This is a genomic window from Pseudomonas sp. PSPC2-3 (assembly GCF_049898265.1).
Classification (GTDB): domain Bacteria; phylum Pseudomonadota; class Gammaproteobacteria; order Pseudomonadales; family Pseudomonadaceae; genus Aquipseudomonas; species Aquipseudomonas veronii.
In genome coordinates this window covers 227,863-439,969 of record NZ_JAFCXJ010000006.1, presented here as the reverse complement: position 1 = coordinate 439,969, position 212,107 = coordinate 227,863, and the positions used below count along the sequence as shown (strand labels likewise).

Below are 212,107 nucleotides of genomic sequence, written 5' to 3'. Positions count from 1 at the left end.
ACTGCATCATCTGCGCTCGTGAGCATTTTTTGCGAAACACCTCGCGGCCCGACTTATCCTGGCCGTGCAGGTGGAAAGTATGTTTGCCGAGATCGATACCGATCAGTGCTGACTCGCTCGTGACGATGGCCTCCGAAAACAAAACACCCCGTGAAAGCATAGCCCTCACAGGGTGTTGGGGGTGACCATCTCATTAACCCCGGCATGGCCGAAGTCGGATTTTTGGTAAAAAAAAGGCCTGCACTGAGGCAGGCCGACAGAAGAGAACGCTATAAAAGAAAAGCTTGATATTTGCTCACTGAAGAACGAAAATTCACTCACTGAGCGAGTAATGATCGCTCAGTGAGCATTATTTAGGGCGCTTCCGCCCTAAACAAATCATTCAAAGGTAAACAGACATGACTTCAAAAGCGCAATTCATTTATGACGACGAACAGCAACCGCTGTTCGCGATTCTCCCCTATGCCGAGTATAAGCGGCTGCTGGGAGAAGACCAACCTGCTCCGCAAAAACCATCGCTCCTGAGCGAAGACAGGCTTTCGGTCCGCCTTCCAAATGGGGGGCCCGGAGCCCACATCGATCTACCTCGTTTTGTTGATTACTGGTGCAAGACAGGCCTTCTCAGCATGCCAATCAATCAGCGCGCAAAAAAATTCAACGAATTTGAAGTGACCGAGCTTATGTCTCTTGAGGGGCTGATCCGCGGCTGCTTCCTCAAAAAAGATTCGTCGTACCGGAACACCATGCAGGCAACGAACGACGTAATGGCGGCACTAGTTGAAACAGGCATGTTCAAGGAGGTCCGCTTCTATAAAGCGAAGCTTCGGAATAACGAAATTTTCAACCGGGCCGCTGCCTTGGTTCCCGATAATGACCCTCGGGCAATCGATGAAGATGATCCGCTAAGCGACTCCGACTTCCACAAGTTTAGCCGCACCGTAAAATGCATTGAGGGAGTGGAATCGGAGCTCGTTAAATTCAACAAAAAGCATCCTCACAAGGGCCTTAGCATCAATAATCATTGGTTTCGCGACCCCGCGTATAAGCCTTCCTTCCTGAGCTAAGAGAAAAAGGGTGTCCTTAGGACACCCTTTTTTATTTAATCAGTGACAGCCCGCGCATCACCAGGTAATCGGCGAACTGCGTCCTGCTCGGCGCATATGGCGGCGGGCGCATGCGTTGACCTGGCGTATCGCGATTGAGCCGTGAGCGCTGGCCATTCGGCTCGGTGCAGTGCGTCGGCTCTTCGATCTGGAACCCTTGCTCGGCGGCATACAGCTCGACCGCCAGCCGCACATGACCCCATTCAAGCTCAAAGGGTACGAATATCTCAGACAGCGTCTGGTATTCGATCTTGCAGTCACGCCTGGGCCAGGCCATTGCCTGGTCAGGATTGGCCTTGTGGCCCTTCCATTGCCGTCCGTTGACATCAGCGGCAGCGCGCAGCAGCAACTCGACCTGCTCCGCCTCTGCCATAGGTATCCGGAACCCGTAGTAGTCGCGGTAGAAGGTCAGCTTCTCCAGCGGCACAAAGCTGTTGGCGCGTGATCTGCCCTTCCCGTCCTCAACGATGATCTGCATGCGCTATCTCAACCTGATGGAGCGCCGAGTGTAACGCCTGCTCGGGTGAACATGTCGGGTTCTACTTCTTTCAGTTGCGCGAGGGTCAGCGGCTTGAACGATTTGTCGAGCTGCAGCTTGGCGAACTTCTCCAGCGTCAGCCCACCATCGCGGAACAGCTTGCCCCGGACAGGCCCAAGGGCGTGATCCTGGAAGCTCGCCGGCTGTGTCGCCAGCCACTCGTAATAGTTCAGGCCTGCGTCGACCTGGGCCCCGCCGTTTTCGCCCACCGAGGCGCCCGTAGCGTCCTTGGCGAACATCTCCGAAAGCCTGGTAGTCGGCACCGTTGTCGACCGGCAGTTGATGTGCGCCGGTGGCAGCGGCCCCTTGCCCAGGTCGAAGCGCATGCCATCCAGGCCCTTGCATTGCTGCGAGGTCTTGCGGTCGAGCGTCGACACCCAGCGATAGCCCAGTACCACGTCGCTATTTGCCTTCAGCGTCTCCATGCGTGCCGTGGTGGCAACATGCTGGATTACCGTCTGCACCACTGAGGCAGCGTTGCGGTTACTCACCGCAAGTACGCCGTCCGTGAAGTTCTGCGCTGCGGTACCGCGAATCGCCTGGATGATCTTCGCATTGGTCTGACCCTGGCCGAAGCCGAGCCGGATGGTGTTCGTGACCCGCATCGTCTCGGTCCGCGTCCAGCCGCTGACGAAACTCTTCAGCAGCTTGCCGCCATCGATGCCTTTCACCTGCAGCGGATAGGTGAACACCGCCGCACGGATAACCGTGTTGGTCGGCACCACCGCATCGATGGAGAGCGCGTTGCTCAGGCTGTTCGCCTCGAAGGTCGACTCATATAGAGCAATGTCGACCAGATCCGCCTGCACCAGGTCGCCGTAGGACTTGTAGATGTCCAGCAGCTTGCCGTCCACCCGGGCCAGGAATTGCTCAAGGCGATCCCGGCTGTAGGTGGTCAGCTCCTTGCGGGTCAACTGCTCCCGCACCAGCGTGTCGATCTTGGGAGTCAGCTTTACCGGCGGGTCAAAGGTACGGGGTATGCGGCATCCCCTACCGCTGGACGATCTACCTCAGCGCGCTTTGCATCGACGCCCGCGGCGACCGCTACAGCAAGTCAGTAGAGATCGCGCCCGATGGCGTCTACCTCTCCGACCACCTGGAAGACGTGATCGAGCACTGCTACAAGGAGCTGCGCGACTCGGCAAACCAGAGCCAGATGGTGGCCTCAGGTTGGATCGCCATTCCCGAAGCGATGTCGCTGGACGAGGCGCACGCCGCGCGGATCTTCGAAGCGGTAGGCGCCTGGCACCAAGTGAAGGTCGATTCATGCGCCGCATAGCCCGCACCCAGCAACGCAAACGACAAACCTGGCTCGCACTGCCGGCCAGCGGAATAGAAGAGGTAGGCCATGGCCAAGACTAGGCAAGAGCGATCAGCGAAAGCCGCCGAGAAGCGGATCGAATACGACGAGAAGGAGTTGCGGCACCGCTTACGACTGGGAGCGCGACAGAAGCTTGAAGAAGTAATGGCCTGGAACGATATCGAGGAAATCAGCGAGGCGGTGCAAAATCTGATTCTGAACGCTCATGCTCTCGGACCGACACCATCGTATCAAGCGATTCAGAGTCCGCGCCACAAAGTGCAGATTAGCGAAAACGTGGCGCGAATGTTTCGGAGTCAGAGCCTAGCCGAGCTGAGGCGTGATACGGGTGATGATATTGTGAATACAGATAACTAAAAAACTCAATAAAACGGCCCGGACAGTTTACCCGCACTACCACCTTCTGGAACGTTCATAACGTTGAAAAAGCTCGTGCGCTCTTCTGCATCATGAAGATCAAAGTTTGCAATATGGTGATATCCAGCACGCATCACCGGAGAGTACATCCTGCAGTTCAGCTCTTCGCTATTAATCTCAACACTTAACGCCGCTATATTTACGCCATATAACTCTTCAAGAATCACGTGCGTCGGATGTGGAAATCTTTGCTTGTACTTGTCATTATATTTGGGCTGGAAATACTTAATCAAACCCGCCTCTATCAATGCAATCTGCAAGTCCTTGGATAGATTCTGATTAACTGCTTCAAGGTCGCCCATGAAATCCCTATCATCGTCAGCATCAAGTGTCTTGTCCCGACCATTGAAAACCATCATAACCCGCGGCGGAGCGTATCTAAACAAAGCCAACAATACTTCCTTATCCGGGGCCTCATGATTCAAGTCCGCAAGCACAGTTTGCAATGTTGAGTGGCTTAAGAGACGATCCTTAGCAGATCTGCGCCCTTCAGCATATGACATGCCGACGTACTCTACTTCCAGATCCGTTATTTCAGAATTGTCAAAATCTGCAATAAAGCTCATCAAATGCGCTGGAATGGTGTGCACCACCTCACCATTATGAGAAAGATGCATTTTAGAGTGTGGATATGCGCTAACGGACAATGAAAGATCTGGATTCATCTTTCCCGACAGCTTGAACTCGGTATTCCTTTCAGATCCTTCAACCAAATACTTGAAAACACCGTATGTTGCTTCTTCCTCCACACGGAATCCGTCGGTTAGATAACTAAGTCGAGGACGCGAGAGAATCAAATAAATATGACATTCGTCAGCTAGTTCTTTGTTTTCATCTCCAGAATCGTCGATCGCCTTTAAATCTTTTGCATGGAGGATAAGAGATCCTGAAGAAAAGAAGCCCACGGACATATCCGTAAATTTACGCTGTCCAACTCCTCGAGTCCTTTTTGCCACAATGCTCTCCTAGTTAATTTCTTAGCCATCTGCCAAAAACAACTTATCTACGCACAGACATAAATACCCCAACCTAAACCAAATTGCCACCACCGGTCACGGAGGGCGGCGCCTGACCGGAGATAATCCATGAGCAACTACATGTACAAGACCACCACCCCTGCCGTGGTTGCCGCAGTAAACGCCTGGGGAACCAAGCGCAAAGAGTGGGATGACCAGCGCGCCAAGCTTGGCCAGGTGTTTGGTGGCGCGGCCTCGCCGATGCGGTCAGGCAATCGGAGCTATGTCGGTGGCGTGAAACTCAGTGATAGCCGCGACCTGGACGTGCACTGGTGCCGCCCCGATCAGTACGACTACCGCGCTCTGCGTTCCAGCGCCAAGCCGGCGAAAGGGACGCCAAAGGAAGCGCGCGCCGCCCAGGTCGCAGAGCATGAGCGCCTTTCGGCACTATGGAAGGAGCATTGCCCCGCCAGCATCGACATGGACGAGGCCTGGGAGGCGATCGGTTTGAGCCCAGGCGCGCTGTGGATGTGCGGCGGTGTGTTCTTCGAGCTGGATGGGGTCGTGTACCTGAATCTCGGCCTACGACTTGAGGATGGAAACGAGAGCATCGAGGGCGCCGCCGAGATCCTCGGCAGCGAGCTTGAAGCGGCGCGCCAGTCGGTACTTGGCCAGCGCAAAGCGGCCTGAACTTGTTTCAGATAGGACGAGTAGCGAATTTAGGCGCCCAACGGTCGTACAGTGTCCAAATGTTTCGCATGACGTTGTGAACATCAACGCTCGCTTTGTCATCAAGATCAATCCTGCCTTCGGCCGTCTTGATGATTTCAAGCATCGTTACATCGATTGAATGCTCGAAGTCTGCCTTCTTTAAAACACGCAGTTCGCTTACGGCTCTTTTGAGCCTTTCGTAATCAATACCTTGCGCAGTTGCCAAGGCCTCGACTGCGTTTTTCAGCGCGTAGTGAACTTCACTTTTGCCGTTCAACTTCCTCTCCTTCCGGCTCCATGCCGGTCACCCGTAATACCCCATATCAACGAACTGTGCCAGCCGGCAGCGCCCTATCGCCTTCCGTTCGTATCGGGAATAAAGCTACCCAAGAAAAAGATAGTCGCAGGCCCTATGAGCCAAGCGGTGATCGTTCCTGGACTGAAAAATGGCACGGCAATAGCAATTGCAAACAGCCCTATGCCTGTCCATAGCCGCTTACGCGGCGTGAACCACTCGCGGAACGCTTCAAGCTTTCTACTGGCCATTGCCAATCTCCCTGATAACCGACTCGAAAAGATTATCACTTCTATCAAACAATCACGCCAGCCGGCGAGGCAGGCGCACGCTTGGAGATAACCCATGAGCACTTTTGCAGTGTTTGGAATGACTCTCGATGTCGCCAAGACCGAGGCCCGCAAGAAAACAGCCGGAACCCGGAAGAACCCAAAAGCGCCCGGCGGCGTCGAGCCTATCCCCGATAGCTGAATGGCTGGAGCTGGTTGGCAAGCGCACAGAAAAGATTATGGGGGGGGCACGGTTCGCCAGTTATCGCCGCTCTTCGACGCTCCGCAGTACGCCGAGCAGTTCATTGAACTGGCCTGCAAGACCCTGAGGTGCCGAGACATGCAAATCAGGGCCAGGGCCGTGCTTGTGGACCTCAAGGGCAAGCCAATCATTAATCCTAAGACAAAAGCGCCGAAGGTCGGTTTTTCGGAGTGGCCGCCAAAACCTCATGGGCTGGCAGCATGATCAAACCGTAATTAGTCGAAGAGACACCCAGGGAAACGACTACGACTGATCACTGTTTCCTTCCCGGCGATTACGCCTTTTCTTCCAGAGGCATTTGTGTACGCTCGCAAGCTCTTCCCATCAGGCGCTGTGACTAAGACTTGATAGCTGTCCTCTGGTGCGCCGGCCGTTTTGGCCCTAGCGGCGATCATCGCATCAAACTGAAGCGCATCAAGACAGCAAACCTCTTGAGCTTCCACGCAAACCAAACCAACGAACACCTTCTGCTTTTGATAGTGCTGACCGGCCGCCTCAACGCTCTGAAGCTGCTCGGTGGTGAAGGTGAACTGATATTCCCCGGTAGGTTTTGGCTCCTGGCCATATTTCAAAAAAACGCAAGTATCTGCGTTGATCAGGAACGCATTATTCACATTTCCGCCGTTTAAACGGAGAGGATTGATTGCTGTGAAATTGTCGTTTTCAGCAATTTGCATCAGCGCGGCGCCGAGATTCTGGTGTTCTGTACGAATTTTCATCTGACTAATCCATGAGTAAGTGCGGATGAATATACGGCCAAGCCCTCGCGACATCAAACTGCCATTGCAACACTTCTAATCAAAAATCACGCCACCAGGCGAGGTGTCCCCTATGCCCGAGATCACCTACGGCTCCGTTTGCTCCGGCATTGAAGCCGCGACACAAGCCTGGCACCCGCTGGGCATGCGCGCCGCCTGGTTCGCCGAGATTGAGCCGTTCCCCTCGGCGGTCCTGGCCCACCACTACCCCGACGTGCCGAACCACGACGACATGACCAAGTTGGCCGCCCTGGTGCTGGCCGGCAAGATCCCGGCGCCGGACGTACTGGTCGGCGGCACCCCGTGCCAGGCCTTTAGCGTTGCAGGTATGCGCGAAGGCCTCACCGACCCGCGCGGTACCCTCACCATCAAATACGTGGAGCTTGCAGATGCAGTTGACTATGTTCGCGCCGGCCAGCGAAAGCCCGCCAGCGTTATCGTCTGGGAGAACGTCCCCGGCGTCCTCAGTGACAAAGGGAACGCCTTCGGATGCTTTCTAGGCGCGCTTGCTGGGGAAGACTGCGAGCTGCAGCCTCCAGGGAAGAAATGGCAAGACGCTGGTTGTGTGTATGGACCCAAAAGAACAATCGCGTGGCGGGTCTTGGGCGCCCAATATTTCGGCCTGGCCCAACGACGCCGTCGTGTGTTCGTTGTCGCAAGTGCTCGAGACGGGTTCGATCCCACCGAGGTACTTTTTGAGCGCGAAGGCATGCGCCGGGATACTGCGCCGCGCCGAGGCGAGAAAGCGGACGCAGCACTGACGGTGGCAGCGATGTCGACCACGCAGTAGCTGGCCATTTTCAGTCAACTGCATTTGGAGGCGGCGCCAACTGTGAACAGACCGAGGTAGCGACTGCTCTCAGCGCGCATCCTGGCGGCACACGGATGGATGCTGAAACCGAGACCTTCATAGTCTCAGCTCCTCTCACCACAAACCCATATGGCGACCACGAGAGTCGGGAAAGTCTTCTTGTCGTGGCGGGCACATTGCAAGCGAATGGGAAAGCGGCCGGAAGCGCAACCAATCAGGATGCCGAGCAGGGCCTGCTGGTGGTACATGGAACGCAAGACCCTGGCGTCAGCGAGAGACTTGCGTTTGCCCTGGGAAGGAACAACGGCCAGGAAAACGCAGTACTGGCTTTCTCCTGCAAGGATCATGGCGCTGATGCTGGGGTGATCGCCCCTACTCTTCGTGCAATGAACCATTCGGGAAGTCACGCGAACGCCGGTGGTCAGGTCGCGGCGTGCATCACTGGCGGTATCCCCCCTACGCTCAAGGCTGAAGGGTTTGATGGAAGTGAAGACGGTACCGGGCGCGGGCAGCCAATCGTTCCAGCTTACTCGACCAAGCTTCATCACACATCGGCTCTTGGAGCCGGCAAGTGGTACGAGGAATACACCGCCTCTCTGGACGCCTGCAGCCCTCCTCCTGCTCTGCTTGCGCCAACGCAGGTTCGCCGCCTCGTTCCCGTGGAGTGCGAGCGCCTCCAGGGCATGGCCGACAACTACACCCTGATCCCCTGGCGCGGTAAACCTGCCAGAGAATGCCCAGACGGTCCACGCTACAAGGCGATCGGCAACAGCAAAGCTGTCACCGTGGTTCGTTGGATCGGCGCTAGAATTATTCGTCAATTACTCCAGTAAATCTTCGTCCCAAGTTTCAATAATTGGCTCGGGCACAGTTGATGCAAGTTTCTTTTTACGCTCATCCAATAATTTCCGCATTTCATGCATAGGAAATTTGCGACCCTGCATCAAATCGATCAATATTTTGGAGATTTTATAAGTGCCACAGTATTGGCAGTCGATAACCAAATAGTCTTTGGTAGTTCGTTCCTCTAAAGCATCTTTTTCACAAACATAACATTTCATATCAAATCAAATCCCTTTGCTTTTTTTCAATTCTATCCATTTTTAGCTTGGAGAGCTCGCCATGCTTACAGAAAACCCAACCGCCGCGCCGCTGCAAGTGGAGCGATCGACAGTCACAAAGCTGGTGATCACCGGCGCGCCACTGCTGGACCCGATCACCGTCTTCCTCGAGGACTTCGGCCGGCGCGACTGCCCGACCGAATCCGATCCGAACTACCAGACCGCCCAGGGCAAGATCACCATCAACTGCTGGGACAACAGTTGGAATGCGTACTGGAGTGGTATGGGTCCGCGCACCGTCGCCGAGTTCGTCACGAACTACGGTTGGGACTATGTGCTGAATTGCCTGGATCGTGGAATCAGCTCAACCGTGTTCAGCGGAGACGCGCTGCACACCCTGGCCAAGAAGTGCATCGTGCAGCGCCGCCGGCAACAGACCGGGCGCCACGAATGGGAGCTGGGCGAGCTGAGCAAGGATGAAGCGCGCGAGCTTTGGCACGACATCGACTCATTGCGCAGTATCGAGAGCCCGAACGAATGCTGGTACCAGAGCAGATTGTTGACCGAGCTGTTCGGTGAGGAATGGCACTACCCGCTCGACGGCAAAGCTGTCGAAGAAAACCACAAGTTCACGTACCTGCGTCGGGTTGTGGAGGCAGTGCAGCAGTCGCTGCGCCAGGAACAGCAGGCCGGCATGACGGCTGTGAATGCCCATGATCTGGTAACGAGGGAGGCCGTATGAGCGAAGCCTTAACCACCCAATAGGTGCATTAATCCCATTATTTAACCAATCGAAGGTACGGTCGCTCCTTCGGTCCTAAAAGAAACTCTTTCTTGGTCGCGGCAAGCAGATTCGATAGTTTGTCGAGGTAGATGGAACATAGCTCATCTGTACTTAGATCCCTGAGTTCCTGCGGAATATTATCAGGCAAGCTATGAAACACCTGACGAAACTCTCCAATAGACTTGGGGATGCTGATGTAGTACTTGACCGACTCTCCGCCGCCCAAATCAACCTCCCACCCTGATCCGCCGGTCTGATCCCCCATAAAAAAAGAAGTGGACTCGAACGGCGGCTTTTCCAACTTTTCTAAATCATAGCCGTTAAAACTGTTGATCGATCCTGAAGCGGCAACATCTAAACGTCCCTGCTTCTCCAAGTTGTTTCTGGCATCTACGAAGTACCGCATAAGAGGATCAGCACGCATCTGATCTTGTAATGGTGCATACCAACTATTGAATCGAGATTCACCAACAATAGATCGCAGATTCTGTATAACAAATGTCACGGATCTTCCGAAAACCAATACGTTCCTCAAGCCGGCTGATCGCTCTGAGGGGTCGCCACTTTTGAGAACCTTAAGTCCAAAATAGGCGGTATCGAGCACTTGCTCAGCGCGTTTGATCGCGAGATTTGTCAACTCTACATCCATTTTTTTGGCCGGTTTTTTCCTAGGGTTTACGAATGTAACCCCGGAATTGAAAGGCCGAAAGAAAAACCTCCACTCCCCCTTCAAAGTCAGCCGCTACAGCGGCAAGGACGAAGTCATGCCTGAAGAAATTGCAATCAGTCTCAATCGCGCGGCGCGGGACGTTCTCGCCGAACGTAAACGCCAGGTTTCAGCCGAAGGCTATTCACTGCACCGCGATGACCTGTATGTGAAGGGCGAGCTGGCAGAAGCCGGCGCGACTTACGCAAGTCTTGCCGGAAAGCTGACAACCCGGAGCACGGCCTGGCCTTGGGGCCAAGAGACGTTCAAGCCAAGTGCCGATCGGCGCCGTGACATGGTGAAGGCTGCCGCACTGTTGCTGGCAGAAATTGAGCGCCTGGACCGTGTGGGCCTGATAAATCACTGGCCGGTGAGGCGGGACGAAAACGGAATGTTCCAACACCCCGACATGCCGGACTTTGAAGAGGGTGATGGCGATAAGTGCAAGGCCTGGATCGCTGACCAGGGCCTGAAAGTTCAGATGGTGAGCCTTGAATATGCAGACGAAGCGATTGCCACCCGCTACTTCGAATCCCACGACGCTGATTGCAGCTACTGGGAGCCTGAGCGCCCTGAAGGTGAAGGCTGGTTCTGCTTGGCCATCCATGACACCGACGACGGCCCGGTCTGCTGGTGGGCGCGCCGCGAGGTGACGCCATGATCGCAACGAAACTCACCCTGATCCTGCTGGCCGCTCTGCTGTACCTGGTCGGCACCGGCTACTGGTTCATCTGGCTCGGCCCTGACCTGCTCAGCACCGGCACCACCGAAGCGATATTCAGCGCATTCACCGGAACCTGTGCCTGGATGCTGATCACCTTCGGCCTGGTCATCCACATCATCAAGACAGCGCGGCCCACAGCGGGCGGCGGGAGGTAGTATGCAAGCAGAAATCCTGTCGGACGATGAACTCGCCGACCTCACCGGCTACAAACACCGCGCCCACCAGCGCAAGTGGCTGAAGGACCGCAATTGGGTGTTCGTCGAAAGTCGCGGCGGTCGGCCTTTGGTGGGTCGGATGTTTGCCCGTATGAAGCTGGGCATGGTCAGCCCCACCATTGTCGAAAACAATCCGCCGCCGGCACGACCGGTTTGGACGCCAGACTTTTCCAGAGTGAACTGATATGCGCCCCCGCAAGACAGAAAACAGGGACCTACCGCCAGGTATGGTGCGGCGCAAGCGCCCACGCAAGAACGGTACGGTGTGGGTGGGTTATTACTACAGGGACGCGAACGGCAAAGAGCTTCCGCTGGGAGGCGATCTCGATAAAGCCAGACTCAAATGGGCAGAACTTGAGTCCAAGGCAAAGCCGGCAGACCTGAAGATCATGAAGGGGATTTTTGACAGGTACGAGCGGGACATCATCCCGAAGAAAGCGCCGCGGACGCAGAAAGACAACAAGGCAGAGCTCAAGCACCTGCGCAAAGGGTTCGAGGCAGCGCCCATCGATGCAATCACCCCCTCCATGGTTGCACAGTACCGGGACGCCAGGACGGCGAAGACCAGAGCAAACAGAGAGATCGCCCTGCTCTCCCACGTCTACAACATGGCGCGAGAATGGGGCTTTACGGATCGGGAAAATCCTTGCGCCGGGGTCCGAAAGAATAAAGAGAAGGTCCGCGACTACTACGCCAATGAAATGGTTTGGAGCGCCGTCTATGGAAAAGCCCCACAAGAACTTAGGGACGCGATGGACTTGGCCTATCTGACAGGCCAGCGCCCGGCAGACGTGATCGCAATGAGGCGGGGGGATATCGAAGGGGATTACTTAACCGTGCAGCAGGGAAAAACAGGCAAGCGCCTCAGGATTCAAATGCAGGCAGGCGGCGTGAAGAACACCCTCGGCCTGCTCATTGAGGACATCATGGCCAGGAACAGTCAGCACAACTCGCAGCACTTCATTCTCAGCAGGACCGGGATGCGTGTCTCTCAACAAATGCTCCGTAACCGGTGGGATGACGCCCGAGAAGCCGCTCGCTCTTTGGCCGCCAGTGAGGGACGAGTTGATGACGCGGAGAAGATCCAACAGTTTCAGTTCAAGGATATCCGCCCCAAAGCCGCTTCCGAAATCACGGATATCGCCGACGCAAGCCTCCTGCTCGGTCACTCGGAACAAGAGATCACCAAGCGCGTGTACCGGCGCATCGGTGCGGTCGCGCAGCCTTCAAAATGAGCTAGTTTCGGAACTCCACCCCCTAAAGTTTCGGAACTCCAGCGCTTTCCCACAGGCAATAAAAAACCCCGTAGACGTTAATCTACGGGGTTCTTAAGAGTGGAGGCCGAGGTCGGAATCGAACCGGCGTAGGCGGATTTGCAATCCGCTGCATAACCATTTTGCTACTCGGCCTCAAACGATCAGTACCCTGGTTGCTGGCACTCACCGCATACAAACTTGAGTGGGCTATGTGAAGCGTGCCTCTACTCTAACTCATTGAATACATTGAAGTTTTTAATGCTTCATTGCGTTCGATGGGCGCCATTATGTACTCATTTGCTTTTGCCTGCAACCCCTTGATTTCAAAAAATATTCTGCCCTGGCATCAAGGGGTTGCGTGCGCGCCCTACTCTTTGATGACCTGCGATTGGTACTGCGGATCGGCCTTGATCTGCGCTTCGCTGAAGGGCAGCGGGCGGAGGTTTTTTTCGGAGAATGCGTGTGTCTGGTCCTTTGCGTATTTCGATGCAGGGTTGCTGGACAGGGAGAATGTCAGTAAGCCTTGGGCGCGGGGGCCGTTGGCGTCGAAGGTGACGATTTGCAGGTAGCTGCTGCCGCTGACCACTTCGCGTTTGCCATCGGCGCGGGGCACGGTTTGCATGGCGTTGTAGATGCCAAGCTGTTGCGGGCCGCCGTGGATTGGGGTCTGGCCGGAGACTTGTAGGTCGCCCCAGCGGCTGTTGGCGGTGAGCCCGAGTTGGCCGGCCTCGACGGTCGAGGCCAGCATGGCTTCGCGCAGGGCCTTGGCGACGGGCGCTCGCTCGATGGCCAGGCCGCGTGGGGTGGTGAGGGGTTGGGCCGGGTCGAAGGCGACACGCCAGGCGTCAGGGCTGTGCTGCAGGTGTTGCATCAGGTTGATGAAATGCACCAGGCCCAGGCCGCTGTCGAGGTTGGCGCGCTGGTCCCAGGTTTGCAGGCTGGCGCACAGCGGTTGCAGCGTGGCGGTGTCGGCGCCGAGGTGCTTGGCGCAGAATTCGAGCAAATCGGGCATCACCTGGCTGGCGAGGTAGACCTGGTTGTCCATCACCATGTTTTGCAGGTCGGCAACGCTGATCGGCCGGTTGTCCAGCGACTGCAGGCGTTGCACGGCGAAACGTGCGCGGGGGCCGAGGCCGGTGTTGTCCTGGCTGATGACCGGGGAAAAACCGGTGAGGGGCGCCTTGGGGTTGACCATCCAGGCCGAATCGTTGGAATGCTGCACGTAGTCGGTACGTTCCAGTTGCGGCAATTGGTCGGCCGCGAAGATCCCGGCTTGGGCAGCGCGCGGGTCGACGTCCCAGGCGCAGGCGCTGCGGGCACCGTCGAGCACGATCAATTGCAGGCCGGCCCGTGGGTCACTGCATTGCGCGAGTTTGGCCGCGTTGACGTTGGGCACCACCGACAGGTTCATGAACAGGCTCTGCCCCTGGTCATCCGCAGCCAGGGTATTGACCCACGGGATGCCTTGCAGGGTGTGTACCGCGGTTTGCAGCTCCTTGACGCTGCCGGCGCGATTCATCGCGTACCACTGTTGCAGCACGCGGTCGTTGCCCAGGTTGGCATCGCGCAGGCTGAAGGCGTAACGGTTGTTCCAATCAAGCTTGCCAGGCCATTGCACCACCGGGCCGAATTGCGAACGGTAGACGGTATGCGCCTGCTCTTTGAGGCTGCCATCGGCTTGTTTGACCTGCACCGTCAGCGTGGTTTTATCCAGCGGGATGGATTTACCGTCCAGCAGGTAGCGCGTGGCATCCTTGGGATCGAGGGTCAGGCGATACACGGTGAAATGCTTGGACGTGTCGACGGTATGGGCCCAGGCCACATGCTGGTTAAAGCCGATATTCACCAGCGGCAAGCCCGGCAGTGCAGCGCCCATCACATCCAGCTGGCCAGGGATGGTCAGGTGCATCTCATAAAAGCGCATGCCGCCGATCCAGGGGAAATGCGGATTGGCCAGTAGCATGCCGCGCCCGTTGAATGAGCGGTCACGGCCCACGGCGACGGCGTTGCTGCCTCGGTCCAGAGTGAAACGCTGTTGATGCGCAGCGGCCAGCTCAAAGGCCTTGGCATCGCCCAGTCGATGGGCGGTGGTGGTGGGCGGCGTGGCGCCGACAAGGGCTTCGGCGAATTGGCCGACGCCGCCTTCCACCAGCAGCCTGCGCGTCAGCTTGATCACATCCTGCGGCGTGATCGGCCGTACCCACGCCGCCTGGCACTGGGCCGGAGCGCCCTGCTCTGTCAGATAACGGTTGTAGCCGGCGACGTACCCTTCGATACGCTGCTGGATCGGTGGGCTCTGCGCCGCCCAGAACGAGGCCACCGCCTCTGGCGTATTCAGCCAGGCAAAGAACACATCGCTGGTAACGTTGTTGCGCTCCTCCAGGGTCGATTGTTCAGGGCCAAAGAACCTGGCGCGCTCTCCGCTCACCGTAACCACCTCGTTGGCCAGCAGGCACAGGTTGTCCTGGGCATAGGCGTAACCGATGCCGAAGCCCAGGCCGCGCTCATCACTGGCGCGGATATGGGGCACACCGAAACTGGTGCGTCGGATGTCCGCCGCCGCATGCACCACCGCCTCGCGCGCGGATGCGGCCAGGCTCACGCCCAGCAACAGCGCCGTCACACACACCCTGGACAACCCGTTACAAATAATCACGCAGACCCCACCGTCAGATTAAACCGCCTCACAGGGCAATCACCCCAACGTAAGAACGCAACAGCCCGCGAATAATTTAGGTACGAATGCGGCCGCGTCATTTTCTGCGCTACGAGGGTGGCCAGTCCAAGTGCCGATGGCCTCCGTTACACATACTGACAACCCGCACCGCCCGCAAGCGGAACACAAGCACCTGCTTTCAACACCCAAACGAGCGCCTTCATACAAAGGCATTCGTCGGCAAGGACTGCCTCACCGTGTGAAAGAAGGTACTCAGCATGACATCCGTCACCCTAACCTCCGGCTCGTCCCAGCAACCTGTTTACCCGCTGTTGCCCACGGCTTTAGCGACCGACGACATGGCTCCGGTCGCAGACCCGCCTACAGAGCAAGAAGTCGACAGCAATGACAACCGCCAGGCCCTCAAAACCGCATTGGCACACAAGCGCAATCTGCAAACACTCGCCCGCCAACTCAAGCAGGCCGCCCAGTCACTGGCACCGCAAGCCAGCGCCGAAGCAGTGCTGCGCGCACTGCAAGAAACCCTGATGGACGTCGATCCAGACTCGGCGCTTCAGCATCAATCGCCGCAGAAAATCAGCCTTGAGCGTTTCATCACACACCACGGCACGTACATTCCGGCCACGCGTGAAGACCTTTTCGACATGGCCGACGCACTGATCAATCATTCGTTGTCGCACCCATTGGGCAACTTGGGCGGCGGGCTCAGTTGGGCATTGCCGCTGAGCGTGGAACACCAGCGCGTGGTGCGCGACGTCGTTGCCGACAACACCGAGAAACTGCCGGGCCTGCCCCTTTTCGACGCTCGGCGCGGAGCATTGGGGTATCTGCTGGAAGGTAATCCGCTATCCGGTACCGAGCTACAGGACCCGGCCAAGGCACTGGAGAAACTCCTCGATACCCCCAAGGCGCAGGAGCTGGGCCAGGCGATACAGGCCAAGGTCGGCGGCATCGCGACCGATACCAGCGCAAACGACTATGTACTGAGCGCGATCCATTTGGGGCTGGACCCCGAATCCATCGAACAGCCTGGCAGAAATACCGTCGCGGGCTTCAACCTCGCTGCCGAGAGCCACTGGGGCATGTCGCCAGCCAGTATGATCAGCGCACTGGCCAAACACCTGAGCGACAGCGGCAAGACTTCCCTCGCTAGCGCGGATCTCGGCGCCAGGTTGCTGCTGGCACGGGTGGCGCCGCAATATCTGGTCAAGGATATTCCCGCCACGGTGGTGTACGGCAGCCAGGCATGGGCCAACTTGTGCATCGCCGTGGCTGCGATTGAAGCCCAGGCACCCGGCAAGGCAATGCACATGGATTTTGCCGAAGTCATGCGCCATGCCGACTCAATAGCACCGGCGGGTGAAGCGGCGCAGAAGGCCGCCTTGATCGATTGGGGCGTGGTGAACGGTTTTCTCTACGCCAAAGACGATGCGGCGTACAACAACGCAGAAATCGAGTACACCCGCGAAGCCTTCAATACCCAACACAGCGAATTGAGCGCCGCGTCCAAAGAAGTCGGCGCGACACTGCCCAGCCGCAAACAGATGGCGCTGGATCTGCTGAAAGCCACCTTCGGCGAACGCGGTGACTTTGAGGATCGCGTGTTGCACATCAATTATAAATCCAACGACCCCAAGGCCCCGCGCTTCAGCCAAGCCTATTCGATGCTCGACATCACTCAGCAGGGGCTGGAAATCGACGCGCAGAGCTGGCTGGTCAGAGGCGCGCGCGCCGACATCGATCTTGAGGCGTTTGCGCAGTTCACCCGAAGCCCGTCTTTCAATATCCCGCAGGCGTTCGACACGGCATTTACCAACGCGCTGGACACTATCAAACAGGTAAAAAAATACTCACTCATCAGTGCCATTGACCGCCTGCCGTTGGCCGATCGAACACGCCTCAATTATGGAAAAATCAGTTTTTTCAAGGAAAACGACTACCGCACCAGCTTGATTCCTTTCGCCCAAGACAAGCTCTTCCACACCAGCCCAAAGATCCTCGTACACAGCGAATATCAAAACAGCCATCAGACATACGAATTCGATACCACAACCGGCATCATCTCCAAGGTTGACCAGGGCAGGATCAGCCGGCCCCACCAATACGTGTCGGACGAAGTCAACAAAATCGAAGCGTTTCATCCCAATCGCTCAACCCACAACTACGACGCCGAAGAAAAGGAACCGCAATACCCCACCTTCAACACGTTCCAAAGTCCGCGAACGCACTACATCGCCGACGCACTGATCAAGGCGTTGGGGTTTGATGAGCCTGCCGTCAAGCAATACGCCGCAGGCGAAACCCCGGACGAGGCGCGACGCGAATGGGTGAGTTCAACAACGGACGCATTATTGAACCTGATCCCCCTCCGCTCGGCCATCACCCACTTGCGCAACGGTCACTACAAGGACGGCGCGATTGACCTGGCGCTGGATATATTTGGCTTTGTGACGGCCGGGTTGGGCGCTACCGCAAAGCTCGGCAAGGCAGTGACAAACGCGGGTTCAACCCTGGGTGCCTTGGCGCGCGGCGGCAAAATCCTCGGGGTCACCGCACTCAACGCCTTCAACCCGTTGAGTGGCAGCGTTGACCTGGCGGTGGGTGCAGGCAGACTTGTCACGGATGGCATCAGCGCCAGCGCGCAAGGCATCCGCAAGCTGCGCGGCACTGCCAACGGCCAGTCGCTGGTCATCGCCAGCAAACGTTACGAGGCCGCCGCAACAGGCGTTTTACAGGTGGGTACGCAGCAAGTGGAAGGCTCGGCCATACGCCAACACGGTAAATGGTATGCCTTCGATTCAGACGCCATGCAGCCTTACGGGCCCGCACTCGACGCATTCACCCCTACCCATACGCTGATGCCGCCCTCACCCACTGCCCAACACCCGGGGCGATCGGCTCGCGATCATCGCTTCAACCCGCTGAGCCGACCGTCACGTCCGCCACTCAGTCAACCGCCGGCTGGGCTGCCAGTCGAGCCGGTGCGTAAAATCGACCATTTGCCCGACGCCGAGTACGTGAGCAGCATTCGTGGCCGCCCCATCGAGGGCCATTTCACCCCCAGCAGAAAGCAGGCAACCCATGAGAAATTCGCCCAGGAAATGCGCGATTTTTATACACACATGGCCGCAAACGGGCTGCCCCCCCGCCCCGAGTTTCCAAACATTCCCGCGCCAAAGAAAACGAGCGATGTGATTGCCGATGCTTTTCGCACGGCGCCTGGCCTGGTATTCGGCGAATCCCACAGCAGCTTGGCGGCTTTCCGAACTTTGTATGACAACGTCGATGTGTTTGTTCAGAACAAGGTAAAAAAGCTATTCGTAGAAGGTCTGGTGTACGACAAAATCATGCGCTGGAAAGACGATGGCATGGGCCGGATCGGGCTCATATACCGCCCTCCCAACCAACGCCCGACCCTGGGCGAACTGTTGAAGAAATTCGAAGACAACGGGATCGAAATCGTACCGCTTGACCATTTTTACCTGACGCGGCACAACGACGAACGCCACCTGTTCGGCGGCCCCATCAAGACGCCTGCGCAGGCCAAACGACGACTCGAAGAGTTCAACTACTACGCCACCCGCACCATCGAGCAACACGCAGGCGAGGACAAGTGGGTTGCCCTGGTAGGGCGCCATCATCTCAATACCACCCAGAATGTTCTGGGCCTCTCCGAATTGACCGGCGCCACCGGCATCGCCGTGTATGGAAGAGCCGGACGCGTTAACTACGGCGTTCGCTCGGCAGACCCACGCCCCGGCCCCTCGGGCACCCTCACCCCTGCGGATGACTTGACCGGCGACCTGCAGATTTTCGCCGGCGAAGTGTGGCCGGTGTGACGGGAACAGCAGCCAGAAGACGTCTATCCAGAGCGATTGCAATGTGACAAAGCGGATACCGACAAATTTTCTACATCCGGCACTTCATGATTTGCATCGCTCGTTCGTCTTATTAGGTAACAGCGCCATCATTTTCCTGATCAGGCTCTGATAAGGAGTTTTTTGCATGTACAACTCGCAACTGCCCACGGACGGACATTCACCGACCGCCGAGGCCGCTCATGGCAGAGGCGCCCAAGCGTTCGGCAGCGCACCTGAACAGCACGGCAATCAGCGCATCCGCCATTTGCTCAAGTGTTTTGGTTTGCGCACCAGCCTGATCCGGCTGAAGGTCATCGACGCCCTCCTCACCGCCGCCGACAACCAGCGCACCCTTGGGGTACGCGGGGTACACAGCCATTTGCTGGAGCTGGGCATCCCGTTGTCGTTTCTCAGCGTGCGCGAGGTACTCAAGCGCCTGTGCAGCGAGGGCGTGATCACCCTCAATGCCGACAAAAGCTACAGCCTCCATGAAGAGGCTGCCAAAGTGCTCGAAGGCCGCGCCTGACCCACGCAGCAGAATCAGAAGTTGGGCTTGACCTTGCGCCGCATCACACCGTTGATCACGACCACGGTGACCGCCACCGCAATGGCGATGTACTGGAACGTTTTTTCGCTGATAACCCCGGTGTTCTGCAAGTAGGACAGGCCAAACATCGTCCCCAGTACGACCAGGGAGATCAGAATCGAGTATTTCAAACGTTGCTTTTGCGTCATGACGGGTTCCTGAACCTTAAGAATGTATCCACTTTGTATCGCCGAACATGCCAAATACATACCCGCTGGCGGGGATGGAATCGGGTCGGCAGGGTCTCATGTTACAGGCGATGAAAAACTTTGGCTTGCCCGTCGCCTGATTCAATCTATGAGTACCCTAGAGGATTTTGAAATGTTCCGTCGAATCACACTGCTGATTCCCTTGTTGATCATCCTGAGCATGAGCGGCTGCATCATTTTCCCACACGGTGGTGGCTGGCATGACCACCGTTACTACGGTGGCGGCCCGGGTTACTACCACCGCTGATCACACGTGCGTCTCGCTCTCCCTGCGCAGAGCGAGACCGCTCAAGCCGTCGCTTATCCACCTGCCTTCAAAGGGCGCGTTTGGCCCGCCGATCACCGCCGGCACGAAACATTTTGCACCAAGCTTCTCGCCATCCTGCGGAACACTTTCAGCCAACCCACCACGGAATGGGCAGCCCTGATGCGCAATCAGATGCTCATCTCATTGAATGTGAAGGCCCCGCCGATGCTATTTCCTCTCGTTTATTTCGCAGCCACTCATACCCACACGCCACAACCTGCCCCTCGCGATAAACCCTCGCCTTACGATCCCCCATCCGATCTGACGCCAGACGGCAGTAACCGCAGAAAACACCCGCTGCACACTGACGGCGAGGTGACAATCAGTCGACTCATTGACTGGGATACATCGACCCCTGAAAAGCCGGAGATTATGAACAATTGGCTTTTAGTGGAAAGCGGTAACCATTCGGACCGTATCCATGTACGCAGTTGGCCCGGCGACAAGCTGCAAATCCTGATCAACGACAAGCCCTATTTTTTCGACATCAAAGAAAAACAGGGCCCGGAGCAGCACCTCTGGATCGAAACCCAAGGGGGCGATGACACGGTAATAATCGACGATGACGTCAAGCTTCGTGTTGACGTTGAAGGGGGCGATGGCAACGACTACATCCGGGCAGGCGGCGGCCGGAGCAGACTCTATGGCGGGAACGGCAAGGACTTCCTGCAACTGGGCAGTGGTCTCGGCTATGCCGAGGGCAATGACGGCGACGACACCATCCTTGGGGGAAGCGGCCATGCCGTGATGTATGGCAATAAGGGCATGGACCTGCTCATTGCCGGCGACGGTCCCGCCACCAAGCAGAGTTATCTGGACGGCGGCGACAACGAAGATGTACTCGTCTCAGGCAGCGGGCATACGGTTTCACATGGCGGCAATGACGATGACCTTCTTATAGGGCGCGACCGTACCACCTTCTATACAGGGAAAGGCCACGACACCATTTTGAATAATCAGCGCAAAGACCGTATCTACGCCAACGCCAGTGATCATTTCGACCGTACCCAAGGCTCGGCTTTCACCGAGGTCAAACCCAGCAACGCCGGCGAGCAGGCGTTCATCGTGAAAGACGGGCACCTGGAGTTCAAACAACGGGTAACCGACGACCTCGAATTCCTGCGCAGTTCGCCGCTAGGCCAACAGACCCTTGCCAAAATGGATGAACTCGCCGTGCTGAACGGCGGCAAAGTCACCATCGAACGAGGTGACTCGGGCAACACGTCATACATTTTCTGGAGAACTGATCAGGACGAGCTGACACCTGAGGCATACGAAGCTCTCACCCCATCGGAGCAGGGAATCATCCAAAATGGTGTGGCCGGTTTGGGCGCCAATAGTGCCCACATTTTTTATGACCCCCAGTCTACCCGGGAGCGAGCTGACGGTACCTTTACAGGGTTTCCCGTAACCGGCCTCTTTCACGAGATTGGGCATGCCTACAATGGCGCCACCGGCACGTTCCTGGCGGGTGAGAGTACCCAACGTCGGGAATCAGGCAGAACGGACGTCGTCCCGCATTTAGAACACCAAGTCGTTGGCCTGCCCAGCGATGCAGAACCTTTTGACCTCGATAACGACCCCGCCACGCCACCAAGCACCATTAATCCAAAACCCTTCACTGAGAACGGTCTGCTCGAAGAAATGGGTAAACCGCTTAGGAAAGAATACCTATTTGAAGCCAGTGCTCAGGGGGACGGTCTCTAGAACATGCTTCACACGCCGGCCAGTCAGCCATATCAACAACCTCAACCACGGCTGCCGAGCAGCAAAGCGCTGTGACCGAGTGGATCAACCGCAGCATGGTCCATATCCGACATATGGTCGAAGAGCGGGTGTAAAGCGGCCATGCCACTGAAACCAATACGCAAAGCCTGCTCAACGCCAATGCCTGGGTGATCGCGCTGATGAGCCGCTTCAAGGTGCAGTGATAAATTAATGAGACACTCCCGTGCAATGCATGGGAGTAGGTCTATCCTGACAGCTCCGGGTGCAGAGTTTCACCACACAGGAGGTGTTCCATGCGCGCTGTCGAGCAGTCGGTCCGCCTGGAGCGGATCAGTCAGGAACGCTTTATCCAAGCGCCTATCGAGGCTGTCTACAACTATGTAACCCAGCCCGATCGCTGGCACGAATGGCACCCGACCTCCCTCAGTGCCGACACCGGCACCACCGGTTCACTCTCCGCCGGCACGCGCTTTACCGAGGTGATCGACCTGCTGGGCGTGCGGGTGCCGATGAGTTACCGCGTGCAGATCGCCCGGCCGCCGGAAGAATTCAAGGCGGTATTCACCTCCCTGGCCGTCGACGGCTCGATTCACTACAGCCTGCACGCCTGTCGTGACGGCACGCTGTTCAAGCGCGTGTTGACCTATGAAACCGAACTGCAACTGGCCGGCTTGCACGAGCGCATGGTGGAGCTGTCCACGGTTGCGCTGGACCAGCTCAAGCAACGCTTGGAAAACCCCGCCTTCGTCGAATGAGCCAACATACCGTCGAGCTTCCGCACGGCCGCGATGCGCCTTAGTCTCGACGGCGAGCCTATCGACCCAACGACCGGACAGCCTGCAAACATCTCCGGCAACATCTTGACAAGGCAAAAGCGTAACCTCTATTGTCTGACAACCTGACTACCAAGGTTTTTTCCATGCTTGAGCTCCAGCGCCCTGACTCGCTCGTTGTACGGGTCGTCAGCGCCATCCGCGCCGAAATCGATTCTGGCCAATTGGCGCCCGAGTCGCGTTTGCCCACTGAACAGCAACTGGCTGAACAACTGAACGTCAGCCGCTCAGTGGTGCGCGAAGCCATTGCCCAACTCAAGGCCGACGGTGTGCTGACAGCCAAGCGTGGCCTGGGCTCATTTATCTCGCAAACCCCTGCGGGTACGGTGTTTCGCTTCCCGGAAAAAAACGGTCGTCGTCCGGACCTGGCGCAGATGTTCGAAGTGCGCCTGTGGATCGAAACCCAGGCCGCCTCGATCGCCGCCCAACGCCGTGATGCCGACGACCTGCAGCGCATGCAGAAGGCGCTGCAGGAAATGCACGACCAGCGCGCCGACTTCGAGGCCGCCGCCCTCGCCGATGTCGAGTTTCATCGCGCCATCGCCGAAGCCAGCAAGAATGACTACTTTGTCGCCTTCCACGACTTTCTGCGCAGCCAGTTGGCCAGTGCGCGCAAAACCGCCTGGGAAAACTCGGCGTCGCGTTTTGCCAGTGGCTCGGCCGACGCCACCCAGGAACACCAGGCGCTTTACCAGGCCATCGCCGATGGTGATGCCCAAGCGGCCGCAGCCAATGCCGAAGCGCACCTGCGCGCAGCGGCCAAACGCCTGCAACTTGAGCTGCCTGCCACGAATTGAATGATCCAAGCTTTGTGCAGCGTGCCTCAGGCACGCCATTTTTTTAACAAAAACATTAGTCTGACAACCTGATAAGCAGACTGAAATGTGCAGCCCTTAGGTACTCCAAACCATGATTTACGACTTCTGCATCATCGGCGGTGGCATCGTCGGCCTGGCCACTGCGATGGAGCTGCTCAAACGCCAGCCCAACGCCTCACTGGTGATCCTGGAAAAAGAAGCCTCGCTGGCCAAGCACCAGACCGGGCATAACAGTGGGGTGATTCACGCTGGCATCTACTACGCCCCCGGCAGCCTCAAGGCCGATCTGTGTAAACGCGGCGCCGAGGCCACCAAACGGTTTTGCCGCGAACACGGGATCAAGTTCGAGGTGTGCGGCAAGTTGCTGGTGGCCTCCACGCCCCTGGAAATGCAGCGCATGGAGGCACTTTATGCGCGCTCGCAGTTGAATGAGCTGAAGGTCGAACGCCTGGACGCCGACCAACTGCGCCAGCGCGAGCCCAACATCATCGGTCTGGGCGGCTTGTTTCTCGATGCGACCGGCATTGTCGATTACCGCGAAGTCTGCGAAACCATGGCCCAGGTAATTCGCCGACAAGGCGGTGAGATCTGCCTGGAGCGCACCGTCACCGCCATTTCGGAAGACACCGACAAGGTCACCGTCAACACCCGCGGCGAAGCCTGGCAAGCCAGGCACCTGGTGGTCTGCGCCGGCCTGCAGTCGGATCGGCTGGCGACGATGGCCGGGGTCAAGATCGACCACCAGATCATCCCCTTTCGCGGCGAATACTTCCGCCTGCCGGCCTCGAAGAACAACCTCGTCAACCACCTGATCTACCCGATTCCAGACCCGGAACTGCCGTTCCTCGGCGTGCACCTGACGCGGATGATCGACGGCAGCATCACCGTCGGCCCCAACGCCGTGCTGGGCCTGGGCCGGGAGAACTACCGCAAGTTCTCGATCAACTGGCGCGACGTGGCGCAGTACGCCAGCTTCCCCGGTTTCTGGAAAACCCTCTGGCAGAACCTGGGTTCGGGCAGCGTCGAGATGAAAAACTCACTGTTCAAGTCCGGCTACCTGGAGCAATGCCGCAAGTACTGCCCGTCGTTGAACCGCGAAGATCTGCTGCCCTACGAAGCAGGCATCCGCGCCCAGGCCGTGATGCGCGACGGCAGCCTGGTCCACGACTTTCTGTTCGCCCAGACGCCCCGCATGCTCCATGTCTGCAACGCGCCCTCACCCGCCGCCACCTCGGCGATTCCCATCGGCGAAATGATCGCCGATCGCATGTTCACACCCGGCTGACACCGCATCCCCGGCCCTTCCCGGGCCATCGCCACAAGCGTCACTTTGACAATAAATATAATGACTCAGAAGGAAGTACAGAATGACGGCAACACCGCATACCGCTGCCCCGGAAACGCCGGCACAAAGCAAAAAACGCCTGCGCAAAGTCGCCGCCGCCACGATCTTCGGATCGATGCTGGAGTGGTACGACTTTTACCTGTACGCCACCATGGCGGCCATCGTGTTCTCGAAGATCTTCTTCGACAACAGTGATCCGAAAACCGCCTCGCTCATGGCCTTTTCCACCTTCGCCATCGGCTTTATCGCCCGACCCTTCGGCGGCATTCTGTTCGGCTACCTGGGCGACAAGTTCGGCCGCAAACAGGTGCTGGTATTGACCTTCTGCATGATGGGCGTGTGTACCACGCTGATCGGCCTGATCCCCAGCTATGCCTCCATCGGCATCTGGGCGCCGATCATCCTGGTGTTCATCCGGATCATCCAGGGCCTGGGCGCCGGGGCCGAGTTGTCGGGCGCGGCGGTTACTTCCTACGAGCACGCGTCGGAAGGCAAGCGCGGCAGCCAGGGCGCCTGGCCGGCGTTGGGCCTGAACCTGGGCCTGCTCCTGTCGTCATTGACCGTGTACCTGCTGACCATCAATGGCAACGACTTCATGCTGGCAGGCGGCTGGCGTATCCCGTTCATCTGCAGTATCGCGTTGGTGGGCGTCGGCCTGTGGGTGCGCAACAGCATTCCGGAAACCCCGGAGTTCAAGGAGCTGAGCCAGGCACCCAAGGTCGCCAAGCCTTCGCCGCTCAAAGCGCTGTTCAAGAACGATCTCAAGGGGTTGGCGGTGGTGTTCTTCGTAGCCATTGGCTACAACGCCCTGAGCTATATCTTCAAGACGTTTTCCCTGGCCTACCTGACTCAATTCAAAGGCGTCGATGTGCACGTCACGTCGCTGTCGGTGACCATTGCCAGCCTGATCGCCATCGTCGCGGTGCCGTGCTTCGGCTGGCTGTGCGACAAATGGAGCAGCAAAAAAGTGCTGGTACTCGGCGGCGTCTGCTCGCTGTTGTTTGCCTACCCGTTCCTGGCCCTGCTCGACACTGGCGACAGCCTGATGATCTACATTGCCATCGGCGTCGGCACCGGCCTGCTCGCTCCCATGATGTTCGCGCCCCAGGGCTCGTTCTTAAGCCGTCAATTCCCGACCCAGACGCGTTCCTCGGGCTTCGGCACCGGCCGCGAAATCGGTACCGCTATCGCCGGCGGCCTGGCACCGCTGGGAGCCTTGTCCCTGGTGGCCGCGTCGCCGACCCACGCCACAGGCGGGGTGGTGATTATCCTCGCGATCGCGGCACTGCTGGTGGTGGTGTTCGCCCTGTGCGACCAGGGCCGTAAACACTCGACCTTCAAGAACTGAGCGAAAAACCTCGGTCGACTTCAGCGCGGGGGCCAGGCCATGGCCTGTGCCCTTGCGCATGACCGACGTCAAGGCCGCTCTTCACGTAACCGGGTAACCTAAAAATGTGAGATGAGTATTCACTCCCCCGAAGAAACCCTAGGAGCACCCGTTGAAAACCCGTCACTGCCTCGTCGTCCTCTTCCTGATCACGACGTTGACGTTACTCATGGATATACCGGTCGAGACATGGCTGACCTCAGCGACCCTCAGTTTGCTGCTCGGCACTTGCGCGCTGGTGTACATGGCGGCGTCCTGCGTACTGGCCAGTCGCTGGTCGGTGGTGGAGAACGTGTTTGGCGGCCTGGATCGCGTCTATGAAGTACACAAGTGGTTGGGCATCTGGGCGCTGGTGTTCGCCACGTATCACTTTGTGTTCAAAGCTAACCTGGATGTGTGGAACAGCGTGCCCATCCTGGAGCTGCCCAAATACTGGACGCGCCTCGTCCGTCAACTGAGCTACGTGGCGCTGGGCCTGATCGTGCTGTTGGCGTTGAACCGCAACATTCCTTACAACGTCTGGCGCTGGTGGCACAAGTTGTCTGGCCCGCTGTTCCTGATCGTGATCCTGCACGGGCTGAGTTTCAAATCGCCGATCACCCTGACCGCGCCATCGGGCGTCTGGTTGACCTTGTGCTGCAGCCTGGGCGTCATCGGAGCCCTCTATAAATTGGTGCTTTACCCCTGGGTTGGGCGTGCCGGCGAATACCGGGTGACGGCCGTCAACCGCGCCAACGGCGCGTTGCATTTGACACTGGCGCCAATTCACAAAGGGTTTGACTTCAAGGCCGGGCAATTCGCGTTCCTGGCCATGCAGGTCAAAGGGTTGCGCGAGCCGCACCCCTTCACGATCGCCAGCGCCAACCGTGAAAACGGGCAGATTGCGTTCATGATCAGAGGGTTGGGGGATTACACCAACGCCCTGGCAGACTGCGCCAAGGTCGGCATGCGCGCCGATCTCTATGCGCCTTACGGGCGCTTCAAGCGTGCCGTGCAGGCCGAACGGGAAATCTGGATCGGCGCCGGTGTGGGTATTTCGCCGTTTATTTCCTGGCTGCAAGACCCTGCCGCCAAAGACTTCGACAAAGCCACGCTGGTCTATTGCTTCACGCCCGCGCGCGCCTTCCCGCCGGCCGAACAGGTGCAGACCATGGCCCGCTTACGGGGTGCGCAATTTGTCAGTAATGCCGGCGGCCTCGAACGCTTGGCCGACACCCTGCGCCAAGCCGTGGCCGAGACCGACCCCGACAAAGTGCATATCAGCTTCTGCGGCCCCAAAGGCTTGCTGGTCAAGGTTCGCGAGCTGATGAACGCCCACCGGATTCCACCGGCCAACCTGCACAGCGAACGGTTCGAGTTTCGCTGAAACCACGGGACGCAGGTCAACCCAGCACCTGAAGGGGGTTTGGCGGTGGACGTAAACTGGCATGATAGCGCCCATCCCACAACCTTCTCTGACTTGCGAGACGCCCCATGAAAACCCCATTGCGACTGGCCCTGCTTTCAGCCCTGTTGACCACCGGCCTGGCCCAGGCGGCCGAGCTGATCCCCATCGACGTACACCGCGACGCCAACTGCGGTTGCTGCAAGCAATGGATCCGCCATCTGGAAAGCCACGGCTTCAAGGTCAATGATCACGTTGAAGCCGATATGAGCGCGGTCAAACAACGCCTCGGCGTCGCGCCGCGCCTGGGCTCGTGCCATACCGCCGTGATCGACGGCAAGTTCGTCGAAGGTCACGTACCCGCCGAGCACGTGTTGGCGCTGCGCAAGCGCGATGATCTGCTCGGTATCGCCGCGCCGGGCATGCCCATGGGTTCGCCCGGCATGGAAATGGACGGCCACGGCGACGCCTACCAAGTCATCGGCCTGACCCGCGACGGTAAAGATGTGGTGGTAGCCGACTACCCGGCACACTGATCGATGCTGACGGGTTACCTGGGGCTGTTTTTCGCGGCATTCGGCGCCGCCACCCTCCTGCCCTTGCAATCGGAAGCCGTGCTGGTGGGCCTGCTGCTCAGCGGGCATTACAGCCTGTGGTGGCTGCTAGGCATTGCGACGCTGGGCAACGTGCTCGGCTCGCTGGTCAATTGGCTGCTCGGGCGCTCGATCGAGCACTTCAAGGCGCGGCGCTGGTTTCCGGTCAACGCCCGGCAACTCGACAAGGCGCGCCGCCACTACGAACGCTGGGGGCATTGGACGTTATTGCTCAGTTGGGTGCCGATCATCGGCGACCCGCTGACCTTGATCGCCGGGGTGATGCGCGAGCCGCTGTGGCGCTTTTTGCTGCTGGTGACCCTGGCCAAGGGCGTGCGGTATGGCGTGCTGGCCGCGCTGACCCTGCACTGGGTGTTAATCCCCACTTAATCGCCTGCAAACAGCATCCGAGCTCCCCACTCGGAGCCCCGCCATGCCTCTACTGCGCACCTTTTGCGTTGCCGGCCTGCTCGCCGCCGGCGCAGCGCCCGTATTCGCCGCCACCGAAGGCCCCAGCTACGGGCCTGAACTGCAGGGTTTCCAATACCCTTATCCGGTTCAACACTTCCGTTTTCAGTCCCAGGGCAAATCCCTGCACATGGGCTACATGGACATCCCGGCCAACGGCACCGCCAACGGTCGCAGCGTGGTGCTGCTGCACGGCAAGAACTTCTGCGGCGCCACGTGGGAGGGTTCGATCAAGGCGTTGAGCGACGCCGGTTACCGCGTGATCGCACCCGACCAGATCGGCTTCTGCACCTCGAGCAAGCCCGACAGCTACCAGTACAGCTTCCAGCAACTGGCGATCAATACCCACCAACTGCTGGAAAAACTCGGCATTCAGAAGGTCACCCTGCTCGGCCACTCCACCGGCGGCATGCTCGCCACCCGCTACGCGCTGCTGTACCCAGAGCAAACCGAGCAACTGGCGCTGGTCAACCCGATCGGCCTGGAAGACTGGAAAGCCCTCGGCGTGCCTTATCGCAGCGTCGACCAATGGTACGAACGCGAATTGCAGGTGAGCGCCGACGGCATCCGCAGCTACGAGCGCGACACCTACTACGCCGGCCACTGGAAGCCCGAATACGAGCGCTGGGTACAGATGCTCGCCGGCATGAACAAAGGCCCCGGCCACACCCAGGTGGCATGGAACTCGGCGCTGATTTACGACATGATCTTCACCCAGCCGGTGTACTACGAGTTCAAGGACCTGCAGGTGCCCACGCTGCTGCTGATCGGCACCAGCGACACCACCGCCATCGGCAAAGACCTCGCGCCGCCGGCGGTGAAGGCAAAGATCGGGCACTACGCGGTACTGGGTAAACAGGTAGCCAAGTTGATCCCCCGCGCCACCCTGGTGGAATTCCCCGGCCTGGGCCACGCACCGCAGATGGAAGAACCGGCGCAGTTCCACAAGGCCTTGCTGCAGGGGCTCGACCACCTTTAATCCAACGTTATTAAGAGGCGCCCGCGTATGTCGCTACAGATCGCAGTCATTGATGATTGGCAAGACGTCGCCCGTGATGTGGTGGACTGGTCAGCCCTGGCGGCGCTCGGCCAGGTGCATTTTCTGCATGATTACCCGGCGGACACCGCCACGATGGTCGAGCGCCTGAAAGGCTTCGACGTGATCTGCGTGATGCGCGAACGTTCGACCTTCGATAGCCCGTTGCTGCAAGGCCTGCCCAACCTCAAGCTGCTGGTGACCGGTGGCATGCGCAACGCCGCCATCGACCTTGCCGCCGCCAAAGCCCTGGGTATCCAGGTGTGCGGCACCGACAGCTATAAACACGCGGCACCGGAGCTGACGTGGGCGTTGATCATGGCGTCCACGCGCAACCTGCTGGCCGAAGCCAATTCCCTGCGCGCCGGTCACTGGCAGGTGGGCCTGGGCGGCGACCTGCATGGCCAGACCCTGGGGATCCTGGGGCTGGGCAGCATTGGCCAGAAGGTCGCGCAATTTGCCCAGGTGTTCGGGATGCGGGTGATTGCCTGGAGTGAAAACCTTACACCGCAACGCGCGGCGGAATCCGGGGTGACGTGGGTCAGCAAGCGCGACTTGTTCGCACAGGCCGATATTCTCACCATCCACCTGGTCCTCAGCGAGCGTAGCCGTGGGCTGGTGGATGCCGAGGCGCTCGGCTGGATGAAGCCGACGGCACGCCTGGTCAATACGGCACGCGGGCCGATCGTGGACGAACCGGCGCTGCTGGAGGCCTTGAGCAACGGCCGCCTGGCGGGAGCCGCGCTGGATGTGTATGCCGAGGAGCCGCTGCCGGTCGATCATCCGTTGCGCCGTTTGCCGAACGTGCTGGCCACTCCCCATGTCGGGTATGTCAGCGAGCAGAATTACCGGCAGTTCTATCAGCAGATGATTGCCGATATCCAGGCTTGGGCCGCGGGCACGCCCATTCGCGTGCTCGGCTGACGCACCAATTCAGCGCGCGCGCACTGCTGTGACGAGGCGCCTGCTCCCGAAACGCCCCTGAAGCGGGGCGCCAGCCCACCAACCGGACCGCGCGCCCTCGCCACGCGCTATCCACCGATCGCCACGCGCCCACACCGTTTTCCAACGTCGCATATCGTTACAAGTTTTTTTGTCCTACAAAATTTCCACATAAACCCTACAGTCTTTAGGATTTGTCCTAGACTCAAGCTCGATGGGTCCGTTCAAAAACAAAAGCCCCGCAAAAAATCGAAACTTTCAAACTCTGCCGTAGGTCAGGTTTAGGGTAAGGCGTGCATAAGCGGTTCAGACCGAATGCCCGTCCATCCAATCTATTTCAGCTAACCGTGCAACTGGCACAAGCCTTGCCAGTTTGTATAGCGCTTGTGCGTCTGGCCGCAGGAAGCGGTCTTCGGAGCTAGTGGCAGCGGGCCACCAGCCAACCAACATGTGGGAGAGAACTATGATCAGTGCCGCAGTAGAAACTCAGGGAGAGCGTTTTAGTAAATCGGCAGGGGGGCCAACATCGTTGGTCGATCTGCCCAATGCTGTGCGGCCGGTCGTGAGTCATAACCCCAATCGAAAGAAAGTCTTGTTCGTCACTTCCGAATTTGCCGACCTGGTCAAGACCGGCGGCCTAGGCGACGTTTCCGCCGCCCTGCCCCGCGCCATGGGGCACTTGCACGATGTGCGCGTGCTGATCCCCGGTTACCCGCAGGTGATGGAAAGCGACAACCCGATCCATATCATCGGCGAACTGGGTGGCCACGCCGCGCTGCCGCCATGCAAGATCGGGCGCATGGACCTCAAGGATGGCCTGGTTATCTATGTACTGATCTGCCCCGAACTGTACGAGCGCGAAGGCACGCCCTATGGCGCCAACAACGGCCGCGACTGGCCGGACAACCACATCCGCTTCGCGCGCCTGGGCCTGGCCGCTGCCGACATGGCCGCCAACCTCGCCCAGATCCACTGGTGCCCGGACCTGGTGCATGCCCACGACTGGCCCGCCGGCCTGGCCCCTGCCTATATGCACTGGCGTGGGTCACGCACACCGACCCTGTTCACCATCCACAACCTGGCATACCAGGGCGTGGTCAGCCTGGCCTCCACGCCGGAGCTGGGCATTCCGCCCCATGCGCTGCAACAGGAAGGCATGGAGTTCTACGGCAAGATGTCGTTCCTCAAGGCGGGGATGGCCTACTCCAGCCACATCACCACCGTGAGCGCCACCTACGCCCAGGAAATCACCACCCCGGAATTCGGCTGCGGCCTGGACGGCTTTCTCGCCAGCAAGACCCAGCAAGGCTTGCTCAGCGGCATTCCCAACGGCATCGATGAAAGCTGGGAAGCCTCCACCGACACGCACCTGACCCACAACTTCAATATCGGCGATTGGGAAGGCAAGGCAGTCAACGCCGCCCACGTGCGCAACCTGTTTGGCCTGCATGACTCCACCGGACCGCTGTTCGCCGTGGTCTCGCGGCTGGTCTATCAAAAAGGCCTGGACCTGACCGAAGCGGTCGCCAGCTTTATCGTCGAGAACGGCGGCCAGATCGCGATCATCGGTCGTGGCGAGCCGGAAGAAGAACAGGCCATGCGCGAACTGGCGCTGCGCTTCCCGGGCCAGGTCGGTGTACGCATCGGCTTCAACGAAACCGACGCCCGCCGCATGTTTGCCGGCAGCGACTTCCTGCTGATGCCGTCGCGCTATGAACCGTGCGGCTTGAGCCAGATGTACGCGCAGCGCTTCGGCTCGCTGCCGGTGGCGCGCAACACCGGCGGCCTGGCGGACACCATCGAAGACGGCGTCACCGGGTTCCTGTTCAACGAGTCCACCGTGGACAGCTACCGCGAAGCCCTGAACCGTGCGTTCAAAGTGTTCGCCTACCCAGGCCTGCTCAACGCCATGCGCTGCCGGGCGATGACCCAACCGTTCAACTGGTGCCAGGCGGTCGAACCCTATGCCGAACTGTATGAACAACTGGTGGCCAAGGCGCTGGGGAAATCGACTAAATAATCAAGGGAGGTCTTCATAGATGCCGTTACGGACTCTGGAAACCTGGCCCCACGGCGCAATCATGCTGGACGCGCAACACACGCGTTTCGCCTTGTGGGCGCCAGACGCGTTTTATGTCAGCGTTGAATTGCAAGATGGCCGCTCGGTCGCCATGCTGCCCCAGGCAAATGGCTGGTTCGAAACGGAGATAAAGTGCCCCGCAGGCACGCGCTACCGCTACAACATCGATGGGGAAATGGATGTCCCCGATCCCGCATCCAGGGCCCAGGCCTCGGACGTGCATGGCTGGAGCCTGGTGGTCGACCCGCTCGCCTATGAATGGCGACACCACCCATGGCAGGGCCGCCCCTGGCATGAAGCGGTGATCTACGAACTGCATGTCGGCGCGCTGGGCGGCTTCGCAGCCGTCGAGCAGCACCTGCCACGCCTGGCCGAACTGGGCGTTACCGCGATTGAGTTGATGCCCCTGGCGCAATTCCCCGGCGAGCGCAATTGGGGCTACGACGGCGTGCTGCCCTACGCGCCGCACGCCGCCTACGGCAGCCCCGAACAGCTCAAGCATCTGATCGACAGCGCCCATGAACACGGGCTCGCGGTCTTGCTCGACGTGGTCTACAACCACTTCGGCCCCGATGGCAACTACCTGGGCCAGTACGCCAAAGACTTCTTCCAGCAAGATGTGCATACGCCATGGGGCGCCGGCATCGACTTCGAGCGGCGTGAAGTGCGGGATTTCTTTCTGGACAATGCCCTGATGTGGCTGCTCGACTACCGCTTCGACGGCCTGCGTCTGGATGCGGTACACGCCATCGACAACCCCGGTTTCCTGCGGGAACTGGCGCACCGGGTGCGCCAGCAGGTCGACATCGGCCGTCATGTTTGGCTGGTGCTGGAAAACGAACTGAACCAGGCCAGCCTGCTGAAACACGATTTCGATGCGCAATGGAACGACGACTTCCACAACGTATTGCATGTGCTGCTGACCGGCGAAACCGATGCCTACTACAGCGACTTTGCCCAAGCGCCTACCGCCAAACTCGCACGTTGCCTCAGCGACGGCTTTGTCTACCAGGGCCACACCACGCGCCACGGGCATGCACGCGGCGAACCCAGCAGCGGCTTGCCGCCCACCGCCTTCGTCGCGTTCTTGCAGAACCACGACCAGATCGGCAACCGCGCCCTCGGCGAACGCCTGCACCAACTGTGTTCGCCCCAGGCGCTGAAGGCGGCGACCACCTTGCTACTGATGTCGCCGATGATCCCGTTGCTATTCATGGGCGATGAAGTCAACGCCAGCGAGCCGTTTCTGTTTTTCACTGACCACCATGGCGAACTGGCTGAAGCGGTACGCGAAGGACGTCGCAATGAATTCGCCGATTTCGCCGCGTTCCACGACCCCGAGCGGCGCGAGCGGATTCCCGATCCCAACGCGCTGCCGACCTTCGAGCAATCGGCGCCGTCGTTCGCCGCCAACGAACACACCGAGTTCTATCGCCACCTGCTGCGCCTGCGCCACCAGCATATCGTGCCGCACCTGCCCGGCAGCGTGGCCCTCGGTGCGCAGGTGCTGGCAGACCGCGCCGTCAGTGCGCGTTGGCGCCTGGGCAATGGCAGCCTGTTACAGATCGACCTGAACCTGAGTGCCACGGCCCTGGATCACCCCGCTGCGCAGCATGTGCTGTTCCAAACGCCAGCGCATGACCACGCGCACCTGGCGCCCTTCAGCGCACGCGTTACCCTATCCCCTGTTGGAGAGCACCCTTGAGCGAAGCGAACCTGGAAATCCTCGCCGGCCGAGCGGGCCTGGCGGTCGATTGGATCGACGCAAACGGCCGCCCGCAACGTGTCAAACCGGACGCCCTGCGCGCCGTCCTCAAAGGCCTGGGCCACCCGGCCGACAGCGATGCCGAGATCGACGCCAGCCTGCGAGACCTGGAGCAAGTGCAACAGGACAAACACCTGCCGCCCTTGCTCACCGTCGACAGCGGCGAAGGCCTGGACCTGGCGCGCTACTTCGCGCCCGACACCGTCTGCAGGGTCAGCCTCGAGGAGGGCGAAGTCCTCGAATTACGCCTCGACGGCAACGCGGTACTGCCCGGCGTGATCGCCCTCGGCTACCACCAAGTGCATATCGCCGACCAGGCCTTCACCCTGGCCGTGGCCCCTCGTCACTGCTACAGCGTCGCCGATGCCGTCGACAGTCAAACCCCACGTGCCTGGGGCCTGAGCGCCCAGTTGTACGCCCTGCGCCGCCTCGGCGACGGCGGGTTCGGCGACACCCTGGCGCTGGAACACCTGGCCCGCTCGGCCGCCGAACGCGGTGCCGACGCCCTGGCGATCAGCCCGATGCACGCGATGTTCAGCGCCGACCCCGAGCGCTACAGCCCGTACTCGCCGTCGAGCCGACTGTTTCTCAATAGCCTGTACGCATCGCCCGGCTGCATCCTGGGTGAGCGCCAGGTGCGCAATGCCATCGAGGCCTGCGGTCTGGCCGACGAGCTGCACACCCTCGAACAACACACCCTGATCGACTGGCCCACCGCAGCCAAGGCCAAACACCGCCTGTTGCGTGCCCTGTACGACGACTTCCGCCACGGTCAACACCCGCAACACGCCGACTTCCTCAGTTTCCGCCAAGCGGGCGGTGAAGCCCTGGAGAACCACTGCCGTTTCGAAGCGGTCCAGGCCGCGCGCGCCGCCGCGGGCGAAGACCTCGACTGGCGCCATTGGCCAGAGCAATGGCGCAGCCCGCAAAGCCCGGCACTCCTGCGCTTCGCCGAGGAAAACCGCGACGACATCGGCTTCTACGCCTTCGGCCAATGGCTGATCGCGCGCTGCCTGGAACGCGCCCAACAAGCCGCCCGAGGCAGTGGCATGAGCATCGGCCTGATCGCCGACCTGGCCGTCGGCGCCGACGGTGGCGGCAGCCAGGCCTGGAGCCGCCAGGATGAATTGCTCGCCGGCCTGACCGTCGGCGCGCCGCCGGACATTCTCAACCGCGCCGGCCAGGGCTGGGGCATCTCCGCCTTCGCCCCGGAAGGCCTCAAGCGCCATGGCTTCCGTGCGTTTATCGAGATGCTGCGGGCCAATTTCGCCCATGCCGGCGGCTTGCGTATCGACCATGTGATGGGCCTGCAACGCCTGTGGGTGATGCCCATGGATGCCTCGCCCCAGGACGGCGCCTACCTGTATTACCCGGTGGACGATCTGTTGCGTCTGCTGGCGCTGGAATCGCACCGCCACCAGGCCATCGTCCTCGGCGAAGACCTCGGCACCGTGCCCGACGGCCTGCGCGACAAACTCATCGGCCGCTCGATTCTGGGCATGCGCGTGCTGCTGTTCGAACAAGGTCATGATGGCCAATTCAAGCCGATCCTCGACTGGCCGGACAACGCCCTGGCCACCACCAGCACCCACGACCTGCCAACCCTCAATGGCTGGTGGCACAGCCGCGACATCGACTGGAACGTCCAGCTCGGCCTGATCGATGCGCCCACCACGGAGCAATGGCGCGAGCACCGCCTGCGCGAACGCCAGGCACTGCGCCAGGCCTTGAGCCAGGACCCGCAGAACTTCGTCGATGAAGTGCGCAATGAAACCGACCACATGATCGATGCCAGCGTGCGCTACCTCGGCCACACCCGCGCGCCGCTGGTGCTGCTGCCGCTGGAAGATGCCTTGGGCCTCGAAGAACAAGCCAACCTGCCCGGCACCATCGACACCCACCCCAATTGGCGCCGCCGCCTGCCAGGCGAGGCGGCGAGCCTGCTCGACAATGCGGGTGCCGCGCGCCGCCTGGAACTGCTGGCGGTGGCACGCAATCAAGCCCATGAGCGTGACCGATGAAGGCTCTGCCCCTGCGCGCCAGCCAGCGCCTGCAGTTTCATAAAGGGTTCACCCTCGATGACGCGGTGGCTCTGGTGCCGTACTTTGCCCGGCTGGGCATCAGCCATTTGTATGCCTCACCGCTGCTCAGTGCCCGCGCAGGTTCCATGCATGGCTATGACGTGGTCGACCCCACCACCGTCAACCCGGAGCTGGGCGGCGAAGCGGCGTTGCGCCGCCTGGTGGCCGCCCTGCGCCAACACGACATGGGGCTGATCCTCGATATCGTGTCCAACCACATGGCCGTGGGCGGCGCCGACAACCCCTGGTGGCTCGACCTGCTGGAATGGGGCCGGTTGAGTCCCTACTGCGAATTCTTCGACATTCAATGGCACTCGCCCGACCCGCTGCTCAAGGGCCAATTGCTCATGCCGTTCCTCGCCAGCGACTACGGCGAAGCCCTGCAAACCGGCACGTTGACCCTGCACTTCGACGCCGCGCACGGCAGTTTTTCCGTCGAGCACTACGAACACCGCTTCCCGATCTGCCCACAAGATTACGCGACGATTCTGGGCGCCGATGAACTGCTCAAGCCCCTCGCCGACCGCTTCAGCACCCTCGCCTACCAGAGCGATGCCTACGCCGAAGCGGCCTGGCTCAAACAAGCCCTGGCCGAACGCGCCACCGACAACGCCGTGCGGCAGGCCATCGAACAGCGGCTGGGCACCTTCGACGCACGCCAGCCCGACGGGTTCCAGCGCCTGCACGGGCTGTTGGAGCAACAGGCCTATCGCCTGGCCAGTTGGCGCACCGCGGCGGACGATATCAACTGGCGGCGCTTCTTCGATGTCAACGATCTGGGCGGCCTGCGCGTAGAACGCAGTGCCGTGTTCGAAGCCACCCACGGCAAGATCTTCGAGTTGATCAGCCAGGGGCTGGTCGATGGCCTGCGCATCGACCATATCGACGGGCTGGCCGACCCACGCGGGTATTGCCGCAAGCTGCGGCGGCGGGTCGATACGCTGTCGCCCGAGCGTCACCTGCCGATTTTCGTCGAAAAAATCCTCGGCGAAGGCGAAACCCTGCGCGAGGACTGGCAGGTGGACGGCACCACCGGTTACGAATTCATGAACCAGCTGTCGCTGCTGCAACACCGCCCGCAAGGCTTCGCAACGCTGGCCGAGCTGTGGACCCGGCACAGCGAACGGCCGTCGGCCTTTATCGAAGAAGCCTGGCTGGCGCGCCGGCAGATCCTCAACGGCTCCCTCGCCGGCGACTTCGAAAGCGTGGCCCAGGCCTTGCTGCAAGTGGCCCGCGACGACGTGATGAGCCGCGACCTGACCCTCGGCGCGATCCGCCGCGCCCTGCAGGAACTGATCGTGCATTTCCCGGTGTACCGCACCTACATCAGCGCCTGTGGCCGCAGCGAACGCGACGACACGTTTTTCCTGCAAGCCCTGGCGGGCGCGCGCAGCACCTTGAGCGAAGGCGACTGGCCGGTGCTGGACAACCTGGAAAAATGGTTGGGCGGCCAACCGTGGCGCAATCGCCCGCTCGGCCGCGAGCGCAAGCTGCTCAAGCACGCCTGCGTGCGCTTCCAGCAATTGACCTCGCCGACCGCCGCCAAAGCCGTGGAAGACACCGCGTTCTATCGCTCGGCGGTGTTGCTGTCGCGCAATGACGTGGGCTTCAGTACCGAACAGTTCAGCGCACCGCTGGCCGATTTTCACGCGGCCAATCAGCAGCGCTTGCAGGCGTTCCCCGACAACCTGCTGGCCACCGCCACCCACGACCACAAACGCGGTGAAGACAGCCGCGCCCGCCTCGCCGTGTTGAGTGAGTGCGCAGGGTGGTATGCCGAACAGGTGACGCATTGGCGCCGCCTCGCCGCGCCGTTGCGCAACGACGCCAGCAGCCCATCGGCAGGCGATGAGTTGATCCTCTATCAGGTACTGCTCGGCAGTTGGCCGCTGGACCTGCACCTGGACGACCGGCCGGCACTCGAAGCCTATCAACAACGCCTCTGGCAATGGCAACAAAAGGCCCTGCGCGAAGCCAAGTTGCTGAGCAGTTGGAGCGCGCCCAACGAGGCTTACGAACAGGGCGTGGAAACGTTTCTCACGCGCCTGCTGCTCAGCGACGCAGGCCGCGCACTGCGCACCGCCATCGGCGCCGCCGCCCAAGCGATTGCCCCCGCTGGCGCGCTCAATGGGCTGGCGCAATCCTTGCTTCGAGTCACAGTGCCGGGTGTGCCGGACCTGTACCAGGGCAATGAGTTCTGGGACTTCAGCCTAGTCGACCCGGACAACCGCCGCCCGGTGGATTTCAACGCACGGCAGCACGCGCTGGCTACCCCACCGGACATCGGCAAGCTGTTGTTCAACTGGCGGGACGGGCGTATCAAACAAGCCTTGATCGCCCAGGTGCTGGCCTTGCGCAAGGCCCATCCTGAACTGTTCCATCGGGGCAGCTACACGCCCCTGGACGTGGTCGGTCGACATGCCGAGCACGTGGTCGCGTTCTGCCGCGAATACCAGGGCAAACGCGCACTGGTGGTGGTGCCGCGCTGGCCCTATCGCCTGCTGGAAAACGGTGTGCATCCCCAGGTCAATGCGCGGGTTTGGGGCGATACCCGAGTGAAATTACCGTTCGCCGCGCCAACCGAAAACTGGAAGGGACTTTTTCATACACGCGCAGTCACACCAGACAAGGAGCTGTTGATCAGCACTGCGCTGGGGGATTTCCCGGTCAACGTCTTTATCGATCCTGATGATCAATCAAGCTGAAATTTTCTGCGAGGAACATTGTGATGAGTACTGAAGACAAACGTGTTCGCGAATTCGCGTATCAGATCTGGGAATCGGAGGGCAAGCCGCAAGGTCAGGATGCGCGCCATTGGGAAATGGCCCGCAAGTTGGCAGAAGCCGAAGCGCTGACACCCAGCAAGCCCAAACCCGCCGCCAAACCGAAAACCGCGCCCAAGCCGGCAGCAAAAGCCAAGCCGCCGGCAGCGGCCGCAGGCAAACCGGCCACGCCAGCGGCTAAAAAGCCGGCGGCCACAAAAAAGCCCAAGCCGTAAGCCCTGTGCCGTCATGAACCTCCGGCCGGCAACCCCGGCCGGAGGTCAGCCACTTGCCCGATTGTTAGCTGACCCCTCGTCAGCAGGGCTACGTTCGGCCCGAAAAAAGACCCATGCAGGAGCAACACAATGAGCAAAGCCGATAAAAAACAGGCCCCCCCGGCCCACGAACCATCGCGGATTCGCGAAGGTTTGCCCTTCCCCCTGGGGGCGACCTGGGACGGCCTGGGTGTCAACTTTGCCCTGTTCTCGGCCAACGCTACCAAAGTCGAGTTATGCCTGTTCGACGACGCTGGCGTGGTCGAGCTGGAACGTATCGAACTCCCCGAATACACCGATGAAATCTTCCACGGCTACTTGCCCGACGCCCACCCCGGGCTGATTTACGGCTACCGTGTGTACGGCGCGTATGACCCGGCCAACGGCCACCGTTTCAACCACCACAAATTGCTGATCGACCCCTACGCCAAACAGCTGGTGGGCGAGCTCAAATGGTCCGAGGCGCTGTTTGGCTACACCATCGGCCACCCCGACGACGACCTCAGTTTCGACGAACGCGACAGTGCGCCCTTCGTGCCCAAGTGCAAGGTCATCGACCCGGCGCACACCTGGGGCGACGACCAACCGGTGCGCGTGCCATGGGACCGCACGATCATTTATGAAACCCACCTGCGCGGCATCAGCATGCGTCACCCCTCGGTCGGCGAGGCCGTGCGCGGCACCTGCGCCGGGCTGATGGAAGACGATCTGCTCAAGCACATCCGCCAGTTGGGTATTTCTTCCGTGGAACTGTTGCCGGTACACGCCTTTGTCAACGACCAGCATTTGCTGGAAAAAGGCATGACCAACTACTGGGGCTACAACAGCATCGCCTTCTTCGCCCCGGACCCGCGCTACCTGGCCAGCGGCAAGATCGCCGAGTTCAAGGAGATGGTCGCGCACCTGCACGAAGCCAAGCTGGAAGTGATTCTCGACGTGGTCTACAACCACACCGCCGAAGGCAACGAGCGCGGCCCGACCCTGTCCATGCGCGGCATCGACAACGCTTCCTACTACCGCCTGATGCCGGACGACAAGCGCTTCTATATCAACGACTCCGGCACCGGCAACACCCTCGACCTGAGCCACCCGTGCGTGCTGCAGATGGTCACCGACTCCCTGCGTTACTGGGCCACCGAGATGCACGTCGACGGTTTCCGCTTCGACCTGGCGACCATCCTCGGCCGTTATCGTGACGGGTTCGACGAGCGCCACAGTTTCCTCGTCGCCTGCCGTCAAGACCCGGTGCTGCGCCAGTTGAAACTCATCGCCGAACCCTGGGACTGCGGCCCCGGCGGCTATCAGGTGGGCAACTTCCCGCCGGGCTGGGTGGAATGGAACGACCGCTTCCGCGACACCGTGCGCGCCTTCTGGAAAGGCGATGACGGCCAGTTGGCGGACTTCGCCGGGCGTATGACCGCATCCGGCGAGATGTTCAACCACCGTGGCCGCCGGCCTTACAGCTCGGTGAACTTCATCACCGCCCACGACGGTTTCACCCTGCATGACCTGGTGTCGTACAACGACAAGCACAACGAAGCCAACGACGAAAACAATCAGGACGGCAGCAACAACAACCTGTCCTGGAACCATGGCGTCGAAGGCCCCACCGACGACCCGGAAATCAACGCCCTGCGCCTGCGCCAGATGCGCAACTTCTTCGCCACCCTGCTGCTCGCCCAAGGCACGCCGATGCTGGTGGCCGGGGATGAGTTCGCGCGCACCCAGCACGGCAACAACAACGCCTACTGCCAGGACAGCGAGATCGGCTGGGTCAACTGGGAGCTGGACGATGACGGCAAGGCGCTGCTCAAGTTCGTCAAGCGCGTGATCAAACTGCGCATGACGTACCCGATCCTGCGCCGTGGCCGCTTCCTGGTGGGCGACTACAACGAAGACATCGGCGTGAAGGACGTCACCTGGCTCGCGCCGGATGGCAACGAGATGAGCACCGAACAGTGGGAAGACAGTCACGGCCGTTGCCTGGGCATGCTGATGGATGGCCGCGCCCAGGAGACCGGGATTCGCCGTCCGGGTGGCGATGCCACGTTGTTGCTGGTGGTCAACGCCCATCACGACTTGGTCAATTTCCGCCTGCCCCCCGTGCCGGAAGGCCAGTTCTGGACCTGCATGCTCGACACCCATGACACGACGATACGCGGGCAGGAACGCTTTGATTTCCACCATGAGTACGCGGTCACCGGGCGCTCGCTGCTGCTGTTTGAACTGCAGCACGACGAAGAGGTGTGACATGGGCCTGCATGGATTCCTTCAAGGCTACCAAGGCTATGCGGATACGCAGGCCCTGGGCGCGGCCTTGAAGGCGCTGCAGGCCGAGGGGCTGGACCGCCTGCCGCTCCCCGGCAGCGGCCAGACCCTCGAACGGTTCAGCCGCTTGGCCCAGGTCGCCGGACACGACCTGCGCTTGTGCAAGTTGTTCGAAGGTCACACCGATGCCTTGGCAATCATTGCCGAGCTGCGCAGCCCCTTGCCGCCGGAGGGCAGCCTCTGGGGCATGTGGGCAGCAGAACCGCCGACGGCCAGGGTGCGGGCGCGGCGCAACGGCCATCGTCTGGTGCTGCAGGGGCGTAAAGCCTGGTGTTCGGGGGCGGCGGTGGTCAGCCATGGGTTGTTGACCGCCTGGGACGAGGAGGATCGCCAGCAATTGGTCGCAGTGGAGATGGGCCAGCCCGGCATCTGCGTGACCGATGAGGGGTGGCAGGCGGTAGGCATGGCGGCCACCGGCAGTGTCGATGTCCTGTTCGAGGCGGCCAGCGGGATTGGCATCGGCAGGCCCGGCGACTACCTCGCCCGCCCCGGCTTCTGGCAAGGCGCCGTCGGTATCGCAGCGTGCTGGTATGGCGCGGCGCAACGCCTGGCTGAAGTGCTGCGCGAGCAGTGCAACAGGCGTGCGGAACCGCATGCCCTGGCCCACCTCGGTGCGGTCGACAGCGCCTTGAACAGTGCCGCCTGCGTGCTGCGCGCCAGTGCGCGGCAGATCGACCGCGCCCCGCTGGCCGATGCCAGGCAACTGGCCCAACAGGTACGCGCGTCTCTCGAAGACACGGTTGAACAGGTCATGCGCCACGTCGGTCGCGCCGCCGGTGCGGGGCCTTTTTGCAAAGATCCGCACTTTGCCCAACTGATGGCGGACCTGCCGGTGTATGTACGTCAAAGCCATGCCGAGCGTGACCTGGCCGCCCTCGGTGAACAGGTTGCCGCCGAGCCACCTGGGAGGTGGCAGTTATGAAAGCCAATCCGATCGTGGGCCAGGGCACGTCGCTGCATCAGTGGCAGACCTCGTCCCACATGGCCGAACTGGCGCCGATCAGCGTCGAACAGTTGGTACCCGAAGGGCATCGCGCAGTGATCATCGCACCGCACCCGGACGATGAAGTGCTGGGCTGCGGCGGCCTGTTGCAAGGCTTGGCCGCACTGGGTCGGGCGATCCAGTTGATCTCCGTCACCGATGGCAGCGCCAGTCACCCCGGTTCGCGGCGCTGGTCGGTGGAACGCCTCAGCGTGGTGCGCCCGCAGGAGTCGGCCCAGGCCTTGCACCGCCTCGGCTTGCCGCTGCACCGGTTGAAGTGGCTGCGCGCCGGGTTTACCGACAGCCAGGTCGCCGCCCGCGAAGCGCAGTTGGCCGCGTTCATTGAGCGCCACCTCAAACCCAGGGACGTGGTGTTCACCACCTGGCGCGAAGACGGCCACTGCGACCATGAAGCCGTCGGCCGCGCCAGTGCCAGTGCCGCACTGGCGGTCGGCGCGACCCTGTACGAGTTGCCCGTGTGGACCTGGCACTGGGCAACCCCGGAAGACAGCCAGGTACCGTGGCATCGCGCGCGCAAACTCCCGCTGAGTTGCCAAGTCGTCGCGCGCAAGCGCCATGCCATCCACGCGTTCGCCAGCCAATTGGAGGGCGATCCGCAGATCGGCTTGCCGCCGGTGCTGGCACCGTATGTCGTCGAGCGTTTGCTGCAGCCTTTTGAAGTGGTGTTTGTATGAGCGTGGCGACACCGTATTTTGATCGGCTGTTCGCCGACAACGATGACCCTTGGGCCTTCCGTCAACGCTGGTACGAGCAGCGCAAGCGCGCGCTGACCTTGGCGCTGTTGACCCGCCCGCGTTACGCCGCGATTTTTGAGCCCGGCTGCGCCAATGGTGAACTGAGCGTCGAACTGGCGCCGCGTTGTGACCGCCTGGTGTGCTGCGATACCGCGGCCGCAGCAGTGGCCCTGGCCAAGACACGTCTGATGGGATTTCCCCATGCCCAGGTGCAGCAGAGTCGCCTGCCCGCACAGTGGCCTGACGGCCGCTTCGACCTGATCGTGCTGAGCGAGCTGTGTTACTACCTCGACGCCGATGACCTCACCCGCCTGATCGACTGCGCCCTCGCCGCGCTGAGCGACGACGGTCAACTGCTGGCCTGTCACTGGCGCGCGCCGATCGACGGCTGCCCGCAAACCGCCGCCCAAGTGCACGCGCTGCTCGAGCAACGGCTGGCCATGCCGTGTGTTGCGCGGCACCACGACAGTGACTTCCTGCTCGACCTCTGGAGCCGCGACGGTACGTCGGTCGCCACCCATGAGGGCCTGCGTTGAGCGGCCTGAAACGGGCCCGTTAAAAAAAATCGAAGTTACAAGATGTGAAAGCAGCGAATCCTTGTCTATGCTGAGGACGCCTTGCTGGCAATCCAGGATTGAAATGCCGAGCAATCGCTGCAGCGGAGCCTGCGGCGACTAAAAAGAGCGTCGTCCCGTCCACGGGCTACGACCCAGCATCAATTGACAAGGACGTGCCCGCCATGAAACCCGCCTCCCTCAGCGAAAGCCGCCGCGGTCCAGCGCAGATCTGGAACAGTGCCCCGCAGTTGGCGCAAATCCCCGCCATTCATCCTCACTCGCTGGTGCCTGCGGGTGCGCGAGTGGTCATCGTCGCGCCCCACCCCGGCGATGAAGTGTTGGCCTGTGGCGGTTTGCTGCAACGGCTGAGCACCCTCGAACACCCGATGCTGTTGATTTCCATCACCGACGGCAGCGCCAGCCACCCCGGCTCGAATGTCTGGCCGGCGAGGCGCTTGAGCGTGGTGCGGCCCCAGGAAAGCGTCGAAGCGCTGCGCCGGCTGGGCATGCCGCTGCACAGCCTGAAGTGGATTCGCGGCGGCTTTCGCGATGACGCGCTGGCCGCCAGCGAACACCCCATGAGCCAACTCATCGCCCGATATCTGCAGCCCGGCGATGTGGTCTTCAGCACCTGGCGCAACGACGGCAACGCCGACCACGACGCCGTCGGCCGTGCCAGCGCCAAGGCATGCAGCCTGGTCGGGGCACGTCTGTATGAGCTGCCGATCTGGGCCTGGCATTGGACGGCGCGCGAAGGTTCGATGATCCCCTGGCAGCGTGCGCGCAAGGTGCGCCTCGACACCTGGAGCGTGGCGCGCAAGCTGCATGCGGCCCATGCCTATGCCAGCCAACTGGCCGGAGACCCGGAGATCGGGCTCGCGCCGATGCTCGCTCAGGTGTTGCTGGAGCGGATGCGCGAGCCCTATGAGATCGTGTTCGTCTAGAAATCCACTCGTCTATACCTGTTATTTCTGACAGTGGCGGCCCGTTTGATGTGCGACTAAGGTGCAAAAAACCTGCACTGCTTAAGGCGCAGTCGAGAAAGCCATGCCAACCCTTTGCATTGGCCGATGTTTTCAGAATCGGGTAACCGGTACTCCCTGATCCGTATCGTTCGTTGTTGCCATGGTCCGAACGCACCTGCTTGTCCAGGTGCCGGGAGATGTTCCCTTCGAACGAGGACGGGTCATGCGCGCACCAACATCTTCTTTGTTGTACCTGGGCATCAGCTCAATCATCGCCGTGACGGCGTGGCCACTCCCCTCTTATGGCGCATGCACGATCAACAACAGCGCCGGCGACGATATCTCCACCTGCGACAGTGCCTCGGCACCGGGGTTTACCGACACCGCTGGCAACAACACCCTGAATATCAGCGGCAGCGGCGCCATCAACGGCAATGTCACCTTTGGTGCGGGTAACGACCTGGTGGACGTGAACGGGCCGACGGCGGCGCTCAACGGTGCGCTGAACCAAGGCGACGGCGCGAATATTTTCCGCCTGAACCTGGGCACCGTCAGCGGTTCGGTCACCCAAGGCGCAGGCGCGGATGTGGTACAGATCACCGGTGGGCAGGCGGGTGCAATAAGCCAAGGCGGCGGCATCGACAGCTTTGCAATGAGCGGCGGCACCATCGCTTCCCTGGCCCAGGGCGATGGCCTGGACACCTTCAACATGAGCGGCGGGGTCATCACCGGGGCGTTTGAAGATGGCGACCGAGCCACGATGAGAGGCGGCACCATTGGCCGGGTCGATATGAAGCTCGATAACAACGTGTTCGACATGCAAGGCGGCACCATCCTGGGCAATCTGGTCACCGGGTTCGGCAATGACCATATTCTCGTCTCGGGCACCAGTTACATCGGCGGCAACATCAGCACCAGCGGCGGCGATGACTTGATTGAAGTCAGCGGCGGCACGGTCAACGGGCAAATCCTCGCCAGTTTCGGCAAGGACCAGTTGATCTGGCACGATGGCGGCAAGGTCAACGGTTTGATCGTCATGGGCGCCGACGACGACACCGCGCTGCTGAAAAACCTCAACGAAACGTCGCTGTCCTCCAACCCCTTGGTGGATGGTGGCCTGGGTAACGACACGCTCACATTCGACAACACCCAGACCGACGTCCCCGCACGCTATACCGGCTGGGAACAGGTGCTGCTGGATAACGGCTCGGACCTCAAGCTGGGCGGTGCCTTCGTGCTGGGCGACAGCGCAACCGGCAGCGGCATCATGACCCTCGACGGTTCGAGCAAATTGACCGTCACCAGCGGTTCGATCGACCCCTTTACCGCCGGCCAATCCGTCACCTTGAACAACGGCGGCCTAATCGACATGACCACCGGCAGTACCAGCGCCACCGACACCCTGACGGTGAACGGGAACTACAACGGCAACGCTGGCCGACTCGCCTTGCAAAGCGTCTTGGGCAGCGACGGCTCACCCAGCGATTTGCTGGTGATCGGCACGGGCCAGATCAGCGGCACCACCGCTATCAGCGTAACCAATCTCGCCGGGCCGGGGGCCGAAACCGTGCAGGACGGCATCCAGCTGGTCCGCGCAATCAACGGCGCCAGCGGCGCCGGCACCCAGTTCACCCTGGCAAACCGGGTTTCCGCAGGCGCCTTCGACTACTACCTGTTCAAAGGGGGCGACAACGCGGGCACGGGCGAAAACTACTACCTGCGCTCTTCAGTGCCGGTGGCGCCGCTGCCGGGCCCGGTGACGCCGCTCCCCGAACCGGTGGTGGGCACCCCTGAACTGCCGACCAATCCGGGCCTCACGCCGATCCCGATCTATCGCCCGGAAGTACCGATCTACGCGGTGTTGTTTCCTGCCGCGCAACAAATCGTACAGGCCATGCTGGGCACCTATCACGAACGCATGGGCGATCAGCGCCAACAACAGCAGACCGGTGCGTTTCCTGCCGGTTGGGGGCGTATGTATGGCAACAGCAGCCGCCAGAGCTTTGCCGGCACGGTGAGCCCGACGCTGGACAGTTCGATGTCCGCCTTCCAGATCGGTACCGACGTGTACGCGAGCGCTACCGCCAACGGCGCGGTGCAGCGAGTCGGCTTCTTCGTCGGCCACAGCCGCTTGAAAGGTGACGTGAAAGGCTTCAACGGCGGCTGGCAAGACAACGCCGCTGGCAACACCACCTTGCGCGGTGACAGCCTGGGCGTTTACTGGACACTGATCGGCGCCAACCAGGCCTACCTCGATCTGGTGCTGATGGGCACCCGTTTCGATGGCAATAACGAATCGGACCGTGGGGTGAAGATGAAAACCCGCGGGCATAACGTCGCCGCATCCGTCGAGGTCGGCAGGCCGTTCCAGATGACCGCCGATTGGGTGGTTGAACCGCAGGCTCAATTGATCCTGAGCCGAACCAAACTGGACAGTCAGAACGATGGCATCTCCGACGTGGCCTACAACGCCGACACCAACGTCACCACGCGCCTGGGCATACGCCTGCGCGGCGACTATCAGGTCCGTGGCCTGCCGTTGCAGCCCTACGCGCGGGCCAATATCTGGCACAGCGCCGCCGGGCAGAACACCGTCACCTTTAACCGTGTGACAGACATCGACACCGAACAGAAATCCACCACCCTGGGCCTGAGTCTGGGCGCCACGCTGGAGGTGGCCAAGGGCGTCAGCCTGTACAGCGAAGTCGGCTATAACCGCAACCTGGACAGCCAGATGCTCAACGGCCGACAAGGCACCGTGGGCCTGCGAATGGAATTCTGACGGCGATTTTTTTCGCGGTGCCGTCGGTTTGAGCGCCAGCCCATTGGCACCCGCGAGCCCACGCAGCGGCGGATGATTTCGCGCTGGGAGGGTGATCTGTCCCCCCGACAGATGTGAAAAATTTGTTAAGTAATTCTCCCCCAAGTCTTTTTTGCGCGGATTCAATCTGCCACACTCACGCGAATAATTATCAATACGTTTATTATTCGCCATGGATGGCGCTCGGGGGAGGCTCAGATTCATGTCCGTTCAACAACCTGTCGGTACGCGTTTTTCACCCAGTCTATTGGCATTGGCCATCTGCCTCGGCGGCACCCAGACAACGCTGGCGGCCGATACCGAAAAGGCCGCGGCACCGCTTGAACTGGGCGCCACCGAGATCAGCGGCCAGGCACTCGGCGAGACCACCGAAGGCACCCAGTCCTACACCACCGGTGCTATGGCCACAGCCACCAAGTTGCCGCTGACCATGCGCGAGACCCCGCAGGCCGTGACCGTGATCACCCGCCAGCGCATGGACGACCAGGCCATGACCAGCGTCAACGATGTGGTCAAGAACACCCCCGGCCTGTTCCTCAGCCAGTCCAGCGGCCCCGGCCGGCAGACCTACAGCTCGCGTGGCTTCGACATCGACAACATGATGTTCGATGGTCTGCCCAGCGCCTACTCGGGTTACGCCAACAGCGTGCAGCCCAACCTGGCGATGTTCGACCGGGTCGAAGTGATCCGCGGCGCGACCGGCCTGGTCACCGGCGCCGGCAACCCTTCGGCGGCGATCAACTTCGTGCGCAAGCGCCCCACCGCTACGCCGCAGGTGTCGATCACCGGCGCGGCCGGCAGTTGGGATGACTATCGCATGGAGCTCGATGCTTCCAGCGCCTTGAACGACAGCGGCACCCTGCGCGGCCGCGTCGTCGGCTCGTACCGCGACGCCAACAGCTTCCGCGACAACGAAACCAGCGACCACGGCCTGTTCTACGCGATCAGCGAAGCTGACCTCAGCGAAGACACCACTGCCACCCTCGGTTTCTCCCGGCAGGAAGACCAGACCAACTTCTTCTGGGGCGGCCTGCCCATCGGCACCGATGGCCATCACCTGAACCTGCCCCGCTCCACCAACCCCGGCAGCGACTGGGAAAACAAGGAGCTGACAATCAACACTGTATTCGGCGACATCCAGCACCGCTTCGACAATGGCTGGAAACTCAACGTCGCCGGCTCCGCGTCGCAGCTGGACGGCGTGTTCACCGGCAGTTACCAATCGCGCTACCAGACCGAGCTGGCGCGCACCGCCTACCAGTCGCATCAGGACGACAAACAGTACGCCTTCGACACCTTCGCCAGCGGCCCGGTCGACGCCTTCGGCCGCACCCACGAAGTGGTGGTCGGCACCAGCAAACGCATCTACGACGCCACCTCCAAGGAATACAGCCCTTACGACACCAATTACCCGCTCAACGGCGCCAAACCCGACTTCCAGCGCAACGGCAAAACCCACACCCTCACCACCCAGGACGGCGTCTACCTGACCACGCGCCTCAACCTGGCCGACCCGCTCAAGGTGATCCTCGGCGCACGCTTGGACTGGTACGACTATGACGACCGTCAAAGCCAGGACGGCGACTACAAAGTCACCCGCAACCTGACGCGCTACGCCGGGGTGATCTACGACCTCGACGAGCACCACTCGGTCTACGCCAGCTACACCGACATCTTCAACCCGCAAAGCAGCAAGGACCTCTCGGGCAAGGTGCTGGAACCGATCGTGGGCGAAAACTACGAAGTCGGCATCAAGGGCGAATATTTCAACGGTGCGCTCAACGCCAGCCTGGCGGTGTTCCAGATCGACCAGAAAAACCGCGCCACCACCGCCGCCACCCAGGCTGGTTGCCCGGTGCTCACCTGCTACGCAGCCGCCGGCCTGGTGCGCAGCCAGGGCATCGACCTGGAACTGCAAGGCGCCCTCACCGAAAACTGGCAAGTCGGCGGCGGCTTCACCTACACCCGCGCGCATTTCATCAAGGACAGCGACCCGGCCAATGACAACCAGCGCTTCAGCTCCGATACACCGGAGCGCCTGTTCAAACTCACCACGTCCTACCGCTTCCAGGGCCCGCTGGAAAAACTGCGCATCGGTGGCAACGTCTACTGGCAGAGCCGCATGTACAACGACATCGCCCTCACCAACGGCAGCTATCGCCTGGAGCAAGGCAGCTACGCGGTGGCGGACGTGATGGCCGGTTACCAAGTGAACCAGCACCTGGACCTGCAAGTGAACGCCAACAACATCTTCGACCGCACCTACTACTCGGCGATCGGCAACAGCACGATCTGGGGCTCCACCGACACCTACGGCAACCCGCGCAGCTTTGGGGTAACGGCGAAGTACAGTTTCTGACGCTGATGAGGCCGCTCGGGTAGCCGTTCTCGATCTTCAGGCAGGCGCAAAAGACGCACGAACGCGGGTTTCATCCGTGCTCTGCGAACTGCTGAGCTGACCGGCTTCATTGAGCACCTTCAACGCGCCATCGGCCTCCACCGTAAAGCCATATTTCGTGCCGGCCAAATCCGGATAAGTCGCCGCGAGCGTTGACTGGAATGTCTTGAACGTGGCGTTCAGCACGCTTTGCGCGCCTTTGGCGATCTCGATGATCCGAGGAAGCGCCCGTGATGCGGAGCGGCCGACCCACGTATCGATAGCCTCCAGCGACTGCATTGGTTCAGCGTCTGCGCTGGGATGGTAGACAGCCGCCGGGCCGGCGCTGGCCACGGCGTCCTTCGCGAGGTCCGTCAGAGGCTTGGCCACGAGTATCTGGTCGGCAGGCGTAAGGTGGGTATTGGCGGGCGGGATATAGGTAGAACTGAGGGTAAGTACCATTTCATCGGTCCATGATTGAGTGGTTCACAGCGGTTATCGACGTCAAGGGGGCAAACTTTAGGACATGGATTGTCTTCCCCCCTCAAGCCCCTTTATCCTCGACCCTCCCCGCCAGAACCCGGAACCGCCATGGACCTCACCACCCTCGTCCTCTTCCTACCCGCCTGCTTCGCCCTGAACATGGCACCCGGTCCCAACAACCTGCTGTCCGTCAGCAACGCCACGCGCTACGGCTACCGCACTGCCTGCCTCGCCGGCATCGGCCGCCTGCTCGCCTTCGCCGGCATGATCGCCCTCGCCTCCGCCGGGTTGGCGGTGGTGCTGCAAACGTCGGAGTTGTTGTTCTACGCGATCAAGATCGTCGGTGCGGCGTATCTGTTCTATCTGGCGTTGCAACTGTGGCGGGCCGATCCGCAGGCGCAGAGCGAATCGGTTACGGCCAAGGTAGGAACATGGGCGTTGGCGCGTCAGGAGTTTCTGGTAGCGGCGGGCAACCCGAAAGCCATCCTGATCTTCACCGCCTTTCTCCCGCAGTTCGTGGTGCCCGGCCAGCCCATCACCCCACAGTTCGCCCTGCTCGGCGCACTGTTCCTGGTGCTGGAATGGATCGCCATCAGCCTCTACGCCTATATGGGCCTGCACATGCGCCGCTGGTTCGCCGAGCCACGGGGCAAGCGGTTGTTCAATCGCTGCTGCGCGGGGTTGTTGTCTGCGGCGGCGACGGTGTTGCTGATGGCGCGGCGGGCTTGAATGGCGTTCTCAAAGCGGCGGGATGCGCGCGGTGTTGCCTGTCGGCCTCATGGGTTGCTCTTCAAACACCAACACCGCGTTTTCGGGACGAATAAGCAGCAAGCCACGTTCAGGCCCTACTGAGTAGAGGTCTAGCCCCGCGCCTTTGTGCCTAAACATCCGTTTACAACAGCAATAGCCAAATGCCACCATTCGCTCATCTACGATTTGCTACAAGGACGTCGCGTGAGCCACAACTTCAAGTTCTTGACCCTACCCCACCGCTCCGGCGAGGTCGCCAACATCTTTATCCACGGCTACTCAGCCGGCCACGATATAGAAGACCGGTGCGCGCTGAGCAAATGTATCCCGTCATCCCTCCACGAGTGCATCAACATCTTTGCGTTCTGGCCTTCCGGTCATTGGAGCCAGTTCGATAAGTTATCCAGCAGTAGCGTGGCGGCAATGGCTCGGTTGAACATCTTCGCGGGTACAGCGGCAGCAGTGGCCGATCGCGCCGTCCACTTCAACACCAGCCGCAAGCGCGCCACCGCCATGGGCAAGACACTGCTCTCGCAACTTGAGGGCTACCTGCTCAAACATCACCCCTACGTGTCGAAGGTCAATCTGGTCGGGCACTCGCTTGGCGGGCGGGTCGTCGTGAGTGCGCTACTCAATCTACTCGACAAGCCAACTGATCACGATCTTGAAATTGGCGATGTGTTGTTGATGGCGGCGGCGGCCGAATTGTCGGGAGACGAGGCTCGAGCCATCCGCAAGCGCACAAACTGCAGGCTGTACAATGCTTACTCAAAAGATGACGACGTTCTGCGATTGAATATGGGCGAAAGCAGCGCGGGTCGCCAGCCAATCGGTAACTGCAAAAACGTTCGGATGGAGTCCTTCGGTCATACAGACTATTGGCCGCGTCTGGAGCAAGTACTCAGGGCATCAGGCTTCCATGGCTACAAAAGTGGCCTGCCGGCGTCGAATCAGCCCCAACTGATCATCAAGAATCCCGATCCGGTCGTGACCGACCATTTCATTTATGACCTGCTCGAACTGACCAGCGATCGAATCCGCAATCAAGTCGCCAAGCACCTGCGTAGCAGCAGTTGGACGACCCTTGAGACCGACCATTCACTGTATCTGCTGACCAAGGAATTCCAACTACTGGGCGGCCACTGCTTGGCCAACCTGGCGCGTAGACGCGGTCTCAAGTATCTACAGATCCTGCTCATGCTGACAGAACACTACGACTTGGTAGACGAGTTGCACGATTGTGCTCGGGTGATTGAGATGGAGGGGTTGCTCATCAGCAAATGCTTCCACTCTTCTTTCGGTGAGGGTCATGTACTCGCGTCAAAACACGACATTGCCCAGCATTTGGAGGTCATGTCCGAGAAAGCTTACTTTGAGCAGGTCGATGCGTTGGCGGCAAGCCTGACCGTTACGTCTTACTTCTCGACCCCTAGCGCACCTGCCCCTGTGTATCGCAAGGCGCACTCAACGCTGACCAGTAAGAACAAGGAGTTAACGCTGGCATCTGCAACGCGACTGCCCTCCCTCACTCATCTGGTTTCGACCGAGCGCATCAAGGCGGCGGTTACGAACCTGAAAAGTGCAGTCAAGCCCGGCTACTCGGCCTTGATTCCCGCGGTTGCGATTCTCTTCTATGCGCGCTTGAAGCTGAATAACGAAGGGCTGCTCTAACCCTAGCGTGCTCAATGGCTGTGCCTCGCCCTCGACACCTCAAACTGTTATTTGAGTACCGCGAAGTGCAGATCATTAATCATTGAGGGGATTGGGAATGACTGGCAGGGATGCCTTAAAACTAAAGAATGGTGGGCGACAGCCGACAACCTGAGCGTGCGAAGGGGGATTTTAGAAGCCCAACCAAGTATCAGACAAGCAAAGTACGCAGGATCGCGATGGGATTTCAAACTGGAAGATCAGCAACTCACGCGACGGACATGGATGCTCAATCGACGATTTCCGGATCATTCCGGGGTACGGCCTTTAGTGCAGACCCGACAAACATATTCTAAAAACCAACACAACCCACATAAGGCCGCACATGATTATTGTCGTAATAGCCGGAATTATTTTAGCCGTCGTTATGTTCAAGCTATTGCTTCCACTTTTAGGGGAAATGGTAGGGGTGATAATCGGCGGGCTGCTGCTACTTGGCGCAATCGCTTTGTGCGTAGCTTTTCCACCGATCATTATTCTTTTTTTGATCATCGGATTCATTGTTGCCGGCAATAAAAAAACGAAGGACAAGCAATGAGCGTAACGACAGAGAAAGAACTAGCCGACGCGGTAAACCGCAATGAAGACACCATCGTGATTGAAGGCGATCTTGCAAAAAAAACCATTCGGATAAAGGCTACCGGCACGGTTGCATGGGCTGTGGCCATTGGTTCTATATGCATAGTCTTTTATGGCGTCATAGCCACCGTCGGTACGGGTGGTGTTGCCACACCGGTTGCTGGCTTCGCAGCGGTTGCCGGGTCAGGCGGAGCCCTCAGCGTTCTAGGGGCTGCAGCAACTTCGGCGGCTATATCCATGGCCGTTTCGGTGAGAAGCCTTAGCGTGTTAAAAAAGTTAAGAGGCAACTATAAGATAGTGAGTAAGTCGGACAACAAAGTCACGCTTAAGCGCAGCTAAAACAGTGCTTCGCAGTTGGCCCCGGCATCTCACCCAAAACGACCAATTCCGAGCCAATAAATTTATTGCTCGGCGGTCGAATACAATTCATGTTCGGTACTTCGCCAGCTGCTGCGCAGCATTCTATTAGCACTCGAATGAGTTTGGATTCGGGTGTTGGTCACTATTTGCTTAATGCAAACAGCATCGCGCGAGTACCCGCAAGGATCAGCTAACGCCAGCACCTACATCCGATGCTGTTCCAGCAGAAAGTCCACGAACAACCGCACCCGCGCCGGCATTGCCGAGCCACCCACGAACACCGCATGAATCGGTTCCTCGTCGCCGGGGTTCCAGGCTTCCAGCAGCGGTATCAGATCGCCACGCTGCAGGTCCTCGCTCACGCTGAACTCGCCGATACGCGCAATGCCGGCACCTACTCGCGCGAGTTGGGCCAGCGCTTCGCCACTGCTGCACTCGATGTTGCCGCTGACCTTCAGGGAAAACGCTTTTCCGTCGCGGATGAATGGCCAGTTGGGTTCGGCACGTCGGAAGTTGAAGCGTAGGCAGTTGTGCCGCAGTAGATCCTCCGGTTCCAGGGGGATGCCGTGGCGCTGCAGATACGCGGGCGATGCCACCACTACCTGGCCGGTGGCGCCGATCCTGCGTGCGGTCAGCGGGCTGTCGGGCAGATAACCAAAACGTACCGCCACGTCGGCCTGGCCGCCGAGAATGTCGACCACTTCGTCGCCGAGGGTGAGGTCGACGACGATGTTCGGGTAGCGCGCGCTGAATGCCGCCACCAAGGGCACGATGGCCAGCCGCCCATGACCAAGCGCGGCGCTGACGCGCAATCGCCCCCTTGGGACGCCCTGGTCGGCGATGGCTTCTTCGACCTCGGCCATGTCGGCCAGGATGCGCCGGGCGCCGCGCAGGAACGCCTCGCCCTCGGCGGTGAAGGTGAGCGATCGGGTGGTGCGCAACAGCAGCCGAGTGCCAAGACGCTGTTCAGTACGGGCGATGATCCGACTGACCGCCGAGGGTGTCAGCCCCAATGTCCGCGCGGCGGCCGACAGGCTGCCTTCCTGCGCCACGCTGACGAACACGCCCATTTCACCCGATCTGCCGTTGAAGTCCATTTGTGCCCCTTACGCAAAGGTGATTGCCAAAAATGCTATCTACCGCCTGAAAAGGCTGAATCGTAGCATTGGCGGCATAGATAAGGAGCCTTCCATGCGTATCAATCCACCACTTGTCGCACTCGCCATGGGTGCCTTTGGCATCGGCGTTACCGAGTTCGCCCCCATGGGCATGTTGCCGAGCATCGCGGCGGATCTCGGTGTTTCCATTCCCGCCGCAGGTCTGTTGGTCAGTGCATACGCCCTGGGCGTACTGCTCGGCGCGCCGCTGATGACCCTGACCACCGGCAGGATTCCACGGCGCTATCTGCTGATCGGACTCATGGCGATTTTCACCCTGGGGAATCTGATGTCAGCCCTGGCGACCGATTACTACAGCCTCATGGTCGCCAGGGTGGTGACCTCACTGAACCACGGTGCGTTCTTTGGCGTCGGCGCCATCGTCGCCGCCAGCGTGGTTGCCCCGCAGAAACGTGCCGGAGCGGTTGCGGCCATGTTCATGGGCCTGACCCTGGCGACCATCGGCGGTGTGCCGCTGGCCGCCTGGTTCGGCGAACTGTTCGGCTGGCGCAGCGCATTCTGGGGGATTACCGGCCTCGGTGTGGTGGCCATGGCCGCGTTATGGTTCGCCCTGCCCAACCTGCCGGCGCCGCAAAGCGGCGGTGTACTGGCCGAAATTCGGGTATTGGGCCGTGGCCCGGTGCTGGGGGCGCTGGCCCTCACTGTCGTCGGCTCGGGGGCAATGTTTACCGTCTTCACCTACATCGCGCCGATCCTCAGCAGCGAGACCCACGCGTCCACCGCCTACATCACCGCCATGCTGGTGCTGTTCGGTGTGGGGTTGACGCTGGGCAACATGTGGGGCGGCAAGGCCGCCGACCGCTCGATAGATCGCACCCTGATCGTTTCGCTGAGCGTGCTCATTCTCGTCTTGCTCGCGTTCACCGTACTGATGCGTTGGCCGCTGCCGGCCGCCGTTGCCATCCTGATATGGGGTATCGCCAGCTTCGCCCTGGTGCCGCCGCTGCAGATGCGCGTCATGGAAGCGGCCAAGGACGCGCCCAATCTGGCCTCGGCGGTGAACATCGGCGCCTTCAACTTAGGCAACGCGATTGGTGCGGCGCTGGGCGGAGCGGTGATCAATGCCGGGCTGGGTTATCCGGCGATTTCCCTGGCCGGGGCAGCAATGGCGGGGCTGGGGCTGCTGATGGTGTTGGCTTTTGCCTGGCGTTCCAGAACGCTTGCAACTGCGGCGGTGTGACGTGCGCGCTGTCACAGCCCAACGGTTCAGGATGAACCGCTTTCGGTACCGCGCCCTTGCGTAATCGCTGGCCAGATCATCCCCCGGTGCCTTCCGGCAGCTTGGCAATCACCTTGATCTCGAACTGGTAACCATACAGCCACGTGACACCCACGCCGGTCAGCGTCGGGTGTGGCGCCCGGCCCCAGAACTCCGGCACAACCTTCCAGATCGTCTCGAACGTCGACTCGGGATCGACGATGAAGACGGTGACGTCAATCACATCGTCGAAGGTGCAACCGGCAGCGACCAGGATTGCATTCAGGTTGGTGAACGCGCGTCGGACCTGGGCCTCCAGATCGGGTTCGGGCGAGCCATCTTCGCGACTGCCGACTTGCCCCGACACAAATAAAAAACCATTGGACTTGATCGCCGGCGAATAGCGATTGCGCTCGTAAAGCGCCTGGCGTCCAGGTGGAAAAACAACATCACGCTGCGTCATAGGTGCCTCCATCAATGGGTCAAAGCCGACCCGGAACTAACGATGCAGAGACTGTATGGACTTGTACCTGGGCGATAAACACGCAACCTTAGCCAGCACTGTTTGTAAAATCCAAACAATCCAATCGAGAGCCGGGGTTAGCAATGGACCGTTTTGATGCGATGCAGGCGTTTGCTCGCGTGGTGGAAGCTGGCAGCTTCACCAAAGCGGCCGAAACACTGCACATGAGCAAGACCACCGTGACACAACTGGTACAGCAGTTGGAGGCACGGTTGCGGGTTAAATTGCTTAACCGCACCACGCGCAAAGTCAACGTCACGGCCGACGGTGCAGTCTATTACGAGCGAGTGTTACGACTGCTGGCCGACATGGACGACGCCGAGACCAGCCTGTCCGGCGCCTCGACACTGCCCAGGGGGCGATTACGAGTGGATGTGCCAAGCCCCCTGGCCAGCATGATTCTAGTCCCCGCATTGCCCGAGTTTTACCTGCGCTACCCGGACATCCAGATCGACATGGGCGTCAGCGACCGGATCGTGGATATGATCGGTGAGAACATCGATTGCGTGGTGCGCGGCGGCGAGATAAAGGATCAGTCGCTGATGGCCCGGAAGGTTGGCGACCTCCAGCTTGGCGTTTTCGCCGCACCGAGCTACCTGGCCCGCGTCGGTATCCCCGCGCATCCGCGGGAGCTGGAAGATTCGCAACACCGTATCGTCGGCTTCTTGTGGGCGCGCACCGGTAAAGCCCTGCCCTACTCCATGCGCAACCACGCTGAGAGCCTCCAGGTCAAAGGCCGCTATGCGCTGGCAGTCGACGATGGCAACGCCTACCTCGCGGCCGGCCTGGCCGGGCTGGGTGTGCTTTGGCTGCCCAAGTACATGTCCACGACCTACGAAGCACGCGGCGAATTGGTGCCCCTGTTCAAGGACTGGCGTCTCGACCCGATGCCGATCTACGTGGCATTTCCGCCGAACCGGCATATCAGCATCAAGGTGCGCGTGTTCATCGATTGGGTCGCGCAGCTGATGGCGCAGCATGCGCCTGTCAGCGAGCAACGTGGTTCGTGACGGTGGCGTTGAGGGCGCGCAGACGTTTTGCTCATCTGCGCGTTCTTCGTCCTTGACGATCGGCTTGAGAGAATCGTGGGTGTTGCTGGCCCCAGCATGCTGATTCTGTATGCGGCCTCTGTCGGAGAGGCCGCGGTACTCGGTTCGCAACACCGCATCCGCCCTTCACCCTGATCTAAACTCCACACACCCATTCACCGTGGAGACCGAACATGAACAACAAAAACACCCTGTGCCTCTGGTACAACGGCACCGCCCTGGACGCTGCGACGTTTTATGCCAAGACCTTCCCGGACAGTGCGGTGAAAGCGTTACACCGCGCGCCGGGGGATTATCCCGCAGGTAAACAGGGCGACATTCTGACCGTCGAGTTCACCGTGCTGGGCATCCCGTGTCTCGGCCTGAATGGCGGTCCGGCATTCCCGCACACCGAGGCGTTTTCCTTTCAGGTGGCTACCGATGACCAGGCCGAGACTGATCGGCTGTGGAACGCCATCATCGACAACGGTGGCCAGGCCAGTGCCTGCGGTTGGTGCAAGGACAAGTGGGGCCTGTCGTGGCAGATCACGCCGCGTGTGTTGTCGGCCGCCGTGACCCATGCCGACCCGGCGACGGCCAAGCGAGCCTTCGAGGCGATGATGACCATGACCAAGATCGACATTGCCGCGATTGAGGCCGCAGTGGCTAATCCCTGACCGACAACGATCGTTTCACCGCCCAGGCACTGTTCAAGTGCCTGGGCCGTGCAACCTGCCGGTAACTACGCAGGGCTTGACACATTTACTCACACCCCCTGAAGATGGAGCCCTCATTCAGGGTGTGTCAGCTCATGCTTGCAACGTCTTTCGTTAACCTTTCCGTCATTGGCTTGATCGCCAAGGCGCAAGGTTGCGTTGCGCGCGCCCTCAAATCGAAGAAACAGTCGCTCATGTGACCGGGGCGCGCTGTCCCGTCAGATGAGCTGACAGGACATTGAGCGCGACGGACACCCTGCCCTTGCACAATTCCTTCTGCCCTTCTGACGGTGACTTAATCGGTCAATCATCAGGAGAGAGTGCATGTCAGCGTTTCAAGGTATCTGGGTTCCCGTGGTCACGCCGTTTCAGGACGGCGCCATCGACTTTATCGGCTTGCGCCGGCTGGTTGAGCATCTGCTGGAAAAGCACGTGGCCGGGATCATGGTCTGCACCACCACGGGCGAAGCCGCGGCGTTGAGCCGCCAGGAACAACTGGCGGTGCTGGATGCGGTGTTGCAGTGGGTGCCGGCGCACCGCGTGGTGATGGGCCTGGCGGGATATAACCAGATTGAGCTGTTGCAGTTCCAGGGCGAAATCCTCAAACGCCCGGTGGCCGGGCTGTTGGTGCCGGCGCCCAGCTATATCCGTCCATCCCAGAGCGGCCTTGAAGCGTTCTTCCGCACGGTGGCCGATGCCTCCGGTGTGCCGATCATTCTCTATGACATTCCCTATCGCACCGGCGCGACCTTCGAACAGGCCACGCTGCTGAACATCGTCGCCCATCCGCGCATCGTCGCGGTCAAGGACTGTGGCGGCAACCTGGGCAATACCCTGGCGCTACTGGCCAGTGGGGCGGTGGATGTGCTGTGTGGCGAGGACATCCAGATCTTTAACGCGTTGTGCCTTGGCGCCACTGGGGCGATCGCAGCGTCGGCACATGTACACACCGAGCAGTTCGTGGCGCTGTGGCAGCAGGTGCGGGATAACCAGTTGAGCGAGGCGCGGCAGACGTTTTTCCAGTTGCTGCCGTTGATCGATACGTTGTTTATGGAGCCCAACCCGGCACCGGTCAAGGCGGCGCTGGCCGTGCAGGGGCTGATCGGCAGTGAATTGCGCGCACCGATGCAGCGGGCCGGCGATGCCACCGTCAGCCGTCTGCAAGCGTTGCTGTGAAGCCGGTTGATTGAGTGTCCCGCGCCACCTGCAACCGGTGCAACGTGATGTTGCGCACCTGCTGCTTGCTCAGTTCGATATGCCGCTTGAGCAGCTGCTGCGCCTCTTCACCGCGCCGTTGCAGGATAGCGTCGAGTATCTGCGCGTGTTCTTCGTAGGTCGCCGCGATCCGCGATGCCTGGGTAAAGTCGAGCCGGCGGATGATGCGGATTTTTTCCGTAATGGCGTAGTGCATGCGCGCCATTTCGCGGTTGCCGGTGGCTTCCACCAGGGCGCAGTGAAAGCGCTCGTCCAGCGCGGACACCTCCTGGGTGTCCTGCTGGCGTTCGCCCTCCTCCACCTGCCAGATCGCCTGCAACCCTTGCAACAGCGCAGGGCGCGGTTCATCCATCAGGCATAAGCGGTTGACCGCCGCCAGTTCCAGAATGATCCGCAGGTCATACAGCTCTTCGAAGTAGGTGAAGTCGAACGGTTTCACCTGCCAGCCACTGCGGAAGTACACCTCCAGGTAACCTTCCTTCTCCAGACGATAGAGCGCCTGACGCACCGGGGTGCGACTGACGTTCATGCGCTCGGCCACTTCGCCTTCGCTGAAGCGGTCGCCCGGCAGCAGGCGAAAGTCGAAGATATCCGCCTTGAGCTGCGCGTAGATGCGTTCGGCCAGGCTGTCGGGGCGCGCCTTGGGATTTTTCAGGGTTGAGCCCGGCATGCTTAGCCCCGGCTCGCGATAAAGGCGCGCCAGCCGCCGAATTCGGTGATGTCGAGCGCATCGGCCAGGGCCCAGGGTTCGCAGATAAAGCCTTTGACGCTGCGCCCGTCGGTCAGGCTCAGGTTGCCAATGCCCAGCGGTGCGGGGACTTCGGCGACGAACTCGCCAAAGCGGGCGATGGGCATGTCCCACAGCTCGACGATGATCGAGCGGCCACTGTCCGCCCTGGCCAGCCCAGGCTTGGGCGGCACGGTGCCCGGTAGCGCGTAGAGTCGATAGCTGTCGGCGGTCAGCGTTTGCTCCACCAGCACCGCATTGCGCGTGGTCAGTTGGAAATTCAGCGGCATGCCGCTCAGGTGTGCGCCGACCACCGCCAAGCGCACGCTGCCGGGCGCGGGGGTTGGTGCGGCCGGTGCGGGCAACTCGCGCGCAGTGGCGCCCAGCGGCAGGCCGAGGCCGGCTTGCCAGCGCTTGCCCAAATGGGCCAGGGCCGTGTCATGCCAGGCCGGCGCCAACAAGGTGATGCCGCTGGGCAAGCCATCTGCGCGCAAGCCGGCGGGCAGCGCCAGCGCGCACAGGTCCGCCAGGTTGGTGAAGTTGGTGTAATAGCCGAATTGCGAGTTGTAGCGCACCGGCTCCAGCGCCATCTCGGCCTGGGTGCGAATCGTCGGCGAGGTCGGCACCAGCAATGCGTCGAAGCCCGCCAGCGTGTCGTTGATGCGCCGGCTCAGGTCGGCGCGCAGGTATTCAGCTTTGTAAGCGTCGCAGGCGCTGTACTCAAGCCCGTTTTCGACGATGCCGCGCACCACCGGGTTGATCGCGTCCGGCTGCTGTTCAAGCATGCTGTGCAGGGCGACCGTGCGCTCGGCGACCCATGGGCCGAAATACAACTGGTCCGCCAGCGCCTTGAACGGGCTGAAATCCACCGGGGTGATCTGCGCACCCAACGCCTTGAAGCGCTCGACGGCCTGCTCGAATACGGCCTGGTTCTGGGTATCGCCGAAGAACTCCAGGGTCGCCGGAATGGCGAGTTTGATCGCACGCCCCACCGCCACCGGCGCGGTATGGGGGTTGGCGCGGGAATAAGCGTCGCTCGCGTCGTAGCCTTCGGCCACTTGCGCCACGGATTCGGCGTCTTCCACGGTCAGGGCAAACACCGAGATGCAATCCACCGTGCGGCACGCAGGCACCAGGCCGGTATTGGACAGGCGGCCTTTGCTGGGTTTTAACCCGACGATATTGTTGAACCCCGCCGGCACCCGACCGGAGCCGGCGGTGTCGGTGCCCAGGGAGAACGCCACCAAACCCCGGGCGACCACCGAGGCGGAACCGGAGCTGGAACCGCCGCTGACATACGCCGGATTGAAGCTGTTGGCCACCGCGCCATACGGCGAGCGGGTGCCCACCAGGCCGGTGGCGAACTGATCGAGGTTGGTCTTGCCCATCAGGATCGCACCGGCCGCACGCAGCTTGGCGACGACGCTCGCATCCGACGCCGGGGCGTAGGCAAATTCCGGACACGCCGCCGTGGTCTCCCAACCGACCGCGTCGATGTTGTCCTTGATCGCAAACGGCACGCCATACAACGGCAACTGGGTCATATCGCCACCGACCGCCGCCAGCCGCTCGCTCAATTGCGCCAACTGCGCCGTCAGTTGTTCAGGCCGCGCGCGCGCGATCCAGGCGTTGTCGGCGGCGGCGTATTGCGCGGCCAGGGTCAGCACGATGTCCGGGGTGATCGTCCCGTTGCGATAGGCCTCACGCCATTCGCCGAGGGTCCAGCCGATAACACTCTGCATAAGGGTCTCCATCTTGTATCCAAGTTTGGATTTGTTTCTAGCAAACCCCAGGCCAGCTGCGCACACCCAACGATTGCGCGGGTTCGCGCCCAGGCGGCGCGGCAAGACTGCCCACCGATGGCGCACCGAGCCTTCGCTCATGCGCCAAAAAAAGACAGCCGGCCGACCGCGCAGTTGCGACCCGTGCAATAGCGGCCTATGTTCCAAGCCACGCTTTGCCGTTTGCTGTCCCCCCACCCTACACCCAGGTGACGACATGCCCACGCTTGCCCGCCCCGCCGTGCTTGAACTGATCGGCAACACTCCGCTGGTGCGGATCAGCCGCTTCGACACCGGCCCCTGCACGCTGTTTCTCAAGCTCGAATCGCAAAACCCCGGCGGCTCGATCAAGGATCGCATCGGCCTGGCGATGATCGACGCCGCCGAGCGCGACGGCCGCCTGCGCGTCGGCGGCACGATTGTCGAAGCCACCGCCGGCAACACCGGGCTGGGCCTGGCGCTGGTGGGCCGGGCGAAAGGCTACCGGGTGGTGCTGGTGGTGCCCGACAAGATGTCCACCGAAAAGGTGCTGCACCTCAAGGCCATGGGCGCCGAAGTGCATATCACCCGCTCCGATGTCGGCAAAGGCCACCCCGAGTACTATCAGGACGTGGCCGCGCGCCTGGCCAAGGACATCCCGGGCTCGTTCTTCGCCGACCAGTTCAATAACCCGGCCAACCCGCTCGCCCACGAAACCAGCACCGCGCCGGAGCTCTGGGCGCAGACCGAGCATGACCTCGACGCGATTGTGGTCGGCGTCGGTTCGGCCGGCACGCTCACCGGGCTGACGCGCTTCTTCAAGCGGGTGCAGCCGGCGCTGGAGATGGTGCTGGCCGACCCCGTCGGTTCGGTGATGGCCGAGTACAGCCGCAGTGGCACCCTGGTCACCCCGGGTTCCTGGGCGGTGGAAGGCATCGGCGAAGACTTCGTCCCCTCGATTGCCGACCTGTCTAGCGTGCGCCACGCCTACTCCATCAGCGATGAAGAGAGCTTCGACCACGCCCGCCAGTTGCTCAAGGCCGAAGGCATTCTCGGCGGCTCGTCCACCGGCACCCTGCTCGCCGCAGCCTTGCGCTATTGCCGCGCACAGACCGCGCCCAAGCGCGTGGTCAGCTTCGTCTGCGACACCGGCACGCGTTACCTGTCGAAGGTCTACAACGACCAATGGATGAGCGACGCGGGCTTGCTGCACTACAAGCACTACGGCGACCTGCGCGACCTGATCGCCCGGCGCTTCGAAGACGGCCGCGTGATCAGCGTCAGCCCCGACGACACCCTGCTCACGGCCTTCCAGCGCATGCGCCTGGCCGATGTCTCGCAATTGCCGGTGCTGGTGAATGGCCAGGCACTGGTGGGTGTGATCGACGAATCCGACATCCTGCTGGGCCTGCACCACGACGCCGCGGACTTTTCCATGATCGTCGCCAGCGCCATGACCGAAACCTTGCACACCCTCGACCCCAGCGCCAGCCTCGCCGAGTTGCAGGCGGAGCTGGATCGCGGCCTGGTCGCCATCATCGCCGACGCGTCGGGCTTCCATGGCCTGATCACCCGTGTCGACCTGCTCAATCACCTGCGGAGATCCCTTGCATGAGTCAGCCCGATAAAAGCGCGTTTGCCACCCGTGTGATCCACGCCGGGCAATCGCCCGACCCGACCACCGGCGCGCTGATGCCGCCAATCTACGCCAATTCCACCTACCGGCAAGACAGCCCCGGCGTACACAAGGGCTTCGACTATGGCCGCTCCCACAACCCCACGCGGTTCGCCCTGGAACGCTGCGTGGCCAACCTGGAAGGCGGCCGCCAGGCGTTTGCCTTTGCCTCGGGGCTGGCGGCGATTTCCACCGTGCTGGAGTTGCTGGATGCCGGCAGCCATGTCGTCTCCGGCAACGACCTGTATGGCGGCACCTTCCGCCTGTTCGACAAGGTGCGCCAACGCAGCGCCGGGCATCGTTTCAGTTATGTCGACTTGAGCGATGTGCAAGCGTTTGAAGCCGCGTTGCAGGACGACACGCGCATGGTCTGGGTCGAGACGCCCAGCAACCCGCTGCTGAGCCTGACCGACCTCAGCGCCATCGCGCGCATCTGCCGCGCCCGCGGCATCCTCTGCGTGGCCGACAACACCTTCGCCAGCCCGTGGATCCAGCGCCCGCTGGAGCTGGGTTGCGACATCGTGGTGCATTCCACCACCAAATACCTCAATGGCCACTCCGACGTGATCGGCGGCATCGCAATTGTCGGTGACAACCCCGAACTGGCCGAGCGCCTGGGCTTCCTGCAGAACTCGGTCGGCGCCATCGCCGGGCCGTTCGACGCCTTCCTGACCCTGCGCGGCGTGAAAACCCTGGCCCTGCGCATGGAGCGCCATTGCAGCAATGCACTGGACCTGGCGAGCTGGCTCGAACACCAACCGCAGGTGGCGCGGGTTCACTACCCGGGCCTGGTCTCGCACCCCCAGCACGCCCTGGCACGTCGGCAGATGCGCGGGTTTGGCGGGATGATTTCGGTGGTATTGAACAGCGACCTGGCCGGCGCCAGGCGTTTCCTGGAACACGTCAAACTCTTCGCCCTGGCCGAAAGCCTTGGCGGCGTGGAAAGCCTGATCGAACACCCGGCGATCATGACCCATGCCAGCATCCCGGCAGCGACGCGGGCGCAATTGGGCATTGGCGATGGGTTGGTGCGGTTGTCGGTGGGGGTTGAAGATGTGGAGGACTTGCGCGCGGACCTCGCGCAAGCCTTGGCCTATATCTAATGTGGGAGGGGCGGTGCGACGATTCGACTTGCCCCCGATAGCGGTGGGCCAGTCTCCTGATTCAGTGACTGACAGATTGCTATCGGGGGCAAGCCCCCTCCCACACTGGATGCTGCGTCAGGCTGACGTGATGTTGGCCCGCGTGCCGTGCAGTTTTTGCAGACGCCTCGTAGTCTGCCAGTTCCATCTTAATGTGGGAGGGGGCTTGCCCCCTCCCACACTGGGTACCGCGTCAGGCCAGGGTGACGTTGGCCCGCGCGCTGTGCAGTTTTTTATAGCTCTCGATCAAGCGCAGATGCCGGTCCAGCCCTTCCAGCTTCATGCTGGTCGGCGTCAACCCATAAAAGCGCACGCTGCCGTTGACCGAGCCGATCACCGCATCCATCCGCTCGTTACCAAACATCCGCCGGAAGTTGGCCTCGTAGTCCGCCAATTCCAGGTCTTCATCCAGTTCCATCTCCAGCACCGCGTTCACCGCCTGGTAGAACAGGCCGCGCTCGACGGTGTTGTCGTTGTACTGCAGGAACATTTCCACCGCTTCCTTCGCTTCCTCGTACTGTTGCAGGGCGAGGTAGATCAGCAGCTTCAATTCGAGGATGGTCAGTTGGCCCCAGGCGGTGTTGTCGTCGAACTCGATGCCGATCAAGGTGGTGATATCGGTGTAGTCGTCCAGTTCGCTTTCCACCAGGCGTTCGGCCAGGGCCTTGAGCTGCGCGTCATCCAGGCGATGCAGGTTGAGGATGTCGGCGCGGAAAAACAGGGCTTTGTTGGTGTTGTCCCAGATCAGGTCGTCCACCGGATAGATTTCCGAGTAGTCCGGCACCAGGATGCGGCAGGCGGTGGCACCGAGGTGCTCATACACCGCCATGTACGACTCCTTGCCCATGTTCTCGAGAATGCCGAACAGCGTCGCGGCTTCTTCGGCGTTGGAATTTTCGCCCTGCCCGGAGAAGTCCCACTCGACGAATTCGTAATCCGAGCGGGCACTGAAGAAGCGCCACGAGACCACGCCGCTGGAGTCGATAAAGTGCTCGACGAAGTTGTTCGGCTCGGTCACCGCGTGACCTTCGAACGTCGGCTGCGGCAGATCGTTCAGGCCTTCGAAACTGCGGCCTTGGAGTAATTCAGTCAGGCTGCGTTCCAGTGCCACTTCCAGGCTCGGGTGCGCGCCGAACGAGGCAAACACACCGCCGGTACGCGGGTTCATCAAGGTCACGCACATCACCGGGAACTCGCCGCCCAGCGAGGCATCCTTGACCAGCACCGGGAAGCCCTGGGCTTCCAGCCCCTGGATCCCGGCCAGAATACTCGGGTACTTGGCCAGCACGTCAGCCGGCACATCCGGCAGGGCGAATTCACCTTCGATGATTTCACGCTTGACCGCCCGCTCGAAGATCTCCGACAGGCACTGCACCTGGGCTTCGGCCAGGGTGTTGCCGGCGCTCATGCCGTTGCTCAGGTACAGGTTTTCGATCAGGTTGGACGGAAAATACACCACCTCGCCGTCCGACTGGCGCACAAACGGCAGTGCCACAATCCCGCGGTCTTCATTGCCCGAGTTGGTGTCGAACAGGTGCGAGCCACGCAACTCGCCGTCGCGGTTGTAGATGTTCAGGCAGTAGGCGTCGAGGATTTCCGCTGGCAGTTCATCCTTGCGCCCAGGCTGGAACCAGCGCTCGTCCGGGTAATGCACGAACGGCGCATTGGCCAGTTCTTCGCCCCAGAACTGATCGTTATAGAAGAAGTTGCAGTTGAGGCGCTCGATGAACTCGCCCAACGCCGAGGCCAACGCGCTTTCCTTGGTCGCGCCCTTGCCGTTGGTGAAGCACATCGGCGAATGGGCATCGCGGATATGCAGCGACCACACGTTCGGCACGATATTGCGCCACGAGGCGATCTCGATCTTCATGCCCAGGCCGGCCAGGATGCCCGACATGTTGGCGATGGTCTGCTCCAGCGGCAGGTCCTTGCCCACGATGTAGGTGCCCGCCTCGGAAGTGGAATTAGGCATCAACAGGGCCTGGGCGTCGGCGTCGAGGTTTTCCACCTCTTCGATCACGAACTCAGGGCCGGCCTGTACCACTTTCTTCACCGTGCAACGGTCAATAGAGCGCAAGATGCCTTGGCGATCCTTGTCGGAGATATCTGCCGGCAATTCCACCTGGATCTTGAAAATCTGGTTGTAACGGTTTTCCGGGTCGACAATGTTGTTCTGCGACAACCGGATATTGTCCGTGGGGATATTGCGTGTCTCGCAGTACAACTTCACGAAGTACGCCGCACACAATGCCGACGAAGCCAGGAAGTAATCGAATGGCCCCGGCGCCGACCCGTCGCCTTTATAGCGAATCGGTTGATCGGCGATCACCGTGAAGTCATCGAACTTGGCTTCAAGTCGAAGGTTGTCGAGAAAGTTAACCTTAATTTCCATACGGGATTACCAAAATAGCGAACTTCAAATTGGTCGCCATTATCCGGTATTTGCGTTTGAAGTCTTGTGCTTTCGCGTTTCGGCCGCCGACTGACAGGGCTGAATACCTGATTTAGACCGCTGCAATGTTGCTGTTTGAGATTGTCAGACAATCGGTCTTCAACTTATCTGAATGCTTGCCGATGTCCTACAGGCAATTCTGGGAGTAGTCGAATGCGCAATAACCAACCCGTGACACAGCGCGAGATTTCGCTCGCGCCTTCGCAGAAGCTCATCTCCGCAACCGATGTTAAAGGGATGATCACTTACTGCAACGATGCTTTTGTCGATATCAGCGGTTTTGAACGCGCCGAGTTGATCGGCGCCCCGCAGAATATCGTGCGCCATCCCGACGTCCCGTCAGCCGTTTTTTCCCATATGTGGTGCGCGCTCAAGCAAGGCCTGCCGTGGATGGGTATCGTCAAGAATCGCTCGAAAAACGGCGACCATTATTGGGTCAATGCTTACGTCACACCGATCTTCGAAGGCAGCCGCGTGGTGGGCTTCGAGTCGGTACGGGTCAAGCCGAGCGCCGATGAGATCCGACGTGCCCAGGCGCTTTACCGGCGTTTGAGCCAGGACAAATCGGCGGTTTCGCGCCGGGACAGTTGGCTGTCGACGTTATTCGACAGCGTGCCCTACGTCGCCACCGGGCTTGCCGGCGCCGTGGGCGGGCTGTTCCTCAGTGCGCCGCTGGCCATGGCCGTGGCGGTAGCCGTTGCGGTGCCCGTGAGCATGATCGGCGCGCAGGTGCGTCGGCGTGCAACGTTACGCTTGCTTTCGGGCGTCGAACCGTCGACCTCGGATGCGCTGATTGCGCAGATGTACAGCGATGAACACGGCCCCCAGGGCCGCCTGGAAACCGCGTTCCTCAGCCAGAACGCTCGGCTGAAAACCTGCCTCACCCGCCTGCAGGACAGTGCCGAGCAGCTCAACGCGCTGGCCGGGCAATCCAACCGACTGGCCACGGCCAGCTCGACCGGCCTTGACCGTCAACGCGTCGAAACCGAGCAGGTCTCGGCCGCCGTCAACCAGATGGCCGCAACCACCCAGGAAGTCGCCAGCCATGTGCAGCGCACCGCGGACGCCACCCAGCAAGCCAACGTGCTGACCGGGCGTGGCCGCGAGGTGGCCCGCGATACCCGCGAAGCCATCGAGCGCCTCTCCGCCGTGGTCGGCGAAACCGGTGTCACCGTGGCGCAGTTGGCCCGCGACAGCGACGAAATCGGCACTGTCGTCGACGTGATCAAAGGCATCGCCGACCAGACCAACCTGCTGGCCCTCAACGCCGCGATCGAGGCGGCGCGTGCCGGGGATATGGGCCGCGGCTTTGCCGTAGTCGCCGACGAAGTCCGCCAATTGGCGCAACGCACGTCGCACTCCACCACCCAGATCCATGACTTGATCACCAAGCTCCAGGCATCGTCCAGCAACGCTGTACAAAGCATGGAACACGGCCAGCGCCAGGCGCAGGAAGGCGTGGCCCGGGTGCTTGAGGCCGACCAGGCGCTGGTCGGCATCAGCGAAGCGGTGTCCCACATCACCGAGATGACCACCCAGATCGCCGCCGCCACCGAAGAACAAAGCGCGGTGGCCGAAGAGATCAGCCGCAACATCACCACCATCGCCGAACTGGCCGACCAGACGTCGGTCCAGGCCCATCAATCCGCGGACCTGAGCAAGGAACTGACCCACACCGCGTCCACCCAATACGCACTGGTTGAACGTTTCAACCGCTGACGGCGGATATGCACGCGCCCATTCTCCACATGCCGCAGGCAGCTGGAGGATGGGCGCCTTCGGCCGACCTCGCCTCAACTCACCCCCAACTCCACCACCCCCGCATTCAACCGCACCGGCCATACCCGCAAGCGCTGCTGCGGTGTCTCCAGGCATTGGCCGTCCGCCAGACGGTAATGCTGTTTGTAGATCGGCGCAGCCACCACCAGATCGCCCTTGATACTGCCGACCAGCCCGCGGCCGATCACGTTCGCGCCGGATTCCGGGTCATGGTTGTCGATGGCGTAGAGGGTCTGGTCCGGCGCGTCCGGCAGGTAGAACAGCGCGACTTGTGCGCCGTCGTACCACACCACCACGCCGGAATTGTTCACCAGGTCGCTTTCGCTGCACACGCTTTTCCAGGTGGCAAGGTTACGCAAAGTGTTGGACTGGCTCATCAGGCAAGCTCCTCGATGACGGGAATCAGGTTGAGTTCGGCGGCCATGATCGGCCGGCGCTGGCCGCGTTCGTGGACAAAATGGATGTCCGGATCCGGGCGTTTGTCGTTGACGAAGGTGCGGAAGCGTTTGAGTTTTTCCGGGTCTTTGAGGGCATTGGCCCATTCGCATTCGTACCGGTCGACCACCAGTTGCATTTGCGCTTCGAGTTCGGCGCCCAGGCCCAGGCTGTCGTCGAGGATCACGTCCTTGAGGAAATCCAGGCCGCCTTCCAGGCTTTCACGCCACACCGAGGTGCGTTGCAATTTGTCGGCCGTGCGGATGTAGAACATCAGGAAGCGGTCGATGTAGCGGATCAGCGTGGCGTCATCCAGGTCGGTCGCGAACAGCTCGGCGTGGCGTGGGCGCATGCCGCCGTTACCGGCGATGTAGAGGTTCCAGCCCTTCTCGGTGGCGATCACACCGACGTCTTTGCTTTGCGCTTCGGCGCATTCGCGGGTGCAGCCGGACACCGCGAACTTGAGCTTGTGCGGCGAACGCAGGCCCTTGTAGCGGTCCTCGATCAGCAGCGCCATTTTCACGCTGTCCTGCACACCGTAGCGGCACCAGGTGCTGCCGACGCACGACTTCACCGTGCGCGTGGATTTGCCGTAGGCGTGCCCGGTTTCAAACCCGGCGTCGATCAGCTCGGCCCAGATGTCCGGCAACTCATGCAATTGCGCGCCAAACAGGTCGATACGCTGGCCGCCGGTGATCTTGGTGTAGAGCTGGTATTTCTGCGCGACCACACCGATGGCGATGAGTTTTTCTGCGGTGATTTCGCCGCCCGGAATACGCGGCACCACCGAATAGGTGCCGTTCTTCTGCATATTGGCCATGAACGTGTCGTTGGTGTCCTGCAACGGCACCAGCGAGGCGTCCATGATCGGTTGGTTCCAGCACGATGCGAGGATCGAGCCCACCGCCGGTTTGCATACATCGCAACCGGTGTGGCCACGGCCGTGCTTGGCCAGCAACTCTTCGAAGGTGATCACCCCTTCCACGCGTACCAGGGCATACAACTCCTGGCGGGTGTAGGCGAAGTGTTCGCACAAGCTCTTGTCGACGCTGACGCCACGGGCGACCAGTTCATGCTCGAACACCTGCTTGAGCAAACCGGCGCAGCCGCCGCAACCGGTGCAGGCCTTGGTCTGCGCCTTGAGCAGGCCGAGGTCGGCGCAACCGCTGTCGATGGCCGCGCAAATCGAACCTTTGGTGACGTTATGGCAGGAGCAGACGGTGGCCGACTCCGGCAACGCGCCAGGGCCGAGGCTTGGTGCGCCGGCGGACGATGGCAAGATCAGGCCGGCCGGTTCGGACGGCAACGCAATGCCGTTCTGCATGTACTGCAGCAAGGTGTCGTAGTAGCTGTTGTCGCCGACCAGCACCGCGCCGATCACCTGCTTGCCGCTGGCGTCCACCACCAGGCGCCGGTAGCTGGCGCTGGCCTCGTCGATGAACTGGTAGCTGCGCGCACCGGGGGTGTGTGCATGGGCGTCGCCGATGGAACCCACGTCCACCCCCAGCAGTTTGAGTTTGGTCGACATGTCCGCGCCGACAAAGGGCTCGGCGGTCTGCCCGCACAACAGGGCGGCCACCCCTCGGGCCATCTGATAACCCGGCGCGACCAGGCCGAACAGGCTGCCGTTCCACGACGCACACTCGCCGATCGCGTAGATGTCCGGGTCGCTGCTCAGGCATTCATCATTGATCACCACCCCGCCGCGCGGGCCGATCTCCAGGCCGGCCTGGCGGGCCAGTGCGTCCTGGGCGCGGATGCCGGCGGAGAACACGATCAGGTCGGTTTCCAGAAACTCGTCATTGGCAAAGTTCATGCGATAGCGGTACTGCTCGCCCGCGCTGATCGATTGAGTGGCGCGGGACAAATGCACGCCCACGCCCAGGCGCTCGATCTGCGCCTTGAGCGCCAGCCCGCCGAAGTCATCCAGTTGCACCGGCATCAAGCGCGGCGCGAACTCCACCACATGGGCTTCAAGGCCCAGGCTTTTCAGGGCGTTGGCGGCTTCCAGGCCGAGCAGACCACCGCCGACCACCACGCCACGCCGCGCATTCGCGGCGGCGCCACGGATGGCATCGAGGTCTTCAAGGGTACGGTAGACCAGCCGCGAATCGCCTTGCGCGCCGTCGATCGGCGGCACAAACGGATAAGAGCCGGTCGCCAGGACCAATTTGTCATACGCCACGCTGCCTGTAGCGGTGATCACCTCACGGCGGGCGCGGTCGATTTCCAGTACCGGCGCCCCCAGGTGCAGGGTCACGCCCGGCGTCTGGTACAGCGAAGCGTGCGACAACGCCAGCGACTCGGCATCACGGCCAGTGAAGTATTCGGACAAATGCACGCGGTCATAGGCACGCATCGGCTCTTCGCTGAACACATGCAGGCGATAGTGCTCCAGGGCGCCGCGCTCGATCAGTTGCGCCACACAATGATGGCCGACCATGCCATTGCCGACGACGATCAGGGTTTTCAGCTGTTTCAGACTGGCGAGAGTGGAATTCATATCAAGCACCCGACAAAGCTCATCACGGTTTAAAAAGCAAAAAAAAACGCCTGAAACCTTGCGGTTCCAGGCGCCTTTGCCTGTTCTGATGCGGGGTCGATCCGGACGTCTTCGCCGGTTCTACCGCTGGTGCCCATGACCTGTATGGCCTGTCGATCGTCGTTGACCGAGGTGGGTTGTACAGTGTGCTTGCAGGCTCTGTGCCAACCAGCCGCCATGCCCGTCGCAAAGGCTGCAAACGGTGCTCAACCCTGCCAGACACCGCTGGTTGTGCCTCCAACTGGTGCGCTCCGGCGTCATAAAAGTGCATTTCTGCGCGTGACGGGCCCGCGCTGGGGGCAACCAGGCCCGTCACAGCGGCGTGTGAAAAACCTGGCGCGTGACTTGCTAGGAATACGCATACCAAGCAGTCAACGCAGACTGCCACTCACGACAAAGGCGCCGTGTAATCCCCGTTTCCAACGGAGGGTTGCAGGGCGTTTTTTTATGGGCGGCAGAAATGATCCGAGGGTTACCGATGGCAAACCAAAGTGTACGCAGCGTGTGTCCTTATTGTGGCGTGGGCTGCGGCATCGTCATGCAGGTCGAGCACAACCGCGTGGTCAAGGTGATCGGCGACAAGGCCCACCCCACCAACGCCGGCCGGCTCTGCACCAAAGGCACCACCTGCGGGCAAGCCATCGCCGAGTCCGGCCGCATGGAAAACGCCTACCTGCGCCAGGCGCGGGAGCATGACCCGGTGCGGATCGGCATGGACAAGGCCATCAGCGAGACCGCCGGCCGCTTGCGCGCAATCCTCGACCGCGATGGCCCGGACGCCCTGGCGTTCTACGTGTCCGGGCAGATGTCGCTGGAAGCCCAGTACCTGATCAACAAATTGGCCAAGGGCTTTGTGCGGACCGCGCATATCGAATCCAACTCACGCCTGTGCATGGCCAGCGCCGGCAGCGGCTACAAACTCTCCCTCGGTGCCGACGGGCCGCCCGGCTCGTATGAAGACTTCGACCGCGCCGACCTGTTCTTCGTGATCGGCGCCAACATGGCCGACTGTCACCCGATCCTGTTCCTGCGCATGATGGACCGGGTCAAGGCCGGCGCCAGACTGATCGTGGTCGACCCGCGGCGCAGCGCCACGGCCGACAAGGCCAACCTGTTCCTGCCGATCAAGCCGGGCACCGACCTCGCGCTGCTCAACGGTTTGCTGCACCTGCTGGTGAAAAACGGGCACACCGACCCGGCCTTTATCGCCGCGTTCACCGAAGGCTGGGAGGCCATGCCCGGCTTTCTGGAAGACTACCCGCCGCAGCGGGTCGCCGAACTGACCGGCCTGGCCGAAGCCGACATCCGCCAAGCCGCCGACTGGATCGGCCAGGCCGCCGAGTGGATGAGCTGCTGGACCATGGGCCTCAACCAAAGCACCCACGGCACCTGGAACACCAACGCGCTGTGCAACCTGCACCTGGCCACCGGCGCGATCTGCCGCCCCGGCAGCGGGCCGTTCTCCCTGACCGGGCAACCCAACGCCATGGGCGGTCGTGAAATGGGCTACATGGGCCCCGGCCTGCCTGGGCAGCGCTCGGTGCTGGTCGACGCCGACCGCGCATTTATCGAAGCACTGTGGAACCTGCCCGCCGACAGCCTGCCGCGCCAGGCCGGCAGTGGCACCGTGGGCATGTTCGAACAAATGGCGGCCGGGCAGATCAAAGCCTGCTGGATCATCTGCACCAATCCGGTGGCCAGCGCACCCAATCGCCAGACCGTGATCGAAGCGCTGCAAAGCGCCGAACTGGTGATCACCCAGGATGCGTTCCTCGATACCGAGACCAATCGCTACGCCGACATCCTCTTGCCCGGCGCGCTGTGGGCCGAAGCCGAAGGGGTGATGATCAACTCCGAGCGCAACCTGACCCTGATGCAAAAAGCCGTGGAGCCACCCGGCGAGTCGCTGGCCGACTGGCAGATCATCGCCAGGGTCGCGTGCGAAATGGGCTTCGCCGACGCCTTCACGTATGCGTCCGCCGCCGAGGTGTTCGACGAGATCAAGCGCGCCTGGAACCCCGCCACCGGCTACGACATTCGCGGCGCCAGCCATGCGCGCCTGCGCGAACGACCGCTGCAATGGCCGTGCGCGTCGATTGAGGCCGCAGAGCGCAACCCGATCCGCTACTTGAACAACGGCATCAACCAGCCCCTCAAGACCGACGCCGACGGCCGCCAGCCGACGATCGTTTTCGCCACCGAACACGGCAAAGCCCGGTTTTTCCCACGCCCGCACCTGTCCCCGGCGGAAATGCCCGATGAAGCGTTCCCGTTCGTGCTCAACACCGGCCGCCTGCAACACCAGTGGCACACCCTGACCAAGACCGGCAAGGTCGCCACGCTGAACAAACTCAACCCCGGCCCTTTCGTGGAAATCCACCCCGACGACGCCGCCAGCCTGGGCATCAAGCACAAAGACCCGGTCGAGGTGCGCTCACGACGCGGCCGCGCCGTGCTGCCCGCAGTGATCAGCGACCGTGTGCGGGCGGGCAACTGTTTTGCGCCGTTTCACTGGAACGATGTGTTCGGCGACAACCTGGCGATCAACGCCGTGACCCATGACGCGGTCGACCCGATTTCGCTGCAGCCCGAGTTCAAGTTCTGTGCGGTCGCCCTGCAACGGGTCGAGCTGATCGAGCACCAGTTCCTCGATGTATCGGCACCGGCCGCCCACCCCGTTTCCCCCTTAACAGAGGAACTCGCCATGTCGCGCCTCGACGCCTTCGCCGACCTGGTCGGCATCCGCAACCTGCCGTCGCCGTCATTGAGCGACAATGAGCGTACCTACCTCGCCGGTTTTCTCAGTGGCCTGCAATCCAGTGCTGCGCGCCAGGCCAGCGGTGTTCCGACACTGCCGGCGAATGCGCCCGTGGCCAGGGACGCGCGGCTGTGGCTGGACGGCCTGTTGGGCGGCTTGTTCAGCCGCACCGAGGCCAGCGCCGTGGCACCGGCGCCCGCTGCCGACACCCCGGCCGTCACCTTGCTGTGGGCCTCGCAAACCGGCAACGCCGAAGCCTTGGCCGAGCGCTTTGCCCAACGCCTGCGCGCCGGCGGCATCGCGGTGGAGCTGAGCGCGATGGCGGACTTCCCCGCGAGCAAACTGGCGCACACGCAGAACCTCGCGCTGATCAGCAGCACCTTCGGCGACGGCGACCCGCCGGACAATGGCGAAGGTTTCTGGCACAGCCTGACCCTCGCCGAAACCCGCCTGGAGTCGCTGCGCTTCGCGGTACTGGCGTTGGGTGATCCCAACTACGACCAGTTCTGCCAGCACGGCAAACAACTCGACCGGCGCCTGCTCGAATTGGGCGCCACGCGCTTGCTGGAGCGCGTCGACTGCGATACCGAATTCGAAGAGCGCGCCGATGCCTGGTTCACACAGTTCCTACACACCCTCAGCCCGGCAACGCCCGTCGCGCTCGCCACGCCGAGCGGCAAACCCAAGCCTCATGCGTCACGGTTGCTGCTCAACCTGCACCTGAACCAGCAAAGTCCGCACAAGGAAACCCGCCAGTTCTCCCTGGACCTGGCGGACTCCGCGCTGACCTACGAAGCCGGCGACGCCCTGGGAGTGATGCCACGCAACTGCCCGGAACTGGTCAGCGAGTTGCTCGAGCTGACGCGCCTGGGTTCCAGCACCTGCGTAAACATCGACAGACTCGGCGACGTGCCGCTGCACCAGGCCCTGACCGAGCACTTTGAAATTGCCCGGCCCAACAGCGAGACCCTGGCCTTCATTGCCGCACGCAGCGCCAAGCCAGGCCTGAAACACCTGCTCGAACCTGAGCGCAAAGCCGAACTGAAAGATTGGCTGTGGGGCCGGCAACTGGCGGACGTGCTGCACGAATACCCCGTCGACTGCTCGGCGGACGAACTGCTCGGCACGCTCAAGCGCCTGCAACCGCGCTTGTATTCGATCGCGTCCAGCGCCAAGGCGTACCCGCGTGAAGTCCACCTCACCGTGGCGGCCGTGCGCTACGGCAAGCGCAAGGGGGTGTCGTCCACCTTCCTCGCCGACCGTGCCGGCAACGGCGAAGTGCCGGTGTTCGTGCAGCCCTCCAAGCACTTCCGGCTTCCCGCCGACGGCGATGTGCCGATCATCATGATCGGCCCCGGCACCGGCGTGGCGCCCTTCCGCGCGTTTTTGCAGGAACGTCGGGCCCTGGGGCATCAGGGCCGCAACTGGCTGTTTTTCGGTGAGCAACATGCGGCGAGCGATTTTTACTACCAGGATGAACTGCAGGGCATGCAGCGCGACGGTTTGCTCAGCCACCTGAGTCTGGCGTTTTCCCGCGACCAGGCGCAGAAGATCTACGTGCAGGATCGCATCCGCGAACACGGCGCCGAGCTGTGGCGCTGGCTGCAGGAAGGCGCGCAGTTGTATATCTGCGGGGATGCCAGCCACATGGCCAAGGATGTCGACCAGGCGCTGCGCCAGGTTGCCCATCGCCACGGCGGGCTGGGCGTCGAGAGCGCCGTCGATTACTGGCGGCGGATGAGTGAGCAGAAGCGTTACTTGCGCGATGTCTACTGAGCCGTGACAGAACGGTCACGCCGCGTCAGTGTCGGCGTGACCGATGACATCAGCGCTGAAATCCCGCTGGCCATTCCATGCTCATGGGCGATGGACCTCAATGACCAAGCCCTCGTCCTCACTCGGCACACAGAAGTGGCGGGTGATCAGTTCGAACTCGGCATCGGTCGCGGCAAAGTCATGCTCACCCTGGGCATTGCGAGCATGCAGGCGGCTGCGGCAGGTGTCGTCATCCAGCTCCAGATAGTGCAGGCGATGTTCCACCTGTGCGGCCTGGGCCAGGCCACGCAACCACTCGCGACTGGCCAGGGTGTTCGCCGGGAAGTCCAGCACCACGTTGACGCCCGACTGCAGCAGATCGATCACCAGCGGCCCCAGGACCCCGCGAATGCGTTGGGCGCAGCGCACGTAATCGGCCACCGCGAGTATTTCACCGGGATAGAGTTGTGCCAGCCACAGGTCTTCGCTGAGCAAGATGGCGGCGTGTTCACTGACGAGCGCCTTGGCAAGCGTCGACTTGCCCGAGGCGATCTTGCCGCACAGCAGGTGCAGGGTGGGCATAAGGAAAGGCTCCGTTTTCGCTGTCGAAGGATGTTTGAAATACGCGTAGAACGCTTACATTGCCACATGGTTGGCGCAAGCGGTTTCGCTCCCGTCAGCCCTGATTCTGCAACTGCGCCTCAAGCCAGGCCAACAGCGCCATCACCTCGGGGCGGTTGCCGCCGCCCTGCTGTCGGTAGACCGAGAGCGCCTGCGGTAAATGCACGCTCTCGACACACGGCCTTACCAGCGCCCCGCTTTCAATCAGCCGGCTCGCGGTGCGCCGCCAGCCCATGGCGATCCCATGCCCTTCGACAGCGGCCTGGAGCATCAGCGGGTAGCTGTCGAACGTGGCGCTGCGCGCGTCGCTGGCCAACGTCTGACCGAACACCTGCAACCAGCTGTCCCACTCCATCAAATGGGGCGGCTCGGAGCTGTGGTGCAAAAACGTACAGGGCTGCAGCTCGCTGAGGTGCAGCGGTCGTTCCGCACTCAGGTAGGCCGGGCTGCACACCGGGAACACCTCGTCGGCGGCAGAGAACATCAACGCATGCGGCCCGCTGGCGCGCCGCGTACTTTGCAGGGCCACATCGAAGTGGTCATTGAATTCGGCGAGTGGCCGGGCGGACGTCACCACTTGGATTTCGATGGCCGGGTATTGCTGGTGGAAGCTCGACAGCCGCGGCATCAGCCAGTAAAACGCTTCGCACAACTGACAGAGCAGGACCACACGGTTGCGCTGGGGCGTCGCACGCAGAGCGGCGGCCTTCTCGCTGATGCTGAGCAGTGCCTGGCTGACCACCTGCGCCAGTTCACGCCCCTCTTGCGTGAGAAACACCGCGCGATTGCGCCGGCAGAACAGCTTCACCCCGACGTTGTCCTCAAGCCCGCGGATCTGCCGGCTGACGGCGGCCTGGGTGATGTGCAGCTCATCGGCGGCCCTGGAGAAACTCTCCAGGCGCGCCGCCGCCTCGAAAGGCAACAAGCTGGCGAGCGGCGGTAAGGTCTTGCCGAACATATTCATAATCTGAAGTTATGCATTCAGGGCCGAGAACTCGTTTGTAGCACAGCATCGGGGTTATGCACCATGCAGGCACGGCCTCATGGATAAGCCTGATGACCGCTGCGCACTCCTCAATATTTGCCGGTGTCGGGCGGCGTGTTCATAACCGTTCGCATCATCCTCACAGGAGATTCATCGATGACCATCGCGCGTGACGCCATTGCATTACCCGACACCTTTGATTTCCACGGCCAGGCCGTGCGCTGGGGGCACATCGGCACGGCGGGACCGGCGCTGGTGATGGTTCACGGCACGCCCTTCTCGTCCCAGGTCTGGCGGCGTATTGCGCCGTTGTTCGCGCAACGGTGTCGCGTGTTCTATTACGACCTACTCGGCTACGGCCAGTCGGAAAAAGCCTCCGGCCAGGACGTCTCCCTCGGCATGCAAAACACCCTGCTCACGGCGCTGCTCAAGCATTGGCAACTGGACCGCCCGCACGTGCTCGCCCACGACTTCGGCGGTGCCACGGCGCTGCGCGCCCATCTGCTGGATGGCTGCAACTACGCCAGCCTGACCTTGGTCGATCCCGTCGCGATGGCGCCCTGGGGCTCCCCGTTGATCCAGCACGTGCGTCTGCACGAATCGGCGTTCAGCGAAGCACCGGCATATATCCACGAGGCAATTGTGCACGCCTACATCCAAGGTGCCGCCTTCAAGCCACTGCCGGCCGAGGTGCTGCAAACCTATGTCGCACCGTGGACCGGCGAAACAGGTCAGATGGCCTTTTATCGACAGATCGCACAGATGGATCAACGCTACACCGACGCGATCGAACAGCGACTCGCCGAGATCCGCTGCCCGGTGACGCTGCTGTGGGGCGAGGAAGATCAGTGGCTCGCCGTGGCGCAAGGCGATGCACTCGCGAGCCGGCTGGCGGAGCCGACCTGCATTCGCGTCCCGCACGCGGGGCATCTGGTGCAGGAAGACGCACCGGAAGCCATCGTTGCCGCGCTGATGAAGGTGCTGTTCGGCTGAATTAAACATATTGACATAATTGCCTAAGGCAACAATATAATTGCCCAAGGCAACTATTAGAGCGCACATCATGTCCACTCCCCTGCTTGTGCAGCGCGCCGGTATCGTGCGCGGCTTCAACCGTTTCTATACGCACCAGATCGGCGTGCTGCAGGAACACCTGCTGCAAAGCGACTTCTCCCTCACCGAAATCCGGGTGATGTACGAACTGTCCTCGCGTGGCGACCTGACCAGCGCCGACTTGTGTCAGATGCTCAGTCTCGACGCGGGTTATTTGAGCCGGTTGATCAGCGGGCTAGAGAAGAAGGGCTTGATCCAGAAAGTCCGCTCGATCACCGATGCGCGCGCGGTGCAACTGCACCTCAGCGACCTCGGCCGGTCAGTCCTGGCTCCGCTGGAAGAGAAAACCCAGCAAGAAGTCATGGCCTTATTGAGTGCCTTGCCCGAGCCGCAACAACAGCAATTGACCGCAGCCATGCAGCGCATTCAGACGTTGCTGCAAGGCAGCACGCCGAACTACGTGTTGCGCGACCCCCAACCTGGCGATATGGGCCTGGTGGTGCAGCAGCAATCGGCACTGTATGCGCGAGAATACCAATGGAATTGGGAGTTCGAAGCGTTGGTGGCGGAGATTGTCGCCAAGTACCTGCGCGAGTTCGACCCGCCCCGTGAGCGCTGCTGGATCGCGGAGAAAGACGGCGCGGTGGTAGGCTCAGTGTTCGTCGTGCGCCATGACGACAGCACCGCTAAGTTGCGCATGCTCTACGTCGACGCGAGTGCGCGGGGCCTGGGCATCGGCCAGCGTCTGGTGGACGAATGCCTGCGCTTTGCCCGACATGCCGGGTACACGCGCATGATGCTGTGGACCATGAGCGCCCTCACCGACGCACGCAGGCTCTACCAGAAAGCCGGTTTTGAGCTGGTTGAAGAAGAGCCCACTCTCAGTTTCGGCAAGCCATTGATCAGCCAGACCTGGGCGCGTGCGTTGTGATGCGGGGCTGGCACGACTCAAGCCCCGCCCGGTTTACAGGTCGGTGATTTCCTTGTGGCGCGGCACGAGCGTCTTCATCACGCTCCAGGCCACCAGGTACGCCAGCGCACAGATCGCGAACATGATCATGTAGCCGGTGTGGATATCGCCGATGGACTTGTAGTAGTCAAACACCCAGCCGCCGACCTTGGTCATCACCACCCCGCCCAGGCCACCGGCCATGCCGCCGATACCGACCACCGAGGCCACGGTTTTCTGCGGGAACATGTCGGACACGGTAGTGAAGATATTGCACGACCACGCCTGGTGCGCCGACGCTCCCACGCCGATCAGCAACACCGGCACCCAGAAGCTGATGTAGCCCAACGGTTGCGCCAGCAGCACCACCAGCGGAAACAGCGCGATGACCAACATGGCTTTCATGCGGCCGTCGTAGGGCGCATCACCACGCGCCATGAAGTAGCTGGGGAACCAGCCGCCGCCGATGCTGCCGACCATGGTCATGCTGTACAGCACCGCCAGCGGCATGACGATATCGGCGCCTTTCATGCCGTACTGCGCCGACAGATAAGTCGGCAGCCAGAACAGGAAAAACCACCACACGCCGTCAGTCATGAACTTGCCGAAGGCAAAGGCCCAGGTCTGGCGATAGGTCAGCAGCTTGAACCATGAGACTTTTTGCGACGCCGCGCCTGCAGCCTGCGCGGTGAACGGCTGGACCGTCTGATCGCTGCGGATGTAGGCCAGTTCCTCGGCCGACAGGCGTTTTTGCTGATCGGGCTTTTCATACAGCGCGGCCCACACCGCGACCCAGATGAAGCCGAGCATGCCGATGATCATGAACGCCGCTTCCCAGCCCCACACCCCGGCGATCAGCGGCACACAGATCGGCGCCAGGATCGCGCCGACGTTGGCGCCCGAGTTGAAAATGCCGGTGGCCAGCGAGCGTTCTTTCTTGGGGAAGTACTCGGCGGTGGCCTTGATCGCAATCGGGAAGTTGCCCGCCTCGCCGATCGCCAGTACCGCACGGGCCAGCATAAAGCCCGCGATCGACACCGGAATCACCGCCAGGCCAATCGCGCCGCTCACGGCCGCGATCCCCTCGCCCATCGGCACCGCGAACGCATGCATGATGGCGCCGGTGGACCAGATGCCGATTGCCACGACATAGGCCGCCTTGGTGCCGATCTTGTCGACGAACCGCCCGGCGAACAGCATGGAAATCGCATAGACAAACTGGAACACCGCCGCAATGTTCGCGTAATCGGTGTTGCTCCAGCCAAATTGCGTGGACAACTGTGGCGCCAACAGGCTGAGCACCTGGCGGTCGAGGTAGTTGACGGTGGTGGCGAAGAACAGCATCGCGCAGATGGTCCAGCGATAGTTGCCTACCGCTTGGCCCACGCGATGGGCGTTGATGGGCTCGTTCAAGTTCATGGCATCACTTTTTATTTTTGTTAGATAAGACATATGTAACGTCATATGTCGTCGTACAACTGTGACTTTTATAGCGGGCGACCTCTGCGCTGTCAATCTGAAAGATTGCCGTTTATCTTGGTGTTCTGCGGATACAGCGCTGACCATGAAAACCATGGTTGTAGGATGACACGCCAAATCGCCAAGTTCGGCGCCTCACTGAGGACATCGTCGAGCACGCCGCATTCCCTGTGTGAGCGGGAGCGCAAAAACACGTTCAGGAAGTGGCTGTCTCGTAAAGGCGAATCTTCCGACATTAATCACCGAGACCAAATCTTTACTCTTCGGGCTTTCGCGCCTAGGAGTAAAAGGAATGGCTTCCAGCGTATTACCGAGCGTTTTCTTCGACCATCGTCGGCACACGCTCACTGTCCGCGATGTTGACGAGCCGCTCGACGTCCTGGCCTTCGAGGGCACAGAAGGCCTGAGCCAACCGTTCAACTATGCTGTGGAATTCACCAGCACCGACGGCGACATTGCCGCTGAAAAGATGCTCGGCCAAAACGCCTGCTTCAGTCTGTACGGGGCGCCGCAGCCTCCGCCCTTTCGCGGCCTGAGCGTGCCCTCGAGCGAACCGCTGCGTGTCTTGCACGGCGTGGTCACCGGCTTCAAACGCCTGTCCGGCTCCGTTGATGAAGCCCGCTACGAAATCACTCTGCAACCGCGCCTGGCCCTGCTTGGGCGAGGCCGCCAGTTCCGCATTTATCAACACCAATCTGTCCCGCAGATCGTCGAAAGCATCCTGCGCAGCCGCCACGACTTTGAAGGCCAGGACTTCCTCTTCAAGCTGGTGCGCGAATACCCCAGGCGCGAGCAGGTCATGCAATATGGCGAAAGCGACCTGGCCTTTATCTCGCGCTTATTGGCCGATGTGGGCATCTGGTATCGCTTCACCCACGATGAGCGGTTGAACATCGACGTGGTGGAATTTCACGACGACCAGCGTCATTACACGTTCGATGTCGAGCTGGCCTACCGTCCGCAATCCGGGCTCAGCAGCAGCGGAAAAGACAGCACGTGGGGCCTGCAATCGAGCCACCACGTGGTGGAAAAACGCGTCAACATCCGCACCTACCATCACCACGTGGCCAACGCTCACCTGAATGGCGAGATCGACCAAACGCGTGGCGCCAGCGGTACCTACGGCGAGGCTTATCACTACGCCGAAGCGTACACGGGGATGGGCGACCGATACGCCCATGACGAAGACCTGCAAAGCGAAAGTGGCTACTTCTATGCTCGCCTGCGTCACGAGCGTTACCTCAACGGCCAGACCCGACTCAGCGGCGTCAGCAGTAGCGCCGCCCTGGCGCCCGGCCAGGTCCTGAACATCTCCGGCGGCGCGCCGCAGGCCTTCGCTCCCGGCGCGGTGATCACGCAACTGACCACCCACGCCGCCCGCGATCGCAGTTTTGAAATCAACTTTGAAGCCATTCCCTACTCGGAAACCGTGTGCTTTCGCCCAGCACTGCCGCCAAAACCTCGGATCGCCGGCACCGTCCCGGCCCGCGTCACCAGCCCGCAGGAGCACGACCCCTACGGCCACATCGACATCGAAGGCCGCTACAAGGTCAATTTCCTGTTCGACCGCGACACCTGGAAACCCGGCGAAGAAAGCCTCTGGTTCCGCCTGGCCAGGCCCTACGCCGGCGACACCCACGGCTTGCACCTGCCGTTGATCCCCGGCACCGAAGTGGCGATCTCCTTTGAACAAGGCGACCCCGACCGGCCCTACATCGCCCATGCCCTGCACGACAGCCAGCATCCTGACCATGTGACCTTGCGCAACTACAAACGCAACGTCTTGCGCACCCCCGCCAATAACAAATTGCGCATGGACGACACGCGAGGGCAAGAACACGTGAAGCTCAGTACTGAGCACAGTGGTAAGAGCCAGCTCAACCTGGGGCATTTGGTTGATGCCAAGCGCCAACCGCGAGGCCAGGGCGCGGAGTTGCGGACCGATGGGCATGCCGCCATTCGTGCCGGCAGTGGGATCTTGATCAGTGCCGACGCACAACCCAAGGCTCAGGGACACATGCTGGAAATGAGCACCGCGCTGGGCCGGTTGCAACAGGCGAGTGACCAGTTGGAAGGATTATCGACCGATGCCCAGGCCGCCAACGCAGGTCCAGCGGATGTGCAAGCGCAACTGAAATTGATGCGAGACCAGCTCGATCAACTCAAGGCCTCGGTCGTATTGCTCAGCGCCCCCCAAGGCGTTGCCGTAACCAGCGGCCAGCACCTGCAATTGGCCGCTCAGGACAACCTGATGATCAACGCCGGAGCCGAGGCGGATATCAGTGTGGTCAAGCGCCTGTTCATCGGCGTGGGACAAGGGGTAAGCCTATTCGTGCGCAAGCTGGGCATCCAATTGATCTCCAACCAGGGCTCGGTAAAGATCCAGGCACAAAACGACGCGCTGCAACTGATGGCCCGCCATGGTTTGGAGATCATCAGCAGCGAAGATGAAATCCGTATCGTCGCGAAGCAGAAAATCACCCTGAATGCCGGCGGCAGCTACATCACCCTCGATGCGAGCAGCATCGAGTCAGGGACCCTGGGCGACTACCTGATCAAATCGGCGTACTTCGAAGCCCTCGGTCCAGCCAGCCAGAAAGCCGCAGATCCGGAGTACCCACAAAGCCTGTTCAAACAAGCGCTGCGGTTCAACGTGCCGCAAACCCCCAATGCCCCTGATCAAGGCTGGGCAGGCATGCCCTACACGCTCTACGCCGATGGTGCAGTGCTCAATCACGGCGTATTGGACAAGTCCGGGCAAGTGTCGATCGACCACGCGGTCGTGACGCAGCAGTACCGAATGGTGTTAGCCAACGGGGTGAGCTACCAGATCCCGGTGCCTACTGACTATCGCAATGCCGAACAAGCACACCTGGCCAATGGCGGCATGCACAACCACCTCTCGCGAGCCGACACCGAGGTGAGCCAACCCACATCGCACACGGATCACCGTGCCCTGTATGCCGCCGTGATCAATGACCAGGAAGGGAAAACTTCATGACTGAACCCGATATCGTCGCCCCCGTCGCCCTGCAACACACACAGCAGGTGACCTGCTCCGCGCCCTGGTACGTGCCGAACACCGAGTACCCTCCTGCGAAAGCCACCTATAAGCCGCTGATCAACGGTGAAGAAGCCTTCGAGGCCGTGCATCTGGCTATCGCCCAAGCCACTAAAACCATCGACATCATCTGCTGGGGGTTTCAACCGTCGATGTACTTTATCCGCGATGGCAGTGCCCCAAGCATTGGCGAACTGCTGATGACCAAAGCCGGGAAAGGGATCGAGGTTCGGGTGCTCGGTTGGGAGATGCCGTTCAATGCTGCGGGCGCAGGGGGCGAGGCCAACCTTCCCGGTAAAGGACCGCTTCGTATCAAGGATCGGGCGATGCAGAGCTCCACCGCTGACCAATATACCGAAGATCGGAAATGGTTTTCCCGATGTGCATTCGCCGATCACTTAGCGCCCGCGATCCGAGTGGCTCGTAATGTGCCGGTGTTTGTCGGCCGCGGTTTCAGCATGTATGAACGGGCTGAAATTGCCTATCAGGCCAAATACAAAAGCCTCGACCCACAGCTCAGCCTCAGCACGTTGGGCGTGCTGGCCAGCACTGCGACCCACCATCAGAAGACCGTCCTGATCGACTATGAACAGACAGACCGCGCCGTTGGTTTTGTCATGGGCCACAACATGCTCGACGAGTACTGGGACACCGACAAGCACTCAGCACTGAACCGCACCGAGGGCAGCAAGCCTGCACCCAATCGCGGGCCGCGTGGCAACACACCACGCCAGGATATTTCCAGCCAGATCAGCGGGCCGATTCTGGAGCACCTGCACCATAACTTCGCCACCGCCTGGCGCAAGGAAACCGGCGAAGACCTGCTCGCATCGCGCAAAGCGATGGCGGTGGCACCCCAACTGCAATGCGCCCCCGGCGTCACCCGCCAGCTGGCCCAAATCGTGCGTACCCAGGCACAAGACGGCAAGCGCGATATCGAAAAGATCTACCTGAAGGCGGTCAACAACGCGACCCAATTCATCTACATCGAGAACCAGTACTTTCGCTGGCCGCCATTGGCCGAGGCGATCAAAGCGGCGGCCGAAGTCCAAACCGGCGCTGGGCGTGATCCGGGCCTGCATGGAAATTTACACCTGTTTGTAATCACCAATGCCAGCCCAGACGGCGTGGGGCCGGGGAGCTTGAACACCCAGCGCATGCTCGAAAGCCTCGGACGCGGCGATACCATTCCTGAAATCACCAAGTTGCAGCGCATTGAACAGGCCAAAGCCCAAGCCAACGCGCAGACGCCGACCTTGGCTGAACTGCTTGAGCGACAAGCCTTGCTCACGTTGACCAGCCTGACCGACGCACTGGGGGGTGGCGAGATAAGCGATAAGGCCCGTGAAGCCCAACGGGACGCCGCCAGAAACAATGCGTCTCGACAGATAGCTCTCAAAGCCCAGATCGCGGCGATTGAGCAAAGCACGCTTGAACCAGAGTCGCGCCCAGGCCTGAAAATCCACGTGTGCTCACTGGTCGCGCCTGATTCGCCGGCGGGGCAGCAGTGGATGCCGGTGTACATCCATTCCAAGCTGATGATCGTCAATGACGTGTTCACCACCCACGGCTCGGCGAATATCAACACGCGCAGCATGCAGGTGGATAGCGAGCTGAACATTGCGCATGAGTGGATGAGTGTGACGCGGGCGTTGCGGCGACGGTTGTGGGATCTGCATACGGATGGGAGGGGGGCGCAGGATGATGTCGCGAAAGCATTCAAGGCTTGGCAGAAGATCATCAATAAGAACAAAGATCGCCAATCGCAAAAACTGACGCCATACGCTCCGATCGTCGAGTTTTACTACGACGAAAAGACCCTTCAGGACCTCGACTGATGCGCGGATTCCTATTGCTGACAAGCCTGCTGCTGGCCGCCTGCGATAACGGCAGCGCCCCTACTCACCCGACCCAGGACACTTTCGTGAACCCACTGACCGAGATCAAAGCCAAGCTGGCCTTTACCTGTGTACACGAGCAAATTCCTTCGCCGTCCGCCGAGGCCGATGAGCTGTTCCAATACGCTCGCTGGCTCCAGAAAAACAACCTGCTCAAGCAGGACAAAAGCGTCGACGCCGAGATCGAGCGCCTGTACCGGATTGCTGCCGAGAATGGCCATTACAAAGCCAACATCAACCTGCAAAACGGCACCATGCGCGGCCACTTCACGCTCAGTGGCGACGAACACCTGCGCCTGAGTCAGCAACTGATCGACGCGAATGTGGCGACGGGGTACTACTTTATCGGCCTCTTTCTGAAAAGCGGCTCGGCTGGGCTGAAGCAGGATACGGCCATGTCATTGCGTTACTTTCGTAAGGCCGCCGATCAGGGCAGCGCGCAAGCCCAATACGAAGTGGGGGACATACTGGCGCCGATTGACATCGCGCCGGACGTTGCTCGGCAAATGCGCCGCTGTGCAGCAGAACAGGGCAATGGTAAGGCCGCTGGCGCTCTGGGCGTAAACCTTCAAAGCAATGATCAGTACCAGGAGGCACTTGAGGCATTTCAATTGGGCGTGATGGCGGGTGATGAAACCTCTGCGGGTTGGTTGGAAGATGGCTTCCGTGGTCCTCCTCCCTCCGATAAATTGGACTACCTCGGCCAGCAGGAGGACCTTGAGCGCGCCGAACGCTATGAAAAAATCTGGCGAATTCTCGCAAACTACTCCTATGCCGCCCCCAAAGTCCCCGAAATCAACGACATCCTCCCCTTACCTCCCGCCAAACTCCCCACCTGGGACGGCAAACTGCAATGGCTAGAAGCACGCCTGGCCAATGTCCCGCCAGAAAAGCCCAGCGAAGCACTGATCCAGCAGTTGGCCAAAGCCAAACTCCTTGAACCGGCAACCGGCAGACCCACGCCCGACTCCCCCGCGTTCATCAAGGCCGACTACCCCGAACCGACCTGCACCAGCGGCCAGGCCTGCCCCCAGACTGGCTATTGGCGGGCATTCAGCCTGAGTCGCGATGTTTACGCGCGGTTCAACGATGGCGTGATCCGCCGTTTCGAGAAGAACGAGATCATGCCCACCCTGCAGGTTGAGAGTCACAAGCCGCGTTTTTTGCTGCCCGACATCATCACAGTCAATGAGGAAAGCATCGAATGGCGGCTGTTGGGGTGAGGCATCTTTCGCGTCGGCGACAAGACAACCGGCGGCGGTATAGCTCTATCGGTCGCGTCGACATTATTAGGGTGGAAAGATCGTGAAGGACCTTGACTGATGCGCAGACGCCTATTGCTGACAAGCCTGCTGCTGGCTGCCTGCGATAACGGCAGCGCCCCTACTCACCCGACCCAGGACCCTGCCGTGAACCCACTGACCGAGATTAAAGCCAAGCTGGCCTTTACCTGTGTACACGAGCAAATTCCTTCGCCGTCCGCCGAGGCCGATGAGCTGTTCCAATACGCTCGCTGGCTCCAGAAAAACAACCTGCTCAAGCAGGACAAAAGCGTCGACGCCGAGATCGAGCGCCTGTACCGGATTGCTGCCGAGAATGGCCATTACAAAGCCAACATCAACCTGCAAAACGGCACCATGCGCGGCCACTTCACGCTCAGTGGTGCCGAACACCTGCGCCTGAGTCAGCAACTGATCGACGTGAATGTGGCAACGGGATATTACTTTATCGGCGTTTTCCTGAAGAACGGTTCTGCCGGACTGAAGCAGGATACGGCTATGTCATTGCGCTATTTTCGCAAGGCGGCCGATCAGGGCAGTACCCAAGCTCAGTACGCTGTAGGGGATATACTGGCGCCGATTGACATCGCGCCTGATGTTGCCCGGCAGATGCGCCGCTGTGCGGCTGAACAGGGTAATGGCGATGCAGCTATTGCTTTGGGTGTCGATCTTAAAAACGAGAGTCGGTACCAGGAAGCGCTTGAGGTCTTCCAGATGGGCGTTGTAGCTGGTCACGAGAGCGCTGCTGGTAGGTTGGAAGAAGCCTTTCGCGGTCATCCTTCCTCCGATAGGTTGTACTACCTCGGTCAACAGGAAGACCTCGAACGCGCTAAACGCTATGAAAAAATCTGGAGCCTGCTAGCGGACTACTCCTACGCCAACCCCAAAGTCCCCGAAATCAACGACATCCTCCCCTTACCTCCCGCCAAACTCCCCACCTGGGACGGCAAACTGCAATGGCTGGAAGCACGCCTGGCTAATGTTCCGCCAAAAAAGCCCAGCGAAGCGCTGATCCAGCAGTTGGCCAAAGCCAAACTCCTTGAACCTGCAACCGGCAGACCCACGCCCGACTCCCCCGCGTTCATCAAGGCCAGCTACCCCGAACCGACCTGCACCAGCGGCCAGGCCTGCCCCCAGACTGGCTATTGGCGGGCATTCAGCCTGAGTCGCGATGTTTACGCGCGGTTCAACGATGGCGTGATCCGCCGTTTCGAGAAGAACGAGATCATGCCCACCCTGCAGGTTGAGAGTCACAAGCCGCGTTTTTTGCTGCCCGACATCATCACAGTCAATGAGGAAAGCATCGAATGGCGGCTGTTGGGGTGAGGCATGCAAGGCATTTTTCGCGTCGGCGACAAGACAACGGGCGGCGGTACGGCTCTATCGGTCGCGTCGACATTATTAGGATGGAAAGACCGTGAAGGAACTCGATTGATGCGCCGATTGCTTCTGCTATCAAGCCTGCTGTTGGCCGCCTGTAATAACGGCGATGCCCTTACTTACCTGAACCAGGACCTTCCCATGAACCCGATCGCCGAGGCTAAGGAAAAACTGACCTTTACCTGCGTACACGAGACCATTCCCCAACCGTCGGCCGGAACCGACGTTCTATTCCAGTACGCCCGCTGGTTGCAGAAAAATAACCAGCTAAAGCAGGACGAGACCGTTGATGCCGAGATTGAACGACTGTATCGAATTGCCGCTGAGAACGGTCACTACAAGGCCAATATCAACTTGCAGAACGGGACCATGCGTGGAAAGTTCAAGCTCAGAGGGGATGAGCATCTGCGCCTGAGCCAGCAACTGATCGACGCGAATGTGGCGACGGGGTACTACTTTATCGGCCTCTTTCTGAAAAGCGGTTCGGCTGGGCTAAAACAAGACCCGGAAATGGCTCTGCGCTACTTCCGCAAGGCTTCTGATCAGGGGAGTGCCCTGGCCCAAGCCTTTGTAGGCGACAAGCTGGCACCCATTAATATCGCCCCTGACATTGCTCGACAAATGCGGCGCTGTGCCGCTGAGCAGGGGCACGGTGATGCAGCTGGCGCCCTCGGCATCAACCTAAAAAATATGGGGCTCTTCCAGCAGGCACTCGAAGTGTTACAGATGGGGGTGGCTGCCGGCGACGAAAGTTCGGCCTCTCGTTTGGGCAAAGGCTTTCGTGGCCCTCAGCCTGATGACCAGTTGTACTACATTGGTCAACAGGAAGACTTGGAGCGCGCCGAACGCTATGAAAAAATCTGGCGAATTCTCGCAAACTACTCCTATGCCGCCCCCAAAGTCCCCGAAATCAACGACATCCTCCCCCTACCCCCCGCCAAACTCCCCGCCTGGGACGGCAAACTGCAATGGCTGGAAGCACGCCTGGCCAACGTCCCACCAGAAAAGCCCAGCGAAGCACTGATCCAGCAATTGGCCAAAGCCAAACTTCTTGAACCGACAACCGGCAGACCCGCGGCCGTTAAGCGGCGTTTTTTGCCGCCCGACATCATCACAGTCAATGAGCAAAACATCGAATGGCGGCTGTTGGGATGAGGTTCCATGCCTCGAATCAACTAAGGGCACCCGCCCACACTTGAGCCAGGTACCGGGAGAATGGGCGCGCCGCGCCTCAAACGCTCATTTTCTGCGTAAGGCTGCCGATAGCCTGTCATCACCCTGACAAGCGGCGACGCCCTGCGGGAATCAATGCCAAATACCTTCGCCCCGATCATTCGTAACCTTTCCCAACGCACCAGCCTGTCGATGGCGCGCACGTCGTTGTTCCAGTGCGTGGTGCTGCTCGCCTGTGTGTTTGCGGCGGCCAGCTATTCGCTGGTGTACCTCGCCCAGGAACTGAACCGATTCGAAGACAGCGAAAGCGCCTTCTACACGCGCAAGGCGGTGCAGTCCCTGGAAAAATCCCAGCGCCTGACCGTCAAGGATTACGCATTCTGGGGCGATGCCTACAAACACCTGCACGTTTCCGTGGACACGGATTGGGCCTATACCCGCGAAAACGTCGGGCCCACGCTGTTTCATGATTTCGGTTTCCAAGGCGTGTTTGTCGTCGACGACCTGGACCGCACGGTATACGCGTTGGTCGAGGGCAAGCTGCAACCGATTGAGCTGACCGAATGGCTCGACCAGCCCGTCGCGGCGCTACTCGAACAAGCGCGCGCAGGCGCCGCGACGGACACACCGGTCACGACGTTCATTAACGTGCGCGGCAACCCCACGCTGGTGGCGGCAGCGGCGATAACGCCCGGCACTGACCCCAGCGTGATCGCCGATGACCGAAAAGCCTCGGTATTGCTCTTCATCAACATCCTCGACAGCGCCAAGCTGACCGAAATCGGCAACGATTTTGGCGTCGATCACCTGCACATCGCCACACCCGATGAAATCGGCAAGACCTTGTTGTTCGCCCTTGGTGAGAACGGTGCCGCCGGCAGCCTGCACTGGCACCCCGAGCGGCCCGGTATGCGTTTGATGGCTGTCGGTTTGCCGCTGCTGGGCCTGGCGGCGTTGCTGGTGTGCCTGATGACCTGGCTGATTGTGCGCCGCACCACGGCGGACGCCCAGGCCCTCGACAACAGCCACACCTCGCTGCAAGACAGTCAAAACGCGCTGGCCACCAGCGAAGCACGCTTTCGCGATGTGGTGGAAGCCAGTTCGGACTGGGTCTGGGAAATCGACGGCGAGTGGCGTTTCACCTACCTGTCGGAGCGTTTCGAAAGCGTCACCGGCCTGGACCGCCAGGCCTGGATCGGCGCCACGCTGTACGACCTGCTGGACACCGATGCCGGCGCCCTTTCTCAGTGGCTGACCACGCCCGGGCGGCTCGCGGATATCAGCCTGCAGTGTCGCTACGTCGACGCCCGGGGACGGGAGCGCACCACCCGGCTGTCGGCGCGCGAGATGCCCTGCGGCGGGTTTCGCGGCACGGCCACCGACGTCACCGAAGAAGTCGAGGCGCGCCGCCGCATCGAGTTCCTGTCCCAGCACGACGCCCTCACCGGGCTGCCCAATCGCACGCGCCTGCAAGCGTTTCTGGACGGTAAACTCAAAGCCTTGCCCACCCTCACCCACCCTTTGGTCATGCTCAGCCTGGACCTGGATCGGTTCAAACCGGTCAATGACTTGCTCGGGCATGCCGCCGGCGACCGGGTGCTCAATGAGGTATCGAGCCGCCTCTCTGATTGCGTGCGCCACGGTGACCTGGTCGCTCGGGTCGGCGGCGATGAATTTGTACTGATCCTGATCGATGCCGGCGCCCAGGACGAAGTCGAAGCCCTGTGCCGGCGCTTGATCGAGTCCGTCGAGCGGGTGATCAGGGTCGACGAGCAGGACGTGTTCATCAGCGCGAGTATCGGCATCGCCCTCGCGCCCAATGACGCCAACGGCGTCACCGAGTTACTGCGCTACGCCGATATTGCCTTGTACGAAGCCAAGGCCGCCGGGCGCAATACCTGGCGTTTTTACTCCGGCGAAATGAACGCGCGGATCATCGAACGGCGCCGCCTGGAAAGCGACCTGCGGTTTGCGATCAAGCACGCAGAGCTGCGTCTGCACTTTCAACCGCGCTACCGCATCAGCGACGGGCAAATGGTCGGCGCCGAAGCGCTGGTGCGCTGGCAACACCCGGAGCGTGGCCTGATCGCACCGGACACGTTCATCCCGATTGCCGAGGAATCGGGGTTGATCCTCTCGCTGAGCGACTGGGTGCTGGAAACCGCCTGCGCGTGCGCCGCGCAGTGGCCGGATGAGCTGTTTGTGTCGGTAAACCTGTCACCCACCGAATTCAAGCGCGGCAACCTGGTGGAGCGCGTGCGGTACGCCCTGAATAAGTCCGGCATCGAGCCAACGCGCATGGAGCTGGAAATCACCGAGAGCGTGATGCTTGAAGATGCCGTCGGCGCGCTTGAAGTCATGCACACCCTCAAGCACCTGGGTATCCGCATCGCCATGGACGACTTCGGCACCGGCTATTCCTCCCTGAGCTATTTGCGCGCGTTCCCGTTCGACGGGCTGAAAATCGACCGCAGTTTCTTGAACCGGCTGGAGGACAGCGCCGATGACAAGGCCATTGTGCAGGCGATTGTCGGCCTGGGACGCGCCCTGTCGCTGACAGTCACCGCGGAAGGAATCGAAACCGCCGAACACCTGGCACTGCTCAAGGCGGTGGCCTGTGACGAAGGCCAAGGCTACTTCCTCAGCCGACCGCTGGACATCGACGCCTTCAACGGTCTGCTGGACGTGTGCGCGAGCACCCCGCCGTGTTAGCGCTCGACAGCGCCTTGCGCTAGCGGAAGAAATGACTCGGCGTCTTGCCGAACTGTTTCTTGAACATACTGGTAAAGGCGCTCGGGCTTTCATAGCCCAGCTCAAATGCCACATCGATGATCTTCTCGCCCACGGCTATGCGCTCCAGCGCCAGCAGCAACCGCGCTTGCTGGCGCCACTGGCCGAAGGTCAGGCCGGTTTCCCGGCGGAACAGGCGCTGGATGGTGGTCTGGTCCAGGCCCAGGCGCTCGCTCCAATCCGCCACGGTCGAGGCATCGCCCGGGTCGTCCTGCAACGCCAGGCAAATCCGGCGGATGCGCGGGTCTGCAGGCTGGGGCAAGGACAACGGCAAGGCCGGCAATAGCGCCAGTTCGTCGAGGATCAGGTGCATGATCCGCGCGTCGCGCGAATCCTCGGCATACGGCGGCTTCAAGCTGACCGACGCCTTGATCAGTTCGCTGAGCAGCGGTGAAATGCTGACGGCCTTGGTTTCGCTCGGCAGGTTCGGAAAACTCGCGGGGCGCACAAACACACTGCGCATTTTCAACGCCCCGACGCAGCGCAGCGAATGCACATGCCCACTGGGCATCCAGAAGCCGCGATTGGGTGGCACCGTCCACTGATTCTGCGCCGAATGCACCACCATCACGCCTTCGGTGGCGTACAGCAGTTGATGCTTCTCGTGGCTATGGTCGGGGATCACCCAGCTCTCCGGATAGTCGGTGGCCGAGCTGATGACGGCCCACTCGCCCTCATCGATATCCCGCAGAAATTTATCCAGTGTTTTGATGGCTTCGCCTCTTTTGCGATGTTTGCTGCCCGAATTTCGCGAGACAGGCGTTTTCGACAAATCTAGCATAAACGCCGAGTTCATCCATGGAGCGGCGGTTTAAATCATCGCTGCCCGTCCCCGTCGTTCACTGCCTTGTATGGAATGCCTGCATGTCGACCTTGACCGCGTCTCCCGCTGCCACCTCCAGCCCGCCCCAAGTCAGCCCCTTGGTCATGCGCGTCCTCGGCGCCTGCGCCCTGGCGCATTTGATCAATGACCTGATCCAGGCCGTGCTGCCCTCGATCTACCCAATGCTCAAGGCCAACTACGGGCTGAGCTTCACCCAGGTCGGTCTGATCACCCTGACCTTCCAACTGACCGCCTCCCTGCTGCAACCGTGGATCGGCTACCACACCGACCGCCACCCCAAACCCTGGCTGTTGCCGGCGGGCATGGTGTGTACTTTGATTGGCATCCTGATGCTCGCGTTTGTCGGCACGTTCCCGGCGATCCTGCTGGCGTCGGCGCTGATCGGCGTCGGCTCGTCGACCTTCCACCCGGAAACGTCGCGGGTGGCCCGCCTGGCTTCCGGCGGGCGCTACGGCCTGGCGCAATCGACCTTCCAGGTCGGCGGCAACGCTGGCAGCGCGTTCGGCCCACTGCTGGCGGCGGCGATCGTCATTCCCTACGGCCAGGGGCATATCGCCTGGTTCGGCCTGTTTGCGGTGTTCGCGATCCTGGTGCTGTATGGCTTGAGCCGCTGGTACCGCAACCACCTCAATTTGTTCAAGCTCAAGCAAGGCAGCAAAGTCACCCACGGCCTGTCGAAAGGCCGCGTGACCTTTGCCTTGGTGGTGCTGGCCTTGCTGGTGTTTTCCAAGTACTTCTACATGTCCAGCCTGACCAGCTATTTCACCTTCTATCTGATCGAGAAATTCAACCTGTCGGTCGCCAGTTCCCAGCTTTACCTGTTCCTGTTCCTCGGCGCGGTGGCCGCGGGCACCTTCTTTGGCGGGCCGATCGGCGACCGGATCGGACGCAGGACCGTCATCTGGTTCTCCATCCTCGGCGCGGCGCCGTTCACCCTGGCCCTGCCGTATGTCGACCTGTTCTGGACCGCGATGCTCAGCGTGGTGATCGGTTTCATCCTGGCGTCGGCGTTCTCCGCCATCGTCGTATTCGCCCAGGAGCTGGTGCCGGGCAATGTCGGGATGATCGCCGGCGTGTTCTTTGGCCTGATGTTCGGCTTCAGCGGTATCGGCGCGGCATTGCTGGGGTTGCTCGCGGACAGCCATGGCATCGAGTACGTCTACACGCTGTGCTCGTTCCTGCCGTTGCTGGGGGTTCTGACGATTCTGTTGCCGTCGACCAAAGGCGTTTGATCGGTTGAGCCTGCCGGGGCATCCGGCGGCTCGATCGCACGGGGCCGGCGCCTACAGCTAGCGCTTGAGGACGCCGGTGCCCTTCATATCATTTTCAACACGAGCATCGCGCCCAACCCGATCAGACACGCCACGCCCACCCCATAGGCCAGCGTGCGCCAGGGCTGGCACTCCATCAGGTACATGAGCGTGTGTGCCACCCGCGCCAGGGTAAAAACCCCGAACAGCACTCCCGTGGCTACCGAAGCGGTGCCCGCCACGACACACAGCCCGCCGAGGACAAAAAACAGCGGAATGTTCTCCAGGTCATTGGCCCACGCCCTGGCGGCACGGCCGACTTGCGGCAGTTCGTCTGGCTGCGGCGCACGGTTGAAGAAAGCCGCATCTTCGGGATTAGTGAACGCCCGCGCGCGCAGGCGGAAGAAGCCCTGATAGCAGGAAATCGCCAGCATCTTCAGGCACAGCATCAACACGCACAGTGCATAGACACGCAATAGCTCATTCATCCCGCAACCCCGTGATGACGATATAGAGCAGCGGCCCCACCGAAACGAACAGCGCCGTCAGCACCCAGTAAGGCAGCACCGACGCCACCGACCGCCCTCGCCGCCGGGCGTCGCGGTACATCCACACACAAGCCAGCAGCGCCATCAGGTACAGGTCGATCACCACTTGCGCGGTGTCCGGGCGCGACAGCAATTGCCGGCCAAACGCCAGCAGCGACTGCTCCGCGGTCAGCATCGTTATCAGCGTATACAGCGAAAACCCGAGCAAACCGGCCAGGGCGATAAAGGGTCTGTGCATGGTCTCTTCCTTGAAGGGATCGAGGCCCACGATAGTGATAAGGTTCAGCCCCTCGCAATGACCTCGGAGGTCATGGTCACGCCATGGACAATCCTGCTACCGCCGGCGAACACTTGCGCCGGCTGCGCCGCCAGGCACAGTTGAGCCAGCTCGACCTGGCCCTGATCACCGGAGTCTCGCAGCGTCATCTCAGTTGCCTGGAAACCGGCCGCGCCAAGCCGAGCCCCGGCACCCTGCACAATCTGCTGAGCGCGCTGCAGGTGCCCCTCGACCAGTGCAACCGCGTATTCCTCGCCGCCGGCTTTGCCCCGCGTTATGCCGCCACCCCCCTCGCCTCGCCGGCCATGGCGGCCATTCGCGAAGCGGTCAGCCATGTGCTGCACGCCAACAACCCCGCCCCGGCGATTCTGCTCGGCAGTGAGTGGCAGGTGCTGGCGGCCAACACCAGCACTGCCGTGCTCTTTGGCTTGGTCGGGATCGACCCGGGCGCCGCCGATGGCGTGAACCTGCTGAGCACCCTGCTGCAATCGGGCGGCCTGGGCGATCACCTGATCAACGCCGAAGAGATCCGCACCCTCGCCTGGCAACGGGCAACCCGCGAGGCCTTGACCAACCCATCGTTGGCGGCACTGCTGACCAGCCTGCCGGTGCCCGCCCACACCGAACTGCCCAGCGACATGCCGCCACTGGTGTTGACCCGCGTGCGCTCGACCCAGGGCGAGCTGAACTTTCTATCGACCTTCACCACCTTCGGCATGCCCCAGGACATTACCCTCACCTCGCTGCGGATCGAGCATCTGATTCCCGCCGACGACTTCACATGGCAGGTCATGCGCAGCGCTTTCGAAGGTTATGCGGCGCTGGTTTTGTGAAATATCTGTCCGTAGACTGCCGCCATACCCCCACTTGAAGGCGGCGAAAAAAACCTGATGCAAGTTACCGAAGTCTCCATTGCCCAATTGCGCGCGGCGCTTGAGTCCGGCCAGACCACGGCCGTCGAACTGGTCCAGGCTTATCTGGCGCGGATCGACGCCTACGACGGCGCGCAGACCGCGACCGCGCTGAATGCCGTGGTGGTGCGCAACCCCGCGGCCCTGGACGAAGCCGAGGCGTCCGATGCGCGCCGGGCCAAGGGCGCAACGCTGGGACCGCTCGACGGCATTCCCTATACCGCCAAGGACAGTTACCTGGTCAAGGGCCTCACGGCGGCGTCCGGCAGTCCGGCGTTCGCCAAACTGGTTGCCCAGCGCGACGCCTTCAGCATCGAACGGCTGCGGGCCGGTGGTGCCATCTGCCTGGGCAAGACCAACATGCCGCCGATGGCCAATGGCGGCATGCAGCGTGGCGTGTATGGCCGCGCGGAAAGCCCGTATAACGCCGCCTACCTGACGGCACCGTTTGCCTCCGGCTCGTCCAACGGCGCCGGCACCGCGACTGCCGCGAGCTTCGCGGCATTCGGTCTGGCGGAAGAAACCTGGTCGAGCGGGCGTGGCCCGGCGTCCAACAACGGCCTGTGTGCCTATACCCCGTCCCGTGGGGTGATTTCGGTGCGCGGCAACTGGCCGCTGACCCCCACCATGGACGTGGTGGTGCCTTATGCGCGCACCATGGCCGACCTGCTGGAAGTACTCGACGTGGTGGTCGCCGAAGACCCCGACACCCGCGGCGACCTGTGGCGCCTGCAACCTTGGGTGCCCATCCCCAGCGTCGCTTCGGTGCGCCCGGCGGCTTACGCTGAACTGGCCGCGACCGCCGCATCCCTCGCCGGCAAACGCTTTGGCGTACCGCGCATGTACATCAACGCCGACCCCGACGCCGGCACCAGCGAGAAACCCGGCATCGGTGGCCCGACCGGGCAAAAGATCAACACCCGCGCCAGCGTCATCGCCCTGTGGCAAGCCGCGCGCCAGGCCCTCGAGGCGGCCGGCGCCGAAGTCATCGAAGTGGACTTCCCCCTGGTGTCCAACTGCGAAGGCGACCGCCCCGGCGCACCGACGGTGTTTACCCGTGGCCTGGTGTCCAAGGAATTCCTCCACGATGAGTTGTGGGAACTGTCCGCATGGGCCTTCGATGACTTCCTGCGCGCCAATAACGACCCGAACCTGAACCGCCTGGCGGATGTCGACGGGCCGAAGATTTTCCCCCATGACCCCGGCACCTTGCCCAACCGTGAAGACGAACTGGCCGCCGGCATGGACGAATACGTGCGGATGGCCCAACGCGGGATCACCCCGTGGAACCAGATCAGCACCCTGCCCGACGGCCTGCGCGGCCTCGAACAGACCCGACGCATCGACCTCGAAGACTGGATGGATAAGCTCGGCCTCGATGCCGTGATCTTCCCCACCGTCGCCGACGTCGGCCCTGCCGATGCCGATGTGAACGAAGCGTCCGCCGACATCGCCTGGAGCAATGGCGTGTGGGTGGCCAACGGCAACCTTGCCATCCGCCACTTGGGCGTGCCGACCGTTACCGTGCCGATGGGTGTGATGGCGGATATCGGCATGCCGGTCGGGCTGACCTTTGCCGGGCGCGCCTACGATGACTCCAGGTTGCTGCAGCTGGCGTCAGCGTATGAAGCCACCGGCAGCAAACGCCTGGTTCCGCCGCGCACGCCGGCGCTCACGCCACGCTGACGCGCGGTCCAACGGTGGGAGCCACCGCTCCCACTTGGTTGCGCTGCTCACTCAGGCAACCAGAGGCACGGCAATCAACAGGATCGCCGTGCCATGGGCGAGCGTCGCGGCCAACACACCATGACGCATGCGCAACAACGCGCAGGCCAGCCCTTCGATCAGGGTAAACAGCAACACCGGCCAGCCCAATTGAGTGACGCTCAGGGCCAGGAACGCATGGCAGGCCGCGAACGCCACGCCGCTGATCAAGGCCGCCCGCAGTGGCGTCAGTTGTTGTTCCAGATACCCCTGCAGATAACCGCGAAACAACACCTCTTCCAACGCATTGGCGCCATAGGCCAATACCACCATGCCTGGCAGCCACACCCAGTAATCGTGGATCGCTTGCGTATCCACGCCCTGGTAAAGCCGCAGCGGTACGCCGATCAGGCAGCCCACCGCCAGGCCCCTCGCCAGTCCGACGGCGCAATTGCCCTTGGACCACAAGACCAGCCGCGACAAGTCCGGCGCTACCCACGCGAGCCCGGCAACCAGCAACAGCGATAGACCGCCCAGCGCCGCCAGCACAAAGGTGTTGGCGGTGAATGCAATCTGCACATCGTCACTGAGCGCCCACATGCGCAACGGCGTCATCGCATCGCGCATCAGCACAAACGCCGCCAACAGAATCAGGATGCGGATCGCCGTCATCGACCTGGGGGTGAGCGCGAACCACGCGCCGAACAGCAGCAGGCCTGGCGTCAAATGGGTGCCGTAGTTAACCAGTGTCGCCATGCCTTGAGTAATCATAAGCCGGCGTTTCGACGCTGCCACTCATCCACCATATCGCCGAGGGTTTTGGCCGTATCGTTGCGAATCCAGGCCATGAATGCGCGGTCGAACTTAAACCCCGGGCCGCAGTGTTCAAGCATGAAACGGCGCACGTTCTGGGTGTTTTTGTAGCGCGGGGTGATCGGGGTGCTGCGGGTGATGGGGTCGCTGTGCCAATTAAAGTCCATGTTTTCTCACAAGGCGGTTTGTTGTTTTCGCCGTAGCATAGCGATGTGCCAGTTAAGCAGGAAGTGCCGGATAGCGTCACCACGCCACCACCTTGCGTACCGCCAGCAAGGCCTCGCGCAGCGCCGTCATGTCCACCGAGCCCAACGCCAGGCGCAGCGCATGCGGTACATGGGCGGATACGGCAAACGGTTCGGCGGTGGACACGGCGATATTTTCGCGCTGCAAGGTCATGGCGATCTGATCGGCGCGGGCCTCTTCCGCCAGGGGCAACCAGAGAAAATACGACGAAGGATGGCTGATGTACGTCAGCCCCTTCAGCACCTGTGCCGCCAATGCCTGGCGCGCCCGGGCATCCTGGCGTTTCTGTGCTTCCAGTTGAGCCACCGTGCCGTCGTCGAGCCAGGCCACGGCAATCGCGCTCATTACCCCCGGCACATTCCAGGTCGTGGCCATGATGCTGCGTTCCAGGGCCTTCACCCACGCCGCCGGGGCTGACACAAAGCCGACCCGCAGGCCGGTGGCGACGCTTTTCGAAAAGCCGCCGACATACACCGTGCGTTCCGGCGCGAGTGTCGCCAACGGCGGTGGCGCGTGTTCTGCCAGAAATGCGTAGGCCGCGTCCTCGATGATCATCAGGTTGTGCTGACGGGCGATGGCTACCAACTGCTCGCGCTGCTCCAGGCTCATCACCCAACCCAGTGGGTTATGCACGGTCGGCATGCTATACACCGCGCGGACCGGATGCTTGCGACACAGGCTGTGCAGATGATCGAGGTCGGGGCCGCTGGCGGTGAGCGGGATCGCCAGCATTTCCAGGTGCAGGGTCTCGGCCAGCACCTTGAAGCCTGAATAGGTCAGCGCATCGACGGCAATCACATCCCCCGGTTTGAGCAGCGCCATCAGCGTCACGGCCAACCCATGTTGCGCGCCGCTGACCAGCAGCACCTGGTCGGCCTCGACCGTCAGCCCTCGACTCAGCAGATGGCGCGCCACCGCCGCGCGTTCATGCTGGCGCCCGGCGTGGGGCTGGTAACGCAGTAACGCTTGCAGATCGCCCGACAGCGCCAGTTGACGCAATGCCGTGCGCAGCAGCTCGGCCTGGCCCGGCAATGATGGGTAGTTGAAATTCAGATCCAGCATGCCCGGCGCCACGCTCATCTGCCCACTGCCCTGCCCCGGCGGCAGCGAGATCTCGCGCACGAAGGTGCCGCGACCGGTTTCACCGCTGACCAGGCCCATCGCCGCCAGCTCGCTGTACACGCGGCTCGCGGTGACCAGCGCGAGGCCGTGGCGCGCGGCCAATTGCCGATGGGTGGGCAGACGCTCGCCGGGCGACAGCCTGCCGCTGCGGATGTCCTCGGCGAAGGTGTCGACCAGGTTTTTGTAACGGGCGCGGGGCATGGGCGATGTATCCATGACAATTTTTTGATTGTCTTAATCTTCCTGCCTAGCATGGCCCGCACGCAACCTCTCCTTTTTTCGGGCCCCCTTCATGGAACAGACCTCACCGCTCAATCCCCTGGCCAACAGCACCCAGGGTTGGATCAATGGCTTTATCGGCGTGGTGATTTTCAGCGGTTCGTTGCCGGCGACGCGTCTGGCGGTGATGGAATTCGAACCGGTGTTCCTCACCCTGCTGCGCGCCACCCTGGCCGGCGTGTTGGCGTTGTGCCTGTTGGTTTTTTTCAAGGAAAAACGCCCAACACGCGCGCAATGGCTGCCCCTGGTCATCGTCGCCCTCGGCGTGGTCATCGGCTTCCCCTTGCTGACGGCGCTGGCCCTGCAATACGTGACGTCCGCGCACTCCATCGTGTTTATCGGCCTGTTGCCGCTGGCCACGGCGCTCTTTGGCGTACTGCGCGGCGGTGAGCGGCCACGCCCGGTGTTCTGGTTGTTTTCGATCCTGGGCAGCGCGTTGGTGATGGGGTATGCCGTCGCCCAGGGCCTGAGCGCCGCCCCGGCCGGTGACCTGCTGATGCTGTTGGCGGTGCTGGTGTGCGGCCTGGGTTACGCCGAGGGCGCCAAGCTGTCGCGCAGCCTGGGCGGCTGGCAAGTGATCTGCTGGGCGCTGGTGGTGTCGTTGCCGGTGGCGCTGCCGTTGAGCCTGATGCTCGCACCGCCGACCTTCACCGGCATCAGCCTGCCGGCGTGGCTGAGCCTGGGCTATGTGGCGCTGTTCAGCATGTTGATCGGGTTTGTGTTCTGGTACCGCGGGCTGGCCCAAGGCGGCATCGCCGCGGTCGGCCAGTTGCAGTTGCTGCAACCGTTCTTCGGCCTGGCGCTGGCGGCGGGCCTGCTGCATGAGCAGGTCAGCCTGGGCATGGTGCTGGTGACAGTCGCGGTGATCGGCTGTGTGGCCGGAGCCAAGCGGTTTGCGCGCTAGCGTCTGCGGCGATGGCATTATTCCCATCCGGCGCGCGTCCTGTTAAACAGGACAGTCCCCTCCCAGAACAATAAGGACTTGGCATGCACACCCCGTCACTGCAAGACACCACCGCCCCCGAAGGCATCTGCTACGGCTGCGGCGGCAACAACCCCCATGGCCTGCATATCAAGAGCCGCTGGGACGCCGACGGCATTCACGTGGTCGCCGAGCACCAACCGGAAGCGAAATACAGCGGCTGGCCGGATCTGGTCTACGGCGGCCTGATCGCCATGCTGGTGGACTGCCACTCGAACTGGACCGCCATGGCCTACCACTACCGCGCCGAACAACGCGAACCCGGCAGCCTGCCGCGTATCGACTGCGTGACCGGGCATCTCGGGATCAAATTCATCAAGCCCACGCCCCTGGGTGTCACGCTGACCTTGCGTGCCCGGGTCGAGGGCGATGTGGGGCGTAAAAGCCGCGTGGTCTGCGAGGTATACGCCGGCGATGTGCTCACGGCGATCGGCGATTCGGTGTTCGTGCGCGTCGATACCGGGCAACTGGCCGCCGCCGCCCACGCTCGCAACGCGTGATCCTGGTCTACATTGACTGGCACCGCTAATCGAGGACTGCACCGATGACTCGTCTCACCGCGAAAGACTTCGCCCCCGAACTGTTGGAACTCTACGACGGCTACGCCCACGGCAAGATCAACCGCCGCGAGTTTCTCGACCGCGCTGCACTGTTCACCTTCGGCGGGCTCACCGCGTCGGCGCTGCTCGCCGCCCTGAGCCCCAACTATGCGCTGGCCGAGCAAGTGAAATTCACCGACCCGGACATCGTCGCGGACTACATCACCTACCCTTCGCCCAAGGGCAACGGCACGGTGCGCGGCTATCTGGTGCGCCCGGCCAAGGCCACCGGCAAAGTCCCCGCCGTGGTCGTGGTGCATGAAAACCGCGGCCTCAACCCGTATATCGAAGACGTCGCCCGCCGCCTGGCCAAGGCCGGCTTTATCGCCCTCGCGCCGGATGGCCTGACATCCGTGGGTGGCTACCCCGGCAACGATGAAAAAGGCGTAGCGCTGCAACAAAAAGTCGACCCGACCAAGCTGATGAACGACTTCTTCGCCGCCATCGAGTGGCTGATGCACCACGACAACAGCACCGGCAAAGTCGGGATTACCGGCTTCTGCTATGGCGGCGGCGTGGTCAATGCAGCAGCCGTGGCCTACCCGGAACTGGGCGCCGCTGTGTCATTTTACGGGCGGCAGCCAGAGGCCAAGGACGTGTCGCGCATCAAGGCACCGATCATGCTGCATTACGGCGAACTGGATACGCGGATCAACGAAGGCTGGCCGGCCTATGAAAAGGCCCTGAAGGCCGCGGGCACTACCTATGAAGCGTATATCTACAAGGGCGCCAACCACGGTTTTCACAACGACTCGACGCCGCGTTATGACGAGGCGGCGGCGAACCTGGCGTGGCAGCGCACGCTGGGGTGGTTCAACAAATACCTGGCCTGACCGCCTCTGAATGTGTAGAGGTTAGCCGCCGACAACTGTTTCATTTTGCTTCTTGATGAAAAATTTCAGCCCTGCACCGCCATCACCGTCAGCCAGGCCTTGAACGCCAGCATCGCCGAGGTTTCGGCGCGTGACTGCAGGCGCGTCAACCAATAGCTGCCGGTGCTGATGCCCACGTTGAAGGGCTGGCGGATCGCATCACTTTCCAGTTGTCGCGAGAACATCAGCGCCGGGGCCAACGCCACGCCGACGCCCTGCAGCGCTGCTTCCATCATCGCCAACGATGAGTCAAACACGATGCTGCGCGGCACCAGGGTGTCGGCAGGCAGCCCGGCGGCCTGGAACCACAGGTTCCACTCATCGGCGCGATAGGAGCGCAGCACTGTGTGCTTCAACAGCTCGGCCGGCGTGTGTAACTGCTCGGCGATTGACGGCACGCAGAGCACCGTCAGCGGCGCTTCGAACAATGGGCAGGCGTCGGTGCCATGCCAGGCCCCGGCGCCGAAACGGATCGCGTAATCCAGGCCTTCGGCGGCGACATCGACACGGTTGTTGTGCGTCGACAGGCGCAGGTCGATAAACGGGTAGCGGTGCTGGAAGTCCGCCAGCCGCGGCAGCAGCCAGCCCACCGCAAAAGTGCCGACCGCGCCAACGCTGAGCACTTCGCGGTAGTGCCCGCCTTCGAACTGGCCCAGGGTGTGGGCAATGCGGTCGAAGGATTCGCGCAGCACCGGCAACAACGTCTCGCCTTCGCGGGTCAGCATCAGGCCACGCGGCAGGCGTTTGAACAGGGTGACGTTCAGTTGCGCCTCCAGGCTCTTGACCTGGTGGCTGACCGCCGCCTGGGTGACACATAACTCAATGGCGGCCCGCGTAAAACTCAGGTGCCGGGCGGAGGCCTCGAATGCGCGCAGGGCATTGAGAGGCAGATGGGAACGCAGCATGCTTGCCCCTAATTTTTCTAATGGCTGGTGCGAAATATCATCGTTTGCCCAGGCCCGGCGAACTGTCTACCTTTGGCACGCCCGCGCAGGCTGTTCATTCAATCGATCATACTCATGGAAGCGATATCATGCCCCAACAAGCGGTATTTGGAGTGCGTCACTTAACGGCGCTGGCAATGTTTCTCGGCGCCGGCCAGTGCCTGGCCGCCACCGACCTGCAGGCCGTGGTAGACGCCAGCGTCAAACCGCTGATGCAGCAACAGGCTATTCCCGGCCTGGCGGTGGCGGTGGTGCAGAACGGCAAGGTGCAATACTTTAACTACGGCATGGCATCGAAAGAAACTCAGCAACCGGTCAACCAAAACACCTTGTTCGAAATCGGCTCAGTGAGCAAAACCTTCACCGCAACCCTGGGCGGTTACGCCCAGGCCATCGGCAAGCTCACGCTGTCGGACAAGGCCAGCCAATACTGGCCTGCGTTGGCCGGCAGCGCCTTTGACCGCATCAGCCTGCTGCAACTGGCGACCTACACCCCCGGCGGCCTGCCGCTGCAGTTTCCGGATGCCGCCGACAACGCCGACGCCATGCTCGGCTACTTCCAGCGCTGGAAACCCAGCTACGCCCCAGGCGCGCAACGTCTCTATTCCAACCCGAGCATCGGCCTGTTTGGCTACCTCGCGGCGCGAAGCCTGGGCCAGCCGTTCAATGTCGCCATGGAGCACACCCTGCTGCCCAAGCTGGGGTTGAGCAACACCCACCTCAGCGTGCCCACCGCGCAATCCGGCGAGTACGCCCAAGGCTACGACAAGCAGCAGAAACCCATCCGTGTAAGCCCGGGCGCACTGGACAGCGAAGCCTACGGCATCAAGACCAGCACCCACGACCTGGCGCGCTATGTGATCGCCAACCTGCACCCGCAAACCCTGGAAAAGCCGCTGCAACAAGCCATCGCCAGTACCCACGCTGGTTATTACCGCGTGAACGGCATGACCCAGGGCCTGGGCTGGGAGTACTACCCCTACCCCATCGCCCTGCAAGCGCTGATTGACGGCAACTCGACACCGATGGCCATGGAACCTCACCGTCCCGATTGGCTGGCGACGCCGCAAGCGCAACCGGCCAACGTGCTGTACAACAAAACCGGCTCAACCGCAGGCTTTGGCGCGTATGTGGCGTATGTGCCAAGCAAGGACATGGGCGTGGTGATCCTGGCGAACAAGAACTATCCGAATGCCGAGCGGGTCAAGGTCGCCCATGCGATCCTGAGCGCGCTGGATCACTGAGCAAGGTGGGAGCCAGGCTCCCACATCGTGAGGTCTACATCCCCAGCCAGTGCGGCAGCGCCAGCGAGATGAACGGCAGGTAGGTGACCATGATCAGGAACACCAACAGGATCATCAGCCACGGCATCGCCGCACGAATGGTCTGCCCCAGCGTCAAGCCGGTCACCGCCGAGGTCACGAACAGGTTCAAGCCCACCGGCGGGTGGACCAGGCCGATTTCCATATTCACCACCATCACGATCCCCAAGTGAATCGGATCGATGCCCAGCTTCATCGCGATCGGAAAGAAGATCGGCGCCAGGATCAACACGATCGCCGACGGTTCCATGAAACTGCCGGCGATCAGCAAGACCACGTTGACCATGATCAGGAAGCCAATCGGCGTGAGCCCTTCGGACAGCACCCAGGCGGTGATTTCCTGGGGGATCTGTTCGGTGGTCAACACATGGGCGAAGAGCATCGCATTGGCGATGATAAACATCAGCATGATCGCCAGCCGCCCGGACTCCAGCAGCACCTTGGGACAGTCGCGCAGACTCATGTCCTTGTAGACGAACAGCGCGACAAACGCCGAGTACACCGCTGCCACCGCCGCGGCTTCGGTCGGGGTGAACATCCCGCTGTAGATGCCGCCGAGGATGATCACCAGCAGCAGTAAGCCCCAGAACGCACGGCGCGCGCAGGCCAGCCACTCGCGAAAGCTCGCCCGTGGCTGCGCCGGCAGCTTCTTGATGCGCGCCACGATATAGATCGCGACCATCAGCATCAGGCCCAGCAGCAGCCCCGGGATCACCCCGGCCATGAACAACTTGCCGACCGACGTTTCCGTGGCGGCCGAATACACCACCATCACGATCGACGGCGGAATCAGGATGCCCAGGGTGCCGGCGTTGCAGATGATGCCCGCGCCGAACGCCTTCGGGTAACCGGAGCGCACCATCCCGGCCACCGCAATCGAACCGACGGCCGCCACGGTGGCCGGTGACGAACCGGACAACGCGGCAAACAACATGCACGCCAACACCGCCGCAATCGCCAGGCCGCCACGGATATGTCCGACACACGCATTGGCGAAGTCGATCAGCCGCTGCGCCACACCGCCGGTGGTCATGAACGCACCGGACAGCAGGAAGAACGGAATCGCCAGGAAGGTATAGGCATCCGAGGTTTCGAACAGCTTGATCGCCAGGGAACTCACCGAGTCCTGGCTGAACATCAGGATCGACACCGCGCCGGACAATCCGAGGGAAATCGCGACGGGCACGCCGAGGAACATGAACACAAACAACAGCAGAAACAGACAGAGCACGGCCATCAGTGACGCTCCTTATGGCCGCCGGCCAATTTGCTCGCCTCACCGGCCTCGTCGGCCAGCCCCAACCCGACCTGGCGGTGGGTGAACAGGCGATAGAAAATTTCCAGGTAGCGGATAAACACCAGGGCAAAACCGACCGGCACGATGAGCACGATGTCGCCGACATCGATGCCGAACTGGTCAAGGTCTTCGGCGCCGATGTGTGCTGTCATCACCGCACTCACCCACCTGTAACTGGCGACCATGAACAGCCCGGCGTAGGCCAGGCAGCACAGGCAGGCAAGCATCCCAAGCAAGCGCTGCACCCGGCGTCCGGCCAGCTTGACCAGCGCATCCACCCCAAGGTGGCCGGCGGTACGCACGCCGTAGGAAATGCCGAAGAAAATCAGCCAGCCGAACATGGCCTTGGTCAGCGCCACGCTCCAGGTCATGTCCTGGGCCCAGGTCATGGTGCCGTCGCCCAGGGCGTTGAAAAAATGGCTGCTCCAGGCCCACTGGTCGGCCAGGGCAAAGAACAGCGTGTAGATGTTGTTGAGCATGACGTAGACGAATGTCACCAGGGTCATGGCGGCCAGCAGGAAGGCAATGACGCCTTCCTCCAGGTGCTCCCAGACGCGCCTGAGCGTTTGCATGGCAAAACCTCGCGAAGCGGGAATAGGTTTCAGAGTGGAAACCGGATCAACCTGTGGGAGAGATCTCGGTATGCCCCGGCATTACAGGTTGGACGCATCCGCCGCCTTGATCAGGTCAGCCCCGATCTCGCCTTCGAACATCTGCCAGACCGGGCGCATGGCTTCGCGCCATTGCTGGCGTTGCGCGGGGGTCAGTTCGATGATTTCGCTGGTCTTGGCGTCGACGATCTTCTGTTTGGCCGACTGGTTCAGCGCCTCGGCCTGCTTGTTCACCTCAACGGTGACCTCGGCCATGATCTGCTCCAGGGTGCTGCGCACATCCGCTGGCAGGCCGTTCCAGAACTTTGCGTTGGTGATCACCATGTAGTCGATCAGGCCATGGTTGGACTCGGTGAAGTACTTCTGCACCTCGTTGACCTTCTGGCTTTCATAGTTCGACCAGGTGTTTTCGGTGCCGTTGACCGTACCGGTCTGCAAGCCCTGGTAGACCTCGGCAAAGCTCATCTTGCGCGGGTTGGCGCGGATCGCCTTGAACTGCTCTTCAAGCACGCTGGAGGCTTGCACGCGGAACTTCAGGCCACGGGCGTCCTTGGGTTCGTGCAGGGCTTTGTTGGCCGACAACTGCTTGAGACCGTTGTGCCAATAGGCCAGGCCGAGGATGTTCTTGTTCTGCATCGAGGTCAGCAACTGCTTGCCTTGGGCGGCCTGGAAGCGGTCGACGGCGGCCAGGTCGTTGAACAGGAACGGCAGGTCATAGATCTGCACCTGTTTGGTGTATTGCTCGAACTTGGCCAGGGAAGGCGCGAGCATCTGCACATCGCCCAACAGCAGCGCTTCCATTTCCTTGCCGTCGCCGAACAGCGACGAGTTCGGGTACACCTCGACCTTGACCACGCCCGGCAGGCGTTCTTCGGCAAGTTTCTTGAACAGCAACGCGCCTTGGCCTTTGGGCGTGTTTTCGGCGACCACATGGGCGAACTTGATCACAATCGGGTCCGCCGCCTGGGCCAGGCCCACGACGAACAAGGTGGCGGCGCAGAACAGCGCCCGGGAGAGCTTGAGCATGGGAAATCACCTTCTTATTGTTGTGTTGTAGGGCAAGGTGCCTGATATGGCGCGTGTAGTGAATTTCGAATTTTTGATACCTGCGTTCGGCCTAGATGAACGCCAACCCGAACGAAAATGCAGATACTCTCTCGCCTCTGGCTTCGGCTGCGGTCAGCGCTGGGCGGCGAGCAGCCGTTGTGCGCGCAACAGAACCGGGGCATCCACCATCTGCCCATCGATCTGATACGCGCCTGCCCCGTGGGCTCCGCCCGCCACCACGCGCTTGGCCCAGGCCAGGTCTGCGGCGCTCGGTGCCAAGGCCGCATGGATCACCGCCACCTGCCGGGGATGGATGCACAGCGCGCCGGCAAAACCCATTTCATAGGCATGCCGGATCGAGCGACGCAGGCCTTCGGGGTCGTCGATGGCCGGGTGGACGCCGTCCAGCGGGGCCACCAGGCCGGCGGCGCGGGAATGCACGATCAGCGCCAGGCGCGCCTGGTCCAGGGCAAAGTCAGCCGCTGGCGAAGGGCTGCTCAGATTCAAGTCGAGCGCCAGGTCCAGGCCGCCGAACGACAGGCGCTCCACCTGCCGCGCATGGGCAATCGCGGCCACCGCCAGCAGGCCCTTGGCGCTTTCGATAATCGGCCAGATCCGTTTGCCGGCGGCGGCCACCACCGCGACCTGGGCGGCACTTTCGACTTTCGGCAGCAGCACGCCCGCCACGTTTGCATGGGCGTTGCAGAACGCCACATCGTCAGCGTGTTCGGCGTGCTCCGGCGCGTTGATCCGCACCCACACCCGGGCGTCGGGGTTGGCGCACAAAAACGCGCCAAGGTTCTCCCGCGCCTGCCGCTTGAGCGGCTCTTCTACCGCGTCTTCAAAATCCACAATCACCGCGTCGGCACCGCTGGCCAGCGCTTTGGAAAACCGCTCCGGGCGGCTGCCCGGAACGAACAGGGCTGAACGAACTACAGGCGTTGGCATCACAACACTCCTTGTCAGATAACGCCGCGCGCGCGCAGGTCGTCGATGGTTTCGCCCGAATAACCGAGCTGATCGAGAATGCCCTGGCTGTGCTCGCCTAACGCGGGCACCGCATCCATGCGTGGGCTGAATGCCGTATTGCGCGCTGGCGGCAACAGCGCTGGCAGCGGACCGGCCGGGCTCGCGACTTCGCGCCAGCTGTCACGTGCCTTGAGTTGCGGGTGGTCCCACACGCCGTGCATATCGTTGACACGGGCACTGGCGATCTGCGCATGTTCCAGGCGCTGGATGACGGCCTCGGCGTCGAGCCGGGCGAAGCTGTCGACGATGATCCGGCGCAGCGCCTCGCGGTTGGCCGAGCGCTTGAAGTTGGCGCAGAAGCGCTCGTCCGTGGCCAAGGCCGGGGTGAGCAGCACCTTGTCGCAGAACGCCGCCCATTCGCGCTCGTTCTGCAAGCCGAGCATCACCGTACCGCCGTCGCCGGTGGGAAACGGCCCGTAGGGATAAATCGTCGAATGCGCCGCTCCGGCACGCGGCGGTGGCGGTGCTCCGTCGAAGGCGTAGTACATCGGGTAGCCCATCCACTCCACCAGGCTTTCCAGCATGCTCACGTCGATACGGCTGCCCTCGCCGGTCTTGCCGCGCAACAACAGCGCCGAGAGGATGCCGCTGTAGGCGTACATGCCGGCGGCGATGTCGGCGATGGAGCAACCGGCCTTGGCCATCTGGTCGTCAGCGGGCCCGCCGGTCACCGACAGAAAGCCGCCCTCGCTCTGGATCAACAGGTCATAAGCCTTCTTTTGCGCGTAGGGCCCGCCTTCGCCATAGCCGGAAATATCGCAGACGATCAAGCGCGGGAAGCGCGCATGCAGCGTCTCGAACGACAGGCCCATGCGCGCCGCCGCACCGGGTGCGAGGTTCTGCACCAGTACATCGGCGTCGGCGAGCAAGCTGTCGAGAATGGCGCCCGCCGCGTCTTGCTTGAGGTCCAGGGTCAGGCTTTCCTTGGAGCGGTTGGTCCACACGAAATGCGACGCCAGGCCGCGCACGCGTTCGTCATAGCCACGGGCGAAGTCACCGCTGCCGGGGCGTTCGATCTTGATCACACGCGCGCCGAGATCGGCCAATTGGCGTGTGCAAAAGGGTGCGGCAATCGCATGTTCCAGGCTGACAACGGTGATACCGTCCAGCGGTCGTTGATTAGCAGTCATGACGATTCCTCAAAGCCAGTGGGCCATGGACGGGGTGTTGCGCAACTGCCAGACCTTGGCGATCAACGCGTCGGCCTCGGCCGGGGTGCGTGCGCCGCTGAACTGGCTGAGGCGCTGGAATTTATCCGCCAGCTCGGCGCGGCTGAGGCTGTTGCCGGGGTCGCCCTTGGGCTCGTCAATAGCGCCGTGCAGCGTGCGGCCATCCTCGGTGGTGACGGTGACGCGGCCCAGCCAACGCTGCGGATAGGCGTCGTCGACTTCGCGATCGAGGGTCATGCTGACCTTGTCGCGAAAGGCCGAGACGGCGGGATCGCTCAGTGCCAACGTGTGGAACTCAACCAGCCCGGCCTTGCCATGCACGGCGATCAGGCCCAGCACGGTGCCCATGGAGAACTTGGCCTGGTGAACGCTGGCCGGCGTAGTGACGCGCCCCAGCACATCGATGGCGCCCTGATGCACGCGGGTCTGCACCTTGGCGATCGCGGCGGCATCGAGGCCTTCACGCTGCATCAACTGCAGCAGCGCATCGGCGGCAGGATGGGTGTGGCGACACGAGGCATGGAACTTGAACGAGGTTTCCAGCAGCGCCCAGCGCCAGCCGAGGTCGGCGGACAGCTTGTGCGGTTCGGCATCGCTGGACATCCCGGCCGCCAGGCCCTGGTCGCCTTCGAGGATATTGCGCGCGCCCGTCAGCCCGTCCGCCGTCAGGTACGCGGCGAGCAAGCCATCCGCCGCCGCCTTGGCCGTGTGCAATTGCTTGGAGTCGGCGGCATCGCGCAAAAACTCCCACAGCCCGGCAGCCTGGGTGCCGGCGCTGCCGAGCAGGTTGATGAATTGCTCCTGATCGAACCCCAGCAATTTGCCCACGGCCACCGCCGCCGCCAAGGTGCCGACGGTCGCGGTGGTGTGGAAGATGCGGTAGTGGGAGCGGCCCATGAATTCGCCGATGCGAATCCCGGCTTCATAACCGGCCACCGCGGCCAGCAGCAGTTCACGGCCGGATTTGCCGAGGTCCTGGGCCGCCGCCAGGGCTGCGGGAAAGACCACCGTCGCCGGGTGCAGCACCGAGCTGTTGTGCAGGTCATCCTGCTCCACCAGGTGCGACGAGGCGCCGTTGACCAACGCGGCGAAATACGCGCTGCTGCTGCGGCCATTGACGATCACCTGCGCCGGGCCGCTGCTCGGCCCCATTTTCTGCGCGTAGCGTTCAAACAGCGGGATCGGGTGCGCGCCCTGGCTGGCCAGCGCCGACGCCAGCCAATCGAGAAAAAGGTCTTCGGTGCGCGCCAGCACCGGTTCGGGTAACTGCGCGTAGGTCAATTCGGCGAGGAACCGACACAGGGCTTGGGTATGGCTCATGTTCAGGCCCTCAGAAGCTGCGTGGCAGCTCGAGCAAGTGCTCGGCCACGTAGGACAGGATCAGGTTGGTGGAGATCGGCGCCACCTGGTACAGGCGGGTCTCGCGGAATTTGCGTTCCACGTCGTACTCGCAGGCAAAACCAAAGCCGCCGTGGGTTTGCAGGCACGCATTGGCCGCCTCCCAGGACGCCTTGGCCGCCAGGTACTTGGCCATGTTCGCGCTGGCCCCGGCAGGCGCGCCACGGTCGTATTCCTCGCAGGCACGCCAGCGCATCAGGTCGGCCGCTTCGATTTCGATATGCGCTTCGGCAATCGGGAACTGCACGCCCTGGTTCTGCCCGATGGGCCGGCCGAACACCACGCGGTCGCGGGCATAGGCGCTGGCCTTTTCGATAAACCAGCGGCCATCGCCGATGCACTCGGCGGCGATCAGGGTGCGCTCGGCATTCAGGCCGTCGAGGATGTACTTGAAGCCCTTGCCCTCTTCGCCGATCAGGCTGTCCAGAGGCAGTTCGAGGTTGTCGAAGAACAGCTCGTTGGTTTCGTGGTTGACCATGTTGGCGATGGGTTGCACGGTCAGGCCGTTGCCGATCGCCTCGCGCAGGTCCACGAGGAAGATCGACATGCCTTCGGACTTTTTCTTCACGTCGGCCAGCGGCGTGGTGCGCGCCAGCAGGATCATCAGGTCGGAATGCTGCACCCGCGAGATCCAGACTTTCTGGCCGTTGATTACGTACTTGTCGCCGCGCTTGATCGCGGTGGTCTTGATCCTGGTGGTGTCGGTGCCGGTGCTGGGCTCGGTGACGCCCATCGATTGCAGTCGCAATTCGCCGCTGGCCAGCTTGGGCAGGTAGAAGCGTTTTTGCGCGGCGCTGCCGTGGCGCAGCAGGGTGAACATGTTGTACATCTGGCCGTGGACGGTGCCGGAGTTACCGCCGCAACGGTTGACCTCTTCAAGGATCACCGACGCTTCAGCCAGGCCGAGGCCGGAGCCGCCGTACTCTTCCGGGATCATCGCCGACAGCCAGCCGGCGGCGGTCAAGGCCTTGACGAAGGCATCGGGGAACGCTTTTTCTTCGTCGATCCGACGCCAGTACGCCGCATCGAATTCGGCGCACAAGGCGCGCACGCCCGCGCGGATGGCATTGAGTGCTTCATTGTCATTCGGGTTCATTAACGGCTCTCCGCCTGTTGTTCTGGTGTTATTCGAAATGCACACGGGCCTGCTGGGCCAAGCCATCGTGATTACCGGCCCACAGTTCTGCCACGCCGGCTTGGCTGATACGCCCGGCGACTTCAAACGGTTGCGCAGCGATCAGCGGGCGCACGCCGCGATAGTCGAAACGGCGCACCGTGGCGCTGGGATGGGCCCGACAAAAGGCGCGCAGGCTCAACGTGGCAATCAACGGCCCATGCACCACCAGGCCCGAATAGCCTTCCGTGCCGGTGACGTAGGGATAGTCGTAGTGAATGCGGTGGCCGTTGAAAGTCACGGCGCTGTAGCGGAACAGCAGGGTCGGCGTCGGCTCGATCGCTTCGCACCACTCACCCGCCGCCAGCGCCGCGCCGTTGCCCGGCTTGGGTGGGGTCGGTTCGCGGTAGACGATGTCTTGTTCTTCGCGGATCGCCAGGCGGCCGTCCTGGGTGTAGTCATGGCGCACGGTGACAAACAGCAACGCACCGGTGCGGCCGGTCTTTTCTTCGACCTGGGTGATGGTCGACACACGGCTGGCCGCCTCGCCGGCGCGCAGCGGATGCAAGAACTCGAGACGCCCACCGGCCCACATGCGATTGCGGTTATCCGCCGGCGGCAGGAAGCCGCCACGGGCCGGGTGGCCGTCGGTGCCCAGGGCCGATTCCGGCCGCGGGTCCTGGAAGAAACACCATTGCCACAACAGCGGCACCGCCGCGCCGTGTTCGGGCACGGGCTCGCCGAATGTCGCGGCGATGCGTGTGAGCAGGTTGTGGCTCAGGTGGTCGTGGGCAGTTTCGCTTCGGCCGATCCAATCAGTGGCGCTCATCGGGTGCAGGTCCTCGGGCTGTGAATGTGTGCCCCGGATCATGCAAGCGCCCGACCGTTCTGAGAATTTGCATTTCAATAAGCCAGCGTTCGGCTATGCTGAACGCCACGCATTGATGGGCAACGGGCTCGCTTCGGTTGGTTGGCATTTTCATCGCCGGCACACTGTCAGCGCAGGCAAGCCCCGCACCGCCGCTGCACCGAACAGCCCTGTCCACCCCGGAGCCGCCATGCACTTCGATCTCGCCGACCTGCGCCTGTTTATCCATATCGCCGAATCACCCAGCCTGACCCAGGGCGCCAAGCGCGCCTTCCTCTCGCCGGCGGCTGCGAGTGCGCGCATCAAGGCCCTGGAAGGCCAGTTGGAAACACGTCTGTTGTACCGCGACAGCCGCGGTGTGGAGATCACCCCGGCAGGCGAGCGGCTGCTGCACCATGCGCGGCTGATCATGCGCCAGGTGGACTACCTGAAAAGTGAGTTCACCCAATACGGCGTCGACTCTGCCGGACATATCCGCATCTTCGCCAACACCACGGCGGTCACTGAGTTTCTTCCCGAAGTGTTGGCCGGTTTCCTCTCCCAGCGGCCCGGTGTCACTGTCGACCTGCAGGAGCGCCTGTCCCGCGATATCGTGCGCGGCGTGCTCGATGGCACCAGCGACATGGGCATCATCGCCGGTCCCGTGGAAGCCGCGGGCCTGCAGGTGCTGCACTTCAGCACCGATAAACTGGTATTGATGGTGCCCGTGGGCCACCCCTTGGCGGACCAACCCTCGGTGACGCTGGAACAGACCCTCGCCTACCAGCACATCGGCCTGCACGAAGGCAGCACCTTGCTGAGCTTCCTGCGCGAGCACGTCGAGCGGGTCGGCAAGCAGTTGTCGCTGCGCATCCAAATGTCGAGTTTCGAGGCGATCTGCCGGATGGTCGAGGCGGGCGTGGGCATTGGCATCATCCCGGAATCCGCCGCCGTGCGGCACAGCCGGACCATGCAGTTGGTGGCGGTGAAACTGAATGAGCCATGGGCGATTCGCGAGCGCAGTATCCTGGTGCGCGAGCTGGAAGCGCTGCCGGGGACCATTCGTGCCCTGATCGCGACCTTGATGCCGCAAAGCGCCTAGACTCCAGAGTCACCTTGCCAGAGGAGACTGCCCATGCAACTCGAAGGTTCCTGCCATTGCGGCGCTGTGACGTTCAGCCTGACCAGCGCCCACCCCTACCCTTACCAACGCTGCTATTGCTCGATTTGCCGCAAGACCCAGGGCGGCGGCGGTTACGCGATCAACCTCGCGGGCGACAGCAACAGCCTGAAAGTGCGCGGGCGCAAGCTGATCTCGATCTACCACGCCAGGCTCAAGCCCGAAGGCGCCAGCCGCGCCCATGCCAGCAGCGCCGAGCGGCATTTCTGTTCACAATGCGGCAGCGCGCTATGGCTGTTCAGCCCGCAATGGCCGGAGTTGATCCATCCGTTTGCCTCGGCCATCGACACACCGTTGCCGGTGCCGCCGCAACACACGCACCTGATGCTCGGTTCCAAGGCGCCCTGGGTCGAAGTCAGCGTGCGCAAGGGCGACCTGCAGTTCGATGAATACCCGGAGGAATCGATCGCGCAGTGGCATGAGCGGTTGGGGTTGGTGCGTTAACAGTCTTTGACAGTTTTCCGACAAAGCTTGCAAAGATTGTCGGACAGCCCTTCCCTAGCATTCGAGCATCCAAACAGCCATCTGGGTGCTCTTCATGTTTCGCACATTGCGCGGTATTCCGCTGCTGGGCTGCCTGCTCGGCAGTATCGGTTGCCATGGCCAACCGCCTGCCCCGCCGCCGATCCCCAAGGGCGACTACAACGCGATCATTCGCTATCTACAAACCCGCATTCCGTGGGAGATGGCCCGGGAGCAGGTGCCCGGGCTGTCCATCGCCCTGGTCAATGGCCAGGAGTTGATCTGGGCCAGTGGTTTCGGCGTGGCCGACAAGGCCCGGGGCGTACCGGTGACGCCGAATACGGCGTTTCGCGCTGGCGCGATCTCCAAGCTCCTCACCGCCGCCGCCGCGCTGCAGCTGGTGGAACAACAGCAACTGGCGCTTGACGCACCGATCCAGCAAACCTTGCGCGAGTTCTATGTGCGCTCGCGCTTCCATGACGAGCAGGCCGACGCCGACCGCGCCATCACCCTGCGCCGCTTGCTCAGTCATCAGTCGGGCTTGCCCAGCGAACACCTGCGCGGCCTGCGCAACACCTTCGCCATGGGCCAGATGCCAATGCGTATGTCGGGCGTGTGGCTGAGCACCCCGCCGGGTTCGCAGGTGGCCTACTCGAATCTCGGCTATGCGCTGGTGGGCGCGGCTATCGAACGCAGTAGCGGCAAGGCATTCGAGACCCAGTTGCAAAACAGCCTGTTCAAACCGTTGAAGATGAACCAATCGAGTTTTGTCGGCGTCGGCGCACACGTGGCCCACCGCGCGCTCGGCTATCAGGACGGCAGCGCCAGCACCGATGCCCAGGTGCGCGACCTCGCCGCCAGCGGCTTGTGGACCAGCCCCAAGGACCTCAGCCGCTACGTACAGATGCTGTTCGCCCAAGGCCTCTACAACGACACCCGCGTAATGGACCGCGCCTCCATCGAGCAGATGTTTACCCAACAAAATATCGGCAACGTGCTGGACTTCGACTGCCAGATGGGCCTGGGCTGGTTTCTCTCGCCCTGTGGCGACAAGCCGGTCAGCCCCGGCATACGCACGTTCCAGCACAGCGGCGGGGGCGACGATTTTGCCGCGCAGGTGACAGTGCTGCCGGACCAGCAGTTGGCAGTGATCATCATGGCCAACGACAGCAACGCCGAAGACATGGTGGTCGCGCTGAGCTCCGACACCCTGCGCCTGATGCTCCAGGCGCAAACCGGCGCGCCGGTATGCGCCGACGACTGCCAGGCGCCCAAGCACGGGGGCAAGTTGCGCCAGGTGCCCGCCGCCATCGACCGTAAGCGCCTGGCCGGCTTCTACGCCACGGCCTGGGGCGTATTCAGGATCAGGGATACCCCTACGCGATTGTCCGGCGAGTTGGCCGGATACACCTTCGAACTGCTGCGCGATGAAGACGGCTGGTTGCGCGCGCAGCAAAAGGTCCTGGGGTTCTGGCTCAAGGATCTCGGCGGGCTGGGCCGCGTGCAACTGGACGTGGTGACGGTGCAAGGCCGGCAGATACTCACCGCGCGCAGTCACGGCCAGCGGGTGGCCGTGGGCGAACGCATCGACCCACCGTCCCTGCCACTGGCCTGGGCCGACACCGTCGGCACCTATCAAGTGCTCAGCACCCACGAACCCGACGCGCCACTCAGCGGCATCAGCGTGCGCCTGGAAGAAGGCTTCCTGGTGATTCGCGGCCAACTGCACGACAAGCCGCTGACCGATTACATCCTGCTGCCCGTGGACAACGCCCATGCCGTGCTTGCCGGCAACGGCTATGGCCTGGGCGACACCGTCAGCCGCCAGGTCAACGGCCTCAGTGCCTCGGGCTACGCCTTCAAACGCACGCACGCGCCCCGTAAACCCTTGATTTTATAACCACGGATGAACCTCCTTATGCGCTCGAAACACCTTTGCCTGTCCATCACCTCAGTGTGCCTGTTGGCAGGCGCCGACACGGTGCTGGCACAGGACTGGGCATACAGCTTGAAAGCCGGCGTAGCCAGCATGCCCCGGTATAGCGGCAGCGATGAACGCAGGACCGAACCGCTGCTCGGCGGCGCCATCGTCAGCCCCTGGGGGATTTTCCTCGACTCCGACAAGGGCCTGGGCTGGCGTTATAAAGACGATGCCCTGAGCTTCAGCGCATACGTCGGCGCGAGCGCCTCACGCATGGACAAAAACGAACGCCTGCGCGCCGGCTCGAAACGGCTCAAGGGCATGGGCGAAATCAAATCACGCACGCAATTGGGCGTGAGTGCCAGCTATAACTTGGGCGGCGTGATTGTCGGCGCCACCTTGGAACATGCACTCAAGGAAGATGATCACAAAGACAGCGGCAAGGCATTTACCCATCTGGAACTGAGCGTTGGCACCAACCTGTATGACGGGCGCTATGGCGTGATCGACGCCAGCCTCAGCAGCCACTTTGGAGACCGTGACTACCTGCAGACCTGGTATGGCGTGACCACCGGCCAGACGGCACAGAGCCGCTTCAAGGCCTACAATGCGGACGGGGGCAATATCAGCAACGGCATGAGCCTGACATGGAGCGTGCCGATCAGTGAGCACACCCAGTTCTCGACCTTGCTGGATGTGCAGTACCTGGCGAATGAAGCGGGCAACAGCCCGATCGTGGAGCGGCGGTTGCAGACATCGGTGATGGGTTCGCTGAAGTACAGCTTCTGATCCGACAACCCGATTGAAACGACGGAAGGAGCCAACCGTGGCGAGGGCGCTTGCTGCGGTTGACTGCACAGCGGTCTCCGGTTTTTTAACCGTTGCCCCCCCAAAAAGCCTTATTCGGTATACGCCCAACTCATCCGAAACGACGCCCCGCCCCACTCCGAATCGAATACCTGGACCTGCCCGCCATGCCATTGGCAAACCCGCTGCACCAGCGCCAGGCCGAGGCCGAAGCCGCCGGTGCGGCGGTCGCGGCTGGCGTCGAGGCGGATGAACGGCTGGAAGATCTTCGCCCGGCCTTCCTCGGGGATGCCGGGGCCGTCATCGCACACCCGCACTTCATAACCACTGCCGAACTTGACCAGCGACACTTCCACGCGGCGCTCGGCGTAACGAATGGCGTTGCGCAGCAGGTTGATCACCGCACGTGCCATGAAGCGCGGTTCAATTTGGATAACGTCGACTTCACAGGTACGCAAGGACAACTGCACGCCTTCCGCCTCGGCCTCCAGGGCCACGCTGCCGATCACACTGTCGAGCCAGCTGTGGGCCTCGATATTTTCCTGCGTGACCTGGGTGGCGCCGCGCTCCAGGCTGGCATAGGTCAACAATTCCGAGACCATTTCCTCCAATTCGCCAAGGTCGGCGTACATGTCGGTGATCAGTGCAAGGCACTGCCGGGGATCGGCCTGTTGTTTGAGCTGGTCGAGTTCGAACGACAAGCGTGCGATGGGCGTGCGCAGTTCGTGGGAGACCGCGTTGGTCAACTCACGCTGGTTGGCGATCAGGCTTTCGATGCGTTCGGCCATCTGGTTGAAGTGCCCGGCCAATTCGCGCACGGTGGAGCGACGCGGCAACAGGATGCGCGAGCCGAGATCGTTATCGCCGAAGCGCTGGGCGGCCAGGCGGATATGTTCCAGGTCGCGCCAATGCGGGCGTACCCAAAAATACAGCACGATAGCCAGGCACAGCCCGAGAAGAACATAGGCCCAGAGGTATATCTTGGGTTCTTGCGGCAGTTTGATTTCCAGCAACTGCGCGCCACCGTCGATAGGAGTGATGAACTCGCTAAAGTCACCACGCACCAACAGCGAGCCGTCGGTCAGGAGTTTTTGTTCACGCTCGGTCAGCGCCAGAGCGTCCTTTTCAATCAGCTTCAGGTGCAGCCCATAATGGCGTTGCAACTCAGCCAAGCGGGCTTGCCGCGCTTCGCCGAGCAGCGGCCGCAGTTGTTCGACCAGACCATAGGCGGGGCCGCGCAGGATCTCGCGGCTATACGTTTCGTTAGCGTCGGGCAGCAACTCGTCGAACGTGTAGTTGACCAGCCAGATCGCTCCCGCCAGGCCCAGGGCCAGAATCACATACAAGCGTAGAAACAGGCGCAGCATCTAGACCTCCCACGCAAACGGATTGAACAGATAGCCCTTGCCCCAGATGGTCTTGATGCACACCGGTTCACGGGGGTTATCGTTGAGCTTGCCGCGCAGTTTGCTGATGTACACGTCGACGCTGCGGTTCAGGCCATCAAAGGCGATGCCACGCATGCGGTTGAGGATGTCATCGCGCGAGAGGATCTTGCCGGCGCTGCTGGCCAGCAACCACAACAGTTCGAACTCCATGGTGGTGAGGTCGATCTTCTCGCCGCCCAGGCTGACCACCCGGCAACTGCGATCAATGACCAGGCGCCCGAACTCGATGGCGCCGCGCACCGTCGGCTCTGGCGCCTGGCGCCGTTGCAACGCTCGCAGGCGGGCCAGCAGCACCGGCGGTTTGATCGGTTTGATCACATAGTCGTCGGCGCCGGACTCCAGGCCGAGAATGTGGTCCAGGTCGTCTTCCTTGGCGGTGAGGATCACGATCGGCGTGTCGGACACCGCGCGAATCGCGCGACACACATGCAAGCCGCTCTGGCCCGGCAGCATCAGGTCGAGCACGACAATCTTGGGCTTGAAGTCAAGAAAGGCCGCCAAGGCCGCATCACCGCGATGCACCGCCCGTACCTCAAAACCGTGCTGTGCCAGAAAGTGCGCGATCAGCCCTGCCAGCTTCTCATCGTCCTCAACGAGCAATACCTTGCCCAGCCCCAGGTTTTCCATAAGTTCTCAGTGCACAACGCGGATTGAAGTGCGCGCATTATAGGTGGCAAGTTGCCCGCCGGCAGCGCTTGACCGGCCACACGCGATGAAGCTTCATGCTTTTAAGAGTTTTTAACAAATAGCCTGCAATTTTTAACGCCGTCACCGAGCGTTGTATGCGCAGCCGTCGCCTCAGGCTGGCACGCCACTGTGAAAGCGGAACTCGACGTCAGGGGACTCGATCAGTTCCTGCTCGGCCGCCCTCACCCGCTCGATCACCTGGGCAATATCCTTGGCCTCGCCATACTGATAAGCCAGTTTCAAGTAACCCTGGTAGTGCCGCGCCTCGCTTTTGAGCAGGCCGAAGTAGAACTTGCCGAGTTCTTCGTCCAGATGTGGCACCAGCGCCTCGAAACGCTCGCAACTGCGCGCCTCGATAAAGGCGCCGACCACCAGGGTGTCCACCAGTTTGACCGGCTCGTGGCTGCGCACCACCTTGCGCAAGCCCGAGGCATAACGCCCGGCGTGCAACTGACGCAGCGCGACCTTGCGCTTCTTCATCAGGCGCATGACCTGTTCGTGATGGACCAGCTCTTCCCGGGCCAGGCGCGACATCATATTGATCAAGTCAACATGGCTATGATACTTAGCGATCAGGCTCAAGGCAGTGCTGGCGGCCTTGAATTCGCAGTTCTTGTGGTCGATCAGCAGGGTTTCCTGATCGGCCAACGCGGCCTGGACCCAGGCGTCAGGGGTGGGGCAACCGAGGAATTCGTGGATTTCGGGCAGGTTCATCGGGCTCACGGGCAAAGGATCACAAAAGGTCGCCGATTATACCGACCGCGCCGCAGACCACCAGCCACTGGCCTTGATGTGCATCAACATGACGTCTGGCGGGCAGCAACTATAGTTGTTCAACGCCCCCTTTCTGGAGAGTCCCGACCATGCAAGCCATCCGCAGCATCCTGGTGGTCCTTGAGCCCGAGCATTCGGAAAGCCTGGCCCTCAAACGCGCCAAACTGATCGCCGGGACTACCGGCGCGCGCCTGCACCTGCTGGTGTGCGACAAGAAACATGAGCATTCGGCGCTGTTGAGCCTGCTCAAGTCCGGCCTGACCGAAGACGGCTACAGCGTCACCACCGAACAGGCGTGGAATACCAGCCTGTATGAAACCATCATCGAGGTGCAGCTGGCCGAAGGCTGTGGCCTGGTGATCAAACAGCACTACCCCGACAGCCCGCTGAAAAAGGCGCTGCTGACCCCGGCCGACTGGAAGCTGTTGCGCTACTGCCCGGTGCCGGTGCTGCTGGTCAAGACAGCAACCCCATGGAGCGGCGGCGTCATTCTCGCCGCCATCGATGTAGGCAATACCGACACCGAGCATCGCGCGCTGCACCACATGATCATCGACTACGGCTTCGACATCGCCAGCCTGGCCAAGGCGTCACTGCATGTCATCAGCGCCCATCCATCGCCAATGCTCTCGGCCGGCGACCCGGTGTTTCAGCTCAAGGAAACCATCGAGGCGCGTTATCGCGAGCAGTGCAAGGCATTCCAGGCCAAATTCGATATCGACGACGCCCACCTGCATATCGAAGAAGGCCCGGCGGATGTGCTGATTCCCCATGCCGCCTACACCTTGAAAGCGGCCGTGACGATCATCGGCACCGTGGCACGCACCGGGCTGACCGGCGCGCTGATCGGCAATACGGCGGAAGTGGTGCTCGATGCGCTGGAAAGCGATGTGTTGGTGCTCAAGCCCGAGGCACTGACGGATCAACTGGAAAAGCTGGCCAACAAAGCCTGATCGTCAGGCGCCCAACACATCCTTGAGAAACCCCGGCGCAATATAGCGCTGGTAGTGCGCCTCGGACAGGATGAAAAACTCACGGTCGATGGCATCGCGCAGCTGCGGCAGGTTCCACTCGCGGAACTCCGGCAGCAGCACCATGCCATAGGCCTCCAGGTTGGAAATCACCCGTGCCCCGCGGGCGATCAACTGGTAGGCCCAGCAGTACTCGGACTGGTGCGGCACAAAGCGGATCTTGCGTTGCTCCAGCTGGCTGCGCAGGGTCTTGGGGTCGAAAACCTCCAGCTTGCCGGCCATGACCTGCACCAACAATTGCTCGAGCCGCAGCCACACCGCACGTTTTTCTTCTTCGTTATAGCCGTTCCACTGGATTACTTCGTGGTGGAAACGCTTGCAGCCGCGACACACGAGGTCACCGTAAACCGTGGAGCACAGGCCTACGCAGGGGGTCTTGATGGCTTGGTTGGACATGGGCGGCAACACGCAAATCAGCGAAACAGGGCGCCATGTTAGCCCTTTGTCTAAGGTTGATCACCCAGCAAACTTGGCTTGGCAACTTACGTTTAGATTTTTTTTGCCGTAGAATCATCCGGCCTTATAAGGCGCCAATAATCCGCTGGAAGCTGTTTTCAAAGCGTCACGAGCACAGTCGTTCCTTCAGAACGGTGTTGGCGATGGTCAATGACCCGGCAGGTCAAGCCAGCGCCAACCCTCATCAGCTCCGTTCTGCAGGCGTAAAACTTTGAAAGCAGCTTCTGTGAGGAATGTCGGCAGCGCTGGCTTTGCGGCCCAAAAAGCCCCCGAGCGCATGCGTGCCGTTCATTTCTGGATGAGCGTCCCGTGGGACCACTGATGAGGGTAATAACTGTGCTTGAAGCCTACCGCAAACATATCGAAGAGCGTGCAGCCCTGGGTATTGTTCCCCAGCCGCTTAATGCCGAACAAACCGCAGGCCTGGTCGAGCTGCTGAAAAATCCCCCGGCTGGCGAAGAAGAATTCCTCGTTGACCTGATCACCAACCGCATTCCACCAGGCGTTGACGAAGCTGCCTACGTCAAAGCCGGTTTCCTGTCTGCCCTGGCCAAGGGCGAAGCCACTTCTCCCCTGATCGACAAGAAACGCGCCGTTGAACTGCTTGGCACCATGCAAGGCGGCTACAACATCGTGACCCTGGTCGAGCTGCTCGACAACGCCGAACTGGCGCCTGTTGCCGCCGCTCAACTCAAGCACACCCTGCTGATGTTCGATGCGTTCCACGACGTGGCTGAAAAAGCCAAGGCCGGCAACGCACACGCCAAGGCCGTGATCCAGTCCTGGGCCGACGGCGAGTGGTTCAAGAACCGTCCGACCCTGGCCGACAAGATCAGCCTGCGCGTGTTCAAGGTCTCCGGCGAAACCAACACCGACGACCTGTCGCCTGCGCCGGACGCCTGGTCCCGCCCTGACATCCCGCTGCACGCTCTGGCCATGCTGAAAATGGCTCGCGACGGCATCGTGCCGGACGAGCAAGGCAAGACCGGCCCGATGAAGCAGATCGAAGAAATGCGCGGCCAAGGCTTCCCGATCGCCTACGTCGGTGACGTGGTCGGTACCGGTTCGTCGCGTAAATCGGCAACCAACTCCGTACTGTGGTTCTTCGGCGACGACGTTCCTTACGTGCCGAACAAGCGCGCCGGTGGTTTCTGCTTCGGCAGCAAGATCGCTCCGATCTTCTACAACACCATGGAAGATGCTGGCGCACTGCCGATCGAATTCGACGTCACCAACATGAACATGGGCGACGTGATCGACCTGTACCCGCATGCTGGCAAAGTCTGCAAGCACGGTACCGATGAAGTCCTGACCACCTTCGAAATGAAGACCCCGGTGCTGTTGGACGAAGTCCGTGCCGGCGGCCGTATCCCGCTGATCATCGGCCGTGGCCTGACCGAGAAGGCGCGTGCCGAACTGGGTCTGCCACCGTCCGACCTGTTCAAGAAGCCGGAAGCTCCGGCCGAAAGCACCAAGGGTTTCACCCTGGCGCAGAAGATGGTCGGCAAGGCATGCGGCGTGACTGGCGTTCGTCCAGGCACCTACTGCGAGCCTAAGATGACCACCGTGGGTTCCCAGGACACCACCGGTCCTATGACCCGTGACGAACTGAAAGACCTGGCGTGCCTGGGCTTCTCGACCGATCTGGTGATGCAGTCTTTCTGCCACACCGCGGCGTATCCTAAGCCGATCGACGTGACCACCCACCACACCCTGCCTGACTTCATCATGACCCGTGGCGGCGTGTCGCTGCGCCCAGGCGACGGCATCATCCACAGCTGGCTGAACCGCATGCTGCTGCCGGACACCGTCGGTACCGGTGGTGACTCCCACACCCGTTTCCCGATGGGCATTTCGTTCCCGGCCGGTTCCGGCCTGGTAGCGTTCGCCGCAGCCACTGGCGTGATGCCACTGGACATGCCGGAATCGATCCTGGTGCGCTTCAAAGGCAAAATGCAACCTGGCATCACCCTGCGTGACCTGGTTCATGCCATTCCTTACTACGCGATCCAGGCTGGCCTGCTGACCGTAGAGAAGAAAGGCAAGAAGAACGCCTTCTCCGGCCGCATCCTGGAAATCGAAGGCCTGGACAACCTGAGCATCGAACAAGCTTTCGAGCTGTCCGACGCCTCGGCTGAACGTTCGGCTGCCGGTTGCACCATCAAGCTGTCGAAAGAGTCGATCACCGAGTACCTGAACTCCAACATCACCCTGCTGCGCTGGATGATCGGCGAAGGCTACGGCGATGCACGTACCCTGGAACGTCGCGCCCAAGCGATGGAAGCCTGGGTTGCCAACCCGGAGCTGATGGTGGCCGATGCCGACGCGGAATACGCCGAAATCATCGAGATCGACCTGGCCGACATCAAGGAGCCTGTGCTCTGCGCGCCAAACGACCCGGACGACGCCCGTCTGCTGTCCAGCGTTGCTGGCGAGAAGATCGACGAAGTGTTCATCGGTTCGTGCATGACCAACATCGGTCACTTCCGCGCTGCCGGTAAACTGCTGGATCAGGTCAAGGGTCAGCTGCCAACCCGTCTGTGGCTGTCGCCGCCGACCAAGATGGACGCTCACCAACTGACCGAAGAAGGCTACTACGGCATCTACGGCAAGGCTGGCGCGCGCATGGAAATGCCGGGCTGCTCGCTGTGCATGGGTAACCAGGCACGTGTAGAACCGAATTCGACCGTCGTGTCGACTTCGACCCGTAACTTCCCGAACCGTCTGGGCGATGGCGCCAACGTCTACCTGGCTTCGGCCGAGCTGGCGTCGGTGGCTTCGATCCTGGGTCGCCTGCCGACCGTCGAGGAGTACATGGAATACGCCGCGAAGATCAACACCATGGCCAGCGATGTGTATCGCTACCTGAGTTTCGATCAGATCGCCGAGTTCCGTGAAAGCGCTGCAAACGCCAACATCCCGGTGCTGCAAGCCTAAGGGTGTGTTGATGTAAAGGACGCCGCGTATCGCAAGATACGCGGCGTTTTTTTATGCCTGGGGATGGCTGTGCAACGCCAGTTGCACCGCACCATCGACGCTCAAGCCGCTGAGCAACACCTCGGGCGCCTGGGCCTCGGGCAGCGCCTGCAAGACTTCATGGGCGTCATGGCGCACCCGCGCCAGCACCAGTTGCTTGCCCTCCCCGCGCACCTGGGCAAAAAAAGCGGCCAGCGCTTCGACGCTGGTGCCGTCGAGGTCGGGGGATTCTTCCAGGCTCAACACCACCGTCTGCGCGGATGACTGACGCATCAGGCGCAGGGCGGCGCCGAGGATGCGCTCGGCATTCGCAAAAAACAGCGCCTCGCTTGGCCGTATGATCAACACGCCGGGAACGGTCAGCGCATCGGCATGGTGTTGACGGTCCACGAAATCATGAGTGTCGCCCAGGCGCCCAAGCACCTGGATATCCGCCGCCGACATCTGGCGCAACATCAACACCACGCTGATCCCGACCGACAACAACAAGCCATCCAGCACGCCGAGCACCAGCACCGCCGCCACCGCACACACCACCAGCAAACGGTCGCGTCGCCAGAGGAAGTAACGCCCCAGGGGCTGCAGGCTCAAACCCCGGCCCAGGGCATAGATGACCACCGCCGCCAACACCGGCTCCGGCGTGAGCGCAACATACGGCAGCACCGTCAACACAATCACCAGGATCACCAGCGCCGCGACGATCCCCGCCAAACGCGAATAGGCGCCAGCCGCCTCATTCGCCGAAGTCGCCGAATACCCGGCGCCCGTCGGCATGCCGTGGAACAACCCAGACACCAGGTTGGCCGCGCCCAGCGCCAGCAAGTCGCGGTTGGACGACACCCGGTCGCCGTGCTTGAGAGCGAACGAACTGATGGACCCGTAGGACTCAGCGTACAAAATCATGACCAACGCAAACGCCAACTCGCCCAGGCGCAGCCAATCGGCAAACGGCAGTACCGGCAAATGCCCCAGCTCCAGGCGCAGGTCGATCAGGCCGATCAGCGCGACGCCGTGGGCCTGCAGGTTCAGGCCCTGGCCGGCAATAACGCCGAGCACGATCACCACCAGCCCGCCGGGCAGGCGCGGAACGCGGGCGCATAACCACAACACCAGCAAGGCCACCGCAGCCACCAGCGCGGCGGGCCAGTTCCAGTGCGGCAGCTGCTCCAGCAACTGCGGCAGGAAGCGGATCAGGTTGTTATCGGTCAGGTGGACGCCCACCACACTGGCCAGTTGCTTGAGGATGATGGTCAGCGCCAGGCCGAAGGCAAACCCACGCAACACCGGCTTGGCAATAAACGAAGTGACGCCACCGAGCTTGAACAGCCCGGCCAGCAGAAAAAACACGCCAATGATCAGCACCAGCCCGAAGGCCAGGGACAGCCTCAGCGCCGGGTCATCCCCCGCCAGGCTGGCCGTTGCCGCCGCCAACACCGCTGCCGACGACGAAGTCGCCGAGACGATCGCGAAACGGCTGGTGCCGAACAGGCCGTAGCACACCAGCCCGGCAAACAAGGCAATCACACCGGCCTGGGGCGGGAGCGCGGCAATGCTGGAATAGGCCACCGCCTCCGGCAACAGCAAACCGGCAATCGATAAGCCGGCAATTATGTCCTGGGTTCGCTTCGACGCAACGACAACGGGCGTATCGGTTTCAGTTTTCAATCGGCCCCATCCATCCTGGCTAAAAATGTGTTCCAGCTTAGCGCCCATTGCCGCGCGGCGGTTGCGCCGCGTCAGGTTTTCCGAGCGAAAAAAAGGCCGACTCGCCACGCGTGCGAATCGGCCCTGTTCGGTGCAGCGTGCGGTCAGGAGAGCAGCGAGTAAATCAGCGCAGTAATCGCCACCAGGCCGACCGCCGTGACAAACACGTTGGACGCCTGCCCGCGGTACTTGGCCATCGCCGGCACCTTGCGGATCGCGTACATCGGCATCAGGAACAGGATCGACGCAATGATCGGCCCGCCCAATGTCTCGATCATGCCAAGGATGCTCGGATTGAGCGTGGCGACGATCCAGCACACCACCAACATGAAGGCGGCGGTCATGCGGTCCAGGGTCTTCGGTGCCGGACGCCGGCCGGTTTTCGCGACCAGGCCCTTGAGGCCTTCACTGGCGCCGATGTAATGGCCCAGGAACGACTTGGCAATCGCCACGAACGCAATCAGCGGCGCGGCGAAGGCGATGGTCCGGTTGTCGAAGTGGTTGGCCAGGTACGACAGGATCGACAGGTTCTGTGCTTTCGCTTCAGCCAGTTGCGCCGGCGACAGGGTCAGCACGCAACTGAACACGAAGAACAGCACCATCGCCACCATCAACAGGTGCGCGCGCGACAGGATCTGCGAACTGCGCTCATCGGCATGCGCGCCGTACTGGCGCTTCTGGTCCACCGCAAAGGCCGAGATGATCGGCGAATGGTTGAACGAGAACACCATCACCGGAATCGCCAGCCACAAGGTGTTGAGCAACGCCGAAGGTGCCGGCACCACGTTGGCGGTGCTGAGGATGCCACCGTTCCAGTGCGGGATCAGGTACACCGCCAGGAACAGCAAGGCGACGATGAACGGGTACACCATCAGGCTCATGGCCTTGACGATCGCCTGCTCACCGCAACGCACCACGGCCAGCAGGCCGAGGATCAGCACAAACGCCAGGATCGCCCGTGGCGGCGGCATGATGTGCAACTGGTGCTCCATGAAGCTGCCGACGGTATTGGTCAGCGCCACGCTGTAGATCAGCAGGATCGGGAAAATCGCCAGGAAGTACAGCAAGGTGATCAGCGCGCCGGCCTTGACGCCGAAGTGCTCTTCGACCACGTCGGTGATGTCGGAACCTTCACGGCCGGACAGCACGAAACGCGTCAGGCCACGGTGGGCAAAGAACGTCATCGGGAAGGCCAGCAGCGCCAGGATCACCAGCGGCCAGAAGCCGCCGAGGCCAGCGTTGATAGGTAGAAACAAAGTGCCGGCACCAATCGCCGTGCCAAACAAGCCAAGCATCCAGGTGGTGTCCTGACGACTCCAGCTTGTAAGGATTACAGGTGTCGTGACATAGCGTTCGTCGACGCTATTGGCCTGATCATTCATCCGGTCGGATCTCCGCATTTCCACAGCCGGCACGAGTCAGAAAAACCTGACAGGCAGCGCCCCGGCTATAACAGGGGCGCGATTGTCCGGGATTCTTTTAAATAAGCAAAGGCTTAGCTGAGGAATGGTTAAGCGGTGCAGAGGCTCAAGGACGAGGTTGTCGGCTATTTTTTGCGCATTTGGCACGGAGAGCCCCCTGGGTGGTAGCGTGTCAGACGAGTCCCTTGTGGATGCCCGAAACATCGTCACGCCTTATAAGAAGTTGCCCGCGACGCTTGACAGCCAAACTTATGCCCCAGCATGATCGGCCATGAACCTTTTTCAGCAGCACCTCACCCGCACCACCACCACGACCGCTTCTGGCGGGTCGTGCGGTTGCTGTGGGTGCTTGAACTAGACACCTCACGGATTCAACCCAAGGCCCCGCCAGCAATGGACGGGGCCTTTTTTATTGCGCCGCCATCCGGCACGCGAAAGGAGCAACACCATGGCTGACGCCCTGCTGATCATCGATATGCAAACCGGCCTGTACGATGGCCCGGAGCACCCCTTCGAACGCGAACGGGTGCTGCAGACCATCAACCAACTGATCGGGCGCGCGCGCCACGCCGGCGCACCGATCTTCGTCGCCCGCCACACAGGCCCGGCGAGCTCCGCGATTGCCGCGGGCAGCCCGTATTGGCAGGTGTGGCATGAGCTGGATGTCGATGAGGCGCGTGACCAGTTCTTCAACAAAACCCGGCCCAGTTGTTTCCTCGGCACCGATCTGGCGCAGCGCCTGCGCGCGATGCAGCTCAATGAGCTGGTGATTGTCGGGATGAAAACCCAGTTCTGCATCGATACCACTTGCCGCGTCGCAGTCGAACTGGGGTTCTCGGTGATACTGCCCGAAGACGGCCACACCTGCATGGACACTGCGACGCTGTCGGCGGCGGCGATCATCGAACATCACAATGCCACGTTGGCCGGGGCGTTTGTGCAACGCGTGAGCGCCGCCGCGATCAGTTTCTGACAACGCAAATACCGTAGGGGGCACGCGTCGCCCCCAACACCTGCAAGCTCGGCCCTACGACGATTTTTCTGCCACGGCAAAGCGATTTTGCTGACAAATCCCGCATACTCTTGCTCTCAAAACCTTCAGGAAGAGCCGTCCGATGACAACCACTGTTCTGGTCCTGGTCGAAACCATCAACGAATACCTGCCCATCATCGAAAGCAATGACTTTCATGTGATCCTGGCACCGACGCCCGCCGAACGCGCCCAGGCCATCAAGGCCCACGGCGGGCAGATCAAGGCCGTACTGACGCGTGGCCCGCTGGGCCTGTATGCCGAAGAAATCGCCGCGCTGCCGTTGCTGGAGATCATCTGCGTGATCGGTGCCGGCTATGAGCATGTCGACCTGCAGGCGGCAAGCAACCGCGGGATCGTGGTGACCAACGGTGCCGGGGTGAACGCGCCTTCGGTGGCGGACCACGCCATGGCCTTGCTGCTGTCATTGGTGCGCGGCATTCCGCAAACGGACGCGGCAGTGCGCCACGGCGAGTGGCCCAAGGTGATGCGCCCTTCCCTGGGCGGCAAGCAACTGGGGATTCTCGGCCTCGGCGCGGTGGGCCTGGAGATCGCCAAGCGCGCCGCCCTCGGGTTCGGCATGCAGGTGAGTTACCACAACCGCCAGCCGCGCGATGACGTGGACTACATCTATTGCTCGACCGCCGTGGAGCTGGCACACACCTCGGACTTCCTGATCCTGGCCACGCCCGGCGGCCCGGGCACGCGCCACTTGATCGATCGGCATGCCCTGGATGCATTGGGGCCGAACGGCTACCTGGTGAATATCGGCCGTGGCAGCGTGGTGGTGACCGCCGACCTGGTCGCCGCCCTGGAACAGCGGCGTATCGGCGGCGCGGCACTGGATGTGTTCGACGACGAGCCCAAGGTGCCCGATGCCCTCAAGCGCCTGAGCAATACCGTGCTGACCTCCCATGTGGCCGGGCTGTCGCCGGAAGCCGCGCACGATACGGTGCAACGGGTGGCCGACAACCTGCTGGAGTACTTCGCCGGCCGGCCGGTGCTGACGCCGGTCGCCTTGCCCCCGCCCGAAAAATGACCGATCAGGCACGCTGATCATCATCCAACACGCGAACCTATTAAGCCGCCCCGACCTTGTGGCCGGGCGGCTGGGCGCATTAGATTAGCCAATAGTCCGAGGCCTTTAGAATAAGCAGAAGGGATAAGCATGGCGCTGAACGACCAATCGACCCAGATCCGCCCAGGCGAAGAACTTGATGCCAGCCTGATCGATCCCTACCTCAAGGCCCATATCCCGGGCCTGAGCGGCACGCTCAAGATCAGCCAGTTCCCCGGCGGCGCGTCCAACCTGACCTACCTGCTGGAATACCCGGGCCAGGAATTCGTGCTGCGCCGCCCGCCGTTCGGGCACAAGGCCAAATCGGCCCATGACATGGGCCGCGAGTTCCGCATTCTCAATCAGCTGAAAGACGGCTTTCCCTACTGCCCCAAGGCCTACGTGCATTGCACCGATGAATCGGTGATCGGCGCCGAGTTCTATGTGATGGAGCGCGTCAACGGCATCATCCTGCGCTCCGACCTGCCGGCCGAACTGGGCCTGGACGCGAGCAAGACCGAAGCGCTGTGCAAAAGCTTTATCGACAAGTTCGTCGAACTGCATCAAGTGGACTACAACGCCTGCGGCCTGGCCGACCTGGGCAAGCCCGAGGGGTACGTGGAACGCCAGATCCGCGGCTGGAGCGACCGCTACGAAAAAGCCCTGACCCCCGACGCACCTCGCTGGGAGGCCGTGCGCGCCTGGCTCAACGACAAGATGCCGGCCGACCATCCCACTTCCAGCATCGTGCATAACGACTACCGCTTCGACAACGTGATCCTCGACCCGCACAACCCGATGCAGATCATCGGCGTGCTGGACTGGGAGTTGACCACCCTCGGCGACCCGCTGATGGACCTGGGCAACACCCTCGCCTACTGGATCGAAGCCGCCGACCCGGCGCCCGTGCAACTGATGCGCCGCCAGCCGAGCAACGCGCCGGGCATGCTCACGCGTCGCCAGTTCGTCGACTATTACGCCGAGCGCGCCGGCCTTGAGATCGACAATTTCGACTTCTACTACACCTACGGCCTGTTCCGCCTGGCCGGCATCGTGCAGCAGATCTACTACCGTTTTTTCCATGGACAGACCCAGGACAAACGCTTTGCGCAGTTCATTCAGATGAACAAGCTGCTGGAGCAGATGAGCCTGAATGTCATCGGCAAATCCGCCCTCTGATCGACCGAGCCAAGACCCACAAGGAACCCCCATGTCCAAGACCAACCTGTTCGACCTCGACGGCAAGATCGCTTTTGTCTCCGGCGCCAGCCGTGGCATCGGTGAGGCCATCGCCAAGTTGCTGGCCCAGCAAGGCGCCCACGTGATCGTGTCCAGCCGTAAGCTGGAAGGCTGCCAGCACGTAGCGGATGCGATCATCGCCGACGGCGGCAAGGCCACTGCGGTTGCCTGCCATATCGGTGAAATGGAGCAGATCAGCCAGGTCTTCGCCGGCATCCGCGAGCAGTTCGGCCGCCTGGACATCCTGGTCAACAACGCCGCGACCAACCCGCAATTCTGCAACGTGCTGGACACCGACCTGGGCGCCTTCCAGAAAACCGTGGATGTGAATATTCGCGGCTACTTCTTCATGTCGGTGGAAGCCGGCAAGCTGATGCGCGAAAACGGCGGCGGCAGCATCATCAACGTGGCCTCGATCAACGGCATCTCGCCGGGCGTGTTCCAGGGCATCTACTCGGTGACCAAGGCCGCGGTGATCAACATGACCAAGGTGTTCGCCAAGGAATGCGCTGAATTCGGCATCCGCTGCAACGCCCTGCTGCCGGGCCTGACCGACACCAAGTTCGCCTCGGCGCTGGTGAAGAACGACGCGATCCTGAAAATGGCCCTGGCGCAGATCCCGCTCAAGCGCGTGGCGGACCCGAGCGAGATGGCCGGCGCGGTGCTCTACCTGGCCAGCGATGCATCCAGCTACACCACCGGGGTGTCGCTGAACGTGGACGGTGGTTTCCTGTCCTGACCACATAAGCAGCACAATCCCCAGGTGGGAGCAGGCCCGCTCCCACTTTTTTTATCGCGTTGTCATACAGCCCCTTTGGAGCAAACGTCGCCAGCGAGTAGTCTTGGACCGACTCAGCCCCTCAGGAAAAACATGGAACTGCACGTGATCATCAACGGCCGCAAGGACCTGGCCGAACAGCTTTACCAGCAACTGCGCGAAGCCATCGACTCCGGCCGCCTGGCCGCCGGGGCGCAATTGCCGCCCAGCCGCCTGCTGGCCGCGCAACTGGGCGTGTCACGCAAGACCGTGTCCGACACCTACGCCACCCTGACCTACGAAGGCCTGCTGGTGGGCAAGATCGGACGCGGCACGTTCGTCAACAGCCGCACTCCGCCGACCGAACGCCTGCAAACCGCCACCGACCTGGCCTGCGCCGCCAACCTGGCGAAGTGGCAGGCACTGCCCTCGCCCATGCATCACCCCACGCGCGACAGTGCCCTGCGCTACGAGTTCCTCGGCGGCGCCACCAGCCGCCACCAATTCCCCCAGGACGAATGGCGACGCTGCACCCAGGACGCCCTGCGCCGTATTGCCCAGAACAGTGGCCTCTACAGCCAGACCGAAGGCCTGCTGGCGTTGCGCAGCGCCATCGCCGGGCACATTGCGTTTTCCCGTGGGGTCAAATGCAGCGCCGACGACATCGTGGTCACCAACGGCGCGCAGCAGGCTCTCGACCTGATCGCCCGCGTCGTGCTGGAGCCGGGCAGCATCGTCGCCATGGAAGACCCCGGCTACACCCCGGCGCGCCAGTTGTTCATGGCGATGGGGGCAAACGTCATCGGGGTGCCCGTCGACGATCAGGGCATTCAGGTCGAGCGGATCCCCGACGGTGCGCGGCTGATCTATGTGACACCGTCCCACCAGTTCCCCCTCGGCATGCCCATGAGCCAGGCACGCCGCGAAGCCCTGCTGGCCCGTGCGTTCGAGCTGGGGGCGATGGTTATCGAAGACGACTACGACAGCGAATTCCGTTACGAAGGCCGTCCCACCGACTCCCTGCAAAACATGGACACCCGAGGCGTGGTGACTTACGTCGGCACCTTCTCCAAAACCCTGCTGCCGGAGTTGCGCCTGGGCTATGCGGTACTGCCGCCAGCCCTTTATGGCGCGGTGCTCAAGGCCAAGCAATTGACCGATCAACACAGCTCCACCTTGCCGCAATGGGCGTTGGCCAAGTTCATCAGCGAAGGCTATCTGCTCAAGCATATTCGCCGCTGCCACAGCGTGTATGCCGGGCGTCGCGAGCGCATCCTGCAGCGCCTGGCGGGCGACCTGGCGCCGTGGTTCGAAGCGGTGCCCACCGTGGCCGGCTTTCATATGGCGGCCCTGTGCAAGGTGCCGGTGAATATTGCGTTGTTGATGCAGCTGGCACGTCAGGTCGACGTGGGCCTGTACCCGCTCGACGTGTTTTTTCACGACACGCCGGTACGCCCGGGCCTGATCATCGGCTTCGGCGCGATCGAAACCCTGGACATCGACCCGGCCCTGGACAAGGTGCGCGACATTCTCCAGCAGATTGGCTAGAGGTTTTTCGGCTGGATTGGTCATTGGTCGGCGGGAGCACGCGGCGTAGGGTGAAGACCTCTCGAACGACTCGGAAACTCGCCATGAAACGCTCACTCGCAACCGCCCTGATGCTAGCCTCGTTCAGTGCCTTCGCCCATGAACCGGTGTACAACCAGGAGTCGATCAAGGTTCTGCAAGAGCACGCCCTGAGCAACGTGCCCGGCAAGAAAACCATCATGCTGAGCGTCGATTACGCCGCGGGCCAGGCCACCGTGCCCCACAGCCATACCGGCACTGCCGTGGCTTACGTGCTGGAGGGCGCGATTACGTCGCGGGTCAACGATGAACCGGCGATCACCTACACGGCCGGCCAGTCATTCTACGAACCGGCGGGCTCGCGGCACTTCGAGTCGAGCAATGCCAGCCAGACCCGACCGGCGAAACTGCTGGTGGTGATGGTGCTGGATGACAAGGCTGAGGTGCTCACCCCTCTGGCGCACGAATAGCACCGCTGCGAGACTCAAGGGCGATTGAATCGACGGCGCAGTGCTTCGATCGGCTCGCGGCAGGCACAGCCTTCAAGATGGTCATTGACCATCCCCGTCGCCTGCATCAACGCATACATCGTGGTCGGCCCCACGTAGGTCCACCCGCGTTTCTTCAAGGCCTTCGACAAGCGCACCGAAGCCGGTGACGTCGGGTTGGCGCTCCAATACGCCAGATCCACCCGCGCCGGGCGTTCGTCTGGCGTCGGTTCGAACGACCATAGCCATTTCGCCAACGAACCGCTTTCCGCCACCAACTCGCACGCCCTGCGCGCATTGTTGAGGGTCGAGACGATCTTCGCGCGGTTGCGCACAATGCCAGGGTCAGCCATCAGGCGTTCGATATCCGCTTCGCCGTACTGCGCCACACGGCGGAAATCAAAACCGTCGAACGCCCGCCGAAAATGCTCGCGCTTGCGCAGGATGGTGATCCACGCCATGCCTGCCTGAAACCCCTCCAGGCAAATCTTCTCGTACAACTGAATGTCATCCGCCACCGGCACGCCCCATTCATGGTCGTGGTAATGCGGATATTCCGGCGCAGCGGTACGCCAACTGCAATGGGTCAGCCCTGCGTCGTTGGTGCTCAGTCCTGGTTTGTCCATCCGTCACCTCGCGTACTCAGCGGCGGATGATAAGCGAAAAAATTTGCGCCCCGTCAACCGCTCAAGCACCGCCCTCGCAGAGCAACTGGTCAGACCGCAACCGGACAAGCCGCGAAAATCACTTGTGACCTGGAAAAAACCCAGCGTAGACTGGCCACGCACTGGACTTACCGGTATGACCACAACAATTAAGCCCTGGACCCACCAGGGCACCGAATAGAGATCCCTCCCATGTTCAGATGGTGCTCGCGTTCGATTTTCCTGCAAGTCGTGATCGGTCTGATGCTCGGCATCCTCTGCGGCCTGGCCCTTCCCGAATTCTCCTCGCAACTCAAACCCCTGGGTGACGGTTTCATCAAACTGATCAAGATGTTGATTGGCCTGATCGTGTTCTGCGTGGTGGTCAGCGGTATCTCCGGCGCCGGCGACTTGAAAAAGGTCGGGCGCATCGGCCTCAAGTCGGTGATCTATTTCGAAGTGCTGACCACCGTCGCCCTGGTGATCGGCCTGCTCATGGCCTTCAGCACCGGCATCGGCAGCGGTGCGAATATCCACCTGGAGCAATTGTCCTCCGCCGGCTTGCATGAACTGGTCGACAAGGGCCAACACATCAAGGGCACCAGCCAGTTCCTGATGGACCTGATCCCCAACTCGGTGATCGGTGCATTTGCCGACAACAACGTGCTGCAAGTGCTGCTGTTCTCGGTGCTGTTCGGCAGCGCCTTGAACCTGGTGGGTGAAGCGGCGTCGGGCATTTCGCGGCTGATCAACGAGCTGAGTCACGTGATCTTCCGCATCATGGGCATGATCGTGCGCCTGGCGCCGATCGGCGTGTTCGGCGCGATCGCCTTTACCACCAGCACCTACGGCCTGGACTCACTGCAGCACCTGGGCAGCCTGGTAGGCCTGTTCTACCTGACCTGCTTTATGTTTGTCGGGGTGATCCTCGGCCTGGTGATGCGCCTGTCCGGCCTGCGCATGCTGCCGCTGCTCAAGTACCTGCGCGAAGAGCTGCTGATCGTGATGGGCACCGCCTCGTCCGACGCGGTGCTGCCACAGATCATGCGTAAACTGGAACACTTGGGCATCGGCAGTTCCACCGTGGGCCTGGTGATTCCGACAGGCTATTCGTTCAACCTCGACGGTTTCTCGATCTATCTGACCCTGGCCATCGTGTTTATCGCCAACGCTACCGGCACACCGCTGTCGATGACCGACTTGCTGACCATCCTGCTGGTATCGTTGATCACCTCCAAGGGCGCCCATGGCATTCCGGGGTCAGCGCTGGTGATTCTGGCGGCGACACTCACGGCCATCCCGGCGATTCCGGTGGTCGGCCTGGTGCTGGTATTGGCGGTGGATTGGTTCATGGGCATCGGCCGTGCATTGACCAACCTGATCGGCAACTGCGTCGCCACCGTGGCCATTGCGCGCTGGGAAAAAGACATCGATATCCAGCGCGCCAACAAGGTACTCGCCGGCCAGCAGGGTTATGCGTTCCAGGCTAAAAAGCCGGTAGTGCCCGCGCACCAGGAGTTCTGACCCATTGGCATGAGCGACACAGATCACCAGTGGGAAGGAGCTTGCTCTCTCCCACACTCAATCGTCGCCTTTGTGGCAATTGTATTCGCAAGATCAAGGAGCAATCGACGTGGTCACCCCCTCAACCGTCGTCAATTCAGTCGTAGAAAAACTCCGCGCCTCCCTGGCGCGGGGCCAGTGGCGGCGCGGTGAAATGCTGCCCGGTCAGCGTGAACTGGCCGAACAGCTGGGCATCAGCCGCCCCAGCCTGCGTGAAGCCGTGATCGTGCTGGAAACCCTCGGCCTGGTGCGCTCGATGCCCGGCAAAGGCGTGGTGGTGCTCGAAACCCACGTCAACGAGGCGCAATCGAGCGACGCCGTGGCCGACGCCAGCCTCGAAGATATCCTGCAACTGCGCTACACCCTCGAACCGTTTATTGTCGGCCTGGTGGCCCAATCCATCAGCAGCAAAGAGGTTGGCCAACTGCGCCTGACCCTGATGGACATGCGCGAAGCCCTCGACGCTGGCGACGCCGAAGCCGGGATGAATGCCTACATTGCCTTCCACGAAGAACTGTTCGCCCTCACCTCCAACCCGATCTTCCAGAACGTGGTGCAACAAACCAGCAACGCTCTCAAGCAGAGCGCACAGGTGCTGCGCAACTCCCCGGAACACCTGGCGGAACGCCTGCAGGAAAACGATGCCGTGGTGCGCGCCATCCGCAACAAGAACAGCGCCCTGGCCAGCGCCGAAATGCGCAAGCACATCCTCCAGGAAGGCCTGCGCATGGGCATTCGCTTGACCATCCCGGACGACCATCTGGGCAGTTGATTTTTGGAGACCGGCCATGACCGCCCACGCCTTGCCACGCGACCTGCCCATCACCGGCCTGCCCGCCATGTGCCTGGTGGCCGGTAAAAAGCCCTCGGTGAATGACATCTACCCACGGCTGTTCGACGCCATTCTCGAACAGCGCATCGCCCCGTCCACCCGGTTGACCGAGGAAAGCCTGGGCGGGCTCACATGCAACTGGAGCGACGGTAAATAGTGCCCTAGCCAACTAGAAGCAGAATCAACCATCAGTACTACATGCCGCGTCCAATAGAACACTGACCACTAAAATCGCATAAACAACTGGCTCGGAATTTCAACGACCGAGCCAGTTTTCAAGCACCTCACAGGCCCTCTTTCGCCTTTCTTATTTGTTCTTGAACGTTATCCCAATCCCCCATCCAAGGATCATAATTTTTTTCATAATGATCGATGAGCCACTGCGGTGTTTTCGGCCGCGCTGGTTCAGAACCAGCTATAGGAGAAATTTCGAGCCATTTAACTTGAAAAATTGCGGTGAGCGGAATCTCTTTTTGGGTACCTAGGCGCTGATGATATTCATCATAAGTCATATCACCATAGACATCGCGATCAACTATACCTCCACGCTTAATGACCTGCCCGACTGCGAGCTGATCGCCATCCATTTTTAGCACGTAAGACTGATACCATCCGAGGGCAATCTGATACAAACGGCTGTCTACCGCCCCCTGTGGTTCAAGCGAACCAAAGTATTGCCGCAATAGCGCCCCCCCGCCACGGCTTAATACATTTTGAATAGCCTGATACAGTGAATTCTCTATGTTAGGATATACCATTAAGCCTAAATCATACTTAGCATCCGCATTCACAAACTCATTAACCCTATGTATAGCACCTTGCGTAAGGTTTTTACCGGAACCATATTTACTCTCAAAATGAAGACCCAAACCACTTGGTGTCATACCGGATATTGCACACCCTACCATGTCGTCAACTTTGTGAGTTAAGATGCTACCCTCCTGAATACATTGCATGTCTGACATTCCTCTTCGGCAAGATTGCAACTCACAAGCTGCCCCCCAAACATGAACCTGTCTACTGTCAAACCTAACAGGTGGCCCACCCATGGCGACGAATGGCACTCACAGGAATAAAATAAAAACCGACTGGCTAATTAACAAATTGATTTCACAGCAGATATATAATTTACACAAACCAAACACCATTTGTCGCCCCCCCCCACAGCGCCATTCAGTTATAACCGGAAGTTCGTTTCCAGCGCGGCGCCATTCCCGGCAAATCATCAGTAAGCGCCCACGGTAAATGCCGACGACAACCACCCATGGGTCTCTCGTTAATAATTGCCGTCACGTGAACCGGCCATTTAGTATCAGATGACCGCCGCGGAATACACCGCCGTCGAGAAGATGATACCCAACGCCATGAAGCCGCTGATCATGCAGGGCCGGGCGTGCTGATCACCGACAATTGCACTATCTGATGTCCCACCGCATAAAAAATCCCCGCATCATGCAATACGGGGATTTTTTGTTTTATACAACCAGGCAGCGGTTTAAAGCACCGACTGACCGCTCAACGCCAGGTCCAGCAACTCACGGTTGGCCACCGCGTACATGGCGTAGTCCGTGCCGACCGCGGCACGGATTTCCACCATCATTGCGCGCCAGCGATCGGCCATGTCCTGGTGCTGCTCAAGCCACAGGGCCACGCGGGCTTCCATGTCTTGTGGCGCTTCGGCCATTTGCAGTACGGAAATGGTGATCGCCCGTTGCTGCCAGTCCACGTCGTCGCGGAAGGCTTCGCGGGCCTGGGCCTGCCAGTTGTTGGCGACCGGCAGATCGCTGATCTGCTGCAGGTACCATGGCAAGTCCAGGGCGCTGCCGACGGCGAAGTAGGCCTTGGCCACTTCGGCGGCGTCATGCCCGGTCACGTCGGCGGCTTCGATGATCGGCAGCAAGGTGTACAGGTGCGTCGTGCCTGCAACCATGCGTGCCAACAACTCCGGTACACCGGCTTCGGTGTAGGCCTGGTAACGGGTCTGCCAGCCTTCACGGGTCGGGCCTTCGAGCAGTTCGTCGAGTTTGAGACCCAGTGCGGCCAGGTGCGGACCGAAGTGCGCGGTGTCACGCCCGGCATCCTGCTCGTTGCGACGGCTGCGCAGGAACCAGCGCGTGGCACGACGGCCCAGGCGCATCAGCTCGTCCATCAGCTCCAGTTGCACGTCGGCGGAGACCTGGTGGTCCAGGGCTTCGATCTGACGGAACCAGTGCGGGAGATGGAAAATGTCGCGCACGATCACATAGGCGCCCGCCACGTTGGCCGGGCTCATGCCGGTCGACTCTTTGAGCCGCTGCACAAAGGTGATGCCCATGTGGTTGACCAGGTCGTTGGCGATCTGGGTGCTGACGATCTCGCGCTTCAGACGGTGGCGACGCATCGCCTCGCCGAACTTGGCCACCAGGCTCGGTGGGAACGCGGTCTCCATGTCACGGGTCAGGTACTCGTCATCCGGCACCTGCGACTTGAGCAGGGCTTCCTTGAGGTCGATCTTGCTGTACGAGATCAGCACCGACAGCTCCGGACGGGTCAGGCCCTTGCCGGTGGCGGCGCGCTCGGTGAGCTGCTCCTCGGTCGGCAGGTACTCGATGGCGCGGTCCAGCTTGCCACGGCTTTCCAGGTCGCTCATCAGGCGCTTGTACTCGGCGGCACGCTCGTAGGCACGGCGTGCGGCCAGGGACAGGGCCTGGGTCTGCTTGTAATTGTTGCCCAACACCAGGCTGCCGACTTCGTCGGTCATGCTCGCCAGCAACTGGTTGCGTTGCTTGTCGGTCATGTCGCCAGCCTGCACCACTTCGTTGAGCAGGATCTTGATGTTCACTTCGTGGTCGGAGCAGTCCACGCCGCCGGCGTTGTCGATGAAGTCGGTGTTCGAACCGCCGCCATTGAGGCCGAATTCCACACGCCCCAGTTGGGTCATGCCGAGGTTACCGCCCTCGCCCACCACCTTGCAGCGCAGCTCGTTGCCGTTGACGCGCAACGCGTCGTTGGCCTTGTCGCCCACATCGGCATGGCTTTCGGTGCTGGCCTTGACGTAAGTGCCGATACCGCCGTTCCACAACAGGTCCACCGGCGCCTTGAGCAAGGCGTTCAGCAGTTCGGTCGGGGTCAGTTTGTCGGCCTGGATGTCGAAGCGTTCTTTCATCTGTGGCGAGATGGCAATGCTCTTCGCGCTGCGCGAGAAGATACCGCCGCCTTCGGACATGATGCTGGTGTCGTAGTCGCTCCACGCCGAACGCGGCAGCTCGAACATGCGCTGGCGCTCGACGAAGCTGGTCGCCGGGTTCGGGTTCGGGTCGATGAAGATATGCAGGTGGTTGAAGGCCGCGACCAGTTGCAGCTTGTCGGACATCAACAGGCCGTTACCGAACACGTCGCCGGCCATGTCGCCGACGCCGACCACGGTGATGCTGTCTTCCTGCACGTTGATGCCGCGCTCACGGAAGTGACGCTGCACACCGACCCACGCGCCCTTGGCGGTGATGCCCATTTTCTTGTGGTCGTAACCGGCCGAACCGCCGGAGGCGAATGCATCGCCGAGCCAGAAGCCGTAGTCGATGGCAATGCCGTTGGCGATGTCGGAGAACGTCGCGGTGCCTTTGTCGGCCGCGACCACCAGGTACGGGTCATCGCCGTCATGCCGCACGACGTTGACCGGCGGCACCAGGGCGCCGTCCTTGAGGTTGTCGGTGATGTCCAACAGGCCGGAAATGAAGATGCGGTAGCAGGCGATGCCCTCGGCCGCGATCTCGTCGCGACTACCGCCCAGTGGCAAGCGGCGCGGCAGGAAGCCGCCCTTGGCGCCCACCGGCACGATCACCGAGTTCTTCACTTGCTGGGCTTTTACCAGGCCGAGCACTTCGGTGCGGAAGTCTTCTTCACGGTCGGACCAGCGCAGGCCGCCGCGCGCGACATTACCGAAGCGCAGGTGGACACCCTCGACCCGTGGCGAGTAGACGAAGATTTCAAACTTCGGCACTGGCTTGGGCAGCTCGGGAATGGCCCGCGGGTCGAATTTGAAGCTGAAGTACGCCTTGTTCTGGCCGTTGGCGTCGGTCTGGTAGAAGTTGGTGCGCAGGGTGGCCTTGATCAGGTCCAGGTAGCGACGCAGGATGCGGTCTTCGTTGAGCACCTGAACCTCGTCCAGGGCGCTGAGGATCGCTTGTTCCAGGCGTTGCTGCTTGTCTTCCAGGTCGTCGGCGGTGAGCTTGCGCGCCAGGTAGAAGCGCGTCTTGAACAACCGGGTCAACTCGCGGGCGATGTCGGTGTGGTTGTTCAGGGTGCTGGCGATGTAACCCAGGTCGAAGCCCAGGCGGATCTGTTTCATGTAACGCGCGTAGGCACGCAGCAGCGCCACGTCGCGCCACGGCAGGCCGGCGGTGAGTACCAGGCGGTTGAACGCATCGTTCTCGGCATCGCCGTGGACGATATGCACGAACGCGTCCTGCAGGGTGTCGTTGAGCTGCTGGATATCCAGGTTCACGCCTTCGGCGGCAATGAACGCGAAATCATGGATCCAGAACTCACGGCCATTGGCATGACGCAGGCGGTACGGGAATTCACCCAGCACGCGCAGGCCGAGGTTTTCCAGGATCGGCAATACGTCGGACAGCGCCAGCGGGGTGTCGGCATGGTAGAGCTTGCAATGCAGCTCACGCTGGCCGGACACCTGGCCCAGCGGCTGATAGAAGCTCATCACCAACGGGTTGGCTTCGGTGAGGCTGAGCAAGTGCTGCATGTCGACCACCGCCGAATGCGCAGCAAAACGCTCGCGGTAGCCGGCCGGGAAACCTTTCGGGAAGTCCGCCAGCACGTTGGTGCCGTGGGCCTCGCCGAAGCTTTCGACCACCAGGCTGGAATAGTCGTCCTGCCAGCTGCGGCAGGCCTGCACCACTTCTTTTTCCAGTTGCAGTGGGTCGATGTCCAGGCGGTTCTTCGGGTCGACCCGCAGAATCAGTTGCACACGGGCCAGCACGGACTCGGAGAAGAACGTCCAGAATTCGCAGTCCGAGGCTTTCAGGCGATCCATCAGCACTTGCTGGATCTTCTGGCGCACTTCGGTGGAATAGATATCGCGCGGCACGTAGGCCAGGCAGTAGCAGAAACGCCCGTAGGGGTCTTTGCGCAGGAACACGCGGATCTTGTTGCGTTCCTGGATCTGCACGATCGACATCACGGTGCTGAACAGCTCGTCGACCGGGGTCTGGAACAGGTCGTCACGCGGCAGTACTTCTACCACCTGCGCCAGTTCCTTGCCCAGGTGCGCCTTGGCCTGGAAGCCCGAGCGGCGTTCGATTTCCGCGACCTTGCGGCGGATATAAGGAATCACCCGCACGCTTTCGCCGTACACCGACGAGGTGTACAGGCCCATGAAGCGGCATTCCTTGATGACCTTGCCGTCGGCGTCGATCTCGCGGATCGACACGTAGTCCGGATAAGCCGGGCGATGCACGCGGCTCGGGTGGGCGGCCTTGGCGAACGACAACACGGTCGGCTCGCGCAGGTAGGACACGGCGTAGTCTTCGATGCGCAGGTCGTCGGCGGTGAGGCCGGCGCGCAGCAGCTTGGTCAGACCGAGGAAGGAGCCGGCGTCATATTCGATATGACCACCGTCCGCCTCGTCACGTACCACGAACTCTTCATAGCCGAGGAAGGTGAAGTGGTTGCCCACCAGCCATTCCAGGAAGTTCTTGATCTCGGCTTGTTCTTCGCCGTCGATGCTGAACCGGCTGGCGTCGATACCGACCAGCAGTTCCTGGACCTTGGCTTTCATCGGCTCGAAATCGGCCACGGCCACGCGCACTTCGCCCAGTACCTGCTCCAGCTCTTTGCTCAGCACGTTCAGTTCGGCGGCGTTGGCGCAGCGGTCGATTTCCAGGTACATCAGCGATTCTTGCTGGATGCCTTCGCCCTGGGTGCCCTTGGCCAGAATTTCCAGCAATTCGCCCTTGCTGCCACGGCGCGTGCTGAGCACGGTGGTTTGCAGGGTGTGGATGCTGTAGCCGCGGCGGTTCAGCTCGGTACGCACCGAGTCCACCAGAAATGGCAGGTCATGGTGCAGCACTTCGACCGCGGTGTGGGTCGACTGCCAGCCATGACGTTCGTAATCGGGGTTGTAGACCCGCACCTGGGGTTCGGTGTGGTCGAAGCGCTCAAGCAGGCGCCAGGCAGACAGGGTGCAACCGGCCAGGTCGGAAAGGCGACGTTGGGTCAGTTCGTCCAGGGAAATGATGCCGAAAAATTGTTCAGCGAACAGCGCCACTTGTGGCAGTGCCTGTTCACTGATGTGCTGCGCCAGTGCCGCTTGCAGTTGATGCTGGAAGTCGGCCTTGCTGGCTGCGGTGAAGAACGCCATCTGTGGTACTCCGCTTGGGCTTGTTATTGATGGAAGCGTCGCGTGTTATCCCCTTGCGGGGAGACCGTCAGCCCTGTTCGCAGGTAACGATACAAGCACCATAAACGAATCAGGGTGACAGGTGGGTGAAGCTGGACAAGACGATCAGGTCACATACAACTTCCATTGGACGTACACCTTGCCAGGCGACGGTGTGACGGGCAGGTCAGGCTCCCAGCAGTGAGCACATCCGTTGCGCAGCTTAACGAGTGTAGGAAGACAGCTGCTTGCGGCGCTGCGACATATTCGGTCATCGGCTGGCAATGAAGGGTTGCACAAAGGGCAACCACACACACCGAACGACAAAAAAGCCGGTCACCGGCGCTGATTTCAAGCCAATGATAGCTAACACACGCGAAGCCCGTCGGCACATACCTACGGCACATCAAGCAAGGGACCTCAAACATCAGGGAACTTTTCCTGCGCCAACCGCCAATCAAAAAAAAACACAGGGAGCGTGGTTAACCGACTGTCATCTATGCAGGCCTGTCATGATTACGCCAACAGCCCCCTCGCCCATCATTTCGCAACCCACCTCGTCACCGGATAACATCAATCCGCCGATTTCGTTCGCCGACAGCGGCGTATATTCTGCGCAATGGGATAAATATAACCAGGCGGCCCCCAGGCCACAGCCGATCAGTGACGAAGAGCGGTTCGAAACGTGGAAACTGCAAAACGCTGGCAAATCATCTCAATGGAAACTCGATAATCTCCCGGATTACGCGCCCCCCTCATACGCCAAAGAAATAAGAGCATTTCACGGGCACCCTGATGGAACCCCCTCCTCCGACTACCGAGGTTCCTTCGTTCGAAACCCGGCGCTCGAAAACCACATAATGGAAACTGCGCCCCCGGTTATGGGCCCGAGCCACCTTGTGGCAGCGCACGTCAAGTTTCAGATAAAACAACAATTTGGATTAGACGTTGATCCAGATAAAACCTACTTGACGACCATCGCTTACGACCACACTTCGCACAAGCGCCCCCACAAGGGATATATCGTAAGAAAAATTTCGCTCACCGATGCAGCCATGCGAAACATCCAGGGAGAAGAACTACCGTCAGGCGTGCCGCCGTTTAGATATTCAACCTATAAACAAGGCAAACCCAGCTTCGATATACATGAAGACTCAAGGCACTCCAAAGACCAGCCCAGTATCACCGGCGTCTTCAACGCGCCTGACAGAGGAAGGATTTCAACGCATTACACCGGCATTTATACCGAGCCCTCCAGTTCGTCGCCCAATTCGTACAGCGCTGAAAACCAGGTTTCCCTCTCACCTGACGATTTTATGAAAATGACATGGGACCACGCCTATAAAAAGCCTTACGACACGTACATTGATCAATACTGGGACGCAAACCGGAAAGAGTATCCGACACGTATAAAGTTTAATTTCATACACGCCGCCAATGAGCAATATCACAATCACTCCCTGAGCAAGGAAGACCTACTACTCGCTGAGCGGGCGGCCGGAACGCCACACGGCAAATCATTCGCACAACTCACACCAGATGACCTAAACAAGCCCTACCAGCCAGACCCCGGCCTGGAAACGAAATTCCTGAGTTACAGCGGCGCCCAGTCCTCAGACATATTTTATGTTCGAGACAAGAAAACCCAGAGAACACTTCTCTTCATGCCGGGAAACGCCCCTCAAATCATTTCGTCCGACTCCCCCGAAGCAATGAATAAGTGGCTCGGCGCACACACTGCCGACCCCAACAATGAAAACTCATTTATGAGCCATTTTCTGATGGAGGACGCACCCAGCACCCTGTTTTATGGCGGTATTCAAAAGCGCTTGCGGATCCACCAGGCCCTGGCAAAAGAACAAGGCGCCGATGCCTACTACGAACGGCTCCACGCTTGGGAAGAGGGCGCTATGTTCGACGGAAAGAGAGTGGCCGACCCCTTCACGGAAACTCAGAAACGCACCGAGTCTGCCACTCGCACGGATGCGTACTACCAATTCGTGCTCAATACAGACCATACAAAAAACACCGTCATCCGAGCGTTGGGGTATCTGAGCCTGGGTACCACGGTACTCGCGCCACTCGGGATCGCATTTCCTCCCGTAGGTTATTTACTGACCGCCTTCTCACTAGGTGCGGGACTGGGGCGGGTGGGTATCGGAATAGATGACACTGCCAACAACAGGCCTGGCGGACCTGAGCGCATACTCGACGGTGCCTGGCGTTCCGTGACGCCCATCGCGTCTAGTGCGCTTGGCAACGCAGCGGCCCCCTTCGGCACCGCGATTAAAAACGTTGTGTTCAAACCATGACGCTCGGATGAAATTCACACCGACATAAATATGGCAGCAGTGGCAAAATCCCCCTTTTGCGGCCAATAAACTCATAGGACTGCCATGCAATTGATCACTACCGACCTGATCGCCAACCCATGTGACGAAGAAGAAGACAACATGGCCATGCTCTGCTGCCATAGCGCTAAGGGCGAGATGTTCATACTGGCCCGTTACCCGGATGAAGACGAAGTGGAGCTGACCTGGGACGACGAACCATCGACCCTCGCGGGCCTGAAGGTCACGCTGAGTGACAGCACGTTGCTGATTGAGCTGGCGGCAGGCGATGCCGATGCGCTGGGCGGCAAGGATCACCTGGAGATTCTGCACAGCACCGCCCCTGAGGATTTGGCTGAAGTTGAAGAAACCCTGCAGAACATTCTCCGGGGCACAGGCACTTATATCCGTGCCTGAGGCTACTGCCACACAAAATTCCTACACGTTTTGCGAAAAATACCCCGCGCGCCGTTAGTCGCCGCCCCCCCCGATGCATTAAAGTAAGCCCCCCAGGCCCGGCGTTTTTTCTCGACGCTCGGGCTCATCTCTCCAGGAACCGTCATCGATGGAACATCGTGAAGCGCTGCTTGCGCTGCGAACCTTTCTTTCTACGCAGATTCTCGGCCAGGAAAAACTCATCGAGCGCCTGCTGATTGCCTTGCTTGCCGACGGCCATATGCTGGTGGAAGGCGCGCCGGGCCTGGCCAAGACCAAAGCCATCAAGGAGTTGGCCGAAGGCATCGAAGCGCAGTTCCATCGTATCCAGTTCACCCCCGACCTGTTGCCCGCCGACATCACCGGCACTGAAATCTATCGCCCCGAAACCGGCAGCTTCGTGTTCCAGCAGGGGCCGATCTTCCACAACCTGGTGCTGGCGGACGAAATCAACCGCGCCCCGGCCAAGGTGCAGTCGGCCTTGCTCGAAGCCATGGCCGAGCGCCAGGTCAGTGTGGGCCGCAGTACTTACGAGCTGTCGCCGCTGTTTCTGGTGATGGCCACGCAAAACCCCATCGAGCAGGAAGGCACCTACCCGCTGCCCGAAGCCCAGCTCGACCGTTTCCTGATGCACGTCAAGATCGGTTTCCCGGACGCGGCCGTGGAGCGGCGCATCCTGCAGCAGGCCCGTGGCGAGGCGCTCAACGGTGAAACCAAGCCCGAACGCCGCGTCAGCCAGCAGGCGATCTTTGCCGCGCGCAAGGAAATTCTCGGCCTGTACATGGCCGATGCGGTGGAGGAATACCTGGTGCAACTGGTCATGGCCACACGCACCCCGGCCAAATTCGACCCGGAAATGGCCGAGTGGATCGCCTATGGTGCCAGCCCCCGCGGCTCCATCGCCCTCGACCGCTGCGCCCGTGCCCACGCCTGGCTGGCCGGGCGAGACTTTGTCAGCCCGGAAGACATCCAGGCGGTGCTGTTCGACGTGCTGCGCCATCGCATCATTCTGTCGTTCGAAGCCGAAGCCGCCGGGATCGACCAGGACCGCGTGGTACAACGCATTCTCGACGTCGTAGCCGTCGCTTGAAATCGATGAACGCCAGCGATGGAGTGCGCGTCACGCTCAGCGAATTGATTGAGATGCGCCACCGCGTGCGCGAAGTGCAGCTGTTTTCCACGCCAAGCCAGCGCAGCCCGCTGATCGGCCTGCACCACTCCAAGCTGCGCGGGCGCGGGGTCGACTTCGACCAGGTGCGCGTCTACCAGGCCGGCGACGATGTACGCACCATCGACTGGCGCGTGACCGCGCGCACCCAGGAACCGCACACCAAGCTGTTCCACGAAGAGCGCGAACGCCCGATTTTCATCATGGTGGAGCAAAGCTGCCGCTTGTTTTTCGGTTCGGGGCAGATGTTCAAGTCGGTGCTCGCGGCCCAGGCGGCCAGCCTGATCGGCTGGGCGGCGCTTGGGCATAACGACCGCGTCGGCGGGCTGGTCTTCGGCGACAACGAGCACTACGAAATCAAACCGCGGCGCAGCAAACAGAGCCTGCTGCAACTGCTCAACCGCCTGGTGCGGGTCAACCAGAGCCTGAGCACCGAGAGCGGCCCCGAAACCGACGCCCTGGGCCTGGCCCTGCGCCGTGGCCGTGAAGTGCTGCGCCCCGGCAGCCTGGTGATCGTGATCTGCGACGAACGCGCACTGACCGAAGGCGCCGAACAACAGCTGAGCCTGTTGTCACGCCATTGCGACCTGTTGCTGCTGCCGATCTCCGACCCGCTCGACCACGCCCTGCCCGCCGCCGGGCTGCTGCGCTTTGCCGAACGCGGTGCGCAACTGGAACTGGACACGCTGAACTTCGATTTGCGCCAGGCCTACAAGGCCCAGGCCGAAGCGCGCAGCGCCCGCTGGGAACTGCTCGCGCAGAAACTGCGGGTATTGCTGATGCCCTTGAGCACCCAGAGCGAAATGGTCGAGCAACTGCGCGAATACCTCAACCCGCAACGCCCGGTTAAAAAGCAATGAGCAGCCTCGACCAACTCCAACCGCTGATCGCCCCACCGGCGATCGGCTTCTGGCCGCCTGCGCCAGGCTGGTGGCTGTTGCTGCTGGTGATCCCGCTGCTGGGCTGGGGCGTGTGGTGGCTGCGCCGCTTCCTGCCCACGCGGCGTCCCGTGTCCCGCGCCGAACAACCGCTCGACCCGCTGCGCATCGCCGCCCTGGCCGAACTGGCGCTGATGCCCAGACCCTACGACGGCGCGCCCGCCGGGGCCTGGCTGCAGCAACTCAACGGCCTGCTCAAGCGCCTGTGCCGCAACGACTACCCCTACAGCCAGAGCCACACCCTCAATGGCCGCAAATGGCTGGCGTTTCTCGATAACCGCTGCCCCGCCGCCGGCCTCACACGCTGGATGGTGCTGGTGGAAGGCGCCTATAAGCCCGAATGCAAACTCGACGACAAAGCCATCGCCGGCCTGACCCAGGCCGTCGACACCTGGATTCGCAAACATGTTTGAGTTCGCCTGGCCGTGGATCTTCGCCCTGCTGCCGTTGCCCTGGTTGATGCGCCTGGTGCTGCCGGCGGCCGACAGCGGCGAGCCCGCGCTGAAAGTCAGCTACCTCAGCGACCTCGAAGGCCTGGCGGGCCGCCGCGCACGCTCGAACCTGCCCGGCTGGCGGCAACAGGCGCCTTTCGTCGTGCTGTGGCTGCTGCTGTTGACCGCCGCCGCCCGCCCGGAATGGCTCGGCGAACCGCTGCCGATTGCCGCCAGCGGCCGCGATTTGCTGGTGGCGGTGGACGTGTCCGGTTCCATGGATTTTCCCGATATGCAGTGGGAGGACGATGACGTCAGCCGCCTGACCTTGGTCAAACACCTGCTCGGCGACTTCCTTGAAGGGCGCGAAGGCGATCGCGTCGGCCTGATCCTGTTCGGCAGCCAAGCCTACCTGCAAGCGCCGCTGACCTTCGACCGCCACACGGTACGCACCTGGCTGGATGAAGCGCGCATCGGCATCGCCGGCAAGAACACCGCCATCGGTGACGCCATCGGCCTGGCCTTGAAACGCCTGCGCCAGCGCCCGGCGCAAAGCCGCGTGCTGATCCTGGTGACTGACGGCGCCAACAACGGCGGCCGGATCGACCCACTGACCGCCGCGCGCCTGGCCGCTGAAGAAGGCGTGAAGATCTACCCGATCGGTATCGGCGCCGATCCGGAACAAACCGGTTCCCTTGGCGTGCTGGGCGTCAACCCGAGCCTGGACCTCGACGAACCGGCGCTCAAGGCCATTGCCGAGGCCACCGGCGGCCGCTACTTCCGTGCCCGCGATGGCGCAGAGTTGCAAGCGGTCAAGGAAACCCTCGACCAACTCGAACCGGTCGAACAGCAACCGACCCAGGCGCGCCCGGCCCAGGCGCTGTACAGCGGCCCCCTGGCATTGGCGCTGATCCTCAGCCTGTTGCTGGTGGTGCAGGAGCGTTGGCCGAACAACGCGCTGCAACGGCTGTTCAACAAACTGTCGACCAAGGGGCATTTTCTGCAACAGCACCCAGAATGGCGCCAGCGCCTCAAACGCCTGCGTTTGCGGAGGCGTCGATGATCGACCTGTGGCCGCACTGGTTCCGTCCCTGGTGGCTGTTGCTGCTGCCGCTGCTCGGCTGGTTGCTGTGGCAGCTGTGGCACCGGCAAAAGCGCGCCGGGCGCTGGCAGATGATCCTGCCGCCGGCGTTCCATGCCGTGCTGCTCAGCGGTGGCAATGGCCGTGAAAGCAAATCGCCGTGGGTGCTCCTCGGTATTGCCTGGCTGCTGGCAGTACTGGCCTTGCTCGGCCCCAGTTGGCAACGGGTGGAACAGACCAGCCAGAAGCCTTCCGACCCCTTGGTGGTGCTGCTCGAACTGACCCCGGAAATGCTCGCCACCGACAGCCCGCCCAGCCGCCTGGAGCAGGCACGGCGCAAGCTGTATGACTTACTGCAGGCGCGCAGCGACGCACAAACCGCCATCGTCGTGTATGCCGGCAGCGCCCACACCCTGGTGCCGCTGTCGGACGACCTGGCCACCAGCCGCAACCTGCTCGAAGCGCTACGCCCCTCGTTGATGCCCGAGCCCGGGCACCGCGCCGACCTGGCCGTGGAGAAAGCCCTCGGCCTACTCAAGCAAGGCGGCCTCGGCCAGGGGCGTCTGCTGCTGATCGGTTCATCGCTGTCCAAGCAAGAACGCCAGGGCATCCGCTTGCTGCTGCAAGGCGGCCAGGCGCCAAGCCTGTCGATCCTCGGCATCGGTAGCCGCGAAGGCACGCCGGTGACCCTGGAGAGCGGCGAATTCCTCAAGGACGACCAAGGCGCCATCCTCGTGCCGCGCCTCGACAGCCCGACGCTCAAAGCCTTCGCCAGCGAAATGGGCGGCCGCTACCGTGCCGCGCGCCTGGACGACAAGGACCTGCGCCAACTGGGCATGCTCGACGCGCCGCAAGCCCTGCGCAACGACGGCCAACTGCTGCACCTCGACACCTGGGCCGACCAGGGTTACTGGCTGCTGCTGCCGTTGTTGCTGCTGGCCGCGTGCGCCGGGCGGCGTGGCTGGTTGTTCTGCTTGCCGTTGCTGCTGCTTGGCGCACCGCAGCCCAGTTATGCCTTCGAACTCCAGGACCTGTGGCTGCGCCCCGACCAGCAAGGCCAGTACCTGCTGAAGAAAAAACGCCCCGCCGAAGCCGCCGAACGCTTCCAAGACCCGCAATGGCAAGGCGTGGCGCTGTACGAAGCGGGTAACTACGCCGAAGCCATCAAGCGTTTTGCCGAGGGCAGTGACGCCTACTCTCACTACAATCGCGGCAATGCACTGGCCAGGTCCGGTGAGCTGGAAGCAGCCATCGATGCCTACGAACAGGCGCTGGAAGCCCAGCCCGATCTGCTGCCGGCCCTGAAAAACAAGGCCCTGGTGGAAAGCCTGATACAACAACAGGCGCAGCCCGAGCCGGCCCCGCCCGCAAAAAACGAAGATGACGAAACCACCCAACCCGGCCAAACTGCGCAACCGGGCGCCAGCGCGCAAAGTGCCACGGGTGGCGAGCAATCGCCGCAAAACCAGGGTGAAGCCGGCACCGCCGATACCCAGGCCGGCGCCACGCCACAAGCGGGCGGCAATGACGTGCCGGGCAGCGAGCTGGAGGACGAGCAAACCACCACCCCGCCGTTGCGCCCCAGCGGCGCCAGCCTGGACGGCGAACATCGCCAGGCCCTGGAACAATGGCTGCAGGAGATCCCGGACAACCCCGGCGAACTGCTGCGGCGCAAATTCTGGTACGAACAGCAACAGCATCAGGACAAGACTCGATGAGCCGCCGCACCACCCTTCTGCTTCTGCTCGCGTTGTCGGCAAGCCACGCCCAGGCGGCGAACCTGGTCGCCAGCGTCGACCGCAGCCGCCTCAATTCCGGGGAAACGGTGGAGCTGACGGTGGAATCCGGCGACGTCACGCAGTTCGGCAAACCCGACCTGTCGCCGCTGGAGGCGCAGTTCGAAGTCAGCGGCACGCGCCAGATCAACCAACTCACCACCCTCGGCGGCGATAACCACGCCACGACGCGCTGGATCATTACCCTGCTGCCCAAGCAAAACGGCACCGTGGTGATCCCGCCGCTGCAAGTGGGCGAATACACGACCCAGCCGATCAGCCTGCAAGTGCTGGAAACCACCAGCCAGGACACCAACGCCGAACTCGCGCCGGTGTTCGTCGAATCCAACCTCGACCAGAACACCGTGTACGTGCAGGCCCAGGCCCTGTTGACGGTACGCGTGTATCACTCGGTGTCGCTGTACGACGACAGCAGCCTCACACCGCTGCAGATTCCCGATGCGCGCATCGAGCAACTGGGCGAATCACGCACCTACGAGAAGGTCATCAACAGCATTCGCCACGGCGTGATCGAAACCCGCTACGCGATCTACCCGCAGCACAGCGGCAGCCTGACGATTGCCGCCCAGACCTTCAGCGCGACCCTGGTGGAGTCGCGCCCGCCGCAGGAGAACACGCTGCAGGGCACCAAGCCGGGCAAGCTGATCCACGTCAGCTCCGCGCCCCTCGAGCTGACGGTCAAACCCAAGCCCGAGCTGTACCCCGCCGAGGCGCCGTGGCTGCCGGCACGCAGCCTGACCCTGAGCGAAAACTGGAACCCCGAGCCGGACCACGTGCAGGTCGGCGATTCCCTGACCCGCAGCCTGACGGTCAAGGCCGAGGGACTCTCCAGCGCACAACTGCCGGCACTGCCGAGCACCGAGATCAATGGCCTGCGCCGCTATCCGGACCAGCCGGTAGTCGGCAACCAGAACAACGACCGTGGCCTGATCGGCAGCCGAGAAGACCGCGAAGCCCTGGTGCCCACCCGCGCCGGCGCGCTGGACTTGCCAGCGGTGGAAGTGGTGTGGTGGAACACCCATGAGGACCACCTCGAACGCACCCGCCTGCCCGCCCGCACGCTGCAAGTAGCGAATAACCCGAGCCTGGTGGTGGACACACCCGCGACACCGACCGTGATCACCGCCCCCGACGATAGCCGCCTGTGGCTGTGGCAACTGAGCACCCTGCTCCTTGCCTGCACCACGTTGCTAGGTTTCGGCCTGTGGTGGCGCGCACGCCGCCAACCGGCGGTGCAACGCGCCGCACAAACCGGCCCGAGCCCGCGCACCCTGCTCGACGACCTCAAGCGCGCGACCCAGGCCAACGACCCCCAGGCCACGCGCCAGGCCCTCGACGCCTGGGCCCGGCAACAACCGGAAACCCTGGCCGACATGGCGGCGCGCTTCGTGCCGCTGTCCGACGCGCTGGATGGGTTGAACGGCGCGCTGTACAGCGAAAGCGGCCATTATTGGCTGGGTGAAGAACTGTGGCGTGCGGTAAAAGCCATTCCAATGGCCGAACGCGAGCAAGACCCGACGACCGACACCACCAGCTTGCCGCCGTTGTATCCCAAATAGCCCCCCTGATACGTCACGAATCGAGAGTCGGGACGGGGGGTGGGCCAGTCAACACCGAGCAAGCGGACCCACCACCACCACCACCACCCCGATAGCGGTGTATCAGTCAATTATGATGTCGACTGACACGCCGCCATCGGGGGCAAGCCCCCTCCCACACTGGATCTGCGTCGTCTGGTCGACATAGCCCGAACCTGTCCGACCGCGCCCTGGATTGCCTGCCCACCAAGACATAACGCACACCGCATACCCCTGTGGGAGGGGGCTTGCCCCCGATAGCGATGGGCCAGACAACACTGCTCAAGCGGACCACCACCATCGCAGGCAAACCACCTCCCACACTGGATCTGCGTCGTCTGGAGCAGCGTGTGCGCAATACAGGTAAACTCCCCTCCTTCTCATCTTCTCCACGGAGCTCGCCTTGCGTCTGTTTCACACCTCCGACTGGCACCTTGGGCAAAACCTGCATGGCCAGGAGCGCGACTTCGAACACGCCTGTTTCCTCGAGTGGCTGCTGCGTCAGCTCGGCGCGCACGCGCCGGACGTGCTGTTGATCGCCGGCGATATCTTCGACACGGTCAACCCGCCGCTCAAGGCCCAGGAGCGGCTGTACGATTTCATCATCAGCGCCCACGAACAAAACCCCAACCTCACGATTGTGATGATCGCCGGCAACCACGACTCCGGCTCGCGCATCGAACTGCCCGCGCCGTTGATGCGCCGTTTGCGCACCCATGCCCTGGGCCGGGTGTTGTGGCTCGATGACGGGCAACTGGATACCGAGCGGTTGCTGATCCCGCTGCCCGGCGCCGACGGCAAGATCGCCGCCTGGTGCCTGGCGCTGCCGTTCCTGCGCCCGGCGGAAGTCACCGGGGCGCAACTGGGCGACGATTACCTGCGCGGTATCGGCCAAGTGCATGAGTGGCTGATTGCCGCAGCCAACGCCAAACGCGAGCCCGGCCAGGCGCTGGTTGCCATCAGCCATGCACATATGGCCGGCGGTTCGGTGTCGGAAGACTCCGAGCGCAGCCTGATCATCGGCAACGCCGAAGCGCTGCCCGCCAGCCTGTTCGACGCCAGCGTCAGCTATGTCGCCCTCGGCCATCTGCACAAGCCGCAGCGGGTCAACGGCGAAGAACGCATTCGCTACAGCGGTTCGCCGATTCCGTTGTCGTTTTCCGAAATCGGCTACCAACACCAGATTCTCGACGTGACGTTCGACGGCGCAACCCTGCTCAGCGTCGAACCGCGCCTGATCCCGCGCGCGGTCAACCTGCAACGCCTGGAAGCCGCGCCACTGGCCGATATCCTCAAGCAGCTCGGCGACTTGCCGGACATCGACCTGCTCGCCGAAACCCAACGCCAGCCGTGGCTGGAAGTGCGCGTGCGCCTCGACGAGCCGCAACCCGACCTGCGCCAGCAAATCGAAACCGCCCTGCAAGGCAAGGCCGTGCGCCTGGTGCGTATCGCTGCCGAGTACGCCGGCAAACGCGGCAGCGACGACACCGACAACGAGCGCCTGATCGAACTCGACCAGCTCACCCCCCAGGAGCTGTTCAGCCGCGCCTGGCAGGACAACTACGGCAGTGAAGTGGATGAACAGACCTTGAAGGACTTCGCGGTGCTGCTCCAGGAAGTGCAACAGGAGGGCGAACAGCCATGAAGATCCTCGCCATCCGCCTGAAAAACCTCGCCTCCCTGGCCGGCCCGTTTGAGATCGACTTTACCGCCGAGCCCCTGGCCAGCGCCGGGTTGTTCGCGATTACCGGGCCGACCGGCGCCGGCAAAAGTACCCTGCTCGACGCGCTGTGCCTGGCGCTGTTCGGTGCCGTGCCGCGCCTGGGCGATACCGGCCAGGCCAAGATGCCCGACGCCGACAGCGATATTTCCATCGGCGACCCGCGCACTTTGCTGCGACGCGGCACCGGCGGCGGGTATGCCGAGGTCGACTTTGTCGGCGTCAACGGCCGCCGCTACCGAGCGCGCTGGGAAGCCAACCGCGCCCGCGACAAAGCCAGCGGCAAGTTGCAGAACAGCCGGCAAAGCCTGATCGACCTGGACAGCGACCAGTTGCTGGCGAGCCAGAAAACCGAATACAAGACCCAGCTGGAGTTGGCCCTGGGCCTGAACTTCGAACAGTTCACCCGCGCGGTGCTGCTGGCGCAGAGCGAGTTCAGCGCCTTCCTCAAGGCCAACGACAACGAGCGCAGCGAACTGCTGGAAAAGCTCACCGACACCGCGCTCTACACCCAACTCGGCCGTCGCGCCTTCGACAAGGCCAAGGACGCCAAGGACGCCCACAAACAACTGCAGGACCAGGCCACCGGCGTGGAACCCCTGGCCGAGCAAGCCCGCGCCGAGCTGGACCAACAATTGGCCCACGCGCAGCAACAGCTCAAGACCGAGCAAGCCCAGCTCAAGCAGCTGGAGCTGCAGCACACCTGGCTCAAGGAACTGCGCGAATGGCAGGAGCGCAAGCTCAGTGCCGTCGAACAGTTGCAACAAGCCCAGCAACACTGGGACAGCCAAGGCCCGCAGCGCGAGGACTTGAGCCGCCTGGAACAGTTGGCGCCGCAGCGCCATCACTTCGCGCGCCAGGCTGAGCTCGACACCTTGCTCACGCCGCTGGCCGCGCACATTCAAGCGCAGATCGAGCAGCAAACCGATCTGCATGGCCGCCAGGAGCAAGCCCTACAACAGCAGGCATCGGCCCAAACAGCGCTGGCCGCGGCCCTGCAAGCTCAGGCCGACGCCGGGCCTTTGCTGCGCCAGGCCTTCGAGGAACAAAACACCCTCGCCCACCTGAACAAGGAACTGGCCAAGCGCAACGAGGACCAGCAACAGCACGAAACGGCCTGCGCCGAAGGTCAGGCCTTGCTCAAGGGCTTGCAGGAAAAACACACCCACGTCGCCGAGCGCCTGCAACGCCTGGCCGCCGGCCTGGAACGCAGCGCCGCCCTCGCGCCGTTGAGCGAGGCCTGGAACGCCTACCGCGACCGCCTGCAACAACTGATGCTGATCGGCAATCGCCTGAACAAAGGTCAGGCCGAACTGCCGCAGCTTGAACAGCGCTCCACCGCCGCCGCCGAGAAGTTCGCCCAACAACGCGATGCCCTCGACCTGCTGTACCAGGAGGCCGGCGCCGAACCTCACGCCGTCGCCGAGCAGATCCAGTTACTCGCCAGCCTGCTGCAAGACAATCGCAAGCAGCAACGCGCCTTCGAAGACCTCACCCGGCTGTGGGACAACCAGCAACAGCTGGACCAGCAAGCCAGCGTGTTGACGCAAAAACTCGCGGACGCGCAACAACAACGCGATCAGTTGAACCAGACCGGCCTGCACACCAAAGCCGAACTCACGCGCGCCGAACAGACCCTGACGGTGACCAAGCAACTGCTGGAGCGCCAGCGCCTGGCCCGCAGTGCCAGTGTCGAGGAGTTGCGCGGGCAATTGCAGGATGACCAGCCCTGCCCGGTGTGCGGCAGCCAAGCACATCCGTATCACCAACCCGAAGCGTTGCTGCACAGCCTCGGTCGCCACGACGAAAACGAAGAGGCGATGGCGCAGAAAGCCGTCGACAGCCTCAAGGAAAAACTCACCGAGCTACGCGGTGAAGTCGGCGGTTTGATCGCCCAGCAAAAGGAATTCCTGCAGCAACAGGAGCAACTGGCAATCCAACAGCAAGCCCTGGCGCCGAGCCTGGACGCGCACCCGCTGGCGGCCGCGCTGTTCAATCAGGAGGCGGCCCGGCGCAGCATCTGGCTGGCCCAGCAGCTCAGTCAACTGACGCAAAACATCACCCAGGACGAGCAACGCCAAGGCGCCCTGCTCAACCTGCAACAAAACGCCGGGCGCCTGCAGCAACAACTGCAAGCCGCCCAGGACGCCAGCCAGCAGGCGCGCCAGTTACTGATCGACCAGCAACGCGAACTGGCCAACGACCGCGAACGCCTCGACGAAGAACTGCAGGCGTTCGCCAGCCTGTTGCCGACCGAGACACTCGAGGGCCTGCGCAGCGAACCGGCGGCGACCTTCATGCAGTTGGACCAACAGGTCGGTCAGCGCCTCGAACAGTTGGCCCATCAGCGCGATGAACTGGCCGAGCAACAAGCGCGTCAGCAGGCGATCGAGAAAGAACACACCCATCAGCAACATCGCCAGCAGCAACTCGACGCATTGCGCCAGCAGGTCAGCGAACTGGCCGCCCAGCAACACGCGGCCCAGGAAAAACTCACCCGCCTGCTCGGTGAACACCCACGCGCCGAAGACTGGCAACAGCAACTCGAACAGGCCGTGGCGCAGTCTCGGCAAAGCGAAGCCGACGCCAATCAACAGCTGCAGGACATCCGCAACGCCTTGATCCAACTGGCCGCCGACCTCAAGGCCCAGCAAGACCGCCAGCACACGCTGCACGCCGAACAACACGCGCTCGCGACACGCTTGGGCGAGTGGCGCGCCCTGCACCCCGACCTGGACGACGCCGGGCTCAAGCGCCTGCTGGCCTTGGACGAGGCCCATGCCAGCGCGCTGCGCCAGCAACTGCACAACAGCGAAAAAGCCGTCGAGCAAGCCCGGGTTCTGCTGCAAGAGCGCGAACAACGCCTGGCCGAGCACCAGGCGTTGCACAACGGCAACCTCGACGCCGAACAACTGGACGCCCAACTGGCCACGCTCAACCAGCAACTGGCCGAGGGCGAAAAACACTGCGCCGAACTGCGCGCGCGGCAATCCGAAGACCAGCGCCGCCAGGACGCCAACCACGCCCTGGCCAAACAGATCACCAAGGCTTATGAAGAATGGCAACGCTGGGCGCGCCTCAACGCGCTGATCGGCTCGGCCACCGGCGACACCTTCCGCAAGATCGCCCAGGCCTACAACCTCGATTTGCTGGTACACCACGCCAACGTGCAACTGCGCCAACTGGTGCGCCGCTACCGCCTCAAACGCGGCGGCAGCATGCTCGGCCTGCTGGTGATGGACACGGAAATGGGCGACGAACTGCGCTCAGTGCATTCGTTGTCCGGCGGCGAGACGTTCCTCGTCTCCCTGGCGCTAGCGCTGGGCCTGGCATCGATGGCCTCGAGTACCTTGAAGATCGAGTCGCTGTTTATCGACGAAGGTTTCGGCAGCCTCGACCCGGAATCCCTGCAATTGGCCATGGACGCGCTGGACGGCCTGCAAGCCCAGGGCCGCAAGGTGGCGGTGATTTCCCACGTACAGGAAATGCACGAGCGCATTCCGGTGCAGATCCAGGTCAAGCGTCAGGGCAATGGTTTGAGCACCGTGGAGGTGAAGTGAGCGAGGCGCTGCTGTACTCGTTTCGCCGTTGCCCCTACGCGATGCGCGCCCGCCTGGCCCTGCGCTATTGCGGCGTGCCGCTGCGGATTGTCGAAGTCAGCCTCAAGGCCAAGCCGGCCGAGATGCTCGCGCTGTCGCCCAAAGGCACGGTGCCGGTGTTGAGCGTCGACGGTCGGGTGATCGACGAAAGCCTGGACATCATGCGCTGGGCCCTGGCGCAAAACGATCCGCAAGACTGGTTGCTACAGGGTGATCCCGCGGTGCAGGCGCTGATTGCCGAGAATGACCTGGGCTTCAAACATCACTTGAATCGCTACAAGTATGCCGAGCGCTACCCGGAGCGGCCGATGGAAGCGTATCGGGCCGACGGTGAGGTGTTTTTGCAGAAGCTGGAGGCGTTGCTGGCTGACCGTGCGTATTTGCTCGCCGATCATCCAAGCCTTGCGGATATGGCTGTGGCGCCGTTTGTGCGGCAGTTTGCCCATGTCGATCGGGAGTGGTTTGCGCGCACCTCATATCGACGGGTGCAGGCGTGGTTGCAGTGGTTTCTGGACTCGCCGCTGTTTATCGCGGTGATGGCCAAGCCTGAATCTGCCTGAATCGATGTGGGAGCGGGCGCGCCGGCTCCCACAGGGCGCTCAGTACTGGGTTTTGTGATCCAGTGCGGCGTAGAAGTTGGCACTCTGTTGCAGGTATTTCTGGGTGTAGGCGCTGGTGCTGGATTGTTTGCCGTTGATGTTCACGCTGGCCGCAGCTGGCAGTGCAACAGTGGCGGAAACAGCGGAGGCGGCGATGATCGAGAAGAGATTGAAGTTCATGTCGGTAACCCTTGTGTTCGTTTGGTTGAGTGGCCGGGGAGGCCTTGGAACTCAACTTACGCCCGAGGGTTGGGCCTTAGAAATGCTTTGAAACAGTAGCTGTTATTAATCGAATTAATAAAGAGGATCAGGCCCCGCTGTGCGGGGCCTGTGGCTTATTGACGCACCAGGAACTTGAGGTCGCTGGGCGCATCGATCGGTAGTTTTTGCACGGTTTTGCCGAGCAGGCCGGTGTGTGGATCGCGTTCGATCACCACGATTTCATTGCTTTTCTGGTTGGCGACCAGCAGGAACTTGCCGCTCGGGTCCAGGCTGAACTCGCGCGGATGGTCGCCGTCCACGGAACGGCGCTGCAGTTCCTTGAGATGCGCGGTCGCCGGATCGATGCTGAATACCAGCAACTGATTGGCCGTGCCGCGATTGCTCACGTACAGGAACTTGCCATCGCTGGAAGCATGCAGCGCCGCGCCGGCCTTGTCGGACACCGGTTGCCCGGCGGCGAAGTCCACCAGTTGGGTTTGGCTGAGCGTGCCGTCGTGGTAATCGAACACCGCGACCTGAGCGCTCATCTCGGTGGTCAGCCAGGCATGCTTGCCGTCCGCGCTGAACAGCAAATGCCGCGGGCCGCTGCCCGGCGGCAAGGGCACCGATGCCGGGTTGGCCGGGGTCAGGGGCTGCTCAGCGTTGGCCTTGGGATCGTAGCGGTAGGCAAACACCTTGTCCGCGCCGAGGTCCTGCACAAACACATACTTGCCATCCGGCCCCGGCACCACCGAATGCACATGGTTGGACGCCTGGCGTTGCGGGTTGACCCGGCTCGCCGGGTGCCCGCTCAACTGCACGGGCGCCGCCAGTTTGCCTTGGGCGTCCAGCGGCAGAATCGCCAGGCTGCCGCCCGGGTCTTCAAGCACCGAATAGTTGGCGACGAACAGGTAGCGGCCATCGGCGGCCACGCTGGAATGCGTCGGCTCGCTGCCCAGGCTTTGAACCTGATTGATCAGCGTGAGCTGATGGTTCTGCGGGTCGATGCGGTAGCTGCTGACGCGACCGACCGCGTCCTGTTGGCCGGGGCCGTTTTCATTGACGACAAACAGATGCTGCTGGTCCTTGGAGACCGTCAGCCAGGACGGGTTGGCCGTTTTTGCCGCCAATACCGGCTTGCCCTGGAACCGCCCGGTGCGGCTGTCGAATTGCAGGCGATAGATCCCTTCGCTGCTGCCGGCGGTGTAGCTGCCGACCAACAGTTCATGGGTGTCGGCCGGTGCAGCCTGTACCGACATCGCCCCGACGCTGCCCGCGATCAACAAGGGCCAGAATTTACGCATCAGCATCCGCTTCATCCTCTTCATTATTATTGGCGGTGATTGCGCTCATGCAGACCAGGCGGTGCTCGCCCACATCACCGGTCAGCGTCCAGCTTTGCAGAGTCTCATCGAAGACCGCGGCCTGCAGCTGTTCCAGACTGAAACTCCAGCGTTTTTGCGCACGGCCATCCATGGCGATGATCAGCAGCTTTTTTTCATCCAGTGCGAACTCGAAGGCATGCAGCCCGTCGATTTCAAGCATGTCGCTGGTGGCAAGGACGGCCGTCAAAGTAGTAGTCATCACAGTCTTTCATCAGGTTCAAAGGGCTAATGATAGGCCACTTTGCCGCCAGGACCTAAAACCATAACCGGCTACCGCATCGGCGCCACACCGCGGATTACCGTGCAAGGGCACGTCTTTATTCAACGTAAAGGAATACCCATGCCAGACCACAATCCCCCCCTCGCCGCCGACCCGCTGCGGGAAGCGCTTGAAGCCCAGTTTCTCAAGCGTCCGACACTGCGCGCAGTCACCGCGCAGATGCTGGCGCGCAACCTGGCGGAGAAATATCCGCCGTTGACACACCCCCTCGCCGACCTGCGACTGGCCGTACCCCGTGACGGTGGCGGGCGGGCGTTGCTGCCGTTGCTGGAGGTCGCGCTGAACCATCTCGCCGACGGCAGCTTTCCCTATGTGTCGACGCGCCACGGCCTGGATAGCTACTTGAGCGATGCCAGCGGCACGCGGCTCGGTTATCCGGCCAATGGCGCCCACGCCTATGATCTTGACGTCATCGAAGCCGTCATTCGCGAACTGCCGTCGCTGCTGTTTATCGGCTTCCAAGACGCTGTGGCCACCTATTGGGGCGAAGACAGCGACGCCGGCGGCAGCCGCTGGAAATGGCTGGCCGACGTGCTGCAAGGCACGCTGCTCGACGCCGCCGCACGCCACGCCCAACCGTTGGGCATCCTCAATACGCTGGCGCGCTACCCAGACCGTGCCACCCGCGCGCGCCGCCCGGCCCCCGACAACGCGATTCATGCCTATACGCTAGAGGCGCACCTGACGCGCGCAGGCAGCCTGCTCACGCTGCAAGCGAGCGACCTGCTGGTGGTGTGCCGCGAGCAGGTGTTGCTGTGCCGTCTGTCCGGCGCAATCGAGGCCTACCCTGACCTGGACGCCTTCGGCCAGGCCTGGGCCGACCACCTGCAACAGCGCTTCAGCGTCGACAGCATCACCTGGCAGCAGTACGAACCCGACGGCAATATTTTCGAGGTCCAGGCCGCGCTGATCCTCAACCAGCAATTGGAGGACCTGGCCGCCCTGCAACTCCCGGCCAACAGCACGGTGCAGGCCTTGGAACAACAGTTTGCCGCCATCACCCAACCGGCGCGGTTTTTCGCCAGCGCCCGCGGCACGGCGCTGGTCACCCTGGCGTCCCTCCAGGCCGCCCTGCCCGACTGGCTGCAACGCGCCAGCGCCGCCGACCGCCTGGCTTACCGCGAATGCCTGCTTGAACAGGCCGGGATCAAGCGCCAGACCCTCGGCGATTCCGACTTCGATGGCCTGGAAACCCTGCATAGCTATGCCGCCGAGCACTTGAACCATCAACTGTGCCTGGATCGCGCTGTCGCCCTGGGCGGCCAGCGTACCTGCAACGACGCGGCACGCGCTGCCGGCTACCGGGCCGACGAGTTGACCCTGACCTTTCATGTCGCGGTGGGCAGCCTTGCAGGTGGTTACCTCGCGCCGGTATCCATGAGCCTGGTGGACCTGGCGCTGAAGAACCTGTCGGGAAGCCCCAGAGGCCGCATGACGCTCAGCCATCGCAGCGGCCGGGCGCTCGAAGCGTGGTTGACGCCCGCCTACGTGCTGCAACTGGTCCAGCGTGTGGACATCGGCAACAACTATCCCGCCTACCTGCGCCGGGAACTGATGGGCGACACCGCCGCCGCGCGCAAACGCCAGCGGCTGTTCAACCAACAGCGGCCCCTGCACCTGAAAACCCAGGCGCTGGAGCACGCGCTCTGCGGCGAAGCCGGCCTGACCGCGCGCGGCGCGCGCTGTGTGCGGGCACTGCTCGCAACCAACCCGCTGGCACGCCGGGTCGATGGCGACGAAATGGTCATCCGCCCCCTGGCCTTTCTGCGCACGCCGGCAGCCACGGCGGACGTGGCGCAGAACATGTTCATCATCGAACCGCTCGACACCCGGCTGGGGCCGCACCTGCTGTACCGTCCGGCCTATCGCGACGCGCTGCTCGAGTTCAGCAGCCGCGAACACCTGCTGGCGGCCATTGTGCAACCCGGTGCGCTACAGGACAGCGTGCTGACCTGGCTGCCCGACCCGGCCAGGGCGATCTACAGCAACGGCGGGTTCAGCCAGCCGCACATCCTGCGCATCGGCATCGGTTCGGAGTTCGACCGGCTGCCCGAGGTGCCCAAACCCGCAGAATTGGCGCCAGCCGGCGATGCGAGCGGCGACGAAATCCTGCAAGCGCTCAACCACGGCAGCCTGATGGACTATCTGTTCGGCTGCGAAACCCGCCAGTTGCTGGACCAGGCCGAGCGCGAATCGACCTCGAATGCGCAAAGCCGCTGGGCGTTGATCCTCGAAGGCATGCAATTGGGCTTCAACACCTTGTTGATGGCCGTGCGCGGCCCCCTGGCGACGATCGGCTGGCTGATCCAGGCGACGCAAAGCCTGACCCAGGACCTGCCGGCGCTGGAGAGCCCTGACCCTACGGCGAAAGAGCTGGCGTGGGTCGACCTGCTGCTCAACATCGGCATGCTGCTGGTGCATCAAGGCCCCCTACGCGCGCACAGCGCCAGCCCGCCGCTCGACGAACAGCCCGTCACGCGCGCGCCCTTCCGGAGCCCGCCCGGCCTGGCAACCCGCCATGCAGCGGCGGTCGAACGCGGCGTCATCGGCCTGCCCAGCGAACCACCCGGCGGTGGCCGCACGCCGTTGGACTTCGACCATTCGTTGGCCGGCGACACCGCCGCGGCCGCGCTGCTGGAGAAACTGCGCGCCGTCAACGTGCCGTGGCCCGTGCCCGCTCCCGCGCCACTCGACACCGGGCCTCACCAAGGCTTGTACCGCATCAACGGCCTGTGGCATGCCTCGGTGGCCGGGCTGTTATTCAGGGTCAGCATCGTCCCGGGTTTTGCTGACGTGTTCATCGTTCATCCGCAAAAACCCGAACATCCCGGGATTTTGCTGAGAACCGATGGCAACGGCCATTGGTCGCTGGACCGCGGGCTCAAACTGCTGGGTGGCGGGCCCAAGCGCCTGGCCGCCTTGCGCGAAGAAAACCTGCGCAAGAAACAAGAAGTGCTCGCCCGGGTGCAAGTGCTCAGTGAAGACATGCAGCACCTGATGGCGCCATTCCAGGCAGCGAGCACGCAGATATCTCCCGCCCTGGACGCCTTGGTCAAACAACGCAAAACCGCGCAGTTGGTGTGGAACCTGCTGCAAAAAGCCAGCGACCAGCAAAGGCCCGCCCTGGAAACACGGCACCAGCGCGAAACCCTCAAGCATCAGCAATTGCGCACCGAGTTTCAGATTCTGCTGGAGAACCTAGAATTGCTGTTTGCCCAATCACTGGCCCCGCGCCTGGAGATGGTCAAGCTCGGCGTAGAACTGGAAAAAGTCGGCGGCGCCGGCGTGCATGTGCATGACCGCGCAAAAATCCTCAAGACGGTCTGGGACCAACAACTGTTTATCCACGAGATGCTCCTGGGCCGGTTGAATGCCATGCGCTTTTCCGGCGCGGGCGAACCCATGGCACGAATGGCGCGCCGCATGTTCGTGAATAACTTGCTCGGCGACTCGACGGTCTACGACGAATACGTGCGCAACGCCACCGAGTCAGCAAACATCCGCCAGCACATGGCCGAGGTTTCCGTTGCGATGGAAACCACCCTGGAACAGCTGGAAAACGATTCGCTGGCGGGGCGCACGATACGCCAGGAGTTGCTGGCACAGATCGAATACCCGCAGAACTTTTTCCCCGACAACCTGCGGCTCAACGCCCTCGACTACCTGGCCGTCAGCAGCGTGGAGATGACCGATGTACGCCTGCCACCGCAGGAAGAGCTGTACGTCAAACGCCTGGAGCAAACCGACCTGAGCGCGGCGCTGCTGTCTCACGTCGAAGTGCGCAGCAGCACCGAATACACCCTGGTCGAACAACGGCAGGTGTACGAGAGCGTGCTGAAAAAGTACCGCCGTTATGAAGAGGCGATCCGCGTACTCAAGGCGCTCAACCCGAGCCGCCTGCGCCCGCAGGCCGAACGTCTGCTGGCGGGCCTCGAATACGCCCAGGCGCTGGCGAACAGCGAGCTGGAATCGGTGGTGCGCAAGCAGGAAGCGTTGGAGGTGGTGCTGCCGCTGTCGAAAACCCTGCGCGCCAAGGCGCCGACAAAGCGCGTGTTCAAGACCCGCAAAAAAGAGTATTTGATCGGCGAACTCAAGCCGGCCGATGCGCAGAACGCCGAGGAGCACTTCACCCTCACCGATACGCTGACCGGTGAAGCCGTTGCCTCTTTCAACAAGCACGCGGACGGCTGGGTGACCACCGCCGAACCGCCTTCCCAAGCCCCCACGCAGCCCCCGCGAGGCCGCACGCTGGCGACCCTCAAAGGTTTGGCCCAGACGCTGATCGAACAGCGCCGCGACATTGAACGCGTCATTACCGCCGACCGGCAAAAACTCGACTCGCCGCGCACGCGCCAACAGGTCAACCCGGGCGACTGGGATGAGCTGCTCAGCGGGCACGCGGACAAGCTCACCGCGCTGGCCGAGGAAATCCAGCGCGACCACCTCGACAAACCCTCGGCCCAGGACCTGATCGATGAGTACCAGGCCCAGGCCCGCGACATGCTGCGGTTGGCGGAACGGGTGTGCAGCGAGGGCTACAAGCGTCAATGGCCGACCCAGGAGAGCCTCGAGTATCTGTGGCAACACCAGCAGATCGATATCAACCTGACCAGCCTGGCCGACCCGCAACGGCCGACCCTCAGTGGCGATTTCTTCACCGAATACGCGGTGTATGACAAAGCGAAAAAACCGCCGACGGTGCTGTGGTATGCCCACTTCCATTACGCCAGCGCCGACGCCCCGCCCGCGCGCTATACCCGCGCCCATCTGAAACTGGCGGAGCAGCGCAAATACACGCAGAAGGATTTGCTCAAGCAACACGTCCAGAGCAGCTTGCGCAACCCCCAGGAGCCGGGCGCCGAGCCGATCAGGCGGATTGTCTACGTATTGATCACGCCGCCGGTGGATCAGTTGTTCCTGGCGATCGCGCCCACACCGCGCGCAAGCCGGTGAGCGCAGCGTGACGTTGCCGGTGGGGGCGCAACCGCCCCCACCGCCGCACTCAGTGGGCGAACAGCGAATTGCCTTTCTGCCCGGCCAACTTCTCCGGTTTGATCAGGAACCGCGCCAGCGCCGGCAGCAGCCACAGCGCGCCGAACATGTTCCACAGCAGCATGAAGGTCAGCATCAGGCCCATGTCGGCCTGGAACTTGATCGCCGAGAAGATCCAGGTACACACGCCGATCGCCAGGCACAACCCGGTGAACAGCACCGCCTTGCCTGTGGACTTGAGCGTCTGGTAGTACGCCTCTTGCAACGGCAGGCCAGCGCGCAGGAAACTTTCCAGACGGCTGTAGATGTAAATGCCGTAGTCCACGCCGATGCCCACGCCAAGGGCCACCACCGGCAAGGTCGCGACCTTGACGCCGATGCCCATGAACGCCATCAGCGCGTTGCCCAGCACCGAGGTCAGCACCAGCGGCAGCACGATGCACAGGGTCGCCGCCCAAGAGCGGAAGGTGATCATGCACATGGTCGCCACGCACAGGTACACCAGGATCAGGATGGTCAGCTCCGACTCCTTGATCACCTCGTTGGTAGCGGCCTCGATCCCGGCGTTACCGGCGGCGAGGATGAACTCCAGGCCGTCCTTGTTGTTTTCCTTGGCGAAGTCCTGCACCGCATGCACGGCGCGGTCGAGGGTTTCGGCCTTGTGGTCGTTGAGGAACACCAGCACCGGCGCCAGGGAGCAGTTGTTGTTGTACAGGCCATCGGCGCGGGCGATGGAGTTGTTCAGCACATCCGGGTTGCGCGACAGGGTTTCCCATTTCAGGTTGCCCTCGTTCATGCCCTTGATCATCTGCTTGGACACGGTCACCAGCGAGATCGCCGACTGCACGCCCTCGGTGTTCTGCATCTTCCACATCAACTGGTCGATGGGCGCCATGGCTTCATAGCGCGAGCAGCCTTCGGCCTTGGTCTTGACCATCACCACCAGCACGTCGGAACTGGTGGAGTAGTTGCTGATGATGAAGTTGTTGTCCTTGTTGTAGCGCGAGTCCGGGCGTAGCTCCGGCGCGCCCTGGTCCAAGTCGCCGATCTTGAGGTGCTGGCTGTACCAGAGGCCGCCGCTGAACGCGACCAGCGCCAGGGCGACGGAAATCGGCGCGACCTTCGGGTTGGCGAAATTCGACAACAGGCGCCAGAACGGGTGTTCGCGATTCGCGTCTTTCTTGCTCCTGGCCACGGCGCGCTTGCTGATGCCCGCGTAGGAAATCGCCACCGGCAGCAGGATCAGGTTGGTAAACACGATCACCGCCACGCCGATGGACGCGCCGATGGCCAGTTCCCGGATCACCCCGATGTCGATGATCAGCAGGGTAATGAAACCCACCGCATCCGCCAGAATCGCGATCATCCCCGGCAGGAACAGTTGCCGGAAGGTACGCCGTGCGGCAGTCAGCGCATTGTCCGCGTCGCTCGATTGCAGGGCGATACCGTTGATCTTCTGCACGCCGTGGGAAATACCGATGGCGAAGATCAGGAACGGCACCAGCATCGAATACGGATCGAGCCCGAAGCCGAAGAAGTGCATCAAGCCGAGTTGCCAGACCACCGCCACCAGCGTCGTGCTCAACACCGCGACGGTGCTGCGCAGGCAGTTGGTGAACCACAGCAACAGCACCAGCGTGATGACGAAGGCAACGCCGAAGAACAGCACGACCATCACCAGCCCGTCGATCAGGTCGCCGACCTTCTTGGCGAAACCGACGATGTGGATCTTGACGTTGGGGTTCTGCGCTTCGAACTTGGTGCGGATCTTGTCTTCCAGTTCATGGGAGAACTGCCGATAGTCCAGCGCCAGCAACTTGCCCTGGTCCTGCGGGTCCGGGTAGGACTCCAGCAGCGGGATGTCGACAATGCTCGACTTGAAGTCGTTGGACACCAGGCGCCCGACCTGGCCGGACTTGAGCACGTTGTTGCGCAGTTGATCGAGGCTCTGCGGCGAGCCGTTGTAGCTCTGCGGGATCACTTCACCGCCGGCAAAGCCTTCCTCGGTGACTTCGGTCCAGCGCACGCTGGGGCTCCACAGCGACTTGAGGCCCGAGCGGTCGACGCCAGAGATGTAGAACACCTCGTCGTTGATCTGCCGCAGGGTCTCCATGTAGTCCTTGGTGAAGATGTCACCGTCCTTGGCCTCTACCGAGATACGCACCGTGTTGCCCAGGTTGGCCAGGTCGTTGCGGTGTTCCATCATCTTTTCGATGAAGGGGTGCTTGAGCGGGATCATCTTTTCAAAGCTGGTGGAGGGGCGAATCAACGTCGCCTGCCAGAACAGGAAAATACTCACCAGCAGGCAGATGACGATCACTGCCGGGCGGTTGTTGAAGATCAGGCGCTCAAGAAAGGTCGCTTTATCGTTGTGATGACTGCTCATTCTTTCCCCGCCTTCTTATTGTTTTGTGGGTTCGGCGCCGGTTGGCGTAGCAACACGAACACCCCCCTGCCCGACCAGAATCAAGTTGCCATTGCCCGCCGCCGTCACCGCCGAGAGTGAAATACGGTCCGGGCGATTGAATACGCTGAAGGTCTGGCCGTCGTCATGGCTGACCACCACGCTGCCGCCGTTACCGACCACCACCAGCGCGCCGTCATCGAGCAAGGTCGCCCCGGACAAGCCGAACTCCAGGGCGCCGCGCGCCGCATTTAGTTCGACCTGCTCCCAGGTGCTGCCGAAATCCGTGGAGCGGTACAGGTTGCCACGCAAGCCGTAGGCCAACAGGGTGTGCGGCTGGGCGGTGCCGATCACGCCGAACAGCGAACCCTCGTAGGGGCCTTCGAGTTTTTCCCAGGTCTGGCCGTCATCGCTGGAGCGGAACATGCTGCCCTGCTCACCGACGATAAACAGGCCGGCGTCCTTGATCTGGGCGATGGCGTTGAGGTGAAACTGGTCTTCGTTGTCGAGGCGCTCGCTGACGTCTTCCCAGGTTTTGCCGCCATCGGTGGTTTCGATCAGCGCCCCGTAGGCGCCGACGGCCAGGCCGTGGTTGGCGTCGTTGAACCAGACGTCGAGCAACGGCGCTTCGCGCTTGAGGTCCTGGTATTGCTGGACCCAGGTGGCGCCGCCGTCGACGCTGGCGAGGATCTGCGCATCGTGGCCGACGGCCCAGCCGTGTTTGTCATCGACAAAAAACACCGCCGTGAGCAGTTGGCGGGTGGGGACTTTGGCTTGGGTCCAGGTGCTGCCCTGGTCATCGGAATAGAGGATGTGCCCGCGATCACCGACCGCCACCAGGCGCGAGCCCGCGTGGACCACGTCGATCATCAGGCCCTTGGCGGCCTTGGGGGATTCAATTGCAAACACCGGCTGTGCGGCGGTATCGCTGGCTGCCAACAGCGGTGGCGACAACGCGGCACCGGCCAGCAACGAGAGCGCTGTGGCCAACAACGCAACCCTGCGTGCGGCGCGTGGGCGGCAAACAACCCAACCCATGACAGGCTCACTCATAGACCTTTCTCCCATTTATTATTGTTAGGTCGTCTTACCTTCCCGGGCTCTGAAACCTGCAATCTAGAGCGCCTGGAGGAAGTAGGGGCCATCCTATCGGGCTTTCGAATCGTCTGACAATCAGCGCTACGTTATCTTTTGTTAACTGGCGGCTTTTAACCCTGCGCTGAATATAACCACATCAACTGCAATGATATCGCCGCAGAAATGAATTATTTTTTCCACATATTGAATTATGAGAATTTATATTCCATTAATAGCCTCCCTGAAAACAATAATCCAAAGGACCACGGCTATGCGCAAACTCGGAATCGGCCTGATCGGCACAGGCTTCATGGGCCGCGCCCATGCCCTGGCGTTCAATAACGCCCGCACGGTATTCGAGCTGCCGGTCAGCCTCAAACTGGCCGCCCTGGCCGATGCCGACACCGAACGCGCCCAGCGCTGCGCCGATGCCTGGGGATTTGCCCAGGCCCATGGCGACTGGCAAGCGCTGGTCAACGACCCCACGGTCGATGTGGTAGCGATCACCACACCGAACCATTTGCACTACCCCATGGCCATGGCCGCGCTCGCCGCGGGCAAGGCGGTGTACTGCGAAAAACCGCTGGCGGTCAGCCTGGCGCAGGCCGACGCCATGCGCCACGCCGCGAGTGCGGCGGGCGTGGTGACGCGGGTCGGCTACAACTACCAGCACAACCCGATGATCGGGTGGGCAAAGCAGATCATCGCCAACGGCGAATTGGGCGAAATCATCAGTTTCCAGGGTGAGTTCAGCGAAGACTTCATGGCCGACCCGGCGTCACCCTGGTCGTGGCGCTGTGAGGTGGAACATGCCGGTGGCGCCCTGGCAGACCTGGGCAGCCACTTGCTGTCGATGGCACGCTATCTGGTGGGCGATGTGGTCAGCGTGTGCGCCGATACTCAGACCGTGCATGCACAGCGCCCCGCCGTCAAAGGCGGCGACACACTCAAGTCGATTGCCGTGGACGACCAGGTACACGCCCTGCTGCGTTTCGCCAACGGCGCGCGCGGCACGGTGAGCAGCAGTTGGCTCAAGCACGGTTACAAGAACCACCTGGCGTTTGAGATCAGCGGGACGCAAGGCACGTTGGCCTTCGATCAGGAGCGCTTGAACGAACTGCGCCTGTGTCGCAAGGGCCAGGACGGCTTCCAACGCCTGCTGGCCGGCCCCGCCCTGCCCGGCTACGCGGCGTTCAGCCCGGCTGCCGGCCATCAGTTGGGCTACAACGAATTGAAGACGCTGGAAGTGCACGAGTTGATTCTGGCAGTGACCGGCCAGGGCGCGGACGGCAGCGACTTCGACGCGGCGTGGGCGGTCGAGCGGCTGGCGACGGCGATTCGCGTGGCGGCTCGCGAACAACGCTGGGTCAATGTGAACTCGGTCTGAAATGTGGGAGGCGGCTTGCCCCCGATGGCGGTGGATCAGTCGATAGGCTCGGTGACTTCAACTCCGCTATCGGGGCAAGCCCCCTCCCACATTTAGATCACCTAGAGATTCAAGTTAGCGCAGCGCGCGGAGCAGCACCTTGCCCACTGTGGTCTTGGGCAGCTCGGCGGTTTCCTTGGGCCGCGTGGGCGGTCGAGCGGCTGGCGACGGCGATTCGCGTGGCGGCTCGAGAACAGCGCTGGGTCAATGTGAACTCGGTCTGAAATGTGGGAGGGGGCTTGCCCCCGATGGCGGTGGATCAGTCGATAGACTCGGTGACTTCAACTCCGCTATCGGGGGCAAGCCCCCTCCCACATTTAGATCACCTAGAGATTCAAGTTAACGCAGCGCGCGGCGCAGTACCTTGCCCACCGTGGTCTTGGGCAGCTCGGCGGTTTCCTTGGGCCGCGTGGGCGGTCGAGCGGCTGGCGACGGCGATTCGGGTGGCGGCTCGAGAACAACGCTGGGTCAATGTGAACTCGGTCTGAAATGTGGGAGGGGGCTTGCCCCCGATGGCGGTGGATCAGTCGATAGCCTCGGTGACTTCAACTCCGCTATCGGGGGCAAGCCCCCTCCCACATTTAGGTCACCTAGAGATTCAAGTTAGCGCAGCGCGCGGCGCAGCACCTTGCCCACCGTGGTCTTGGGCAGCTCGGCGGTTTCCTTGGGCGGCGTGGGCGCTCAAGCGGCTGGCGACGGCGATTCGCGTGGCGGCTCGCGAACAACGCTGGGTCAATGTGAACTCGGTCTGAAATGTGGGAGGGGGCTTGCCCCCGATGGCGGTGGATCAGTCGATAGGCTCGGTGACTTCAACTCCGCTATCGGGGGCAAGCCCCCTCCCACATTTAGATCACCTAGAATTCAAGTTAGCGCAGCGCGCGGCGCAGCACCCTGCCCACCGTGGTCTTGGGCAGCTCGGCGGTTTCCTTGGGCGGCGTGGGCGCTCAAGCGGCTGGCGACGGCGATTCGGGTGGCGGCTCGAGAACAACGCTGGGTCAATGTGAACTCGCTCTGAAATGTGGGAGGGGGCTTGCCCCCGATGGCGGTGGATCAGTCGATAGGCTCGGTGACTTCAACTCCGCTATCGGGGGCAAGCCCCCTCCCACATTTAGATCACCTAGAGATTCAAGTTAGCGCAGCGCGCGGCGCAGCACCTTGCCCACTGTGGTCTTGGGCAGCTCGGTGCTGCGAAACTCCACGTACCTGGGCACTTTGTACCCCGTCAGGTATTCCCGGCAATGGGCCAGGATCTGTTCCTGAGTCAGGTTCGGGTCTTTGCGCACCACGATGATCTTCACCCTCTCGCCGGTCACGCCATCTTCCACACCGATTGCCGCCACTTCAGCAACGCCGGGGTGCAGCGCCACCACGTCTTCGATTTCATTGGGGTACACGTTGAAGCCCGAGACCAGGATCAGGTCCTTCTTGCGGTCGACCAGGCGGATATAGCCGCGCGTATCCATCACCCCGATATCGCCGGTCGACAGCCAGCCCTCGGCATCCAGCACCTCGGCGGTTTCCTTGGGCCGCTTCCAGTAGCCCTGCATCACCTGCGGGCCGCGCACTTGCAATTCGCCCTGCTCACCGAGGTCAGCCAATTCGCCGTCTTCGCGCATGAAACGCACCCAGGTCGACGGCAAGGGCACGCCGATGCTGCCGGTGAACTCCATCTCGCGCATGCAGGAAATATCGATGGGGCTGATGCTCACCACTGGCGAGCATTCGGTCAGCCCGTAGCCTTCGATGATCGGCAGCCCGGTGACTTCCTTCCAGCGCTTGGCCACCGCCGTGTGCGTGGCCATGCCACCGGCAATCACCATGCGCAGGTCGGAAAAGTCCCGCGCACAGAACTCCTGGTTCTCCAGCAAGCCGTTAAACAACGTGTTGACCCCGGCAATCCCGTTGAAGCGCTCCTTGCGCAGGATCATCTGCACGCGCTTCACGTCCCGTGGGTTGGCGATCAGGATGTTGCGCCCGCCCAGGCACATGAACATCAGGCAGTTCACCGTCAGCGAAAAGATGTGATACAGCGGCAACAAGGTGACGTTGGTTTCCTGCGTGTCCTGGTCCAATTGGCTGCCGACCCAGGCCTTGGCTTGCAGCAGGTTGGCGATGATGTTGCGGTGGCTGAGCATCACGCCCTTGGCGTCACCCGTGGTGCCGCCGGTGTATTGCAGGAAGGCCAGGTCGTCGAGGTGCATGTCCACCGGGAAATGGGTCAGCGCCCTTCCTTGCTTGAGCGCCTGATTGAAGCGTACAGAACCGCGCAGGTTGAACCTCGGCACCTGTTTCTGCACGCGGCGCAGGATGAAGTTCATCGCCGCGCCCTTGAAGGTGCCGAGCAAGTCGCCAATGGCCGCCACCACCACGCGCTTGACGCTGCTGCCGGGCATGGCTTTTTCCAGGGTGTGGGCGAAGTTCTCGAAGATCACCACCGTCTCGGCGCCGCTGTCCTTGAGCAAATGCTTGAGTTCATGGGCGGTGTACAGCGGGTTGACGTTGACCACCACCGCACCGGCCAGGATCGTCCCCAGCAGGCAGATCGGGTACTGCAAGCAGTTGGGCATCATCAGCGCCACGCGGTCGCCGGTCTTCACACCCTGGCCTTGCAACCAGGCGGCAAACGCGATGCCCTGCATGTGCCAGTCGGCATAGGTCATTTCGGTGCCGATGCTGACGTAGGCCACCCGTTCGCGGAATTTTTCCAGGTGCTCCAGGAACACCTCGCGCAGCGACGGGTAGTCCTCGATACCGGCATCGATGTCCGCAGGGACGCCGGGCAGGTAGGCGTTCAACCAGATGCGTTCGGTGTGTTCCAGGCTGATAGCGTTCATGGCAATTTCCTTGTTGTTGTTTTGGATAGCGCTACTTTTCGACGATGGCGGTAATGCCCAGCCCGCCCGCCGCGCAGATCGAAATCAGGCCGCGCCCGCCGCCACGCTCGTGGATCGCCTTGGCCAACGCCGCCAATTGCCGGCCCCCGGTGGCGGCGAAGGGATGCCCGCAGCCCAGGGAGCCGCCGTTGACGTTCATCTTGGCGCGGTCGATGGTGCCCAGCGGTGCGTCCAGCCCCAGCCGTCCGCGACAGTAGTCGGCGTCTTCCCAGGCCTTGAGCGTGCAGAGCACCTGGGCGGCGAACGCTTCGTGGATCTCGAAGAAATCGAAGTCGGCAAAGCCCAGGCCCTCACGCTTGAGCATGCGCGGCACGGCATAGGCCGGCGCCATCAGCAGGCCTTCGCTGCCGTCGACAAAATTCACCGCCGCGGTCTCGCCGGTGCGCAGGTAGGCCAATACCGGCCAGCCGTGTTCGGCGGCCCACGCTTCACTGGCCAACAGCACCACCGAGGCGCCGTCGGTCAGCGGTGTGGAGTTGCCCGCCGTGAGCGTGCCGTTCTGGCGGTCATAGGCCGGGGACAGGCTGGCGAGCTTCTCCAGGCTGGTGTCGGCGCGCAGGTTGTTGTCCCGTGCCAGGCCGCGATAGGGGCTGATCAGGTCGTCGAAGAAACCGCGTTGATAGGCGGCATCCAGGCGCTGGTGGCTGCTGAGGGTCAATTCATCCTGGGCCAGCCGCTTGATCTGCCAGCGCTTGGCCATTTCTTCGCAGTGCTCGCCCATCGACAGACCGGTGCGCGGTTCGCCATTGCGCGGCAGCAGCGGCTTGAAGAACATCGACGGACGCACCTTCAGCAGCGCCTTCACCTTGTCGCCCATGGCCTTGGCGCGATTGGCCGCAAGCAAGGTGTGGCGCAGCGCTTCATTGAGGCCGATGGGCGCGTCGGACGTGGTGTCGGCGCCACCGGCGATGCCCACGTCGATCTGGCCGAGGGCGATCTTGTTCGCCACCAGCAAGGCCGCTTCCAGGCCCGTGCCGCAGGCTTGTTGCAGGTCGTAGGCCGGGGTTTGCGCAGACAGCGTGGTCGATAACAGCGACTCACGCGCCAGGTTGAAATCCCGCGAGTGCTTGATCACCGCGCCTGCGGCGAACTCGCCCAGGCGCTGGCCATGCAGGTTGTAGCGGTCGACCAGGCCTTGCAGCGCGGCCACCAGCAAATCCTGGTTACTGTCGTGGGCGTACACCGTGTTGGAGCGGGCAAACGGAATGCGGTTGCCGCCGATGATCGCCACGCGGCGGGCCGGGGCCGGGTTGAAGCTGTAGTCATTCATTTAAGACGCTCGTTCCAGATAAAAAGCCCGCGCATGTGCGGTTTGTCACCGGCGAAGTTGCGCACTTCGAACTCACGCCGTGGGCCGCTCACGGGGCGGCGCCACAGCGCGACCTGGCCGGGCAGGAAGATCGGCAGCTTGAAGTCGCAGTGCGCTTGCGCCTGATCCAGGCCGCCCGGCGGTTGCTCGGCGGCCAATGCGCGGCCCAATGTCCACATGCCGTGGGCGATGGCGCGGCGAAAGCCAAAAAGTTTTGCGCCGATCAGCGAGGTATGAATCGGGTTGAAATCCCCCGAGACCTTGGCAAAGCGCCGGCCCAGGTCGGCGGGCAGCACCCAGCGCTGGGTGCGCAACAGGCCTTCTTCCTGCAAGGGCAGCACGTCCGCCCATGGCTCACCCACCGGGTTATTCACGTCGCGCCGCAGGTACAGGCTGTCGCTTTCCCACAGCAGCGTGTCCGCACCGTAGGCCCGGGTGGCGATGCTCAGCGCCTGGCCCTTGGGGTGCGCCACCCAACGCTCGCAATACACCTCCAGGCGCAGGGCCTGGCCCGCGTGCAAGCGCTGGTGCTGACGAATGCGATTGGCCAGGTGAACCATGCCGCTGGCCGGGTACGGGAAACTCGGCCGGGTCAGCAGCATCAGGTGCAACGGGAACGCCAGCACCTGCGGGTAGGCCAGCGGCACGCCCTGCTCATGCCGGAAACCACAGGCGCGGCCATACGCGGTGATGCCGGTGGCCGACAATTCCACCGCCGAACGCACCAGACGCGCCTTGGGCAACTCAGGCGCGCCGTCGAGCTTGGGTTTGCGCAAGGCGCGCAGGCCGTCCAGCAACAACTGGGGCTGCGACGGCGGCGGATCGATGATCTGCGTCACGTAGTCCATGGCTCAAGCTCCCAGCAGGCTTTGGCCGCACACGCGCACGACTTGGCCGTTGACGCCGCCGGACGCCGGGTGGGCCAGCCAGGCGATGGTCTCGGCCACGTCGATCGGCTGGCCGCCCTGGGACAGCGAATTCATGCGCCGCCCGGCTTCGCGGATCAGCAGCGGGATCTTCGCGGTCATCTGGGTTTCGATGAACCCCGGCGCCACCGCGTTCACCGTGACCTGCTGCGCCGCCGCCAACGGCGCCAGGCCGTGGACCAGGCCGATCACGCCGGCTTTGGAGGTGGCGTAGTTGCTTTGCCCGAGGTTGCCGGCGATGCCGGAAATCGACGACACACAGACGATACGCCCGCCCGGGTTCAGGCCCTGGCATTCCAGCAACGCGTGGCTCAGTTGCAACGGCGCTTGCAGGTTGACCGCCAGCACACTGCGCCACGCCGCTTCGGTCATCTTGGTGATGGTCTTGTCGCGAGTGATCCCGGCGTTATGCACCACCACGTCGAAGGCGCCGGATTGGCTGACATGGGCCTGCAACAGCGAGGCCGCATCTGCTGCGGTAATGTCCAGTGGCAACGCCGAGCCACCGACGCTGGCGGCGGCATGTTGCAGCGCGTCCTCGGCTTGAGGCACATCCACGCACACCACATGGGCGCCGTCGCGGGCCAATACCTGGGCAATCGCCAAGCCGATGCCGCGGGAGGCACCGGTGACCAGCGCGCGCCGGCCGGCGAAGGGGGTGTCCCAGTTGACCGTGACAGGGCCGTCCAGCGGTTTTTCCAGGCGCACCACTTGCCCCGACACATAGGCCGAACGACGCGACAGAAAGAAGCGCAGGCTGCTGTCCAGGGCGTCTTCGGCCCCCGGCGCGACGTAGATCAATTGCGCGGTGATCGCCCGGCGCAGTTCCTTGGCCAGCGAACGCACCAACCCTTCGAGGGCGCGCTGGGCGATGGCCTGGGGCAAATCCCGACAGTCTTCGGGAGCAGTGCCGAGCACCACCACGCGGCCATGCTGGGCGAGGCGCTTGGCGTTGGCGTGGAAAAATACGTAGAGCTCATCGAGCTGCTGCAGGTCGACGACGCCAGTGGCATCGAACACCGCGCCCTGCACCGTGACCGTAGACGGCGCCTTTAGGGTCGCTGCAGTGGCGGCGACCGTGTCGGTGGCGCTGAAAATCTGTTGCACTTGCACAGCCAGGCGCCCTGCCCCCGCGACGATCACCGGGTTGGCCAGGCCTTGCTGGCCACGGCGATGACGTTGCAGCAACAACGGTTGCGGCAGGCCGATGGCCTGGGCCAGGCGTCGGCCCCAGGGGGAATTGACGAACGATAGGTAGCTGTCACTCATATAAACATCCACTCACGATACGGTATCGGTATGAACGCCCGAGCCATGTAGGCGCGTTCATTCAGTGCCACTCAATTGACCGAAGCATTCTCGCCCTGGCTGGTACGACGCTGGGTAGACGGTTGCAACACGTGCTTACGCTGCTGCAACGCCTCGAGCAGACCGAAGTCCTGCGGGAAGTCGTCGACCTGAATGCCGTGGTCGGCATATTCCACATAGCGCGCGAGCAAGGCGTCTTCATCGCTGCTGATCAAGTCCAGCGCCCGCGCCTTGACGCGCCAGGCGGCAAAGGCCGTGGCGGCGATCGGCATCGGTTCGAGCAAGCCCTGTTTGATCGCAGGCTTGAGCCGTGCTTCGATCAGCTCCACCTGCGGCAACAGGCGGAAAGCCAATTCGCCGTAGGCCAGCTTGTCGATTTCCGGACGTGGGATATAGGAATTGGCCAGCAAGCGCTCACGGGTTTCGCCGGAGGTCTGCACCACATCCGCCACCTGGGCCAACAGCCGGTCCGAGGGTTTACGCAGGGGAATACCGAACGGAAAACTCAAGCCGCGCACCACCGCCGCAGCGGCTTTCGACGGATAGTTCTCCAGCACCTCGGCGAGCGCTTCATGGGCCCGCAACAACGCGTCCTGGGCCGACCAGTGCACCAACGGCAAATCCGCCTGGGGCCGGCCGTCATCTTCAAAGCGCTTGAGCACGCAAGACAAGATGTACAACTGCGAAAGAATATCGCCCAGGCGCCCGGTGATACTTTCCTTGCGCTTGAGCGCACCGCCGAGCACACCCATGGAAACGTCCGAGATCAAAGCCAACACCACCGACAGCCGATTGGCCTGACGGTAGTAGGACGCCAACGCCGGCTCGGTCTTGGCGGGTGCGGAAATCAGGCGCCCGCCAGTGAGCGAATGCACTGCGGCGCGCACCGTATTGGCCAGCACAAAGCTCACATGGCCGAACATTGCGCTGTCAAACGCTTCAAGCGCCTTGCGCCGATCGGGGTTGCGCGCCGCTTCCATCTCGCGCAACACATAGGGATGGCAACGGATCAGGCCCTGGCCAAAGATGATCAGGCAGCGGGTCATGATGTTCGCGCCTTCCACCGTGATCGCAATCGGGCTTTGTTGATAAGCGCGAGCCAGGAAGTTGTTGGGGCCCATGCAGATGCCCTTGCCGGCGACGATGTCCATGCCGTCGTTGACGATCATCCGCGCGCGCTCGGTGACGTGGTATTTGGCGATGGCGGAGATCACCGAAGGTTTTTCGCCGGCATCCAGCGATGCCACCGACACCTTGCGCACCGCGTCGCAGGCATACAAATGCCCGGCCATGCGCGCCAACGGGGCCTGCACGCCTTCGAACTTGCCGATGGGCAGGCCGAACTGTTTGCGCATCGCCGCATAGGCGCTGGTGCCGCGTACTGCGACCTTGCCCAGGCCGACGTTGGCCGACGGCAAGGAAATCGCCCGACCGGCCGCCAGGCATTCCATCAGCATGCGCCAGCCGTTGCCGACCTGTTCGCGCCCGCCGATGACCCACTCCAGGGGAATGAACACATCCTTGCCGGTGGTAGGACCGTTCTGAAACACCGCGTTGAGCGGCCAGTGCCGACGACCGCTGTTCACGCCCGGATGGGAGGTTGGGATCAACGCGCAAGTGATGCCCAGCGAACCCGGCTGGCCGAGTAGACCTTCCGGGTCTTGCGCACGAAACGCCAGGCCAAGCACTGTGGCAATCGGGCCAAGGGTGATGTAGCGCTTGTCCCAGGTCACGTTGAAACCCAGCACTTCCTCGCCTTCGTGCAGGCCTTTGCAGACGATGCCCAGGTCCGGAATCGCCCCGGCGTCGGAACCGGCATACGGGCTGGTCAGCGCGAAACACGGGATGTCTTCGCCACGCGCCAGGCGCGGCAGGTAGTAATTGCGCTGGGCATCGGTGCCGTAATGCAGCAGCAATTCCGCCGGGCCCAGGGAGTTGGGCACCATCACCGAAATCGCCGCCGCCGAGCAGCGTGTCGACAGCTTCATCACCACTTGCGAATGCGCGTAGTGGGAGAAGCCTTTGCCGCCGTACTGCTTGGGAATGATCATGCCAAGGAAACCGGCGTCCTTGGTGTACTGCCAGCCCTCGGGGGACATGTCTTGCCAGACCTGGGTGGTTTCCCAGTCGTTGGCGATGTCGCACAGGGTTTCGACTTCGTTGTCGAGGAAGGCTTGCTCCTCGGCGCTCAGGCTGGCCGGCGCGGCTTGCAGCAGGCGCTGCCAGTCGGGTCGGCCGCTGAACAGTTCGGCATCCCACCACACGGTGCCGGACTCGATGGCCGCGCGCTCGGTGTCGGACATTGCCGGCATAACTGTACGAAATAGGCTCAGAGCCTTGCTGGTCAACAGGCGGCGACGCAGCGGTTTGATTGTCATCAGCAACGCGGGCAAGACCACTAGCAGCGCCACGACGGTGGTGCCGAAAACGGCGACCACGTTGAACAGGTAGCCGGCCGCCAGCCAGGCCAGGCCGGCACCCAGCCAGTGGACAGCGGCGGCTTGTCGATACGCCAGGGCAATCGCGGCTGCGAAACCCACCAATAACCAGATCACCATGGGGATACCTCTACTCGATTCAGGGCGTAGCAAACGCTGGCGCAGATCGATATGAACTGCGGCATAGGGCAACACTACAAATTTGGCAAGCCAGATTCAAATTATGTTTTGAAATTTTTATTTAACTCCTGGGCAAAAAAATACTGGGCTGAGCACGTCAGCCGGGGTCACGAATACGAAAATCGGAATAGGTCACATAGCGACCCGTAAATGAGGGCAAACAGCTGGAAGAAGGCATTCAGATGCGCTTAGTGCCTTCCTCCATAGCCCTCGATATCTGTTAAAACTTGTAGGTGGCCGATACGCTGACCACATCGCCTGACGACTCAGCCTTGCCGTCCAGGCTGGCGCCACCCAAGCGGTCAACGTTTTTGGTTTTCAGCTTCACTTCCTGCACGAACTGATGGGAATACGCCAAGTCAAGACTCAAGCCCTTTACAGCCTTTACCTCGTAACCCGCGCCGAACGACAAGAACGTACGATCACCATCCGGGATACGGGGGTCACGGGTCGAGTTGCGGGTTGGTGTCTGGTCAAGGGCCACACCGGCACGCAGCGTCAGTTCATCGGTGGCACGGAAGTCGCCGCCGAGGGAGTACATCCAGGAGTCCTTGTAGTTGTAGGGGATCGAGACGATGGTGATATCGCCGGACTTGAGCGTGAGGTCCTTGAACGACGACCACTGCGTCCAGTTCACACTTGCGCCCAAGGTGAATCGGTCATTGAACTGATGCACCCAGTCAAAGCCCGCAGTCGCGGGAATATCCAGTTGGGTACTGGCATGTGCGCCATCCGGGTACAACGCCAGCCCAGGATAAGCCGACCCAACCAGCGTGCCAGTGCCAGTGAACGGGTTCGGTTGAGTCATCAGGGCATAGCTGTACGAGTCTGAACGAATGTTGTACTTGCCCGTCATCTTGTTCTTAATCTTGGCGTGATAGTTCAGGCCCAAGGTGTCTTGGTCAGTGGGTTTCCAGGTAATACCGGTAAACCAGCCGGTGGAGATATTGTCGACCTTGACCCGTATCAGCGCGCCTCCGACACCTGCCGGCAAGTCAATACTGCCCAGTAATGGGTCCTGGGAGTTGGCAGCCGCCGCCAACAAATCGATGTTCTGACTCACAAACCCTTTACTGTGTTGAACAATAAGCCCACCGCCGATGGCGAACTGATCATTGACTTTGAACGAAAGCGAACCGGTCAATCCCACGGTTTCGATCCTGGTGTCCACAGCAAAATCGCGAAGTTTGGAGTCTTCGTCCCAAGTTGAGCGCATCCCTTGTGGCACCACTTGGCTCAAGCCAAAAGCGAATCGGTCCCCCAGGGGCATCACCATGAACCCGGTCGGCAACCAGGCAGTGAAACCACCCTCGCCACCATCATTGTTGTTGACCGTTGGCGATGAAAGGTCAGGGAAACCATCCGCACCTATTGGACTGTTCGAGACAGGGTTACCCAGATAATCATTAGCCGCGCCCTTATATTTGATTTTGATGCGCGCGTAGTCGACCGTCATTTGTGCGACGTTCTGGTCCACAAACGCCATCGCGGCGGGGTTGTTGTACGCCGAACTGGGGTCGTTCTTGAATAGCGAACCACCACCAAAGGCGCGCCCCCAACCAGGTGCCCCATAAGTCGGTGTGGAAAATCCGCCGGCCTGCACGGGCGTGGCAACCATCACCCCGCCCATCAATGCCAGTCCCAGCAAAACCTGTACCTGTTGTTTTTTATTATTCATGCGGCACTCCATATTGTTATCTCACTGAACCAGCCCCAGCCGGATCGCTTGCTGCTTTAATTTGCCCACTTGAAGGCATATTTGAATCGGTAGATGGCGATCCAATTCATGGTGTGATCGTCAACGCTGGCGAGGGTTTAAAGTTGAACGTGTTCAGCCTGCAGGTTGAGTTCACGGTGTGGGGGCTACTGAGGCTGAAGGTATCGTCAGCAGCACTCCACTGCATCGCAACTGCACTGGGAGTGGCGCAACTGTCGTAGGCGAATTTCTGCATGAAGCCTGAGAGGCTCGCGGTAGTGGCACTTGTGGGCACCAGTGTCCAAGGCAGATTCAATGGCCCGGAAATATTGCATAAGGCATTCCCGGTAAAAGTAGCGCCGGTGATAGTTGCACTCGAACCGTCAGCCGCTACTTGTCCAGTCAATGCAATGCTGCAGGGAATAGGTGTCCATACCAACGGCTTTATTCCCGTCGCAATTGTGCCGGTTGCGTTAAAAGCAGCACCGGCCTGGGCAAATGTTGCGGCACTGACCATGGAGGAAGCAAACACCAACCCTAGTAACACGGCGGCTAAAGAAATACGTGGAATAACATGTTGCATTGTCTTGACCCTCAACTTTCTTGTTGTTGTCAGTCGGTAGCGCCGATTTCTAGTATTTAAGAAAACCCCGCCAAACAAGCGCCTCGTTAGAGGCGCCTGCCTTTCAACGGGTGATCAACCCTTTCCACGGATTACATACTTCAAGGAACAATGGTGACGCCAGTGGCTTTGACATTCAGCGACTGCACGGTGCAACCGCCGGAAAGCGCTTGGTTAGCGGCAGTCAGGGTGATGCTTTTATCCGAATCCAGAGGACCGGTAGTTGAAGCCAGAGCTACGTTAATGGTGGACGGGCCGCAGCTTGTTCCGGGGATCAAAGGCGGTACACCGGTAATGGTGTAACCGACGTTGGTTGCGGTGCCTGAAGTGGTGGTGGCCGGTGTCAACAACCATGGCAAGCCGGTGATCTGAGGCAAATTGCACAGAGTGCTGCTGCCGGGAGACACGACCACATTGGTGATATCAGCCTTGCCATCAGAACGAACCGTTCCTGAAAAAACGGCTTTACACGTCACGGCAGCGCCAAAAGACGACGGGGATTTGACGACGATAGTGCCCGTAGCGTCGGTTTGGAACGTCTTCCCAACAGGGCTAAAAGACGCCGCACCGGCCATCGAGGCCGCACCCATGCACACGGCCAAAGCAGACAACGACACGAGAGTTTTCAAACTTTTCATTATTTTTCCTCACATGTTATGGCGAGTCATTCGCCAGGGGTAATGGCCATGAACGAGAGGTCACGGAGAAACTGCAGAACTTCCCTTTCCAGCCAAATTTCAATTCAATTACCGCTGCAACTATCGGATATATCTATTCGACAACTTTGAAGTTGGCCGGCATCTTGATCGACACCGTCTTGATCTTGCAGTCTTCGCCAATCGGCACATTGGCGGCTTCCAACTTGCCGGTGGCGTTATCCCAGGTGCCGTCGGCCGTGGAGGGGCCGCACTTGCCGCCCAGGCCGAAGGCGTGGACGTCCACGCTGATCTTCGACATCGAGCCGCTTTGGGTGTCTTTGGCCACCAAGATCCACGGCAGGTTGATCGCTTCGACCCGGCTGCACTTGAGGCCGCCGTCGAATTCGACCTTGTCGACATTGACGGACGAACCGTCGGCGGCAACCTTGCCCGCCACCTTGATGGTGCAGTCGGCACTGATCAGCTTGCCTTTGGAAAAACTGATGGGCCCTTGGGCAGTAAACGCACTACCGGCAGGTTCAATACGGGCAGCCTGGGCTTGCTGATAGACAATCAGACCCAATGCCGCCAATAAGATATGGGCGGTGAACTTGGCAGGTGTTTGCATGGTGAACGTCCTTCCCTTGCTTTTATTTTTGTGGGGTCAAACAACTCTCTTGCAATGAAATCGATAAACGCTGGGCGATAAGAAACCGCGCGATACAAAGATCCCGAGCACGCCAGGTAACTTTTTCAGTTCATCTCAGAACGTTTTGCTATTGCCGCCGTATTGTTTCAGATAGTGCAGACGCTTGGACGGTTGAAGATTGGTCAGGGTGATATCCCCGGCATAATGCCTAAGCACCCGATGGTCCATCCGTCGTCGCCACAAATACGGCACGTAAGCCCAGACAATCATGCTTGCATAACCGTAGGGAAGTTGCGGCGATTCATCGAAGTGACGCAACGATTGATAACTGCGCGTCGGATTGGCGTGATGATCGGAGTGCCGTTGCAGTTGGAACAGAAAGATATTGGTCACGATCCGGTTACTGTTCCACGAGTGTCGCGGCGAGCAACGCTCATAACGACCGTTGGGCAACTTCTGGCGTTTAAGGCCGTAGTGTTCGACGTAGTTCACCACTTCCAGCAGCGAGAAGCCGTAGATGCCCTGGATGATCAGGAACGGAATCACCGCCGCCCCCAACCAGGCAATCATCGCGCCCCACAACACCACGCTGTACAGCCAGGCGCTGAGCACGGCGTTTTTCCAGTGCCAGGCCGGCAGGCCGAGTTTGCGCAGGCGTTCGCGCTCCAGGTTCCACGCCGAGCGTGCGCTGAACCACACCGAGCGCGGCAGGAAAGCCCAGAAACTTTCCCCTAGCCGCGAGCTGGCCGGATCTTCCGGGGTGGCGACACGGACGTGATGGCCCCGGTTGTGTTCGGTATAGAAGTGCCCGTAGAACGTCGGCGCCAAAGTGACTTTGGCCAGGAACACTTCCAGCGGCTTGGGTTTGTGCCCCAACTCGTGGGCGGTGTTGATCGCGATGCCAGTCGCCGCACCCGTGGACATGGCCATGCCCAGGTACGTGAAGGCACTGACCTGGCCGTGCAGTTGGGTGCGCGAGGTGAGATAGGCGGCCGTTTTCGCCAGCCAGCTCGAAGGTTCCAGCGCGGCGGTGGCCTGGAGCAAACCGCCGTTGATGATCCAGTCGATACCGCCGGCAGCCAGCCAACCGGTGATCACCACCGAAGCGATGACGAACAGCACGCCGGTGTAGATGATCCAGCGGTAGTAGCGTTGCGATTCGAGGTGGTTGACGGCGGACTCGGGCGGGTTACTCACGTCTTCGCCCAACAGGCCATCGATCAGCGGGATGAGGCCGAAGATCACCAATACGCCAACCCACCACAGTTGTTGCACGCCGCTGGTGATTGCCAGTGTGCCGGCGAGTAAAGGCGTTGCCAGGGGCAGGATGCCGAGCCACCACAGGTGGCGTTTGCCGTCGGCCCAGACCTGCGGGGTGGCCAGGGTCTGATTCATGGCAACCTCCGGACGAGGCAGGTGCAAAACAGGTTCGAGGAGCGCGGAAGGCTCCGGGAAATCAACCATGCGATAAAAGACGTTTTTTTCATTGTTATTCGCTCTTAGGCATTTCAAAAATCATTTCAAAACAAACATTGAAATATTTTTTTAAATAAATAACGCGGAATCGTTAGGTCGTCAACTAGTTTATCGAGCCCTTTTTTGCGTGACCGAGCAGTCTCTTTTTCAGCTGGCTGGTCAGGTGTCTAGAGCGCGCATTGACGCCGTTGTGCCGCGACTCGGATGGCCCGATTATTTGTTCGCCAGGGCCAACGGTGGATGCAGGACGGTGGTGTTTTGCGGTGATCGGGCCCGTTTGGCCACCTGTTCCACCACCGCCACAACACGCTCCGTCGCGGTGATCGGCAACATATGGCCTCGCCCCTCCACCAGTTGCAGCTTGAGGCCGGGCACCCGGCTCGCGAGGGCCTGGCCGTGCTTTTGAAAGTCCAGCACCTTGTCCTTTGCGCCGTAGATCAGGCCGATGGGCAGGGTCAGTTGCGGGTAGCGCTTGACCATGCCCGGCAGGTGATCGTTGACCTGGTTGATCTCGGTGGAGGCCGCATAGAAGTTGGCCGGGCGCATGCCGAGCAGCCCGCCGCCGCGTGTGGCGAAGTCCGCTGGTGCAGGATCGGGGGCGAACACGCCCTTGACCACCGAGCCTTTGGTCAGCAGGCCGATCGGCATCGTCAGCGTGTGCGACAGCCAGCGACGCAGCCACGCCGGGCGCACCGCCAATGACAGGAACACCAGCGGCAACAGGCGCTGGGGATGGGTCAGCGGTGCCACCAGGATCAACCCGGAGACCGCGTGGGGATGGTCGAGGGCCAGCGCCAGGGCCACCGCGCCACCGAGGGAATGCCCCAGCACCAGCGGTCGATCCAGGCCCAGCGCCTGGACAAAAGCCGCGATTTGCCGGGCCTGGGCCGGCAGGTCCGCCGCCGTGCCCGGATGCCGGGTCGAATAGCCCGAGCCAGGCCGGTCGAGCGTGATGACCCGGAAATGCTCGCGCAACTGCCCCGACAAGGCGTAGGTCAGGTTGCGACTGCTGCCCATCAGCCCGTGAATCATCACCAGCGGTGGGCCCTTGCCCTCGTCGAGATAATGAAAGCGCTCGCCATCGACGTCCACAAAGCGCCCGTTACTTGGAACGGCCGCTTCGATGCGCCGTGTCATCCAGGCACTGAAGCCCCATGCCACCACGCTCGCACCGACCAGCACACCCGCAGCAATAACCCATTCGACAGCCATAGCTCGGTCCTCTGCTTCCCTGCTGCCGACCGCCCGACCGGAATTGATCAAGGCCTCAGCCATCGCCCACACCCTGGACCTAAACTTCGTGCATACCGTCGCACATGAGGAGCCAGGGACTAGCCTAGGCGATATTTTCAGGTAGATTATTTAAAATCTTTTTTAAAATAAGTAATTCAATTTTCCTTTGCAATGGTGTTCTATCTAAAAAGACAAAACAAAAACAGGAGCACATCCGATGCCCACGCAGGCCCGCCTATGAATGCCCACAGTGATTCCATCGACATCGCCATCATCGGTTCAGGCTTCGCCGGCCTGTGCATGGCGATCAAGCTCAAGGAAGCCGGCTTTAGCGACTTCTTTATCGCCGAACAGGCCGAGACACTCGGCGGCACCTGGCGCGACAACCACTACCCTGGCTGCGCCTGCGATGTGCAGTCCCACGTCTATTCGTTTTCGTTTGCGCCCAACCCGGACTGGACCCGCCAATTCGCCGCGCAAGCGGAGATCCGCGCCTACCTGGAGCAATGCGCCCGACGTTTCGCGCTGGCGCCGTATCTGCGCTTCGGCATGGGCCTGCTACGTGCGGTGTTTGATGAGCAGCAACAACGCTGGCAACTGAGCTTCAGCAATGGGCGCCAGGTCAGCGCGCGGGTGCTGGTATCGGGCATGGGCGGCTTGTCGCGCCCGGCGCTGCCGGATATCCCGGGGCTGGACAGCTTCAAGGGCCAGCGCTTTCACTCCCAGCAGTGGGACCACGCCTATGCCCTGAAGGGCAAACGCGTGGCGGTGATCGGCACCGGCGCCAGTGCCATTCAGTTCGTGCCGCAGATTGCGCCGCAGGTCGCTCATTTGGACCTGTTCCAGCGCACCCCGCCATGGATCATGCCCAAGCCCGACCGAGCGATTTCTCGCGTTGAGCGCTGGGCATTCAAGCACCTGCCCTTCACCCAACGGCTGGTGCGCGGCGCCTTGTATTGGGCGCTGGAAGGCCGCGTGGTGGGCTTTGCCCGGCACCCACGGCTGATGAAAATGGTGCAGAAAGTCGCCCTGCGCCACTTGCACAAACACGTCACCCGCCCTGCCCTGCGCAAGGCGCTGACGCCGGACTACACCCTCGGCTGCAAGCGCGTGCTGATCTCCAACGACTATTACCCAGCGTTGTCGCGCAGCAATGTGCAGGTGGTGACCGACGACGTGCTGCGCATCGAAGCCGATGGCGTGATCACCGCCGACGGCGTCAAGCACCCGGCCGATTGCCTGATCTTCGGCACCGGGTTCCAGGCCACCGACCCGCTGCCCCGCGACTGCATCATCGGGCGTCACGGTGTCGACCTGATGGACGCCTGGCACGACGGCGCCCATGCCTACAAAGGCAGCACGGTGCCGGGCTACCCGAACCTGTTCCTGATCATCGGCCCCAACACCGGCTTGGGGCATAACTCGATGATCCTGATGATCGAAGCCCAGGTCGCTTACATCCTCGATGCGCTGCAACAAATGCAGCGCCACCGCATCGCCACAGTGGAGGTCAAACCCGCGGTGGAACAAGCCTACAACCACCAATTGCAGGACAAACTCACGCGCACCATCTGGAACACCGGCGGCTGCCGGAGCTGGTACCTCGACCCTCGCACCGGCAAGAACACCACCCTGTGGCCCGGCTCGACCTGGCGCTTCAAGCAGATCACCCGGCATTTTGCGCTCAAGGATTATGTCGCCAGCATGGCACCGATTGACGCGGCGCCCCGCGCAATGGCCGCGCCACATTCCACCGCAGAAGGGAGCCTGTCATGAAGTCGTTCAATGGCCGCGTGGCGGCGATCACCGGCGCGGCATCCGGCATGGGCCGCGCATTGGCCCTGGCCCTGGCGCGCGAAGGTTGCCACCTGGCGCTGGCGGACAAGAACAGCCAAGGCCTGGACCAGACCGTGGCGTTGATTCAAACCGCCACCCTGGCGCCGGTGCGGGTGACCACCCAGGTGCTGGATGTGTCCGACCGGCACGCCATGCAAGACTGGGCGGCGCGCTGCGCTGCCGAGCACGGCCAGGTCAACCTGATCTTCAACAACGCCGGAGTGGCGCTGTCGAGCACCGTCGAAGGCGTGGACTACAGCGATCTGGAATGGATCATCGGCATCAACTTCTGGGGCGTGGTGTACGGGACCAAGGCCTTCCTGCCGTATCTCAAGGCCAGCGGCGACGGCCATGTGGTCAACACGTCCAGCGTGTTCGGGCTGTTTGCCCAGCCCGGCATGAGCGGCTACAACGCCAGCAAATTCGCGGTGCGCGGCTTTACCGAAGCCCTGCGCCAGGAGTTGGACCTGCAACGTTGCGGCGTCTCGGCCAGTTGTGTCCACCCCGGCGGCATCCGCACCGATATCTGCCGTAGCAGCCGCATCGACGCCAACATGACCGGCTTTTTGATCCACAGCGAACAGCAGGCCCGCGCCGATTTCGAAAAGCTGTTCATCACCGACGCCGACCAGGCCGCCAAAGTGATCCTGCAGGGCGTGCGCAAGAATAAACGCCGCGTGCTCATCGGCCGCGATGCGTATGTTCTCGACCTGCTCACCCGCTGCCTGCCGGCGGCCTATCAAGCGCTGGTGGTGTTCGCCAGCAAGCGCATGGCCCCCAAACGCCCAACGCCGCTGTTTGACAGCAACGACGAGAGCCGTCTCTGAACAGGAGCAAGCCCCATGCTACCGATCCGTCGCGATATCCGCTTTGCCTTGCCGGCCGAACGCATCAAGGACTGGCACGAACAAGGTCCGTTCATCACGCATTTTTTCAATGCGTTGTCGCTGCTGTTTCCCCAGGGCGAGCTGTTTTTCATGGACAGCGTGCGCCACTACCGCCAACGCATCGATGACCCGGCGCTGAAACAGGAGATCCAGGGTTTTATCGGCCAGGAGGCCATGCACAGCCGCGAACACCTCGCCTATAACGACTTACTGCAAGCCGCAGGCCTGCCGGCACATCGCCTGGACCGGCGCCTGAAATTCTTCCTCGACCTGCAGAAAAAACACCTGCCGCCGGCGTTCAACCTGGCGGTGACCATCGCCCTGGAGCATTACACCGCGATGCTCGCGGAAATCCTCCTGAGCGACCCTTCGCGCTTCGGCGATTCACTCAAGGGTTACCAGCAGATGTGGTACTGGCATGCCCTCGAAGAAACCGAGCACAAGGCGGTGGCGTTTGACGTGTGGAGCCGCGTGATCAAGCCGGGCCCCCTGCGCTACCTGCTGCGCACCGGGAGCATGCTGACCACGACGCTGCTCTTCTGGCTGGTGGTGTTCGACTTCCACCTGCGCCTGCTGATTGCCGACCGCAAGGCCGGCGGGCATGTGCAAGGGTTCTGGCGCATGCTCAAGTTTTTGTATGGACCCAAGGGCGTGTTCCCGCGGATGCTGCGGCCGTGGCTGCACTACTTCAAGCCGGGCTTTCATCCGTGGGACCACGACAACCGTGCGCGCCTGGCGAGGATCGAGGGCTTGGTCGAAGAGATCGAACAGACCCAGCGCGAATACCGATCGGCCCAGGCCTAGACCCGCCGCGCACGCAACCTGGTACAGCACCACGGCCACCGTGATCGCCGTGGGTGCTCGGGTCGGCGTCGAGGCGCACGCCGCCGACGCCGAATAACACACAGCGCGCCCTCACGGCCGGCGCGCAGCCCCTCGAAGACAGGGCCGGGAACACACCGGCCAACGCCACACATGACCAGGCGCGGCACGAAAAGCCGTTGCGGTCGCCCAGTTGATTTTTCAGGTTCCTCAGCACGCTCATGTGCGCGCTTGCGCTTTAGCCACGGAACTTTCTGATAAGAAGCAGCCCCTAAGCCTGTTTCAAGATGTAATATCTGCGACTTTTTCAGGGTTCCCGGATCGCGCAGCAAGGGAAACACGCTGAAATCGCCAGCAGCAAGGAGCTTGGCTTGAGATGCAACACAAACGGTCTAATACTATGCACCCACTGATGTTTAACGCACTGCTGTGGTTATGTGGGGTTGCCTTGCTCTACCTGGCCAAGGCGGTTATGGAGCTGTTTTTAGGGCCGATCAGCGAAACCTGGATCGACCTGACGCTGGTGCTGACCGCGTACCTGTTACTTTTCGTCCTCGACCCCATACGCACCCGGATAAACCGCCGCATGCGCAAACGCGCCCGGCGTAGACAGGCTTGCCAAGACACCGGCGCAGATGCCTGACTTTTTTTCGAGGAACCCACCTGTGTCCCAACCCGGCGATACCCATCAACTCGCGCTGGACCGATTTCTGCAGGCACACCCGGATGTCCTCACCCAACTGGACACTCTGAACCCGCTGGCCGCCCAGGCCAAAGGCGAAACCCTTGCGCAATACCGCGCCGAACGCCTGCATGAGGCGTTCGAAGCCGAAGCCGAGCGCCTGGGGCTGTTTGCCTGGGAGCTGACCCTCAAGCTGACGGCCGAATCCGCCCAGGCATTCGAAGCGCAACGCCTCGAAGTGCATAAGGAAGTGGCGCAGATGGCGGGGATGAGCTGGGACGAATACTGCGAGTTGCATGGCGTGAGCGGCTGACGCGGCACGCCCCATGCTGGTTTTATCGCCTCACACCATCGCCAACGGATGCTTGCGCTTGGGCGCTCCGAACACCCGGTCGATGGCGTCGAGGTCGTGTTCGTCCAGCACCAGTTGAGCGGCGGCGGCGTTGAGCCGCACATGCTCTTGCGTGACGGCCTTGGGGATGGCGATCATCCCGTCCTGACGCACTACCCAGGCCAGCGCGACCTGCGCGGGCGTCGCCTGATGCCGATGGGCGATCTGCTGGAGGGTCGGGCTGGACAGTAATTCGCCGCCTTGCGCGATCGGACAGTAAGCCATCAACGGCAAGTGATGTTGTTGCCACCACGGCAGCAGGTCGAATTCGATGCCGCGCTCCTGGATGTTGTAGAGCACCTGGTTGGTCGCGCAGGCCGGTGACGCAAGTTCCTGCAGGTCGGCCACATCGAAGTTGGAAACACCCCAGCGGCCGATCTTGCCGGCTTCGCGCAAGCGCTCGAACGCCTCGACGGTTTCTGCCAGCGGGTACTGACCGCGCCAGTGCAGCAGGTACAGGTCAATGTAATCGGTGCCCAGGCGCTGGAGGCTGGCATCGCACGCGCGCGGTACGCCCCGGCGGCTGGCGTTGCGGGGGTAGACCTTGCTCACCAGGAACACCTGCTCGCGCTTGCCGCGAATGGCCTCGCCGACCACGCTTTCGGCGCCGCCTTCGCCGTACATTTCGGCGGTGTCGATCAAGGTCATGCCCTCGTCGATACCGCACTGCAACGCCGCGACTTCGGCGCGGCGCCGGTCCGGGTCTTCGCCCATGCGCCAGGTACCCTGGCCGATGACAGGGACCGGAACACCGGCCAGATCGATGGTTCGCATGACAACCTCCTGATGCGTTCGCGGGTTAACAGTGTGGCATTCACCGGACAAAAGGGTTCAATCGAAGTATGGTTGCCTTTTGCCAAATCGCCGGAAGGGCCTGCAATGCTGTTTGTCGTGATGCTCGGGGGCAAGCACCCACGGGCCAGGATCGAAGTCCATGACGTGGTATTCGCCGTGGCGGATACGCTGGAAGCCACCTACCCACAGTTACGCGATGCCTGGTTTGGCAGCCCCAAGGGCGTGCATATCGATTCGTGGATGGCGGTCGATGGCGTCGACGGTTGGAAAGTCGAACTCAGCCACCTGGCGCCCCAGGCCGGCGCGCAGCGCCTGTACTTCATCAACCTGGGCGGCTATGAGACCAACCGCTTTGGCGAGGCGCATCACTACCTGCTGGTGGTTGCCCGCGACAAAAAGGAAGCGACGGGCAAAGGCAAGCAACAGCTGCTGCGTCACTGGTCACAGGCCCACACCGACGGCGTGCTGGACATCGACGACTGCCTGCCCATCGATCTGGCCGACGGCCGTTACCTTCACCTCGTCCAAGCCCCGCACCGGCCGGTGCTCCAGCAGAACGACTACATTGTGCTGGCGTGAACCGGCTTTACCCGCTCCGCCGACGCTCAACCGCCGGCACCGGATGAACCGCTGCCGGAACTCAATTTACCCTATGGGCACATAGACGATGCCCTGCATGATCGGCTCCACGCTCCCGGTCAACACCACGCCGCCCTGCCCGTCCCACTGCACGGTGACTGTGCCGCCGTCGCATTGCACCTCGACGCGGTCGTCGAGCAAGCCGCGGCGAATCCCATTCACCACCGCGCCGCAGCAGCACGAGCCGGACCCGAGCGGCACACCGCCGCCGCGCTCCCAGATCCGCAGGCGAATATGCCCACGATCGATGACCTGGACAAAATGCACATTGGTCCTGGCGGGGAACAGCACGTGGGTTTCCAGGGCCGGGCCCAGGGTTGCCACGTCGACAGCGCCGAGGTCCGCGACAAAGAAGGTGCAATGGGGGTTGCCCATGCTGCACGCCGCCGGGTCGCCTTCGAGGGGCAAGTACAGTGTGTCCATCGACTCGGCCAGCGGCACCGCGGCCCAGCCCAGCGATGGCGCGCCCATATTCACCGACACCCGCCGCCCCGACTCACGCACACATGTCAGCAAACCGCGGTCGGTACGCAGCACGATGGAATCGGTGCCGGCTTCATGCATCAGCCGCTCGGCCACACCGCGCGTAGCGCTGCCGCAGGTTTGCAGGGGCGTGCCATTGGGGTTCCAGAATTTGATCCGTGCGGCAGCGTCTGCGCAATCGAGCACCACCGCCAACTGATTGAAGCCGATGCCGGTGTGACGATTGCCGAGACGGCGAGCGACCTGCGCGCTGATCGGATCATCCAGACCACGGCGATCGATGATGAGGAAGTCGTCGCCGTGGGCGTGCATCTTCACGAAAGACAGCGTCATGGCGTGTTCTGTGAGCGGTGACAAATCAGAGCACGCTCCCCATGGCTTTCATCAACACGGGGTCACGCCCGTAGATATCGGGCGCATACACCAACTCGCCCTGGCGATCCACTTCCACGGTCCAGTACCCGAGCAACACCGGCACCGGCGTCGCCAGGCGGAATTCATGGGTCACGCCGGTGGCCAGCAATTCATCGGTGCGAACGCGCTCCGCCGGGCTCACCAGCAGGTCGCGCAGCAGCAACGGTTGTTCGACCCGCACACAACCCGAGCTGAACGCACGCGGGCCTTTGGTGAACAGCGGTTGGCTGGGCGTGTCGTGCAGGTACACCGAGTACGGGTTGGGGAAACGCAGCACGATCTTGCCCAGCGGGTTGCGCGGGCCGGCTTCCTGGCGCAGCAGGATGTTGCCGGGGCGGGTCCAGTCGATGTGTTCGGGCGCCAGCGGGCGCCCTTCGGGATCGAGCACTTGCAGGTTCTGCTGGCGCAGGTATTCGGGGTTGAGGCGGATGGCCGGGAGTTTGTCCTCGCGCATGATGGTGGGCGGAACGGTCCAGGTCGGGTTGAGGGTCAACCGGTTGATGCGTGATTTGAGCAGCGGTGTCTGGCGTTCGGCGCGGCCGACCTGCAAGCGGGTTTGCCACACCGGGATGCCACTCTGATAGACACTCAATTGCGCGGCGGCGACGTTGACCACCACGCCTTCGGGCTCCAGGTCCTGGCTCAGCCAGCGGAAGCGCTCCAGGTTGATGCGCAACTGCTCGCGGCGCACCGCCGGGCTGATGTTGAGTTCGGCCACGGTGCCGGCGCCGATCACGCCGTCGGATTGCAATGAGTGACCGACCTGGAAGGCCTTGACCGCCTTGACCAGTTCGTCGCGGTACTGCTTGCCGTTGTCCTTGGGTTCGCTGGCGAGGTAACCGCCGCGGTAGAGGCGCCGCGCCAGTTCCGGCACGCGCGGGTCTTCCATGCCGGGGCGCAACAGCGGCCCGCCGGCGACCGCGTCCCAATGCGGTAATGGCTGCTTACGCAGCGTGGAATAGACGTTGCGCAGGCTGCGGTATAAATCCGTGCTGGGCCGGGCCTGGTCGAAGGCTTGCGCCATGTCGTGCAGCCCGGTGGCGGCGAAGGCCAGCACCTCGGTATCCAGGTCGCGGGTGGGCGGCTGGAAATGCCACAGCGGTTCGAAGCGCGATTGCTGCAGGCGCCCGTAATGCAAATCCTGCAGGGCTTGCAGGTACTGTTCGCTGCTGCCGATATCGCTGCACAGCACGTTGTCCGTGGCGTTCGCCGGGGGCAGGCTATAGTGGGTGGGGTCCAGGCCGTCGTCGGCCAGCATCAGCAACTGCGCTTGCAGTGCCTGGCGGCGTTCGGCGACCCACAGCGGCACATCGCCCTGCTGCCGATAGAATGCCTGCAGACGCGCCAATGTCGCCGCGTCGATGCGCGACGCAAGGCTGGGGCACACGCTGGGCAACTGCGCGAGGGCCTGTTGGACCGGGCTGGCTGGAATCACCGGTAACGTGCCCATCGGTACTTCGTCGGCTGTAGCGACCAGCGGTGCAACGAGCAAGCAAATGCTCAAGTAACATGCGTGTTTTTTGAACAATAGCTTTGCTCCAATCCACAGTGGGGGGATGTACTGTAGATGCTGACTTTTATGTGCCGCCTCGGCCTGATGACCTTGACCGTGGCTACGCTGAGCACCGTTGTGCTCGCCGCCGACGGCAACCCTGTTTCCTTGTATAGCAGCCTGGCGCGCTCGGCTCCAGAACTCAATCCCACTGTACTCAAAAGCGCGCTGAACGCGGTGCAGTGCGCGGTCAATAATGGTGAAGAGCGTTCCGAGCGCCTGGCCGTGATTGACTATTCCCAGCCTTCGACCGCTCGTCGGCTATGGATTTTCGATTTACGCAAAAAGACCCTGGTGCTGCGCGACCTGGTGGCCCACGGGGCCAAGTCCGGGGAAAACTTCGCCACCCAGTTCTCCAATCGTGAAGGCAGCCACCAGTCCAGCCTGGGCCTGTTCCGTACCCAGGAAAGTTACCTGGGCACCCATGGCTATTCGTTGCGCATGGACGGCCTGGAGCCGGGCTTCAATGATCAGGCGCGCGACCGTGCCCTGGTGATTCACGCCGCCGACTACGTCAACCCGTTGTGGAGCAAGCGCGAAGGCCGTATCGGCCGCAGCCAGGGCTGCCCGGCGGTGCGTCCGCAGGTGGCGCGCCAGGTGGTGGACAAACTCAAGGATGGGCAGTTCATGTTCTCGTGGTACCCGGACCAGCGCTGGTTGAAGTCTTCGACCTACCTCAACTGCAAACCCCAACAGGTGGCGAGTAGTCGTACAATCCGTGGCGGTTAGCCTGTCCCCACCGATAAAGAGAGCGTCGCATGCTTCTACATAAGTCCACCTGGATCGAGATCGGGCAGTTTCTGGAGCGCAGCCGCACGGTGGTGATCCCGATCGGCTCGAATGAGCAACACGGCCCCACCGGCCTGCTGGGCACCGACTGGATGTGCCCGGAAATCATCGCCCACCAAGCGCAGCTACACGCAGACATCCTGATCGGCCCGACCTTCAATATCGGCATGGCCCAGCACCACCTGGGATTTCCCGGCACCATTTCGCTGCGCCCTTCCACCTTTATTGCCGCGATTGGCGACTGGGTGCGTTCGCTGGCCGGGCATGGTTTCGAGAAGATCCTGTTTCTCAATGGCCATGGCGGCAACATCGCCACGATCGAAGCGGCGTTTTCCGAGCTGTATGCCGCCGCCAGCTTCGCCCGCCAACCGGCCGGGTTTGCGCTGAAACTGGTGAACTGGTGGGATCTGGAAGGCGTCAACGAGCTGGCTCACCGGCAGTTCCCGGTCGGCCACGGCAGCCATGCCACGCCGTCGGAAATTGCCGTGACGCAATGGGCTTATCCGGAGTCGATCAAGTCTGCCGATTATTCGCCGCAGATCGCCAACACCGGGCCGATCCGTGAAGCGTTGGACTTCCGCGCGCGCTTCCCCGACGGGCGCATGGGCTCGGACCCGGCCCTGGCGACCGTGGAGAAAGGCGCTGAGTTGGTGGCGTTGGCGGCTCAAGGGTTGGTCAAGGTTGTCGACAGCTTCAGCCACGAAGCAACCCCTTGAGCCAACCCTCGCGCCCACCGAGTTATGGGTGGCCTGCGGTTACTTGCACTCTTGCGCCGTCAATTCCAGGCGCGACGGCGTGATGGTCGACGCGAGCGGCTTGCGCTCATACAGGAACACCTTGGTGCCGTCCTGGCTCTTGTAGGCCTCCAGTACATCATCGGCGGCAACCTTGCTGGTCAACACCACCTTGGCGTGGCGCGAATTCTGCGTCACGGTCGAGGTGAGGTTGTGTTTTTCAAGCTTGGGCAACACGCATTGCATATAACCTTCGGGGGTCTTGGCGGTATGCAGGGTCAATGTCGGAGCATTCGGAGCGGAAACACAACCGGCCAGTAACAAAGAAGCGACAGCCAGGGCCGGGGCAAAAAAAGAGCGCATAGAAATCCTGAATATATAAAAGGAAAAGTTCACATCAACCCGCTCGGACTAATGCCTTGAGCGACGCATCAAATTGTTTCAAGGCATCGAGCTGTACATCGCGCTGCTGCTCGATCTGCGCGGCAATCTCCGGGGCCGCCTTGTCATGCGCCCACACCGACGGCACCTGCTTCTGCACCGAGCCTTCGGCCTTGGCGATGTACTGCAGGTCCGCGTCATAGAAGCGCGCGATAAAATGCGCCTCGACCAGGTCGTTACGCGGGGTCAACAGTTGGTTATGGGTGTCGAGCATCACCACCACATCGGGGTGAGCCTGCACGAGCGCATCCAGCGTGTCGTAAACGGTCACCGACAAAAACGTGCCTTGCAACGAATTCATCAACCAGTCAATCGCCAACTCCGGGTCGGAACTGTTGACGAACGCCGCACGGATGCGCCCATCAAGGGCATCTCTGGCGCCATTCAAGGCTGTGGCGTGGTAGCGTTCAAGGTAGCTGAGGTTGTCGACCGTATTTTCGCTGTACAGCACCCCCACTGACTGCTCGTGCCGCAGCGAGTCTACGCTACCGCCGAGTGACAGCAAATGGCCTGTACGCAGTTCATCGGCGATTACCGGGTTGATCATGACCACAGTGCTCATCATCAGGGTCATTAAAGCCAGTTGAATAAACGTCCTCATCGCGCGATTTCCTTGAACTGCGTCTCGATGGGGAGATTTTCCGCCTTTGTGGAAAAAACAGAACTTGCAATCTTTGATGCTGACTATTATCTGAATCAATAGTGCTTACATAAAATCTATAAGGACCACGCTATGAAACCCCACCAGAAAACCTTCGACCGCATCCGCGAAGCCGTATTGCCGGATTTTCGCGATCGGGTCGCCGATTACCTGGTTGTCTATGAAGACGTGCTGCTGGACGAGGCCGCCGACCCGGACCAGGCCTACGCCATCGCCCAGCAATTGCTCGGTTACCTGCGCGGTTTGAACACCACCCGCGTGCTGGGCATGGCGGACTGGGAAGAGCTGGACCGACGCGTCGCGCAGGAATGGCCTAAAGCGCGGGCCTTGGCAGATTGACCCATTCCTGCACCGATGGCCGCTGCCATTGGCGCTGCGCATAGCTCACCAAGTCGGCCGGCACAGGGTCGCCGTTGAGGATCAGGCGGTTGAGCATCACCGCCAGGTCCACATCGGCAATTGACCACTCCCCGAACAAGTACGCCGGATTCCCCGCCAACAGCACCTGCGCCGCACCGATCAAGCGATGGGCGGCAGCTTCGGCCAATGGCGACAACGGCGGCATCTTCTGCCCATAGAACACCACCAACGTCGAACGCTCCTGGCGAATCGGCAGCAAATCGCTGCGCAACCACGCCTGGACCTGCCGCGCCCGCGCCCGCTGCTTCGGATCGGCCGGGTACACCGCCGTTCCGGGGTAGGCCTCGTCGAGGTATTCGCTGATCGCCGAGGACTCCGACAGGGAGAAATCACCGTCCACCAGCGTCGGCACGCGTTGGGTCATGGACAGTTGGGCAAAGCCCGCCGTCTGGTGTTGCGCGGCGTCGAGGTCGAGGGGCACGGTGTCGAACGCCAGGCCTTTTTCGCGCAGGGTGACGAACACCGACATCGCGTAGGGGCTGGTGAACAGCGAATCAACGTAGAGGCGCAGCGCAGCTTGGTTCATGGTGGATCTCCTTGAGTGAAACCCCACGCTACGAGATCGGCGGCAATAAAGACAATGCGCAGTTTTTATGGGGGCATTCCCCGGCGGAATAGCGCCTCAACCGGCAAACCCGCCCTGCTCCAGAAAGGCCCGTTCCGCCTCCGTGGTCGTCCTGGCCAGCACCTCATTGCGGTGGGGAAAGCGCCCGAAACGTTCGATGATCCGCGCGTGTTCCTTGGCCCAACGGTAAGTGTTGGCATCCAACTGCTGGTTGAGGAGCAGGGAGCGTTGCTGGTCTTGCGCGTCTTCGGAATGTTCAAACGGCAGATAGCAAAACGCACGCAATGCCGGTTCGACCAATTGATCCAGCCCAGCATCCACCATGCGCCGCGCATACAGGCGCGCCAACGGGTCCGTGGCAAACATATGCGCCGTGCCGCGAAACGCGTTGCGCGGGTACTGATCGAGCAGGATCAGCAAGGCCAGCGCACCTTGCGCCGAGTCCAGCCAGCCCTCCAGCTCACGCCGCGCCGCTTGCAAATGGGTGGTGTGGAAGGTGTCGCGAAACACCGCGTCGAACGCGGCGTCCTTGGCGAACCAACGCTTGGGGCCGGCCTGCGTCCAGAAATCGACGACGGCGTGCGGGGTGTCGTTGTGTGGCTTGCTCATGATCAGCCTCTCCCGATGCCAGGCGCGAACCTGTTCGCTCTCGATGACTTCGCGCAGCGGCGCGCGCATACGTTATAGGATAACATTCGTTTTCCATCCTGCCCTTGTGATCCACGCCCATGACCGACGCTGCTCCCCTGCGCCAACGCCTGCTTTCCATCGACGCCCTGCGCGGCCTGGTGATCCTGTTCATGCTGCTGGACCACGTGCGCGAAACCTTCCTGCTGCACCGTCAGGTCAACGACCCGATGAGCCTCGACAGCACCGAGCCCGCGCTGTTTATCAGCCGTACCCTCGCCCACCTGTGTGCGCCGGTGTTTGTGTTGCTCACCGGGCTGTCCGCCTGGTTGTACGGGCAAAAATACCAGGGCCGTGGCGATGTGTCGGCCTTTCTGTTCAAGCGCGGGCTGTTCTTGATCGTGCTGGAGTTCAGCCTGGTCAACTTTGCCTGGACCTTCCAACTGCCGCCCAGCGTCATCTACCTGCAGGTGATCTGGGCGATTGGCCTGAGCATGATCGCCCTCGCTGCGCTGCTGTGGTTGCCGCGCCCGCTGCTGATCAGCTTGGCACTGGTGATCATGGCCGGGCATAACCTGCTGGATCCACTGCATTTCGCTCCAGGGACAGCGCTGCAGACTGTGTGGGCGCTCCTGCATGAGCGTAGTTGGATCGAGGTGTCCGATCACCTGCGATTGCGCATCACGTACCCGGTGTTGCCATGGATCGGTGTGATCGCGCTGGGTTACGGCCTGGGCCCATGGTTTGCCACGGCCATGGCGCCGGCCCTGCGCCAGCGTTACCTGTTGCGGGCGGGGCTCGGTGCGTTGCTGGGATTCGTGGTGTTGCGGGCGGCCAATGGCTATGGCGAGCAGCCGTGGCACGCGTATGACAGCGGCGTGCTGACGTTGATGAGCTTTTTCAATGTCACCAAGTATCCGCCGTCGCTGCTGTTCCTCGCGTTGACGCTGGGCATTGGCCTGTTATTGCTGCTGGCGCTTGAACGCGTGGGGCAGCGGCGCTGGATCGGCGTGCTCGCGGTATTCGGCGCAGCCCCGATGTTCTTTTATCTGTTGCACCTGTATGTGCTGAAGATGCTCTATGTCGCGTGCGTGGCGCTGCTGGGCCTCAACCATGGCGCCTACTTCGGCTTCGACAGTGTCGGCGCGGTATGGCTGGTCGCGCTGCTCTTGCCGATGGCGCTGTATTGGCCGGTGCGCTGGTTTGCCGGGCTGAAGGCGCGGCGGCGGGATGTGGCGTGGCTTAAATACCTGTGACCGGTCACTGCGCCTGCGGTGAAAGGGCGCAAGCGCCCTCCCACCTTGTCAGGCCGTGTTACGCCAGTTCGGCGCGCAGTTGCCGCGCCGCCGCGACCATATGGATCAGGGCCGCTTCCGTCTCCGGCCAGCCGCGCGTTTTCAAGCCGCAGTCGGGGTTCACCCACAAGCGTTCTGCCGGAATGCGTTTGGCGGCCTTGCGCAGCAGGTTGGCCATTTCCGAGGCGTCCGGCACCCGTGGCGAGTGGATGTCATAGACGCCCGGGCCGATGTCGTTCGGGTAGGCGAAGGCTTCGAACGCGTCCAGCAGTTCCATGTCCGAGCGCGAGGTCTCGATGGTGATCACGTCGGCATCCATCGCCGCGATGGACTCGATCACATCGTTGAACTCGCTGTAGCACATGTGCGTATGGATCTGGGTTTCGTCACGCACGCCGCAGGCGCACAGGCGGAACACTTCGGTGGCCCAGTCCAGGTAGTGCTGCCACTGCGCCTGGCGCAACGGCAAGCCTTCACGGAACGCGGCTTCATCGATCTGCACGATCTGGATGCCGGCGGCTTCCAGGTCGACCACTTCGTCACGGATCGCCAGGGCGAGTTGACGCGCCTGCACTTCACGGCTCACGTCTTCACGCGGGAAGGACCACATCAGCATGGTCACCGGGCCGGTCAGCATGCCTTTCATCACCTTGCGGGTGAGGCCTTGGGCGTAGCGGATCCACGCCACGGTCATCGCCTGCGGGCGGCTCAGGTCGCCGAAAATCACCGCCGGTTTCACACAGCGTGAACCGTAGCTCTGCACCCAGCCGAAGCGGGTGAAGGCGTAGCCGTCCAATTGCTCGGCGAAGTACTCGACCATGTCATTGCGCTCGGCTTCACCATGCACCAACACGTCCAGGCCGAGGTTTTCCTGCACCTCAACGGCGTGACGAATCTCGCTGTGCATCGCCTCGACGTATTCGGCTTCGCTCAACTTGCCTTGTTTGTAGGACTGACGCGCCAGGCGGATCGACGCGGTTTGTGGGAACGAACCGATGGTGGTGGTCGGGAACAGCGGCAACTTGAGACCGGCGCGTTGTGTCTCGATGCGCTGGGCAAACGGCGACTGGCGCTGGCTGTCCTGAGCGGTGATTGCCGCCACGCGGGCTTGCACCGCCGGTTTATGAATGCGCGGCGACGCGGCACGGGCCGCCTGTACGGCGCGGCTTTCGGCGAGCGCGGCGAGCACGTTCGGCGCGTCGGGCTGGTCGACGGCCTGGGCCAGCACGGCCACTTCGGCGCACTTCTGGACGGCGAACGCCAGCCAGCTTTTCAACTCGTTATCGAGCTGGTCTTCACGGCCCAGGTCGACCGGGCTGTGCAACAACGAGCAGGACGGCGCCACCCACAGGCGATCGCCCAATTTTTCATGGGCGTGCCGCAAGGTGGCCAGGGCATTGTCCAGGTCGCAACGCCAGACGTTACGCCCGTTGACGACCCCAAGGGACAACACCTTATAGGCCGGCAGGCGGTCGAGAATGGTCGGGTACTGCTCCGGTGCGCGCACCAGGTCGATGTGCAGGCCATCCACCGGCAGGTTGGCGGCCAGGCCGAGGTTTTCTTCCAGGCCACCGAAGTAAGTCGCGACCAGCTTTTTCAGCGGGTCACGCTGGATCAGGTTGTAGGCACGCTCGAAGGCGTTTTTCCAGGCTTGCGGCAGGTCGAGTACCAGAATCGGCTCGTCGATCTGCACCCACTCCACGCCCAGGTCAGCCAAGCGCTGGAAGATCTGGCCGTACAGGGGCAGCAGGCGGTCGAGCAGCTCGAGTTTGTCGAAATCGCCGCCCTTGGCCTTGCCCAGCCACAGGTAGGTCAGCGGGCCGATCACCACAGGTTTGACGGTGTGCCCCAGGTCAAGCGCCTCCTTGACCTCGTCGAAGAGCTGGTCCCAGCCGAGGTGGAAGTGCTGGTCGACGCTGAACTCAGGCACCAGGTAGTGGTAGTTGGTGTCGAACCATTTGGTCATTTCCTGGGCGTGCGCCCCGCCGCAGCAATTGTCACTGACGCCACGCGCCATGCCGAACAAGGTCTGCAAGGTGGCTTTGCCATCGGCCGGGCGGAAACGCTCAGGGATCACACCGAACATCAACGAATGGGTGAGTACCTGGTCGTACCAGGCAAAATCGCCGACGGGCAACAGCTCGATGCCAGCCTGTTTTTGCAGGGCCCAATGTGCCTTGCGTAAATCGCGGCCGACAGCGTGCAGGCCGGCTTCGTCGAGTTCGCCCTTCCAAAACGCTTCCTGCGCTTTTTTCAGTTCACGATCGCGTCCAATGCGCGGAAATCCGAGGGAATGAGCGACTGCCATGACTTACAACTCCACTGTAGGTAGTAATGGCAGCCATTGTCGGCAGATGACGATAGTGAGACAAACTCATTTTATTCCTGATGATCACAAGATCTACTCATGTTAATACCGCGCTCACGTCGCCTGAACACCTGACCCTTGTAGGAGCGAGCTTGCTCGCGAAGAACCCAAGTGCGCCGCGTACCGTCAGGCAGCCCGCATGATCGTTGGCGTTCTTCGCGAGCAAACTCGCTCCTACAGGCTGTTACATCAATGGAATCGAATAGCTCACGAACAGCCGATTCTGATCCTGGTCCCGCGCGACCTCACTGCGCGACATACCGTTGCGCCAGCCGAACCCGACGTTCTTGAAGGTGCCGCTCTGCACCACATAATCCAACGAGATATCCCGTTCCCACTCGCTGGCGTTGTTCCCGCTGGCGGTGAGGATATGGTCGCCTTTCAAATACATCATCGACGCCTTCAAGCCCGGCACGCCCAACGCCGCGAAGTCATAGGCGTACTGCGCAAAGGCCGTGCGTTCGCCGGCCTGGATAAAGGTTTGCACCGTCCGGTCGGTGTAGAGGTACAGGCTGGAGCCGCCCTCCCCTTTGTTCACCAGGCCGCCCTGGTTGAGTTGGGCAAAGTTGCTGTCATCGGACACTTGCTGGTAACCGGCGGTAATCGCGTGAGACCCCAGGGAGTAGATGAAGGCCGCACTCCAGGTGTTGTTGTCGATTTCACCGCTGCCGTTTTTGGTATAGCCGCTGAACTTGTAGCCTTCGGCGCGCCCGGCGGCGCTGCTGTTTTTGCCGTCGGAGGTGGTCTTGAAGTAACGCAGGTCGGTTTTCAACGAACCGTAGTCGCCCAACGGCAATACATGAATCAAGCCGGCAAAGTGTTGTTGGTAATAGTCTTCGAGGTTGGCGTAGTAGTACTGGACCATCAGGTCCTTGGTCAGTTGGTAGTCGGCACCGGCGTAGGTGAATTTATTGCTTTCCTGGGTGCCGCCCGCCGCCGCCAGGCCGCTGCGGTCGCTGGAGCCGCGCCCGGTGGTGTGTTGAAGCTGACCGCCGATCAGAGTCAGGTTGTCGATGTCTTTGCTGGTGACCTGCCCGCCTTCGAACGATTGCGGCAACAGGCGGCCATCGTTGCTCACCAGGATCGGCAGGTTCGGGCGCAGGTAGCCGTAGCGCGCTTCTGTCTTGGCGAAGCGTGCCTTGGCGGTGGCGCCGCCGCGAGCCCAGTTGTCCACGGCCTTGCCGTCGTCGGTAGGGATCATCGAGCTGCCCACATGGCGCCCAGCGCTGCTGTCGAGGGTCATGCCAAGCATGCCGACCGCGTCCAGGCCAAAGCCGACGGTGCCGTCGGTGAAACCCGATTGGTAATTGAGTATGAACGCCTGGCCCCACTCTTCAGTCTTCGACGGTGCGGCGCTGCCGTCACGGTTGTCGTTGTTGAAGTAGAAGTTGCGCATGCTCAAGTTGGCTTTGCTGTCGCTCAAGAAATCGGCCGACGCCAGGGGGCTCAGGGCGATGCCCAGGCTGCCGGTCAATAGGCTTAATACATTCAAAGTAGCTTTCATCAGGACGAACTCCGGCGCGGAATCCAAGTTCCGGGCGCTAAAAATGGACAGCAGGAAGCACACGGCCACACGTGAGTTGGCCGTTGCGTTAACTAACGTTCAGTTACTTGGTTGGGTGAAGTGAACCTCCGTAAAACCTCAGTCAATCAATCCATGAGCGTCATAAAACGGATATGGCCCCGGGTAGTCCCCGAATACGCCGTTGTGGCTGACCAACCCTTGTTGCGCATCCCAGCGATGCAACAAGTAACCCGCCGGTTCCAGGTTGAAATGCGCCGGCGCGGCGTCTTGCAGGTCCAGCACGATCTGATGGGACGTGCCAGGGCATACACAGCTCAAACTGCCGCCGAAACGCCGCTGCATCGACCGGTGCAAATGCCCGCACAGCAAGCGTTCCACCTGCGGGTGGCGCGCCACGACGGTTTCGAGGGCGGCGGCATTGATAAAGCGCTCGCGGTCCATATGGCCGATGCCGCTGATAAACGGCGGGTGATGCAGGATCAGCACGGTCGGCACTTGCGGACGCAGTGCCAACTGTTGGTCGAGCCACTGCAACTGGCTGTCCAGCAGTTGGCCGCCATGGCCGCCGGGGATGGTGGAATCGAGGCCGATCAGGCGCAGGGGGTGGGCGTCGACCACCCAATCCAACGGGCCCGCCGCCGAACTCGGCAAGTAGGTGTGATCGCGGAACGCATCCAGCAACGGCCCGCGCGTGTCATGGTTGCCGGGCACCAGGTAGCAAGGCATGTGCAGGCGCGCCAGTTCAGGGTGCAGCACGGCGTATTCATCGGCGCGGCCGAAGTCCACCAGGTCGCCGCTGATCACCACGATATCGGGGCGTGGGTGGCTGGCGTTCAGATGGTCGACGGCACGGCGCAGCGCGCCCAAGGTGTCGACCACGCCGTAAGTCAGGCGCTGGCCGGCTTTAAGGTGCAGATCGCTGATCTGTGCAACAAGAAACGGACGGTTCACAAGGCAACTCTCACGCATTCAGGGTGAACAACATGTGCGGCGCGATGGCCAAGGCAATCGGCGCGCCGACGGCGTACAGCTGGTTGTCGCTGCTGTCGACCAGCAACGGTTGCGGGCCGCCCACATCCACCAGCAGGCGGCTTTGCGCGCCCTGGAAAAACTGCGCCAGCAGATGGCCGTGCAGATGCCCTTCGTGTTCCATCACCCGCAAGTGTTCGGGGCGGCAATACACGGTGCCGGGCAACTGCGCTGCATGCCACGGCAATTCGCCGCCGCAGACTTTCAAACCATGGGGCGACGGCTCAATGACCTGGAAGGCATTCAGGTTGCCGACAAAGCCTGCGACGAAGGCGTTGGCCGGCTTCTGGTAGATGTCCCGCGGGCTGGCCAGTTGCGCGACGCGGCCGTGTTCCATCACCAGGATGCGATCCCCCAGGGCCATGGCTTCGCCCTGATCGTGGGTGACAAACACCGAGGTGATACCGAGGCCGCGCAACAGTTGATTCAACTCACTGCGCAGGCGCTCACGCAATTGCGCATCGAGGGCGGCCAGGGGTTCGTCCAGCAACAGCACCTTGGGGCGCGGCGCCAACGCACGGGCCAAGGCCACGCGCTGGCGTTGCCCACCCGACAGTTCATGAATGCTGCGCTTGCCGTGGTGTTGCAAACCGACCAGTTCCAGCAGTTCCTCGCAGCGCTTGTTGCGCTCCGCTGGCGACATGCCGCGAATCTTCAGGCCATAGACGATGTTCCCGGCCACATCCAGGTTGGGAAACAGCGCATAGTTCTGGAACACCATGCCCACATCGCGGCGCTCGATGGGCAGGCGCGTGACCTCCTGGTCGCCAAAGAACACCTGGCCCACGTCCGGGCGTTCCAGGCCGGCGATCAAGCGCAACGTCGTGGTTTTGCCGCAACCGGACGGGCCGAGGATGGCCAGGGTTTCGCCGCCTTCGACGGTCAGGTCCAAGTCATGCACGGCGACGGTGCCGTCGGCGAACGCCTTGCGGCAACCTTGCAGGCGGATAGTGATAGCGGTCATCGACGCTCTCCACGGGACAGACGGGCACTGATGGCCTGCAACGCAATCAGCAGCGGCACGATCATCAGCAAAAAGATAAGGGTGTAGGCGCTGGCGATTTCCAGGCGCGCCGAGGCGTAGCTGTCGGCCAGGCCCACCGGCAGGGTCTTGGTCATGGGCGTATGCAGCATCCAGGTCAGGTTGAATTCACCCAGCGACAAGGTGACCACCATCAGCACACCCGCGAGAATCCCTGCCCGGCAGTTGGGCACCACCACGCTGAAAAAGCGCTTGATGGGACCTGCCCCCAGGCTCGCCGCCGCCTCCTCCAGCACCGGCAGTTGCTGGCGTTGCATCACCGCCATCACCGGGCGCACCAGGAACGGCAAGGTGAACAGCACATGGCCGACTAAAATGAACAGCCAACTGCTGCGAAACGCGCCGAACTGGCCGTAGGTCAAGAGTAAGGCCAACGCGCTGGCCAGCCCCGGCATCGCCACCGGCAGCACCATCAGTTCCTCGAAGGCGCGACTGAAGCGATTGTTCATGCACACCAGGGCGTAGGCCGCCGGCACGCCGATCACGCAGACGCACACCGCGCAGGCCAGGGCCAGTTGCAGCGACAACCACACCGTCGGCGAATAGGCCTGCCAGACCTGAATCAACCAATCGAAGGTCAGGCCACTGGACAGGCCCACAAAGAAATTGCGCGTGAGCCCGGCCAGCAACGACATCAACACCGGCACCAACATGAAGGCGCACACCAGCAGGGTAAACAGCAGTTGCATCACGAACAGCGATGAGCGCTTCACAGGACAGTCCCCGCGTTTTTCACCCAGCGCCGGGTGAGCAGCAACACTGCCCAGGTCAGCGCGCCCAACACCACGGAAAGCGCCGCGGCGACGGCAAAGTTGGCGTAGTTGGTGAACACGTTGTAGATCGCCACCGGGGTCACGTTCAGCCGGGTGCCCAAGGTGAACGCGGTACCGAAGGCGCCCATGGACGTGGCAAAGCAGATCGCCCCGCAGGACGCCAACGCCGGCGCCAGGCCCGGCACGATCACATCGCACACCACGCGCCAATGCCCTGCGCCCAACGAGTGCGCGGCTTCTTCCAGGCTGCGGTCGAGGCTTTCGCACGCGGCCATCACCGTGAGGATCACCCGCGGGATCGAGAAGTACAGATAGCCGATAAACAACCCGGCCAGCGAGTAAGCGAAGATCCAGCGCTCACCGGCCAACTGCAGGCCCAGGGACGCCAGCAGGCCCTGGCGCCCGGCCAACAGGATCACCAAAAAGCCCACCACGACACCCGGGAATGCCAACGGAAACGTCAGCAACGCAACCAGCGCCGAACGCCCGAAAAACTGCTGGCGCGCCAGGAATACACCGCTGATGCCGCCGATCAGTAACGCCACGAGAGTGACGAACACCGCAAGCGCACAGGTTTGCGCCAGGCTGCCTAGATACTGCGCGCTGCTGAGGACCTGCCAGTAACCGCTGCCGTTGCTGTCGCGGCTCTCGGCGCCGAGCACCATCAGGTGCGCCAGCGGCAACAGCCAGAACGCGAGCAGCACCGCAAAGGCCGGGGCCAGGGCCCAGGCGGTATGTCTTGCCGATGCGGCCACTTACTTGACCTCGTTCAGGTAACGAGCGGCAAAGGCTTCCTGCACGGCGGCCATTTTCTGGTAGTCCACCACGCCGGCGCGGGCGTAATCGCTGTCGGGCAGGAACTGCGCGGCGACTTCGGTCGGCATCTGCACCGGGCGTATCGGGCGCAGGTAAGCCTTCGCCCACAGCGCCTGGCCGGCATCGGACAGCACGAAATCCAGCACTTTTTCGCCATTGGCGCGGTGCGGTGCGTTGGCCACCAGGCTCATCACGTAGGGCACGCTGATGCTGCCTTCCTGGGGAATCACGAACGCGACGTTGGCGTTGTCTTTGTAGCGTGCGCGGTAGGCGTTGAAGTCGTAGTCCACCAGGATCGGCAACTCACCGGACAACACCCGCGCATAGGCGGTTTGCTTGGGCACGATGGGGGCGTTTTTCGCCAGTTTCTGGAAGTAGTCGATGGCCGGGGCGAAGTTGTCCAGGTCGCCGCCCAGGGCGCGGTTGATTGCCACCGCCGACACGTAGCCGACGAAAGCGCTGGACGGGTCGAGGTAGCCGACCATGCCTTTGTATTCAGGCTTGAGCAGGTCGGCCCAGCTTTGCGGCACCGGCAAGCCACCCAGCGCATCGACGTTGACCATGATGCCCAAGGTGCCGGAGTGGATCGCGAACCAGTGGCCGGTCGGGTCTTTCAAGCCGGCGGGAATCTGCTCCCAGCCTTTGGGTTTGTAGCCATCGACCACCTCGGCCTTTTGCGCCTGCAGGCCGAAGGTCACGCCGTAATACACCACGTCGGCCACCGGAGCGGCTTTCTCCGCCACCAACTGCGCCAGGGACTGGCCGGAGTTCTTGTTGTCCAGCGGCACCTGCACGCCCGTGCTGGCGGCGATGGCCTTGAGCTGGGTGCCCCAGTCGGCCCAGTCCGGCGGGCAGTTGTAGCAAATCGCCGTGTCGGCGGCCTGGGCCAGGCTGGCCATGCCGCACAGCAGCACGGCGGCCAGGGTTTTACTGAATACGCGCATCAAGGGTCTCCTCATGGGGTTGAGTGCTTTCACCCGGCCGGATATGGCAAGGCAGGCAATGGGAAATCGGGGCGTTGCCGGCGATCTGCGCCAGCAACTGGTCAATCACGGTGCTGGCAAGCAAGGCGATGGGCTGCACCACGCTGCACAGCGTCGGGTGCATCTGCGTGCCGAGGGCGATGCCGTCGAAACCCATCACTGACAGTTGCTCGGGTACGTTCCAGGCGTTGCGGCGCAGCTCGGCGATCAGGCTGATCGCCAGGAAGTCGTTGGAACACACCAGCGCGGTCGGGGCATCAGGGCCGTTGAGAAACGGAGCGATGGCGGCGAATTCGGCCTGGGTATGGGCCGGCATTTCGATCACCGGGCGGGGTTGGAGGCCATGCTCTTTCATCCCATCGCAATAACCGGCGTAACGCAGACGTGCGCGGTCGGACTGCAACGCGGGGCCGGCGACCATGCTGATGCGCCGGTGCCCCGCTTCGAGCAAATAGCGCGTTGCCTGGGCCATACCGGCGCGGTTGTCGACGGACACGGCGCTGTAGTCGGGGTTGCTGGGTTGGTGGTAGGCGAGCACGAACGGCGTCTGCTCGGTAGCCAGGCTGTGTAGCACGCTGTTGCTTTCGGCATCCGTCACCGTCAGCACCAGACCGTCGACGCGCTGGCGCAGCAACTCTTCCACCACAATGCTTTCGCGCTCGCTGCTGTAGTCGGTGGTTGCCAGCAACAGGCTGTAGCCGCGCAAACGGGCCGCTCGCTCCATGGCCTGCAATTGCTCGGCGAAGACCGGGTTGAGCAGATTGGGCACCACCACGCCGATCAGGTTGGTGGTTTGCAGGCGCAGTTGGCGGCCGAGCAAGTTGGGCCGAAAACCCAGTTCACGGGCAGCGGCGAACACCTGTTCGCGGGTCGCCGGGCGTACCTGGTCGGGAGAGGCAAAGGTGCGGGCAGCGGTCGCACGGGAGACCCCGGCCAGCCGTGCAACGTCTTTCAAATCAGTCATGGTCACTCGCTTGAGATCGATCTCATTGGCGAGGACATTAGCGGCGCAATGTGGCAGGAACGTGGTGGACAGATGACGGTTTGATGTCAGCGCCCTGGACACACCGCGATCCGAATGTGGGAGGGGGCTTGCCCCCGATGGCGGTGGATCAGCTGGCCTATCGGGCGTCTGACACAACGCTATCGGGGGCAAGCCCCCTCCCACATTGGGTCGATGCATGCCGTTGGAGAGTCATATTCCGGGGCTATGCTTGGAAACCCGACGCGCAAAATCCGCCCGCTAACCTTTCGATCTGCTCCAAGTGCGGGCACAATGCGTGTCCTTTTTTGGCAGGCACCGCCGCAGGCTCTCAAAAATGATCAAAACGCCGTACTACCTCATCGATAAACAGAAACTTCTGGTCAACATGCAGAAGATTGCTTACGTGCGCGAACAGTCCGGCGCCAAGGCGTTGCTGGCGCTCAAGTGCTTTGCCACCTGGTCGGTGTTTGACCTGATGCAGCAATACATGGACGGCACCACGTCGTCGTCGTTGTATGAATTGAAGCTCGGTCGCCAGAAATTCCAAGGCGAGGCGCACGCC

175 protein-coding genes, 1 tRNA gene and 4 pseudogenes (1 of these 180 cut by a window edge) are annotated in these 212,107 nt (G+C 61.8%); 104 read left to right on the top strand and 76 right to left on the bottom strand.

The window, feature by feature from the left end; all coding sequences use genetic code 11:
• Window positions 1-398: 398 nt before the first annotated feature.
• On the top strand, window positions 399-1,064 hold the full coding sequence (locus ACP7E3_RS16480) for a hypothetical protein (protein ID WP_128191392.1): 666 nt from the start codon (window positions 399-401) through the stop codon (window positions 1,062-1,064).
• Between the two features lie 31 nt (window positions 1,065-1,095).
• On the opposite strand, the gene ACP7E3_RS16475 is transcribed toward ACP7E3_RS16480, so the two are convergent.
• The gene (locus ACP7E3_RS16475) at window positions 1,096-1,581 is read right to left on the bottom strand and encodes a DnaT-like ssDNA-binding protein (RefSeq protein ID WP_128191391.1); all 486 of its coding nucleotides are present in this window, start codon (window positions 1,579-1,581) and stop codon (window positions 1,096-1,098) included.
• Window positions 1,582-1,589: 8 nt separating this feature from the next.
• Window positions 1,590-2,555: a minor capsid protein gene (locus tag ACP7E3_RS16470; protein ID WP_236255049.1), complete on the bottom strand. Its 966-nt coding sequence runs from the start codon at window positions 2,553-2,555 to the stop codon at window positions 1,590-1,592.
• On the opposite strand from ACP7E3_RS16470, the gene ACP7E3_RS16465 reads away from it, so the two are divergent.
• Window positions 2,507-2,920: a hypothetical protein gene (locus ACP7E3_RS16465; RefSeq protein WP_422047617.1), complete on the top strand. Its 414-nt coding sequence runs from the start codon at window positions 2,507-2,509 to the stop codon at window positions 2,918-2,920. The genes ACP7E3_RS16470 and ACP7E3_RS16465 overlap by 49 nt on opposite strands.
• A 69-nt stretch (window positions 2,921-2,989) precedes the next feature.
• Window positions 2,990-3,319, top strand: a complete 330-nt coding sequence (locus ACP7E3_RS16460) for a hypothetical protein (protein ID WP_128191389.1) — start codon at window positions 2,990-2,992, stop codon at window positions 3,317-3,319.
• 5 nt (window positions 3,320-3,324) lie between these two features.
• Here ACP7E3_RS16460 and ACP7E3_RS16455 read toward each other — a convergent pair whose 3' ends face one another.
• A complete protein-coding gene (locus ACP7E3_RS16455; RefSeq protein ID WP_164886988.1) occupies window positions 3,325-4,335 on the bottom strand; it encodes a hypothetical protein in 1,011 nt (336 codons plus the stop codon).
• A 129-nt stretch (window positions 4,336-4,464) separates the two neighbouring features.
• Between ACP7E3_RS16455 and ACP7E3_RS16450 the strand changes: the two genes are divergently transcribed.
• Window positions 4,465-5,025 carry a hypothetical protein gene (locus ACP7E3_RS16450; RefSeq protein ID WP_128191387.1) on the top strand — a complete coding sequence of 187 codons (561 nt, stop codon included), beginning with the start codon at window positions 4,465-4,467 and terminating at the stop codon, window positions 5,023-5,025.
• A 7-nt stretch (window positions 5,026-5,032) separates the two neighbouring features.
• Here ACP7E3_RS16450 and ACP7E3_RS16445 read toward each other — a convergent pair whose 3' ends face one another.
• Window positions 5,033-5,323: a hypothetical protein gene (locus tag ACP7E3_RS16445; protein WP_128191386.1), complete on the bottom strand. Its 291-nt coding sequence runs from the start codon at window positions 5,321-5,323 to the stop codon at window positions 5,033-5,035.
• Window positions 5,324-5,686: 363 nt separating this feature from the next.
• Here ACP7E3_RS16445 and ACP7E3_RS16440 point away from each other — a divergent pair, with 363 nt between their 5' ends.
• Complete coding sequence (locus tag ACP7E3_RS16440; RefSeq protein WP_262381830.1) at window positions 5,687-5,812, top strand: hypothetical protein; 126 nt, start codon at window positions 5,687-5,689, stop codon at window positions 5,810-5,812.
• Window positions 5,813-6,087: 275 nt separating this feature from the next.
• Here ACP7E3_RS16440 and ACP7E3_RS16435 read toward each other — a convergent pair whose 3' ends face one another.
• Window positions 6,088-6,591 (bottom strand): hypothetical protein, encoded by a 504-nt coding sequence (locus ACP7E3_RS16435; protein WP_128191385.1) that lies wholly within the window; start codon window positions 6,589-6,591, stop codon window positions 6,088-6,090.
• Window positions 6,592-6,703: 112 nt separating this feature from the next.
• On the opposite strand from ACP7E3_RS16435, the pseudogene ACP7E3_RS16430 reads away from it, so the two are divergent.
• Window positions 6,704-8,274, top strand: a pseudogene (locus tag ACP7E3_RS16430) (DNA cytosine methyltransferase).
• A 289-nt stretch (window positions 8,275-8,563) separates the two neighbouring features.
• Window positions 8,564-9,244: a hypothetical protein gene (locus tag ACP7E3_RS16425; protein WP_128191383.1), complete on the top strand. Its 681-nt coding sequence runs from the start codon at window positions 8,564-8,566 to the stop codon at window positions 9,242-9,244.
• Between the two features lie 37 nt (window positions 9,245-9,281).
• On the opposite strand, the gene ACP7E3_RS16420 is transcribed toward ACP7E3_RS16425, so the two are convergent.
• Complete coding sequence (locus tag ACP7E3_RS16420; protein WP_128191382.1) at window positions 9,282-9,935, bottom strand: hypothetical protein; 654 nt, start codon at window positions 9,933-9,935, stop codon at window positions 9,282-9,284.
• 448 nt (window positions 9,936-10,383) lie between these two features.
• Here ACP7E3_RS16420 and ACP7E3_RS16415 point away from each other — a divergent pair, with 448 nt between their 5' ends.
• Genes ACP7E3_RS16415 through ACP7E3_RS16400 form a run of 4 tightly spaced genes read left to right on the top strand, consistent with a single transcriptional unit; the run spans window position 10,384 to window position 12,166 of the window.
• The gene (locus ACP7E3_RS16415; protein WP_128191516.1) at window positions 10,384-10,653 is read left to right on the top strand and encodes a hypothetical protein; all 270 of its coding nucleotides are present in this window, start codon (window positions 10,384-10,386) and stop codon (window positions 10,651-10,653) included.
• Window positions 10,650-10,871 carry a hypothetical protein gene (locus ACP7E3_RS16410; protein WP_128191381.1) on the top strand — a complete coding sequence of 74 codons (222 nt, stop codon included), beginning with the start codon at window positions 10,650-10,652 and terminating at the stop codon, window positions 10,869-10,871. Before ACP7E3_RS16415 ends, ACP7E3_RS16410 begins: the two co-directional genes overlap by 4 nt.
• A gap of 1 nt (window position 10,872) precedes the next feature.
• On the top strand, window positions 10,873-11,115 hold the full coding sequence (locus ACP7E3_RS16405; RefSeq protein WP_128191380.1) for a DUF4224 domain-containing protein: 243 nt from the start codon (window positions 10,873-10,875) through the stop codon (window positions 11,113-11,115).
• Between the two features lies 1 nt (window position 11,116).
• Window positions 11,117-12,166: a tyrosine-type recombinase/integrase gene (locus ACP7E3_RS16400; RefSeq protein ID WP_426123721.1), complete on the top strand. Its 1,050-nt coding sequence runs from the start codon at window positions 11,117-11,119 to the stop codon at window positions 12,164-12,166.
• A 100-nt stretch (window positions 12,167-12,266) separates the two neighbouring features.
• Here the strand turns inward: ACP7E3_RS16400 and ACP7E3_RS16395 are convergent.
• From ACP7E3_RS16395 to ACP7E3_RS16385, 3 genes are all read right to left on the bottom strand, one after another.
• Window positions 12,267-12,340, bottom strand: a tRNA-Cys gene (locus ACP7E3_RS16395).
• 214 nt (window positions 12,341-12,554) lie between these two features.
• The gene (locus ACP7E3_RS16390) at window positions 12,555-14,843 is read right to left on the bottom strand and encodes an acylase (RefSeq protein WP_426123719.1); all 2,289 of its coding nucleotides are present in this window, start codon (window positions 14,841-14,843) and stop codon (window positions 12,555-12,557) included.
• Window positions 14,844-15,334: 491 nt separating this feature from the next.
• A complete protein-coding gene (locus tag ACP7E3_RS16385) occupies window positions 15,335-15,532 on the bottom strand; it encodes a hypothetical protein (protein WP_132849935.1) in 198 nt (65 codons plus the stop codon).
• A 75-nt stretch (window positions 15,533-15,607) separates the two neighbouring features.
• Here ACP7E3_RS16385 and ACP7E3_RS16380 point away from each other — a divergent pair, with 75 nt between their 5' ends.
• On the top strand, window positions 15,608-18,703 hold the full coding sequence (locus ACP7E3_RS16380; RefSeq protein WP_426123717.1) for a membrane-targeted effector domain-containing toxin: 3,096 nt from the start codon (window positions 15,608-15,610) through the stop codon (window positions 18,701-18,703).
• Window positions 18,704-18,869: 166 nt separating this feature from the next.
• On the top strand, window positions 18,870-19,250 hold the full coding sequence (locus ACP7E3_RS16375) for a hypothetical protein (protein ID WP_017846378.1): 381 nt from the start codon (window positions 18,870-18,872) through the stop codon (window positions 19,248-19,250).
• A 14-nt stretch (window positions 19,251-19,264) separates the two neighbouring features.
• Here ACP7E3_RS16375 and ACP7E3_RS16370 read toward each other — a convergent pair whose 3' ends face one another.
• Entirely contained in the window at window positions 19,265-19,459 is a 195-nt protein-coding gene (locus ACP7E3_RS16370) for a hypothetical protein (RefSeq protein WP_017846379.1), read from the bottom strand.
• Window positions 19,460-19,631: 172 nt separating this feature from the next.
• Here ACP7E3_RS16370 and ACP7E3_RS16365 point away from each other — a divergent pair, with 172 nt between their 5' ends.
• From ACP7E3_RS16365 to ACP7E3_RS16250, 24 genes and pseudogenes are all read left to right on the top strand, one after another.
• Window positions 19,632-19,766 (top strand): hypothetical protein, encoded by a 135-nt coding sequence (locus tag ACP7E3_RS16365; protein WP_017846380.1) that lies wholly within the window; start codon window positions 19,632-19,634, stop codon window positions 19,764-19,766.
• Between the two features lie 6 nt (window positions 19,767-19,772).
• Window positions 19,773-21,533: a M91 family zinc metallopeptidase gene (locus tag ACP7E3_RS16360; protein WP_426123715.1), complete on the top strand. Its 1,761-nt coding sequence runs from the start codon at window positions 19,773-19,775 to the stop codon at window positions 21,531-21,533.
• Between the two features lie 32 nt (window positions 21,534-21,565).
• Window positions 21,566-21,757 (top strand): annotated as a pseudogene (locus ACP7E3_RS16355) (hypothetical protein); the annotation flags it as partial.
• Between the two features lie 90 nt (window positions 21,758-21,847).
• Window positions 21,848-22,309 (top strand): SRPBCC family protein, encoded by a 462-nt coding sequence (locus ACP7E3_RS16350; RefSeq protein WP_017846383.1) that lies wholly within the window; start codon window positions 21,848-21,850, stop codon window positions 22,307-22,309.
• Between the two features lie 164 nt (window positions 22,310-22,473).
• Window positions 22,474-23,184, top strand: a complete 711-nt coding sequence (locus tag ACP7E3_RS16345) for a FadR/GntR family transcriptional regulator (RefSeq protein ID WP_017846384.1) — start codon at window positions 22,474-22,476, stop codon at window positions 23,182-23,184.
• Between the two features lie 112 nt (window positions 23,185-23,296).
• Window positions 23,297-24,490 (top strand): L-2-hydroxyglutarate oxidase, encoded by a 1,194-nt coding sequence (lhgO, locus tag ACP7E3_RS16340; protein ID WP_017846385.1) that lies wholly within the window; start codon window positions 23,297-23,299, stop codon window positions 24,488-24,490.
• 82 nt (window positions 24,491-24,572) lie between these two features.
• Window positions 24,573-25,898: an MFS transporter gene (locus tag ACP7E3_RS16335; RefSeq protein ID WP_046383588.1), complete on the top strand. Its 1,326-nt coding sequence runs from the start codon at window positions 24,573-24,575 to the stop codon at window positions 25,896-25,898.
• A gap of 151 nt (window positions 25,899-26,049) precedes the next feature.
• Window positions 26,050-27,303 (top strand): ferredoxin reductase family protein, encoded by a 1,254-nt coding sequence (locus tag ACP7E3_RS16330; protein ID WP_426123711.1) that lies wholly within the window; start codon window positions 26,050-26,052, stop codon window positions 27,301-27,303.
• Between the two features lie 107 nt (window positions 27,304-27,410).
• On the top strand, window positions 27,411-27,857 hold the full coding sequence (locus ACP7E3_RS16325) for a DUF411 domain-containing protein (RefSeq protein WP_046383590.1): 447 nt from the start codon (window positions 27,411-27,413) through the stop codon (window positions 27,855-27,857).
• Between the two features lie 3 nt (window positions 27,858-27,860).
• Entirely contained in the window at window positions 27,861-28,304 is a 444-nt protein-coding gene (locus ACP7E3_RS16320; protein ID WP_017846389.1) for a YqaA family protein, read from the top strand.
• A gap of 43 nt (window positions 28,305-28,347) precedes the next feature.
• A complete protein-coding gene (locus ACP7E3_RS16315; RefSeq protein ID WP_169865281.1) occupies window positions 28,348-29,361 on the top strand; it encodes an alpha/beta fold hydrolase in 1,014 nt (337 codons plus the stop codon).
• A 27-nt stretch (window positions 29,362-29,388) separates the two neighbouring features.
• Entirely contained in the window at window positions 29,389-30,342 is a 954-nt protein-coding gene (locus ACP7E3_RS16310; RefSeq protein WP_017846391.1) for a D-2-hydroxyacid dehydrogenase family protein, read from the top strand.
• A 481-nt stretch (window positions 30,343-30,823) separates the two neighbouring features.
• The gene (gene glgA, locus ACP7E3_RS16305) at window positions 30,824-32,380 is read left to right on the top strand and encodes a glycogen synthase GlgA (RefSeq protein ID WP_079443969.1); all 1,557 of its coding nucleotides are present in this window, start codon (window positions 30,824-30,826) and stop codon (window positions 32,378-32,380) included.
• Between the two features lie 19 nt (window positions 32,381-32,399).
• Window positions 32,400-34,145, top strand: coding sequence for a malto-oligosyltrehalose trehalohydrolase (gene treZ / locus ACP7E3_RS16300; RefSeq protein WP_426123708.1), 1,746 nt, complete (start codon window positions 32,400-32,402; stop codon window positions 34,143-34,145).
• Window positions 34,142-36,226, top strand: a complete 2,085-nt coding sequence (malQ, locus tag ACP7E3_RS16295; protein WP_057004598.1) for a 4-alpha-glucanotransferase — start codon at window positions 34,142-34,144, stop codon at window positions 36,224-36,226. Before treZ ends, malQ begins: the two co-directional genes overlap by 4 nt.
• Window positions 36,223-38,991: a malto-oligosyltrehalose synthase gene (locus ACP7E3_RS16290; RefSeq protein WP_426123706.1), complete on the top strand. Its 2,769-nt coding sequence runs from the start codon at window positions 36,223-36,225 to the stop codon at window positions 38,989-38,991. The genes malQ and ACP7E3_RS16290 overlap by 4 nt, the downstream gene beginning before the upstream one ends.
• 23 nt (window positions 38,992-39,014) lie before the next feature.
• Window positions 39,015-39,284: a DUF2934 domain-containing protein gene (locus ACP7E3_RS16285; RefSeq protein ID WP_017846396.1), complete on the top strand. Its 270-nt coding sequence runs from the start codon at window positions 39,015-39,017 to the stop codon at window positions 39,282-39,284.
• A gap of 129 nt (window positions 39,285-39,413) precedes the next feature.
• Complete coding sequence (gene glgX, locus ACP7E3_RS16280) at window positions 39,414-41,573, top strand: glycogen debranching protein GlgX (RefSeq protein ID WP_046383598.1); 2,160 nt, start codon at window positions 39,414-39,416, stop codon at window positions 41,571-41,573.
• A gap of 1 nt (window position 41,574) precedes the next feature.
• Window positions 41,575-42,573, top strand: a complete 999-nt coding sequence (locus tag ACP7E3_RS16275; RefSeq protein ID WP_177030398.1) for an acyl-CoA dehydrogenase — start codon at window positions 41,575-41,577, stop codon at window positions 42,571-42,573.
• Window positions 42,570-43,328, top strand: coding sequence for a PIG-L deacetylase family protein (locus ACP7E3_RS16270; protein ID WP_017846399.1), 759 nt, complete (start codon window positions 42,570-42,572; stop codon window positions 43,326-43,328). The genes ACP7E3_RS16275 and ACP7E3_RS16270 overlap by 4 nt, the downstream gene beginning before the upstream one ends.
• Window positions 43,325-43,924 carry an SAM-dependent methyltransferase gene (locus ACP7E3_RS16265; RefSeq protein WP_057004601.1) on the top strand — a complete coding sequence of 200 codons (600 nt, stop codon included), beginning with the start codon at window positions 43,325-43,327 and terminating at the stop codon, window positions 43,922-43,924. The genes ACP7E3_RS16270 and ACP7E3_RS16265 overlap by 4 nt, the downstream gene beginning before the upstream one ends.
• 203 nt (window positions 43,925-44,127) lie before the next feature.
• Window positions 44,128-44,889 carry a PIG-L deacetylase family protein gene (locus ACP7E3_RS16260; protein ID WP_057004602.1) on the top strand — a complete coding sequence of 254 codons (762 nt, stop codon included), beginning with the start codon at window positions 44,128-44,130 and terminating at the stop codon, window positions 44,887-44,889.
• Between the two features lie 244 nt (window positions 44,890-45,133).
• Window positions 45,134-47,692: an autotransporter outer membrane beta-barrel domain-containing protein gene (locus tag ACP7E3_RS16255; RefSeq protein WP_426123702.1), complete on the top strand. Its 2,559-nt coding sequence runs from the start codon at window positions 45,134-45,136 to the stop codon at window positions 47,690-47,692.
• 241 nt (window positions 47,693-47,933) lie between these two features.
• Window positions 47,934-50,090, top strand: coding sequence for a TonB-dependent siderophore receptor (locus tag ACP7E3_RS16250; protein ID WP_426123700.1), 2,157 nt, complete (start codon window positions 47,934-47,936; stop codon window positions 50,088-50,090).
• Window positions 50,091-50,126: 36 nt separating this feature from the next.
• On the opposite strand, the gene ACP7E3_RS16245 is transcribed toward ACP7E3_RS16250, so the two are convergent.
• On the bottom strand, window positions 50,127-50,570 hold the full coding sequence (locus ACP7E3_RS16245) for a hypothetical protein (RefSeq protein WP_017846404.1): 444 nt from the start codon (window positions 50,568-50,570) through the stop codon (window positions 50,127-50,129).
• Window positions 50,571-50,699: 129 nt separating this feature from the next.
• Here ACP7E3_RS16245 and ACP7E3_RS16240 point away from each other — a divergent pair, with 129 nt between their 5' ends.
• The 4 genes from ACP7E3_RS16240 to ACP7E3_RS16225 all read left to right on the top strand — a co-directional run bounded on the left by ACP7E3_RS16240 (window position 50,700) and on the right by ACP7E3_RS16225 (window position 53,969).
• Complete coding sequence (locus tag ACP7E3_RS16240) at window positions 50,700-51,320, top strand: LysE family translocator (protein WP_057004606.1); 621 nt, start codon at window positions 50,700-50,702, stop codon at window positions 51,318-51,320.
• A gap of 225 nt (window positions 51,321-51,545) precedes the next feature.
• Entirely contained in the window at window positions 51,546-53,012 is a 1,467-nt protein-coding gene (locus ACP7E3_RS16235) for a DUF726 domain-containing protein (RefSeq protein ID WP_128191367.1), read from the top strand.
• A gap of 364 nt (window positions 53,013-53,376) precedes the next feature.
• A complete protein-coding gene (locus ACP7E3_RS16230; protein ID WP_108524221.1) occupies window positions 53,377-53,589 on the top strand; it encodes a hypothetical protein in 213 nt (70 codons plus the stop codon).
• Window positions 53,586-53,969 (top strand): hypothetical protein, encoded by a 384-nt coding sequence (locus ACP7E3_RS16225; RefSeq protein ID WP_017846408.1) that lies wholly within the window; start codon window positions 53,586-53,588, stop codon window positions 53,967-53,969. The genes ACP7E3_RS16230 and ACP7E3_RS16225 overlap by 4 nt, the downstream gene beginning before the upstream one ends.
• Window positions 53,970-54,193: 224 nt before the next feature.
• On the opposite strand, the gene ACP7E3_RS16220 is transcribed toward ACP7E3_RS16225, so the two are convergent.
• Window positions 54,194-55,087, bottom strand: coding sequence for a LysR family transcriptional regulator (locus ACP7E3_RS16220; protein WP_017846409.1), 894 nt, complete (start codon window positions 55,085-55,087; stop codon window positions 54,194-54,196).
• Window positions 55,088-55,181: 94 nt separating this feature from the next.
• Between ACP7E3_RS16220 and ACP7E3_RS16215 the strand changes: the two genes are divergently transcribed.
• The gene (locus ACP7E3_RS16215; RefSeq protein WP_126588526.1) at window positions 55,182-56,348 is read left to right on the top strand and encodes an MFS transporter; all 1,167 of its coding nucleotides are present in this window, start codon (window positions 55,182-55,184) and stop codon (window positions 56,346-56,348) included.
• 76 nt (window positions 56,349-56,424) lie between these two features.
• Here the strand turns inward: ACP7E3_RS16215 and ACP7E3_RS16210 are convergent, their stop codons facing one another.
• Window positions 56,425-56,829 carry a RidA family protein gene (locus ACP7E3_RS16210; protein WP_079443979.1) on the bottom strand — a complete coding sequence of 135 codons (405 nt, stop codon included), beginning with the start codon at window positions 56,827-56,829 and terminating at the stop codon, window positions 56,425-56,427.
• Between the two features lie 143 nt (window positions 56,830-56,972).
• On the opposite strand from ACP7E3_RS16210, the gene ACP7E3_RS16205 reads away from it, so the two are divergent.
• The 3 genes from ACP7E3_RS16205 (at window position 56,973) to dapA (ending at window position 59,809) form a co-directional block, all read left to right on the top strand.
• A complete protein-coding gene (locus ACP7E3_RS16205; RefSeq protein ID WP_426123696.1) occupies window positions 56,973-57,899 on the top strand; it encodes a LysR substrate-binding domain-containing protein in 927 nt (308 codons plus the stop codon).
• 212 nt (window positions 57,900-58,111) lie between these two features.
• Entirely contained in the window at window positions 58,112-58,594 is a 483-nt protein-coding gene (locus ACP7E3_RS16200; RefSeq protein ID WP_017846413.1) for a VOC family protein, read from the top strand.
• A gap of 363 nt (window positions 58,595-58,957) precedes the next feature.
• Window positions 58,958-59,809 (top strand): 4-hydroxy-tetrahydrodipicolinate synthase, encoded by an 852-nt coding sequence (gene dapA, locus ACP7E3_RS16195; RefSeq protein ID WP_426123693.1) that lies wholly within the window; start codon window positions 58,958-58,960, stop codon window positions 59,807-59,809.
• Here the strand turns inward: dapA and ACP7E3_RS16190 are convergent.
• The gene (locus tag ACP7E3_RS16190; protein WP_057004611.1) at window positions 59,784-60,518 is read right to left on the bottom strand and encodes a GntR family transcriptional regulator; all 735 of its coding nucleotides are present in this window, start codon (window positions 60,516-60,518) and stop codon (window positions 59,784-59,786) included. The two genes, dapA and ACP7E3_RS16190, sit on opposite strands and share 26 nt — an antisense overlap.
• 2 nt (window positions 60,519-60,520) lie before the next feature.
• Window positions 60,521-62,317, bottom strand: coding sequence for an allophanate hydrolase (gene atzF, locus ACP7E3_RS16185; RefSeq protein ID WP_426123691.1), 1,797 nt, complete (start codon window positions 62,315-62,317; stop codon window positions 60,521-60,523).
• Window positions 62,318-62,573: 256 nt separating this feature from the next.
• Between atzF and ACP7E3_RS16180 the strand changes: the two genes are divergently transcribed.
• Together ACP7E3_RS16180 and ACP7E3_RS16175 are read left to right on the top strand one after the other, a co-directional pair.
• Complete coding sequence (locus ACP7E3_RS16180) at window positions 62,574-63,950, top strand: pyridoxal-phosphate dependent enzyme (RefSeq protein WP_057004613.1); 1,377 nt, start codon at window positions 62,574-62,576, stop codon at window positions 63,948-63,950.
• Complete coding sequence (locus ACP7E3_RS16175; RefSeq protein WP_426123689.1) at window positions 63,947-65,113, top strand: cystathionine gamma-synthase; 1,167 nt, start codon at window positions 63,947-63,949, stop codon at window positions 65,111-65,113. The genes ACP7E3_RS16180 and ACP7E3_RS16175 overlap by 4 nt, the downstream gene beginning before the upstream one ends.
• A 232-nt stretch (window positions 65,114-65,345) precedes the next feature.
• On the opposite strand, the gene ACP7E3_RS16170 is transcribed toward ACP7E3_RS16175, so the two are convergent.
• Window positions 65,346-67,544 (bottom strand): OsmC domain/YcaO domain-containing protein, encoded by a 2,199-nt coding sequence (locus ACP7E3_RS16170; RefSeq protein ID WP_126588531.1) that lies wholly within the window; start codon window positions 67,542-67,544, stop codon window positions 65,346-65,348.
• Between the two features lie 213 nt (window positions 67,545-67,757).
• Here ACP7E3_RS16170 and ACP7E3_RS16165 point away from each other — a divergent pair.
• Window positions 67,758-68,030, top strand: a pseudogene (locus ACP7E3_RS16165) (PAS domain-containing protein); the annotation flags it as partial.
• Window positions 68,031-68,282: 252 nt separating this feature from the next.
• A complete protein-coding gene (locus ACP7E3_RS16160; protein ID WP_411221045.1) occupies window positions 68,283-69,323 on the top strand; it encodes a methyl-accepting chemotaxis protein in 1,041 nt (346 codons plus the stop codon).
• Window positions 69,324-69,397: 74 nt separating this feature from the next.
• On the opposite strand, the gene nirD is transcribed toward ACP7E3_RS16160, so the two are convergent.
• Together nirD and nirB are read right to left on the bottom strand one after the other, a co-directional pair.
• On the bottom strand, window positions 69,398-69,760 hold the full coding sequence (nirD, locus tag ACP7E3_RS16155) for a nitrite reductase small subunit NirD (protein WP_057004617.1): 363 nt from the start codon (window positions 69,758-69,760) through the stop codon (window positions 69,398-69,400).
• Complete coding sequence (nirB, locus tag ACP7E3_RS16150) at window positions 69,760-72,321, bottom strand: nitrite reductase large subunit NirB (protein WP_017846423.1); 2,562 nt, start codon at window positions 72,319-72,321, stop codon at window positions 69,760-69,762. Before nirB ends, nirD begins: the two co-directional genes overlap by 1 nt.
• A gap of 517 nt (window positions 72,322-72,838) precedes the next feature.
• Between nirB and ACP7E3_RS16145 the strand changes: the two genes are divergently transcribed.
• Window positions 72,839-76,894: a bifunctional nitrate reductase/sulfite reductase flavoprotein subunit alpha gene (locus ACP7E3_RS16145; RefSeq protein ID WP_169882059.1), complete on the top strand. Its 4,056-nt coding sequence runs from the start codon at window positions 72,839-72,841 to the stop codon at window positions 76,892-76,894.
• An 81-nt stretch (window positions 76,895-76,975) separates the two neighbouring features.
• On the opposite strand, the gene ACP7E3_RS16140 is transcribed toward ACP7E3_RS16145, so the two are convergent.
• Window positions 76,976-77,455 (bottom strand): AAA family ATPase, encoded by a 480-nt coding sequence (locus ACP7E3_RS16140; RefSeq protein WP_046383619.1) that lies wholly within the window; start codon window positions 77,453-77,455, stop codon window positions 76,976-76,978.
• Between the two features lie 94 nt (window positions 77,456-77,549).
• A complete protein-coding gene (locus tag ACP7E3_RS16135; protein WP_426123685.1) occupies window positions 77,550-78,458 on the bottom strand; it encodes a LysR substrate-binding domain-containing protein in 909 nt (302 codons plus the stop codon).
• Between the two features lie 177 nt (window positions 78,459-78,635).
• Between ACP7E3_RS16135 and ACP7E3_RS16130 the strand changes: the two genes are divergently transcribed.
• Together ACP7E3_RS16130 and ACP7E3_RS16125 are read left to right on the top strand one after the other, a co-directional pair.
• A complete protein-coding gene (locus ACP7E3_RS16130) occupies window positions 78,636-79,472 on the top strand; it encodes an alpha/beta fold hydrolase (protein WP_108524229.1) in 837 nt (278 codons plus the stop codon).
• A gap of 70 nt (window positions 79,473-79,542) precedes the next feature.
• The gene (locus ACP7E3_RS16125; RefSeq protein WP_426123682.1) at window positions 79,543-80,463 is read left to right on the top strand and encodes a bifunctional helix-turn-helix transcriptional regulator/GNAT family N-acetyltransferase; all 921 of its coding nucleotides are present in this window, start codon (window positions 79,543-79,545) and stop codon (window positions 80,461-80,463) included.
• A gap of 33 nt (window positions 80,464-80,496) precedes the next feature.
• Here ACP7E3_RS16125 and ACP7E3_RS16120 read toward each other — a convergent pair whose 3' ends face one another.
• Window positions 80,497-81,900: an MFS transporter gene (locus ACP7E3_RS16120; RefSeq protein WP_108524230.1), complete on the bottom strand. Its 1,404-nt coding sequence runs from the start codon at window positions 81,898-81,900 to the stop codon at window positions 80,497-80,499.
• Between the two features lie 352 nt (window positions 81,901-82,252).
• Between ACP7E3_RS16120 and ACP7E3_RS16115 the strand changes: the two genes are divergently transcribed.
• From ACP7E3_RS16115 to ACP7E3_RS16090, 6 genes are all read left to right on the top strand, one after another.
• Entirely contained in the window at window positions 82,253-84,961 is a 2,709-nt protein-coding gene (locus tag ACP7E3_RS16115) for a type VI secretion system Vgr family protein (RefSeq protein WP_426123680.1), read from the top strand.
• Entirely contained in the window at window positions 84,958-86,859 is a 1,902-nt protein-coding gene (locus tag ACP7E3_RS16110; protein WP_232565691.1) for a phospholipase D-like domain-containing protein, read from the top strand. The genes ACP7E3_RS16115 and ACP7E3_RS16110 overlap by 4 nt, the downstream gene beginning before the upstream one ends.
• An 86-nt stretch (window positions 86,860-86,945) precedes the next feature.
• The gene (locus tag ACP7E3_RS16105) at window positions 86,946-88,142 is read left to right on the top strand and encodes an SEL1-like repeat protein (RefSeq protein ID WP_321572479.1); all 1,197 of its coding nucleotides are present in this window, start codon (window positions 86,946-86,948) and stop codon (window positions 88,140-88,142) included.
• A gap of 99 nt (window positions 88,143-88,241) precedes the next feature.
• The gene (locus tag ACP7E3_RS16100; protein WP_426123677.1) at window positions 88,242-89,525 is read left to right on the top strand and encodes an SEL1-like repeat protein; all 1,284 of its coding nucleotides are present in this window, start codon (window positions 88,242-88,244) and stop codon (window positions 89,523-89,525) included.
• 108 nt (window positions 89,526-89,633) lie between these two features.
• Window positions 89,634-90,734, top strand: a complete 1,101-nt coding sequence (locus ACP7E3_RS16095) for an SEL1-like repeat protein (protein ID WP_426123733.1) — start codon at window positions 89,634-89,636, stop codon at window positions 90,732-90,734.
• Between the two features lie 153 nt (window positions 90,735-90,887).
• Window positions 90,888-93,464, top strand: a complete 2,577-nt coding sequence (locus tag ACP7E3_RS16090; protein ID WP_201021104.1) for a bifunctional diguanylate cyclase/phosphodiesterase — start codon at window positions 90,888-90,890, stop codon at window positions 93,462-93,464.
• 19 nt (window positions 93,465-93,483) lie between these two features.
• Here ACP7E3_RS16090 and ACP7E3_RS16085 read toward each other — a convergent pair whose 3' ends face one another.
• The gene (locus ACP7E3_RS16085; protein WP_017846438.1) at window positions 93,484-94,323 is read right to left on the bottom strand and encodes an AraC family transcriptional regulator; all 840 of its coding nucleotides are present in this window, start codon (window positions 94,321-94,323) and stop codon (window positions 93,484-93,486) included.
• 83 nt (window positions 94,324-94,406) lie between these two features.
• Here ACP7E3_RS16085 and ACP7E3_RS16080 point away from each other — a divergent pair, with 83 nt between their 5' ends.
• Window positions 94,407-95,618: an MFS transporter gene (locus ACP7E3_RS16080; protein ID WP_426123674.1), complete on the top strand. Its 1,212-nt coding sequence runs from the start codon at window positions 94,407-94,409 to the stop codon at window positions 95,616-95,618.
• Between the two features lie 83 nt (window positions 95,619-95,701).
• On the opposite strand, the gene ACP7E3_RS16075 is transcribed toward ACP7E3_RS16080, so the two are convergent.
• Both ACP7E3_RS16075 and ACP7E3_RS16070 read right to left on the bottom strand, forming a co-directional pair.
• The gene (locus ACP7E3_RS16075; protein ID WP_046383631.1) at window positions 95,702-96,124 is read right to left on the bottom strand and encodes an MAPEG family protein; all 423 of its coding nucleotides are present in this window, start codon (window positions 96,122-96,124) and stop codon (window positions 95,702-95,704) included.
• Window positions 96,117-96,422 (bottom strand): DUF2834 domain-containing protein, encoded by a 306-nt coding sequence (locus ACP7E3_RS16070; protein ID WP_017846441.1) that lies wholly within the window; start codon window positions 96,420-96,422, stop codon window positions 96,117-96,119. Before ACP7E3_RS16070 ends, ACP7E3_RS16075 begins: the two co-directional genes overlap by 8 nt.
• A gap of 83 nt (window positions 96,423-96,505) precedes the next feature.
• Between ACP7E3_RS16070 and ACP7E3_RS16065 the strand changes: the two genes are divergently transcribed.
• Together ACP7E3_RS16065 and ACP7E3_RS16060 are read left to right on the top strand one after the other, a co-directional pair.
• A complete protein-coding gene (locus tag ACP7E3_RS16065) occupies window positions 96,506-97,294 on the top strand; it encodes a helix-turn-helix domain-containing protein (protein ID WP_057004629.1) in 789 nt (262 codons plus the stop codon).
• A 54-nt stretch (window positions 97,295-97,348) separates the two neighbouring features.
• Complete coding sequence (locus ACP7E3_RS16060) at window positions 97,349-99,058, top strand: amidase (RefSeq protein WP_164886993.1); 1,710 nt, start codon at window positions 97,349-97,351, stop codon at window positions 99,056-99,058.
• Between the two features lie 51 nt (window positions 99,059-99,109).
• Here the strand turns inward: ACP7E3_RS16060 and ACP7E3_RS16055 are convergent, their stop codons facing one another.
• The 3 genes from ACP7E3_RS16055 to ACP7E3_RS16045 form a co-directional block, all read right to left on the bottom strand.
• The gene (locus ACP7E3_RS16055; protein ID WP_057004631.1) at window positions 99,110-99,847 is read right to left on the bottom strand and encodes a CPBP family intramembrane glutamic endopeptidase; all 738 of its coding nucleotides are present in this window, start codon (window positions 99,845-99,847) and stop codon (window positions 99,110-99,112) included.
• The gene (locus ACP7E3_RS16050; RefSeq protein WP_046383635.1) at window positions 99,844-100,056 is read right to left on the bottom strand and encodes a DUF6434 domain-containing protein; all 213 of its coding nucleotides are present in this window, start codon (window positions 100,054-100,056) and stop codon (window positions 99,844-99,846) included. Before ACP7E3_RS16050 ends, ACP7E3_RS16055 begins: the two co-directional genes overlap by 4 nt.
• A 76-nt stretch (window positions 100,057-100,132) precedes the next feature.
• Window positions 100,133-101,458 (bottom strand): PLP-dependent aminotransferase family protein, encoded by a 1,326-nt coding sequence (locus tag ACP7E3_RS16045; protein ID WP_046383636.1) that lies wholly within the window; start codon window positions 101,456-101,458, stop codon window positions 100,133-100,135.
• A gap of 91 nt (window positions 101,459-101,549) precedes the next feature.
• On the opposite strand from ACP7E3_RS16045, the gene ACP7E3_RS16040 reads away from it, so the two are divergent.
• The 3 genes from ACP7E3_RS16040 to yghX all read left to right on the top strand — a co-directional run bounded on the left by ACP7E3_RS16040 (window position 101,550) and on the right by yghX (window position 103,950).
• Window positions 101,550-102,440, top strand: coding sequence for a DMT family transporter (locus tag ACP7E3_RS16040; RefSeq protein ID WP_079443998.1), 891 nt, complete (start codon window positions 101,550-101,552; stop codon window positions 102,438-102,440).
• An 83-nt stretch (window positions 102,441-102,523) separates the two neighbouring features.
• Complete coding sequence (locus ACP7E3_RS16035; protein ID WP_046383638.1) at window positions 102,524-103,018, top strand: PaaI family thioesterase; 495 nt, start codon at window positions 102,524-102,526, stop codon at window positions 103,016-103,018.
• A 44-nt stretch (window positions 103,019-103,062) separates the two neighbouring features.
• Window positions 103,063-103,950 carry a YghX family hydrolase gene (yghX, locus tag ACP7E3_RS16030; RefSeq protein WP_017846449.1) on the top strand — a complete coding sequence of 296 codons (888 nt, stop codon included), beginning with the start codon at window positions 103,063-103,065 and terminating at the stop codon, window positions 103,948-103,950.
• Window positions 103,951-104,015: 65 nt separating this feature from the next.
• Here yghX and ACP7E3_RS16025 read toward each other — a convergent pair whose 3' ends face one another.
• On the bottom strand, window positions 104,016-104,894 hold the full coding sequence (locus ACP7E3_RS16025) for a LysR family transcriptional regulator (protein WP_232565700.1): 879 nt from the start codon (window positions 104,892-104,894) through the stop codon (window positions 104,016-104,018).
• A gap of 128 nt (window positions 104,895-105,022) precedes the next feature.
• On the opposite strand from ACP7E3_RS16025, the gene ampC reads away from it, so the two are divergent.
• Window positions 105,023-106,177: a class C beta-lactamase gene (ampC, locus tag ACP7E3_RS16020; protein ID WP_426123669.1), complete on the top strand. Its 1,155-nt coding sequence runs from the start codon at window positions 105,023-105,025 to the stop codon at window positions 106,175-106,177.
• A gap of 34 nt (window positions 106,178-106,211) precedes the next feature.
• Here the strand turns inward: ampC and dctM are convergent, their stop codons facing one another.
• The 8 genes from dctM to ACP7E3_RS15980 all read right to left on the bottom strand — a co-directional run bounded on the left by dctM (window position 106,212) and on the right by ACP7E3_RS15980 (window position 114,749).
• Complete coding sequence (gene dctM, locus ACP7E3_RS16015; protein ID WP_017846452.1) at window positions 106,212-107,492, bottom strand: C4-dicarboxylate TRAP transporter large permease protein DctM; 1,281 nt, start codon at window positions 107,490-107,492, stop codon at window positions 106,212-106,214.
• Window positions 107,492-108,124 (bottom strand): TRAP transporter small permease, encoded by a 633-nt coding sequence (locus ACP7E3_RS16010; RefSeq protein ID WP_426123667.1) that lies wholly within the window; start codon window positions 108,122-108,124, stop codon window positions 107,492-107,494. Before ACP7E3_RS16010 ends, dctM begins: the two co-directional genes overlap by 1 nt.
• 81 nt (window positions 108,125-108,205) lie before the next feature.
• Window positions 108,206-109,189, bottom strand: coding sequence for a TRAP transporter substrate-binding protein (locus ACP7E3_RS16005; protein WP_108524240.1), 984 nt, complete (start codon window positions 109,187-109,189; stop codon window positions 108,206-108,208).
• 153 nt (window positions 109,190-109,342) lie between these two features.
• On the bottom strand, window positions 109,343-110,158 hold the full coding sequence (locus ACP7E3_RS16000) for an HpcH/HpaI aldolase/citrate lyase family protein (protein WP_128191351.1): 816 nt from the start codon (window positions 110,156-110,158) through the stop codon (window positions 109,343-109,345).
• Between the two features lie 14 nt (window positions 110,159-110,172).
• The gene (locus ACP7E3_RS15995) at window positions 110,173-111,369 is read right to left on the bottom strand and encodes a CaiB/BaiF CoA transferase family protein (RefSeq protein ID WP_079444005.1); all 1,197 of its coding nucleotides are present in this window, start codon (window positions 111,367-111,369) and stop codon (window positions 110,173-110,175) included.
• Between the two features lie 9 nt (window positions 111,370-111,378).
• Window positions 111,379-112,728: an MmgE/PrpD family protein gene (locus ACP7E3_RS15990; protein WP_426123664.1), complete on the bottom strand. Its 1,350-nt coding sequence runs from the start codon at window positions 112,726-112,728 to the stop codon at window positions 111,379-111,381.
• A 10-nt stretch (window positions 112,729-112,738) separates the two neighbouring features.
• The gene (locus ACP7E3_RS15985) at window positions 112,739-113,902 is read right to left on the bottom strand and encodes an acyl-CoA dehydrogenase family protein (protein WP_057004641.1); all 1,164 of its coding nucleotides are present in this window, start codon (window positions 113,900-113,902) and stop codon (window positions 112,739-112,741) included.
• 28 nt (window positions 113,903-113,930) lie between these two features.
• Window positions 113,931-114,749, bottom strand: coding sequence for an FAS1-like dehydratase domain-containing protein (locus ACP7E3_RS15980; protein WP_057004642.1), 819 nt, complete (start codon window positions 114,747-114,749; stop codon window positions 113,931-113,933).
• A gap of 229 nt (window positions 114,750-114,978) precedes the next feature.
• Between ACP7E3_RS15980 and ACP7E3_RS15975 the strand changes: the two genes are divergently transcribed.
• From ACP7E3_RS15975 to ACP7E3_RS15960, 4 genes are all read left to right on the top strand, one after another.
• The gene (locus ACP7E3_RS15975; RefSeq protein ID WP_017846460.1) at window positions 114,979-115,869 is read left to right on the top strand and encodes a LysR family transcriptional regulator; all 891 of its coding nucleotides are present in this window, start codon (window positions 114,979-114,981) and stop codon (window positions 115,867-115,869) included.
• A 33-nt stretch (window positions 115,870-115,902) separates the two neighbouring features.
• Window positions 115,903-116,391, top strand: a complete 489-nt coding sequence (locus tag ACP7E3_RS15970; RefSeq protein WP_079444009.1) for a GFA family protein — start codon at window positions 115,903-115,905, stop codon at window positions 116,389-116,391.
• A gap of 94 nt (window positions 116,392-116,485) precedes the next feature.
• On the top strand, window positions 116,486-118,309 hold the full coding sequence (locus tag ACP7E3_RS15965; protein ID WP_108524245.1) for a serine hydrolase domain-containing protein: 1,824 nt from the start codon (window positions 116,486-116,488) through the stop codon (window positions 118,307-118,309).
• A gap of 18 nt (window positions 118,310-118,327) precedes the next feature.
• Window positions 118,328-119,119 (top strand): MipA/OmpV family protein, encoded by a 792-nt coding sequence (locus ACP7E3_RS15960; RefSeq protein ID WP_057004645.1) that lies wholly within the window; start codon window positions 118,328-118,330, stop codon window positions 119,117-119,119.
• A gap of 110 nt (window positions 119,120-119,229) precedes the next feature.
• Here ACP7E3_RS15960 and ACP7E3_RS15955 read toward each other — a convergent pair whose 3' ends face one another.
• The 3 genes from ACP7E3_RS15955 to ACP7E3_RS15945 form a co-directional block, all read right to left on the bottom strand.
• On the bottom strand, window positions 119,230-120,504 hold the full coding sequence (locus ACP7E3_RS15955) for an ATP-binding protein (RefSeq protein WP_057004646.1): 1,275 nt from the start codon (window positions 120,502-120,504) through the stop codon (window positions 119,230-119,232).
• Window positions 120,505-121,212 (bottom strand): winged helix-turn-helix domain-containing protein, encoded by a 708-nt coding sequence (locus tag ACP7E3_RS15950; protein ID WP_017846464.1) that lies wholly within the window; start codon window positions 121,210-121,212, stop codon window positions 120,505-120,507. It lies immediately after the preceding gene.
• Window positions 121,213-121,383: 171 nt separating this feature from the next.
• Window positions 121,384-121,986 (bottom strand): tRNA-(ms[2]io[6]A)-hydroxylase, encoded by a 603-nt coding sequence (locus ACP7E3_RS15945; protein WP_017846465.1) that lies wholly within the window; start codon window positions 121,984-121,986, stop codon window positions 121,384-121,386.
• Between the two features lie 149 nt (window positions 121,987-122,135).
• Here ACP7E3_RS15945 and ACP7E3_RS15940 point away from each other — a divergent pair, with 149 nt between their 5' ends.
• The gene (locus ACP7E3_RS15940) at window positions 122,136-122,999 is read left to right on the top strand and encodes a universal stress protein (RefSeq protein WP_426123660.1); all 864 of its coding nucleotides are present in this window, start codon (window positions 122,136-122,138) and stop codon (window positions 122,997-122,999) included.
• 3 nt (window positions 123,000-123,002) lie between these two features.
• Here the strand turns inward: ACP7E3_RS15940 and ACP7E3_RS15935 are convergent, their stop codons facing one another.
• On the bottom strand, window positions 123,003-123,473 hold the full coding sequence (locus ACP7E3_RS15935; RefSeq protein WP_017846467.1) for a DUF1289 domain-containing protein: 471 nt from the start codon (window positions 123,471-123,473) through the stop codon (window positions 123,003-123,005).
• 396 nt (window positions 123,474-123,869) lie between these two features.
• Between ACP7E3_RS15935 and acnB the strand changes: the two genes are divergently transcribed.
• Window positions 123,870-126,470, top strand: coding sequence for a bifunctional aconitate hydratase 2/2-methylisocitrate dehydratase (acnB, locus tag ACP7E3_RS15930; protein WP_017846468.1), 2,601 nt, complete (start codon window positions 123,870-123,872; stop codon window positions 126,468-126,470).
• 51 nt (window positions 126,471-126,521) lie between these two features.
• Here the strand turns inward: acnB and ACP7E3_RS15925 are convergent, their stop codons facing one another.
• Both ACP7E3_RS15925 and ACP7E3_RS15920 read right to left on the bottom strand, forming a co-directional pair.
• Window positions 126,522-128,174 carry a SulP family inorganic anion transporter gene (locus ACP7E3_RS15925; protein ID WP_046383647.1) on the bottom strand — a complete coding sequence of 551 codons (1,653 nt, stop codon included), beginning with the start codon at window positions 128,172-128,174 and terminating at the stop codon, window positions 126,522-126,524.
• Between the two features lie 143 nt (window positions 128,175-128,317).
• A complete protein-coding gene (locus ACP7E3_RS15920; RefSeq protein WP_026139960.1) occupies window positions 128,318-129,595 on the bottom strand; it encodes a serine/threonine transporter in 1,278 nt (425 codons plus the stop codon).
• Window positions 129,596-130,082: 487 nt separating this feature from the next.
• On the opposite strand from ACP7E3_RS15920, the gene ACP7E3_RS15915 reads away from it, so the two are divergent.
• The 6 genes from ACP7E3_RS15915 (at window position 130,083) to ACP7E3_RS15890 (ending at window position 135,753) form a co-directional block, all read left to right on the top strand.
• Window positions 130,083-130,607 carry a cysteine hydrolase family protein gene (locus tag ACP7E3_RS15915; RefSeq protein WP_426123657.1) on the top strand — a complete coding sequence of 175 codons (525 nt, stop codon included), beginning with the start codon at window positions 130,083-130,085 and terminating at the stop codon, window positions 130,605-130,607.
• 142 nt (window positions 130,608-130,749) lie between these two features.
• On the top strand, window positions 130,750-131,703 hold the full coding sequence (locus ACP7E3_RS15910) for a 2-hydroxyacid dehydrogenase (protein WP_017846472.1): 954 nt from the start codon (window positions 130,750-130,752) through the stop codon (window positions 131,701-131,703).
• A gap of 129 nt (window positions 131,704-131,832) precedes the next feature.
• A complete protein-coding gene (locus ACP7E3_RS15905; RefSeq protein WP_017846473.1) occupies window positions 131,833-132,900 on the top strand; it encodes a phosphotransferase family protein in 1,068 nt (355 codons plus the stop codon).
• Between the two features lie 31 nt (window positions 132,901-132,931).
• Window positions 132,932-133,699, top strand: coding sequence for an SDR family oxidoreductase (locus tag ACP7E3_RS15900; protein WP_017846474.1), 768 nt, complete (start codon window positions 132,932-132,934; stop codon window positions 133,697-133,699).
• 132 nt (window positions 133,700-133,831) lie between these two features.
• Window positions 133,832-135,265, top strand: a complete 1,434-nt coding sequence (locus ACP7E3_RS15895; protein ID WP_046383650.1) for a PLP-dependent aminotransferase family protein — start codon at window positions 133,832-133,834, stop codon at window positions 135,263-135,265.
• 83 nt (window positions 135,266-135,348) lie between these two features.
• Window positions 135,349-135,753: a cupin domain-containing protein gene (locus ACP7E3_RS15890; protein ID WP_169885130.1), complete on the top strand. Its 405-nt coding sequence runs from the start codon at window positions 135,349-135,351 to the stop codon at window positions 135,751-135,753.
• A gap of 14 nt (window positions 135,754-135,767) precedes the next feature.
• On the opposite strand, the gene ACP7E3_RS15885 is transcribed toward ACP7E3_RS15890, so the two are convergent.
• Window positions 135,768-136,397: a DNA-3-methyladenine glycosylase I gene (locus ACP7E3_RS15885; protein WP_046490960.1), complete on the bottom strand. Its 630-nt coding sequence runs from the start codon at window positions 136,395-136,397 to the stop codon at window positions 135,768-135,770.
• A gap of 216 nt (window positions 136,398-136,613) precedes the next feature.
• Between ACP7E3_RS15885 and ACP7E3_RS15880 the strand changes: the two genes are divergently transcribed.
• The 3 genes and pseudogenes from ACP7E3_RS15880 to ACP7E3_RS15870 form a co-directional block, all read left to right on the top strand.
• Entirely contained in the window at window positions 136,614-137,939 is a 1,326-nt protein-coding gene (locus tag ACP7E3_RS15880; protein ID WP_426123730.1) for a C4-dicarboxylate transporter DctA, read from the top strand.
• 109 nt (window positions 137,940-138,048) lie between these two features.
• Window positions 138,049-138,750 (top strand): FadR/GntR family transcriptional regulator, encoded by a 702-nt coding sequence (locus ACP7E3_RS15875; protein WP_017846479.1) that lies wholly within the window; start codon window positions 138,049-138,051, stop codon window positions 138,748-138,750.
• Between the two features lie 16 nt (window positions 138,751-138,766).
• Window positions 138,767-138,934, top strand: a pseudogene (locus ACP7E3_RS15870) (GntR family transcriptional regulator); the annotation flags it as partial.
• A gap of 160 nt (window positions 138,935-139,094) precedes the next feature.
• Here ACP7E3_RS15870 and ACP7E3_RS15865 read toward each other — a convergent pair.
• Window positions 139,095-139,766, bottom strand: a complete 672-nt coding sequence (locus ACP7E3_RS15865; RefSeq protein ID WP_046383652.1) for a hypothetical protein — start codon at window positions 139,764-139,766, stop codon at window positions 139,095-139,097.
• Window positions 139,767-140,305: 539 nt separating this feature from the next.
• Window positions 140,306-145,165 (bottom strand): NAD-glutamate dehydrogenase, encoded by a 4,860-nt coding sequence (locus ACP7E3_RS15860; protein ID WP_426123652.1) that lies wholly within the window; start codon window positions 145,163-145,165, stop codon window positions 140,306-140,308.
• A gap of 530 nt (window positions 145,166-145,695) precedes the next feature.
• Between ACP7E3_RS15860 and ACP7E3_RS15855 the strand changes: the two genes are divergently transcribed.
• The 11 genes from ACP7E3_RS15855 to ACP7E3_RS15805 all read left to right on the top strand — a co-directional run bounded on the left by ACP7E3_RS15855 (window position 145,696) and on the right by ACP7E3_RS15805 (window position 160,818).
• Complete coding sequence (locus tag ACP7E3_RS15855; RefSeq protein WP_126588550.1) at window positions 145,696-147,495, top strand: dermonecrotic toxin domain-containing protein; 1,800 nt, start codon at window positions 145,696-145,698, stop codon at window positions 147,493-147,495.
• An 84-nt stretch (window positions 147,496-147,579) separates the two neighbouring features.
• Entirely contained in the window at window positions 147,580-147,930 is a 351-nt protein-coding gene (locus ACP7E3_RS15850; RefSeq protein WP_057004655.1) for a hypothetical protein, read from the top strand.
• Between the two features lie 148 nt (window positions 147,931-148,078).
• Window positions 148,079-149,038, top strand: a complete 960-nt coding sequence (locus ACP7E3_RS15845) for an AAA family ATPase (protein ID WP_003218556.1) — start codon at window positions 148,079-148,081, stop codon at window positions 149,036-149,038.
• A gap of 5 nt (window positions 149,039-149,043) precedes the next feature.
• Window positions 149,044-149,976 (top strand): DUF58 domain-containing protein, encoded by a 933-nt coding sequence (locus ACP7E3_RS15840; protein WP_017846483.1) that lies wholly within the window; start codon window positions 149,044-149,046, stop codon window positions 149,974-149,976.
• Window positions 149,973-150,467: a DUF4381 domain-containing protein gene (locus ACP7E3_RS15835; RefSeq protein WP_017846484.1), complete on the top strand. Its 495-nt coding sequence runs from the start codon at window positions 149,973-149,975 to the stop codon at window positions 150,465-150,467. Before ACP7E3_RS15840 ends, ACP7E3_RS15835 begins: the two co-directional genes overlap by 4 nt.
• Window positions 150,460-151,548: a vWA domain-containing protein gene (locus ACP7E3_RS15830; RefSeq protein WP_057004657.1), complete on the top strand. Its 1,089-nt coding sequence runs from the start codon at window positions 150,460-150,462 to the stop codon at window positions 151,546-151,548. Before ACP7E3_RS15835 ends, ACP7E3_RS15830 begins: the two co-directional genes overlap by 8 nt.
• A complete protein-coding gene (locus ACP7E3_RS15825) occupies window positions 151,545-153,284 on the top strand; it encodes a tetratricopeptide repeat protein (protein ID WP_057004658.1) in 1,740 nt (579 codons plus the stop codon). The genes ACP7E3_RS15830 and ACP7E3_RS15825 overlap by 4 nt, the downstream gene beginning before the upstream one ends.
• Window positions 153,281-154,921, top strand: a complete 1,641-nt coding sequence (locus tag ACP7E3_RS15820; RefSeq protein ID WP_046383655.1) for a BatD family protein — start codon at window positions 153,281-153,283, stop codon at window positions 154,919-154,921. The genes ACP7E3_RS15825 and ACP7E3_RS15820 overlap by 4 nt, the downstream gene beginning before the upstream one ends.
• 421 nt (window positions 154,922-155,342) lie before the next feature.
• The gene (locus tag ACP7E3_RS15815) at window positions 155,343-156,584 is read left to right on the top strand and encodes an exonuclease SbcCD subunit D C-terminal domain-containing protein (protein ID WP_046490942.1); all 1,242 of its coding nucleotides are present in this window, start codon (window positions 155,343-155,345) and stop codon (window positions 156,582-156,584) included.
• Window positions 156,581-160,219 (top strand): AAA family ATPase, encoded by a 3,639-nt coding sequence (locus ACP7E3_RS15810; RefSeq protein ID WP_426123645.1) that lies wholly within the window; start codon window positions 156,581-156,583, stop codon window positions 160,217-160,219. The genes ACP7E3_RS15815 and ACP7E3_RS15810 overlap by 4 nt, the downstream gene beginning before the upstream one ends.
• Complete coding sequence (locus ACP7E3_RS15805) at window positions 160,216-160,818, top strand: glutathione S-transferase (protein WP_126588553.1); 603 nt, start codon at window positions 160,216-160,218, stop codon at window positions 160,816-160,818. The genes ACP7E3_RS15810 and ACP7E3_RS15805 overlap by 4 nt, the downstream gene beginning before the upstream one ends.
• 39 nt (window positions 160,819-160,857) lie before the next feature.
• On the opposite strand, the gene ACP7E3_RS15800 is transcribed toward ACP7E3_RS15805, so the two are convergent.
• The 3 genes from ACP7E3_RS15800 to ACP7E3_RS15790 all read right to left on the bottom strand — a co-directional run bounded on the left by ACP7E3_RS15800 (window position 160,858) and on the right by ACP7E3_RS15790 (window position 162,642).
• Window positions 160,858-161,037 carry a hypothetical protein gene (locus ACP7E3_RS15800; RefSeq protein ID WP_126585564.1) on the bottom strand — a complete coding sequence of 60 codons (180 nt, stop codon included), beginning with the start codon at window positions 161,035-161,037 and terminating at the stop codon, window positions 160,858-160,860.
• A 155-nt stretch (window positions 161,038-161,192) separates the two neighbouring features.
• Entirely contained in the window at window positions 161,193-162,368 is a 1,176-nt protein-coding gene (locus tag ACP7E3_RS15795; protein WP_426123643.1) for a lactonase family protein, read from the bottom strand.
• The gene (locus tag ACP7E3_RS15790) at window positions 162,355-162,642 is read right to left on the bottom strand and encodes a DUF5629 family protein (RefSeq protein WP_046383661.1); all 288 of its coding nucleotides are present in this window, start codon (window positions 162,640-162,642) and stop codon (window positions 162,355-162,357) included. The genes ACP7E3_RS15795 and ACP7E3_RS15790 overlap by 14 nt, the downstream gene beginning before the upstream one ends.
• A 141-nt stretch (window positions 162,643-162,783) precedes the next feature.
• On the opposite strand from ACP7E3_RS15790, the gene ACP7E3_RS15785 reads away from it, so the two are divergent.
• The gene (locus ACP7E3_RS15785) at window positions 162,784-167,676 is read left to right on the top strand and encodes a hypothetical protein (protein WP_426123640.1); all 4,893 of its coding nucleotides are present in this window, start codon (window positions 162,784-162,786) and stop codon (window positions 167,674-167,676) included.
• A 49-nt stretch (window positions 167,677-167,725) separates the two neighbouring features.
• Here the strand turns inward: ACP7E3_RS15785 and ACP7E3_RS15780 are convergent, their stop codons facing one another.
• On the bottom strand, window positions 167,726-170,101 hold the full coding sequence (locus tag ACP7E3_RS15780; RefSeq protein ID WP_017846495.1) for an efflux RND transporter permease subunit: 2,376 nt from the start codon (window positions 170,099-170,101) through the stop codon (window positions 167,726-167,728).
• Between the two features lie 15 nt (window positions 170,102-170,116).
• Complete coding sequence (locus ACP7E3_RS15775) at window positions 170,117-171,157, bottom strand: WD40/YVTN/BNR-like repeat-containing protein (protein ID WP_169850576.1); 1,041 nt, start codon at window positions 171,155-171,157, stop codon at window positions 170,117-170,119.
• A 310-nt stretch (window positions 171,158-171,467) separates the two neighbouring features.
• Here ACP7E3_RS15775 and ACP7E3_RS15770 point away from each other — a divergent pair, with 310 nt between their 5' ends.
• Window positions 171,468-172,583 carry a Gfo/Idh/MocA family protein gene (locus tag ACP7E3_RS15770; protein WP_411220319.1) on the top strand — a complete coding sequence of 372 codons (1,116 nt, stop codon included), beginning with the start codon at window positions 171,468-171,470 and terminating at the stop codon, window positions 172,581-172,583.
• A 1,169-nt stretch (window positions 172,584-173,752) separates the two neighbouring features.
• Here the strand turns inward: ACP7E3_RS15770 and ACP7E3_RS15765 are convergent.
• From ACP7E3_RS15765 to ACP7E3_RS15715, 11 genes are all read right to left on the bottom strand, one after another.
• Window positions 173,753-175,456: an AMP-binding protein gene (locus ACP7E3_RS15765; RefSeq protein WP_426123638.1), complete on the bottom strand. Its 1,704-nt coding sequence runs from the start codon at window positions 175,454-175,456 to the stop codon at window positions 173,753-173,755.
• A gap of 31 nt (window positions 175,457-175,487) precedes the next feature.
• Window positions 175,488-176,786 carry an acetyl-CoA C-acetyltransferase gene (locus ACP7E3_RS15760; protein ID WP_426123636.1) on the bottom strand — a complete coding sequence of 433 codons (1,299 nt, stop codon included), beginning with the start codon at window positions 176,784-176,786 and terminating at the stop codon, window positions 175,488-175,490.
• The gene (locus tag ACP7E3_RS15755) at window positions 176,783-177,673 is read right to left on the bottom strand and encodes a MaoC/PaaZ C-terminal domain-containing protein (protein ID WP_426123634.1); all 891 of its coding nucleotides are present in this window, start codon (window positions 177,671-177,673) and stop codon (window positions 176,783-176,785) included. The genes ACP7E3_RS15760 and ACP7E3_RS15755 overlap by 4 nt, the downstream gene beginning before the upstream one ends.
• Before the next feature lie 3 nt (window positions 177,674-177,676).
• Window positions 177,677-179,020 (bottom strand): 3-oxoacyl-ACP reductase, encoded by a 1,344-nt coding sequence (locus ACP7E3_RS15750; RefSeq protein WP_426123632.1) that lies wholly within the window; start codon window positions 179,018-179,020, stop codon window positions 177,677-177,679.
• Window positions 179,021-179,091: 71 nt separating this feature from the next.
• Entirely contained in the window at window positions 179,092-181,617 is a 2,526-nt protein-coding gene (locus ACP7E3_RS15745; protein WP_301556120.1) for an acyl-CoA dehydrogenase, read from the bottom strand.
• A 280-nt stretch (window positions 181,618-181,897) separates the two neighbouring features.
• Window positions 181,898-183,355 (bottom strand): outer membrane protein transport protein, encoded by a 1,458-nt coding sequence (locus ACP7E3_RS15740; RefSeq protein ID WP_046383670.1) that lies wholly within the window; start codon window positions 183,353-183,355, stop codon window positions 181,898-181,900.
• Between the two features lie 106 nt (window positions 183,356-183,461).
• Window positions 183,462-183,956, bottom strand: a complete 495-nt coding sequence (locus ACP7E3_RS15735; RefSeq protein WP_301556119.1) for a hypothetical protein — start codon at window positions 183,954-183,956, stop codon at window positions 183,462-183,464.
• A gap of 140 nt (window positions 183,957-184,096) precedes the next feature.
• A complete protein-coding gene (praB, locus tag ACP7E3_RS15730) occupies window positions 184,097-184,633 on the bottom strand; it encodes an alkane oxidation protein activator PraB (protein ID WP_082107767.1) in 537 nt (178 codons plus the stop codon).
• Window positions 184,634-184,766: 133 nt separating this feature from the next.
• Window positions 184,767-185,261 carry an alkane oxidation protein activator PraA gene (gene praA / locus ACP7E3_RS15725; protein ID WP_046484504.1) on the bottom strand — a complete coding sequence of 165 codons (495 nt, stop codon included), beginning with the start codon at window positions 185,259-185,261 and terminating at the stop codon, window positions 184,767-184,769.
• A gap of 135 nt (window positions 185,262-185,396) precedes the next feature.
• Window positions 185,397-186,677, bottom strand: a complete 1,281-nt coding sequence (locus ACP7E3_RS15720) for an alkane 1-monooxygenase (RefSeq protein ID WP_046383671.1) — start codon at window positions 186,675-186,677, stop codon at window positions 185,397-185,399.
• A 294-nt stretch (window positions 186,678-186,971) separates the two neighbouring features.
• Window positions 186,972-187,970, bottom strand: a complete 999-nt coding sequence (locus ACP7E3_RS15715; protein ID WP_301556118.1) for an alpha/beta fold hydrolase — start codon at window positions 187,968-187,970, stop codon at window positions 186,972-186,974.
• Between the two features lie 258 nt (window positions 187,971-188,228).
• Here ACP7E3_RS15715 and ACP7E3_RS15710 point away from each other — a divergent pair, with 258 nt between their 5' ends.
• The 5 genes from ACP7E3_RS15710 (at window position 188,229) to ACP7E3_RS15690 (ending at window position 192,531) form a co-directional block, all read left to right on the top strand.
• Window positions 188,229-189,767 carry a flavin-containing monooxygenase gene (locus ACP7E3_RS15710; RefSeq protein ID WP_426123627.1) on the top strand — a complete coding sequence of 513 codons (1,539 nt, stop codon included), beginning with the start codon at window positions 188,229-188,231 and terminating at the stop codon, window positions 189,765-189,767.
• The gene (locus ACP7E3_RS15705) at window positions 189,764-190,654 is read left to right on the top strand and encodes an SDR family NAD(P)-dependent oxidoreductase (protein ID WP_017846509.1); all 891 of its coding nucleotides are present in this window, start codon (window positions 189,764-189,766) and stop codon (window positions 190,652-190,654) included. The genes ACP7E3_RS15710 and ACP7E3_RS15705 overlap by 4 nt, the downstream gene beginning before the upstream one ends.
• A gap of 15 nt (window positions 190,655-190,669) precedes the next feature.
• Window positions 190,670-191,518 carry a metal-dependent hydrolase gene (locus ACP7E3_RS15700; RefSeq protein WP_301556117.1) on the top strand — a complete coding sequence of 283 codons (849 nt, stop codon included), beginning with the start codon at window positions 190,670-190,672 and terminating at the stop codon, window positions 191,516-191,518.
• Window positions 191,519-191,948: 430 nt separating this feature from the next.
• Window positions 191,949-192,179: a hypothetical protein gene (locus ACP7E3_RS15695; RefSeq protein ID WP_226927611.1), complete on the top strand. Its 231-nt coding sequence runs from the start codon at window positions 191,949-191,951 to the stop codon at window positions 192,177-192,179.
• A 22-nt stretch (window positions 192,180-192,201) separates the two neighbouring features.
• Entirely contained in the window at window positions 192,202-192,531 is a 330-nt protein-coding gene (locus tag ACP7E3_RS15690) for a DUF6388 family protein (RefSeq protein ID WP_046383675.1), read from the top strand.
• 30 nt (window positions 192,532-192,561) lie between these two features.
• On the opposite strand, the gene ACP7E3_RS15685 is transcribed toward ACP7E3_RS15690, so the two are convergent.
• Window positions 192,562-193,383 (bottom strand): aldo/keto reductase, encoded by an 822-nt coding sequence (locus ACP7E3_RS15685; protein ID WP_046383676.1) that lies wholly within the window; start codon window positions 193,381-193,383, stop codon window positions 192,562-192,564.
• 105 nt (window positions 193,384-193,488) lie between these two features.
• Between ACP7E3_RS15685 and ACP7E3_RS15680 the strand changes: the two genes are divergently transcribed.
• Window positions 193,489-193,983, top strand: coding sequence for a DUF1543 domain-containing protein (locus ACP7E3_RS15680; RefSeq protein ID WP_057004674.1), 495 nt, complete (start codon window positions 193,489-193,491; stop codon window positions 193,981-193,983).
• 66 nt (window positions 193,984-194,049) lie between these two features.
• Here ACP7E3_RS15680 and dapF read toward each other — a convergent pair whose 3' ends face one another.
• Window positions 194,050-194,859: a diaminopimelate epimerase gene (gene dapF / locus ACP7E3_RS15675; RefSeq protein ID WP_169865773.1), complete on the bottom strand. Its 810-nt coding sequence runs from the start codon at window positions 194,857-194,859 to the stop codon at window positions 194,050-194,052.
• Window positions 194,860-194,884: 25 nt separating this feature from the next.
• Window positions 194,885-196,468, bottom strand: coding sequence for a L,D-transpeptidase family protein (locus ACP7E3_RS15670; protein WP_169881977.1), 1,584 nt, complete (start codon window positions 196,466-196,468; stop codon window positions 194,885-194,887).
• Between the two features lie 39 nt (window positions 196,469-196,507).
• Here ACP7E3_RS15670 and ACP7E3_RS15665 point away from each other — a divergent pair, with 39 nt between their 5' ends.
• Together ACP7E3_RS15665 and ACP7E3_RS15660 are read left to right on the top strand one after the other, a co-directional pair.
• Window positions 196,508-197,221 (top strand): murein L,D-transpeptidase catalytic domain family protein, encoded by a 714-nt coding sequence (locus ACP7E3_RS15665; protein ID WP_017846517.1) that lies wholly within the window; start codon window positions 196,508-196,510, stop codon window positions 197,219-197,221.
• A 29-nt stretch (window positions 197,222-197,250) separates the two neighbouring features.
• A complete protein-coding gene (locus ACP7E3_RS15660) occupies window positions 197,251-197,997 on the top strand; it encodes a creatininase family protein (protein ID WP_017846518.1) in 747 nt (248 codons plus the stop codon).
• Window positions 197,998-198,036: 39 nt separating this feature from the next.
• Here the strand turns inward: ACP7E3_RS15660 and ACP7E3_RS15655 are convergent, their stop codons facing one another.
• Both ACP7E3_RS15655 and ACP7E3_RS15650 read right to left on the bottom strand, forming a co-directional pair.
• On the bottom strand, window positions 198,037-198,378 hold the full coding sequence (locus ACP7E3_RS15655; RefSeq protein ID WP_046383680.1) for a hypothetical protein: 342 nt from the start codon (window positions 198,376-198,378) through the stop codon (window positions 198,037-198,039).
• 34 nt (window positions 198,379-198,412) lie between these two features.
• The gene (locus ACP7E3_RS15650; protein ID WP_057004679.1) at window positions 198,413-199,057 is read right to left on the bottom strand and encodes a hypothetical protein; all 645 of its coding nucleotides are present in this window, start codon (window positions 199,055-199,057) and stop codon (window positions 198,413-198,415) included.
• A gap of 132 nt (window positions 199,058-199,189) precedes the next feature.
• Here ACP7E3_RS15650 and ACP7E3_RS15645 point away from each other — a divergent pair, with 132 nt between their 5' ends.
• Window positions 199,190-199,456 carry a hypothetical protein gene (locus ACP7E3_RS15645; protein ID WP_017846521.1) on the top strand — a complete coding sequence of 89 codons (267 nt, stop codon included), beginning with the start codon at window positions 199,190-199,192 and terminating at the stop codon, window positions 199,454-199,456.
• On the opposite strand, the gene yfcF is transcribed toward ACP7E3_RS15645, so the two are convergent.
• Window positions 199,431-200,063, bottom strand: a complete 633-nt coding sequence (yfcF, locus tag ACP7E3_RS15640) for a glutathione transferase (RefSeq protein WP_017846522.1) — start codon at window positions 200,061-200,063, stop codon at window positions 199,431-199,433. The genes ACP7E3_RS15645 and yfcF overlap by 26 nt on opposite strands.
• A 96-nt stretch (window positions 200,064-200,159) precedes the next feature.
• Window positions 200,160-200,711, bottom strand: coding sequence for a DUF924 family protein (locus tag ACP7E3_RS15635; RefSeq protein ID WP_128192575.1), 552 nt, complete (start codon window positions 200,709-200,711; stop codon window positions 200,160-200,162).
• 119 nt (window positions 200,712-200,830) lie between these two features.
• Here ACP7E3_RS15635 and ACP7E3_RS15630 point away from each other — a divergent pair, with 119 nt between their 5' ends.
• Complete coding sequence (locus tag ACP7E3_RS15630) at window positions 200,831-201,985, top strand: DUF1624 domain-containing protein (protein ID WP_426123622.1); 1,155 nt, start codon at window positions 200,831-200,833, stop codon at window positions 201,983-201,985.
• 58 nt (window positions 201,986-202,043) lie between these two features.
• Here the strand turns inward: ACP7E3_RS15630 and metE are convergent, their stop codons facing one another.
• The 8 genes from metE to ACP7E3_RS15590 all read right to left on the bottom strand — a co-directional run bounded on the left by metE (window position 202,044) and on the right by ACP7E3_RS15590 (window position 211,524).
• On the bottom strand, window positions 202,044-204,332 hold the full coding sequence (gene metE, locus ACP7E3_RS15625) for a 5-methyltetrahydropteroyltriglutamate--homocysteine S-methyltransferase (RefSeq protein ID WP_108526542.1): 2,289 nt from the start codon (window positions 204,330-204,332) through the stop codon (window positions 202,044-202,046).
• A gap of 244 nt (window positions 204,333-204,576) precedes the next feature.
• Window positions 204,577-205,896 carry an OprD family porin gene (locus ACP7E3_RS15620; protein WP_046383684.1) on the bottom strand — a complete coding sequence of 440 codons (1,320 nt, stop codon included), beginning with the start codon at window positions 205,894-205,896 and terminating at the stop codon, window positions 204,577-204,579.
• A gap of 138 nt (window positions 205,897-206,034) precedes the next feature.
• Entirely contained in the window at window positions 206,035-206,868 is an 834-nt protein-coding gene (locus ACP7E3_RS15615) for a phosphodiesterase (protein WP_046484483.1), read from the bottom strand.
• Window positions 206,869-206,878: 10 nt separating this feature from the next.
• The gene (locus tag ACP7E3_RS15610; protein ID WP_126588570.1) at window positions 206,879-207,910 is read right to left on the bottom strand and encodes an ABC transporter ATP-binding protein; all 1,032 of its coding nucleotides are present in this window, start codon (window positions 207,908-207,910) and stop codon (window positions 206,879-206,881) included.
• The gene (locus tag ACP7E3_RS15605; protein ID WP_017846529.1) at window positions 207,907-208,701 is read right to left on the bottom strand and encodes an ABC transporter permease; all 795 of its coding nucleotides are present in this window, start codon (window positions 208,699-208,701) and stop codon (window positions 207,907-207,909) included. Before ACP7E3_RS15605 ends, ACP7E3_RS15610 begins: the two co-directional genes overlap by 4 nt.
• Complete coding sequence (locus ACP7E3_RS15600) at window positions 208,698-209,516, bottom strand: ABC transporter permease (protein ID WP_017846530.1); 819 nt, start codon at window positions 209,514-209,516, stop codon at window positions 208,698-208,700. Before ACP7E3_RS15600 ends, ACP7E3_RS15605 begins: the two co-directional genes overlap by 4 nt.
• Window positions 209,517-210,521, bottom strand: coding sequence for an ABC transporter substrate-binding protein (locus ACP7E3_RS15595; RefSeq protein ID WP_046484480.1), 1,005 nt, complete (start codon window positions 210,519-210,521; stop codon window positions 209,517-209,519).
• Entirely contained in the window at window positions 210,505-211,524 is a 1,020-nt protein-coding gene (locus ACP7E3_RS15590) for a LacI family DNA-binding transcriptional regulator (protein ID WP_046383687.1), read from the bottom strand. The genes ACP7E3_RS15595 and ACP7E3_RS15590 overlap by 17 nt, the downstream gene beginning before the upstream one ends.
• Before the next feature lie 355 nt (window positions 211,525-211,879).
• On the opposite strand from ACP7E3_RS15590, the gene ACP7E3_RS15585 reads away from it, so the two are divergent.
• Window positions 211,880-212,107, top strand: the beginning of a protein-coding gene (locus tag ACP7E3_RS15585; protein WP_017846533.1) for a carboxynorspermidine decarboxylase. 870 nt of this gene lie beyond the right edge of the window; the window shows 228 of its 1,098 coding nt (coding positions 1-228); it begins with the start codon at window positions 211,880-211,882; the stop codon falls past the right edge of the window.

Bases quoted from the DNA above. Each gene is read 5' to 3' on its own strand.
- ACP7E3_RS16250 (WP_426123700.1), top strand. From the start codon at position 47,934: ATGTCCGTTCAACAACCTGTCGGTACGCGTTTTTCACCCAGTCTATTG.
- ACP7E3_RS15590 (WP_046383687.1), bottom strand. From the start codon at position 211,524: ATGACTGATTTGAAAGACGTTGCACGGCTGGCCGGGGTCTCCCGTGCG.
- ACP7E3_RS15735 (WP_301556119.1), bottom strand. From the start codon at position 183,956: ATGCAACATGTTATTCCACGTATTTCTTTAGCCGCCGTGTTACTAGGG.
- ACP7E3_RS16130 (WP_108524229.1), top strand. From the start codon at position 78,636: ATGACCATCGCGCGTGACGCCATTGCATTACCCGACACCTTTGATTTC.
- ACP7E3_RS16325 (WP_046383590.1), top strand. From the start codon at position 27,411: ATGAAAACCCCATTGCGACTGGCCCTGCTTTCAGCCCTGTTGACCACC.
- ACP7E3_RS15910 (WP_017846472.1), top strand. From the start codon at position 130,750: ATGACAACCACTGTTCTGGTCCTGGTCGAAACCATCAACGAATACCTG.
- ACP7E3_RS15905 (WP_017846473.1), top strand. From the start codon at position 131,833: ATGGCGCTGAACGACCAATCGACCCAGATCCGCCCAGGCGAAGAACTT.
- ACP7E3_RS16255 (WP_426123702.1), top strand. From the start codon at position 45,134: ATGCGCGCACCAACATCTTCTTTGTTGTACCTGGGCATCAGCTCAATC.
- ACP7E3_RS15965 (WP_108524245.1), top strand. From the start codon at position 116,486: ATGTTTCGCACATTGCGCGGTATTCCGCTGCTGGGCTGCCTGCTCGGC.
- ACP7E3_RS16480 (WP_128191392.1), top strand. From the start codon at position 399: ATGACTTCAAAAGCGCAATTCATTTATGACGACGAACAGCAACCGCTG.
- ACP7E3_RS15780 (WP_017846495.1), bottom strand. From the start codon at position 170,101: ATGAGCAGTCATCACAACGATAAAGCGACCTTTCTTGAGCGCCTGATC.
- ACP7E3_RS16045 (WP_046383636.1), bottom strand. From the start codon at position 101,458: ATGCCCCGCGCCCGTTACAAAAACCTGGTCGACACCTTCGCCGAGGAC.
- ACP7E3_RS16230 (WP_108524221.1), top strand. From the start codon at position 53,377: ATGATTATTGTCGTAATAGCCGGAATTATTTTAGCCGTCGTTATGTTC.
- ACP7E3_RS15755 (WP_426123634.1), bottom strand. From the start codon at position 177,673: ATGGACTACGTGACGCAGATCATCGATCCGCCGCCGTCGCAGCCCCAG.
- ACP7E3_RS16415 (WP_128191516.1), top strand. From the start codon at position 10,384: ATGTTCCAACACCCCGACATGCCGGACTTTGAAGAGGGTGATGGCGAT.
- ACP7E3_RS16170 (WP_126588531.1), bottom strand. From the start codon at position 67,544: ATGGAAATTAAGGTTAACTTTCTCGACAACCTTCGACTTGAAGCCAAG.
- ACP7E3_RS16145 (WP_169882059.1), top strand. From the start codon at position 72,839: ATGGCAAACCAAAGTGTACGCAGCGTGTGTCCTTATTGTGGCGTGGGC.
- ACP7E3_RS16420 (WP_128191382.1), bottom strand. From the start codon at position 9,935: ATGGATGTAGAGTTGACAAATCTCGCGATCAAACGCGCTGAGCAAGTG.
- ACP7E3_RS16350 (WP_017846383.1), top strand. From the start codon at position 21,848: ATGCGCGCTGTCGAGCAGTCGGTCCGCCTGGAGCGGATCAGTCAGGAA.
- ACP7E3_RS16190 (WP_057004611.1), bottom strand. From the start codon at position 60,518: ATGCCGGGCTCAACCCTGAAAAATCCCAAGGCGCGCCCCGACAGCCTG.
- treZ (WP_426123708.1), top strand. From the start codon at position 32,400: ATGCCGTTACGGACTCTGGAAACCTGGCCCCACGGCGCAATCATGCTG.
- ACP7E3_RS16005 (WP_108524240.1), bottom strand. From the start codon at position 109,189: ATGCTCAAGCTCTCCCGGGCGCTGTTCTGCGCCGCCACCTTGTTCGTC.
- ACP7E3_RS15970 (WP_079444009.1), top strand. From the start codon at position 115,903: ATGCAACTCGAAGGTTCCTGCCATTGCGGCGCTGTGACGTTCAGCCTG.
- yfcF (WP_017846522.1), bottom strand. From the start codon at position 200,063: ATGAACCAAGCTGCGCTGCGCCTCTACGTTGATTCGCTGTTCACCAGC.
- ACP7E3_RS15885 (WP_046490960.1), bottom strand. From the start codon at position 136,397: ATGGACAAACCAGGACTGAGCACCAACGACGCAGGGCTGACCCATTGC.
- ACP7E3_RS15820 (WP_046383655.1), top strand. From the start codon at position 153,281: ATGAGCCGCCGCACCACCCTTCTGCTTCTGCTCGCGTTGTCGGCAAGC.
- dctM (WP_017846452.1), bottom strand. From the start codon at position 107,492: ATGGCCGTGCTCTGTCTGTTTCTGCTGTTGTTTGTGTTCATGTTCCTC.
- ACP7E3_RS16215 (WP_126588526.1), top strand. From the start codon at position 55,182: ATGCGTATCAATCCACCACTTGTCGCACTCGCCATGGGTGCCTTTGGC.
- ACP7E3_RS15700 (WP_301556117.1), top strand. From the start codon at position 190,670: ATGCTACCGATCCGTCGCGATATCCGCTTTGCCTTGCCGGCCGAACGC.
- ACP7E3_RS15775 (WP_169850576.1), bottom strand. From the start codon at position 171,157: ATGGGTTGGGTTGTTTGCCGCCCACGCGCCGCACGCAGGGTTGCGTTG.
- ampC (WP_426123669.1), top strand. From the start codon at position 105,023: ATGCCCCAACAAGCGGTATTTGGAGTGCGTCACTTAACGGCGCTGGCA.
- ACP7E3_RS15920 (WP_026139960.1), bottom strand. From the start codon at position 129,595: ATGAATGATCAGGCCAATAGCGTCGACGAACGCTATGTCACGACACCT.
- ACP7E3_RS16400 (WP_426123721.1), top strand. From the start codon at position 11,117: ATGCGCCCCCGCAAGACAGAAAACAGGGACCTACCGCCAGGTATGGTG.
- praB (WP_082107767.1), bottom strand. From the start codon at position 184,633: ATGAAAAGTTTGAAAACTCTCGTGTCGTTGTCTGCTTTGGCCGTGTGC.
- ACP7E3_RS16440 (WP_262381830.1), top strand. From the start codon at position 5,687: ATGAGCACTTTTGCAGTGTTTGGAATGACTCTCGATGTCGCCAAGACC.
- ACP7E3_RS16000 (WP_128191351.1), bottom strand. From the start codon at position 110,158: ATGCCAACGCCTGTAGTTCGTTCAGCCCTGTTCGTTCCGGGCAGCCGC.
- ACP7E3_RS15800 (WP_126585564.1), bottom strand. From the start codon at position 161,037: ATGAACTTCAATCTCTTCTCGATCATCGCCGCCTCCGCTGTTTCCGCC.
- ACP7E3_RS15835 (WP_017846484.1), top strand. From the start codon at position 149,973: ATGAGCAGCCTCGACCAACTCCAACCGCTGATCGCCCCACCGGCGATC.
- ACP7E3_RS16265 (WP_057004601.1), top strand. From the start codon at position 43,325: ATGAGCGTGGCGACACCGTATTTTGATCGGCTGTTCGCCGACAACGAT.
- ACP7E3_RS15630 (WP_426123622.1), top strand. From the start codon at position 200,831: ATGACCGACGCTGCTCCCCTGCGCCAACGCCTGCTTTCCATCGACGCC.
- ACP7E3_RS15845 (WP_003218556.1), top strand. From the start codon at position 148,079: ATGGAACATCGTGAAGCGCTGCTTGCGCTGCGAACCTTTCTTTCTACG.
- ACP7E3_RS16320 (WP_017846389.1), top strand. From the start codon at position 27,861: ATGCTGACGGGTTACCTGGGGCTGTTTTTCGCGGCATTCGGCGCCGCC.
- ACP7E3_RS16090 (WP_201021104.1), top strand. From the start codon at position 90,888: ATGCCAAATACCTTCGCCCCGATCATTCGTAACCTTTCCCAACGCACC.
- ACP7E3_RS16220 (WP_017846409.1), bottom strand. From the start codon at position 55,087: ATGGACTTCAACGGCAGATCGGGTGAAATGGGCGTGTTCGTCAGCGTG.
- ACP7E3_RS16075 (WP_046383631.1), bottom strand. From the start codon at position 96,124: ATGAATGAGCTATTGCGTGTCTATGCACTGTGCGTGTTGATGCTGTGC.
- ACP7E3_RS16260 (WP_057004602.1), top strand. From the start codon at position 44,128: ATGAAACCCGCCTCCCTCAGCGAAAGCCGCCGCGGTCCAGCGCAGATC.
- ACP7E3_RS15890 (WP_169885130.1), top strand. From the start codon at position 135,349: ATGAAACGCTCACTCGCAACCGCCCTGATGCTAGCCTCGTTCAGTGCC.
- ACP7E3_RS15680 (WP_057004674.1), top strand. From the start codon at position 193,489: ATGCTGTTTGTCGTGATGCTCGGGGGCAAGCACCCACGGGCCAGGATC.
- ACP7E3_RS15650 (WP_057004679.1), bottom strand. From the start codon at position 199,057: ATGAGGACGTTTATTCAACTGGCTTTAATGACCCTGATGATGAGCACT.
- ACP7E3_RS16175 (WP_426123689.1), top strand. From the start codon at position 63,947: ATGAGTCAGCCCGATAAAAGCGCGTTTGCCACCCGTGTGATCCACGCC.
- ACP7E3_RS16270 (WP_017846399.1), top strand. From the start codon at position 42,570: ATGAAAGCCAATCCGATCGTGGGCCAGGGCACGTCGCTGCATCAGTGG.
- ACP7E3_RS16180 (WP_057004613.1), top strand. From the start codon at position 62,574: ATGCCCACGCTTGCCCGCCCCGCCGTGCTTGAACTGATCGGCAACACT.
- ACP7E3_RS16435 (WP_128191385.1), bottom strand. From the start codon at position 6,591: ATGAAAATTCGTACAGAACACCAGAATCTCGGCGCCGCGCTGATGCAA.
- ACP7E3_RS15900 (WP_017846474.1), top strand. From the start codon at position 132,932: ATGTCCAAGACCAACCTGTTCGACCTCGACGGCAAGATCGCTTTTGTC.
- ACP7E3_RS16040 (WP_079443998.1), top strand. From the start codon at position 101,550: ATGGAACAGACCTCACCGCTCAATCCCCTGGCCAACAGCACCCAGGGT.
- ACP7E3_RS16065 (WP_057004629.1), top strand. From the start codon at position 96,506: ATGGACAATCCTGCTACCGCCGGCGAACACTTGCGCCGGCTGCGCCGC.
- ACP7E3_RS16285 (WP_017846396.1), top strand. From the start codon at position 39,015: ATGAGTACTGAAGACAAACGTGTTCGCGAATTCGCGTATCAGATCTGG.
- ACP7E3_RS15865 (WP_046383652.1), bottom strand. From the start codon at position 139,766: ATGCAATGTATTCAGGAGGGTAGCATCTTAACTCACAAAGTTGACGAC.
- ACP7E3_RS15895 (WP_046383650.1), top strand. From the start codon at position 133,832: ATGGAACTGCACGTGATCATCAACGGCCGCAAGGACCTGGCCGAACAG.
- yghX (WP_017846449.1), top strand. From the start codon at position 103,063: ATGACTCGTCTCACCGCGAAAGACTTCGCCCCCGAACTGTTGGAACTC.
- ACP7E3_RS15825 (WP_057004658.1), top strand. From the start codon at position 151,545: ATGATCGACCTGTGGCCGCACTGGTTCCGTCCCTGGTGGCTGTTGCTG.
- ACP7E3_RS15990 (WP_426123664.1), bottom strand. From the start codon at position 112,728: ATGAGCCATACCCAAGCCCTGTGTCGGTTCCTCGCCGAATTGACCTAC.
- ACP7E3_RS15740 (WP_046383670.1), bottom strand. From the start codon at position 183,355: ATGAATAATAAAAAACAACAGGTACAGGTTTTGCTGGGACTGGCATTG.
- nirB (WP_017846423.1), bottom strand. From the start codon at position 72,321: ATGAATTCCACTCTCGCCAGTCTGAAACAGCTGAAAACCCTGATCGTC.
- ACP7E3_RS15660 (WP_017846518.1), top strand. From the start codon at position 197,251: ATGCTTCTACATAAGTCCACCTGGATCGAGATCGGGCAGTTTCTGGAG.
- ACP7E3_RS16110 (WP_232565691.1), top strand. From the start codon at position 84,958: ATGACTGAACCCGATATCGTCGCCCCCGTCGCCCTGCAACACACACAG.
- ACP7E3_RS15935 (WP_017846467.1), bottom strand. From the start codon at position 123,473: ATGTCCAACCAAGCCATCAAGACCCCCTGCGTAGGCCTGTGCTCCACG.
- ACP7E3_RS15790 (WP_046383661.1), bottom strand. From the start codon at position 162,642: ATGACTACTACTTTGACGGCCGTCCTTGCCACCAGCGACATGCTTGAA.
- ACP7E3_RS15795 (WP_426123643.1), bottom strand. From the start codon at position 162,368: ATGCTGATGCGTAAATTCTGGCCCTTGTTGATCGCGGGCAGCGTCGGG.
- ACP7E3_RS15635 (WP_128192575.1), bottom strand. From the start codon at position 200,711: ATGAGCAAGCCACACAACGACACCCCGCACGCCGTCGTCGATTTCTGG.
- ACP7E3_RS16100 (WP_426123677.1), top strand. From the start codon at position 88,242: ATGCGCAGACGCCTATTGCTGACAAGCCTGCTGCTGGCTGCCTGCGAT.
- ACP7E3_RS15940 (WP_426123660.1), top strand. From the start codon at position 122,136: ATGCAAGCCATCCGCAGCATCCTGGTGGTCCTTGAGCCCGAGCATTCG.
- praA (WP_046484504.1), bottom strand. From the start codon at position 185,261: ATGCAAACACCTGCCAAGTTCACCGCCCATATCTTATTGGCGGCATTG.
- nirD (WP_057004617.1), bottom strand. From the start codon at position 69,760: ATGAGCCAGTCCAACACTTTGCGTAACCTTGCCACCTGGAAAAGCGTG.
- ACP7E3_RS15760 (WP_426123636.1), bottom strand. From the start codon at position 176,786: ATGAATGACTACAGCTTCAACCCGGCCCCGGCCCGCCGCGTGGCGATC.
- dapF (WP_169865773.1), bottom strand. From the start codon at position 194,859: ATGACGCTGTCTTTCGTGAAGATGCACGCCCACGGCGACGACTTCCTC.
- ACP7E3_RS15980 (WP_057004642.1), bottom strand. From the start codon at position 114,749: ATGAGCGCCACTGATTGGATCGGCCGAAGCGAAACTGCCCACGACCAC.
- ACP7E3_RS16035 (WP_046383638.1), top strand. From the start codon at position 102,524: ATGCACACCCCGTCACTGCAAGACACCACCGCCCCCGAAGGCATCTGC.
- ACP7E3_RS16275 (WP_177030398.1), top strand. From the start codon at position 41,575: ATGGGCCTGCATGGATTCCTTCAAGGCTACCAAGGCTATGCGGATACG.
- ACP7E3_RS16115 (WP_426123680.1), top strand. From the start codon at position 82,253: ATGGCTTCCAGCGTATTACCGAGCGTTTTCTTCGACCATCGTCGGCAC.
- ACP7E3_RS15705 (WP_017846509.1), top strand. From the start codon at position 189,764: ATGAAGTCGTTCAATGGCCGCGTGGCGGCGATCACCGGCGCGGCATCC.
- ACP7E3_RS16365 (WP_017846380.1), top strand. From the start codon at position 19,632: ATGTTCCGTCGAATCACACTGCTGATTCCCTTGTTGATCATCCTGAGC.
- ACP7E3_RS16140 (WP_046383619.1), bottom strand. From the start codon at position 77,455: ATGCCCACCCTGCACCTGCTGTGCGGCAAGATCGCCTCGGGCAAGTCG.
- ACP7E3_RS15750 (WP_426123632.1), bottom strand. From the start codon at position 179,020: ATGAGTGACAGCTACCTATCGTTCGTCAATTCCCCCTGGGGCCGACGC.
- ACP7E3_RS15595 (WP_046484480.1), bottom strand. From the start codon at position 210,521: ATGCGCGTATTCAGTAAAACCCTGGCCGCCGTGCTGCTGTGCGGCATG.
- ACP7E3_RS15645 (WP_017846521.1), top strand. From the start codon at position 199,190: ATGAAACCCCACCAGAAAACCTTCGACCGCATCCGCGAAGCCGTATTG.
- ACP7E3_RS16095 (WP_426123733.1), top strand. From the start codon at position 89,634: ATGCGCCGATTGCTTCTGCTATCAAGCCTGCTGTTGGCCGCCTGTAAT.
- ACP7E3_RS15655 (WP_046383680.1), bottom strand. From the start codon at position 198,378: ATGCGCTCTTTTTTTGCCCCGGCCCTGGCTGTCGCTTCTTTGTTACTG.
- ACP7E3_RS16070 (WP_017846441.1), bottom strand. From the start codon at position 96,422: ATGCACAGACCCTTTATCGCCCTGGCCGGTTTGCTCGGGTTTTCGCTG.
- ACP7E3_RS16450 (WP_128191387.1), top strand. From the start codon at position 4,465: ATGAGCAACTACATGTACAAGACCACCACCCCTGCCGTGGTTGCCGCA.
- ACP7E3_RS16335 (WP_046383588.1), top strand. From the start codon at position 24,573: ATGACGGCAACACCGCATACCGCTGCCCCGGAAACGCCGGCACAAAGC.
- ACP7E3_RS15945 (WP_017846465.1), bottom strand. From the start codon at position 121,986: ATGAACCTGCCCGAAATCCACGAATTCCTCGGTTGCCCCACCCCTGAC.
- ACP7E3_RS16405 (WP_128191380.1), top strand. From the start codon at position 10,873: ATGCAAGCAGAAATCCTGTCGGACGATGAACTCGCCGACCTCACCGGC.
- ACP7E3_RS16375 (WP_017846378.1), top strand. From the start codon at position 18,870: ATGTACAACTCGCAACTGCCCACGGACGGACATTCACCGACCGCCGAG.
- ACP7E3_RS16210 (WP_079443979.1), bottom strand. From the start codon at position 56,829: ATGACGCAGCGTGATGTTGTTTTTCCACCTGGACGCCAGGCGCTTTAC.
- ACP7E3_RS15995 (WP_079444005.1), bottom strand. From the start codon at position 111,369: ATGACTGCTAATCAACGACCGCTGGACGGTATCACCGTTGTCAGCCTG.
- ACP7E3_RS16425 (WP_128191383.1), top strand. From the start codon at position 8,564: ATGCTTACAGAAAACCCAACCGCCGCGCCGCTGCAAGTGGAGCGATCG.
- ACP7E3_RS15975 (WP_017846460.1), top strand. From the start codon at position 114,979: ATGCACTTCGATCTCGCCGACCTGCGCCTGTTTATCCATATCGCCGAA.
- metE (WP_108526542.1), bottom strand. From the start codon at position 204,332: ATGGCAGTCGCTCATTCCCTCGGATTTCCGCGCATTGGACGCGATCGT.
- ACP7E3_RS15745 (WP_301556120.1), bottom strand. From the start codon at position 181,617: ATGGTGATCTGGTTATTGGTGGGTTTCGCAGCCGCGATTGCCCTGGCG.
- ACP7E3_RS16050 (WP_046383635.1), bottom strand. From the start codon at position 100,056: ATGGACTTTAATTGGCACAGCGACCCCATCACCCGCAGCACCCCGATC.
- ACP7E3_RS15985 (WP_057004641.1), bottom strand. From the start codon at position 113,902: ATGAACCCGAATGACAATGAAGCACTCAATGCCATCCGCGCGGGCGTG.
- ACP7E3_RS15715 (WP_301556118.1), bottom strand. From the start codon at position 187,970: ATGGCTGTCGAATGGGTTATTGCTGCGGGTGTGCTGGTCGGTGCGAGC.
- ACP7E3_RS16205 (WP_426123696.1), top strand. From the start codon at position 56,973: ATGGACCGTTTTGATGCGATGCAGGCGTTTGCTCGCGTGGTGGAAGCT.
- ACP7E3_RS15960 (WP_057004645.1), top strand. From the start codon at position 118,328: ATGCGCTCGAAACACCTTTGCCTGTCCATCACCTCAGTGTGCCTGTTG.
- ACP7E3_RS16135 (WP_426123685.1), bottom strand. From the start codon at position 78,458: ATGAATATGTTCGGCAAGACCTTACCGCCGCTCGCCAGCTTGTTGCCT.
- ACP7E3_RS16460 (WP_128191389.1), top strand. From the start codon at position 2,990: ATGGCCAAGACTAGGCAAGAGCGATCAGCGAAAGCCGCCGAGAAGCGG.
- ACP7E3_RS16475 (WP_128191391.1), bottom strand. From the start codon at position 1,581: ATGCAGATCATCGTTGAGGACGGGAAGGGCAGATCACGCGCCAACAGC.
- ACP7E3_RS15620 (WP_046383684.1), bottom strand. From the start codon at position 205,896: ATGAAAGCTACTTTGAATGTATTAAGCCTATTGACCGGCAGCCTGGGC.
- ACP7E3_RS15765 (WP_426123638.1), bottom strand. From the start codon at position 175,456: ATGAACGCTATCAGCCTGGAACACACCGAACGCATCTGGTTGAACGCC.
- ACP7E3_RS16310 (WP_017846391.1), top strand. From the start codon at position 29,389: ATGTCGCTACAGATCGCAGTCATTGATGATTGGCAAGACGTCGCCCGT.
- ACP7E3_RS15785 (WP_426123640.1), top strand. From the start codon at position 162,784: ATGCCAGACCACAATCCCCCCCTCGCCGCCGACCCGCTGCGGGAAGCG.
- atzF (WP_426123691.1), bottom strand. From the start codon at position 62,317: ATGCAGAGTGTTATCGGCTGGACCCTCGGCGAATGGCGTGAGGCCTAT.
- lhgO (WP_017846385.1), top strand. From the start codon at position 23,297: ATGATTTACGACTTCTGCATCATCGGCGGTGGCATCGTCGGCCTGGCC.
- ACP7E3_RS15610 (WP_126588570.1), bottom strand. From the start codon at position 207,910: ATGACCGCTATCACTATCCGCCTGCAAGGTTGCCGCAAGGCGTTCGCC.
- ACP7E3_RS16315 (WP_169865281.1), top strand. From the start codon at position 28,348: ATGCCTCTACTGCGCACCTTTTGCGTTGCCGGCCTGCTCGCCGCCGGC.
- dapA (WP_426123693.1), top strand. From the start codon at position 58,958: ATGTCAGCGTTTCAAGGTATCTGGGTTCCCGTGGTCACGCCGTTTCAG.
- glgX (WP_046383598.1), top strand. From the start codon at position 39,414: ATGAGCAAAGCCGATAAAAAACAGGCCCCCCCGGCCCACGAACCATCG.
- ACP7E3_RS16055 (WP_057004631.1), bottom strand. From the start codon at position 99,847: ATGATTACTCAAGGCATGGCGACACTGGTTAACTACGGCACCCATTTG.
- ACP7E3_RS15710 (WP_426123627.1), top strand. From the start codon at position 188,229: ATGAATGCCCACAGTGATTCCATCGACATCGCCATCATCGGTTCAGGC.
- ACP7E3_RS16160 (WP_411221045.1), top strand. From the start codon at position 68,283: ATGGCCGTGGCGGTAGCCGTTGCGGTGCCCGTGAGCATGATCGGCGCG.
- ACP7E3_RS15860 (WP_426123652.1), bottom strand. From the start codon at position 145,165: ATGGCGTTCTTCACCGCAGCCAGCAAGGCCGACTTCCAGCATCAACTG.
- ACP7E3_RS15665 (WP_017846517.1), top strand. From the start codon at position 196,508: ATGCTGACTTTTATGTGCCGCCTCGGCCTGATGACCTTGACCGTGGCT.
- ACP7E3_RS16200 (WP_017846413.1), top strand. From the start codon at position 58,112: ATGAACAACAAAAACACCCTGTGCCTCTGGTACAACGGCACCGCCCTG.
- ACP7E3_RS16120 (WP_108524230.1), bottom strand. From the start codon at position 81,900: ATGAACTTGAACGAGCCCATCAACGCCCATCGCGTGGGCCAAGCGGTA.
- ACP7E3_RS16245 (WP_017846404.1), bottom strand. From the start codon at position 50,570: ATGGTACTTACCCTCAGTTCTACCTATATCCCGCCCGCCAATACCCAC.
- ACP7E3_RS16080 (WP_426123674.1), top strand. From the start codon at position 94,407: ATGTCGACCTTGACCGCGTCTCCCGCTGCCACCTCCAGCCCGCCCCAA.
- ACP7E3_RS15720 (WP_046383671.1), bottom strand. From the start codon at position 186,677: ATGAATCAGACCCTGGCCACCCCGCAGGTCTGGGCCGACGGCAAACGC.
- ACP7E3_RS15915 (WP_426123657.1), top strand. From the start codon at position 130,083: ATGGCTGACGCCCTGCTGATCATCGATATGCAAACCGGCCTGTACGAT.
- ACP7E3_RS16370 (WP_017846379.1), bottom strand. From the start codon at position 19,459: ATGACGCAAAAGCAACGTTTGAAATACTCGATTCTGATCTCCCTGGTC.
- ACP7E3_RS16385 (WP_132849935.1), bottom strand. From the start codon at position 15,532: ATGATTGATCAGTGCGTCGGCCATGTCGAAAAGGTCTTCACGCGTGGC.
- ACP7E3_RS15840 (WP_017846483.1), top strand. From the start codon at position 149,044: ATGAACGCCAGCGATGGAGTGCGCGTCACGCTCAGCGAATTGATTGAG.
- ACP7E3_RS16240 (WP_057004606.1), top strand. From the start codon at position 50,700: ATGGACCTCACCACCCTCGTCCTCTTCCTACCCGCCTGCTTCGCCCTG.
- ACP7E3_RS16290 (WP_426123706.1), top strand. From the start codon at position 36,223: ATGAAGGCTCTGCCCCTGCGCGCCAGCCAGCGCCTGCAGTTTCATAAA.
- ACP7E3_RS15770 (WP_411220319.1), top strand. From the start codon at position 171,468: ATGCGCAAACTCGGAATCGGCCTGATCGGCACAGGCTTCATGGGCCGC.
- ACP7E3_RS16345 (WP_017846384.1), top strand. From the start codon at position 22,474: ATGCTTGAGCTCCAGCGCCCTGACTCGCTCGTTGTACGGGTCGTCAGC.
- ACP7E3_RS15810 (WP_426123645.1), top strand. From the start codon at position 156,581: ATGAAGATCCTCGCCATCCGCCTGAAAAACCTCGCCTCCCTGGCCGGC.
- ACP7E3_RS15685 (WP_046383676.1), bottom strand. From the start codon at position 193,383: ATGCGAACCATCGATCTGGCCGGTGTTCCGGTCCCTGTCATCGGCCAG.
- ACP7E3_RS16225 (WP_017846408.1), top strand. From the start codon at position 53,586: ATGAGCGTAACGACAGAGAAAGAACTAGCCGACGCGGTAAACCGCAAT.
- ACP7E3_RS16125 (WP_426123682.1), top strand. From the start codon at position 79,543: ATGTCCACTCCCCTGCTTGTGCAGCGCGCCGGTATCGTGCGCGGCTTC.
- ACP7E3_RS15855 (WP_126588550.1), top strand. From the start codon at position 145,696: ATGATTACGCCAACAGCCCCCTCGCCCATCATTTCGCAACCCACCTCG.
- ACP7E3_RS16010 (WP_426123667.1), bottom strand. From the start codon at position 108,124: ATGCAAACGCTCAGGCGCGTCTGGGAGCACCTGGAGGAAGGCGTCATT.
- ACP7E3_RS15850 (WP_057004655.1), top strand. From the start codon at position 147,580: ATGCAATTGATCACTACCGACCTGATCGCCAACCCATGTGACGAAGAA.
- ACP7E3_RS16410 (WP_128191381.1), top strand. From the start codon at position 10,650: ATGATCGCAACGAAACTCACCCTGATCCTGCTGGCCGCTCTGCTGTAC.
- ACP7E3_RS16025 (WP_232565700.1), bottom strand. From the start codon at position 104,894: ATGCTGCGTTCCCATCTGCCTCTCAATGCCCTGCGCGCATTCGAGGCC.
- ACP7E3_RS15950 (WP_017846464.1), bottom strand. From the start codon at position 121,212: ATGGAAAACCTGGGGCTGGGCAAGGTATTGCTCGTTGAGGACGATGAG.
- ACP7E3_RS15955 (WP_057004646.1), bottom strand. From the start codon at position 120,504: ATGCTGCGCCTGTTTCTACGCTTGTATGTGATTCTGGCCCTGGGCCTG.
- ACP7E3_RS15695 (WP_226927611.1), top strand. From the start codon at position 191,949: ATGTTTAACGCACTGCTGTGGTTATGTGGGGTTGCCTTGCTCTACCTG.
- ACP7E3_RS15830 (WP_057004657.1), top strand. From the start codon at position 150,460: ATGTTTGAGTTCGCCTGGCCGTGGATCTTCGCCCTGCTGCCGTTGCCC.
- glgA (WP_079443969.1), top strand. From the start codon at position 30,824: ATGATCAGTGCCGCAGTAGAAACTCAGGGAGAGCGTTTTAGTAAATCG.
- ACP7E3_RS16085 (WP_017846438.1), bottom strand. From the start codon at position 94,323: ATGCTAGATTTGTCGAAAACGCCTGTCTCGCGAAATTCGGGCAGCAAA.